The organism is Massilia aquatica, assembly GCF_011682045.1.
Classification (GTDB): domain Bacteria; phylum Pseudomonadota; class Gammaproteobacteria; order Burkholderiales; family Burkholderiaceae_D; genus Telluria_A; species Telluria_A aquatica.
Genome location: NZ_VVIW01000011.1, coordinates 1 through 190,725, shown reverse-complemented (window position 1 = coordinate 190,725; position 190,725 = coordinate 1). Strand labels below are relative to the sequence as shown.

General features: G+C 63.5%; 177 protein-coding genes, 2 tRNA genes and 1 pseudogene. 109 read left to right on the top strand and 71 right to left on the bottom strand.

All coding sequences use genetic code 11. From position 1 onward, the window contains the following. Positions 1-623: 623 nt before the first annotated feature. The 4 genes from F1609_RS19430 to glmS form a co-directional block, all read right to left on the bottom strand. Positions 624-1,109: a hypothetical protein gene (locus F1609_RS19430; protein ID WP_167078185.1), complete on the bottom strand. Its 486-nt coding sequence runs from the start codon at positions 1,107-1,109 to the stop codon at positions 624-626. Positions 1,110-1,122: 13 nt separating this feature from the next. Continuing rightward, positions 1,123-2,235, bottom strand: coding sequence for a HigA family addiction module antitoxin (locus F1609_RS19425; protein WP_167078184.1), 1,113 nt, complete (start codon positions 2,233-2,235; stop codon positions 1,123-1,125). Positions 2,236-2,250: 15 nt separating this feature from the next. After that, a complete protein-coding gene (locus F1609_RS19420) occupies positions 2,251-2,547 on the bottom strand; it encodes a type II toxin-antitoxin system RelE/ParE family toxin (RefSeq protein WP_167078183.1) in 297 nt (98 codons plus the stop codon). Positions 2,548-3,071: 524 nt separating this feature from the next. Next, on the bottom strand, positions 3,072-4,901 hold the full coding sequence (gene glmS, locus F1609_RS19415) for a glutamine--fructose-6-phosphate transaminase (isomerizing) (RefSeq protein ID WP_167078181.1): 1,830 nt from the start codon (positions 4,899-4,901) through the stop codon (positions 3,072-3,074). A gap of 162 nt (positions 4,902-5,063) precedes the next feature. Here glmS and F1609_RS19410 point away from each other — a divergent pair, with 162 nt between their 5' ends. From F1609_RS19410 to F1609_RS19400, 3 genes are all read left to right on the top strand, one after another. Then, positions 5,064-5,531 (top strand): Lrp/AsnC family transcriptional regulator, encoded by a 468-nt coding sequence (locus F1609_RS19410; RefSeq protein ID WP_167078179.1) that lies wholly within the window; start codon positions 5,064-5,066, stop codon positions 5,529-5,531. Positions 5,532-5,641: 110 nt separating this feature from the next. Next, the gene (locus F1609_RS19405; protein ID WP_167078177.1) at positions 5,642-6,421 is read left to right on the top strand and encodes an ABC transporter ATP-binding protein; all 780 of its coding nucleotides are present in this window, start codon (positions 5,642-5,644) and stop codon (positions 6,419-6,421) included. Beyond that, a complete protein-coding gene (locus F1609_RS19400; RefSeq protein ID WP_167078176.1) occupies positions 6,418-7,623 on the top strand; it encodes an ABC transporter permease in 1,206 nt (401 codons plus the stop codon). The genes F1609_RS19405 and F1609_RS19400 overlap by 4 nt, the downstream gene beginning before the upstream one ends. A gap of 137 nt (positions 7,624-7,760) precedes the next feature. Here F1609_RS19400 and glmU read toward each other — a convergent pair whose 3' ends face one another. Further along, positions 7,761-9,137: a bifunctional UDP-N-acetylglucosamine diphosphorylase/glucosamine-1-phosphate N-acetyltransferase GlmU gene (gene glmU, locus F1609_RS19395; protein ID WP_167078174.1), complete on the bottom strand. Its 1,377-nt coding sequence runs from the start codon at positions 9,135-9,137 to the stop codon at positions 7,761-7,763. A 27-nt stretch (positions 9,138-9,164) separates the two neighbouring features. On the opposite strand from glmU, the gene F1609_RS19390 reads away from it, so the two are divergent. From F1609_RS19390 to F1609_RS19370, 5 genes are all read left to right on the top strand, one after another. Continuing rightward, positions 9,165-10,061 (top strand): DUF6279 family lipoprotein, encoded by an 897-nt coding sequence (locus tag F1609_RS19390; RefSeq protein WP_167078172.1) that lies wholly within the window; start codon positions 9,165-9,167, stop codon positions 10,059-10,061. 119 nt (positions 10,062-10,180) lie between these two features. Beyond that, positions 10,181-10,825, top strand: a complete 645-nt coding sequence (gene rsmD, locus F1609_RS19385; RefSeq protein WP_167078170.1) for a 16S rRNA (guanine(966)-N(2))-methyltransferase RsmD — start codon at positions 10,181-10,183, stop codon at positions 10,823-10,825. Positions 10,826-10,945: 120 nt separating this feature from the next. Further along, complete coding sequence (gene coaD, locus F1609_RS19380; RefSeq protein ID WP_166889171.1) at positions 10,946-11,443, top strand: pantetheine-phosphate adenylyltransferase; 498 nt, start codon at positions 10,946-10,948, stop codon at positions 11,441-11,443. A gap of 40 nt (positions 11,444-11,483) precedes the next feature. After that, complete coding sequence (locus F1609_RS19375; protein ID WP_166881240.1) at positions 11,484-11,750, top strand: YfhL family 4Fe-4S dicluster ferredoxin; 267 nt, start codon at positions 11,484-11,486, stop codon at positions 11,748-11,750. 423 nt (positions 11,751-12,173) lie between these two features. Next, positions 12,174-12,770: a chalcone isomerase family protein gene (locus tag F1609_RS19370; RefSeq protein ID WP_229421949.1), complete on the top strand. Its 597-nt coding sequence runs from the start codon at positions 12,174-12,176 to the stop codon at positions 12,768-12,770. 82 nt (positions 12,771-12,852) lie between these two features. Here F1609_RS19370 and F1609_RS19365 read toward each other — a convergent pair whose 3' ends face one another. After that, positions 12,853-13,140 carry a hypothetical protein gene (locus tag F1609_RS19365; RefSeq protein WP_167078168.1) on the bottom strand — a complete coding sequence of 96 codons (288 nt, stop codon included), beginning with the start codon at positions 13,138-13,140 and terminating at the stop codon, positions 12,853-12,855. A 144-nt stretch (positions 13,141-13,284) separates the two neighbouring features. Between F1609_RS19365 and F1609_RS19360 the strand changes: the two genes are divergently transcribed. Then, entirely contained in the window at positions 13,285-14,235 is a 951-nt protein-coding gene (locus F1609_RS19360) for a LysR family transcriptional regulator (RefSeq protein WP_167078166.1), read from the top strand. Positions 14,236-14,275: 40 nt separating this feature from the next. Here F1609_RS19360 and F1609_RS19355 read toward each other — a convergent pair whose 3' ends face one another. Further along, the gene (locus F1609_RS19355; protein ID WP_167078164.1) at positions 14,276-14,893 is read right to left on the bottom strand and encodes an FMN-dependent NADH-azoreductase; all 618 of its coding nucleotides are present in this window, start codon (positions 14,891-14,893) and stop codon (positions 14,276-14,278) included. Between the two features lie 124 nt (positions 14,894-15,017). On the opposite strand from F1609_RS19355, the gene F1609_RS19350 reads away from it, so the two are divergent. After that, entirely contained in the window at positions 15,018-15,914 is an 897-nt protein-coding gene (locus F1609_RS19350; RefSeq protein WP_167078162.1) for a LysR family transcriptional regulator, read from the top strand. 24 nt (positions 15,915-15,938) lie between these two features. Here F1609_RS19350 and F1609_RS19345 read toward each other — a convergent pair whose 3' ends face one another. Both F1609_RS19345 and F1609_RS19340 read right to left on the bottom strand, forming a co-directional pair. Next, complete coding sequence (locus F1609_RS19345; RefSeq protein WP_167078160.1) at positions 15,939-17,501, bottom strand: methyl-accepting chemotaxis protein; 1,563 nt, start codon at positions 17,499-17,501, stop codon at positions 15,939-15,941. Between the two features lie 148 nt (positions 17,502-17,649). Next, a complete protein-coding gene (locus F1609_RS19340) occupies positions 17,650-18,105 on the bottom strand; it encodes an Lrp/AsnC ligand binding domain-containing protein (protein WP_126073517.1) in 456 nt (151 codons plus the stop codon). A gap of 216 nt (positions 18,106-18,321) precedes the next feature. On the opposite strand from F1609_RS19340, the gene putA reads away from it, so the two are divergent. Continuing rightward, positions 18,322-21,969 carry a trifunctional transcriptional regulator/proline dehydrogenase/L-glutamate gamma-semialdehyde dehydrogenase gene (putA, locus tag F1609_RS19335; protein WP_167078158.1) on the top strand — a complete coding sequence of 1,216 codons (3,648 nt, stop codon included), beginning with the start codon at positions 18,322-18,324 and terminating at the stop codon, positions 21,967-21,969. 34 nt (positions 21,970-22,003) lie between these two features. Then, a complete protein-coding gene (gene ald / locus F1609_RS19330) occupies positions 22,004-23,119 on the top strand; it encodes an alanine dehydrogenase (RefSeq protein WP_167078156.1) in 1,116 nt (371 codons plus the stop codon). Here the strand turns inward: ald and F1609_RS19325 are convergent. Continuing rightward, positions 23,089-23,901 (bottom strand): 5'-methylthioadenosine/adenosylhomocysteine nucleosidase, encoded by an 813-nt coding sequence (locus tag F1609_RS19325; protein ID WP_167078154.1) that lies wholly within the window; start codon positions 23,899-23,901, stop codon positions 23,089-23,091. The genes ald and F1609_RS19325 overlap by 31 nt on opposite strands. Before the next feature lie 975 nt (positions 23,902-24,876). On the opposite strand from F1609_RS19325, the gene F1609_RS19320 reads away from it, so the two are divergent. The 10 genes from F1609_RS19320 to F1609_RS19275 all read left to right on the top strand — a co-directional run bounded on the left by F1609_RS19320 (position 24,877) and on the right by F1609_RS19275 (position 34,386). After that, positions 24,877-25,914: an NAD(P)H-dependent flavin oxidoreductase gene (locus F1609_RS19320; protein WP_167078152.1), complete on the top strand. Its 1,038-nt coding sequence runs from the start codon at positions 24,877-24,879 to the stop codon at positions 25,912-25,914. 20 nt (positions 25,915-25,934) lie between these two features. Further along, positions 25,935-27,569 (top strand): GMC family oxidoreductase, encoded by a 1,635-nt coding sequence (locus F1609_RS19315; protein WP_167078150.1) that lies wholly within the window; start codon positions 25,935-25,937, stop codon positions 27,567-27,569. Positions 27,570-27,731: 162 nt separating this feature from the next. After that, the gene (locus F1609_RS19310; protein WP_167078149.1) at positions 27,732-28,502 is read left to right on the top strand and encodes an ABC transporter ATP-binding protein; all 771 of its coding nucleotides are present in this window, start codon (positions 27,732-27,734) and stop codon (positions 28,500-28,502) included. After that, entirely contained in the window at positions 28,502-29,209 is a 708-nt protein-coding gene (locus F1609_RS19305) for an ABC transporter ATP-binding protein (RefSeq protein ID WP_167078147.1), read from the top strand. Before F1609_RS19310 ends, F1609_RS19305 begins: the two co-directional genes overlap by 1 nt. A gap of 54 nt (positions 29,210-29,263) precedes the next feature. Continuing rightward, a complete protein-coding gene (locus tag F1609_RS19300; RefSeq protein WP_167078145.1) occupies positions 29,264-30,469 on the top strand; it encodes an ABC transporter substrate-binding protein in 1,206 nt (401 codons plus the stop codon). A gap of 202 nt (positions 30,470-30,671) precedes the next feature. After that, a complete protein-coding gene (locus F1609_RS19295) occupies positions 30,672-31,556 on the top strand; it encodes a branched-chain amino acid ABC transporter permease (protein WP_167078143.1) in 885 nt (294 codons plus the stop codon). A 27-nt stretch (positions 31,557-31,583) separates the two neighbouring features. Next, the gene (locus F1609_RS19290) at positions 31,584-32,567 is read left to right on the top strand and encodes a branched-chain amino acid ABC transporter permease (protein ID WP_167078141.1); all 984 of its coding nucleotides are present in this window, start codon (positions 31,584-31,586) and stop codon (positions 32,565-32,567) included. A 75-nt stretch (positions 32,568-32,642) separates the two neighbouring features. Then, positions 32,643-33,458, top strand: a complete 816-nt coding sequence (locus F1609_RS19285; RefSeq protein WP_167078139.1) for an alpha/beta fold hydrolase — start codon at positions 32,643-32,645, stop codon at positions 33,456-33,458. A gap of 67 nt (positions 33,459-33,525) precedes the next feature. Further along, entirely contained in the window at positions 33,526-33,942 is a 417-nt protein-coding gene (locus tag F1609_RS19280) for a MarR family winged helix-turn-helix transcriptional regulator (RefSeq protein ID WP_167078137.1), read from the top strand. A gap of 45 nt (positions 33,943-33,987) precedes the next feature. Beyond that, positions 33,988-34,386, top strand: a complete 399-nt coding sequence (locus F1609_RS19275) for a tautomerase family protein (RefSeq protein ID WP_167078135.1) — start codon at positions 33,988-33,990, stop codon at positions 34,384-34,386. Here F1609_RS19275 and F1609_RS19270 read toward each other — a convergent pair. The 6 genes from F1609_RS19270 to F1609_RS19245 all read right to left on the bottom strand — a co-directional run bounded on the left by F1609_RS19270 (position 34,383) and on the right by F1609_RS19245 (position 40,991). Beyond that, positions 34,383-35,318 carry a helix-turn-helix domain-containing protein gene (locus tag F1609_RS19270; protein ID WP_167078133.1) on the bottom strand — a complete coding sequence of 312 codons (936 nt, stop codon included), beginning with the start codon at positions 35,316-35,318 and terminating at the stop codon, positions 34,383-34,385. The two genes, F1609_RS19275 and F1609_RS19270, sit on opposite strands and share 4 nt — an antisense overlap. A gap of 35 nt (positions 35,319-35,353) precedes the next feature. After that, positions 35,354-36,838, bottom strand: a complete 1,485-nt coding sequence (locus F1609_RS19265; RefSeq protein WP_167078131.1) for a mannitol dehydrogenase family protein — start codon at positions 36,836-36,838, stop codon at positions 35,354-35,356. Continuing rightward, the gene (locus F1609_RS19260; RefSeq protein WP_167078129.1) at positions 36,835-37,890 is read right to left on the bottom strand and encodes an ABC transporter ATP-binding protein; all 1,056 of its coding nucleotides are present in this window, start codon (positions 37,888-37,890) and stop codon (positions 36,835-36,837) included. The genes F1609_RS19265 and F1609_RS19260 overlap by 4 nt, the downstream gene beginning before the upstream one ends. A 23-nt stretch (positions 37,891-37,913) precedes the next feature. Continuing rightward, positions 37,914-38,732, bottom strand: coding sequence for a carbohydrate ABC transporter permease (locus tag F1609_RS19255; RefSeq protein ID WP_167078127.1), 819 nt, complete (start codon positions 38,730-38,732; stop codon positions 37,914-37,916). A gap of 10 nt (positions 38,733-38,742) precedes the next feature. Then, a complete protein-coding gene (locus F1609_RS19250) occupies positions 38,743-39,603 on the bottom strand; it encodes a carbohydrate ABC transporter permease (protein WP_167078126.1) in 861 nt (286 codons plus the stop codon). Between the two features lie 77 nt (positions 39,604-39,680). Then, positions 39,681-40,991, bottom strand: coding sequence for an ABC transporter substrate-binding protein (locus F1609_RS19245; RefSeq protein WP_167078124.1), 1,311 nt, complete (start codon positions 40,989-40,991; stop codon positions 39,681-39,683). A 267-nt stretch (positions 40,992-41,258) separates the two neighbouring features. Here F1609_RS19245 and F1609_RS19240 point away from each other — a divergent pair, with 267 nt between their 5' ends. Further along, positions 41,259-42,062: an L-iditol 2-dehydrogenase gene (locus F1609_RS19240; RefSeq protein ID WP_167078205.1), complete on the top strand. Its 804-nt coding sequence runs from the start codon at positions 41,259-41,261 to the stop codon at positions 42,060-42,062. A 1-nt stretch (position 42,063) separates the two neighbouring features. Here the strand turns inward: F1609_RS19240 and F1609_RS19235 are convergent, their stop codons facing one another. Further along, positions 42,064-43,230 carry an iron-containing alcohol dehydrogenase gene (locus tag F1609_RS19235; RefSeq protein WP_167078123.1) on the bottom strand — a complete coding sequence of 389 codons (1,167 nt, stop codon included), beginning with the start codon at positions 43,228-43,230 and terminating at the stop codon, positions 42,064-42,066. A gap of 143 nt (positions 43,231-43,373) precedes the next feature. On the opposite strand from F1609_RS19235, the gene F1609_RS19230 reads away from it, so the two are divergent. From F1609_RS19230 to F1609_RS19165, 14 genes are all read left to right on the top strand, one after another. Then, on the top strand, positions 43,374-44,138 hold the full coding sequence (locus F1609_RS19230; RefSeq protein ID WP_167078121.1) for a sulfite exporter TauE/SafE family protein: 765 nt from the start codon (positions 43,374-43,376) through the stop codon (positions 44,136-44,138). Between the two features lie 188 nt (positions 44,139-44,326). Beyond that, positions 44,327-46,258 (top strand): tRNA uridine-5-carboxymethylaminomethyl(34) synthesis enzyme MnmG, encoded by a 1,932-nt coding sequence (gene mnmG, locus F1609_RS19225; protein WP_167078119.1) that lies wholly within the window; start codon positions 44,327-44,329, stop codon positions 46,256-46,258. Beyond that, positions 46,255-46,902: a 16S rRNA (guanine(527)-N(7))-methyltransferase RsmG gene (gene rsmG, locus F1609_RS19220; RefSeq protein ID WP_167078117.1), complete on the top strand. Its 648-nt coding sequence runs from the start codon at positions 46,255-46,257 to the stop codon at positions 46,900-46,902. Before mnmG ends, rsmG begins: the two co-directional genes overlap by 4 nt. Positions 46,903-47,016: 114 nt before the next feature. Then, positions 47,017-47,787 (top strand): ParA family protein, encoded by a 771-nt coding sequence (locus F1609_RS19215; RefSeq protein ID WP_166889083.1) that lies wholly within the window; start codon positions 47,017-47,019, stop codon positions 47,785-47,787. Between the two features lie 35 nt (positions 47,788-47,822). Continuing rightward, positions 47,823-48,701 carry a ParB/RepB/Spo0J family partition protein gene (locus F1609_RS19210; protein ID WP_167078115.1) on the top strand — a complete coding sequence of 293 codons (879 nt, stop codon included), beginning with the start codon at positions 47,823-47,825 and terminating at the stop codon, positions 48,699-48,701. Positions 48,702-48,976: 275 nt separating this feature from the next. After that, positions 48,977-49,315 (top strand): ATP synthase subunit I, encoded by a 339-nt coding sequence (locus F1609_RS19205; RefSeq protein WP_167078113.1) that lies wholly within the window; start codon positions 48,977-48,979, stop codon positions 49,313-49,315. A 1-nt stretch (position 49,316) separates the two neighbouring features. Continuing rightward, on the top strand, positions 49,317-50,156 hold the full coding sequence (gene atpB / locus F1609_RS19200) for a F0F1 ATP synthase subunit A (protein ID WP_167078111.1): 840 nt from the start codon (positions 49,317-49,319) through the stop codon (positions 50,154-50,156). A gap of 98 nt (positions 50,157-50,254) precedes the next feature. Continuing rightward, positions 50,255-50,497, top strand: coding sequence for a F0F1 ATP synthase subunit C (atpE, locus tag F1609_RS19195; protein ID WP_073221179.1), 243 nt, complete (start codon positions 50,255-50,257; stop codon positions 50,495-50,497). Between the two features lie 75 nt (positions 50,498-50,572). Next, positions 50,573-51,043 carry a F0F1 ATP synthase subunit B gene (locus tag F1609_RS19190; protein WP_166882471.1) on the top strand — a complete coding sequence of 157 codons (471 nt, stop codon included), beginning with the start codon at positions 50,573-50,575 and terminating at the stop codon, positions 51,041-51,043. Positions 51,044-51,045: 2 nt separating this feature from the next. Then, positions 51,046-51,579 (top strand): F0F1 ATP synthase subunit delta, encoded by a 534-nt coding sequence (locus tag F1609_RS19185; protein WP_167078110.1) that lies wholly within the window; start codon positions 51,046-51,048, stop codon positions 51,577-51,579. A 78-nt stretch (positions 51,580-51,657) separates the two neighbouring features. Continuing rightward, positions 51,658-53,199, top strand: coding sequence for a F0F1 ATP synthase subunit alpha (gene atpA, locus F1609_RS19180; RefSeq protein ID WP_167078109.1), 1,542 nt, complete (start codon positions 51,658-51,660; stop codon positions 53,197-53,199). Between the two features lie 57 nt (positions 53,200-53,256). Beyond that, positions 53,257-54,132, top strand: a complete 876-nt coding sequence (atpG, locus tag F1609_RS19175) for a F0F1 ATP synthase subunit gamma (RefSeq protein ID WP_166889069.1) — start codon at positions 53,257-53,259, stop codon at positions 54,130-54,132. A gap of 32 nt (positions 54,133-54,164) precedes the next feature. Next, the gene (gene atpD, locus F1609_RS19170; protein ID WP_054265482.1) at positions 54,165-55,565 is read left to right on the top strand and encodes a F0F1 ATP synthase subunit beta; all 1,401 of its coding nucleotides are present in this window, start codon (positions 54,165-54,167) and stop codon (positions 55,563-55,565) included. Between the two features lie 56 nt (positions 55,566-55,621). Continuing rightward, positions 55,622-56,044, top strand: a complete 423-nt coding sequence (locus F1609_RS19165) for a F0F1 ATP synthase subunit epsilon (RefSeq protein WP_099873373.1) — start codon at positions 55,622-55,624, stop codon at positions 56,042-56,044. 118 nt (positions 56,045-56,162) lie between these two features. Here the strand turns inward: F1609_RS19165 and F1609_RS19160 are convergent, their stop codons facing one another. The 3 genes from F1609_RS19160 to F1609_RS19150 all read right to left on the bottom strand — a co-directional run bounded on the left by F1609_RS19160 (position 56,163) and on the right by F1609_RS19150 (position 61,166). Then, complete coding sequence (locus F1609_RS19160) at positions 56,163-56,633, bottom strand: Tgi2PP family T6SS immunity protein (RefSeq protein WP_167078108.1); 471 nt, start codon at positions 56,631-56,633, stop codon at positions 56,163-56,165. A 68-nt stretch (positions 56,634-56,701) separates the two neighbouring features. After that, complete coding sequence (locus F1609_RS19155) at positions 56,702-58,945, bottom strand: M9 family metallopeptidase (protein ID WP_167078107.1); 2,244 nt, start codon at positions 58,943-58,945, stop codon at positions 56,702-56,704. Between the two features lie 301 nt (positions 58,946-59,246). Continuing rightward, positions 59,247-61,166 (bottom strand): M6 family metalloprotease domain-containing protein, encoded by a 1,920-nt coding sequence (locus F1609_RS19150; protein WP_196785460.1) that lies wholly within the window; start codon positions 61,164-61,166, stop codon positions 59,247-59,249. A 247-nt stretch (positions 61,167-61,413) separates the two neighbouring features. Here F1609_RS19150 and F1609_RS19145 point away from each other — a divergent pair, with 247 nt between their 5' ends. The 4 genes from F1609_RS19145 to F1609_RS19130 all read left to right on the top strand — a co-directional run bounded on the left by F1609_RS19145 (position 61,414) and on the right by F1609_RS19130 (position 65,106). Next, positions 61,414-62,241: a DUF2726 domain-containing protein gene (locus F1609_RS19145; protein WP_167078105.1), complete on the top strand. Its 828-nt coding sequence runs from the start codon at positions 61,414-61,416 to the stop codon at positions 62,239-62,241. A gap of 142 nt (positions 62,242-62,383) precedes the next feature. Further along, complete coding sequence (locus F1609_RS19140) at positions 62,384-63,784, top strand: serine hydrolase (RefSeq protein WP_167078103.1); 1,401 nt, start codon at positions 62,384-62,386, stop codon at positions 63,782-63,784. Positions 63,785-63,847: 63 nt separating this feature from the next. After that, on the top strand, positions 63,848-64,273 hold the full coding sequence (locus F1609_RS19135; protein ID WP_167078101.1) for a CoA-binding protein: 426 nt from the start codon (positions 63,848-63,850) through the stop codon (positions 64,271-64,273). Continuing rightward, positions 64,270-65,106 carry a PPK2 family polyphosphate kinase gene (locus F1609_RS19130; RefSeq protein WP_167078099.1) on the top strand — a complete coding sequence of 279 codons (837 nt, stop codon included), beginning with the start codon at positions 64,270-64,272 and terminating at the stop codon, positions 65,104-65,106. Before F1609_RS19135 ends, F1609_RS19130 begins: the two co-directional genes overlap by 4 nt. 10 nt (positions 65,107-65,116) lie before the next feature. On the opposite strand, the gene F1609_RS19125 is transcribed toward F1609_RS19130, so the two are convergent. After that, on the bottom strand, positions 65,117-66,496 hold the full coding sequence (locus F1609_RS19125) for an HD-GYP domain-containing protein (protein WP_167078097.1): 1,380 nt from the start codon (positions 66,494-66,496) through the stop codon (positions 65,117-65,119). Positions 66,497-66,672: 176 nt separating this feature from the next. Here F1609_RS19125 and F1609_RS19120 point away from each other — a divergent pair, with 176 nt between their 5' ends. From F1609_RS19120 to F1609_RS19080, 9 genes are all read left to right on the top strand, one after another. Next, positions 66,673-67,266, top strand: coding sequence for a glutathione peroxidase (locus F1609_RS19120; protein WP_167078095.1), 594 nt, complete (start codon positions 66,673-66,675; stop codon positions 67,264-67,266). Between the two features lie 158 nt (positions 67,267-67,424). Further along, positions 67,425-67,709 carry a DUF6916 family protein gene (locus tag F1609_RS19115; RefSeq protein WP_167078093.1) on the top strand — a complete coding sequence of 95 codons (285 nt, stop codon included), beginning with the start codon at positions 67,425-67,427 and terminating at the stop codon, positions 67,707-67,709. A 49-nt stretch (positions 67,710-67,758) separates the two neighbouring features. Continuing rightward, complete coding sequence (locus tag F1609_RS19110; protein ID WP_167078091.1) at positions 67,759-68,271, top strand: phage tail protein; 513 nt, start codon at positions 67,759-67,761, stop codon at positions 68,269-68,271. 18 nt (positions 68,272-68,289) lie between these two features. After that, positions 68,290-68,811 (top strand): phage tail protein, encoded by a 522-nt coding sequence (locus F1609_RS19105; RefSeq protein WP_167078089.1) that lies wholly within the window; start codon positions 68,290-68,292, stop codon positions 68,809-68,811. Positions 68,812-68,825: 14 nt separating this feature from the next. Beyond that, positions 68,826-69,350, top strand: a complete 525-nt coding sequence (locus F1609_RS19100) for a phage tail protein (protein ID WP_167078087.1) — start codon at positions 68,826-68,828, stop codon at positions 69,348-69,350. A gap of 2 nt (positions 69,351-69,352) precedes the next feature. Further along, entirely contained in the window at positions 69,353-69,865 is a 513-nt protein-coding gene (locus F1609_RS19095; protein WP_167078085.1) for a GNAT family N-acetyltransferase, read from the top strand. Beyond that, positions 69,862-70,257 (top strand): DUF6916 family protein, encoded by a 396-nt coding sequence (locus F1609_RS19090; protein WP_167078083.1) that lies wholly within the window; start codon positions 69,862-69,864, stop codon positions 70,255-70,257. The genes F1609_RS19095 and F1609_RS19090 overlap by 4 nt, the downstream gene beginning before the upstream one ends. A 78-nt stretch (positions 70,258-70,335) precedes the next feature. Next, positions 70,336-79,269 (top strand): YDG domain-containing protein, encoded by an 8,934-nt coding sequence (locus tag F1609_RS19085; protein WP_167078081.1) that lies wholly within the window; start codon positions 70,336-70,338, stop codon positions 79,267-79,269. 4 nt (positions 79,270-79,273) lie between these two features. Next, positions 79,274-81,034 (top strand): ShlB/FhaC/HecB family hemolysin secretion/activation protein, encoded by a 1,761-nt coding sequence (locus tag F1609_RS19080; RefSeq protein WP_167078079.1) that lies wholly within the window; start codon positions 79,274-79,276, stop codon positions 81,032-81,034. 3 nt (positions 81,035-81,037) lie between these two features. On the opposite strand, the gene F1609_RS19075 is transcribed toward F1609_RS19080, so the two are convergent. Beyond that, positions 81,038-81,427: a rhodanese-like domain-containing protein gene (locus tag F1609_RS19075; RefSeq protein WP_167078077.1), complete on the bottom strand. Its 390-nt coding sequence runs from the start codon at positions 81,425-81,427 to the stop codon at positions 81,038-81,040. A 94-nt stretch (positions 81,428-81,521) separates the two neighbouring features. Here F1609_RS19075 and ftrA point away from each other — a divergent pair. From ftrA to F1609_RS19025, 10 genes and pseudogenes are all read left to right on the top strand, one after another. Continuing rightward, positions 81,522-82,477: pseudogene (gene ftrA, locus F1609_RS19070) on the top strand (transcriptional regulator FtrA). A gap of 98 nt (positions 82,478-82,575) precedes the next feature. Further along, positions 82,576-83,508, top strand: coding sequence for a LysR family transcriptional regulator (locus F1609_RS19065; protein WP_167078075.1), 933 nt, complete (start codon positions 82,576-82,578; stop codon positions 83,506-83,508). 105 nt (positions 83,509-83,613) lie between these two features. Beyond that, the gene (locus tag F1609_RS19060) at positions 83,614-85,191 is read left to right on the top strand and encodes a GMC family oxidoreductase (RefSeq protein WP_167078073.1); all 1,578 of its coding nucleotides are present in this window, start codon (positions 83,614-83,616) and stop codon (positions 85,189-85,191) included. Positions 85,192-85,228: 37 nt separating this feature from the next. Next, positions 85,229-86,680, top strand: coding sequence for an aldehyde dehydrogenase family protein (locus tag F1609_RS19055; protein WP_167078071.1), 1,452 nt, complete (start codon positions 85,229-85,231; stop codon positions 86,678-86,680). Further along, complete coding sequence (locus F1609_RS19050) at positions 86,677-87,621, top strand: catalase family peroxidase (RefSeq protein ID WP_167078069.1); 945 nt, start codon at positions 86,677-86,679, stop codon at positions 87,619-87,621. The genes F1609_RS19055 and F1609_RS19050 overlap by 4 nt, the downstream gene beginning before the upstream one ends. Further along, positions 87,618-88,175 (top strand): putative antibiotic biosynthesis monooxygenase, encoded by a 558-nt coding sequence (locus F1609_RS19045; protein ID WP_167078067.1) that lies wholly within the window; start codon positions 87,618-87,620, stop codon positions 88,173-88,175. The genes F1609_RS19050 and F1609_RS19045 overlap by 4 nt, the downstream gene beginning before the upstream one ends. Positions 88,176-88,222: 47 nt before the next feature. Beyond that, positions 88,223-88,711 (top strand): nuclear transport factor 2 family protein, encoded by a 489-nt coding sequence (locus tag F1609_RS19040; protein ID WP_167078065.1) that lies wholly within the window; start codon positions 88,223-88,225, stop codon positions 88,709-88,711. Beyond that, positions 88,711-89,475: an alpha/beta fold hydrolase gene (locus tag F1609_RS19035; RefSeq protein WP_167078063.1), complete on the top strand. Its 765-nt coding sequence runs from the start codon at positions 88,711-88,713 to the stop codon at positions 89,473-89,475. The genes F1609_RS19040 and F1609_RS19035 overlap by 1 nt, the downstream gene beginning before the upstream one ends. Before the next feature lie 71 nt (positions 89,476-89,546). After that, positions 89,547-89,972: an organic hydroperoxide resistance protein gene (locus F1609_RS19030; protein WP_167078061.1), complete on the top strand. Its 426-nt coding sequence runs from the start codon at positions 89,547-89,549 to the stop codon at positions 89,970-89,972. A gap of 12 nt (positions 89,973-89,984) precedes the next feature. Next, positions 89,985-91,532 carry a GMC family oxidoreductase gene (locus tag F1609_RS19025; RefSeq protein ID WP_167078059.1) on the top strand — a complete coding sequence of 516 codons (1,548 nt, stop codon included), beginning with the start codon at positions 89,985-89,987 and terminating at the stop codon, positions 91,530-91,532. Between the two features lie 119 nt (positions 91,533-91,651). On the opposite strand, the gene F1609_RS19020 is transcribed toward F1609_RS19025, so the two are convergent. Further along, complete coding sequence (locus tag F1609_RS19020; RefSeq protein ID WP_167078057.1) at positions 91,652-92,290, bottom strand: DUF6058 family natural product biosynthesis protein; 639 nt, start codon at positions 92,288-92,290, stop codon at positions 91,652-91,654. Positions 92,291-92,365: 75 nt separating this feature from the next. On the opposite strand from F1609_RS19020, the gene F1609_RS19015 reads away from it, so the two are divergent. Next, positions 92,366-93,043, top strand: coding sequence for an ArsR/SmtB family transcription factor (locus F1609_RS19015; protein WP_167078055.1), 678 nt, complete (start codon positions 92,366-92,368; stop codon positions 93,041-93,043). Here the strand turns inward: F1609_RS19015 and pabB are convergent. Genes pabB through F1609_RS19000 form a run of 3 tightly spaced genes read right to left on the bottom strand, consistent with a single transcriptional unit; the run spans position 93,040 to position 96,221 of the window. Continuing rightward, on the bottom strand, positions 93,040-94,872 hold the full coding sequence (gene pabB, locus F1609_RS19010) for an aminodeoxychorismate synthase component I (protein ID WP_167078053.1): 1,833 nt from the start codon (positions 94,870-94,872) through the stop codon (positions 93,040-93,042). The genes F1609_RS19015 and pabB overlap by 4 nt on opposite strands. A 14-nt stretch (positions 94,873-94,886) precedes the next feature. Further along, positions 94,887-95,465: a nucleoid occlusion factor SlmA gene (gene slmA / locus F1609_RS19005; RefSeq protein ID WP_167078051.1), complete on the bottom strand. Its 579-nt coding sequence runs from the start codon at positions 95,463-95,465 to the stop codon at positions 94,887-94,889. A 27-nt stretch (positions 95,466-95,492) separates the two neighbouring features. Further along, positions 95,493-96,221 (bottom strand): pyrimidine 5'-nucleotidase, encoded by a 729-nt coding sequence (locus tag F1609_RS19000; protein WP_370661643.1) that lies wholly within the window; start codon positions 96,219-96,221, stop codon positions 95,493-95,495. Between the two features lie 48 nt (positions 96,222-96,269). Here F1609_RS19000 and F1609_RS18995 point away from each other — a divergent pair, with 48 nt between their 5' ends. Continuing rightward, positions 96,270-97,160 (top strand): TraB/GumN family protein, encoded by an 891-nt coding sequence (locus F1609_RS18995; protein ID WP_167078049.1) that lies wholly within the window; start codon positions 96,270-96,272, stop codon positions 97,158-97,160. A gap of 23 nt (positions 97,161-97,183) precedes the next feature. Here F1609_RS18995 and F1609_RS18990 read toward each other — a convergent pair. Both F1609_RS18990 and argB read right to left on the bottom strand, forming a co-directional pair. Further along, positions 97,184-97,258, bottom strand: a tRNA-Thr gene (locus F1609_RS18990). A 42-nt stretch (positions 97,259-97,300) separates the two neighbouring features. After that, positions 97,301-98,227, bottom strand: a complete 927-nt coding sequence (gene argB / locus F1609_RS18985) for an acetylglutamate kinase (RefSeq protein ID WP_166875818.1) — start codon at positions 98,225-98,227, stop codon at positions 97,301-97,303. 253 nt (positions 98,228-98,480) lie between these two features. On the opposite strand from argB, the gene F1609_RS18980 reads away from it, so the two are divergent. After that, complete coding sequence (locus F1609_RS18980) at positions 98,481-98,681, top strand: cysteine-rich CWC family protein (RefSeq protein ID WP_167078047.1); 201 nt, start codon at positions 98,481-98,483, stop codon at positions 98,679-98,681. Between the two features lie 26 nt (positions 98,682-98,707). Here F1609_RS18980 and F1609_RS18975 read toward each other — a convergent pair whose 3' ends face one another. Together F1609_RS18975 and F1609_RS18970 are read right to left on the bottom strand one after the other, a co-directional pair. Further along, positions 98,708-99,286 carry a hypothetical protein gene (locus F1609_RS18975; protein WP_167078045.1) on the bottom strand — a complete coding sequence of 193 codons (579 nt, stop codon included), beginning with the start codon at positions 99,284-99,286 and terminating at the stop codon, positions 98,708-98,710. 3 nt (positions 99,287-99,289) lie between these two features. Further along, positions 99,290-99,649 carry a hypothetical protein gene (locus tag F1609_RS18970; RefSeq protein ID WP_167078043.1) on the bottom strand — a complete coding sequence of 120 codons (360 nt, stop codon included), beginning with the start codon at positions 99,647-99,649 and terminating at the stop codon, positions 99,290-99,292. A gap of 581 nt (positions 99,650-100,230) precedes the next feature. Here F1609_RS18970 and F1609_RS18965 point away from each other — a divergent pair. Then, entirely contained in the window at positions 100,231-100,662 is a 432-nt protein-coding gene (locus F1609_RS18965) for a DUF29 domain-containing protein (RefSeq protein WP_167078041.1), read from the top strand. Positions 100,663-100,752: 90 nt separating this feature from the next. Here the strand turns inward: F1609_RS18965 and F1609_RS18960 are convergent, their stop codons facing one another. Both F1609_RS18960 and F1609_RS18955 read right to left on the bottom strand, forming a co-directional pair. Then, positions 100,753-102,063, bottom strand: a complete 1,311-nt coding sequence (locus F1609_RS18960; RefSeq protein WP_229421947.1) for an extracellular catalytic domain type 1 short-chain-length polyhydroxyalkanoate depolymerase — start codon at positions 102,061-102,063, stop codon at positions 100,753-100,755. Between the two features lie 24 nt (positions 102,064-102,087). After that, positions 102,088-102,501, bottom strand: a complete 414-nt coding sequence (locus tag F1609_RS18955) for a ribbon-helix-helix domain-containing protein (protein WP_166875850.1) — start codon at positions 102,499-102,501, stop codon at positions 102,088-102,090. 143 nt (positions 102,502-102,644) lie between these two features. Between F1609_RS18955 and F1609_RS18950 the strand changes: the two genes are divergently transcribed. From F1609_RS18950 to F1609_RS18925, 6 genes are all read left to right on the top strand, one after another. Beyond that, positions 102,645-103,010 (top strand): VOC family protein, encoded by a 366-nt coding sequence (locus F1609_RS18950; protein WP_167078039.1) that lies wholly within the window; start codon positions 102,645-102,647, stop codon positions 103,008-103,010. A 19-nt stretch (positions 103,011-103,029) separates the two neighbouring features. Further along, positions 103,030-103,473, top strand: a complete 444-nt coding sequence (locus F1609_RS18945; RefSeq protein WP_167078038.1) for a thioesterase family protein — start codon at positions 103,030-103,032, stop codon at positions 103,471-103,473. Next, positions 103,470-103,688: a DUF1289 domain-containing protein gene (locus F1609_RS18940; protein ID WP_167078037.1), complete on the top strand. Its 219-nt coding sequence runs from the start codon at positions 103,470-103,472 to the stop codon at positions 103,686-103,688. The genes F1609_RS18945 and F1609_RS18940 overlap by 4 nt, the downstream gene beginning before the upstream one ends. Beyond that, complete coding sequence (locus F1609_RS18935; protein WP_167078035.1) at positions 103,689-104,132, top strand: hypothetical protein; 444 nt, start codon at positions 103,689-103,691, stop codon at positions 104,130-104,132. Positions 104,133-104,140: 8 nt separating this feature from the next. Further along, the gene (locus F1609_RS18930; protein WP_229421946.1) at positions 104,141-105,085 is read left to right on the top strand and encodes an MBL fold metallo-hydrolase; all 945 of its coding nucleotides are present in this window, start codon (positions 104,141-104,143) and stop codon (positions 105,083-105,085) included. 98 nt (positions 105,086-105,183) lie between these two features. Then, positions 105,184-106,137 carry an NAD(P)H-dependent flavin oxidoreductase gene (locus F1609_RS18925; protein ID WP_167078033.1) on the top strand — a complete coding sequence of 318 codons (954 nt, stop codon included), beginning with the start codon at positions 105,184-105,186 and terminating at the stop codon, positions 106,135-106,137. A gap of 209 nt (positions 106,138-106,346) precedes the next feature. On the opposite strand, the gene F1609_RS18920 is transcribed toward F1609_RS18925, so the two are convergent. The 13 genes from F1609_RS18920 to F1609_RS18850 all read right to left on the bottom strand — a co-directional run bounded on the left by F1609_RS18920 (position 106,347) and on the right by F1609_RS18850 (position 123,155). Beyond that, positions 106,347-107,831 (bottom strand): glycoside hydrolase family 19 protein, encoded by a 1,485-nt coding sequence (locus tag F1609_RS18920; RefSeq protein ID WP_229421945.1) that lies wholly within the window; start codon positions 107,829-107,831, stop codon positions 106,347-106,349. A 92-nt stretch (positions 107,832-107,923) separates the two neighbouring features. Further along, a complete protein-coding gene (locus F1609_RS18910) occupies positions 107,924-110,209 on the bottom strand; it encodes a chitinase C-terminal domain-containing protein (protein WP_370661644.1) in 2,286 nt (761 codons plus the stop codon). A 158-nt stretch (positions 110,210-110,367) separates the two neighbouring features. Continuing rightward, positions 110,368-111,363, bottom strand: a complete 996-nt coding sequence (locus F1609_RS18900; RefSeq protein ID WP_187363066.1) for a cupin-like domain-containing protein — start codon at positions 111,361-111,363, stop codon at positions 110,368-110,370. Positions 111,364-111,483: 120 nt separating this feature from the next. Then, positions 111,484-113,154 (bottom strand): glycosyl hydrolase family 18 protein, encoded by a 1,671-nt coding sequence (locus F1609_RS18895; RefSeq protein ID WP_167078025.1) that lies wholly within the window; start codon positions 113,152-113,154, stop codon positions 111,484-111,486. A gap of 374 nt (positions 113,155-113,528) precedes the next feature. Continuing rightward, positions 113,529-114,110 (bottom strand): hypoxanthine-guanine phosphoribosyltransferase, encoded by a 582-nt coding sequence (locus F1609_RS18890; RefSeq protein ID WP_167078023.1) that lies wholly within the window; start codon positions 114,108-114,110, stop codon positions 113,529-113,531. 250 nt (positions 114,111-114,360) lie between these two features. After that, on the bottom strand, positions 114,361-115,632 hold the full coding sequence (locus F1609_RS18885; protein WP_167078021.1) for a phenylacetate--CoA ligase family protein: 1,272 nt from the start codon (positions 115,630-115,632) through the stop codon (positions 114,361-114,363). Continuing rightward, the gene (locus F1609_RS18880) at positions 115,629-115,982 is read right to left on the bottom strand and encodes an MmcQ/YjbR family DNA-binding protein (protein ID WP_167078019.1); all 354 of its coding nucleotides are present in this window, start codon (positions 115,980-115,982) and stop codon (positions 115,629-115,631) included. The genes F1609_RS18885 and F1609_RS18880 overlap by 4 nt, the downstream gene beginning before the upstream one ends. Positions 115,983-115,991: 9 nt before the next feature. Further along, positions 115,992-116,813 carry an ABC transporter ATP-binding protein gene (locus tag F1609_RS18875; RefSeq protein WP_167078017.1) on the bottom strand — a complete coding sequence of 274 codons (822 nt, stop codon included), beginning with the start codon at positions 116,811-116,813 and terminating at the stop codon, positions 115,992-115,994. A gap of 69 nt (positions 116,814-116,882) precedes the next feature. Next, positions 116,883-118,211 (bottom strand): ABC transporter substrate-binding protein, encoded by a 1,329-nt coding sequence (locus F1609_RS18870; RefSeq protein WP_229421944.1) that lies wholly within the window; start codon positions 118,209-118,211, stop codon positions 116,883-116,885. Positions 118,212-118,232: 21 nt separating this feature from the next. Continuing rightward, positions 118,233-119,291 (bottom strand): branched-chain amino acid ABC transporter permease, encoded by a 1,059-nt coding sequence (locus F1609_RS18865; protein WP_167078015.1) that lies wholly within the window; start codon positions 119,289-119,291, stop codon positions 118,233-118,235. Position 119,292: 1 nt separating this feature from the next. Further along, a complete protein-coding gene (locus F1609_RS18860) occupies positions 119,293-120,189 on the bottom strand; it encodes a branched-chain amino acid ABC transporter permease (RefSeq protein ID WP_166875883.1) in 897 nt (298 codons plus the stop codon). Positions 120,190-120,346: 157 nt separating this feature from the next. Continuing rightward, positions 120,347-121,153 (bottom strand): ABC transporter ATP-binding protein, encoded by an 807-nt coding sequence (locus F1609_RS18855; RefSeq protein WP_229421943.1) that lies wholly within the window; start codon positions 121,151-121,153, stop codon positions 120,347-120,349. 43 nt (positions 121,154-121,196) lie between these two features. Further along, entirely contained in the window at positions 121,197-123,155 is a 1,959-nt protein-coding gene (locus F1609_RS18850; RefSeq protein WP_196785462.1) for an AMP-dependent synthetase/ligase, read from the bottom strand. A 152-nt stretch (positions 123,156-123,307) separates the two neighbouring features. Between F1609_RS18850 and F1609_RS18845 the strand changes: the two genes are divergently transcribed. From F1609_RS18845 to F1609_RS18805, 9 genes are all read left to right on the top strand, one after another. After that, a complete protein-coding gene (locus F1609_RS18845; RefSeq protein WP_167078009.1) occupies positions 123,308-123,994 on the top strand; it encodes a Crp/Fnr family transcriptional regulator in 687 nt (228 codons plus the stop codon). Positions 123,995-124,141: 147 nt separating this feature from the next. Next, positions 124,142-124,600 (top strand): hypothetical protein, encoded by a 459-nt coding sequence (locus F1609_RS18840; RefSeq protein WP_167078007.1) that lies wholly within the window; start codon positions 124,142-124,144, stop codon positions 124,598-124,600. Between the two features lie 167 nt (positions 124,601-124,767). Beyond that, positions 124,768-126,576: an aminopeptidase P family protein gene (locus tag F1609_RS18835; RefSeq protein WP_187363058.1), complete on the top strand. Its 1,809-nt coding sequence runs from the start codon at positions 124,768-124,770 to the stop codon at positions 126,574-126,576. Beyond that, positions 126,576-126,842: a hypothetical protein gene (locus tag F1609_RS18830; RefSeq protein ID WP_167078003.1), complete on the top strand. Its 267-nt coding sequence runs from the start codon at positions 126,576-126,578 to the stop codon at positions 126,840-126,842. Before F1609_RS18835 ends, F1609_RS18830 begins: the two co-directional genes overlap by 1 nt. Positions 126,843-126,877: 35 nt before the next feature. Next, positions 126,878-127,624 (top strand): MgtC/SapB family protein, encoded by a 747-nt coding sequence (locus tag F1609_RS18825; RefSeq protein WP_167078001.1) that lies wholly within the window; start codon positions 126,878-126,880, stop codon positions 127,622-127,624. A gap of 24 nt (positions 127,625-127,648) precedes the next feature. Continuing rightward, complete coding sequence (locus F1609_RS18820) at positions 127,649-128,227, top strand: DUF924 family protein (RefSeq protein ID WP_167077999.1); 579 nt, start codon at positions 127,649-127,651, stop codon at positions 128,225-128,227. Then, the gene (locus F1609_RS18815; protein WP_167077997.1) at positions 128,228-129,073 is read left to right on the top strand and encodes a Rossmann-like and DUF2520 domain-containing protein; all 846 of its coding nucleotides are present in this window, start codon (positions 128,228-128,230) and stop codon (positions 129,071-129,073) included. Beyond that, the gene (locus tag F1609_RS18810; RefSeq protein ID WP_167077995.1) at positions 129,070-129,576 is read left to right on the top strand and encodes a GNAT family N-acetyltransferase; all 507 of its coding nucleotides are present in this window, start codon (positions 129,070-129,072) and stop codon (positions 129,574-129,576) included. The genes F1609_RS18815 and F1609_RS18810 overlap by 4 nt, the downstream gene beginning before the upstream one ends. 275 nt (positions 129,577-129,851) lie before the next feature. Continuing rightward, positions 129,852-130,214, top strand: a complete 363-nt coding sequence (locus tag F1609_RS18805) for a hypothetical protein (RefSeq protein ID WP_167077993.1) — start codon at positions 129,852-129,854, stop codon at positions 130,212-130,214. On the opposite strand, the gene F1609_RS18800 is transcribed toward F1609_RS18805, so the two are convergent. Further along, positions 130,211-130,789, bottom strand: coding sequence for a putative pterin-binding protein (locus F1609_RS18800; protein WP_167077991.1), 579 nt, complete (start codon positions 130,787-130,789; stop codon positions 130,211-130,213). The two genes, F1609_RS18805 and F1609_RS18800, sit on opposite strands and share 4 nt — an antisense overlap. Positions 130,790-130,847: 58 nt before the next feature. On the opposite strand from F1609_RS18800, the gene F1609_RS18795 reads away from it, so the two are divergent. Together F1609_RS18795 and F1609_RS18790 are read left to right on the top strand one after the other, a co-directional pair. Further along, positions 130,848-131,441 carry an alpha-ketoglutarate-dependent dioxygenase AlkB family protein gene (locus F1609_RS18795; RefSeq protein ID WP_167077989.1) on the top strand — a complete coding sequence of 198 codons (594 nt, stop codon included), beginning with the start codon at positions 130,848-130,850 and terminating at the stop codon, positions 131,439-131,441. Positions 131,442-131,644: 203 nt separating this feature from the next. Further along, positions 131,645-132,202: a porin family protein gene (locus F1609_RS18790; RefSeq protein ID WP_167077987.1), complete on the top strand. Its 558-nt coding sequence runs from the start codon at positions 131,645-131,647 to the stop codon at positions 132,200-132,202. Between the two features lie 148 nt (positions 132,203-132,350). Here F1609_RS18790 and F1609_RS18785 read toward each other — a convergent pair whose 3' ends face one another. Both F1609_RS18785 and ettA read right to left on the bottom strand, forming a co-directional pair. Further along, positions 132,351-132,851 (bottom strand): REP-associated tyrosine transposase, encoded by a 501-nt coding sequence (locus tag F1609_RS18785; RefSeq protein WP_167077985.1) that lies wholly within the window; start codon positions 132,849-132,851, stop codon positions 132,351-132,353. Between the two features lie 85 nt (positions 132,852-132,936). Next, a complete protein-coding gene (gene ettA / locus F1609_RS18780) occupies positions 132,937-134,604 on the bottom strand; it encodes an energy-dependent translational throttle protein EttA (RefSeq protein ID WP_167077984.1) in 1,668 nt (555 codons plus the stop codon). A gap of 302 nt (positions 134,605-134,906) precedes the next feature. Between ettA and F1609_RS18775 the strand changes: the two genes are divergently transcribed. From F1609_RS18775 to F1609_RS18765, 3 genes are all read left to right on the top strand, one after another. Further along, on the top strand, positions 134,907-135,680 hold the full coding sequence (locus tag F1609_RS18775) for a choice-of-anchor L family PEP-CTERM protein (protein ID WP_167077983.1): 774 nt from the start codon (positions 134,907-134,909) through the stop codon (positions 135,678-135,680). 160 nt (positions 135,681-135,840) lie between these two features. Then, positions 135,841-136,515: a response regulator transcription factor gene (locus tag F1609_RS18770; RefSeq protein WP_167077981.1), complete on the top strand. Its 675-nt coding sequence runs from the start codon at positions 135,841-135,843 to the stop codon at positions 136,513-136,515. Continuing rightward, the gene (locus F1609_RS18765; RefSeq protein ID WP_167077979.1) at positions 136,512-137,789 is read left to right on the top strand and encodes a sensor histidine kinase; all 1,278 of its coding nucleotides are present in this window, start codon (positions 136,512-136,514) and stop codon (positions 137,787-137,789) included. Before F1609_RS18770 ends, F1609_RS18765 begins: the two co-directional genes overlap by 4 nt. Before the next feature lie 15 nt (positions 137,790-137,804). On the opposite strand, the gene rarD is transcribed toward F1609_RS18765, so the two are convergent. After that, positions 137,805-138,671, bottom strand: a complete 867-nt coding sequence (gene rarD / locus F1609_RS18760; protein ID WP_167078191.1) for an EamA family transporter RarD — start codon at positions 138,669-138,671, stop codon at positions 137,805-137,807. Between the two features lie 256 nt (positions 138,672-138,927). Here rarD and F1609_RS18755 point away from each other — a divergent pair, with 256 nt between their 5' ends. The 3 genes from F1609_RS18755 to F1609_RS18745 all read left to right on the top strand — a co-directional run bounded on the left by F1609_RS18755 (position 138,928) and on the right by F1609_RS18745 (position 142,579). Continuing rightward, on the top strand, positions 138,928-140,808 hold the full coding sequence (locus tag F1609_RS18755; protein ID WP_167077977.1) for a potassium transporter Kup: 1,881 nt from the start codon (positions 138,928-138,930) through the stop codon (positions 140,806-140,808). A gap of 123 nt (positions 140,809-140,931) precedes the next feature. After that, positions 140,932-141,399, top strand: coding sequence for an FKBP-type peptidyl-prolyl cis-trans isomerase (locus F1609_RS18750; RefSeq protein ID WP_167077975.1), 468 nt, complete (start codon positions 140,932-140,934; stop codon positions 141,397-141,399). 109 nt (positions 141,400-141,508) lie between these two features. Continuing rightward, positions 141,509-142,579 (top strand): PEP-CTERM sorting domain-containing protein, encoded by a 1,071-nt coding sequence (locus F1609_RS18745; RefSeq protein ID WP_167077973.1) that lies wholly within the window; start codon positions 141,509-141,511, stop codon positions 142,577-142,579. Here the strand turns inward: F1609_RS18745 and F1609_RS18740 are convergent. The 9 genes from F1609_RS18740 to F1609_RS18700 all read right to left on the bottom strand — a co-directional run bounded on the left by F1609_RS18740 (position 142,554) and on the right by F1609_RS18700 (position 152,415). Next, the gene (locus tag F1609_RS18740) at positions 142,554-143,021 is read right to left on the bottom strand and encodes a GNAT family N-acetyltransferase (protein ID WP_167077971.1); all 468 of its coding nucleotides are present in this window, start codon (positions 143,019-143,021) and stop codon (positions 142,554-142,556) included. The genes F1609_RS18745 and F1609_RS18740 overlap by 26 nt on opposite strands. A 19-nt stretch (positions 143,022-143,040) precedes the next feature. Further along, a complete protein-coding gene (locus F1609_RS18735; protein ID WP_167077969.1) occupies positions 143,041-144,084 on the bottom strand; it encodes a histone deacetylase family protein in 1,044 nt (347 codons plus the stop codon). A gap of 14 nt (positions 144,085-144,098) precedes the next feature. Then, on the bottom strand, positions 144,099-145,691 hold the full coding sequence (gshA, locus tag F1609_RS18730) for a glutamate--cysteine ligase (RefSeq protein WP_167077967.1): 1,593 nt from the start codon (positions 145,689-145,691) through the stop codon (positions 144,099-144,101). Positions 145,692-145,834: 143 nt separating this feature from the next. After that, entirely contained in the window at positions 145,835-147,655 is a 1,821-nt protein-coding gene (locus F1609_RS18725; protein WP_229421942.1) for a DUF885 domain-containing protein, read from the bottom strand. A gap of 47 nt (positions 147,656-147,702) precedes the next feature. Next, positions 147,703-148,530 carry a peptide chain release factor N(5)-glutamine methyltransferase gene (gene prmC / locus F1609_RS18720; RefSeq protein WP_167077965.1) on the bottom strand — a complete coding sequence of 276 codons (828 nt, stop codon included), beginning with the start codon at positions 148,528-148,530 and terminating at the stop codon, positions 147,703-147,705. Continuing rightward, positions 148,530-149,003: a disulfide bond formation protein B gene (locus F1609_RS18715; RefSeq protein WP_167077963.1), complete on the bottom strand. Its 474-nt coding sequence runs from the start codon at positions 149,001-149,003 to the stop codon at positions 148,530-148,532. The genes prmC and F1609_RS18715 overlap by 1 nt, the downstream gene beginning before the upstream one ends. Before the next feature lie 105 nt (positions 149,004-149,108). Next, positions 149,109-150,185: a peptide chain release factor 1 gene (gene prfA, locus F1609_RS18710; protein ID WP_167077961.1), complete on the bottom strand. Its 1,077-nt coding sequence runs from the start codon at positions 150,183-150,185 to the stop codon at positions 149,109-149,111. Positions 150,186-150,262: 77 nt separating this feature from the next. Then, positions 150,263-151,537, bottom strand: a complete 1,275-nt coding sequence (hemA, locus tag F1609_RS18705) for a glutamyl-tRNA reductase (protein WP_167077959.1) — start codon at positions 151,535-151,537, stop codon at positions 150,263-150,265. Positions 151,538-151,725: 188 nt separating this feature from the next. Beyond that, a complete protein-coding gene (locus tag F1609_RS18700; protein WP_167077957.1) occupies positions 151,726-152,415 on the bottom strand; it encodes a response regulator transcription factor in 690 nt (229 codons plus the stop codon). A gap of 240 nt (positions 152,416-152,655) precedes the next feature. Between F1609_RS18700 and F1609_RS18695 the strand changes: the two genes are divergently transcribed. Then, positions 152,656-153,147 carry a hypothetical protein gene (locus tag F1609_RS18695; RefSeq protein ID WP_167077955.1) on the top strand — a complete coding sequence of 164 codons (492 nt, stop codon included), beginning with the start codon at positions 152,656-152,658 and terminating at the stop codon, positions 153,145-153,147. A gap of 67 nt (positions 153,148-153,214) precedes the next feature. Here the strand turns inward: F1609_RS18695 and minE are convergent, their stop codons facing one another. Genes minE through minC form a run of 3 tightly spaced genes read right to left on the bottom strand, consistent with a single transcriptional unit; the run spans position 153,215 to position 155,060 of the window. Continuing rightward, positions 153,215-153,466: a cell division topological specificity factor MinE gene (gene minE, locus F1609_RS18690; RefSeq protein ID WP_166875981.1), complete on the bottom strand. Its 252-nt coding sequence runs from the start codon at positions 153,464-153,466 to the stop codon at positions 153,215-153,217. Between the two features lies 1 nt (position 153,467). After that, on the bottom strand, positions 153,468-154,283 hold the full coding sequence (gene minD, locus F1609_RS18685; RefSeq protein ID WP_126073635.1) for a septum site-determining protein MinD: 816 nt from the start codon (positions 154,281-154,283) through the stop codon (positions 153,468-153,470). A 27-nt stretch (positions 154,284-154,310) separates the two neighbouring features. Then, positions 154,311-155,060 (bottom strand): septum site-determining protein MinC, encoded by a 750-nt coding sequence (minC, locus tag F1609_RS18680; RefSeq protein ID WP_167077953.1) that lies wholly within the window; start codon positions 155,058-155,060, stop codon positions 154,311-154,313. A 292-nt stretch (positions 155,061-155,352) separates the two neighbouring features. On the opposite strand from minC, the gene F1609_RS18675 reads away from it, so the two are divergent. Beyond that, positions 155,353-155,862 carry a hypothetical protein gene (locus F1609_RS18675; protein ID WP_167077951.1) on the top strand — a complete coding sequence of 170 codons (510 nt, stop codon included), beginning with the start codon at positions 155,353-155,355 and terminating at the stop codon, positions 155,860-155,862. 203 nt (positions 155,863-156,065) lie between these two features. On the opposite strand, the gene metE is transcribed toward F1609_RS18675, so the two are convergent. After that, positions 156,066-158,396 carry a 5-methyltetrahydropteroyltriglutamate--homocysteine S-methyltransferase gene (metE, locus tag F1609_RS18670; protein ID WP_167077949.1) on the bottom strand — a complete coding sequence of 777 codons (2,331 nt, stop codon included), beginning with the start codon at positions 158,394-158,396 and terminating at the stop codon, positions 156,066-156,068. Positions 158,397-158,506: 110 nt separating this feature from the next. Between metE and F1609_RS18665 the strand changes: the two genes are divergently transcribed. From F1609_RS18665 to F1609_RS18620, 10 genes are all read left to right on the top strand, one after another. Then, positions 158,507-159,415, top strand: coding sequence for a LysR family transcriptional regulator (locus F1609_RS18665; protein ID WP_167077947.1), 909 nt, complete (start codon positions 158,507-158,509; stop codon positions 159,413-159,415). A gap of 118 nt (positions 159,416-159,533) precedes the next feature. Next, positions 159,534-159,893 carry a hypothetical protein gene (locus F1609_RS18660; RefSeq protein WP_167077945.1) on the top strand — a complete coding sequence of 120 codons (360 nt, stop codon included), beginning with the start codon at positions 159,534-159,536 and terminating at the stop codon, positions 159,891-159,893. A gap of 54 nt (positions 159,894-159,947) precedes the next feature. Next, complete coding sequence (locus tag F1609_RS18655) at positions 159,948-161,126, top strand: acetyl-CoA C-acetyltransferase (RefSeq protein WP_167077943.1); 1,179 nt, start codon at positions 159,948-159,950, stop codon at positions 161,124-161,126. A gap of 151 nt (positions 161,127-161,277) precedes the next feature. Further along, positions 161,278-162,018: an acetoacetyl-CoA reductase gene (phbB, locus tag F1609_RS18650; protein WP_167077941.1), complete on the top strand. Its 741-nt coding sequence runs from the start codon at positions 161,278-161,280 to the stop codon at positions 162,016-162,018. A gap of 71 nt (positions 162,019-162,089) precedes the next feature. Next, entirely contained in the window at positions 162,090-162,809 is a 720-nt protein-coding gene (locus F1609_RS18645; RefSeq protein WP_167077939.1) for an AAA family ATPase, read from the top strand. Next, a complete protein-coding gene (locus tag F1609_RS18640; protein ID WP_167077937.1) occupies positions 162,802-163,821 on the top strand; it encodes a DUF1993 family protein in 1,020 nt (339 codons plus the stop codon). The genes F1609_RS18645 and F1609_RS18640 overlap by 8 nt, the downstream gene beginning before the upstream one ends. Next, positions 163,802-164,338: a hypothetical protein gene (locus F1609_RS18635; protein WP_167077935.1), complete on the top strand. Its 537-nt coding sequence runs from the start codon at positions 163,802-163,804 to the stop codon at positions 164,336-164,338. Before F1609_RS18640 ends, F1609_RS18635 begins: the two co-directional genes overlap by 20 nt. A gap of 53 nt (positions 164,339-164,391) precedes the next feature. Further along, on the top strand, positions 164,392-165,348 hold the full coding sequence (pip, locus tag F1609_RS18630) for a prolyl aminopeptidase (protein WP_167077933.1): 957 nt from the start codon (positions 164,392-164,394) through the stop codon (positions 165,346-165,348). A gap of 63 nt (positions 165,349-165,411) precedes the next feature. Beyond that, on the top strand, positions 165,412-165,870 hold the full coding sequence (locus F1609_RS18625) for a DUF2721 domain-containing protein (protein ID WP_167077931.1): 459 nt from the start codon (positions 165,412-165,414) through the stop codon (positions 165,868-165,870). A 16-nt stretch (positions 165,871-165,886) separates the two neighbouring features. Beyond that, the gene (locus tag F1609_RS18620) at positions 165,887-166,342 is read left to right on the top strand and encodes a hypothetical protein (RefSeq protein ID WP_167077929.1); all 456 of its coding nucleotides are present in this window, start codon (positions 165,887-165,889) and stop codon (positions 166,340-166,342) included. A gap of 21 nt (positions 166,343-166,363) precedes the next feature. Here the strand turns inward: F1609_RS18620 and F1609_RS18615 are convergent, their stop codons facing one another. Then, entirely contained in the window at positions 166,364-166,855 is a 492-nt protein-coding gene (locus F1609_RS18615) for an SRPBCC family protein (RefSeq protein WP_370661642.1), read from the bottom strand. A 247-nt stretch (positions 166,856-167,102) separates the two neighbouring features. On the opposite strand from F1609_RS18615, the gene F1609_RS18610 reads away from it, so the two are divergent. Together F1609_RS18610 and F1609_RS18605 are read left to right on the top strand one after the other, a co-directional pair. Further along, positions 167,103-169,142: an NADPH-dependent 2,4-dienoyl-CoA reductase gene (locus F1609_RS18610; protein WP_167077925.1), complete on the top strand. Its 2,040-nt coding sequence runs from the start codon at positions 167,103-167,105 to the stop codon at positions 169,140-169,142. Positions 169,143-169,196: 54 nt separating this feature from the next. After that, positions 169,197-169,697, top strand: coding sequence for a hypothetical protein (locus F1609_RS18605; protein WP_167077923.1), 501 nt, complete (start codon positions 169,197-169,199; stop codon positions 169,695-169,697). A 30-nt stretch (positions 169,698-169,727) separates the two neighbouring features. Here the strand turns inward: F1609_RS18605 and F1609_RS18600 are convergent, their stop codons facing one another. Then, entirely contained in the window at positions 169,728-170,849 is a 1,122-nt protein-coding gene (locus tag F1609_RS18600; protein WP_167077921.1) for a beta-ketoacyl-ACP synthase III, read from the bottom strand. 331 nt (positions 170,850-171,180) lie between these two features. On the opposite strand from F1609_RS18600, the gene F1609_RS18595 reads away from it, so the two are divergent. From F1609_RS18595 to F1609_RS18580, 4 genes are read left to right on the top strand one after another with little or no spacing between them, the layout of a single operon-like run. Next, a complete protein-coding gene (locus F1609_RS18595) occupies positions 171,181-173,313 on the top strand; it encodes a TonB-dependent receptor (RefSeq protein ID WP_370661641.1) in 2,133 nt (710 codons plus the stop codon). A 1-nt stretch (position 173,314) separates the two neighbouring features. Next, on the top strand, positions 173,315-173,602 hold the full coding sequence (locus tag F1609_RS18590; RefSeq protein WP_167077919.1) for a hypothetical protein: 288 nt from the start codon (positions 173,315-173,317) through the stop codon (positions 173,600-173,602). Positions 173,603-173,606: 4 nt separating this feature from the next. After that, positions 173,607-175,130: a PepSY-associated TM helix domain-containing protein gene (locus F1609_RS18585; RefSeq protein ID WP_167077917.1), complete on the top strand. Its 1,524-nt coding sequence runs from the start codon at positions 173,607-173,609 to the stop codon at positions 175,128-175,130. Further along, positions 175,123-175,428 carry a DUF3325 family protein gene (locus F1609_RS18580; RefSeq protein WP_167077915.1) on the top strand — a complete coding sequence of 102 codons (306 nt, stop codon included), beginning with the start codon at positions 175,123-175,125 and terminating at the stop codon, positions 175,426-175,428. Before F1609_RS18585 ends, F1609_RS18580 begins: the two co-directional genes overlap by 8 nt. Here F1609_RS18580 and F1609_RS18575 read toward each other — a convergent pair. Continuing rightward, the gene (locus F1609_RS18575) at positions 175,418-176,869 is read right to left on the bottom strand and encodes a S41 family peptidase (RefSeq protein ID WP_167077913.1); all 1,452 of its coding nucleotides are present in this window, start codon (positions 176,867-176,869) and stop codon (positions 175,418-175,420) included. The genes F1609_RS18580 and F1609_RS18575 overlap by 11 nt on opposite strands. A 260-nt stretch (positions 176,870-177,129) precedes the next feature. Here F1609_RS18575 and F1609_RS18570 point away from each other — a divergent pair, with 260 nt between their 5' ends. Both F1609_RS18570 and F1609_RS18565 read left to right on the top strand, forming a co-directional pair. Continuing rightward, positions 177,130-179,376 (top strand): TonB-dependent receptor plug domain-containing protein, encoded by a 2,247-nt coding sequence (locus tag F1609_RS18570; protein ID WP_167077911.1) that lies wholly within the window; start codon positions 177,130-177,132, stop codon positions 179,374-179,376. Between the two features lie 60 nt (positions 179,377-179,436). Further along, positions 179,437-181,479, top strand: coding sequence for a M13 family metallopeptidase (locus F1609_RS18565; protein ID WP_167077909.1), 2,043 nt, complete (start codon positions 179,437-179,439; stop codon positions 181,477-181,479). A 114-nt stretch (positions 181,480-181,593) separates the two neighbouring features. On the opposite strand, the gene F1609_RS18560 is transcribed toward F1609_RS18565, so the two are convergent. After that, complete coding sequence (locus F1609_RS18560) at positions 181,594-182,481, bottom strand: c-type cytochrome (protein ID WP_167077907.1); 888 nt, start codon at positions 182,479-182,481, stop codon at positions 181,594-181,596. A gap of 192 nt (positions 182,482-182,673) precedes the next feature. On the opposite strand from F1609_RS18560, the gene F1609_RS18555 reads away from it, so the two are divergent. Next, positions 182,674-182,749 (top strand) — tRNA-Arg (locus F1609_RS18555). Between the two features lie 318 nt (positions 182,750-183,067). Here F1609_RS18555 and F1609_RS18550 read toward each other — a convergent pair. The 3 genes from F1609_RS18550 to F1609_RS18540 are packed head-to-tail and all read right to left on the bottom strand — an operon-like array spanning position 183,068 to position 188,045. Beyond that, positions 183,068-183,928, bottom strand: a complete 861-nt coding sequence (locus F1609_RS18550) for a coiled-coil domain-containing protein (protein ID WP_167077905.1) — start codon at positions 183,926-183,928, stop codon at positions 183,068-183,070. Between the two features lie 11 nt (positions 183,929-183,939). Further along, complete coding sequence (locus F1609_RS18545; protein ID WP_167077903.1) at positions 183,940-185,871, bottom strand: hypothetical protein; 1,932 nt, start codon at positions 185,869-185,871, stop codon at positions 183,940-183,942. Continuing rightward, positions 185,868-188,045, bottom strand: coding sequence for a hypothetical protein (locus tag F1609_RS18540; RefSeq protein WP_167077901.1), 2,178 nt, complete (start codon positions 188,043-188,045; stop codon positions 185,868-185,870). The genes F1609_RS18545 and F1609_RS18540 overlap by 4 nt, the downstream gene beginning before the upstream one ends. Positions 188,046-188,298: 253 nt before the next feature. Between F1609_RS18540 and F1609_RS18535 the strand changes: the two genes are divergently transcribed. After that, on the top strand, positions 188,299-188,607 hold the full coding sequence (locus F1609_RS18535) for a hypothetical protein (protein WP_167077899.1): 309 nt from the start codon (positions 188,299-188,301) through the stop codon (positions 188,605-188,607). Positions 188,608-188,652: 45 nt separating this feature from the next. Here the strand turns inward: F1609_RS18535 and F1609_RS18530 are convergent, their stop codons facing one another. After that, positions 188,653-190,215, bottom strand: a complete 1,563-nt coding sequence (locus F1609_RS18530; RefSeq protein ID WP_167077897.1) for a polysaccharide lyase 6 family protein — start codon at positions 190,213-190,215, stop codon at positions 188,653-188,655. A gap of 330 nt (positions 190,216-190,545) precedes the next feature. Then, positions 190,546-190,725 (bottom strand): hypothetical protein (locus F1609_RS34295; RefSeq protein WP_206752963.1); only part of this gene is annotated, 180 nt, incomplete at its 5' end.

Here is a 190,725-nt window from a genome sequence, read left to right as displayed (position 1 = left end):
ATCATTCGAACCACTTCCAGCTTCAGGCTGGGATCGAATGTCTTCCGCTTTCTTGTTGCCATGTATTACTCCTCAGATGGTGGATTTTCCACCTATTGAGGTGTCCGAGCAAATTAGACCACAGCATGGCTCTTCGCACTTTCGTAAACACGCCGCCCGCCACCCCGTACGATTACGCTTTAGCGGTTGAATCTGCCTGTCGTCTTCCAAAATTCAGGACACTGCGTGTTCTTCACGAACTTGGGCTTGCGACGAGGTGAAGAAGGACGAGGTACGTATTCGCCCGATTTTTTCAGCGAAAAACTTGGTCTATAAATCAACAGATCGGACTGTCCCTGCTTACTTCTGCGAGCGAGCATGATTGATAGTCGGCTGCGGGATCAAAAGGGGGAAAAAGCCTGGCCTCCGAGTTGAGTTGTCGGGAGTTTCAGCATTTTTGTGTACGGGCCCTCTGACACTTTTCCATGGCGCCGCTTGCGGCCCAATGTGCAGAACTCGACTGGCTAATTCATGCCCGCCGATGGCTTCCTCGTGTTGTCGAGAATTTAGCGACCACGATCTTAGCTTACGGAACCCGTTCAATACCCACAGAAATTTATCTAGTCCGGTCGTTCACTACCATCTTATGCTGCTTTCGGCATCCTAAAGGGAAGCTGAAGTTCCTCAACGTCATATGTAAAATCCAATGGAACTTGGATAGGGGTTTTCAGTGGGTCTCTTGCATTGTAGACGTCCGCATCCGTCTTCAATTGAAAGCAATCGCCAACGATCTGTTGGCGCCTTTGAGAGAAAGATCTCACAAAATGCTCGCGTGGAGCGCGCTCATCATCCATATCAGCCCAAAGCGACATTGACTTCCCTCCTTGCTTTGAGCGCACCGCATGCTTTGCACGATAACGCTGGCCACTCTCATCAGTGCGGTATTCCTCACGAAACACCTGGGCAATGTCCGCCGCAATTGCATCGACAATTGTGCGCACGCTAGGCTTATGTAGGCCGTTACGGTAAGCCCATTCCGCCACAAGGTGCGGATTCAATAGGCCGTCCCCTCCGACCTCGAGCTGATACCGCTCCAAGTATGCCTTGACCTGATTTGCATATGCTGACATTTCCGACTCCTATCTACTCAGAAAAAGAACCCCATCCATCAGCATCTGCGAACGGCAGTATGCATCCTCGCACCTTGACTTGGTGCTTACGCAGAAAATCATGGCGACCAAGTTTCCGCTGTAATTGTCCGACTACGATTCCTGGATGCACATTGATACGCTGTGCAAAAAGGAGAACCTTTTGTTCAGAAAAATAGGGCTGGACCCGAGCAATAAAATTTTCGAGCTGAGCACTAGGTACACAGAATTCGGCACCCGCGCTGTTCGCTCGTAGCTCACATTCCGATACTTCCAATTCCGCATTTCCCAAATCAGAATCTAAAATCGGCCCATCAGTCTGCCCGTCTTCCTGAAGAACGTGTTCAATTTCATGACGCAAGACGAACCAAAAATTATCGATCCGGTCGAAGCGCAGAGTCATTCCGATGACCGGCTTGTCCTCTGCCAGCCAGAAGCAGGCACCATCAATTTTGGACCCCGCGAAAGCCTCGACGAAAACAACCCGTACGCCTGCCTCGGCAAGTATCTTAGGTACGTGACGAGTCTCTTCTGGCGCTAGCGTAAGCGCTTTCAACTTCTCAACCGCAGATAGCAGCTTGCTTCGCGCATATGTAGGCAGCTTCTGCTGCTCAGCCATGGAACGGACACGAAAAAGCCAAGCGAGCTGAAGAGACGTAACATCAGAGAACACGTTCGTCTTTTTTGCGTAATGAGGTATTGCAGGCTGATTGCTTAGATTCGGGATGGAATAAAACTCGCAAAAGCGCTGTTCTAGAACATCCAAATTTTCACTTTCTCTGATCCACCCCCGTCGTAACATTTCACGCACAGGGAACATACCGTACAGCCGTGATTTACGAACCACGTCGTTGTTGGGCTTTACTTTTGAAAGCTGGTATTGGCTTTCCAAATTCATCCAGTATTCAGCGGACATGCCAAATGCATCGCCCAAACCTCGGGCGGTCTCCGGCGTGACCGTGCGCTTCCCAGCGATTAATTCGCTGATAAGACGCGGGGGACGATCCAAAATATCCGCCAGCTCTTGCTGGGTCCAATCCCGCGCCTCGAGTTCTTCCCGGAGGAATTCACCTGGCGGGAACACTTCAGCAGGCACTCGTGCGTTCATCATTTCTCCGTTATTTTAGTGATAGTCGACGATCTCAACGATTGCGACAATCTTGCAAGGGTGTTCACCCCTTAGTTCTAGAATCAGGCGCCACTGCTTATTCAGACGAATCGAATATTGACCACTGCGGTCACCCTTTAATTTTTCAAAGTGCATGGCCTTTGACGCGTAAAAATCTCGCTCGTCCACTGCGGCGCGAATTTGTTGCATTCGCATGCGAAAGGCGCGAACGATCTCGTTGGAGAGGCCAGCACTGAACTGGGCATCTGTTTCTAGGCGATCGAGGTCATCATTGTCGAATTCAACATCCATCTAGAGAGGATATGCTGGATTTCACGGAACGTCAAGTTCCATCTTTACACTTGATGTAATGATCGAGATAAAAGATTCAAGGCAAGTTGCTGCCGGCGAGCAATGTCAGCAGGAAAAGCGAGTTTTTGTAGCTAGCGGCAGCGGCTCGACGAGCTAAAGTTGCTGAATTAGCGATGCCAATAGAAGGCGAGTTAAAGCCCGTTCAAGGGCGCATTCGCGTGACTCTAAGTGGTAAGGGCATCAAACGTGATGTGCAAGCTGTCATGTTTGGACCTTCGTCGATCGACATACCGGAACTTTCGATCGTCGGCAGACCGAAACTCCCATAAGACAAAGCGGACGGCAAGCCGCACCTTCCAGCCAAAGTTGGCGGGCTAGAAGTTGCGGCCTTTCGTAGGGACCACAGGAAAGTCGGGTCTAACTCACATCGGAGCTAGACGGCGCGCAGCGAATTTTTTCTTCGACCAACTTAATTGTTCTCCGACCGACTTTATTGTTTCCAATCACTAAGCCAGCAAGCAGTTTTACTCCACCGTCACCGACTTCGCCAGATTACGCGGCTTGTCCACATCCGTGCCCTTGGCCAGCGCGGTGTGATACGCGAGCAACTGCAACGCCACCACGTGCAGGATCGGCGACAGCAGACCATAGTGTTCCGGCAAGCGAATCACATGCAGTCCATCGCCCGAGGTAATGCGCGAATCCACATCGGCAAACACATACAGCTGGCCGCCACGCGCGCGCACTTCCTGCATGTTCGATTTCAGCTTTTCCAGCAGCGCATCATTCGGCGCGATCGTCACGACCGGCATTTCATCGGTCACCAGCGCCAGCGGGCCGTGTTTCAGTTCGCCCGCAGGATACGCTTCGGCGTGAATATACGAAATCTCCTTGAGCTTCAACGCGCCTTCCAGCGCGATCGGATAGTGCATGCCGCGCCCCAGAAACAGCGCATTGTCCTTGCGTGCAAAGTCGTCGGCCCAGGCGATGATCTGCGGCTCCAGCGCCAGCACGGCGGCAATCGCCACCGGCAGGTGACGCATCTGTTTCAGGTAGGTCGCTTCTTCTTCGTCCGACAGGCGGCCATTGACCTGCGCCAGCGTCAGGGTCAGCAAAAACAGGGCGGCCAGCTGGGTGGTGAAGGCCTTGGTCGACGCCACGCCCACTTCCACGCCGGCGCGGGTGATGTACGACAGGGCGCATTCGCGCACCATGGCGCTGGTCGCAACGTTACAGATGGTCAGGGTGTGCACCATGCCCAGGCTGCGCGCGTGCTTGAGCGCGGCCAGGGTGTCGGCCGTTTCGCCGCTTTGCGAAATCGTCACCACCAGGGTGTTTGGATGCGGCACGCTGTCGCGGTAGCGGTATTCACTGGCGATCTCGACCTGGACCGGGACCTTGGCCACCGATTCCATCCAGTACTTGGCGGTCAGGCCCGAGTAGTAGCTGGTGCCGCAGGCAAGAATGAGCACGCGGTCAATCTGTTTGAAGACCTTGAACGCGTCGTCGCCGAACAGTTCCGGCATGATGCCGGTGACGCCTTCGAGCGTGTCGCCGATGACGCGCGGCTGCTCAAAAATTTCTTTCTGCATGTAATGGCGATACGGACCCAATTCAGCAGCGCCGGTATGGGCATGCACGGTTTTCACATCGCGCTCGACAGGTTTACCGTCGACGTCGACGATCCAGACTTTCGACAGTTGCAGGTCGACCACGTCGCCTTCTTCCAGGTAGATGATCTGGTCGGTGGTGCCGGCCAGCGCCATGGCGTCGGAGGCAACAAAATTCTCGCCCTGGCCGATGCCGACGATCAGCGGCGAACCCTGGCGCGCGGCCACCACGCGATGCGGTTCTTCGCGGCTGAACACGGCAATTGCGTAGGCGCCGTGCAGGCGCTTGACGGCCAGCTGGACGGTCTCGAACAAGTCGCCGCTATACATGTGGTCGACCAGGTGGGCGATGACTTCGGTATCGGTCTGGCTCTGGAAAACGTAGCCGAGCGCGCTCAGTTCGGCGCGCAGCTCGTCGTGGTTTTCGATGATGCCGTTGTGGACCAGCGCGATGCGGGCATTCTCTTCGGTTGGCGAAAAGTGCGGGTGCGCATTGTGCGAGGCCGGCGCGCCGTGCGTGGCCCAGCGGGTGTGGGCGATGCCGGTGAAGCCTTGCAGGCCCACGCTGGCGATCTGGGTTTCGAGGTCGGCCACGCGCGAGGTGCTGCGCGAACGCACCAGCTTGCCGTCGACGTGCAGCGCCACGCCGCACGAGTCGTAACCGCGGTACTCAAGGCGCTTGAGACCTTCGACCAGGATGGGGGTAATGTTACGTTGTGCTACTGCTCCGACGATACCGCACATGATGACCTCGATGTAGAAATGGATGAATGCGCAGATCGTAGTTGAGCCAGCATGAAATATGCTTTCTAATTTGATATATTATTGATACATTATTTCATCAACCAGTTTGCATGAATTATTCTTTCATTTATCAGTTAAAACCTTTGCGGATCATCAAACGCCATGCTTGCCAACGAACTCGACGACGTCGACCGCCGCATCCTCAATATCCTCCAGCTTGATGCATCGCATACCAATGCCGAGCTTGCCGAGCTGGTCCACGTGTCGCCGCCCACCTGCCTGCGCCGGGTCAAGTACATGAACGAGGGCGGCATCATCGAGCGCCAGGTGGCGATCGTCTCGCCCGACAAGGTCGGCGCGCGCCTGACCGCCATCGTCGAGATCACGCTCGATGTGCAGGCCGCCGAGCGCATGGCCGAGTTCGAGCAGCATGTGGCGGCCGAAGCTGCCGTGCTGCAATGCTACCGGGTCGCGCCCGGCCCCGATTTCGTGCTCATCGTGCAAGTGGCCGACATGCCGGCCTACCACGCGCTGGCGCACCGTCTGTTTGCCACGCGCACCAATGTGCGCAACGTCAAAACCTATTTCTCCACCTTCCGCAGCAAGTTCGAAACCCGCATCGCCGTCTGACTATTGCCATTGAGTAAGCTCAACGGCCCCCCGCCTGAAACGGGTTCTACTCGCTAGTGGCGCGCGTCCTCCTGGCGATGCGCGCTACTAGCGAGGCGGGAGGTGGAACGATGGATGTCATTCTGGAACACGATGGGCCGATGCCCCCGGCGCCCAAGCCGCCGGGCGACCTGGTGCGGCTGGCGCGGGTGCACAAATATTATGGCGGGGGACTGTCCGGCGTGCATGCCCTGGATGGCGTCGAGCTGCAGATCGGCGAAGCGGAAATGGTGGCCATTTGCGGTCCCTCGGGCAGCGGCAAGACCACCTTGCTCAATCTCATCGGCATGCTCGACCACGCGACCGAAGGCAGTATCGTGATCGCCAAGCTGCTCATTGCGCGCCTGCCGGAACAGGCGCGCGCCGACCTGCGCAATGAAATGATGGGCTTCGTGTTCCAGGCGTTTACCCTGATCCCGGTGCTGACGGCACGCGAAAACGTGCTGCTGCCGCTGATGCTGCGCGAATCGCTCACGCGCAAGGCCTTGCGCGCCGCCAACGCGCGTGCTGGCGACCTGCTCAACCAGCTTGGCCTGGCCAGCCATGCCGATACCTATCCGCCGCGGCTCGACCCCAGCCAGAGCCAGCGCGTGGCGATTGCGCGGGCGCTGATGACGCGGCCGCGCCTGGTGCTGGCCGACGAGCCCACCTCGCGCCTGGACAGCGCCAGCATCCGCCTGGTGATGGACCTGTTCGTCCAGCAGCAGAACGAGCACGGCACCACCTTCATCATCGCCACGCGCGACCAGCGCCAGCTGGGCCGCAGTACCCGCACCTTGCAGCTGCAGGAAGGGCGTCTGCACGTCGCGCTGGGCGACCCGGAACGCCAACCCTTCCGGGTCCGCTTATGAGCCCGTACCGGCTGGCCTTGCGCACCCTGCTGCTTAACCGCCCGCGCAACGTGCTGGCGACCCTGCTGATCGCCGCCAGCCTGTGCGTACTCGACCTGTTTGCGGGCAGCATCGCCAGTACCCGTGCCGGGATCGAATACCAGGCAGTCATCGTGGAACGGATGGGCCACCTGACCGTGCTGCCGGGCGCGGCGTCGGGCGCGCCACGGCAATTGCGGCGCTTCAGTGCGGACGAAGCAGGGCGTGTGCGCAGCTTGCTGGCCGGCGTGAAAGGGATCGCGCTGGTGGTGCCGGAAATGAGCGTCTCCGGGATCGCCACCACCGGTGAGCGTTCGGCCACGTTTGCCGCGACTGGCGTGCCTGACGCAGCGGCCGGGACGGTGTTGCAGGCGGCGCCGGGCAAGCTGCAAGCGGGCGTGGACAATGGTGTGGCCATCAGCCAGGCCAAGGCCGCAGCGCTCACGCTGCGCGTGGGCAGCGCGGTCACGCTCACGGCGGCGGTGCCCGATGCGGCGCCCCGGCAGCTCGTGGCGCAGGTCGTGGATGTGTACCAGGAGGGCGGGGGCGCAGGCGAGGGCAAGGCCCGTTCGATGCTGATGCCCCTGGCGCTGGCGCAGGACTTGCTCAATACCGGCAGCATCGAGCGTTTTGTTGTTTTTTTGTCAGACCCGGCCTTGATGGAACAGCAGCGTAGCGCACTGGCGGCGGCGCTGCGCAAGGCGGGAGTCCAGGCCGAGGTGCGCACCTGGCAAGAGTTGTCGCAAGCCTACATGCGTGCGCGCAGTGCGTCCGACCTGGCGTTCGACAGCATCGCGGGGATGGTGTTCGCCGTGATTGCGGCCAGCATTGCCGCCACCATGTCGATCAATGTGCTGGAACGGCGGCGCGAAGTGGCGACCTTGCGCGCGCTGGGCATGCGAAGTCACTCGGTGTTTCTGATGCTGGTGACGGAGGCGCTGGGCATGGCGGTGATGGGCGTGGCGGCCAGCCTGATCGGGAGCGGGGTGATTGCGTGGGTGATCAACCGGATGAGCTTGTCGGACGGGGCGCCCCAGGCGCTGGCGGGGGCCATGCCGGTCGAGCTGGATGTGAACCGGATGATGATGGCCGTGGCGGCGGTGCTGGCGGTGGCCTTGATGGCGGCGCTGGTGCCGGCGTTCAAGGCGGCCAGGGCGCATGTAGCGGTCGGGCTGGTGGGGTAAAGATGCAGCGCTCGCGTCCGACCCATCGCTTGCTTACAAACCGTCTCTCCCGCGCAGGCGGGAGTCCATAGCACCTTAGAGCAGAGGTGCTATGGGCTCCCGCCGAGGGCCGCCTTGGCGCGGGAGCGACGGCGAAATTACTTCTTCACCTTCACCGGCCGCGTCCAGTTTTCAATCGTCATCTGCTTTGCGCGCGAAATAGTCAGCTTGCCGGCCGGCGCATCTTTGGACAAGGTGGTCCCGGCACCCAGGGTCGCGCCCTTGCCAACCGTAACCGGCGCGATCAGCTGGCTGTCGCTGCCGATGAATGCATCATCTTCAATCACGGTGCGGAACTTGTTGGCGCCGTCATAATTGCACGTGATCGTGCCCGCGCCAATGTTCACGCGCGAACCCACCGTGGCGTCGCCAACGTACGCCAGGTGATTGGCCTTGCTGTGCGCGGCGATCTGGCTGTTCTTGATCTCGACGAAGTTACCGATATGGACGTCTTCCGCCAGCACTGTCCCCGGACGCAAGCGTGCATACGGCCCGACCACCGACTTGGCGCCCACCACCGCGTCTTCTATATGACAGAACGGTTTGATATTGGTTCCCGCCGCAATGCGCGCGTTGACCAGCACATTGTGCGCGCCCACGTTCACGCCGTCGCCCAGTTCCACGCGGCCTTCGAACACGCAGCCGACGTCGATGGTTACATCGCGTCCACAGATCAATTCGCCACGCACGTCGATGCGCGCCGGATCCAACAAGGTCACACCTTTTTCCAGCAGCGCATTGGCAATATTGAGCTGGTGACGACGCTCCAGCTCGGCCAGCTGCACCTTGCTGTTCACGCCCGCCACTTCCCACTCGGCCGAAGGATTGGCCGACACCACCGGCACGCCATCCAGCACGGCCTGGGCCACGATGTCGGTCAGGTAATACTCACCCTGCGCGTTGTTGTTCGACAGCGAACCGAGCCACTTTTTCAAATGGCGCGTCGGCGCGACCATGATGCCGCTGTTGATTTCGCAGATGGCCCGTTCGGCTTCGCTGGCATCTTTTTCTTCGACGATGCGGGTAATCGTGCCGCCTTCGCGCACGATGCGGCCCAGGCCGAACGGATTGGCCTGCACCACGGTCAGGATGCCGAGCTTGTCGGTGCCGGCGGCCTCCACCAGGCGCTTGAGCGAGGCCACGGCGGTCAGCGGCACGTCGCCGTACAGGATCAGCGTCGGGACATTGTCATCGAGCTGCGGCACAGCCTGGCTGACCGCGTGGCCGGTGCCGAGCTGCGGCTCTTGCAGCGCGGTATCGATGGCGGCGTGGCCGGTGTTGTCCTGGCTTTTGAGCATCTCGGGCACCGCTGCGCCGCCATGCCCGTAAATAACGCATAATTTGCTCGGTGCAAGTGCCCTTGCCGTATCGATCACATGCTGCAGGAGGGGTTTGCCCGCCAGCGGGTGCAGCACTTTCGGCAGCGCAGATTGCATACGCTTTCCCATTCCAGCGGCAAGAATCACTACGTTCATAAGCGTTCGTTCAAAAAGAGTTAATAAATGAAAAAGTTTAACACGCAGGAACCACTTTCCCGGCGCTTTCGCGTTCTTTGCATGCTCGGCGTAATGGCCGTGCTGACCGCTTGCAGCGGCATCAAACTGGCCTACAACCAGGGCGATACCTTGCTCTACTGGTGGCTCGACGCGTATGTCGACCTCGATTCGGAGCAGGCGCCGGAGGTCAAGCAAGATATCAAGGAACTGTTCAAGTGGCACCGCCAGACCCAGTTGAAGGACTATGTCCACATTCTCACTACTGCCCAGCGCCAACTTGCAGGCAACCTGAGCAAGGCCGACCTGGATGCCGATTACCGCGAGATCATGTCGCGCACCGAACTGCTGGCGCAAAAGGCCTTGCCGGAACTGACTGACCTGGCGCTCTCGATCAAGCCCGAGCAACTGGCGCACATCGAAAAGAAGTTCGAGAAGAATAACGAAACCTTCCGCAAGAAGTTCGTGCGCGGCAGCGTCGAAGACTTGCAGGAGAAGCGTTTCAAGAAGTCGATGGAGCAGTTCGACCTGTGGTTCGGCGGCTTCAGCAAGGAACAGGAAGTGCTCTTGCGCAAGGCTTCCGATGCGCGTCCGCTGAACAACCAGCTCTGGCTCGACGAGCGCATCCGGCGCCAGCAAAAGATCATGACGGTGCTGCGCAAGATCGATAAGGACAACCTGGGCAAGGAGGCGGCCGCGCCGCTGGTGCAGGGCCTGGTCAAGGATATGCTGGCGCGCACGCAAAGCCCCGAGAACAAGCAGTTTTTCGATACCTACACCGATGGCACGATGCAGATGATCTTGACGGCCGCAAAGATCGCCACGCCGGAACAGAAAGCCCATGCGCAAAAACGCATGCAGGGCTGGATCAGCGACTTCAACATCCTCGCCGCAGACACCAAGTAAGCGCATCCGCATCACCCTCGCACCCGCCGTCCGGCGGGTGCGCAAGTCCCCCGCCACGCCGCAATCCCCATTCCCCCCATGATATAGTGCGCCGGATCAGCAATCCGCCTCTCGTCGCCATGCAAAAGAAACCCGCCAAAGTCCCGGTGCACCGCCCGCCGCCGCCCAAACAAGTCCGCATCATCGGCGGCGCCTGGAAGCGCTCGACGCTGCCGGTGCTCGACGCGCTCGGCCTGCGTCCCACCCCGGACCGGGTGCGCGAAACGGTGTTTAACTGGATCAACCACCTGTGGGACGCCAACTGGGCCGGCGCCGATTGCCTCGACCTGTTCGCCGGCAGCGGCGCGCTCGGTTTCGAAGCGGCCAGCCGCGGCGCCCGCTCGGTCGTCATGGTCGACAATCACACGCCGGTGGTGCGCCAGCTGGGCGACGTCAAGATCAAGCTCAAGGCCGAGAACGTCCAGGTCGCCCGCGGCGAAGCGCTTGCCACTGCGCAAAACATGGCGCTGCGCGGCCAGCGCTTTCAGTTGGTGTTCCTCGATCCGCCCTACCAGCAAAACCTGCTCGAACGCAGCCTGCCGCTGTGCACCGGCCTGCTCGCGGAAGAGGGGCTGGTATATGCCGAATCCGGCGCGCCGCTGCCGTTCGAACCGGACGACGGCAGCGCCGTGCCCGACTGGCTCGCGCCCTGGGAGGCGGTGCGCAACGACAAGGCGGGCATCGTCTTCTATTACCTGCTCAAGCTGCGCAAAACGGCAGCGTAAACACCATTTGCCAGCGCTTTGTTCGGCCGCGATCCGGGCTCCCCGATGGCGCTGGCGGGAGCGCGCATGAATTTCAGGCATAATGCGCGTTCTATATTGGTGCATCTCTAGGGAGCCGCAATGGTTGTAGCCGTTTATCCAGGAACCTTTGACCCGCTCACGCGCGGCCATGAGGATTTGGTGCGCCGTGCGTCCGGGCTGTTCGACAGCCTGATCGTGGGCGTAGCCGACAGCAAGAACAAACGCCCGTTTTTCTCGCTGGACGACCGCCTGGAAATCGCCAATGAGGTGCTGGGCCATTATCCGAACGTGAAGGTCGAGAGTTTTTCGGGCCTGCTCAAGGATTTCGTGCGCAAGCATGACGCGCGCGTCATCGTGCGCGGCCTGCGCGCCGTCTCCGACTTCGAATACGAGTTCCAGATGGCGGGCATGAACCGCTACCTGCTGCCCGATGTCGAAACCCTGTTCCTGACGCCATCCGACCAGTACCAGTTTATCTCCGGCACCATCGTGCGCGAGATTGCCATGCTGGGCGGCGATGTGTCGAAGTTCGTGTTTCCATCGGTCGACCGCTGGCTGCAGAAGAAGATCGCCACCATGGCGCCGCCTTCGGAATAAAGTAGCAAAGCAGAACAAAGCAAAGCAAAGCGAAGCAATCATGGCCCTACTGATTACCGACGACTGCATCAACTGCGACGTGTGCGAGCCCGAGTGCCCGAACGACGCCATTTACATGGGTGCCGAGATCTACGAGATCGACCCCAACAAATGCACCGAATGCGTCGGCCACTTCGATGAGCCGCAATGCCAGCAGGTGTGTCCGGTCAGTTGCATTCCGTTCAACCCGGCCTGGCGCGAAACGCCGGAACAGTTGCGCGCTAAGTACGAGCGCCTGACCGCCGGCAAGGATACCCCGGCCGCCTGACGCGCTGACGGCAGCTTGAACCGGCTATCGGCACACGTGACGCGCTTTTAAGCCGTATTATTAACTTATAAACTGATGTGCCTTTACAGCCACACTTTTGTCCTATGATCATCAATTTCCCACTCTAAAATGCCCTTGCGGCAATTTTTTTAGGAAATTCGATGGTATATTTGCCTAGTTCCTTAGCGCTTCACCATGACATTTTCCTCGCAACCCGCATTTCGGCCCAATCTCGACCGCACAAAAAGTCTATAATACCCGCCGCGTAAATACGATGGCGGCGATAGTCGTGTCGTCCGTCGTGTCTGCTGCTGCGTTGAAGAAAATGTGGGGCTGCCTGTTGAGAACACAACGCTGGCAAACCGCAGGCCGGCGCCACGGTTATTTATGCGGAACAAAAATAGTCAAACCACTGGAGACACCATGATCGCAATGAACAGTTTTAGTTTCAAAGGCTTGTTGGCAGGTATCGTCCTCGCTTGCGCCTTCGGCCAGGGTGCCTCCGCGGCGGAGATCAGCGGCGTCAAGCTCGACGATACCGTCAAGGTCGGCGGCAAGGAGCTCAAGCTCAACGGTTTCGGCATGCGCCAGAAATTCGTGGCCAAGGTGTATGTGACCTCGCTGTACCTGCCCGAAAAGAGCAAGTCCCTGCCTGAGATCCTGAAGATGGACGGCCCGCGCCGCGTCACCCTAGTGATGATGCGCGACCTGACCTCGGACGATTTCGGCGACGCCTTCATGAGCGGCCTGAACAAGAATCTCGACAACAACGAAAAAGCCAAGATCGTCACCCAGATCAGCAAGTTCGGCGAAATGTTCGCCTTGCTGCAAGTGCTGAAAAAGGGCGATGTGCTGCACCTGGACTGGATTCCCGGTGTCGGCACCCAGTGCGAATTCAACGAAAAGAAAATCGGCGAGATCGTGCCCGATATCGCTTTCTACAATGCGATCCTGCGCATCTGGATGGGTGAGCATCCGGTCGATACGCACTTGAAGACAGCTCTGCTCGGTGGCAAATAAGATCCCTGAGCAATAAAAAAGCGGCGCCGGTGATCACCAGGCGCCGCTTTTTTTATGGGCTGCGGGAGCAGCCGCGAGGCAATCAGGAACGGGCCGCCATGGCGCGCAGTTCGGCGGTCAGGCTGGCGTTGCCGGAGGATGAATTGGTCATCCGTTGCAGCAGCCTGGCATTGCGCATATTGCGTTGCGCGGCCATCTGGTCCTTGCTCATGCGTGGTTTGACCACCAGCACCAGCGCGCGGAAGATACCAACCAGCAAAGGCTTGAAGAACAGGGCAACGGCGGCGATCCCCAGTACCCAGGCGGCGCTGTGCACCAGCGGCAGCAGCGACAGGGCGGTATCGCCGACGGTTTGAAGCAGAGTAGACATGATAGTGAAAACGCAGGATCAGTTGTTATGCGTCAACTATAGTGCAACGCAACATATAAATCCAATTCCAATATCCAATACCGATTATATCAATGGTGAATGGATTGCGGTATGATAGCTAATCGCTAACTCTTTTCGATCATCATGAGCTTTCTGACCCTGGATTTGAACCTGCTGCGCGTGTTCGACGCGGTGATGACCGAGCAAAACCTCACGCGCGCGGCCGGGCACCTGGCGATGACGCAGCCGGCGGTCTCGAACGCGATCAAGCGCTTGCGCGAGAGCCTGGGCGATGAATTGCTGATCCGCACAGCCTACGGCGTCAAGCCGACCCCGCGCGCCGAGTCGCTGTGGCCGGCCGTGCGCCAGGCGCTGGCCGGGCTGGAAGCGGCGGTCACGCCGGAAACCTTCGATGTCTCCAAGGCGCACGCCACCTTCCGCATGGCCATGGCGGACGCCACGGCGGCGTTCTGGCTGCCGTCGCTGATGCGCTCGATCGAGAGCGAAGCGCCGGGTGTGAACGTGCGCATGGTGCCGCTGACCACGCGCGAACCGCGCCCGATGCTGCTGCGCGGCGATATTGACCTGGCGGTAGGGTTTTTCCCCGGGGTGGCGGCGCAGTTGTCGAGCGACACCAGTTCGCCGATCCGCCATGAGCGCCTGTATTCGGGCCATTATGTGTGCGTGATGCGCAAGAACCATCCGCTGGCCAAGGTCGAGCTGGGGATGGAAAACTATTGCGCGGCAAATCACTTGCTGGTGAGTTTTTCCGGGCGCGCGCACGGCCTGGTGGACGAGGCGCTGGCGCAGCTGGGCCGCGAGCGCCGCATCTTGCTGACCGTGAACCAGTTCTTTACGGCAGGGCGGGTGGTGGCCAATTCGGATCTGATCACCGTGCTGCCGAAGCACTTGATCGCCTCGACCGGGATGACCGATGCGCTGGTGTGGCGCGAGCTGCCGTTCAGTTTGCCGGCGGTGCACCTGGACATGCTCTGGCACGAACGCGACGCCCGCAGCCCGGCGCACAAATGGCTGCGCAAGCATCTGGAAGGGATGAATACGAGCAACTTGCGGGCGGTGGCGAACAGCGACTGAGCTGTTCGCGCAGCCTCGCGCCGGTGGGGGGCGGCAAGGTTCAGCTGGCTGCGGCCCGTTCCAGCTCGGGCGCGAATCTGGCGACGAATCCCTCCATCGTTTCCTCGCCCAGATCGACCGCCTTGGCGCCACCGCCGGCAATGACGGCGACATCGGTGATACCGATGACGCCGAGGATCAGGCGCAGGTAGTGCGTGGCGATATCACGCTCGCGGATGGGCGAACCCTCGGTATACACGCCACCCGAGGCGATCAGCAAGGTCGCCTTTTTACCTGTAACAAGCCCACCTCCATCGAAGCCGAGCGTCATCCCCTTGCGCACGATGTGATCGATCCATGCCTTCAGTGCGGCGGGCACGTTGTAATTGTAGACAGGCGTTGCAATGACGATATGGTCGGCGGCGAGCAGTTCGGCGACCAGCTCGTCCGAGAGCCGCAGCGTTTCCTTCATCGCGGGCGTGTGCCGGGCAGGCGGCGTGAAATAGGCTGCCAGCCAGGGTGCCGTGACGAACGGCAAGCCGGTTTCCATCAAGTCGCGTTCGACCACCTTGCCGCCCGGATGCGCGGCTTGCCACTCCTGCACAAACCGGCACGTCATGTTGCGTGAAATCGACGTGCTTCCGCGTGGACTGGTTTCCACCACCAAAAGTTGAGTCATTAGAAAACCTCCTTGGAATTGATTACATGCAGTCAATATAAGACGCGCAGCCCCCCTGCGGTAGAGATCAAAATATGATACTTTCTATCGGAATTGGTGATGCATTACGCAAGGGGGAATTGTTTTGATCGGAAGTTTGACCTTGGACCAGTTGCGGGTGCTGGTGACCATTGCCGACACGGGCAGCTTTTCCGCCGCCGGCAGGAAACTGGGTCGCGTGCAGTCCGCCATCAGCCAGGCGGTCGCCACCCTGGAAGACGTGCAGGGCGTGCTCCTGTTCGACCGCAGCGGCCACCGCCCGCGCCTGACCGATACCGGGCGTGTGCTGGTCGGGCAGGCGCGCCTGGTTCTGGCAAGCGCCGGCCGCTTCCAGGCGATCGCCATGAGCACGCACGCCGGCCTGGAGCCGGAACTGGTCATTGCGATCGACCCACTGGTGCCGACCGCGCCCCTGATCGACAGCTTGCGCGCGCTGGGAGAACGCTTTCCCGATCTTCCAGTCAGTTTCTCGACAGAAGGGCTGGGAGGCTCCTTGCGGCGCCTGCGCAGCGGTTCGGCCGCCCTTGGCATCTGCCTGCTGCTTCCCGCCGCGCCCGATGACGTCGTCGCCTATCCCTTGCTCAACGTCGCCATGCGGCCGGTCGTCGCGCCCGGGCATCCACTGGCCGCGCTTGGGCGTCCGGCAACGCAAAGCGATCTGGAGCCGCATGTGCAGCTGGTGCTGTCGGATCCTGTCGACCCTGGCGCGGGAAATTACGGGCTGTCGAGCGCCACGCTGTGGCGCTTCGCCGACCTTGGCCGGCGCATGGACTTCTTGCTGGCGGGCTTTGGCTGGTGCCGCATGCCCGAGCACCTGGTCGCCGCGCCGCTCGCCGCCGGGCAGCTGCAAGCGCTGCGGATCAGCGACGATCCGACCCCGAAGGAAGGCTTGACGATCCATGCGGCCCATATGCGCAACCGCGCACTCGGGCCTGCGGGGCGCTGGCTGCTCGAACACCTGAGGGAACGCCTGGCAGCCTGAATGCGCGCTGCGGACTGTCTGCAGCTATTTGGCCGCCGACCGGTATCCGATCCGAAACCCGCCCCAGTGCTGGCCATCGACATAAATCGGCGCCGACAGGTCGTGCATCACTTCCCCGGTATCGCGCTTGTACGTCTGCAACAAGAACGCCTTGGTATTCGAGCCGCAGCGCGACCCGGTGCGGTCGCTGAAAATGCGCTTGGTGCGGTTATTGACGATATCGACATCGTAATCGCCGGTCAGCGGCTGCGAAAACTTCTTGTTATGGGTCGGAAAATAGCCTTTGCTATCGACCGCGCCCGCATACGCCAGTTGCGGCATGCTGGCCAACAAGGCTTCCTGCAAAGGCGGCAGCACTTTATCGGTAAAGCCATCGAAACGGGTGCTGTGCTTGGGCGGATCGGTATTCGGAATCGGCTTGTAACGGCGCTCGAACAGCGCTTCATGGCTGATCTGGCCCGACTTGATGGCCGCGCTGAACAGCTTGCCGATCTCGGCGGCCGCCTGCTGGGCTGCGATCCGGATCGGATCGTGCGCGCTCGTCAGCATGGAATCTCCCATCGCGCCGGCAATCGATTCAGCCTTCTCGGCCAGCGCCATGGCCGACCCGGTCGCGCGCGGCAACTCCGCATTGGTCGAGAGCATGCTGTCGCGAATATCGGACAGCGCCACGGTAATGCCGCGCGTAGTCTGCACATGGGTCTGCGCGGCTCCGGCAATCTGCCCGATTTCCTCTTGCGACACCCCGGACGAGCGTTCGATATTGCCCAGGAACCCGTGTACCCGCTCCACATTGCCGGCCGCCTCGCTGACCACGCTCGCCAGCGAGGCCATGCCGATGCTGGCCGTTGCCGCCTGCTCATTAATCGCGCGCACCATCATGCTGATTTCGCCGGCCGCCTCGCGCGTGCGATGCGCCAGCTGACGCACTTCGCCGGCCACCACGGCAAAACCGCGCCCGTGCTCGCCGGCACGCGCCGCTTCGATGGCGGCATTGAGTGCCAGCAAATTGGTGCGGGCGGAAATTTCGGTGATGACGTCGGTAAACCCCGTGATGGCCCTGGATTTTTCCTGCAGCGCGCTCATGGTGCTGGCGGCCTGCTGCGCGTCCACGCGGGCGCTGCTGATGCGCTGGAGCCCTTCGGCCACCTCGGCCCGTCCGGCCACGCTTTCGCTGCGCACGTCGGCCGCCACCTTGGCGGCCCGCCCGGCGTTGACGGCAATCTGCTCGGTGGTGCGGGCCACGTCTTCGGCGCTGGCAACGATGCCGACCGCGATGTGCACGTCTTTTTCGATCTTTTTCTTCACCGAATCGACAAAATACGCCGTTTCGGCGGCGCCGATCATGATGTCGTCGATGGAGTGGCCAACCACGGCGATGAACTTCGCGCTATCGTCGCCATCATCGTTCTTTTGCAGGAGGAGGAACAGGCCGACGCTGGTGACGCCCGACACGGCGGCGGCCACTACCGGCCCCAGCGCGGGTCCGGCAAGCAGGCCGATCAGGTAAACCACGAGAACGCCACCAGCGGCAGCGCCGCAACAGGCGAGCACGCGCCGCACTGTCCTGGAATGAAGTTGCTTCATGTGTCCCCTTGGCCGCTCGAATCGCCAGGAGATCCTCAGCAGGGATCAATGCCTTGGTATTCGATACTCATAACCTACAGCATAAGCCTGGGAAGCTCAACGCATTTGAGACACAATGTATCCAAACAAAAACATTTCTGCGGAGTGCTTATTTGATCGGCAGTTTGGTGGTATTTTTCACTTCTTCCATGACGGCGTAAGTATGGGTTTCACGCACGCCTTTCTGGAGCAGGGTCTTGCCCAGGAATTCGCGGTAGGCGGCCATATCCTTGACGCGGGCCTTGACCAGATAGTCGAACCCGCCGGCCACCATGTGGCATTCGAGCACTTCGGGGATGAGCTGGACGCTGTTTTTGAAAGCATCGAAGACTTCCGGCGTGGTGCGGTCGAGCACTACTTCGATGAAGACCAGCAAGGAAACGTCGAGCAACTGGGGATTGAGCTGGGCCGTATAGCCCATGATATAGCCCGATTCGTGCAGTTTGCGCACACGCTCGAGGCAGGCGGCAGGCGACAGGTTCACCCGCGCCGCGAGTTCCACATTGCTGATCCGGCCGTCGCTTTGTAGTTCCGACAGAATTTTCTTGCTAATCTTGTCCAGCATTGAGATCTCCGCAATAAATTTTATTTGGTGAAATTGTCTCACCAAAAACTATCTATTGCTAGTCTTCTGTAATACCAGAATTAATCCAGAAGAATTCACTCTACAATCGAATCATCTTTTCGCGCACGCCGCAACATCGTTTCCTTAACGGAAAGCCATGTTGACCGTGCGCGGAATCGTCATTCCGATTCGTTTAATCCAAGTAAAGAGTTCTCAATGCAAACTGCCGCTGCTTCGGCCATCCCCTTCGTTCCCTTCTCCGCGCTCCAGGCTGAAATCAAGCCCGAGCAGACACCCTTGCGCGCCGCCATCACCGCCGCTTACCGGCGCGATGAAGCCGAGGCCGTCGCCTGGCTGCTGGGGCAGGGCAACAAAGCCCACCCGGACGCGCACGCGCTGGCGCACAAGCTGGTCTCGTCGGTACGTGAAAAACGTACCCGTTCGTCCGGCGTGGATGCGCTGATGCATGAATTCTCCCTGTCTTCGGAAGAAGGTGTCGCACTGATGTGTTTGGCTGAAGCGCTGCTGCGCATTCCCGACAGCCAGACCGCCGACCGCCTCATCGCTGACAAGATCAGCAAGGGCGACTGGCGCAAGCACCTGGGCGAATCGCCTTCACTGTTCGTCAACGCCGCGACCTGGGGTTTGCTCATTACCGGCAAGCTGGTCGGCACCAGCAGCGAAACCGGGCTCGGCTCGGCGCTGACGAAACTGATCGGCAAGGGCGGCGAACCGCTGATCCGCAAGGGCGTGGACCTGGCGATGCGCATGCTGGGCAACCAGTTCGTGACCGGCCAGACCATCGGCGAAGCGATCAAGAACAGCCGCGACAATGAACAGCGCGGCTACCGCTATTCCTACGACATGCTGGGCGAAGCGGCCCTGACCGAAGCGGACGCCAAGAACTATTACGCTTCGTATGAAACGGCGATCCATGCGATCGGCAAGGCGTCGGCCGGGCGCGGCATCAAGGATGGGCCGGGGATTTCGGTCAAGCTGTCGGCCCTGCACCCGCGTTACAGCCGGGCCCAGCATGCGCGCATGATGAATGAACTGCTGCCGCGCGTGAAAAGCCTGGTCTTGCTGGCGAAACAGTACAACATCGGCATCAATATCGATGCGGAAGAAGCCGACCGCCTGGAAATCTCGCTCGACATGATGGAAGCGATGGCCTTCGATGCGGACCTGGCCGGTTTTGAAGGCATCGGCTTCGTGGTACAGGCCTACCAGAAGCGCTGCCCGTTCGTGATCGATTACCTGATCGACCTGGCGCAGCGCAGCGGCCGCAAATTCATGGTGCGGCTGGTCAAAGGCGCGTATTGGGACGCCGAAATCAAGCGCGCGCAAGTCGATGGCATGCCCGGTTATCCGGTGTATACGCGCAAGGTGTATACCGACGTGTCATACCTGACCTGCGCCAAAAAACTGTTGAAAGCAAGCAGCCTGCTGTATCCGCAATTCGCCACCCATAATGCGCACAGCCTGTCGGTAATTTATACCTGGGCGCAGCAGGACGGCATCAAGGATTATGAATTCCAGTGCCTGCACGGGATGGGCGAAACCTTGTACGACCAGGTCGTCGGCAAGGCCAATCTGGATAAGCCGTGCCGCATTTATGCGCCGGTCGGTTCGCACGAAACCTTGCTGGCCTACCTGGTGCGCCGCCTGCTGGAAAACGGCGCCAATTCTTCTTTTGTGAATCAGATTGTCGACGAAAAAGTGTCGATCGAATCGCTCATCGCCGACCCGTTCGAGGCATCGCGCGCGCAGGGCGGCGCGCCGCATCCGGGCATCGCTTTGCCGCTTGCTTTGTTCAATGCGGAACGCAAGAATTCGGCCGGCCTCGATCTGTCCAATGAAGACGTGCTGCGCGCGATCGGCACCGCATTGGCGCAGCCGCGCAATTACCACGCCGCGCCCTTGATCGACGGCCCGGTGGTGGCCAGCGCCCCTGCATCTATCCGCAATCCGGCGCTGCACCTTGATGTGGTCGGAAAGGTCAGCGACGCCAGCGCGGCCGATGTGGAAACGGCGCTGCACAGCGCCAGCAATTACGCCATGGATTGGCAAACCACCGGGCCGACGGCGCGTGCGGCGATGCTCGCGCGCGTGGCCGATCTGTTTGAAGAAAACTATGCGGAATTGATGGCGCTGGCCATTCGCGAAGCCGGCAAATCGTTGCCGAATGCGATCGCCGAAATCCGCGAAGCGGTCGACTTTTTGCGCTATTACGCGGCCCAGGTGCACGGCACCCAGCACGTGCTGGCACTCGGTCCGGTGACTTGCATCAGCCCGTGGAATTTCCCGCTTGCGATCTTTACCGGACAGGTAGCGGCAGCGCTTGCGGCCGGCAACGTGGTGCTGGCAAAACCGGCGGAACAAACGCCGCTGATCGCGTATCGCGCGGTGCAGTTGTTCCATGAAGCGGGTATTCCGGCAGCGGCCCTGCAATTTCTGCCAGGTCGTGGCGAAGTCGTCGGCGCCGGTTTGACTGGCGACTCACGTGTGAAAGGCGTGATTTTCACCGGCTCCACGGAAGTGGCGCAATTGATCAACCGCACCCTGGCGGCGCGCTCGGTCAAGGAATCGTGCGATATTCCGCTGATCGCCGAAACCGGCGGCCAGAATGCGCTGATCGTCGATTCCTCGGCCTTGCCGGAACAGGTGGTGCAGGATGTGATGACGTCGGCGTTCGACAGCGCCGGCCAGCGTTGTTCCGCCTTGCGCGTCCTGTTCCTGCAACAGGAAATCGCCGATAAGACCATCAAGATGCTCAAGGGCGCGATGCAGGAATTGCGCGTGGGCGTACCCGATCGCCTGGCGACCGATATCGGCCCGGTGATCGATGCGGAAGCGCAGCAAAACCTGCTCAAGCATATCGAACGCCTCAAATCCACCGCGAAAAACCACTTTGCGCTGGAAGTACCGGCGGCGGTAGCGTCGCAAGGCACGTTTGTGGCCCCGACCGTGCTCGAAATCGGCTCGCTGGCGGAACTGACGCACGAAGTATTTGGCCCGGTGCTGCACATCATCCGTTATCGCCGCGACGATTTGCCAAAACTGATCGAGTCGATCAACGCCAGCGGTTTCGGCCTGACCCTGGGCGTGCATTCGCGCATCGATGAAACGATTGATTTCATTACCTCGCGCGCGCACGTCGGCAATATCTATGTGAACCGCAATATCGTCGGCGCTGTGGTCGGCGTGCAACCATTCGGCGGCGAAGGCCAGTCCGGCACCGGCCCGAAAGCCGGCGGTCCGCTGTACCTCAAGCGCCTGCAGCGCGCCGCGCCGCCGCTGCTGCAACATGACCGCAAGGGCACGCCGGGGCTGGACGCCTTGCTGGTGTGGGCCAAAACCCACGGCCACGAGCACGTTGTCAGCCTGGCCGAAGAGTACATGCGCACCACCCTGGCCGGCACCAGCCTGACCCTGCCGGGCCCGACCGGCGAGCGCAACGGCTTGTCGTTCGCCCCGCGCGGCGCCATTTTGTGTGCGGCGGCAACGCCTGGCGTGTTGCTCAATCAACTGGCGGCATGCCTGGCAACCGGCAACCAGGCGATTGTGCTGGCGCGTGCAAAAGAGGTGATTCCCGAAGGCTTGCCGCCGGAAGTCATGGACCGCATTACGTATGTCAAAGGGGCCGATACGGCAGAATGCCATTTCCAGATTGCCCTGGTAGAAGCGTCGCTGGCGGCCGAATTGTGGCCCGTGCTGGCAAACCGCCAGGGCGCGATTGTCGGCGTGATCGATACCTCGGAAGAAGGAGCGATTGCGCTGTGGCGCATGGTGGCCGAGCGCGCACTGTGCGTCAATACCACTGCGGCTGGCGGAAACGCAAGCCTGATGACCTTAGGTCTGTAATGATGTAAACATAAAACAACCCTTGGAGGATGACATGATCGTAGGCGTACCAAAAGAGATCAAGAATCACGAATACCGGGTCGGCTTGACGCCGCCGAGCGTGCGCGAATTAACGTCGCGCGGGCACCAGGTGCTGGTTCAGAAACATGCGGGCGCCGAGATCGGCTTATCCGACGAGGAATATGTGGCGGCCGGTGCGAGCATTGTCGACGATGCTCAAACCATCTTCGCGCGCGCCGACATGATCGTCAAAGTCAAGGAACCGCAACCGGTCGAATGCGCAATGCTGCGCGACGGCCAGATTCTGTACACCTATCTGCATCTGGCGCCGGATCCCGATCAAACCGCGGCGCTGGTCAAATCGGGCGCCGTGTGCATCGCGTACGAAACCATTACCGGCGCCGGCGGCGGTTTGCCGCTGCTCGCTCCCATGAGCGAAGTGGCGGGGCGCATGGCGATCCAGGCTGGCGCGGCGCACCTTGAAAAATCCAAGGGCGGCATGGGATTGCTGCTCGGCGGCGTGCCTGGCGTGGCGGCCGGCCATGTGGTCATTATCGGGGCTGGCGTGGTCGGTACCAATGCGCTGCAAATGGCCGTTGGCACTGGAGCGCGGGTGACGGTGCTCGATAAAAGCATCGACCGTTTGCGCCAGCTCGACCTGGTGTTCGGCAACCGCATTTCGACCCAGTATTCGAATGCCCATGCGATCGAGGAAGCGGTGCTGTCGGCCGACCTGGTGATCGGCGGGGTTTTGGTACCGGGGGCCGCCGCGCCCAAGCTGGTCACGCGCGCCATGATAGCGAAAATGAAGGCAGGCGCGGTGGTGGTCGATGTGGCAATCGACCAGGGCGGCTGTTTTGAAACCTCGCATGCGACCACGCACGCCGATCCGACCTATATCGTCGACGGCGTGGTGCATTACTGCGTGGCGAACATGCCGGGCGCGGTGGCGCGCACCTCGACCTTTGCCTTGAATAACGCGACCATCGGCCACGCCGTGGCGCTGGCGGAAAAGGGCTGGAAAAAAGCCCTGGCCGATGACGCCCATCTGAAAAACGGCCTGAATGTCTGCAACGGCAAAGTCACTTACGCGGCGATTGCCCAGGCACTCGGTTACGACTACACCCCGGCCGATTCCCTGCTGGCTTGAATCCGGCCGCTTTTCAGCTCGGCGCAGAAACGCGTGACGATATGAAAAGCATAACGAGAGGCGACTGATTTCACGAAACGCACGAAATCGGTCGCCGCCTCTTCATTCGCGTTATCTGAAATCGTCCGGATCACCGCAAACGGAATGCCCAGCTCAAAACACACCTGGGCCACTGCCGCGCCTTCCATTTCCACCGCCAGCAAACCCGGCAGCGCATCGCTCAGCTGCGCCAGGTGCGCGCGTTTGCTGATGAACTGATCGCCGCTGGCAATCAGGCCGCGGTGCACCCGTGGCCGCTCCAGGCCGAATTCGGCCCGTTCCGCCTCATCGATCACCGTTTCAAAATCCCTGTCCAGGAAGTCGAGCGCCGCACTGGCGGCGCGCTGGCTCATCTGCGAGTCGGACTGGAAATGCGACAAACCGGTCAGCGGCACCTCGAAGCGGGGAAACAGGGGACTGGCGTCCATGTCGTACTGGACCAGCGATTCGGCCACCACGATGTCGCCCACCTTCACGCCCGCATCGCCGGCACCGGCAACCCCGGTGAACAGGATGTGGGTAACTCCGTACTTTTCCACAAGCGTCGTCGCGGTCATGGCGGCGGCAACCTTGCCAATCCGCGACAGAACGCACACAGCGTCGATGCCAGCGACTTGCCCTGATGCGTAGTTGCGCATGCCATGGATAAGCGTGGCGGGGCCTTGCATGCCTTCCACGAGCCCTTCCTGTTCTTCGTGCAAGGCGCTGATGATGCCTAAACGTATGTTTTTGCCTGTATTCATGCTTTGCAGAACCTTTTTTGATGAATGTGCATGTGGGTAAGTCCGGAGTTTTCCACAAGGATAAACAGTTCTGCGTGCACTGCAAGCTTCGCAAGGCGCGCAGGAGGCCGCCAGCGTCGATTTCTGCAGACACTCCCGGCTTGCACTCCAGCAGCGCTGTTGTGGCCGTCGCGGTGCCTCCAGGGGCTTTACAGCGCATCGGCAGTTCTGCGTTTTTGCCTGGATGGGCTGGTAAACGCTTGTTTTTCCGGGTTTTTTGGCTTTTGGAGGATGTTGCTGTGGATGACTTCGAGGTTATGCACTGCTTTGCCGGGGTTTAGGGTTTTATATAAGTAGTATGTATACAAATTTAGTAGTGATAGTAAACGGCCGTTTTTGTGTGGATAAGTCCGCTTTTATCAACAGGATCAAGCGTTTAGCGTCGAAAAAGTAGCTGGAAAAAGCCTGTACTTTCAAAGGATGACTGTTGGACAAAAATTTGCCTGTGAACAAAGTCGATGGTTTTGCACATCTCATCCTGTGGATATCCATCGACTTATCCACATGTCCTGTCTTCCAGAGGAGCCGTTCGCGGCTTTTTTTTCGTCTTCAGAAAAGTGACTTGGACAATTTTGTGGCCGATTCTTTTTTTTGGGAAACTTTGAGTTTTTGTTCAGCAAAGAAAAATTTTTCCCGTTTTTTGGCCTTTGGAGTTTTTGACTTCGTTTTTCAAAGGTCTTGATGGTTTACCTAAAAAGGTTAAATATAGATTTAGTAGTAGTTGTTAACAGGTGCCTTTTTCTGTGGATAATGGCAAAAATGCGCTAGAAATCATGAGCTTGCGAGAGGTATAAGTCGGTGATCAGCTCTGTATCCGGCTGGTACCGATCTGGGACAAATTTTGGCCTGTGCATAAAGTCGCGTTTATCCACAAACGGTGCCTGTGGATATCAATAGGCTTATCCACAGGCCCTTTCGAACCTTGACGGAGGTGGTATGGATCTGCATGCGTTGTTTAAGTTTCCAATTTTGCAAGGACCCATGGCTGGCGGCGCCAGCCGGCCCGAATTGGTGGCCGCTGTATCGAATGCCGGCGGCCTGGGTTGCCTGGCAGGATCGTTGTTGTCGCCCGCAGCCTTGCGCGACGAGGCCGGCCGGGTCAGGTCGATGACCAACCAGCCGTTCTTGCTGAATTTTTTTGTGCTCCAGACGCCTTCCCCGTCTCCGGAAGAGGTGAGCGCTGCGGTTGAACTGCTGCGCCCGGTCTGGGAAAGCCTGGGCTGGGACAACCTGCCCGTACCGAAACAGTGGTGCCAGGACTTCGAGGCCCAGTTCGAGACCTTGATCGAACTGCATCCGGCGGCTGCCAGTTTTACCTTCGGTATCTTGAATCCCATCCAGGTCGAGCGTTTGCACGATGCCGGGGTCTATGTGATCGGCACCGTGACAACGGTTGAAGAAGCGCTGGCCTGGGAAAATGTGGGCGCCGACGCCGTGATCGCATCGGGTATCGAGTCCGGCGGCCATCGCGGCACCTTTCTTGGACCGCAAGAAGACGCCATCCTGGGCGGAAAGGAACTCTGGCCCCAGGTGGCGCAAGCCGTCAAGATGCCAACGATTGCCGCCGGCGGCATCATGACCGGAGTCGATATTGCCGAAGCGCTGGCGCTGGGTGCCCAGGCCGTGCAAATGGGCAGCGCCTTCATCGTGACCGACGAATCCGGCATTCATCCCGCCTACAAACAGCGGCTGATCGAGGCGCGCGAGACGCCAACGCGCCTGACCCGCGCTTTCAGCGGCCGTTACGCGCGCGGCCTGGAAAACACTTTTATGCGCAAGATGGAAAGTGTTGAGAAGCAAGTTCCAGCGTATCCTGTCCAAAACGCACTGACCACGGGCATTCGCGCAGCAGCTGCCGAACGGGGCGACACCGAACTGATGTCGCTCTGGGCGGGCGCCGAGATCCGGCGGGCGCGGCCGATGCCGGTGGCCCAACTGATGCAAATGCTGGTGGCCGAGATGCGTACACTATAAAACGAGACGAGGAGCTGCATTTGGAATCGGCAGGAGAATACGACTACATCATCATCGGCGGCGGCACCGCCGGCTGCGTACTGGCCAACCGCCTGACCCGGCGCCGCGATATCAACGTGCTGCTGATCGAAGCGGGCGGGCGCGACGACTACGTCTGGATCCACATTCCGGTCGGCTATTTGCACTGCATCGGCAATCCGCGCACCGACTGGCTGTACAAAACCGAACCGGATGCCGGCCTGAACGGCCGCTCGCTGATCTACCCGCGTGGAAAAGTCCTCGGCGGCAGCTCCTCGATCAACGGCATGATCTACATGCGCGGCCAGTCCCAGGATTACGAGCGCTGGGCCGAACTGACCGGCGACCCCGGCTGGGCCTGGGACAAGGTATTGCCACTATTCAAAAAGAGCGAGGATTACCATGGCGGCGCCAGCGAACTGCACGGCAGCGGCGGCGAGTGGCGCGTCGAAAAGCAGCGCCTGTCCTGGGAATTGCTCGATGCATTTCGCGATGCCGCCGAACAGACCGGCATCCGCAAGATTGACGATTTCAACGGCGGCGACAACGACGGTTGCAACTATTTCGACGTCAACCAGAAGCGCGGCATCCGCTGGAATACTGCTAAAGCCTTCCTCAAGCCGGCCGCCAAACGCCCGAATCTGACCATCATGACCGGTTGTCACGTGGAACGGTTGATCATTGAAGATACCGAACATGGCAAAGTCTGCCGCGGCGTTCAATTTTCCGGCGGCGGCACGGCATTTAGCGCCACCGCCGTCCTGGAAACGGTGCTGACCGCCGGCGCGGTCGCTTCACCGCAGATCTTGCAACTGTCCGGGATCGGCCCGGCGGCCGTGCTGCGCGACGCCGGCGTGACGGTGCAGGTCGATTCGCCAGGGGTTGGGGATAACTTGCAGGATCATTTGCAGCTGCGTATGATCTTCAAAGTCAGCAATGCGCGCACCTTGAACACCACGGCGGCGAGCTGGTTCGGCAAGATGAAAATCGGCATGGAATACGCGATGTTCCAGAGCGGGCCGATGTCGATGGCGCCGTCGCAACTGGGCGCCTTTGCCCGCTCCGATCCCGGCCAGGCCACCCCGAATTTGCAGTACCACGTACAGCCTTTGTCGCTGGAGAAATTCGGCGACCCCTTGCATCCGTTTCCTGCGTTCACGGCCAGCGTGTGTGACTTGCGCCCGAGCTCGCGCGGGCATGTGCGCATCGCCTCCGCCGATTCCTACGCCGCGCCGAAAATCACGCCGAATTACCTGAGCACGGAGCAAGACCGCAAAACTGCGGCGGCGGCGCTCACCCTGACGCGCAAGATCGTGGCCGCGCCAGCCCTGGCGCGCTTTGCGCCGCAGGAATTCAAGCCGGGCATCTCGTTCCAGACGGAACAAGAGCTGGCCGACGCCGCCGGCCAGATCGGCACCACGATTTTCCACCCCGTCGGCACTTGCAAGATGGGCCGGGTAGGGGATCCGATGGCGGTGGTCGATAGCGAACTGCGCGTGAACGGCGTGCAAAAACTGCGCGTGGTCGATGCCTCGGTGATGCTCTTGATCACGTCCGGCAATACCAACAGCCCGACCATCATGATCGCGGAACGGGCGGCCGAGCTGATCGTGCAGGCGGCCAAGCCGGCACCTTAGCAAGACCTCACAACTGCCGCAAAGTTGCACTTCCATGTCGCTTGCCTGATAGGCATCAGAGCTGGCGGCATGGTAGTTATACTGTATTGTGAGCAAAATCCAATCTGTGTATAGTCGAACAAAAAAGTTTTCAAAGCGGTATGAAAATAAACCGGAGACACAATGACAGATGTCATATTGGAAACAAGAGCCCTGACCAAAGAGTTCAAAGGCTTTACTGCGGTCAATGATGTTAACCTTGCCGTCCAGCGTGGACACATCCACGCGCTGATCGGTCCCAACGGCGCCGGCAAGACCACCTGTTTCAATCTGCTGACCAAATTCCTGGTGCCCACTTCGGGCAAGATTTTGTTCAACGGAAAAGATATCACCGATGCGCGCCCGGCCCAGATCGCCCGCATGGGCATCATCCGCTCGTTCCAGATTTCGGCCGTGTTTCCGCACCTGACGGTGTTGCAGAATGTGCGGATCGGCCTGCAGCGCGAGCTGGGCACCTCCTTCCATTTCTGGCGCAGCGAAAAATCGCTCTCGCGCTTGGACGACCGCGCCATGGAATTGCTGGCCGAGGTCGACCTGACCGAGTTCGCCGATACCGTCACGGTCGACATGCCTTACGGGCGCAAGCGCGCGCTCGAAATCGCCACCACCCTGGCCATGAAACCCGAGCTGATGTTGCTGGACGAGCCGACCCAGGGCATGGGCCATGAAGATGTGCACCGGGTCACCGAGCTGATCAAAAAAGTATCGGCCGGCCGCACCATCCTGATGGTGGAACACAATATGAACGTGGTGTCCGGCATCTGCGACAAGATTACCGTCTTGCAGCGCGGCGCCTTGCTGGCCGAGGGCAGCTACGCCGAAGTCTCGACCAACGCGCAGGTGATGGAAGCCTATATGGGCACCACCAGCACCGAGCTGGAAGGAGCGCATTGATGACCGCCGCGCTCGAAATTTCGCATTTGCAAGCCTGGTACGGCGAATCGCACATCCTCCACAACGTCAATCTGCGGGTCGAGAAGGGCGAAGTCGTGACCCTGCTGGGCCGCAACGGCGCCGGCCGCACCACGACATTGCGCGCGATCATGGGTCTTACCGGCGCACGGACCGGCTCGATCAAGGTCAACGGAGTCGAGTCGATCGGCATGCCGACGCACAAGATCGCCCACCTGGGCATCGGCTATTGCCCGGAAGAGCGCGGCATTTTTTCGTCGCTCTCGACCGAAGAAAATCTCATGCTGCCGCCGCAACTGGCTGGCGCCGACGCCGGCATGTCGGTAGCCGAGATCTACGAAATGTTTCCGAATTTGCTGGAACGAAAAAACAGCCAGGGCACGCGCCTGTCCGGTGGCGAGCAGCAGATGCTGGCGGTGGCGCGCATTTTGCGCACCGGCGCGCGCCTCTTGCTGCTCGATGAAATTTCCGAAGGCTTGGCGCCGGTGATTGTGCAAGGCCTGGCGCGCATGATTACCACGCTCAAGGCCAAGGGCTACACCATCGTCATGGTGGAACAGAATTTCCGCTTCGCCGCACCGTTGGCGGACCGGTTTTACGTGGTGGAGCACGGCCAGATCGTGGAAACCTTTGCTTCGTCGGAACTGAGCGCCAAGATGCCGGTTCTGACTGAACTGTTGGGCGTATAGCAGGATAGCGACAGCCCAAAGCAAGACCATACCAATACCCTAAATGGAGACAATATGAAACGTAACATCATTGCTTTAGCAGCCAGCGCCGCCTGCCTCGGATTCGCCTTGCCAGTGCACGCGCAAATTTCGAACGACACCATCAAGATCGGCATGCTGACCGACGTCTCCGGCGTGTACGCCGACGTCGATGGCGCCGGTGGCGCGGAAGCGGTCAAGATGGCGATCGCTGACCTGGGCGGCAACATCAACGGCAAGAAAATCGAGTTCGTGTTCGCCGACCACCAGAACAAGGCCGACATCGCCGCCAGCAAGGCGCGCGAATGGTTCGACCAGCAGGGTGTCGACATGCTGATCGGCGGCACCAATTCGGGCGCCAACCTGGCCATGGCCAAGATTGCCGCCGAAAAGAAAAAAGTCTTCATCTCGATCGGCGCCGGCACTGCCCGCCTGACCAATGAAGAATGCTCGCCGTTCACCGTGCATTACGCCTACGATACGGTAGCGTTGGCACGTGGAACAGGCGGCGCGATTGTGAAGCAGGGCGGCAAGTCCTGGTATTTCCTCACCGCCGATTACGCCTTCGGCCAGTCGCTCGAAAAAGACACGACCGACGTGGTCAAGGCCGCTGGCGGCACGGTGGCCGGTACTTCCAAGCACCCGCTGTCGGCCTCGGATTTCTCGTCGTTCTTGTTGAAGGCGCAGGGCTCGAAGGCGCAGATCCTGGGCCTGGCCAATGCCGGCGGCGACATGATCAACGCGGTCAAGGCGGCCAACGAGTTTGGCGTCGGCAAGTCGATGAAGCTGGCCGGTTTGCTGGTGTTCATCAACGATATCCACACCCTGGGTTTGAACATGACCCAGGGCATGTACCTGACCGATGGCTGGTACTGGGATCAGAGCCCGGAAAGCCGGGCCTGGTCGAAGCGCTATTTCGCCAAGATGAAGAAGTCGCCGTCGATGCTGCAAGCTGCCGATTACTCGGCCGCGACCACTTACCTGAACACGGTCAAGGCGCTCGGGACCGACGACAGTGAAAAAGTCATGGCGCAGTTGAAGAAGACCAAGATCAACGACATGTTCACCAAGGGCGGCGAAATCCGTCCGGACGGCCGCATGGTGCACGATATGTACCTGATGGAAGTGAAGAAGCAGGCCGAATCGAAGTATCCGTGGGATTACTACAAGGTCATCGCGACCATTCCTGGCGCGCAGGCGTATACGACCAAGGCGGAAACCAAGTGCGCGTTGTGGAAGTAAGGTAGGTCACATTCGTATATCCCCCGTCGTTCCCGCGCCAAGGCGGCACTCGGCGGGAACCCATGGCACGTCCGCTAAGCTACTGTGCTATGGATTCCCGCCTGCGCGGGAACGACGGGGTGAGGGCGGTTGCTCTCGTTTTGCATTCGCTGCCGCTCATCGTCCCCCGGCCACCCGGTCCCACTTTATGAACTGAGATGCCATGGAAATATTCGGCGTTCCCCTGCAGGCGATGGTCAGCCAGCTCCTGCTTGGCCTGGTCAACGGCTCCTTCTACGCCATGCTCTCGCTTGGCCTGGCCGTCATCTTCGGCCTGCTTAATGTCATCAACTTTTCCCACGGCGCCCTGTACATGATGGGCGCTTTTGCCGCCTACATCGGCGTCACCACCTTCGGCCTGAGCTACTGGACCATGCTGGCGCTGGCGCCCTTGCTGGTCGGCGTGTTCGGCATCATCATCGAAAAATCGATGCTGCGCTGGCTCTACAAGCTCGACCACCTGTACGGCTTGCTGCTGACCTTCGGCATCACCTTGCTGCTCGAAGGCGTGTTTCGCTCCTTCTTCGGCAACTCCGGCCAGTCGGTCGGCGTGCCGGAACTGCTCCAGGGCCGCACCGACCTCGGCTTCATGGAATTGCCCAACTACCGCCTGTGGGTGGTATTCGCCTCCTTAACAGTGTGCCTGGCAACCTGGTTCGTGATCGAAAAGACCAAGCTCGGCGCCTACCTGCGGGCCGGGACCGAAAACCCGAAACTGGTCGAAGCCTTCGGCATCAACGTGCCGCTGATGGTCACGCTCACCTACGGCTTCGGCGTGGCCCTGGCCGGCTTTGCCGGGGTGCTGGCGGCGCCGATCGTCAACGTCACGCCACTGATGGGCTCGAACCTGATCATCGTCGTGTTCGCCGTTGTGGTGATCGGGGGCATGGGCTCGATCATGGGCTCTATCCTCACCGGCCTCGGTCTTGGCGTGATCGAGGGCCTGACCCGCGTCTTCTATCCGGAAGGATCGGAAGTGGTGGTGTTCGTGGTCATGGTCATCGTGCTGCTGCTCCGTCCCGCCGGCTTGTTCGGCAAAGAGAAGTAAACAAGTAACCGAGAACTGGAGCCATTGATGAACAAGAACATCGCTTACGGCGTCGCGCTGGTGATTGCGCTGGCGGCGCCTTTTGTCGGCTATCCCGTGTTCCTGATGAAGTTGCTGTGCTTCGGGCTGTTCGCCTGCGCCTTCAACTTGCTGATCGGTTATACGGGCCTGCTATCCTTCGGCCATGCCGCTTTCTTCGGTGCGGCCGGCTACGTGACCGGCCACGCGCTGACCGTGCTCGGCTTGCCGACCGAACTGGGCATCGTGCTCGGGGTGGCGGCCAGCGCGCTGGTCGGCCTGGTCATGGGCATGGTGGCAATTCGCCGCCAGGGCATCTACTTTTCCATGATTACCCTGGCGCTGGCGCAAATGGTGTACTTCGCCGCCCTGCGCGCACCGTTCACGCACGGCGAGGATGGCTTGCAGGGCGTTCCACGTGGCAAGCTGTTCGGCGTGATCGACCTGAGCAACGACCTGACCCTGTACTTCGTGGTGCTGGCCATTGCTGTGGCGGGCTTTGCCGTCATCGTGCGCACCGTGCATTCGCCCTTCGGGCAGGTGCTCAAGGCGATCAAGGAAAACGAGCCGCGCGCCATTTCGCTTGGCTACGACGTCGACAAGTACAAGCTGCTGGCCTTTGTACTGTCGGCGGCGCTGACCGGGCTGGCCGGCGCCACCAAGACGCTGGTGCTGGGCTTCGAGACGCTGACCGATGTGCACTGGACCATGTCGGGCCTGGTGATCCTGATGACCCTGGTGGGCGGCATGGGCACCTTGTCGGGGCCGATCATCGGCGCCTTCATCATCATCACGCTGGAAAACAAACTGGGCGATATCGGCACCTTCCTGGCGACCCACACCGGCGTGGAATGGTTCAACACCCTGGGCGAATCGGTCGGCATGGTGACCGGGCTGATTTTCATCCTGTGCGTGCTGCTGTTCCGGCGCGGCATCGTGGGCGAAATCGGCGCGGCGCTGGCGGCCTCCGGTGTTCGTAAAAAATCCGTATGATTGCTTAAAATGCACCATTGGAGGCCGGGTCGCATGACCCGGCCTTTTTTTTATCCCATTTTTTGCGGAGGTACGATGGAACAACTACTCACCGTCAACGGTATTGCGATGCACGTCGTGACCGAAGGCGAGGGGCCGGCCGTGCTCTTGCTGCATGGCTTTCCCGATACGCATGCGGTGTGGCACTTGCAGATTAAGGCGCTGGTGGCCGCCGGCTATCGCGTCATCGCGCCCGACCTGCGTGGCTATGGCCAGACCGAAGCGCCCGGCACCGAAGACGCCTATGCCATGGATGCGCTGCGGGCCGACGTGGTGGCCCTGCTCGATGCGCTCGGCATCGAGCGCGTACTGCTGGTCGGCCACGACTGGGGTTCGGTGGTCGGCTGGAACGTGTGCATGCATGCGCCGGAGCGGGTGGAGCGCTTCGTGGCGCTGTCGGTCGGGCACCCGGCGGCCTACACCGAGGGTGGGCCGTTGCAACTTCTTAAAGGCTATTACGTTCTGGTATTCCAGCTGCGCGGTATCGCCGAGTCGATGCTCAAGGCCTTCGACTGGCACTCGCTGCGCGGCCTGGCCAGCACGCCAGCCCAGTTCGAGGAATGGCGCGCCCATCTGGACCGTCCCGGCCGCCTGACCGCCGCCCTGAACTATTACCGCGCCAACCTGAAAATGTTCAACGCCAGTACCTGGCCGACCGTCAAGGTGCCGGTGCTGGGCGTGTGGAGCTCGGGCGATGTTGCCTTGACCGAAGCGCAGATGCGCGGCTCGGAAAAGTATGTCGGCGACAGCTTCCGGTACGAACGCATCGAGAAAGCGGGGCACTGGCTACAGCTGGAAGCAGCCGGACAGGTGAATGCCTTGATCCTCAATTTTTTCCAGTCGCAGCCCTAAAATGCTTCACGTGAAACAATTCCATAAACTGGTTGCATAGCGAACTATTCTCGACTACAGTGGATGCATGTTTGATCACTGCCTCTATTTCAACACCACTGCGCTGGCCCGGGTTCTCGAGCGTGAGTGGACGCGCGCCTTCAAGCCGTTCGGGCTCACGCCATCGCAGGCGTTCATGCTGCGCGCGGTGCTGTCGCGGCCGGGCTTGCTGCAAAGCGAACTGGCCAGGGAGCTGGTGATTAGCCGCCCGACCGCCACGCGTTCGCTCGACGGCTTGCAGAAGCTGGCGCTGATCGACCGCCGCGCCACCGGCGGCGACGGGCGTGAATGCGCGGTGTTTCCGGAATCGGCTGCGCTGGCCATGCATGACGACCTCAACGCGGCAAGCGGGGCAGTGACCGCACGCCTGAAGCAGATTCTGGAACCGGAACAGTTTTCCGTCATCGTCGGCTCGCTCAAAGAGGCGCGCGCGGCAGTGGGCTGATTTTTTTTACCCAAGTAGTTGCATAGCTAACCAATGGAGATTCAGATGCCTATCATCAATGTCAAAGTCAGTGCCGTGAAATCCCCCGCCATGGTCAAGCGGATTGCCGACCTGGTGCAGCACAAGACCGTTGGCATCCTGAGAAAGAAGCCGGAGCTCATTTCCATCGCCATCGACTTTGTTGATCCGGATTGCTGGATCGTCGCTGGCGAGTCGCTCAGTGCGCAAGGCAAGCACAGCGTCTACGTGGACGTGAAGGTGACCGACGAGACCAACACCAAGGATGAAAAGGCGGCCTATATCGCCGAGGTGTTCGCGGGCTTCGGCGCGCTGCTCGGCGAGCTGCACGAGGAGAGCTACATCTACGTCGATGACGTGCGCGCAGCGGCGTACGGCTACGGCGGGCGCACGCAGGAGTACCGTTACCAGCATCCGGCTGGCTAGCCTTCCGCCTCCCTGGCGGCGCTGGCGCCGAAACGCCCGCCCGCCTGGCGCCGGAACTCCTTGGGCGTGACGCCCTTGATCTGCAGGAAGCGGCGGTTGAAATTGGCCACGTTCTGGAAGCCGACGTCGTAGCAGACATTGGTGACGTAGTGGTCGGTGTTCATCAGCAACTGGCACGCCTTGTTGACGCGCAGGCGGGTGACGAAGTCGGTAAAGCTGTTGCCGGTGGTCTTGCGGAAGAATCGGGAGAATTTACTCAGCGACATGCCGAGTTGATCCGCCACCGCCTCGGCCGAGATCGGGTCGCGGTAGTTGTCGGTGATGTAGCTGAGCACCGCGTTGACCTTGGCCAGGGTGCCCTCGTCGTCATACGAACGCATGGTGGCGCTCGAGAGCAGCCGGTATTTGTTGTTGCGCGCCAGCCGGCACATGAAGTTCACAAAATAGCCGAAACGCTCGGCGCCAGCGCTTGCGCGAATCCGCAGAAAATCCTGTTCGGCCTCGGCGCCGATGTCGAGGAATTCAATGCCATAAATGGAGCGCTCCAGCAGGGGCAGCAATTCGCGCAGTTCCGGGATCAGCCGGGAAGCTTGCTCCAGCGGCTCGTGGGCGAACTGCAGGATCATGTCGCGCAGCAAAACGCCTTCGTCCGGCACGCTGCTCGATATCCAGTTATGCGGCAGGCGCGGCCCGGTCAGCACCAGATGGCCGGGCGAGAATTCGCCGATGTAGTCGCCCACGAACAGCTTGCCGCTGGTCGAGACGATCAGGTGCAGCTCGTACTCGTCGTGACAGTGCCAGCGCACGCGCGGGCTGGGATAGCCGTGCTCGATGTAGTGGACGATGCCGTCGTAGTTTTCGCGCTCCAGCTCGGGCGGCTTGAGCTGGAAGCGCTGCGGTTCCACGTGGCGTAGTTGAGGCAAAGTGGTCATGTCATGTTGTCCCCGTTTTTCATCCCCATGGTCGTTCACTTTACGCTGGCGAGCAAGTGGGCCAGCGCGGCACGCGCACCATCTTGGTACAGGCGCGCCAGCGCATCGGCCACCGCGTCGACGAAGCGCGGCGCCTCGCTTAACTCGCCGAACAGTTCGCGCAGCGACAGCAGTGCGCCCGGATTGGCGCCGCCGCGCAGGGCCAGCTCGCGCAACTGCGCGGACAGCGGGTCGATCAAGGTCAGCGGGCGGCCCTGGTCGTCGCTGCCGCTCAGGTAGCGGAACCAGCACGCCACGGTGAAGCTGAGCAGGGCGATGGGCCCGCCGCGTTCGAGCTGGTCGCGCACCGAGGGCAGCACGAACTTGGGCATGCGCGCCGAACCATCGGTGCCGATCCGCAAAAGCTGGTCGCCGATGGCCGGATTGGCGAAGCGCTCGATCAGGGTGCGCTTGTAGTCGGTGAGGTCGATGCCGTCCACCGCCGGCAGCAGCGGCGTGACCTCGATGTCCATCATGCTGGCAAACAGCTGGCGAATGTCGGCATCCGCCATCGCTTCGTGCGCATACTCGTAACCGAGCAGCATGCCGATGTAGCACAGCGACTGGTGGCCGGCGTTGAGCAGGCGCAGCTTCATCTTTTCGTAGGGAAGCACATCGTCGGTCATGTGCGCGCCGACCAGTTCCCAGGCCGGGCGCCCGCCCGGAAAATGGTCTTCGATCACCCAGCTTTTGAACGGTTCGGCCATCACGGGCCAGGCGTCGATCAGCCCGAATTGGTCGCGCACCAGCTGGCGGTGTTCGCCGGTGGTGGCGGGCGTGATGCGGTCGACCATGCTGTTCGGGAAGGCGCAGTGCCCGGCCAGCCATGCGCTCAACGCCGGATCGCGCAGCTGTGTGAAGGCCAGCAGCATCGCGCGGGTGATGTCGCCATTGCTTTGCAGGTTATCGCAAGACATGACGGTGAACGGCGCCAGTCCGCGTTCGCGCCGCCGCGCCAGCGCCTCGGCCAGGTAGCCGAAGCAGCAGCGCGGCGCGTGCGGATGCGCCAGGTCGTGCACGATGTCGGGATGGCCGGCATCGAAGCTGCCGTCGCCCTGGTTGACGTAGTAGCCGCCCTCGGTGATGGTGAGCGAGACGATGCGGGTGCCGGGGTCGGCCAGCTTTTCCAGCACTGCCTGCGGGTCGTCCGGCGCGTACAAAAATTCCAGCAGGGCGCCGACCACGCGTGCCGTATCGCCCTGCGCGCTGCGCTCGACCAGGGTATACAGGCAGTCCTGGGCCAGCATGGCGTCGCGCATGGCCGCATCAATCGGCAGCAGGCCCACGCCGCAATAACCCCACTCGGCGTGGCCGGGCAGGCGCAACAGGTCGTCCAGATACAACGCCTGGTGCGAGCGGAAAAATCCGCCGACGCCAATGTGCACGATGCTGCGCGCGGGCGCGCTGCGCTCGTAGCCGGGTCCCGGTACATGCCCTGGCAGATGGTCGAGCGCGGCCTTGTTCAATGCGATCGCCATCATCGTGCTCCCTGCGGATGCATGCCGCACGTGGAACCCGATTTGTCGAAGTGGTGCACGAAGCCGCGTTCGAACGCCAGGTGGGTGCGCGCACCGGGTTGCAGGGCGATCCGCTCGCTGCCGCGCGCGACCACCTGCACGTTGTTCTCCAGGCGCGCGTAGACCAGGGTTTCGACGCCGAGCGACTCGACCATGTCGACGGTGGCGGGCAGGCTGCCTGGCTGCGCTTGATCGAGCACGTGCACATGCTCGGGGCGGATGCCGACAAAGCCGTCGCTCGGGGCGAGGCCGCCCGACAGCGCGGCCAGCCGCGGCAAGAGCGCCGCCGGCACCACGTTCATGCTCGGGGTGCCGATGAACTGCGCCACGAAACGGTTGGCCGGGCTGTCGTACAGGAACAGCGGCGAGCCATGCTGCTCGATCTGGCCATCGCGCAGCACCACCACGCGGTCGGCCAGTGTCATGGCCTCGACTTGATCATGGGTGACGTAAATGGTGGTGGCGCCCAGTTCGCGGTGCAGCTTGGCGATTTCGATGCGGGTCTGCACGCGCAGGGCCGCGTCCAGGTTCGACAGCGGTTCGTCGAACAGGAACACCTTGGGGTCGCGCACGATGGCGCGGCCGATGGCGACGCGCTGGCGCTGGCCGCCGGAGAGCTCCTTCGGTTTGCGTTCGAGGTAGTCGCCGAGGTTGAGAATGGCGGCGGCCTTGTCCACCTTGGTGCGGATCTCGGCGGGCGGCACGCCGGCCAGTTTCAGCGCGAACGACATGTTCTGGAAGACCGTCATGTGCGGGTACAGCGCGTACGACTGGAACACCATCGCCAGGTCGCGTTTGGACGAGGGCAGGGCCGTGATATCGCGCCCATCCAGGTGCAGGCTGCCTTTGTCGATCGGTTCCAGGCCGGCGATGAGGCGCAGCAGGGTCGACTTGCCGCAGCCGGACGGACCGACGAAGACGACGAATTCGCCCTTTTCAATCTCAAGGTCGATGCCCTTGATGGCGTGGTGGCCGCCGAAGAATTTTTCGATGTTGTTCAGTTGGAGGTAAGCCATGATCTTGATGTCCTATTGTTGTTCTATTTGACTGCGCCGAATGTCATGCCTTGCACCAGCTGCTTCTGGCAGAACCAGCCCAGCGCCATGATCGGTGCGATCGCCATCAGCGATGCGGCCGACAGCTTGGCCCAGAACAGCCCTTCGGGACTGGAGTAGGAGGCGATCAGCCACGCCAGGGTGCCGGCGTTCGAGGCGCCCAGGTTGAGCGACCAGAACGACTCGTTCCAGGCCCACACCATGCACACCAGCGCGGTCGAGGCGATGCCGCCCACCGACAGCGGCAGCACGATGTAGCGGAACTCGTGGAAGACGGTGGCGCCGTCCATGCGCGCCGCTTCCAGGATGTCGCGCGGGAGCTCGCGCAGGCTGGTGTAGAGCAGCCAGATCATGATCGGCAGGTTCATGAGCATGAACATGAGGGTCATGCCGACGCGCGTGTCGAGCAGGCCGGCGTACTGGAAGCAGACGTAGATCGGCATCAGCGCGCCCACGCCCGGCATGTAGCGCGAACTGAGGATGAACTTGAGCAGGCCGACCGTGCCGCCGGTCGGGAAGAACGCCATCGAATACGCCGCCGGAATCGCGATCGCCAGCCCCAACACGGTCGAGAGCACGCTGGTGATGAGCGAATTGAAGGCGTAGCCGGCGTAGTGGTCGCGCGCCATCACTTCCTGGAAGCTTTGCAGGGTCGGCTCGAAAAACAGCAGCGGCGGCGTGGCGATGGCCTGGCCCTCGGTCTTGAAGGCCATCAGGGCCAGCCAGAAGATCGGGAAGAACAGCAGCAGCGCGAAGAACCAGGCGGCCGCCGTGCGGGTGTGCAGTGCGAGTTTGTTGGTCATCGATGTCTCCTTATTTCGCCAGGTTCTTGCCGATTGAGCGCATCAGGAAGAAGGCGGCGATGTTCGCCAGCAGCACCGCGAACAGGGCGCCGGCCGACGCCGCGCCGATGTCGTAGGACTGCAAGGCCTGCTGATAGATCATGAAGGTGATGGTGGTGGTCTCGAAGCCCGGGCCGCCGCCGGTGGTGGTGAAGATCTCGGCGAATACCGACAGCAGGAAGATCATTTCGATCATCAGCACCACCGACACTGCGCGTCCCAGGTGCGGCAGGTACAGGTAGCGCAGCTGCTGCAGGTAGTTGGCGCCGTCCATGCCGGCCGCTTCCAGCTGTTCCTTGTCCATCGACTGCAGCGCCGTCATGAAGATCAGGCAGGCGAAAGGGAGCCACTGCCAGGAGACCATCATCACGATCGACAGCAGCGGGTACTGCGACAGCCAGTCGATGGGCGTGGCGCCGAAGAAGATGCTGACGTGCGCGAACAGGCCGTAGATGGGATTGAGCAGCATGTTCTTCCACATCAGCGCGTTCACCGCAGGCATGACCAAAAATGGGGAAATGAGCAGCACGCGCACGATGGCGCGGCCCGGGAAGGCGTCGTTGATCAGCAGCCCGAGCGCAATGCCCAGCACGACGGTGATCGCCATGACGGAAAACATCAGCACGAAGGTGTTTTTCAGCGCCGGCAGGAAGGCGCCGTCGGTGAAGAAAAAGATGAAGTTGTCGAAGCCGTTGAAGTCATGTTCGCCGGGAGCGAGCATGCTGTAGCGGATGAACGAGTAGTACAGGGTGATCAGCAGCGGGACGATGGAAATGATGGCGATGGAAAGCACCGCCGGTGTCAGTAAAGTCCGAGGAAGAAGTCGTGTCATAAAGTTCCCAGGTGCGACAAAGGAACGCCGCTTGCGCGCATGCGCAGCGGCGATTGAAAACGCAGGTGTGGAATGAACTACTTGTAGTAGCCGCCCTTGCGCATCTCGCGCTCGGCTGCCTGCTGGCTGACCGCCAACGCCTGCTCGACCGTGACCTTGCCCAGAAGAGCCGCGCTCATCTGCTGCCCGGCCGCGACCCCAATGGTCTGGAATTCGGGTATCGCGGCGTACTGCACGCCGACGTAGGGCGAGGGCGGCAGGGTGCTCTGGTTCGGACGGCTGCTGGCAATCGCCGTGCCTTCGGCGGCGGCGAATTTGGCGACCTTGACGAACTCGGGCGCGGCATAAGTCGACTTGCGGGTGCCGGTCGGCACGCTGGCCCAGCCGGACTCCTTGGCGACCAGTTTGATGTACTCCTTCGAGGTGGCCCAGTTGATGAATTTTTGCGCCGCCTCGGGCTGCTTGGAGCTGCGTGGAATGGCCAGCGACCAGGCCCACAGCCAGTTGGCGCCGCGCTCGGTGGTGGCGATTGGCGACTGCGCGAAGGCGACCTTGTCGGCCACTTTGCTCTGCTTCGGATCGGTGATGAAGGAGGCGGCAATGGTGGCGTCGATCCAGATGCCGCACTTGCCTTCGTTGTACAGCGCCAAAATTTCATTGAAGCTGTTCGAAGACGAGCCCGGCGGGCCGTAGTTCTTGAGCAGGTCGACGTAGGTGGTGACGGCGTCTTTCCACGGCTTGCTGGTGAACTGCGGCTGCCATTTCATGTCGAACAGTTGGCCGCCGAAGGAGTTGGCGATGGTGGTGATCAGCGCCATGTTGTCGCCCCAGCCCGGTTTGCCGCGCAGGCAGATGCCGTACACGCCGTTGGCGGGGTCGTGGATCTTGGCGGCCACGGCGCGGATGTGGGCCCAGGTCGGGCGGTCGTCGATGCTCATGCCGGCTTTTTTGACCAGGTCGCTGCGGTACATGATCATCGAGCTTTCGCCGTAGAACGGCGATGCGTACAGTTTGCCGCCCACCGACAGGCCGTCGCGGATCGATGGCAGCAGGTCGTCGATATCGTAAGCGGCGTCGGCCTTGAGCGGAATCAGCCAGTCCTTTTTGGCCCAGATCGGCGCTTCGTACATGCCGATGGTCATCACGTCGAACTGGCCGCCCTTGGTGGCAATGTCGGTGGTCATGCGCTGGCGCAGCACGCCTTCTTCCAGGGTTACCCATTTGAGTTTGATATCGGGATTGGCCTGCTCGAAGAACTTGCTCATCTTCTGCATTTCGATCATGTGGCCGTTGTTGACGGTGGCAATGACCAGGTTGGTGGCGGCCAGGGTGGTGCTGCTGACACAGAGTAGGGCCGTGCACAAGGCACTGCTTGCGATACGTTTCATGCTGTTGTCTCCAGATTTTTTTGCTTTTTATATTCAATGCAAGGTTTGCACCGTGTACAGAATGTAGCACCAGACACCGATACTTTCTGATACTGCAACTCCTAGTGTCGATACTTTTTTGCACCGGGCTCATCCATGCTCGCCCCTGTACAGACCACCGATGCGGCTTGGATAAAAGTATCGACTATTGCGTATGCCGTATCAGGTGCGCGGCCTGATCGTTGCTAGACTTTTCAGCACGACCAAACCCCAAGGAGATTGATGATGATGTCGACCCAGCACGCAAGCAGGAACCGGCTTGCATCGAAGCACGCACTGCTGACCGGCGCCGGTGGCGGGATCGGGCTGGCGGTGGCCGAGGCTTACCTGGCCGAGGGAGCGCGTTGCAGCGTGGTCGATCTGGCTGGCGCGCCCCCGGCCGCGCTGGCGCCTTTGACGGCGCGCTATCCGGACCAGTTGCACTACCTGGATGCCGACGTGCGCGACGCCGGCGCAGTCGCGGCCATGCTGGCGCTGGCCGCCGAACGCTTCGGCCCCATCGATATCCTGTTCAACAATGCCGCCGTGTTCGACATGGCGCCCTTGCTGGAATCGGACCTGGCGATGTACGAACGCATCTTCGAGGTCAACGTGAAGGGCATGTTCATCGTGATGCAGCAGGTGCTGCGGACGATGGTGGATGCGGGCCGCACCGGCGCCATCATCAACCTGGCATCCCAGGCGGGGCGGCGCGGCGAAGCGCTGGTGGCGCACTATTGCGCGAGCAAGGCGGCGGTGATCAGCTACACCCAGTCGGCGGCGCTGGCGATGGCGCCGCATGGCATCCGCGTCAACGCCATTTCGCCGGGGGTGGTGGACACGCCCATGTGGGACCATGTGGACGCGCTGTTCGCGCGCTACGAACAGTTGCAGCCGGGCGAGAAGAAGCGGGCGGTGGGCCTGGCGGTGCCGCTCGGACGCATGGGCACGCCGGGCGATGTGGCCGGCGCGGCGATTTTCCTGGCCAGCGACGAGTCGGCGTACATCACGGCGCAGACGCTCAACGTCGATGGCGGCGCCGTGATGAGCTGAGTCAGTAGGCGGCGCTGTAGATGCTGTGGATATCGTCGCGCGTCAGTTCGCGCGGGTTGTTGCCGAGCAGACGGGTTTGCAGCATCGCATCGTCGGCGAGCTTGTCAATATCGGCTGCGCTCACGCCGACCTGGCGCAGTGTGGTCTGGATGCCGGTTTTTACAGCAATCTGTTCCATCGCATTGACCAGCGCATGGGCGCGCGCTTCTTCGCTGCCGCTCACGTGCGGGTCGATGATGCCGGCCAGTTCGGCGTAATGCGCGCTGGCGTGCGACAGGTTAAAGCGCAGCACATGCGGCAGCACCAGCGAGTTCGACAAGCCATGTGGCACGTGAAATATCCCGCCGATCGGATAAGCGAGGGCGTGCACCGCCGCCACCGGCGCATTGGAAAATGCCTGGCCGGCAAAGCAGGCGCCGAGCAGCATCGCCTGGCGCGCGTCCAGATCGCCGCCGTGCTCGCAGGCGCGCAGCAGCTTACGCGACAGGTGCGACAATGCCTGGCGTGCCAGATTGTCCGACATCGGGTTCTTCTTGTGCTTGCTGGTGAAGGCTTCGATGGCGTGCACCATCGCATCGATGCCGGTCGCCGCCGTCACCAGGGGCGGCAGGCCGAGCGTGAGCTGCGCGTCCAGGATCGCCAGGTCGGCATACAGCTGCGGTGCGACCACACCCATCTTGGTGGTCGCGCCGGTGGTGACGATGGCGATGTTGGTCACTTCCGATCCGGTGCCGGCGGTCGTGGGAATCTGCACCAGCGGCAGCCGTTTGCCGCGCACATTGCCGATCCCGTAGATCTGGCTGAGCGGCTGGTCGCTGCCGGCCAGCACCGCGATCAGCTTGGCCACATCCATCGAACTGCCGCCGCCCAGGCCGATGACGAGATCGGTTTCGTGGCGGCGCGCTACCTCCACCGCTTGCAGCACCACCGATTCCGGCGGATCGGCAACGACGTCGGACCAGACGTGCACCGCCACATTTTCCTGTTCCAGCGAGCGCTGCGGAGCGCCGACCAGGCCGGTGCCCAGGAAGCCCGGGTCGGTTACGATGAGCGCGCGGCGGGCATCCGGAAAGTGGCTGCGGACCAGGGAACCGAGCCGGCTGCTCGCGCCGGGACCGGAGACAAGGTGGGGAACGGTACTGAAACTGAACTCGGCGGACTCGGTCATTGCGCACCTGCTGGTCGATGGGAGATGTGAAAAGCTTACACCATTGGCGCGCCAGGCAGGAAAATGGCGCTGCGGTACGTCGATGAGATTTCTTACGTACAATATCTGGCTGTGCTGTTCAGTCCTCCCTTTCTGGAAAACCCATGGTCGATTTTGCCTTACTCGGATGCGCGGCGTTCCTCGCCGGCTTGGTGGATGCTGTTGTGGGCGGAGGTGGATTGATCCAGGTGCCGGTGCTGTTCTCGGTGTTTTCACGTGAAATCCCGGCGACCTTGCTGGGCACGAGCAAGTTTGCTGGCATCTTCGGTACGGGTGCTGCGGCCGTCAACTACGCGCGCAAGGTGAGGGTGGCGTGGAGCGCGGCGGCGCCGGCGGCGGTATCGGCCTTGCTGCTGTCGTTCGCCGGTGCGTATACGGTGACCAAGGTGCCGGCCGATTTTGTGCGGACTTTGCTGCCGTTCGTGCTGGTTGCGGTGGCGGTGTACACCTTCCGCAAAAAGGATTTCGGCAGCGTCCACGCGCCCTTGCATAGCGGCGCGACCGAGCGCTGGGTGGCGGTCGGTATTGGCGCCGCCATTGGTTTCTATGACGGCTTCTTTGGTCCCGGCACCGGCAGCTTTTTACTGTTCCTGTATGTGCGGTTTTTCGGCTTCGATTTCCTCAGCGCTTCCGCCGCCGCCAAGGTGGTCAACGTGGCGTGCAATCTGTCGGCGCTGATGTGGTTTGGCTACAGCGGTCATATCCTCTGGCAACTCGGTCTGATGATGGCGGTGTGCCAGGTGGCCGGTTCGCTGGTCGGCACCAAGCTGGCGATCAAGCATGGGAGCGCGTTTGTGCGCAAGCTGTTCCTTGTGGTGGTCAGCCTTCTGATCGTGAAAACCAGCTACGACGCCATCGTGAAGTGGTAGTGGTTTCACGTGGAACAGCGCAGAGGCTGGTGCGGATGTTCCACGTGAAACCATCCATATTCGTCAAATAGTGCGTTCCACGTGAAACACTCCGTTGCGACAAAATTGCAGATTCAAGGGGTAAAAGCGTAGGGGGTCTGAAAAGACTCTATAATCGGGCCTCATATCCCCTCGCTCTACACTCCATCATGCTATTTCCAACTGAATTCGACGTCATCGTCGTCGGCGGCGGCCATGCCGGCACCGAGGCTGCGCTCGCTTCTGCCCGTATGGGCCAGAAGACTTTGCTGCTTACCCATAACATTGAGACGCTCGGCCAGATGTCTTGCAACCCATCCATCGGCGGCATCGGCAAGGGCCATCTGGTCAAGGAAGTCGACGCCATGGGCGGCGCCATGGCGATTGCCACGGACGAATCCGGTATCCAGTTCCGTATCCTGAACTCGTCCAAAGGTCCTGCCGTACGCGCTACCCGCGCGCAAGCCGACCGCATCCTGTACAAGCAAGCCATCCGTTCGCGCCTGGAGAACCAGCCGAACCTGTGGCTGTTCCAGCAGGCCGTTGACGACCTGATGCTCGAAGGCGACCGCGTGGTCGGCGCCGTGACCCAGATCGGCATCAAGTTCCGCGCCCGCGCGGTGGTGCTGACGGCCGGCACTTTCCTCGACGGGAAAATCCACGTCGGCCTGCAAAACTACTCGGCCGGCCGCGCTGGCGATCCACCGGCGATTTCGCTCTCGGCCCGCCTGAAGGAAATGAAGCTGCCGCAAGGCCGCCTGAAGACCGGCACGCCGCCGCGCATCGACGGCCGCAGCATCGACTTTTCGCAGATGGCCGAGCAGCCGGGCGACCTCGATCCGGTGCCGGTATTCTCGGTCATGGGCAACACCGGCATGCACCCGCGCCAGGTGCCGTGCTGGGTTACGCATACCAATGCGCAAACGCACGACATTATCCGTGCCGGTCTGGACCGCAGCCCGATGTACACCGGCGTCATCGAAGGCGTCGGGCCGCGTTACTGCCCGTCGATCGAAGACAAGATTCACCGCTTCTCGGGCAAGGAATCGCACCAGATTTTCCTCGAGCCGGAAGGCCTGACCACCAACGAATTCTATCCAAACGGGATCTCGACCAGCCTGCCGTTCGACGTGCAGATCGCCCTGGTGCGCTCGATGAAGGGCATGGAAAACGCCTTCATCCTGCGCCCTGGCTATGCCATCGAATACGATTACTTCGACCCGCGCGGCCTGAAAACCTCGCTCGAAACCAAGGCTGTGCAGGGCCTGTTCTTTGCCGGCCAGATCAACGGCACCACCGGTTACGAAGAGGCGGCGGCGCAAGGCATGCTGGCAGGTATCAATGCGGCGCTGCTGACCAAGGGCCAGGATGCCTGGGTTCCGGGCCGTTCCGAAGCCTACCTCGGCGTGCTGGTGGATGACTTGACGACGCAAGGCGTGGCCGAGCCGTACCGCATGTTCACCAGCCGCGCCGAGTTCCGCCTGAGCCTGCGCGAAGACAATGCCGACATGCGCCTGACCGAAATCGGCCGCAAACTCGGCTGCGTTGGCGACGCTCAGTGGGAAGCCTTCGAGCGCAAGCGCGAAGCGGTCGCCGTGGAACTGGAGCGCCTGCGCACCACGTGGGTTAACCCGCGCATCCTCGCCAGCACCGAATCGGAAAGGGTCATCGGCCAGGCCATCGAGCGCGAATACTCGCTGGCCGACCTGTTGCGCCGCCCGGGGGTGGACTACGACAAGCTGATGGGCCTGTCCGGCGTGGAAGGCCAGGCCCTGGCCGGTCCCGGCGTGGAGGATCCCGCAGTCAAGGAACAGGTCGAAATCCAGCTCAAATATGCCGGCTATATCGACCGCCAGGCCAAGGAAGTGGAACGTCACGACCACTACGAAAACCTGAAACTGCCTGCCGGATTCGACTACCTCGACATCAGCGCGCTGTCGATCGAGGTGCGCCAGAAGCTCGACAAGCAGCGTCCGGAAACCCTGGGGCAGGCTTCGCGCATCTCGGGCGTCACGCCGGCGGCCATTTCGCTGCTGTTGGTGCATTTGAAAAAACGGGGCGCAAAAGGCTTTGCCACCCTCAACGAGGAGTTGGCAGGATGAAGTTTTTCGACCGTAACGCCATTGCGCCGGTGCTGGCCAATGGCATCAAAGAACTCAAGCTGGACCTGAACGAACAGCAACACGGGCAACTGCTCGACTACCTGGCACTGCTGCACAAATGGAATTCGGTGTACAACCTGACCTCGGTGCGCGATCCGATGCAGATGGCGACCCACCATGCGCTCGATTCTCTGGCCGCCGTATCCGCTTTTGAGGGCGCGACCAGTGTACTGGACGTCGGGGCAGGGGGCGGCTTGCCCGGCATCGTGCTGGCGATTGCCCGGCCGAGCATGTTAGTGGCGCTGATCGACACCGTACACAAGAAAACCGCCTTCCTCACGCAAGTCAAAGCCGAACTGGGCCTGGCCAATGTGACCGTGCACACGGCAAGGGTGGAGCAATTGCAGGTGCCGCACAAATTCGACGTCATCACCTCGCGCGCTTTCGCCGACCTGTCGGACTTTGTGAACTGGTCCGGACACCTGCTGGCCGAGGGCGGCAAATTCATCGCCCTGAAAGGCACGGCGCCGGCGGACGAACAGGAGCGGCTGCCGAGCGACTGGAAAGTGAGCGAATTGCGGCCTATCCAGGTTCCAGGGCTGCAAGCGGAACGGCATCTGGTTTTTATCGAAAATAACAAGTAAACAGTATAAATCGTATAAATGATTTATATCGTTTTAACTGTATAAATCGAATAAACGATTTATACGATTAAAACAGTATAAATTGTTTGCATCAAAACTATCATAAGAGCATACATGGCGAAAATATTTTGCGTTGCAAATCAAAAGGGCGGCGTAGGCAAGACCACCACCAGCGTTAACCTGTCGGCGGGGCTGGCCAAGCTGGACCAGCGCGTGCTGCTGGTCGACCTGGACCCGCAGGGCAACGCGACCATGGGCGCAGGCATCAACAAGGCCGGCCTGAAGGCATCGACCTATGAAGTGCTGCTGGGCGAGGCCGAGGTGAGCGCGGCGCGCACGCGCTCGGAAGCGGGGCGCTTCGACGTGCTGCCGTCGAACCGCGAACTGGCCGGCGCCGAAGTCGAGATGGTCGAACTGGAAAACCGCGAGCGCCGCCTGAAGGATGCGCTGGCCTCGGTCGACAAGGACTACGACTTCATCCTCATCGACTGCCCGCCGGCCTTGTCGATGCTGACCCTGAACGGCCTGTGCGCCGCGCATGGCGTGATCATTCCGATGCAGTGCGAGTACTACGCGCTGGAAGGGTTGTCGGACCTGGTCAACACCATCAAGAAGGTGCACGCCAACCTGAACACCGACCTGAAGATCATTGGCCTGCTTCGGGTCATGTTCGATCCGCGCATGACGCTGTCGCAGCAGGTCTCGGCCCAGCTGGAGCAGCACTTCGGCGACAAGGTCTTCAATACCATCATCCCGCGCAACGTGCGCCTGGCCGAAGCGCCGTCGTACGGCGTGCCGGGCGTGGTGTTCGATCCGTCCTCGAAAGGGGCGCAAGCCTACATCGCCTTTGGCGCCGAGATGGTCGAACGCATCAAGACAATGTAAACATACGCATCACACAAAATAGGCAGCACATATATATGGCAACCAAAAAACTCAAGGGGCTCGGTCGCGGGCTCGACGCGCTGCTGGGCGGCGATGGCGAGGGCGCCAAGCCCGATGCGCCGTCGGTCCTGGCCGTGCACCAGATGCAGGCCGGTAAATACCAGCCGCGCACGCGCATGGACGAAGGGGCGCTCAACGAGCTGGCCGCCTCGATCAAAACCCAGGGCATCATGCAACCGGTGCTGGTGCGCCCGATCGGGCAGGACACGCTGACCGGCGCGCTGCGCTACGAGATCATCGCCGGCGAACGGCGCTTCCGCGCGGCGCAGCTGGCCGGGCTGAACGAAATCCCGGTGCTGGTGCGCGATGTGGACGACCAGGCCGCCGCCGCAATGGCGCTGATCGAGAACATCCAGCGCGAAGACCTCAATCCGCTGGAAGAGGCGCAGGGGATTCATCGCCTGATCTCGGACTTCAATTTCACGCACGAGCAGGCGGCGACCGCCGTGGGGCGTTCGCGCAGCGCGGTGTCGAACTTGCTGCGTCTGATGAATCTGGCGGCGCCGGTGCAAACCATGCTCATGGCCGGCGATGTGGACATGGGTCACGCGCGCGCCTTGCTGGCGGTGGACCCGGCCAGCCAGATCGCACTGGCCAACCAGGTGGTGGCGAAGCGCCTGTCGGTACGCGAGACCGAAAAGCTGGTGGCCAGGGAGCTGGAAGAGCAGGCCAGCCCGAGCACCATGCGCCAGAAGGAAAAATCGGGAGATATTGCCCGGTTGGAAGAAGAGCTGTCCGACAAGCTGGCCACGCCGGTGTTGTTCAAGATGGGTGCGAAGGGCAGGGGACAGATGATCATCGACTTTGCCGATCTGGATATTCTGGACGGCGTACTGGCGCGCTTGCGCGCATAAGCCGACAACGTCGTCGATTCCCGCAACCCCGGGATCGGCGAAGTTCGACCATTATCACGCAAGATGTTGCTTCTAGTTAACATTTCGCACAAACCAGCAGTTCGCCCCCGTTTAGTGCAAATTGCATAAAAATGCGTGGTTTTTGAACACAATCAGTCTCATTCACAGTGCAGCAACGTTTGACGCACCCGAGCATAAGCACTTATAATCCCGCTGATTCACATAATTCAGACACCGAAACACGGCACTCATATGGCTGGCGCAAGGAATACAACATGTTGCGCTTAGTCTCCCTGCAATTGATGGTTACAGTCGTCGTCGGCATCATCGCCGCGCTTCTGGGGGGATGGGCTGCGATGTTTTCGGCGGTGTTCGGCGGATTGTGTTGTGTCTTGCCCAATGCGGTGTTCGCGGTGCGCCTGTTCGCCAGCGCGCAGAAACCCGGCGGGGCCGACCCGATATCGTTTTTTATCTGGGAATTCATAAAGATTGCTTTGACGGTGGCGCTGATTGCCGCCACCTTCTCGCTGTACCGCGACTTGAATGTGTTCGCCATGATTGGCGGCTTCATCGCGGCGCTGAAAAGTTACATATTCTTAATATTTAGGCACTGACATGACGAGTCCAACAGTTGAAGGCGGAGCGCACCACGCTCCAACGGCATCAGAATACATCCAGCACCACTTGGCTCACTTTTCGACCAAGCACCAGGATAATGTGATCGATTTCTCGATCATCAATATGGACACGCTGTTCTGGTCCATCACGATGGGCGTGCTCGGTTGCCTGATCATGTGGCTGGCCGCGCGCAAAGCCACCGCCGGTGTGCCGACCCGCTTCCAGGCGGCTGTCGAAATGGTCTTCGAGATGGTCGACAACCAGGCCAAGGACATCGTCCATGGCGACCGCAGCTTCATCGCGCCGCTGGCACTGACCGTGTTCGTCTGGGTTGCACTGATGAATTCGCTGGACTTCTTGCCAGTCGATATGTTCTCCGGTCTGTTTAAACTTCTTGGTATTGAACATATCTTCCCGTATCACCGCGTGGTTCCGACCGCCGATCTGAACGGCTCGCTGGGCATCGCCCTGGGCGTGTTCGCCTTGATGATCTACTACAGCATCAAGATCAAGGGTTTCGGCGGCTGGATTCACGAACTGTTTTCCGCACCATTCGGCATCGCCATGGCGCCGTTCAACCTGCTGTTGAACGTGATTGAGTACGCAGCAAAAACCGTGTCGCTCGGCATGCGACTGTTCGGCAACATGTTTGCTGGCGAACTGCTGTTCCTGTTGATCGCTTTGTTGGGTGCGATGGCTACGACGTTCGGCTTTGTCGGCCACGTCATCGCCGGTTCGGTCTGGGCTATCTTCCACATCCTGATCGTGTTCCTGCAGGCGTTCATTTTCATGATGCTCACGCTGGTGTATATCGGCCAGGCGCATGAAGGCCACTGATCGGCGCAGATCGAACGGAATCGAAACATAGTGGTAGTAAGCAAACTTTGTAATTTTTTAGTTTTCAATTTTTTAATTTACTTTTTGAAGGAACTCTCATGACTGACTATTCTTTTGTTGCTCTGGCTTGCGGTTTGATCATCGGTCTGGGCGCTATCGGCGCTTGTATCGGTATCGCTATCATGGGCGGCAAATACCTCGAAGCTTCGGCTCGTCAGCCTGAACTGATGAACACCCTGCAAACCAAAATGTTCCTGCTGGCTGGTCTGATCGATGCAGCGTTCCTGATCGGTGTTGGTATCGCAATGCTGTTCGCATTCGCAAATCCGTTCCACGCTTAATTAAGCCGGACATCGCAGTCAAAGAATGGCCGAACCTCGCGGTTCGGCATCCGTTTTTGTGAGAAGGAAAACACCGTGAACTTAAACGCAACCTTGTTTGCCCAGTTCGTGGTCTTCTTCATCCTGGCTGGTTTCACGATGAAATTCGTGTGGCCCCCACTGATGAAAGCGCTCGACGAGCGCATCCAGAGGATCTCGAACGGCCTGGCCGCAGCTGACCGCGGCAAGGAAGAAATGCAGAAAGCCCATGAGCAAGTCCAGAAAGATCTGGCCGCTGCCCGTGATGAAGGTCAAAAGCGCATCATCGACGCCGAAAAACGCGCCGCCATGATCCTCGACGACGCCAAGAAAGCAGCTGCTGACGAAGCAGCCCGCATCATCGCGTCCGCCAAAGCTGAAGCCGAGCAACAAGTTACCCGCGCGCGCGAAGAACTGCGTGGCCAGGTCGCTGCCCTCGCCGTCAAAGGCGCCGAGCAGATCCTCAAGCGCGAAGTGAACGCAGCGGCTCACGCCGACCTGCTGTCGCAATTGTCGGTCGAGCTGTAATCATGGCCGAACTCGCAACCGTCGCCCGTCCTTACGCCGAAGCCCTGTACCGCGTTGCCCAGCAAGGCAACGTGGCGGCCTGGTCCGAAGTGTTGTCCGAGCTGGCCCAGCTCGGCGCTCACCACGATGTGCTGGCCTACGCGGCCAACCCGAACGTGGCCGCTGCCGATGTCGCTTCGACCATCGTGTCGCTGCTGAAGTCGCCAGCGACTGCGGAAGTAAGCAACTTCGTTGCCATGCTGGTGGAAAACCACCGCGTGTCGCTGCTGCCGGAAATCTATGCCCAGTTCCAGGTGCTCAAGAACACGAATGCCGGTGCCGCAGACGCCAACATCACCAGCGCCTTCGAGATTGCCCAGCCGCAGGTTGCGCAACTGGTCGCGACGCTGGAAAAGAAATTTGGCCGCAAGCTCAACCCAACGGTGACAGTGGATCCCTCGCTGATCGGTGGTGTGCGCGTGGTCGTCGGTGATGAAGTGCTCGATACCTCGGTACGCGCCAAGCTGCAACAGATGCAAGTTGCGCTGACAGCGTAACGATCGCGTTCCAGACTCGCACAACGCGCCGGCGCAGACGCCCTTGCCTTACGCATCAAGAAACTATTAGGAGTTAGCATGCAACTTAATTCATCTGAAATCAGCGAACTGATCAAAAGCCGGATCCAAGGCCTCGAGGGTTCGGCTGACATTCGCAATCAGGGCACGGTAATCTCCGTAGCCGACGGTATCTGCCGTATCCATGGCCTGTCGGACGTGATGCAGGGCGAGATGCTGGAATTCCCGGGCAATACCTTTGGCCTGGCGATGAACCTCGAGCGCGACTCCGTCGGCGCCGTGATTCTGGGTGCTTACGAGCACATTTCCGAAGGCGACACCGTGAAGACCACCGGCCGCATCCTGGAAGTGCCAATCGGTCCTGAACTCAAGGGCCGCGTTGTCAACGCCCTGGGCCAGCCGATCGACGGCAAGGGTCCTGTCAACGCCAAGCTGACCGCCGCCATCGAAAAAATCGCACCGGGCGTGATCGCCCGTGAGTCCGTGTCGCAGCCAATGCAGACCGGCCTGAAGTCGATCGACTCGATGGTACCAATCGGCCGTGGCCAGCGCGAGCTGATCATTGGTGACCGCCAGACCGGTAAATCGGCTGTCGCGATCGATGCGATCATCAACCAGAAGGGCCAGAACATGACGTGTATCTACGTCGCGATCGGCCAGAAGGCATCGACCATCAAAAACATCGTGCGCTCGCTCGAGACGCACGGCGCGATGGAATACACCATCGTCGTCGCAGCATCGGCTTCCGAGTCGGCTGCAATGCAATACATTTCCGCGTACTCCGGTTGCGCCATGGGCGAATACTTCCGTGACCGCGGCGAAGACGCACTGATCGTCTACGATGACCTGTCCAAGCAAGCCGTCGCTTATCGTCAAATTTCGCTGCTGCTGCGCCGTCCACCAGGCCGCGAAGCCTACCCAGGCGACGTGTTCTACCTGCACAGCCGCCTGCTCGAGCGCGCAGCACGTGTAAACGCAAAATACGTCGAAGACTTCACCGGTGGCGCCGTCAAAGGCAAGACCGGTTCGCTGACCGCACTGCCGATCATCGAAACCCAGGCTGGCGACGTTTCGGCGTTCGTTCCAACCAACGTGATTTCGATTACCGACGGCCAGATTTTCCTGGACACCTCGCTGTTCAACTCGGGTATCCGTCCTGCGATTAACGCCGGTATTTCGGTATCGCGCGTCGGTGGCGCCGCCCAGACCAAGGTCATCAAGGGCCTGTCCGGCGGTATCCGTACCGATCTGGCGCAGTACCGTGAACTGGCTGCGTTCGCGCAGTTCGCTTCCGACCTGGACGAATCGACCCGCAAGCAGCTCGACCGTGGCGCGCGCGTCACCGAACTGCTCAAGCAGGCTCAGTATTCGCCAATGTCGATCTCGATCATGGCCGTGACCCTGTTCGCAGTGAACAAAGGTTACTTCGATGACGTCGAAGTCAAACGCGTACTGGCGTTCGAATCCGGTCTGCACGGCTACATGAAGACCAAGCAAGCTGCTCTCCTGGCCAAGATCGAAGAAACCAAGCAACTGGACAAGGATGGCGAAGCCGCCATGGCCGCAGCCATTGCTGACTTCAAGAAATCCGGCGCATATTAATTGTCTAGAGGGGCCGGCCGTACGCGGCCCCCGATAGCGCAAAAGGAGTAAGGACTCATGGCAGTAGGCAAAGAGATACGTAACAAGATCAAGAGCGTAGAGAATACGAAGAAGATCACGAAGGCGATGGAAATGGTCGCCGCGTCCAAAATGCGCAAGGCGCAGGACCGGATGCGCGCCGCTCGCCCTTACAGTGACAAGATTCGTAACATCACCTCGCATCTGGCTACGGCGAATCCGGAATACACGCATCCGTTCATGGCGCAAGGCAAGGACGTGAAAGCGAAGACCGTTGGTTTCATCGTCATCACGACCGACAAAGGTCTGTGCGGCGGCATGAACACCAACATCTTGCGTCTGTTGACGCAAAAGACCCGCGAGCTGGAAACGGCTGGCAACAAGATTGAAGCGGTTGCCATTGGCAACAAAGGTTTGGGTTTCATGAACCGCGTTGGCGTGAAGGTCGTGTCGCATGCGATCCAGATCGGCGATACGGTCCACCTCGACAAGCTGATCGGGCCGATCAAGGTCATGCTCGACCGCTACGAGGAAGGTGAGCTGGACGCAGTCTATATCTGCTACACCAAGTTCGTAAACACGATGAAGCAAATCCCGATGGTCGAGCAGCTGCTGCCGCTGACCGCCGACAAGCTGGAAGGCGACAAGAGTAGTCACGCATGGGACTACATCTACGAGCCGGAAGCGCAGACCGTGATCGACGAACTGCTGGTGCGGTATGTGGAAGCGCTGGTGTATCAGTCAGTGGCCGAAAACCTCGCGTCCGAGCAATCGGCGCGGATGGTGGCGATGAAAGCGGCAAGCGACAACGCCGGCAGCGTCATCGGCGATCTGAAGCTGATCTATAACAAGACCCGCCAGGCTGCGATTACCAAAGAACTCTCCGAGATCGTCGCCGGTGCGGCCGCGGTCTAAACCCGAATTTAAATACTATTGAAGGAACGAACATGGCTGATGGCAAAATCGTTCAGTGTATCGGCGCTGTGGTGGACGTTGAGTTCCCACGCAATGCAATGCCGAAGGTTTTCGACGCACTGAAAATGGCAGGCTCCGAACTGACCCTGGAAGTACAACAGCAGCTGGGCGACGGCATTGTCCGTACCATTGCACTGGGTACCTCCGACGGTCTGCGTCGCGGCATGGTAATCCAGAACACCGGCAAGCCAATCATGGTACCGGTCGGCAAAGCGACCCTGGGCCGTATTATGGACGTGCTGGGCAACCCGATCGACGAGTGCGGTCCGGTGTCGCACGCGCAAACCGCATCGATCCACCGCGTGGCGCCTGCGTACGACGAACTGTCGCCATCGCAAGACCTGCTGGAAACCGGCATCAAGGTGATTGACCTTGTTTGCCCGTTCGCCAAAGGCGGTAAAGTCGGTCTGTTCGGCGGTGCTGGTGTAGGCAAGACCGTGAACATGATGGAACTGATCAACAACATCGCAAAAGCACACTCGGGCGTATCCGTGTTTGCCGGCGTGGGTGAGCGTACTCGCGAGGGTAACGACTTCTACCACGAGATGGCTGATGCCAAAGTGGTCGATCTGGAAAATCCAGAGAACTCCAAAGTGGCGATGGTCTACGGTCAGATGAATGAACCGCCGGGTAACCGTCTGCGCGTGGCGCTGACCGGCCTGACGATCGCTGAATCGTTCCGTGACGAAGGCAAAGACGTTCTGTTCTTCGTGGACAACATCTACCGCTTCACCCTGGCCGGTACCGAAGTGTCGGCGCTGCTGGGCCGTATGCCGTCCGCCGTGGGTTACCAGCCAACCCTGGCCGAAGAGATGGGCCGTCTGCAAGAGCGCATCACCTCGACCAAGACCGGTTCGATCACCTCGATCCAGGCCGTGTACGTCCCTGCGGATGATTACACCGATCCATCGCCGGCAACCACCTTTGCCCACCTGGATTCGACCGTTGCCCTGTCGCGTGACATCGCCTCGCTGGGTATCTACCCTGCGGTCGACCCACTCGACTCGACCTCGCGCCAGCTGGACCCGCTCGTCGTCGGCCAGGAACACTACGACACCGCGCGCGCTGTTCAGGGCACCCTGCAGCGCTACAAGGAATTGCGCGACATTATCGCGATTCTGGGTATGGACGAGCTGGCACCGGAAGACAAACTGCTGGTCGCGCGCGCACGTAAGATGCAGCGTTTCCTGTCGCAGCCATTCCACGTTGCTGAAGTGTTTACCGGTGCTCCAGGCAAATACGTTTCGCTGAAAGACACGATCAAAGGCTTCAAGATGATCGCATCGGGCGAACTGGATCACCTGCCTGAGCAAGCGTTCTACATGGTTGGCACGATCGAAGAAGCAATCGAAAAAGCCAAGAAGCTCAACTAAGACAGGCGAAGGCGCCGCGCTGATTCAGCGGGGCGCCGGAACCCGATAGGACACACATGGCAAACACATTTCACGTTGACGTGGTATCGGCCGAAGCCAGTATTTTTTCGGGCGAAGCCGAGTTCGTCGCGTTGCCGGGTGAAGCAGGCGAGCTGGGGATTTATCCCAAGCACACCCCGCTGATCACGCGCATCAAGCCGGGTGCGGTACGGATCAAGGTGGCTGGCCAGGCTGAAGAAGAGTTCGTCTTCGTCGCTGGCGGCATCCTGGAAGTGCAGCCGAACGGCGTGACCGTGCTGGCAGACACCGCGATTCGCGGTGGCGACCTGGACGAAGCAAAAGCACTGGCCGCCAAAAAAGCGGCCGAAGAAGCAATGGTCAACAAGGTATCGAAGATCGATTACGCCAAGGCGCAAGCCGAGATGGCGGCTGCGATTGCCCAATTGCAGGCAATTCAGCGCTTCCGCAACAAGCGTTAAGCAACTGGCGGGCTCAAACCCGCCATAGCGAAAAAGGCAGCCGAGGCTGCCTTTTTTACGTCAGTATCTTGTTAAACCATCGCTCATGCGGATAACAACGCATGCTGTGTCAGGTAGGTCAGTCGGTACAGCCCAATCCCCGGCGTTCGATGCGCTCGTGCGCCTCGGAGATATTCGTTGCAGCCCGTACCGCAGCTTGAATCCGCAGGAGAGCGGGAAAGGAAAACTTTTCGCACGTATTGATTTCCCACATTTCACCGCTCGACACGCTGACGGCAAACAAGCCCCAGATTGCCGTCGCACCTTGTTTCGGGGTGTCGTAGCTCAGGCCAAAACTGACGTATCCCGGTGGCGACAATCTCCCGTCATCGCCGGTCAGGTCTTCGATAAAGACGCCACGTTTTTTCAGGCCGTAGCCTTCCCGCGTTAACACAAATACCAGTACCTGCCTGGCTTGCGAACGCGTCAGTCCTTGGGGGTGTATCTTGCCGAGGTCGATAGATGGCGCTGCAGCTGTCGCTGCACTACTTGTCGCCAGACAAATGGCCAGCATGAATGCGCGTTTGAGGTCCGCAATGATTTTTCTCATATCTCTACTGTACCACCTCACAATGACCATGCCGCGCAGGCGCAAGTCGCCCGCGCGGCGAGGTGTCATCAGTCGTACGTCGCGCTGATGGTCACGCCGTTAAAACTCGGCGCGGCCTTGAGCATGATGTAGTACCACTGGCCGCTGGCCGGCGCGGCGATGTTGATGCTCTCGCTGTTACCGCTGGTGACCGATGCGGCATCGTACGAGGTGGTCGACGGATAGCGTCCGCGTGCCACGTACATGTCCGCATTGCCGCTGCCGCCGCTGGTAAACAAGCGCAGGTTCCTGGCGCCGGCCGGCAGCAGGATGTGGGCGTAGCTTTCGCTCGACGACGTGAAGCCGGTAATCGAGCAGTTCTTGCCCAGATAGCTGCCCTGATTACACGCCGGCAGGTTCACCTGCGGCAGCGGCGGTTCGCCGGCGGTGGTGGCCGTCTTGACCCAGCCCGCAAACTCGGCGTCGTAACGGGTGCCGATATACGCCATGTAGTTCTGGTAGCCATCGTAATCGCCGACCCGGAACTTGCCCAGCACCGCATCCACATCGCTGCGGTGCTTTTCCACCATGAAGCGGGTTGCCATGTAACCCCAGCGATACGCGCGGTCGGTATAGTCGCCCATCGAATAGGTGTTGCCGAAAATCTCGCTCAGCTTGTAGGTGCCGGTGCGCGCCTTGTCGATTGATGCCTGATTATTGTTGCGCAGGGACAGATACTCGCCGATGCCCTCGATCCACCATACGGTCGGCTTGGACACGGCCGCGCCGAAGTCGCCGAACATATTGAAGCGCCCGTCCAGGTAGTGCACATATTCATGCTCCAGGTTCCAGACCGAGAAGTTCGGCCGCAGCCACGACGCTTCGTGGGCGATAAAGCGCGCCTGGTTGGTCGACGACTCCGGGTTGCCTTCGAGGTACATGCCGCCGTTATTGGTATCGATATCGTAGATAACCGACGCGTATTTACCGTAATTGGCGTAATCGTCGAACACCACCAGTTCCAGCGAGGTGTTCTTGTCATTGGCGACTGGCACCCGTTTGGTTTGCAGCATGTCGTGGAAGTAGCCTTCTTCCTTTTGCAGGATGGCGCAGGATGACTGCAGTTGGGCGGTGGTCATCTCTTGTGCCCTGATGCGCAGGGTCGGGCTGCAGGTGTAGCTGACCTTGAGCACCGTGTCGGCCAGTTTCTGCTCGTAGCCGCAGGTGCCGTACTGGCCGCAGTTGGCGTTGTCATAGTATTTGACGGCCGAGGCTGCCGCCAGCCAGAGCGCGCTGTCGGCTCCGGTCATGCTGCTGCTGGCCAGGGTCGCTTGCACCATCGGCTTGACCGTGGCTTTTTGCGCCGCGTACTGCATGAAGCGGAAGGTTTCATTGGCGGCATCGTTGAGCATGTAGGCGGTCGCCGTGCCCAGCAGTGCTGTCTTGTTTTTCACCACGAAGTTGTTCAACGCCACCGGATAGCTGGTGTCGCTTTGCAGCAGCGGCAGCGCGTCCGGCCGCCCATGGGCGTAGAACAGCACCGTCAAGGCCGAGGTCAGGCCGCCAGCGGCGTCGCTTTGCTTGATCGCATCAACCGCATTCGGATTGCTCGGTGAGTTAGTGAAGCGCCCCACCAGCTGTTTCATCGATGGCAGGAAATACGCTTCGTCCTGGGTGTTGGTGATCAGCTTGATGACTTCGGACGCGGTGCTGCCGGCCACCGGGTTGCTCTTGTACAGCACCGTGCCCTCGACCAGGTTCTTGATCGGTGCGCGCAGCGATGCCGTGAGCGCGGCCGGCGGCGTGGCGATGGTGCCGCCGCTGCCCAGGTAGTAACCGGCGCGCAAGTACAGCGCCAGGTTGGCCAGCGCGCGGTTGCTGGCGTTGTAAGTGCTCGCTTCGCGTGCGAAGCGGGTCGCGACAGCACTCATGTTGGCGGCCGAATAAGCCTTGGCGGCTTGCGTGGCGTTCAGCGAAAACAGGGGATAGGTGCACTCCACGTCGGGCATGGCGGCCAAGTAATCGGCCAGTGCGGCGCCGTTGTAGCTGGTCAAGGTATCCATGTTCTTGCACTCGGGCGTGGCGGCCATCATGCTCATGCGGCCAAGCTCGGGCTTGTTGGGCATCAGGTCCAGGCGCGGTTTGGTGGTCGGCGCCACGTTAAAGCGCTGTTGCTCGACCGTCGGCGGCAGGCTCTGGCGCGCGTGCGGCATCGGCGCCTGTTTCAGGCGTTCGTGCGTATGGCCTTGATCGGCTTGCTTTGCATAGCCGATGCTGCTGAAACAGGCGCTGATCAGCCCGGCCAGTACGATGGTTTTGTGTTGTACAAACATTGTCTCGCTCCTTGTCATTGTTGTGATCGATCTCGGGCGCGCCGGTCAGGATGTGGTCCGGCGCTTTGCTCATGAGACGGAAAAGGGTCAATTCCGCCCTGCAGCAAGCCTTCAGGCGTGCTGATACTATCCCTAATGCATATGGGGAAATACCCAGCGGGGGCGGCAAAGATGCAATTTGTTCAATTTGTCCGCCCGGCCTGATAAATACGGCACAGTATGGTGCGCAGCGATGACGAAAAAGCCACACTTCCGGTGAGCGGAAGTGTGGCTTTGAGCAACGATCAAGCCTGCGGGGGGATTACTTGGTGACGCTCAGCTTGTACTTGCCGGCGCCACTATACGACGAGATCACGATCCGGTAGTAACCGGCCGGGGCCTTGAAAGTGAGCGCTTCCTGCGAGGCGTCGCCGGTCGATTCGGCCACGTTGACCCACAGATTGGTGGTGCCGTTGTTCTGCCACTGTTCCAGGCGCAGGTCGAAGTCGGTGCCGGCCGGCCCGCTCATGACGGCCGCCAGGGTGCCGCCCTTGTACTCGAACCAGGGCGATGGATGGATCGCTTCGCCTTTTTCGGCCAGGGTGCCGTTATACACATCGGCGGCCGGGGTCGGCGTGGCCGTGCCGAGGTCGAAGCTCACCGTCTTGCCCGGCACGCTGATGTTCGACAGCGCAAAGCCCGACGCATAACCGCTCCACCACAGGGAATTGGTGCCCTTGCTGGTCAGCGCATTCGGCATGCTGGCGTTGAAGGCGCGCGTTGCCACGCCGTCGTACAGGTCGTTGGCGTCGCCCTGGTTCACATTGTTTTCCGGATCGCGCTTGCCGTCCGCGTGTTCCATCTGGATGTACGGCTTCCATTCGGTATCGTTGGTGCCGGTCGGGTCGATGTGGAACACGGCCAGGCCCTGGTCGGGCTGGTACAGGTTCTGCTCGCTCTTGTGGATCGCTTCCACGTAAAACGCTTCGGCCGGGTTGGCCGGATTGCTCCAGCGGTACAGCGAGTGGCCGTTGGCCGCCATCGACAGGCGTCCGGTCGGCGCGCTGCGGTTGATCGCCGGATTGAGTTCGATCGCCGTGTCCCATCCCGCCAGGTAGCGCAGGAAACCGACCGGCTGGGTCGGACGGTACTGGCTTTCGTAGCCCACGCCGCCGAAGCCCATCACGCAGAAGTTCGCTACCGAGCCCTGCGAGCTGCCGTCGTAGTCGTACAGGTCGGGCCAGCCCATGATCAGGTGGCCCGATTCATGCACGAAGGTGCCGATCGCCAGTTGCTTGCCCATGTCGCTGATCTGGTAGTTGCCGGTACAGGCGCCGTTGCTGCAGAACTTCTCGCCGATCCAGCCCATGTGCGGCCACAGGCCTTTCGACCACGGGCTGTCCGCTTCGCCGGCATAGAAGAAGTTCAGGCCGAGGATGTGGCCGGTGCTGTCGCGGCTGAGCGTGGAAAAGTCGAAGCCTTCGCTGCTCTTGACCCAGTTCAGCGCTTCGACGATCAGTTCCTGGGCGCGCGGGCCGACATCCAGGCTGTTGTCGGTGTAGTAGGATTTGGGGCGCTTGGCGCGGTAGTAGCGGGTGACCGTGTTGGTGTAGTCGAGCTTGTTGCCCGAGGCGGCCAGGAAGTAGCCGCGCACCGATTGCGCATTGCCGAAGCCAGTGTAGCTGGCGTCGTTCAGGAACGATTCGACCTGCGGCTTGGTGATCGTGCCCGGTGCGTCCGAGAAATCGATGATCACGGTCAGGCCGCGCATCTGGCCGGTCACGGCGGCGGTGGCCGCGGCGCTCGGGGCCATCATCGCGGACGTGGTTCTCTGCGCCAGTTCCAGGGTGCGTCCGTGCATCTTTTGGTAGCGCTGCTTGGCCAGGCGCGCCTTGGCGGCCGTGGACAGGCCCGGCTCGCGCTTGTCCTGCGCGGTGCTGAAGGTACGCAGTTTGGCATTGGTGGCCAGTACGCCGCTCGAAACCAGTTCGTCGCCCGTGGCGTTCACGTGCGCGTAGCAAAAGCCGCGTTTGGCATGATCATAGATGACCAGCGAGCCGTCTTCGGTGCGCTGTTCGGCGTAATAATCGTTACCATCGAGGCGAATCTTCAACATCTCGCCGCCCGGCTGGCGGAATTCGTAGCTATGGCCTTTGTACGGAATGGCCGCATGGGATGTTAACGCCGCCAGAGACAGCACCACGCCGGCCGCCGCCGTCAGACTTGCACGCATCAAACTCATCACTTCTCCGATGTTGTAAAAAGTATAAGTATGTATGTGCAAAAAATGCCCGTCTTGGCACATTTCGGCGGATCTTCGTCGAAATCAGCATAAAATTGGTCTATACAAATCCCGCGCCACGATGTGGAGTCGCTTCGTATTTCCGTGCGGACAGCATATATTTTCGCTTTGACCGGCTTTCTTCTTGTGCATTATGATTATTAAATACACACTATCGACTTGAACCACGATCAGGGCCGTTGTCGCCATGTTAAACCGCCTGTTAAAGAAACCCGCACCCGCACCCGAGCCTGTCCCTTCGTTTACGAAGCGGCGCTTTTTCGGTACCGAGCAAAAAGCGTTCTACGGCCGCCTGCGCCGCGCGCTGCCCAAGTGCTACATTTTCCCCGATGTCGCGCTGAGCAAACTCATGATCCCCAGCAATCCGGATCCGAAAATCAAGCGCAGCCACCAGGACCATCTGTCCGGACGCAAGGTCGATTACGCCGTCTTCGACGCCCGCCTGCACCTGCTGTTTGTGATCGAGCTGACCGTGCCGCCGGCGCCGGGCGCCAATCCGGACACCATTCCCATCGCGGCCCTGATGGCCAGCGCCGGCATCCGCCGCTTCAGCTGGCCCAAGGACAACCTGCCGTCGACCGAACAGACCCTGCGCGCGCTGGCCGATTATTCGGCCGAGAACCTGGCCAGGGAAGAGGGTGACGCCGGCGAGCCGTTGTCGCAACCGGGCCAGCCCGAGCACATCGATACGATTCCCGTGGTCGACAGCATCATCGTCCCGCGCGGGGCCAGCACCCTGACGCTCGAAGCGCTGGCCGGCATGGCGCCGCAGGGCGCCTTGAAAACGTCCTATCCGCACGTGTGGGAACGCATCTGCCTGTTCTGCACCGAACCGCGCCACCTGCACCAGTACCTGCATTCGCTGTCGATGCAGGACCGGGGCGTCAAGCGGGCCGGCTTTTCGGAAGAAGCGCTGAACGAAATCGCCCGCATCCAGGTCGCCAACGTCGGTTACCTGCAAACCCAGACGGCGCCGGAACGGGCCAGCTGGAACGACGTCTTCACCGACCGCTGACCTGCCCGGCGCAGCCCGGCGCGCGGATTGACCGTTTGTTATCGTCAATCCGCAGTTCATCGCAGCGCCGGCCCTGATCCGGCGCGCTGCAACTATAGTCTGGCCTGTCGTTGCCAATCAACCCAGACTACAGGAACTACGCATGTTCAGACTGTCCGCCCTCTGTTTTGCCTCCCTTGTTGCGCTGCACGCGCCGGCCGCCTTCGCCCAGGAGGGCGCCCCGGCCGCCATGTCCGCCAGCGAACAAGCCCTGGCCGAGCGTATCGACGCCGTGATCGCCCCCTACTACAAGGCCGATGCGCCGGGCGCGACCGTTATCGTCACGCAAGATGGCAAGACCGTGCTGCGCAAGGCCTACGGCATGGCCAACGTGTCCAAGGGCATTGCCATGACCCCCGACATGGCCATGCGGCTCGGCTCCATCACCAAGCAGTTCACCGCCGTTGGCATCCTGATGCTGAAGGATGAAGGCAAACTTGCGCTCGATGACGACATCACCACATTCCTGCCGGACTACCCCACGCGCGGCAAGCGCATTACTATCGAGCACTTGCTGACCCATACCTCGGGCATCGTCAGCTTTACCAGCAAGCCCGCCTTTTTCCTCACCGAGGGGCAAGACAAAGGCGTGGCGGAGATGATCGACTTCTTCAAGAACGACGCGCTCGAGTTCGAGCCGGGCACACGCTGGGCCTACAATAATTCCGGTTACTTCCTGCTCGGCGCGGTGATCGAAAAAGTGTCCGGCCAGACTTACGCCAAGTTTCTGGAAGAACGCATCTTTACCCCGCTCGGGATGCGCCACACCGCCTACGAAGGCCACGAACGCAGCCCCGGCCCGCGCGCCGTTGGCTACACCAAAGGCTGGTTCGGCCGCGTCACCACGGCCAAGCCGATGAGCATGACCCAGCCGTACGCGGCCGGCGCGCTGGCCTCGACCGTGGACGACCTGGCGCGCTGGGATGCGGCCATTACCGCCGGCAAGCTGCTCAAGCCGGCCACCTGGCAGAAAGCGCACACCAGCGCCGTGCTGGCCGACGGCAAGCTCACCAACTACGGCTACGGCTGGCAGGTCGGCAAGCTGCGCGGCGCGCCGATGGTTGCGCATGACGGCGGCATCAACGGCTTTTCCACCTCCGCCCTACGCCTGCCGCAGCAAAAAGTGTACGTCGCGGTGCTCAGCAATACCGATGCACCCAAGGTCCAGCCCGACATGGTGGCCAGCCAGGCGGCGGCGATTGCCATCGGCAATCCCTTCCCCGACTTCAAGCCCGTCAAGGTCGACAACGCCGTGCTCGACGCTTACGCCGGCACCTACCGCATCGACGCCAACGCCACCCGCAGCTTCAAGCGCGACGGCGACAAGCTGGTCATGCAGCGCACTAATCGCGATCCGGTCACCCTGACCCCGTTCGCCAGCGACAGCTTCGTCCTGCCCAATTCACTGACCACCTTGGTGTTCGCGCGCAACGCCAAGGGCGAGGTCAGCCACCTGACCGTGCACAGCCAGGGGTCGGAGATGATCAACCGGCGCGAGCCCTAACGTACGCGGCGGGGATTGACAAATCTGCTACGCTCGCCGGACATACACCTACTGGCGAGCACAATGAGAACCATCCCCGAGATTCTGAAAGACAGTAAAACCATCGCCGTGGTCGGCATTTCCGACAAACCCGAGCGCGCCAGCCATGCCGTGGCCGCGTATCTGCACAAGCACGGCTACCAGGTCGTCGGCGTCAATCCGGCCCTGGCCGGCCACAAGATTGCCGGCGTGCCGGTCCATGCCAGCCTGGCCGAGGCCGCCGCTTCGCTGGGCCAGGGCGGGCGCATCGACATCGTCGACTGCTTCCGCACGCCTGACGCCATGGTCCCGCTGGCGCAGGAGGCCATCGACGTCAACGCGCGCGTGCTGTGGATGCAGCTCGGCGTGGTCAACCAGCAAGCGGCCGACCTGGCCGCCGCCGCCGGGCTCGACGTGGTGATGGACCGCTGCATGAAAATCGAGCACGCGCACAGCGGCGCGCCAGCGTGAAGGCGCGCACCCGCTTCCGGGCCGGACCCGGCCTCAGGCTGCGCGATGAAGACGCCGGCGCCACGCCGCTGCGCGAGCAGGGCGGCAAGCATCCCAGGTCGAAAGAACAGATCAAGGCGCACGAGCGCAAGCTGACCGATGCCTTGACGGCAAAGATTGCGCTGCACCAGCAGATGCTGTTCTCGCAGCGCAAGCAAAAAGTGCTGCTGATACTGCAGGGCATGGATACCTCGGGCAAGGATGGCACGGTGCGCGCATTGTTCAGCCGCATCAACCCGATGGGCCTGCAGGCCGCCCAGTTCAAGGCGCCTACGCCGGACGAAGCGGCGCACGATTTCTTGTGGCGCATTCACCCGCACGTGCCGGGCGCCGGCGATATCGCCATTTTCAATCGCAGCCACTACGAAGATGTGCTGGTCCCGCGCGTGCAAAAGCTGATCGACGAGAAGGAATGCAAGCGCCGCTACGCGCATATTGCCGACTTCGAACGCATGCTGGCCGAGACCGGCACGGTGATCGTCAAGGTGTTCCTGCACATCTCGAAGGAGGAGCAGCGCGCGCGCCTGCAAGCGCGCCTGGATGACCCGGAAAAGCAATGGAAGTTCGACGAAAACGACCTGGTCCAGCGCAAGCGCTGGGATGACTACCAGGACGCCTATGAACGCGCCATCGCCGCCACCGACGCCGACCACGCGCCGTGGTACGTGATTCCGGCCGATTCCAAGGTCCACCGCAACCTGCTCATCGCCAGCCTGCTGCTCGAAGTCATGGAAGACCTGGAACTGAGCTTCCCCGAGACCGATCCGCGCCTGTCGAAGCTGACGGTGGAGTAGGCTGGCAGCCTCAGGCCGCCCGCGCCGCCGGCATCGGCGCCGCGGCCGCTGTCTGCAACGGTGTTGTCGCCGCTGACGTGTCGCGTATCACCAGCGGTTCCGCCTGCGCGCCGTCGAGCAAGGCGATCAGTCCGGCCAGCATTGCGCGGTCGCTGGCCACGTCGGCCGTGTTCAGGGCCAGGTCGCGCGCAATGTCGCGCAGGCGCCAGGTGATTTCGCGCGTGGCCACGGCCTTTTCGAATTGCAGGGTGCCGTCGTCGTGGTCGTGCAAGCCGTGGTTGTTCTTCAGATAGGCATCGAGCCCGGTGCTGATGAAGGCGCGCTCGATGTTGCGGATGCGCGCCAGCGCCCGCTGAATCAGGGCCCACACGCGCGGCGAACGTTCGGCATCGTCGCGCAGCATGTCCTGGCCGGCCTCGAGCGCATCGGCAATCCGGTGCCACAGCCGCGCAATTGCGGCGTCATCGCTCTCGTCCGGGCGCGAGGGGGCGATCGGACGGTTGGCCGGCTGCGTGCGCAAGGCATTCGAAATGGCCGACAAAAAATGGTGCGGATGCTCGCCCGGAATGATTTTCAGGGCCAGTTCGGCGCGCTCGAGCGGAAAATCCTTGTGCAGCACCCCGGCCAGCATTTCCGCCACCGACACCGCCAGCCCCGGTCCGCTGATCATGCCGCCGGCCGACTGGCGCGGATAGCCGGTGCCGTCGAGCCGTTCGTGGTGTTCCGACACCGCCCGCGCCACCGCTTGCGGATAGGTTGCGAGTTCGGTAATGAGCATCTGGCCGACGCGTGGATGGATCACCAGCGGCGCCCACTCGTGCGGCAGCAGGCGTTTGCCCGGCATCAGGTACGCCGGGTCGATGTACAGCTCGCCGATATCGTGCAGCAGGCCCGCCAGGCCGGCCGCCATCTGCTCGTCGTTCGACAGCTCCATCTTTTTCGCCATGCCGATCGACAGCAGGCTGACGGTCACGCTGTGTTCCAGCGCGCGCGGACCGTCGCGGTCGGTCAGGGTGAGCATCAAGCGCATGGCCTGGCCCAGCTGCATGTTCGCCAGCAAGGTCTGCGGCGAAATCCCGCGCCCCGCGTTGCGCCCGAGGATGCGGTTGACCGGCACGCTGGTGTCGAGAATGCGCTTGGCGGTCTCGAGAATCAGGTCGTTGTCGGTGCCGCCTTCGGCGCTCAGCGACGATTCCAGCGTCTTGCTGAGCTTGTGCCCACCAAGGGTATGCTGCTGGGCCCGGGTCAGCCTGGCGCCCTTGGCCACCAGCTTCATGCCCCGGATGTCGACGATGTCTTCACTGGCCGCGACATCCATCACCTCGGTCAGTTTCATTAATTTGTTCAGGTAGTGCTGGTTGACAGTGGTGTTCAGGCTGGTACGCGGCATGGCTGGCTCCGTAAAGATGCACACATGATACCTAGTATTTCCTAGAAGTATCATTCTAAGTATCAAATATTTGCTGCTTTTTTTGGCAAGGTAGCCGTTCCGTCTATCGCCGCGCCGCTTGCACAGGCGAATTGACATAGAATGAAGTTCCCATTCCCCACCGCATGGAAACGACAATGTTCAAGATTTCGGCACTTCTTCTCGCGGGCCTGTCCGCTGTTGTATTGACCAGCATTCCGGCGCATGCCCAAGCCCCGGCCGCCGCCGCCCCGGCAGCGGCCCCGGCCAGCTGCCCCGCCGTGCTCAAGCACAGCTTCAAGCGCCTGCAGGATGACGTGCCGCAGGACCTGTGCCAGTACGCCGGTAAGGTTGTGCTGGTGGTCAACACCGCCAGCTATTGCGGCTACACCACCCAGTACGAAGGGCTGGAAAAGCTGTACGCCAAATACGGCAGCAAGGGCCTGGTCGTGCTGGGCTTTCCGTCGAACGACTTCGGCAAGCAGGAACCGGGCAGCGCCAAGGAAATTGCCGACCTCTGCTACAACACCTATGGCGTCAAGTTCCCCATGTTCGCCAAGACCGTGGTCAGCGGCGCCAATCCCAACCCCTTGCACGCGAGCCTGATCAAGTCCACCGGCAAGGAGCCGAAATGGAACTTCACCAAATACCTGATCGACCGCAACGGCAAGGTCATCGAACACTATCCGAGCAAGGTCACCCCGGAAGACAAGCAGCTGGTCGGCAAGATCGAGCAAGCCCTCGGCGGATAAGTGCTGTCCCACACAGGGGGGCCCGTAGGGCCCGTAGGGCAGGCTGCGCGCCTGCCCTGGAATGTGTGTCTTGCCCACAACGCATAACCATTAATCAGTTTCCCAAAAGACATTAAAGATACTAAAATAGAACTCTCGCTCTATTGCCGGTCTTTCCGATGCTCCCCACTCTCGATTACGCGTTCTTCGCAGAACGTCTGAACGGCTTTTTTGCCGTGGCCGGCCACGACGGCGTCACCCTTGCCCTGACCGAGGTCGACCGGCCCGCGCATCAGCCAGCCGGGGGCAACAGCTTTGCGCTGCTGTTTCGCGGCCCGGCCCAGCCCGCGCTGGAGCAGATGACCTACATGTTGGACATCCCCGGCAGCGCAACGTTCCCCCTGTTTATCGTCCCGGTCGGCTGCGACCAGGACGGCATGCAGTACCAGGCAATTTTCAACTAAATTCGCGCGCGCCCGCAGGCGGCGCCAAGCGACTGGCAAGGAGCCGACCATGAGTGAACCGTTTTTCGCCGAAATCCGGATGATGTCGTTCAACTTCCCGCCCAAGGGCTGGGCAGTGTGCAACGGCCAATTACTGCCTATCAACCAGAACCAGGCCCTGTTCTCCCTGCTCGGGACCCAGTACGGCGGCAACGGCCAGACCAACTTCGCCTTGCCTGACCTGCGCGGCCGGGTGCCGGTGCACACGGGCGCTGTGAGCGGCCCGCCGGGCAGCACCGGCGGCCAGGAAACGGTCACGCTCGCGCCATCCCAGCTGCCCGTCCACGCCCACGCGCTCAATGCCACCACCGCCCTGGCCACCAGCGGCTCGCCGGCGAACGCCCTGGCGGGCAAGAAGGGCCGTCTCGGGCGCGACCTGTTCGCCGCCCCGGCCAATCAGGTGGCGCTGAACGAGAATACCGTGACGCCGCGCGGCGGTTCGCAGGCGCATTCCAACATGCAGCCTTTCCTGACGGTCAATTTCGTGATTGCCCTGCAGGGCATATTCCCCAGCCCAAACTGAATAACAAGGACCTACGCGATGGCACAACCTTATGTCGGCGAAATCCGCATGTTCGCAGGAACTTTTGCCCCGCTCGGCTGGGAATTCTGCAACGGCCAACTGTTGCAAATCTCTGAAAACGAGACCCTGTTCCAGCTGATCGGCAACACTTACGGCGGCGACGGCCAATCGACCTTCGCCATGCCCGACATGCGCGGGCGTGTTCCCCTGCACATGGGCAAGGGCGTCAGCGGCACCACCTACCAGTTGGCCGAAGCGGCCGGCGTCGAAACAGTGACCCTGGCCATACCGACCATCCCGGCCCACACGCACGCCGTCATGGCCTCGACCAGCGCCGCCAGTGCCGCCGTCAGCCCCGCCACGGGCGTGCCCGGCAACACCGGCGGCACCCCCGTGTACGGCCTGAACGGTCAAAACGCGCCGATGGCCGCGGGCGCCATCGGCAGCCAGGGCGGATCGCAGCCGCACAACAATATGGGGCCCTACCTGGGAATCCATTTCATCATTTCCCTGTTCGGCATTTTTCCCAGCCAGACCTAACGGACATCATCGCCATGGCAGACCCATTCCTTGCTGAAATACGCATTTTCCCTTTCAACTTCGTGCCCAGAGGCTGGGCCGCCTGCAATGGCCAGCTGATGCCGCTGTCGCAAAACACGGCCCTGTTCTCGCTGCTCGGCACCGCCTACGGCGGCGATGGCAAAAGCACCTTCGCGCTGCCCAACCTGGCCGACCGCTCGCCGCTGCATCCGGGCGCCGGCCCCGGCTTGTCCCAGCGCGATCTTGGCGAGCCGGGCGGGGTGCACGAAGTCGCGCTGACCATCGCCGAGATGCCCGCGCACCAGCACGATCTGCACCACGCCGGCAGCGCCGCCACCACCGCCACGCCCGGCATGACGGTCTCGTTCGGCCATGCCGGCGTGGCGCAGATCTATGCGAGCGCCGCCGCTACCTTGACGCCGCTGGCGCCGGCCGCGCTGTCAAGCGCCGGCGCCGGCCAGCCGCACGAGAACCGCCAGCCCTTTCTTGCATTGAATTTTTGCATCGCGCTGCAGGGCGTGTTCCCACAGCGCCCGTGAGGATGAAGCCGACACTGCGCCCGCTGCGGGCCGCCGACCACGTCTTCCTGCGCAGCGTGTACGCGGCCGCGCGCGCCCGCGACATCGCCCGCTCCGGGTGGGACGTGGCCACCGCCGACGCCTACGTGCGCATGCAGTTCGACGCCCAGCACGGCTTTTACCGCAAGCGCTATCCGGCCGGCCACTTCGATCTCGTGCTCGATGGCGACATTTCGGTCGGCCGCCTGTACGTGGCGCGCGAAACGCAGCGCATCCATGTGATCGAGATCGGCATGCTGCCGGCCTACCGCAACCGCGGCGCCGGCAGTGCGCTGCTGGGCGCCTTGCAGCGCGAAGCGGGCGCGCGCGGCGCGGCCGTCACCACCCACGTCGAATCGAACAACCGCGCCATGGCGCTGTACCGGCGCTTCGGTTTTCGCGAGATCGGCAGCGCCGGCTTTCACCGCCTCATGGAATGGCGCGCCGACGCGCCCTCCGCACCACCCACCCCGACCAGTAAAGACCACACAGCATGAAACGACGCGACATACTCAGGGCCGGCGCCAGCTCGCTCGCTTTTGCCGGCATGATGGGCGCGGCCGCGCCGCAGGCCGCCGCCTCCGCCGCCACGCCCTTCGCGTGGAGCCACGCCAGCGCGCTGGCGCTGGTCGGCCAGCAGTTCTGGCTGAACCACCCCGAGCTGCGCGCCATCGGCATCACCCTGGCCGAGGTGCAAACGCCGGCCACGCAGGACGATCCGCGCCTGCGCCAGTTCTCGCTGGTCTTTGCCAGCGACGGCGCGCGTTTTGCGGCCGGCACCTACGAGATCGACCATGCCACCCTGGGCCGCTTCCTGCTGTTCGTCGCCCCTGCCGGCAACGCCGCCGGCGCGCCGCGCTACCGCGCCGATTTCAGCCTGATGGCCTGAACACCCGCGCAGTCTCCCAGACCACGGCGCGCACCGGCGCGCCGGCTTCCACTTTCGCCCCAATACACGGATCCACCCATGCACAAGCACGCCTCCGCCAACCGTTTCTACCGCCTCGTCTGGAGCCATGTGCATGCCTGCTGGGTCGCCGTGGCCGAAGGCGCGCGCGGACGCGGCAAGGGTGGCCGGCGCAATCTGGTCAGCCTGATGCTGGGCGCCGCCGTGGCGGCCAACGCCGCCGCCGCCCCGCCGCTGATCGATAGCGCGCTGCCGGCCGGCGCGCAGCTCGTCGCCGGCCAGGCCGCCGTGAGCACCAACGGCGCGGCCATGACCGTCACCCAGGGCAGCGCCCAGGCCATCCTCAACTGGCAAAGCTTCGACATCGGCAGCAAGGCCGAGGTCCGCTTCGACCAGCCCTCGGCCAGCGCGGTGGCGCTCAATCGCGTGGTCGGCAGCGACCCCTCGCGCATCTACGGCAAGCTCTCGTCCAACGGCCAGGTGTTCCTGCTGAACCAGCAGGGCGTGCTGTTCGGCGCCGGCGCGCAAGTCAACGTGGGCGGCCTGGTGGCGTCGAGCCTGGGCCTGTCGGACCAGGACTTCCTCGACCGGCGTTACGAATTTTCCGCCGCCGGCACGCCCGGCGCGGTGCGCAACGACGGCAGCATCCGCACCGCCAATGGCGGTTACGTCGCGCTGATCGCGCCCACGGTGGCCAACAGCGGCAGCATCGGCGCGGCGGGCGGCAGCGCCGTGCTGGCAGCCGGCAGCCAGGTCGGCCTCGACCTGCGCGGCGACGGCCTGATCACCGTGCGCGTGGCCCGCTCCGCGCTCGACGCCGTGCTGACCAACAATGGACTGGTGCAGGCCGACGGCGGCCAGGTGGTGCTCAGCGCCGCCGCCGCCGACGCGCTGGCGCGTTCGTCCGTCAACAACGCCGGCCTGGTGCAGGCGCGCGGCTTTGCCGGCGACGGCGGCAGCATCCGCCTGAGCGGCGACACCATCCACGCGGGCGCGCTCGACGCCTCCTCCGGCGCGGCTGCGGGCGGACGCATTGCGATCGATGGCGGCGCGGTCGCACTCGACGGCGCCATCAACGCCGACGGCGCCACCGGCGGCACGGTCAAGGTGGACGCGCGCGCCAACCTGTCGGCGGCGGCGGCGAGCAGCGCGCAAGGCCGCGGCGGCAATGGCGGCAGCATCGGCTACCGCGCCGGCGCCGCGCTGGTTGAGACCAGCAGCGCCTCGACCAACGCCGGCGGCGCCGCCGATGGCGGCAGCATCAGCATCCACGGTGGCGCTGGCGTGATCTCGTCCGCCACCCACGCTGCCCGCGCCGGCGACGGCATCGGCGGGCGCATCGACCTCTCCGGCGCCGACGTGCGCCTGCTTGGCGCCACGCTCGACGCCTCCGGTACAAGCCAAGGCGGCTTGGTGCGCGTGGGCGGCGCCTTCCAGGGCGGCAGCGAGCGCGCCGACGCGCCCGACCTGGCGCGCTTCACGCAGCGCTGGGGCCAGCGCGCCCCGATCGCCTCGGCCCAGCAAACCTTCATCAACGATTCCACCAGCATCAAGGTGGCGGCCAGCGGCGCGCAAGGGCAGGGCGGCACGGCGGTGGTGTGGTCGGACCAGCAGACCACCATGCTCGGTAAGGTCAACGCGACCGGCGCGGCGGCCGGCGGCACGGTCGAAATCTCGGGCAAGGAAGACTTGCGCCACGTCGGCCTGGAGCACCTCGACATCGGCGCCGGCGGCCAGCTGCTGCTCGACCCGAAGAACATCACCATCGGCAGCTATCCGCTGGTCTGGACCTACCAGGCGATCCTGGGCCAGGGCTACAGCGGCGGCAAGAACAAGGACGTGGCCAGCCTGGCCTCGGGCGACGGCTTTGGCTTCAGTGTTGCCCTCAACGAAGCCGGCGACCGCCTGGCCGTGGGCGCCCCCTTCGACAAGGGCATCGACGGCTTGGGCAGCGCCAAGGGGGCGGTGCGCCTGTTCAGCTTCAGCGACAATAACTTTTCCAACGCGACCCTGGAAGGCACCATCGGCGCCGGCTACACCGGCGGCAAGAACCTGGACCTGGCGCTGGCCGACGGCGCCCAGTTCGGGACCTCGCTGGCCATGAACCACGATGCCTCGCTGCTGGGCGCCGGCGCCTTTGGCGACGGCAGCAACGGGTCGGTGCGCCTGTTCAATTTTGGCAGTCACTTTGCCGCCCCCACTGTCAAGCAAACGCTGACCGCCACCGACACCGGCAAGCCGGCCTTGGGCTTCGGCGCGGCGGTCGGCATGAATCGCGACGGTACCCGCATCGGCATCGGCGCCCTGTACGACCAGGGCGCGCAAAACGACTGCGCCAACTGCGGCGCCGTCTACGTCTTCGACAAGGGCGCCACCACGATGGCGCTGGCCGGCGTGTTCGGCCAGGGCGCCGGCGTGAGCCTGGCGACGGACCAGCAGTTCGGCAGCGCGGTCGCCTTCGACAACAGCGGCAGCCTGATGGCCGTGGGCGCGCTCGGCACCGGCAGCGGCAAGGGCGCGGTGTACCTGTTCAGCGGCGTCGGCGCCGCCAACGCACTGGAAGGGCGCATCGGCGCCGGCGTCAACGGCGCCAAGGATCTGGCCCTGACGCTGCGCGAGAACGACTTGTTCGGCTCCTCGGTAGCGCTGTCGGGCGACGGCAAGCGCCTGGCCATCGGCGCCACCGGCGACGGCGGCTTCGGCGCCGTGACCGGTGGTCCGGGCAGCGTGCGCATCGTCGATTTCGGCGGCGCCAGCTTTGCCGCGCCCGCCGTCTCCGCCACGCTGGGACGCGACTACACGGTCGGCGCCAACGGCGACCTGAATCTGGGCGACGGCGACAACTTCGGCTTCGCGGCCGCGCTGAACCGGGCCGGAGACCGCCTGGTGGTCGGCGCACCGTACGCCAACTCGGCCGACGGCAGCGTGCCAGAAACCGGCGCGGTACATGCCTTTGCGCTGCTGCCGCCGCCATCGAGCAGCAACGTGCCGTTCACTTCCGTCAAGCCCAAGCCGGGCCTGGACGTGACGATCGACGCGCCGACCCTGCTCGCCACGCTCGACGCGGGCGTATCGATCACCCTGCAGGCGAATAACGACATCAAGCTGCTGGCCGGGAATCCCCTGATCATCAGCAATGCGACCACCGGCAACGGCGCGCTGACCTTGCAGGCCGGGCGCAGCGTCACCCTCGATTCGAGCATCAGCACCGGCAACGCCAACCTGACCGTGCTCGCCAACGCCAGCGCCGGCGCCGACCCCGCCTTGCGCGATAGCGGCAATGCCGCCATCACCACTGCCGCCGGCACGGTCATCGACGCCGGCAGCGGCAGCATCGGCATGACGCTGGGTGGCACCAGCATCGGCGCCATCTCGGTTGGCGGCACGGTCACCGGGTCCACGGTCAAGCTGGTCAACCAGGGCCTGGCAAGCAGCACGGTGACGCTGCTCGGCAGCGGCAGCGTGACCGGCACCGGCAGCGGCAGCGCCCTCGAAATCGCCGCCGTCAACGGCACGTTCTCGAATCAGAACGGCGCGAGCGGCATCGGCGCGCCATCCGGCCGCTACCTGGTGTATTCCACCAGCCCGGTGACCACGCTCGAAGGCGCCAGCGGCTACGACAAGCACTACAACCAGGCATACGTGGCCGGCAGCACGCCCGCGTATGCCGGCAGCGGCAACTGGTTCCTGTATTCGGTCGCGCCCGCGCTCAACCTGAGCGCCAACGCCGCCTCCCGCGTCTACGACGGCAGCGCCGCCGTGCCCACGCTGACCTATGGCGCCACCGGCTTCATTGATAACGACAGCATCGCCAGCGGCTTTACCGGCGCGCTGTCGGCCGCCGGCGCCGGCAAGAACGTCGGCACCTACGCCATCGGCGCCGGCAGCCTGGCCAGTGCGCTCGGCTACACCCTGAACTACACGGGCGCCAATTACACGGTGACCCCGGCCACCCTGAACGTGAGCGCGAGCGGCGTCGACAAGGTCTACGACCGAACCACCGGCGCCACCGTCAACTTCAGCGGCAACAAGATCGGCGGCGACGCCGTCAACATCGGCGGCACCGGCGTCTTCGCCGACAAGAATGCCGGTGTCGGCAAAACCATCAACCTCAGTGGCATTGCGCTGTCCGGGGCCGACGCCGCCAACTACACCCTGGGAACGGCGCCGGCGACCACCAGCGCCACCATTACGCCGTTCGCCCTGACCGCCAGCGCCACCGGCAACAACCGCGTCTACGACGGCGGCACAGCCGCCAGCGCGACCGTGAGCGGCAACGTCATCGCCGGCGACAGCGTGGCCTTCGCCAGCACCGGCGCCGCTTTCGCCGACAAGAACGCCGGCAACGCCAAAACCATCACCGTCAGCGGCATCGGCATCGGCGGGCCGGACGCCGCCAACTACACGCTGGCGTCGAACAGCGCCACCACCAGCGCCAACATCGCGCCACGCAGCCTGCTGGTGACCGCTTCCGGTGGCGGCAAGGTCTACGACGGCACGGTGGCCACCAGCGTCGCGCTGGCCGACAACCGCATCGGCAGCGACGACCTGGCGCTCGGCGGCACGGCCAGCTTCGCCGACAAGAGCGCCGGCAACGGCAAGACCGTCACCGTCGGCGGCCTGGTCCTGTCGGGCACGGATGCTGGCAACTACACGCTGGCGTCGCCCACGGCCACCACCACCGCCAGCATCACCCCGCGCACGCTGACGGTTAGCGCCACCGGCGTCGACAAGGAGTACGACCGTACCAGCGCCGCCACGGTCAGCCTGGCGGACGACCGCGTGGCCGGCGACGCGCTAACGCTCGCGCGTAGCGCCACCTTCGGCGACGTCAACGCCGGCACCGGCAAGACTGTCAGCGTCAGCGCCATCGCGCTGTCCGGCAACGACGCCGGCAACTACACCCTGGCCGGGACGACTGCCACCACCAGCGCCGCCATCACCCCGCGCCTGCTGACCGCCACCCTGGCTGGCGCCAACAAGGTCTACGACGGCAGCACCGCCACCACAGCCACCCTGAGCGACAACCGCATCGCTGGCGACACCTTGACGGTTACCGGCGGCGCTGCCGCCTTCCTCGACCAGAACGCCGGCACCGGCAAGACAGTCACCGCCAGCGGCATCACTCTCGGCGGCGCCAGCGCGGGCAACTACACGCTCGCCGCAGCCACTGCAAGCGGCAGCGCCGACATCACCCCGCGCGCACTCGTGACCACGGCCAGCGCCACCAGCAAGATCTACGATGGCAGCGTGGCGGCGGGCGTGACCTTTACCGACAACCGCATTGCCGACGACGTGTTCACGGTTTCCGGCAGCGGCGCGTTTGGCGACCGCAATGCCGGCACCGGCAAGGCGGTTGCGGTGACCGGCATCGCGCTCTCCGGTCTCGACGCGGGCAACTACAGCCTGGCATCGACCAGCGCGGCGGCCAGCGCCGATATCACCCCGCGCAGCCTCGCCGCCAACGCGGCCGGCGTCAACAAAGTCTACGACGGCAGCACCGCCGCCACGGTCACCATGGGCGACAACCGCATTAGCGGCGACCTTGTCACGCTGGGCTACAGCGGCGCGGCCTTCGCCGACAAGAACGCCGGCAGCGGCAAGACCATCAACATCACCGGCGTGAGTATGAGCGGCGCGCACGCGGGCAACTACACACTCGACGCCACCAGCGCCAGCGCCACGGCGAACATCACGCCGCGGCCGCTGAACGTCTCGGCCGCCGGCGCGAGCAAGGTATACGACGGCAGCAATGCCGCCAGCGTGACGCTGGGCGACGATCATCTGCCAGGCGATGTGGTGAGCGTCTCCGGCCTGGCCACCTTCGCCGACAAGAACGCCGGCGCCGGCAAGACCGTCACGGTCACGGGCTTCGCTCTCACCGGGCCTGACGCGGTCAACTACGCCGCGGCCTCTGGCAGCGCCACCGGCAGCGGCAGCATCACCCCGCGCGCACTGGCCTTTACTGCCTCCGGCATCGACAAGCAGTACGACGGCACCATCGCCGCCACGGCCAGCTTCAGCGACGACCGCGTGGCGAACGACCAGCTGACCGTGGCCGGCAACGCCCTGTTCGACACCAAGGCGGTCGGCAGCGGCAAGGCCGTTGCCATCAGCGGCATCGCGCTCGCCGGCGAGGATGCGGGCAACTATACGATTGCCGGCACCACCGCCAGCACCAGCGCCGCCATCACCCCGCGCACCCTGGCGCCGACCGTCACCGGCTTGAGCAAGACCTACGACGGCTCCACCGGCGCCAGCGTGGTCCTGGTGGCCAACCAGATCGCCGGTGAAGCGGTGATCCTGTCGAGCAGTGGCGCCAGCTTCACCGACAAGAACGCCGGCACCGGCAAGACCATCAACGTGGGCGGCCTGTCCATGAGCGGCGCCGACGCCGGCAACTACACGCTGGCCGCCACCAGCACCACCGCCACGGCCAACATCGTGCCGCGCGCGCTCGCTTTTAGCGCCACCGGCGTCGACCGCGCCTACGACGGCACCCTGGCCGCCGCCATCACCTACAGCGGCAACCACCTCGCTGGCGACAACGTCAGCTACACCCAGAACGCCAGCTTCGCCGACAAGAACGTCGGCGCCGGCAAGACGGTGACGGTGAGCGGCATTGCGCTGGCGGGCCCTGATGCGGGCAACTACACGCTCGCCTCGACCAGCGCCACCACCAGCGCCAGCATCACGCCGCGCGTCCTGACCCCGGTACTGGTCGGCGCCAGCAAGACCTACGACGGCACCACCGTCGCCACGCTCACGCTGGACAACGACCGCCTCGCCGGCGACGTGCTGGCGCTGACCAGCACCGGCGCAGCCTTTACCGACAAGAACGCGGGCGTGGCAAAGCCGCTCACGGTCACCGGCCTGGCGCTGTCCGGCGCGGGCGCGGGCAACTACACGCTGGCCTCGACCGCCTATACCGGCAGCGCAGACATCGCCCCGCGCGCGCTCGTCACCACCGCCACCGGCGTGAACAAGGTCTACGACGGCACCCTGGCGGCCGCGCTCACGCTGGGTGACAACCGCCTGGCGGGCGACGTCCTCGTCGTCAACGCGGGCAATGCCGCCTTCAGTGACAAAAACGTCGGCAGCGCCAAGGCGATTACGGCCGGCGGCATGACCCTGTCGGGCGCGGACGCGGGCAACTACACGCTGACGTCGAACAGCGCAAGCGCCACCGCCAGCATCACGCCGCGCGCACTGAATGTGAGCATCGGCGGTGCGGTCAAGGTCTACGACGGCACCACTGCGGCCGGTTCGGCCCTTGGCGACGACCGCATCGCTGGCGACGCGCTGTCGCTGGCCGGCAGCGTTGCGTTCTTCGTCGACAAAAACGTTGGCGTCAACAAGGCCATCGTGGTCGACAAGCTGGCGCTGTCCGGCGCCGATGCCGGCAACTACGTGCTGGCCGCGACCAGTACCAGCGGCACCGGTACGATTACCGCGCGTCCCTTGAATGTCACCGCCACGGCCGCTGGTAAAGTCTATGACGGCACCACGCTTGCCAGCGCCACCGTGGCCGGCGACCAGCTTGACGGCGATGGCTTGACCATTTCCAGCGGCACGGCCACCTTCGCCGACAAGAACGCCGGCAAGGGCAAGACGGTCAATGTCGCGGGCCTGACGATCGGCGGCCTTGACGCCGCTAACTACGCGCTGGTCTCCAGCAGCGCGACGGCGACGGCCGACATCACCCCGCGCGCCCTGAACGTGACGGTGGCGGGTGTGGACAAGGTCTACGACGGCACCATCGCCGCGCAGTTCACCATAGGCGACAACCGCATTAGCGGCGACACGCTGGCCTTCAATGCGCCGGGTGCGCGCTTCGCCGACAAGAACGCGGGCGTGGCCAAGGTTATCATGCTCGACGGCCTCTCTGTCGACGGCGTTGACGCGGCCAACTACACGCTGGCGACGCTTCAGCCGACCGCCACCGCCTCGATCACGCCGCGCGCGCTGACCGCCAGCCTGGCCGGCGTCATCAGCAAAGTCTATGACGGCGGCACCGGCGCCGTACTCGACGCCGGCGCAGTAACGCTGGGCGGTTTCGTGGCCGGCGAAGGCGCCAGTGTCAATGCAAGCAGCGGCACCTTCAACAGCGCCAACGTGCGCGATGCGTCGAGCGTGAGCGCGGTGATCAACGGCGCCAGCGCCACGGCAGGCACGCTGCTGTCGAACTACGTGCTGCCGGCCAGCGCCAGCGGCGCGGGAACGATTACACCGCGCACCGTCGCCGTGAGCGGCATGACGGTCGCTCCCAAGGTCTACGACGGCACCACGACGGCCACCTTGAGCAGTGCGGGATCGCTGTCGAACCTGGTGGCCGGCGAAGCGCTGACCTTGGCGGCGCCACGCAGCGCCAACTACGACAACCGCAGCGCCGGTAACGGCAAGCTGGTCACCGCGAGCGGCTTCACCCTGGTCGATGGCGCCAGCGGCCTGGCGTCCAACTACATGCTGGCCAGCGGCACGGCGAGCGTGAACACCGGCGTCATCACCCAGGCGCCGTTGACCATCAGGGCCGACGACAAGGTGCGCGCAAGCGGTGCGGCCAATCCGGCGTTTACCTTCAGCGCCAGCGGCTTCGTTGGAGGCGACGACAGCGCCTTGCTCGCCGGTCTGACGGCGGCCACCGGCGCGGACCGGCAGTCGCCGGCCGGCAGTTACACGATTACACCGGCGGGCGGCGTTTTCAAAGACTACCTGCCGCAGTATGTCGATGGCACCCTGACCGTGAATGGCGCCAGCAGCCAAGTCGACGCGATCATCGGATCGCTGGCCGCCGCCGGCCAGCGCCAGCAGAACGTGTTTGCGAACGCCGGTTTCAGCCCGTGGACCGTGGCCTGGACCGGTCCTGCGCCGGAACTGACGCCGCAGGCCGACGCCAGCGGCGCGCGCGGCGCCGAGGCCGGAACCAGCACCGTCACGCTCAGCGGCGGCACGGCCGTCACCATGCGCCGTGGCGGCGTGCGCACGGCGGAGTAACACCATGAACAATCTCAAATCGAATCATCCGCAACAAGGTAGCAACGTGAACAAACGCCTCACCACAGACAGCATCGCGCTCGCCATCCTGCTGGCGCCCGCCCTGGCCTTCGGGCAGGTCACGCCGGACGCCGGCCGCATCCTGGAATCGACCCGCCCGCCGGCGCTGATCGCGCCACCGGCGGCCGGCGTCAAGATGCTGCCCGATGCGGCGCCGCTGCCGGCCGCCGCGCAGGCGGGCGACCAGCGCGTGCAGGTCAACGGCTTCGTGTTCGCGGGCGTGAGCGCGTTTGCGGAAGCGGCCTTGCGCGAACTACTGGCGCCTTATGCCGGCCGCGCGCTGACGTTCGCGCAGCTGAACCAGGCCGCCGCCTCGGTCACGGCGTACTACCGCGCGCGCGGCTATTTCCTCGCCTCGGCTTACCTGCCGGCGCAGGATCTGGCGCAGGGCCAGGTGCGTTTGCAGGTGCTGGAAGGGCGCGCCTCAAACGTTCGCATCGTCGCGGACGCCTCGGTGCGGCTGGCGCCCGCGCTGGCGCGGCGCTACTTCGATGCCTACGTCGTGCCCGGTGCGCCGGTCAATGAAACGCAGCTCGAGCGCGCCCTGCTGCTGACGCAGGACCTGCCCGGCATCGGTGCGCGCGCGGAACTCGGCCCCGGCGCGGCGCTGGGCGAGAGCGCCATCGATATCGCCCTGAGCGAAGGGCCTCTGTTCAACGGCAACGCCGGCTTCGACAATTCCTCGAACCGCTACACCGGCCGCATGCGCGCGACCGGCGGTGTGAATGTGAACGACCTGGCCGGTAGCGGCTCGCAGCTGTCGCTGCAAGTGGCCAGCACCGGATCGGACTTCAACTACGCGCGCGTGGGCGCGGTGCTGCCGGTGGGCGCTGCGGGCACCCGCGTCGGCCTGGCGTATTCCGGCCTGCGCTACCGCTTGGGCGCCGATTTCGAATCCTTGCACGCGCGCGGCACGGCCAACGTGGCGCAGCTGCTGGTGATGCATCCGCTGCTGCGTTCGCGCTACACCAGCGTGCAGCTGCGCGGCGGTTTTGAGGACAAGCGCTTCGTCAACCGCGCCAACGGCGTGCAGACCAGCGACAAGCAGGTGCGGGTGCTGCCGCTGGCGGTGAGCATGAGCAGCCAGGACCAGCTCTACGGCGGTGGCTTGAGCAGCGCGCTGCTGGAAGTGACGCCCGGCCGGGTCGACCTGTCGGGCAACGCGGCTTCGCAGGCGGCGGATGCCGCCGGGCCGCGCAGCGAAGGCAGCTTCACGCGCGCGAACTACCAGCTGGGGCGGGTGCAGCGCATCGGCGGCGCAACGTCGCTCATGGGCAGCATCAGCGGGCAGCTGGCGTCGAAGAACCTGGAGGCGGGCGAGAAGATGTCGCTCGGCGGACCTGACCGCGTGCGCGCCTATCCGGCCGGCGAAGCCAGTGGCGACGAAGGCCATGTGCTGGCGCTCGAAGCGCGCTACGAGCTGCCGTCGTGGCAGGCCGACGTGGGTGCGTTCTTCGACTATGGCCATATCAAGCTCAATCGCGCGCTGTACCCGAATGCGCTGGCGGCCGGCGGACCGGGTAACAGCTACGACCTGAAAGGTGTTGGCGTCGGCATCAACTGGCGCGCGCCGGGCAATGTGAGCGTGCGCCTGCAGGTGGCCGGTAAAATCGGCAGCAACCCGGCGCGCAACGCCAGCGGCAAGGATGCCGACGGCAGCAGCTCGCGCACCCGCGCGTGGCTGCAGGTGGCGGCGTATTTCTAGGTGCTAGGCGGCAAGGGCGAAGCCTTCGTCCAGCCATCCGCTGATCCCGCCGGTCATCAGCTTGACCGGGCGCCCCAGCCGCGCCAGCCGGATCGCGGCGCGCGCCGCGCCGTTGCAGTGCGGTCCGGCGCAGTAGACCACGAACAGCGTCCCCTCGGGATAGCTGGCGAGGGTCGATCCGATGATCTTGCGATGCGCCAGATCGAGCGCGCCGGGCACGTGGCCGGCGCCGTATTTTTCGCTGCCGCGCACATCGAGCAACACAAAATCGGGGCTGCCGGACGCCAGCGCATCGTGCACATCCCAGCAATCGGTGTCGAACGCGAACTGCGCTTCAAAATGCGCCAGCGCGGCGGGAGAGGGGGCTGCTGCGACATCGCTTACTGCTGACATGGTCTGGCTCCTGATGGTGAAAGAGCCTTCATTATCGGCATCCATCCGGCCGCTGCTAAGTGGCGCGGAAGCCATTCTGCGTTAAGATCGTGCCATGAAAAACCATCTCGTCGTCGCCCTGGCCTACGATGGCCTGTGCACTTTCGAATTCGGCTGCACGGTCGAAGTGTTCGCGCTCGAGCGTCCGGAACTTGGCGTGGACTGGTACGGGTTCGCCGTGTGCGCGGCCGCACCGGGGCCGATCCGTGCCGCCGGCGGCATTGTTGTCAGCGCGCCGTACGCGCCGGCGCTGCTGGAGCGGGCCGATACCATCGTCATCCCCGGCTGGCGCAATGCCGATGAAGCGCCGCCGCCGGCCTTGCTGGCGCTGCTGCGCGCCGCCCATGCGCGCGGGGCGCGTTTGTGCTCGATCTGTTCCGGGGTCTTCGTGCTGGCGGCGGCCGGCGTGCTCGATGGCTTGCGCGCCACCACCCACTGGCGCTATGCCGACCGGCTGGCGCGCCGCTATCCGGCGATTCACGTGCTGCCGGACGACCTGTATGTGGACGCCGGGCAGGTCATCACCTCGGCCGGTTCGGCCGCCGGCATCGATATGCTGCTGCACCTGTGCGGCGCGATCACGGCGCGCGCATCGGCAACCTGGTGGCGCAGCGGCTGGTGGTGGCGCCGCACCGCGAAGGCGGGCAGGCGCAGTACCTGCCGCGCCCCATGGCGCACGACGAGAAGGGGCGCCTGACGCGCCTGATGGACTGGGTGCGCGTGCATCCGGCCGAGCCGCACACGGTGGCCAGCATGGCGCGGCAGGGGGCCATGAGCGCGCGCACCTTGCAGCGCCACTTCCACGACGCCACCGGTTTCGGCGCGCTGGAGTGGCTCATCCGCGAGCGCGTCGCCATCGTCAAGGACCTGCTCGAAAACCCGGCGCTGCCGCTGGCGCAGGTGGCCGAGCGCGCCGGCTTTGCGTCGGAGGCGTCGCTGCGCCATCACTTCCGCCGCCTGGCGGCCACCACGCCGGGCGCGTACCGGCGCCAGTTCGCGCGCGCCGCCTGAGCCGCCCGCCGGCAAGTATTGACGGCAAGGCGGTTTGGATGGCATGAAAAGTTTTACAATCCACGCCTGCGGCACGCCGCCATCCACCGCCTTACTTCATGAACAAATTCGTCGAAATGCAGTTGTTTGTCACCGTCGTCGACGCTGGCAGCATGTCCGAGGCGGCGCGCCGCCTGGGCACCACCAAATCCGTGGTGAGCGAACGCTTGCAGCAGCTCGAGCGCCGCCTGGGCGTGCCCTTGCTGGTGCGCGGCCGCAAAATGGGGATCACCGATCCCGGCCAGACCTTTTATGCGCATTGCGTGCGCATCCTGGCGCAGGTGTGCGAAGCGGAAGACGCCGTCCTCGACGCCCAGGCCAGCATGCGCGGCCAGTTGCGCGTGGCCGCGCCCATGGCGGCCAGCGTGCGCTATCTGGGCCCCATGCTGGCCCGCTTCGCCGCCATGTATCCGGATTTGCGCATGGAGATCGACCTGAGCGACCGCTACGTCAACATGCATGACGAAAACTACGACGTCGCCATCCGCATGGGCAACTTGCAGGACTCGACCCTGGTGGCCTGGCCGATCACCGTCAACCGCCACCTGATCTGCGCCAGCCCGGGCTACCTCGCCGGGCGCGGGATGCCGGCCGATCCGGCCGAGCTGTCCGCGCATGACGGCCTGTTGTACGGAAATCGCGAACCCCAGGGCACCTGGCAACTGCTGGTGAACGGGCAACTCGAATCGTTCCGCATCCGCAACCGCCTGTGCACCGATAGCGGCCACCAGTTGCTCGAAGCGACCAAGGCCGGACTGGGCCTGGCCATCCTGCCGACCTTTCTCGCGGCCGATCCGATTGCCGCCGGCGAGCTGCAAATCGTCCTGCCGGCCTGTTCGCCCTCGGGCGGGGTGGTCTCGGCGATCTACCGCCAGTCGCACCGGGCCTCGCCCAAGATCCGCACCCTGGTCAATTTCCTGGCCGAGCAGATCGGCGATCCGCCCGTGTGGGAACGGCCGATCCGGGCCGAGCTCGACGCCATCGGCACCTGACGTTCGGAAAACCCGAACCCGCGATTCGCTTTTAGTTGCCTTACGCTAATGTTGCAAACACTCTAATCTGCGCCCCGGTGGACCTGCCACCGAACGGAGATCAGAATGAACAAGCAATCGCACAGTACCCAAGACAGCCGCCAGCACAGCGCGGCCCACCCGGCCAGCGCCCCCGGCGGCGCGGCCAAGGATGCCGACGTGATCATCGTCGGCGGCGGCTCGGCCGGCGCCGTGCTGGCGCGGCGCCTGAGCGAAAACCGCCAGCGCGCGGTGCTGCTGCTCGAAGCGGGCCACAGCTATGAGGCGGCCGGCTACCCCGCCGCCATCGCCTCGAGCGACATCCTCGGCGCCAACGGCGACCCCGAATTCGAGTGGGGCTACCGCAGCGAACCAGGTTACGTCGGCCACGCCATCGGCGCCGTGCGCGGCAAGGTGCTCGGCGGCAGTTCGGGCGTGAACGGCGCGGTGGCAATCCGCGCGCGGCCGTCCGACTTTGCGCGCTGGAACCTGCCCGGCTGGAGCTACGCCGACATGCTGCCGTACTTCAAACGGCTCGAGACCCGCAGCGGCGGCAGCGATGCCCTGCACGGGCGCAGCGGACCGCTGCCGGTGCGCCAGCTCACCCGCGCCGACATCACGCCCATGCAGCGCGCCTTCATGGACGCCACCCTGGCCTGCGGCTTCAAGGCGGTGGCCGACTTCGACGGCGCCGACGCCAACGGGGTCGGACCGTACTCGATGAATGTGGTCGACGGCGTGCGCGTAAACACCGGCATGGCCTTTTTGCCGGCCGCCGTGCGCGCCGCTCCGAATTTGCGGATTCGCCCCGACTGCCTGGTCGACCAGATCCTGTTCGATGGCCAGCGCGCCATCGGGGTGCAACTGGCCGGCGGTGAACAACTGTTCGGCGGCGAAGTGATCCTCTCGGCCGGCAGCTACGGCAGCGCCGCCATCCTGCTGCGCTCCGGCGTCGGCCCCGCCGCCGACCTGCGCGCGCTCGGCATCGCGGTGGTGGCCGACCTGGCGGTCGGGCAAAACCTGGCCGACCATCCGTTCTATTACAACGCCTACGCCGCCAGGCCCGAAGCGCTCGGCGCGCAGACGCCGGTGATCGGCGCCAAGCTGTGGACCGCCAGCAGCGGCGCCCAGATGGACGAACTGGACCTGCACATCACGGCCACCCACCTGTTCCCGCACGAGCAAAGCCCGACCGGGGTCGGCTTCGTGCTGGCGGTGGCGCTGACCCGCCCCCTCTCGCGTGGACGCCTGACCCTGGCCAGCCGCGATCCGCTGGACGCGCCGCGCATCGACCTCGGCTTCCTGGCGGCACCTGAAGACCGCGCCCGCCTGCTCGAAGGGGTCAAGCTGGCGCGCAAGATCGGCGCCGGCGCGCCGCTGGCCGCCATGGTGCACGCCGAACTCAGTCCGGGGCCGCAGGCGCAGTCGGACGAGGCGATCCTGGCCTCGATCATGGCCACCGTGGACACCTATCACCACCCGACCTCGACCGCCCCGATGGGCCCGCGCAGCGATCCCTCGAGCGTGGTCGACACCGAGGCCCGTGTCCACGGCCTGCAAGGGCTGCGCGTGGTGGACGCCTCGATCTTCCCGGACGTGCCCTCGGTGGCCACCAACGTCACCGTCATCGCCACGGCCGAACGCATCGCCAGCCTGTACGCCTGAATACCGCCTTACCCGAGAGACTGAAATGGAAACCAACATGAACAACAGCACCGCACTGCACTGGATCGACGGCCAATGGCACGACTCCGAACAACACCAGGACTCGATCGATCCGGCCAGCTACGAGGTGATCGGGCGCTACGCCGACGGCGGGGTGCGCGAAGCGGCGCATGCCACCGCCGCCGCCAAACGCGCCTTTGCCGACTCGCCCTGGAAAGAGGACCGCGCCCTGCGCGCCCGGGTCCTGCACGCGCTGGCCGACGCCTTCGAGCGCCACACCCCCGCGCTGGTCGAACTGCTGTCTGCCGAAAACGGCAAGATCAAGTCGGAGGCGGCCTTCGAAGTGTCGATGGTCCCTTCCAAGCTGCGCTACTACGCCTCGCTGGTGCGCACCGAATACGGACGCGCCCTCGAACCGAAGGCGGGCAGCATCTCGCTGGTGCTGCGCGAAGCGATCGGCGTGGCCGGCATCATCGCGCCCTGGAATTCACCGGTGGTGCTGATGATCCGTTCACTGGCGCCGGCCCTGGCAGCCGGCTGCACGGCGGTGATCAAGATGCCGGGCCAGACCGCGCAAACCAATGCGCTGGTGTCGGCCATCATGGCCGGGGTGGCGGACCTGCCGTCCGGCGTGGTCAATCTGTTCTCGGAGTCGGGCGCGGAAGGCGCCAAGTGGATGATCGAGTCGCCCGATATTCCGGTCATCAGTTTCACCGGCAGCACCGGCACCGGCCGCGCGATTGCCGAAGTCGGAGCGCGGCGCCTGAAGCGCTTCGGCCTGGAGTTGGGCGGCAAGACGCCGATGATCGTGTTCGACGACGCCGACCTCGGCGCCGCCCTGCCGAAACTAGAAAAAGCCCTGACCGTGTTTTCCGGCCAGTTCTGCATGACCGGCTCGCGCCTGCTGGTACAGCGCGGCATCGCCGACGCCGTGCGCACGCAGCTGGCGGTGCGCCTGGCGGCGGTGCGGGTGGGCCCGGCCAGCGACCCGGCCAGCGAGATGGGGCCGTTGATCGACAAGCCGAACGTGGCGCGCGTTGAGCGCGTGGTCGAAGCGGCGATTGCGGCCGGCGCCAACGTGCTGGTGCGCGGCGGCGCGGTGAACGAGGGCGCGCTGGCGCGCGGCGCTTTCTATCGCCCCACCTTGCTCGAAGTGAGCGACCCGCAGCTCGACATCGTGCAGAAGGAAACCTTCGGCCCGGTCCTGACCTTGCAGGTGTTCGATACCGAAGCCGAGGCTATCGCCCTGGCCAACAACAGCGAATTCGGCCTGGCCGCCAGCATCTGGTCGCGCGACGTCGACCGTCCGCTGCGGGTGGCGCGCCGGCTGGAGGCGGGCACGGTCTGGATCAACGACTGGGCCGTGGTGTACGACGAATGCGAGGAAGGCGGCTACAAGCAGTCCGGTCTGGGGCGCCTGAACGGCATGGCGGCCATGGACGACTTTTTGCAGTACAAGCACATCACCATGAGCCCGGGCGCGGCATGAACCAGCCGGACCTGTATGAGGAATTGCTGGACGCCCTGTATGCCATCTTCGGCAGGCACGAGGGCTTCCGCGTGACGCATGCCAAAGGCATCGTGGCGCACGGCAGCTTCAGCGCCTCGCCGGCGGCGGCGCGCCTGAGCCGCGCGGCCCATTTGCAGGGCGCGCCGGTGCCGCTCACCTTGCGCTTTTCGAACTTCAGCGGCGTGCCGTCCACGGCCGATGGCGACCCGGACGCCGGCCCGCAGGGACTGGCGCTGCGTTTCCTGCTGCCCGATGGCCGCCACACCGACATCGTCGCCCATTCCTACGATGGTTTTCCGGTGGCCTCGCCGGCGCAGTTCCTCGGCTTTTTGCAGGGGATTGCCGCAGCCGGCGGCGCGCGGCCCGACCCGCTGCCGCTGGACGCCTTCCTGGCGCGCAATCCGCGTGCGAAGCGCTATCTGGAAGCGCCCAAGCCGGCGCCCGCCAGTTACCTGGCACAGGAGTATTTTGGCGTGAACAGCGTGCGCTTGCTCGACGCCGCCGGCGCCGCCGTGCACGGGCGCTACCGGATCGAACCGGTGCAGGCGCTGACTGCGCCGCCGCACGCTGCGCTGCCCGGCACCGATTTCCTCGGCGCCGAGCTGGGCGAACGCCTGCGCGGCGGGCCGGCCCGGTTGCGCCTGGTGCTGCAATGCGCCGCGCCCGGCGACGACCCGGACGACGGCTCGCTGGCCTGGCCGCGCAGCGGGCCGCATGCGCGCCCGGAAATCGAACTCGGCATCCTCACTGTCGAGATGGTCGAGGCGGACGCGCGGATGCAGGCGGCGCGGCAGCAGGCGCTCGCCTTCAATCCCGGGCACCTGATCGACGGTATCGAAGCGTCGGGCGATCCGATGATCGCCGCGCGCGCCGAACTGTACCGGCGCGCGGCCTTGCGGCGCCGTCCGCTGCAGGCATGAGCCTGGCGGCGGCGGGCGAGCAAGGCATGAGCGCCATCGTGCACGAGGTCGATCCGCGCCACCGCGCCGACTACGAGCGCTGGATGGTGGCGGCCACACAGGCGCACCGCCAGTGCCGCGGCTACCTGGCGATGGACCTGATCAAGCCGGTCGGCGCCGGCGCCAGCTATGTGGTGCTGCTGCGCTTTGCCACGGTGGGCGATGCCAGCGCGTGGCTGGTTTCGCCGCAGCGGCGCCGGTTGATCGAACAGGCCCGCCCGTGGCTGCTGCGCGAAGAACGCTACCAGGTCCACGCCGGGTCGGCGTTCTGGTTCACCCCCTCGGGCGCGGGCGCGCTGCCCAGGCGCTGGAAGCAATGGCTGCTCTCGACCCTGGCCGTGTTTCCGCTGACCACGCTCATTCCCGCCGTGGTGCGCGCGGCGGCGGAGCGGCTGGCCCCGGCCGTGCCCGCGCTGGCGCTCGCTGCGCTGAGCGCCACCGTGGTGTCGGGCCTGATGGTGTACTGGCTGATGCCCCTGTTGTCACGCGTGGCGGCCGGCTGGCTGTCGCGCTGAATTTACCAATTTTTTGTCAGTTGGATTTTTTAAAGGAAGACATTGTAATGACCTATCAAACGCCCTTGAGCACCAGCGACCGTTTCGAGATCTTCGAACAACTCAATCTGCACCAGCGCTACATCGACAACGATGCCAGCCTGGCATCGGCCCAGACCTACATCGGCCTGTACTGGCCGGAAGCCGAATTTTCGGTGAAGGACATCCGCGAGAACGTGTTTCGCGGCGTGGCAGGACTCAAGCAGCTGTATGACTACGCGCACAGCGTGTTTCCGCTGCACCTGATGCGCCATGCGCTGGGCACCTTCGTCATCGACGGCGGCGACAATGTGGCCCTGGTCGAATGGAACTGGATCGTCACCTGGAAAGCCGAAAAAGAAGGCGTGGTCTCGACCGGCACCTACACCGACCGCTTCGAAAAGCGCAACGGCGTCTGGAAGTGCCTCGCGCGCGCCTCGAACGTGGATCCTAACTGGCCGGCCGATCTGTTCCAGCCCTGGGTCGACCAGCAGGAAACCACCTTCAAGGCTTCATGATGAAACACTTACTTCAACATACCCTGCTGGCGAGCGCCGCCGTCTCGGCCACCTTGTCCGCCACCAGCTTGCCGGCCCGGGCCGCCGACGACACCACCGTGGTGCTGGTGCACGGCGCCTTTGCCGATGGCTCCAGCTGGGGCAAGGTGATCCCGCTGCTGCAAGCGAAGGGCGTGAAAGTGGTGGCCGTGCAAAACCCGCTGTCGTCGCTGGCCGACGATGTCAGCGCCGCCAGAAAAGCCATCGACGCCCAGCCGGGCAAGGTGGTGCTGGTCGGCCACTCCTGGGGCGGGGCCGTGATCACCCAGGCCGGCGACAGCGACAAGATCAAGGCGCTGGTCTACGTGGCCGCGTTCGCGCCGTCCGAAGGCGAGACCCTCGGCACGGTGGGCAAGGATTATCCGGTGCCGCCGGGCGTGCCTTCGCTCAAGCCCGACGCCGCCGGCTACCTGACCCTGTCCGACGCCTCGTATGCGGCCAACTTCGCCCAGGATATCCCGGCCGCGACCGCCAGGGCGTACGCCGCCACGCAAGGCTTGTTTCCAGCCAAGGCCTTCGATGAAAAGATCACCTATGCGGCCTGGAAGAGCAAGCCGAACTACTACATCGTCGCCAGCAACGACCGCATGATCTCGCCCGACCTGGAACGCGCCTTTGCCAAAAAGCTTAATGCGGTCACCACGGTGCTCGCCAGCAGCCATGTGCCGATGCTGTCGCAGCCGCACAAAGTGGCCGACGTCATCCTGGCCGCCGTCAAGCGCTGACCTGCCCGCCGGCGGCCGCACGCCGCCGGCCTGCCCCCGTACTCCACCCATTCACGCAACAGGAAACACCCATGTCCATCACCAACATCATCTACCGCAGCAGCGTGACCGTCAGCGGCGGGCGCGAAGGCCGCGCCGTTTCGGCCGACAAGACGCTCGAGCTCACCCTGACCACGCCCCGCGAACTGGGCGGCAATGGCGCCCCCGGCTCGAATCCGGAGCAACTGTTTGCCGCAGGCTACTCGGCCTGCTTCCTGGCCGCCTTGAAACTGGTTGCCCGCCACGACAAGGTGGTGCTGCCGCCCGATGCGGCCATCGAAGGAACGGCCGGCATCGGCCAGGCCGCCACCGGCTACGGCCTCGAGATCGAACTGAAGATCTCCTTGCCCGGCATGGAGCGCGCCACGGCGGAGAGGCTGGTCGCCGCCGCCCACAAGGTGTGTCCGTATTCGAACGCGACGCGCGGCAATATCGATGTCACCCTGACCCTGGTCTGAATGGATAGCCTCATGATTGTTGATCGTCACCTGTTTGATGTCGTCATTCTCGGCGGCGGTTCCGCCGGCGCGGTGCTGGCGGCCCGCCTGTCGGAACTGCCCCGGCTCAGCGTCTTGCTGGTCGAGGCCGGCAGCGCCTTCGATCCGGACGAATACCCTGAACAAATTTACAGCAGCAACATCATCGCCGCCAACGGCGACGCCCGCTACGAATGGGGCTACCACGCCATCCCGCTGGCCCAGGCGCAGCCGCTGTATGCGCCGCGCGGCAAGGTGCTTGGCGGCAGCTCCGCCATCAATGGCGCCGTGGCATGCCGGGCCTTGCCCTTCGATTTTGCCCGCTGGACCGCCAAGGGCTTACGCGGCTGGGGCTACGAGGACGTGCTGCCTTACTACAAGAAAATGGAAAACGCCCCGCATGGCGAGGAACGCTGGCACGGCCGCAGCGGGCCGCTGCCGATCCATCAGATGTCGATGGAGGGCATCACCCCGGTGCAGCGCGCCATGGTGCAAGCGGCCTGGGCGCTGGGGGCGCGCCGGGTCGACGACTTCAACAATCCCGAAGCGAACAATGGCGCCGGCCCCAACCCGATGAACATCATCAACGGCGTGCGCGTGAACACCGGCATGGCCTACCTGACCCGCAGCGTGCGCGCGCGCCCGAACCTGCGCATTCTCGAGCGCAGCATCATCGACAAGCTGGTCGTCGAGAATGGCCGGGTGGCTTCGGTCTTGCTGGCCGATGGCCGCGCAATACGCGGCAAGGAAGTCATTCTCAGCGCCGGCGCGTATGGCTCCGCCGCGATCTTGCTGCGCTCGGGAATCGGTCCGAAGGCCGACCTCGACGCGCTGGATATTCCCGTGGTCAAGGATGCGCCGGTCGGTACCCATCTGCTCGATCATGCCTTTTTCTGGATGAATTTCAGCGCGACAGCGGAACTGAAAGGGCAGGAGCACCCGGTGGTCGGTTCCCAGTGGTGGACCAATTCCTCGTATGCCAGCTCGGAGCGGGAGCTCGACATCGGCATTTCGCCGTCGCACCTGCTCGACCCGGCCAGCAGCCCGACCGGCGTGGCGTTTTCGCTCGGCCTGGAACTGATGCATTGCACCTCGCACGGGCGCATCCGCCTCAAGAGCCGCGATCCGCACGCGGCCCCGCTGATCGAACTCAATCACCTGAGCACGGAGGATGATATGCGGCGCATGGTCGAGTGCTTCCGCCTGGCCAGGAAGCTGGCGGCCACCGAACCGCTCAAGAGCATGATCGTGGAGGAACTGTATCCGGGAGCGTCGACCGACGACAGCGAGCAGCAGATCCGCAGCGCGCTGGCGGCCGGGGTGGGCACCTTGCAGCATCCTTGCGCCAGTGCGCCGATGGGCTTGGCGGACGACCCGCGCGCCGTGGTCGATGAACAGGGGCGCGTGCATGGGGTCGGTGGGCTGCGGATCATCGATGCCTCGATCCTTCCCGAAATTCCGCTCATCAACTTGAATCCGACGGTCATCATGATGGCGGAGAAGTTATCCGATATCATCAAGCAAGCCGCCATTCGGGCCTGAACGGCCAGTGCGCGCGCCGGCGTGGAACCAATATCGCCGGCGCGGATCGAACAGCTTGAGAAGGCTGGTTTCGCAGGATTCATTGACCTACAAGCTGGCGATCCCGGCAAATGCCTTGGTCATAACTGATACGTCGTGCGCACCTCGTCGATGAGTAAATGGCGCGAGCTGCGCTCTTTTTCATGGGGCGCGAACTGGCCGCTGGCGGTGTCCAACAGGTCGACCGCCAGGGTCAGGCACACCCGGTCGCGGGTCGACAGGGCTTGCTCGACCGGTTTACCGATGATCTCGCGGATGATCGTCGTGGCCAGCTCTTTCGAGGCGATATCTTCCGGCAGCCCGGTTTTGGTGCACACGCCATAGGTGCCCTCTAAGAAGTGGCGCCACTCTTCGATCAGGTGCTGGTCCAGTTCCGGGTTCAGCTTGGGATCGTCGGTGCACAGACCGGCCGCTTTGAGCTGGGTCAGGCGCGCCCGGTAGCGCTCCGCGAACACGCGGAAGGCATCGCCTTCGCCGCCCAGCGACTGCAGCAGTCCGATCCACGAAGCATAGCCCTTGGCGTAGTAAACGAGCTGCTTGTGTTCCTGGTGCGCGCCGAAGAAGGAGTCGCACTGCACGTCGATGCGCAACCGGTACGACGCCTGCGGCATCATCGCGCGCTGCTGCAGCGCCGCCAGTTCGTCCGGGTCGATGCCGGAGACCGCCAGCAGCTGTTCTTCGGTGAAGTAGGAATCGCTCAGGTATCGGATCAGTTCCATGGCCGCTTTCTCGTTGGTCGATAAGGACTACTATACAAGCTTGTGCGCCCTGCATGGTTCGGCTACCATCGAACCATGAAAGACGGACCCAATATTATCGGCATCGCCGCCCTGATCGGCGAGCACGCGCGCGCGGAAGTGCTGAGCGCGCTCATGTCGGGCATGGCGCTCACCGCCACCGAGCTGGCCGGCATTGCCGGCGTCACCAAGCAGACCATCAGCGCGCATCTGGCCAAACTGGTCGACGCCGGCCTGCTGGCGGTTGAAGCGCAGGGCCGCCACCGCTACTTTCGCCTGGCCGACGACGATGTGGCGCAACTGCTCGAGTCGCTCATGAATGTCGCTTTCCGCACCGGCGCCTTGCGCCTGCGTTCGAGCCCGCGCGAGCCGGCCTTGCGCAAGGCGCGCGTGTGCTACGACCACCTGGCCGGCGAACTTGGGGTGCTGGTCTACGAGCGCCTGCTGGCACGCGGCGCCTTCGCTCCCGATGCGGCCGGCCTGCGCCTGACCGAGGCCGGCCGCGCCATTGCCGGCGCGCTCGGGCTCGACCTGGCCGCGGCACGCGGCACGCGGCGCGCCTTTTGCCGCACCTGCCTGGACTGGAGCGAGCGCCGGCATCACCTGGCCGGCACCCTGGGCGACGCGCTGCTGGCGCGCTTTGAGGAACTGGGCTGGGCCAGGCGCTCGCTCGATTCGCGCGTGGTGGTGTTCAGCGATGCCGGCGAACGGGCCTTGCGCGCCTGGATTGATTAGACCAGCACCGCCGGCATCGGTCCGCGCAGGGCGTTACAGATCATCAGGCCGGTGGCGCGTTCGAACATCGCGCGCGTGATGATGGTTTCTTCGGCGTCCCACTGCGGATCGGCCAGCACCAGCGCGCGCATGATCCCGGGCAGCAGGCCGCAGGCCAGGGCCGGCGTACGCCAGCGTCCGTCCACCTGCACGAACACATTGCTGCGGCCTCCTTCGGTCAGTTCGCCACGCTCGTTAAAGAACAGCATGTCGAATGCGCCCTGCGCCTCGGCCGCGCGCCAGGCGGCGTCGTAGCGGGTGCGGATGCTGGTTTTGTGGCGCAGGAAGAGGTCGTCGGCGCGCATTGCTTCTGGCGCGAGCAGCACGCGCACCGGCTGCGCCAGCGCCGCCAATGCTCCGCTTTGCACGCTAAAGTCGCCGGACGGGCCGATGGCGAGCCGCATGCGCGATGCCACGCCCGGCGCCAGCGCGGCGCAGGCGGCGTCCAGGGCCGCATGGGCGGCCGTTTCATCGAACGCGAAGCCGAAGTAGCGCGCCGATTGCGCCATGCGCGCCAGGTGCCGCTCATGCTGGCGGCAGCCATCCTCGCGCGTGGCGTGCAGGGTTTCGAAGACCTCGAACTGGTTTTGCAGGCCGGTGAGAAAACGCGCCTTGAGCTGGCACTCGGCGTATTCGTCGGCGCAATCGCTGTCGTAGACGATACCGGCGCCCACGCCCATTTCGCCGCGCCGCGTGCCGGCGTGTTCGGGCTGCAGCGCCAGGGTGCGGATCGGCACCGACAGGCAAAAGGCGCCGATCGCCCCAGGCGCGGCGGGCGGCTCGAACCAGCCGATGGCGCCGGTGTAGACGCCGCGCGCCGCAGGTTCCAGTTCGCGGATGATTTCCATGGCGCGCCGCTTGGGGGCGCCGGTGATCGAACCGCACGGGTACAGGGCGGCGAAGATATCGGCCAGCGCGGCGTCCGGGCGCAAGCGGGCGCGCACGGTGGACGTCATCTGCAGCACGCTGGAAAAGCGCTGCACGTCGAACAGCGCGGGTACCGCGACGCTGCCGGTGACGGCGACTCTTCCGAGGTCGTTGCGCAGCAGGTCGACGATCATCAGGTTTTCGGCGCGGTTCTTGGGGTCGGCCGCGAGCGCGGCGGCGCGGCGCGCGTTCTCAAGCTCGTCGTCGCACGCGGGCGCGGTGCCTTTCATCGGGCGCGCGACCAGTTCACCGCCCTGGTGGCGCACGAACAGTTCGGGCGAGAGCGACAGGACGGCGCCGCTGTCGGGCAGGGCGATCAGGGCGCCGTAGGGCACCGGCTGGCGCGCGCGCAGGCGTGCGTACAGCGCCTGGGGCGAACCGAAGGCGTCGAAGTGCAGGCGGTAGGTGTAGTTGACCTGGTAGGTGTCGCCGGCGGCGATGTACTCGTGGATGCGCGCCAGGGCGTCGCTGAACGCCTGCTGGCCGACGTTGGCGCGCACGTTGGCGATGCCGGCTGGGTGATCGCCGCCCCCCGCTTGCGCGGCCGTTTGCGCATCCAGCCAGACAGTCACCTCGGCGGACGAGAGGCGGGTGCAGGTATCGAACAGCAGCACCTGCGCCAGTGGGCTGTCGATGGCGTGCGTATCGATGCCGAGCAAGTGCCCGCCCAGTTCATAAGCGAGCACCGCCACCGCGTGCAGGCCGCGCGCCAGCGCTTGCTGGAGCTGCGCCAGCACGGTCGGCCAATCGTCCGCCTGGTCGCAGCGCAGGGTGCCCGCGTGGCCCGTGTACAGGCGCGATGCCGCATGCTCGCCGGTGCCGGTGGCGTCATCGAGCAGGGCAAAGCAGGGCGTGCTGTTCATCGGTGCAAAGGCGGTCAGGCCGCCAGCAGCAGGGAGATCTGCAGGGCCGTGCCTTCGGCCGGATTGTGGCGGAAGCCGCTCTTGGCGTAGCGGTGCCAGCGTCCGACCACGTAGGCGACCAGCAGGCTGGCGCGCGCGGCGACATCGGCTTCCTGGCCGTGGCCCTGGGTCACGGCCAGGCGCAGCGACTGCTTGCAGGCCAGTTCGACCTTGTCATAGAACTGGTTCATGCGCAGTTGCAGGCGCTCGTCTTCGTTGACCAGGGCGTCGCCAATCAGCACCCGCGTCATGCCGGGATTGTTGGCCGCGAAGCCGAGCAGCATCTGCAGCACGGCGTGGGCCTGGTCGATGCCGCCCTGTTCGTTTTCGGCGATCTGGTTAATCAGGCCGAAGACGCTCGATTCGATGAATTCGATCAGGCCTTCGAACATCTGCGCCTTGCTGGCGAAGTGGCGGTACAGCGCCGCTTCGGATACGCCCAGCCGTGCTGCCAGTGCCGCCGTGGTGATTTTCTCGCCTTTGGGCTGCTCCAGCATGGAGGCCAGAGCCTGGAGGATTTGCAGCTTGCGCTGGCCCGGCTTGGTGCTTGCCATGTGTTCTCGATGAGTGGTTTGTCGGTGTCAACGTAGCCGATTCATGCATCTCGGCAACTGAAGCACGGATTTTACTTTGACATCGACGTAAGCGGGGCGTTTTAACTTTTTTGGCAACGGCGCAACACCGATGGGGTTGGCCATGCGCAGATATTGGGTCACCCATGCGGTGCGCATACCGACCTGTTTGGCGGTGCGCAGGTTGGCCAGGGTGTCTTCGACCAGGATGCAGCGCTGCGCGGACACGCCATGCTTGCGCAGCAGGCGGCGCAGCATCAGCTTGGACGGCTTGGGCCGCAGCTGCCCATGCACGTGCATGTTTTCGATGGCGATGTGGTGGCTGAAGTGGCGCCGCAATCCGAGGTGGCGCATGACCTCGGTCGAATAGCGCGTCGGCGCGTTGGTCAGCAGGATTTTGCGTCCCGGCAGGCGCCTGAGCAGGCGCGCCAGGCCGCGTTCGTAGCGGATCATCTCTTCGAGCTGTTCGATGTTGTGCGTCTCGTGCAGGAAGTCGGCGGCGCTGACCTGGTGGTGCTTGATCATCCCGAGCAGGGTGGCGCCGTAGCGTTTCCAGTATTCGAGGCGGGCGGCGTTGACCACGTCGGCGCTGGCGGGCGTGACGCCGTCGCCCAGCACCCGCGCGATGTACACGTTCATGTTGGCCGTGATGGTGGGAAAAATCGCGTGCGAAGCGTTGTGCAGCGTATTGTCGAGATCAAACAACCAGAGCGGGGCGGAGCGGGTAAGATTGGACACAAGAGACCTGAATAAAAACGCGGAAGTGAACCAACAAGGAAAAAACGCATGAGACGTCCAATTATAGTGGTGTTCCTCAGCTTGCTGATGCTGGCCCTGCCGTCGGCCTGGGGCGCCGAGCGCGGCGCGCTGTTCAAGGTAAGCGGCAGCGGCCACACGATGTACCTGTTCGGCACCATGCACGTGGGCTTGCCGGAGTTCTATCCGCTCGAGCCGCGCATCGCCACCGCCATCCAGAATGCCTCGGCGCTGGCACTGGAAGTCGACCTGCTGCAAGACCCGGCCAAGCTCGGCGCGGCGATGCAGGCGCATGCCATGCTGGCGCCCGGCAAGCCCGGCTTCCAGGAGCGCTCGCCGGCGTTTCGCAAGCGCGTCGAGCAAGCCTTGAAAAAGGCGAAAATCGATCCGGCCGCGGTGGCGCGCTTCAAGCCGTGGCTGGTGGCCACCACCCTGACCCTGGCCGAGTACGCATCCGAGGGTTACCAGGCCGAGCTGGCGGTGGACATCAAGCTGGCCCAGATGGCGCGTGCCGGCAAGGTCCCGGTGATCGAGCTCGAATCGATCAGCGCGCAGTTCGCCATGTTCGACCGCCTGGGGGTGGAAGAGCAGTGGAAGTTCCTGGAAGAGAGCGTCGAGATGATGGAGAACGGCAAGCAGCGCGCGGAAATGCGCCAGATTGTCGATGCCTGGGGTTCGGCCGACAAGGCGGCGCTCGATGCGGTGGCGGCCAAGGTCGAGAACGACACCAGCGTGTCGGGCAAATTCATGCAAAAGGTGCTGTTGGAAGAACGCAACGGACCGCTGGCCGAGAAGCTGGCGGCCTTGCTGGCCAAACAGGACAAGAGCGTGGCGGCGATCGGCGTGCTGCACCTGGTCGGCAAGAACAGCGTGCCGGCATTGCTGGGCGCAAAAGGGCTGACGGTCGAGCGGGTGTATTGATGGGGAGGGTGCTGCGAGAGGAATGGTGCCCTTTACGTGGATTGAACACGTGGCCTCTCCCTTACCAAGGGAGTGCTCTACCACTGAGCTAAAAGGGCGGTCTTGATATTTCCGTGGCGGCTGATGCCGCCACAAAAATTTTAGTGCGACCGGATCATAGTGCCAAAAGCCTGTTCGGTCAAGACTTCGAGCAGCAAAGAGTGCTCGATTCGGCCGTCGATGATGTGAACGGTGTTCACGCCCGACTTGGCGGCGTCCAGCGCCGATGAAATTTTAGGCAGCATGCCACCGGAAATGGTGCCATCGGCGAACATTTCGTCGATCTCGCGCGCCGACAGGTCGGTCACCAGGTTGCCTTTTTTGTCTTGCACACCGGCGATATTGGTCATCATGATCAGCTTTTCCGCTTTCAGGATTTCCGCGATCTTGCCGGCGACAACGTCGGCGTTGATGTTGTAGGCCTGGCCATCCTGGCCGAAGCCGATCGGCGAGATGATCGGAATGAAGGCATCGTCCTGCAGCGCCTTGACCACGGCCGGGTTGATGGCGTCGATTTCGCCGACAAAGCCGATGTCGAGGAACTGGCCCGGGTTTTCCTTGTCGGGCATGGCCATCTTGCGCGCGCGGATCAGGCCGCCGTCTTTGCCGGTCAGGCCGACAGCCTGGCCGCCGTAGTGGTTAATCAGCATCACGATGTCTTGCTGGACTTCGCCGCCGAGCACCCATTCGACCACTTCCATGGTTTCTTCGTCGGTAATGCGCATGCCTTGCACGAAAGTGCCTTGCTTGCCGATTTTTTTCAGGGCGTTGTCGATCTGGGGACCGCCGCCATGTACCACGACCGGGTTCATACCGACCAGCTTGAGCAGGATGACGTCGCGCGCGAAGCCGTGCTTGAGGCGTTCGTCGGTCATTGCATTGCCGCCGTATTTGATGACAATGGTCTTGCCATGGAAATTGCGGATATACGGCAGTGCCTCGGCCAGGATCTGCGCCTTGATCTGCGGAGAAACCGCGGTCAGGTCGTCTTGATGGTCGGTCTTCAGTGTGGGCAAAGGAGCGGTCATGGCGGGTCCGGAAATGAAATTTTGCGAGATTTTACAGGCAACAGGGAGAAGCTTGTGGGCATTATAGGGCTATCTTGTTGTATTTTCATTTTTGATCCGTTAGGCTGGGCTTAAATGAATTCCCATGGCACTTTTCGCTTCGCTTGTGGCACGCGTGGCAGCGCATCAATTGATCAGGAAACAGGCCCATGAATGGCATTGCCCGTCGTTGTTTTTTCCCACTGTGGCTCGGCGCGCCGGAAAGCGGCGCGCCATGAGTACCTGCAGCCGTTGCGGCGCCCAGTTCGGCTGCGCCATGGCCGATGGCACTGCCGGGCCGTGCTGGTGCACCGGGCTGCCGCCGGTGGTGATAGTGCCGGCCGCGGACGACGCGGCGGCTTGCTGGTGCCCGGCTTGCCTGAAACAGCACATCGATGCGCAAAAAGACATTGCGGACGGGCCGGTGCACGGGTGAGTTCGGTTGCAGGCCCTCACCAGTTGTCAATCTCCATCCTGCGGACTGCGAGGCGTGGGAATGGGCTTTTCAAAGGCCGCTTTGTAGGCAGGGTTGGTTCCGAGTCCCACCGCCTTTTCCACAGATGCTGTTAGTTTTGCAAGTCCAACATATCCGGTCAGGATCGCCCCGACAATCGCCACCAAGGCTAGACTGGAGACGAACGCGGTTCCGATCTCTTTCATCCATCCGCCGAACGTCTTCTTTTCGTTCAGTTGCGACTGGATTTGTTGCAGGCTCGACTGCACCCGTTCCTCCAGCACTGCAAATTTCCCTGATAATTCTGACTGATAAACCTCCAGAGCGAGTGGCGCAACCTTGTCTTTTAGCGCTTCCGTAAGATATTGCGCGGCGGCACGGTCGCCACGCCGCCGGAAGTTCTCAATATTTACCGATAACATTTGTATTTGAATAAATGCCTCCTCGTCAGCCGCATCAGGTTCATGCATGTGCTGAGAACGGAACCTTACACGCCATTCGATCTTGCTGCGCTTGTAGTCGGCATATGCCAATGCGCCGGATACATCACCGTTGCCGGAAACGAGTGCTGAAAACATGTGTCCCATGTTCTACTCCCTTGCCAGTGCGTTTGCAGCGGCGGTAGCGGCGTTTTGCACATCCTCGGACGAAAACTCTACAGCATCAATGATTTGCTCGGTACGCGCCGAGACGGGTGGGCTGGGAACGCGGTAAACCGCTAAGCGCTGCTCCAGGCGTTGAACATCTTCTTCGGTGAACGTCGTTCTGAATATGAACATGGCGAAGGCTCCTTGCAGTCGAATGATTACCTCGATTGTTTGAACAGAACCGGAAGCGGATATTGCCCGCATCTCGCGGCAATCTTCACAGACATGCCGACATGAGAAGCCTTCACCGTTACGGATTAAGTCTACGTAGTTATAGACCGCAGAGGCGTGTTCAAGTTCCATGTTCGTCCCGGCGCACCATTGACGCTTAGCAAACGTGGGCGCGATTTATCAGCTCACACTTGAGGCAGCAACAAGGAGCTGATGATGGGTGCTTTGTATGACGAGGATGGGCTTGCCATCGCCCGCAAGCTCGGAAGATCCCAAGTCTCGACAGCGCGCTTAGCCCTGCGTAAACGCAGGACTACGAGTCCTGTCTCAGTAGATCGGGGGAAGCGGATGGCGACATGCGCGTAGGCGATGCATGGCAAGCGCTGGCAAGGCGCGAGGAGGCCGCATGGCTGGCCATGCAACGACGAGGGTATTTCGAAGCAATACCGAGGCAGCCCGCCTTGCCAGGCGCGTCAGCAGCGACTCCGATCTACTGAGATAGGCTCTAAGTAAGTGCGCATATCGCTGCCATCAGAAAGTTTGTGGAGTAGCAGGTCCGCAGACACGTCCACATGGCGCATACTGCCCCGTTTTGTCTGCAGAACGTCGCCTTCCATGCCACTATCTTGTCGTGCAGCAGGCATTTTCAGCCGTGCCGGGCTCGCTTGGCTTACCATACGGAGACTGGGTTGGCTTTGAACAGGGAGTGGTCAATGGCGGATTTGTACGACACCGACGTGGTGGCCTGGGCTTACCAACAGGCTGCCTTATTGCGGGCGCGGCAGTGGTCGTCGCTCGACCTGGAGAACATCGCCGAAGAAATCGAAGGCGTTGCCAAGGCCGAAAAACGCGAGCTGGGACGCCGCATGTCGGCTTTGTTTGCGCAATTGCTGGAATGGCATACGCAGCCCGACCGGCGCAATACGGCCTTGTTGCGCAGCATCGGCGACCAGCGCATGAGCATTGCGCGCGTCTTGCGCAAGATGCCCAGTTTGCAGTCGGCCCTGGTCGATGTCGACTGGCTCGACGATGCCTGGAAGGAAGCCCTTGGCATCGCCGCCGAACACATGGAACTCCAGGGGCTGCCGCGCAGGAGTACCTGGACCTTGGTCCAGGTACTCAATGAGAATTTCCTGCCCGACTAAGCACGGGTTTTTGCCTCATCAATAAGCGCGCGGCGCCGCCGACCCGGCAGTATCCGGATCGACGGGAGTTCGATCCCCTTTGAACCAGCCTTAGCGCTTGGTCTGGAAAAAGCGCATCATTTCGCGGCTGGCGTCCGGCCCCTTGCCATCGGTATAGCTGCCGCGTGCGCTGCCGCCGGACCAGGCATGTCCCGCGCCATGGATCAGCCACTGTTCCGCCTGCGGCGTGCCATTGACGGTCTGGTGCACGGTGCGCGTGTAGGCGTGTCCGTCCGGCACACGGCCCGGCTCGATGATTTCCTGCATCACGCTATGCGCGCCGCGCTTGATCAGCTCGTCCCCATTGACCGGATGCACGGTCGTATCCTTGTCGCCATGGAAGACGATGATCGGAATCGACTTGCCGCTGGCGCGCTGCGGCCCGAAATTGCCCTTCATGGCAGCCAGGGCCGACGGCAGATCATGCGCCGAGGCGAACGGCAGCCCCGAATGCACGCCCACGGCCGCATACAGTTCCGGATACAAGGTGCCCATGATGGTCGCCATCGCCCCGCCGGCGGACAGTCCGGCCACATACACCTGGCTGGCGTCGACCGCATGGTTGTGCATGACGGTCTCGGTGATGCCGGCAATGATCGACGGCTCGCCCTGGCCGCGCTGTTGATCGACCGCATTGAACCAATTCCAGCAGCGCGAAGAATTGGCTTGCATCGATTGCGCCGGGTACACCACCAGGCACTGCATTTCTTCGGCCAGGACATTCATCTGCGTGCCGGTGGCGAAGTCGTCCGGGTCCTGGGTGCAGCCATGCAACATCACCACCAGCGGCATCGGCTGGCCAGTGTAGCTGCTCGGCACGTACAACTTGTAGGTCCGGGTGCCGGCCGCATTCGTGAAGCTGCCGTCGGTAAATTTCCCGGGCAGCGCCTCGGCTGGGGTCGACGTGCCGCCGCCCTGCATGCCGTTCATGCCCGGAATGTCGAAATTGGGCATCTTGAAGGCGGCATGGCCATTCGCCCCGGCACGGTCGAGCTTGGCGAGCAGGTCGGGCATCAGGTTGTTAAAGGCGGCGGTCGCGTCCTGCACCACGTTCTTGACGTATTGCTCGTGGTTCAAGGGACCCGCCGCATGCGGCTGGGACGCCGGCTGCGGTTGCGGCCCGGGCGGCGCTGTACCCGCACGCGCCTGGCTGAAGCCGTGCGCGCCGTTGAGCGAAGGCATCGGCGGCGTGATTTCGCGCGCGCCCGATGGCGCCGCCGTTGGCTGGGCGGCACCGCCTTTGTGGGGCGTCAGGACCTTGAGCGCATCCTGAATGACGCTGGTGGCGGATTTCGGGCCCTGGCCCATCAGGGTCTTGGTTGCCGCCCGCATGTTCGCGAACAGTTTGTCATTGAGTTTCATTGGCTTTTTCCTTATGTAAGCGCATCAGAGGATGCGGCCCGCCAGTGCTGTCTTGATCACGCTGCTTGCATGCAGGGCTCCAAGTACAAAAATAGATTCGATGGTTGCCAGCGCCAGCTCTACCGAGACGTCGCTGGCGATGCTTGCCATGCCCAGTACCTGGATCTGCAACCGTTCGCCCGCCGCCAGCGCAGCTTCGAGGTCGGCCCTGGAATAATGATGCATTCCCAGCACCAAGCTCTTGCGCGCCACCGTTTGCCGGACCACTTCGGCATGGGTATTGAGCTGATTGCGGATCGCCGTGCGGATCAGGTCGGTCCGGTTCGAATAAAACCCTTCACTGACCAGGAGGTCGATCTGGCCAAGATCGATCAAGCCCAGGTTGATGGTGATTTTTTCCGATTCAGCAGGTTTCAGTTTCAGGTCGCGGGCGTTCATATGTCTCCAATATCATCTGCGTGGCATCCGTACGCCATCTGTATGGATGGTAGTCTACCCTTGTGAGCGTCTCCGTCAAGCGCGATTCGTCTGAATGCGATAATGACGTTTTTATGTATCAATCCCGTCACAGCGGAGAAACGATGGCACACATTACAGGAATCGACCACGTGCAGATTGCGATGCCGGTCGGCGCGGAAGACGCCGCGCGCGCCTTCTACAACGGCGTGCTGGGCCTGCCCGAAGTGCCCAAGCCGGCCCACCTGGCCGTGCGCGGCGGCGCCTGGTTCCAGTGCGGCAGCGCCCAGTTGCACCTGGGGGCCGACAGCGCCTTCCAGCCCGCCAGGAAAGTCCACCCGGCCCTGATCGTCGCCGGTGTCGATGCGTTTGTCCGTGCGTTGAGGGGTGCTGGCGTGGATGTCCAGATAGAAGAGATGGTGGACGGACTGCAACGCGCCACCGTGAACGATCCTTTCGGAAACAAAGTCGAGCTCATCGAGCAACGTTAAAAGAAGGCATAATCCGCGCATGAGTCCCGACCTGCAAGCCGGCTTCCGCTTCGAGTGGAGCTACACCGTCCCGCCGCGCGCCAGCGTGCCGCAGCTGTACCACGACACCGGTTTCTGCCTCGACATGCCCGACGTGCTGGCCACCGGCTACCTGGTCGGCATGATGGAACTGGCCTGCGTGCACGGCGTCATGCCCTTCATGGATTGGCCGCGCGAGCAAAGCCTGGGCACGATGGTGCATTTTTCGCATTTTGCGCCGACTCCGCCCGGCATGACCTTGTTGATCAAGGGCGAAGTGCTGGAAGTCGATGGCCGCCGCCTGCTGTTCCGGGTGGAAGCGTGGGATGGCGTCGACCGCGTCTGCGAAGGCACCCACGAGCGCCATGTGATCGACCCGCTGCGTTTCAATGCCAAAGTCGCCGCCAAGGCCGCCGCAGCGCTCAAAGCCGTGGGGGCCGCATGAATCCCGAACTGCAGACGCCGGTGCCGTCCCCCTGCATCAGCTTGTGCGACATGGCGCCCGATAGCGCGTCCGGTAAGGCGGCCGGCAAGGGCCTGTGCCGCGGCTGCCTGCGCACCCTCGATGAAATCGTCGCCTGGGGCACGGCTAGTGATGAGTACAAACGCACGGTCTGGGCCGAGATCCGCCGCCGTGAATCCGAACTGGACTTCGACTAAATGAATTTCTACACCCCGCAGCAAGCGGTTACCGGCCCCGCCTACGGGACCGGCTTCAAGGTCTTCGCCACCATCGTCACCGTGGTGCTGCTGGGGTACGCCGCCAGCGTGGCCTGGCGCTTTCCGCTGCCGTCGTTCGGGATCGGCGTCAAGGCGCTGCTGGTGGGCGCCATCATCATGCTGGGGGTCAGTTATTACTGGTTCCTGCGCGCCACCACCACGGTGGACGCCACCGGCATCCGCCAGACCTGGCTGTACGACAAGCAGGTAGCATGGCGCGACGTGCGCGGCGCCAAGATGATCGGCATTCCCTACATGTCCTGGCTGTTCCCGCCGCGCATGGTTGTACGCACCGGCAATTCCTTCACCACCTTCAATGGCGGCTCGCAAGCCGTCCTGATCGAGTTCGCCAAGATCTCGCTCGCGTTTCAAATGAAAAAATGAGTTCCCCCATGAGTGCAATGTTAAATCCCGACCCGGCGCGCTTGCCGGCGTCGATGCAGGTGTTCGAACGCGGCTGGCTGTCATCCAACAATGTGCTGTTTACCGGAGCTGGCGACGCCACCCTGATCGACAGCGGCTACAAGACCCACGTGCCGCAGACGCTGGCGCTGGTCGGCCACGCGCTCGGCGAGCGGCCCTTGGCGCGCGTCATCAACACCCACCTGCATTCGGACCACTGCGGCGGCAACGCGGCCCTCAAGGCCCGCTACGGCTGCCGCATCGGCATTCCCGTGGCCGAGGCTGGCAATGTGGCGGCCTGGGACGAGGACGCGCTCAGTTTCAAGGCCACCGGCCAGCAGTGCGAGCCGTTCAAAGCCGACTTTAGCGTGTCGCCCGGCGACGAGCTGGAACTGGGCGGCAAGCTGTGGCAGGCGCTGGGCGCGCCGGGACACCACCCGCATTCGCTGATCTTCTTTTGCCCGGGCGAAGGGATCGTCATTTCCGCCGACGCGCTGTGGCGCAACGGCTTCGGCGTGATTTTTCCCGAGCTCGACGGTGAATCGGGCTTCCTGGAGGCACGCGCCACCTTGGAACTGATCGACAGCCTCGACGCCCGCCTCGTCATTCCCGGCCACGGCGCCATGTTTACCGATGTCCAGCCGGCGCTCAAACGGGCGGTCACGCGCCTGAACTTCCTCGAAGCCGATCCGCTGCGCAACTCCGAAAACGCGGTCAAGGTCATCCTCAAGTTCCTGCTGCTCGAACGCCAGCGCATCAGCCTGGCGGACGTGGCGCATATGTTCGCCACCATCCCGGTGCTGGAAGGCGCGCGCGCGCGCCATTTGCAGCGTTTCGAGACCTCCGGCCAGATGGCCGACTGGGCCGTGCAATCGCTGGTGCGGGCCGGTGCGGCCAAGCGCGATGGTGAAGAACTGGTCAACAGCGACCTGTAAACACAGTACTGCCGCGCTTTCAAGCACGATCGTACTTTTTTCGCACTATAATGGATGAGAATTTGCTTCCATCCACTTTTTTCGATTGCGAGACCGACATGGCATTGCCCGCCGCGCTGCAAAACCTCACCCTTCCCGTCATTGGATCGCCGATGTTCATCGCCAGCGGGCCCGCGCTGGTGGCGGCGCAGTGCAAGGCGGGGATCGTCGGTTCCTTCCCCGCGCTCAACGCCCGTCCGGCCGAGTTGCTCGACACCTGGCTGAGCGACCTCAAGCAAGAGCTGGACGATTACCAGGCTGCCAACCCGGGTGCCAAGGTGGGGCCGATTGCCGTCAACCAGATCGTGCACCAGTCCAACGACCGCCTGGAACACGACGTCGCGATGTGCGTCAAGCATCAGGTGCCGATCATCATCTCCTCGCTGCGCGCGCCGCCGAAAGAGATGCTCGACGCTATCCACAGCTACGGCGGGATTGTGATGCACGATGTGGTGTCGATCCGGCATGCCGAAAAGGCGCTGGAAGCGGGCGTGGATGGCTTGATTTTGGTGGCCGCTGGCGCTGGCGGACATGCCGGGCCGCTGTCGCCATTCGCGCTGGTCGGTGAAGTGCGTAAATTCTTCCATGGCCCGGTGGCCTTGTCGGGTTCGATTGCCACGGGCGACGCGATTCTGGCGGCGCAGGCGATGGGCGCCGATTTTGCGTACATCGGCTCGCGCTGGCTGGCGACCAAGGAATCGAACGTGACCGATGCGTATCGCGATGCGATCGTGGAATCGGCGGCGGCCGATATTGTGTACACGAATTTGTTCACCGGCGTGCACGGAAACTATCTGAAGAAATCGATCATCAACGCCGGGCTCGATCCCGATGCCTTGCCGGAATCGGACAAGTCGAAGATGAGCTTCGGTTCGGGCAGCGCCAAGGCCTGGCGCGACATCTGGGGCGCGGGGCAGGGCGTGGGGATGATGAATGATGTGCCGACCGTCGCTGAGATGGTGGCGCGCCTGAAGCAGGAATACGACGCCGCGCGCGCACGGCTGGCGCTGTAAATCAAACTTGCAAAACCGGGGACAGACCCCGGTTCGCCGGCCGCCGGTTTTCTTTACATAGCCACACACCCGTCGTTCCCGCGCAGGCGGGAATCCATAGCACCTATCAGCAACGCTGCTATGGATCCCCGCCTGCGCGGGGGAAGACGGTTTTATGGGTGACTATATTAAAGGCTGTTCCGGTTCGCCGATTCGGGTGGCCTTTTTCTTTACTGGAGTTTGACCTTCCAGTTATCCTGCACGCACTTCACATAGTTATCCGCAATCAACGCGCTGTACGGCGTCTGGTAACTCACCAGCTGACACTGGTTCTGCCCACCCTCATTCCAGTTCTTCTCCCAGTAAATGCTGTACGACGCCGAACTCGACGGCCCAAAGCGCTGCATGGTCGCGCACGATAACTGTTCCGCCCCCACATTCCACCCCAGCTCACCGGCAAACTGCTTGTAGTAGTTGATGCGGTTCTGCGCCGCCGCCTTTTCCGTGCCCTGTCCGCACTCGGCATTGATGATCATGATCGTGGTGGCGAAATTATTCCCCGCCCCGGCCGCGCGGTCGGCCGCGTTCGGCACCCAGGTGCCGTCGATCACATGCAGCATCGATGGCTTGGGCGGCTGCGGATACACAAAGAAAAACGTCGCCCACGCCAGGTTCAGCCACGTCGACGCCACCCGGTCCGGATCGCGCAGCAGGACCGATTGATCGCCGCCGAACATGATCTGCGAGAACGGCCCGTAGTTGTAGTTGTACGACAGCTGCTTGGCGCCGCGTCCGAAATACTTCTTGAAGCTGCCGTCCGGATTCTTTCCACAGGTCCAGACCGAATTGAACACCGGATCGGCGCACTCGGCGTTGTAGCCGCAGCCGGCGCCGGTTTCGTCGCAGCCCAGTTCGCGCAGGTACTTCAAGCCCTGGCGCCACTCCGGAATCGTGCTGCTCGCGTTGTGTTCGCCGGTTTCTTGCGCGAAGTGCGCGAACATGGTTGCCAGCGTGTGGCGGCAGATGCCGTCGGCATCGCGCCCGTCGGCATAGTCGTCGCACAGGGCGGGAAACTTGGCCACGGCCTGTAGGAAACGCTGATAGGTATAGCTCGGCTCGCGCACGGCGAAGAAGTGATCCCATTTGGTCGCCGGCAGCAGCCGCTCGACACGCTTGACGTTGATCGGATTGGCGCTGCGCCCCGGCACTACCTGCTCCACCCCCGCATTGTCCAGCGTACGGATCGATGCCTTGACCGTGCGGAAGAAGGCGTTGTCGGTCAGCTGCGCTTCGCGCGCCTCGGCCTGCGCCCTGGTCGGAACGCCGCCCGGTGTCGGGGTTGGTGTTGGTGTTGGCGTTGGTGTTGGCGTTGGTGTTGGGGTAGGCGTCGGAGTTGGCGTCGGAGTCGGTACGGGCGGTGGCGTCGGCGTTGGTGTCAGCGGGCTCAACTCCCACGGTCCCCATTGCTCCGTCCCCGGCACATTTCCTTGGGTCCACCACTTCGCCTTGTAGACCTTGCTGTCGTAAATCACGCACATGCCGGCAGTAAACACCGCACTGGCGCTCCAGGCCGGACAGGCCGCATTCGCACTGACATTCGACATCGCCCGCGTTCCGCTGTCGCTGCCGGTTGATTCTTCGCCACCATTGCCGCCGCAGCCGGCCAGCATGCCCGCGAGCAGTCCCAGCGCCAGCGTCGATATTTGTTGTTTCATATTTTCACTCCAGGAAATTGGATATCGGCCAGAAAAAACCCGGAAGCGCGCGCTGGCGTTTCCGGGTCCTTGGCTACGTACTCAAGCGACGCTTACGGCAGCGCCACCGGCAGTTCCGGATACTCATCGGCCAGCGCATAGCGTTTGCCGCCGACCGTGATCGCATAGTTCGACGGCCCCGAAATCGGCAACTGGTAATTGAGCGTGAGCGAGACCGACGCGCCCGGCGCCAGCGCCTGCCATGCCGGAATCGTGAACTGCGCGCGGTTGAAGTTGGCCTTGAAGCCGCCGATGTTGTTCGGCCCGGTATATCCGGCCGCCGTCACTTTCAGCCCATACCCCGACTGGTCGCTCATGTTGGCCGGCGCCGACACCGGATACGAAAACTCCACCACGCTGCCGCCCGGAATGGTGGTGGCCGACTTGTTGGTCACCGTCATCACCGGATTGATCGGGAAGTTGCTGTCGCCCAGCTTCCAGCCGCCCAGCTCGATGCTCACCCTGGCGCTGCTGGCAGGCACGGCTGTCTCGGCGCGCTTGTTGCCGTACGGCCCCGCCGCCTTGAAGGTGTTGAAGGTGTTGGTGGTCAGGGTGTTGCCCATCACGTACTGGCCCTTGCCGCTGTTCTTGCTGGCATCCCACGCGTAGTCGCCCGCCATTTCCCAGATCATGATGCCGCCGACGTTGTTGTCGACGATGTAGCGCGCCTTGGCATCCATCGATTGCGCCGTCTCGGTCGAGAGGAACACGCGGGTGGTCGGATTCCACAGCCACGGCGCCGCCATGGTGGCGCTGTAGTTCGGCTGGTAGGTGCCGCGCAGGGTCTTGTCGGTCACCTTGTAGGCGTCCAGGTAGTCCGGCAGGATGGCTTTTTCCAGGTTCAGCGCGTGCCACAGCGGATTGCCGCCGCCAGGGATCGGCTGGCCGTTGACGTCGAGGTCGTGCCACAGGTTGTCGATGCCGACCGCGCCTTCGCCGCAGGTCTTGACGCCGGCGCAGGTCACGGTCGAGCTGACCAGCGCGGTGGTGCCCCACAGGCCGTTGGTGCCGCCGTTCACGTTCTTCCAGCCGCGTGTGTAGTACGGCACGCCCAGGTTGATGCGTCCGGCTTGCAGCGCGCCACGGTAGTAGCGGTACGACCAGTCGACGTTCAGGTAGCCGATGTTGGCGAACTGGTAGGCGTTGCCGGCGCGCAGTTCGGCATCGTTGCCGTCATCGAACAGGGCCGCGTTGGGACCGACGTACTGGTTCCAGCCGCCGTGCAGGTCGTAGCTCATCAGGCTGGCGTAGTCGAGGTACTTCAGGCCCGACAGGTTTTCTTCGCCGCGCAAAATCCAGGCCGAGGCCGAACCGGCGATGGTCAGCATGTAGTACTTCTTGTCGGCCACTGCGGCCGTGTCGAGCTTGGTGCGTACCCTTTCCAGCAGTACGTTGTAGCTTTTCATCAGGCCGGCCAGGCGCGGCTTCGACATGCCGAAATCGAGCGGGTTGCCGGCTTCGTTGTTGGTGGTCGGGTGCTCGTAGTCGATGTCGATGCCGTCGAAGAAGCGGTACTGGCGCAGGAACGCGACCATGGAGTCGGCCAGGGTGTCGATGCCGGCGCTGTTGAGCGAGCCGTCGGCATTGGTGGTGGCCGTGTAGAAGCCGCCGCTGCCTGCCCAGCCGCCCACCGAGAGCATGATCTTCACGTCGGGATGCTTGCGCTTGTATTGCGCCAGCATGTTGAAGTGGCCCTTGTAAGGCAGGCTCGGGTCCATCGCGGCGGCCGGGTTCTCGGGCCAGGTGAGGCCCGTGTCCGGATTGGCCGGGCCGCTGCCGAGCAACAGCTTGGACGTGGCGGGATCGACCGCAGCGAACGCGTAGTTGACGTGGGTGATCTTGTCCCACGGGATGTTGTTGACGAGGTAGGAAGGCGTGCCATCCTTGCCCGTACGCCAACTGGTGAAGTAGCCGACGATGCGGCGGTTCAGCCCGTGCGCGAGCACTTCGCGGCCATTGGCGTCGTACACGCCGCAGTAGGGCACGTTGGGTACCTTGGAGGTCAGGCCGTCAGGGCGGCAGGCGACCGTGGGCGTTGGCGTCGGTGTTGGAGTAGGCGTCGGCGTTGGCGTTGGCGTCGGGGTCGGTGTTGGCGTTGGGGTAGGCGTCGGTGTCGGCGTCGGAGTCGGCGTCGGCGTTGGTGTTGGTGTAGGAGTCGGCGTTGGTGTAGGAGTCGGCGTTGGTGTAGGAGTCGGTGTCGTCGACAGCGCCCACGGTCCCCATTCCTCGGCGCCGGGCACGTTATTCTGTGTCCACCACTTCGCCGTGTAGGTTTTTCCCAGGTGGCTGACGCAGGCGCCAGCCGTATACACCTGGCTGGCGGACCATGCGCTGCACACTACAACCTGGGCCAGCTGGCGTTTCGATTCGCCACCCTGGCCCTGAACGGCGTCAGGACCGCTGGCGCCTCCGCACGCTACCAGGGCGCTGCCGAGAAGGGCGCCCATCAAACGATTGATCGTCATTATTATTGTCTCCGTGATTCATTGTGGTCCCCCTAAAAATCATGATTCGGGGGATAGTTTGTGTAGAAATCATTCGGCCATCGGAAATTGGTCGTCGACAGCGTCACCGACATATCGAGCCCTTCCACGTAATGCCACCATCCAACCGGCAGGAACAAAATTTCCCCCGGTTCCAGCACGCATTCGAGCACCTGCACCTCGGCCATGGCGGGAAAGCGCGCCAGGTCGATGTTGCGGGCGTCCACCTCGGTAAAGCAGTGCCGGTGGTTGTAGACCCTTGGCGTGTCCGACGGCGCCATCAGCTTGATCTTCTTGCGCCCGATAATCTGGGCCATGAAGTTATTGGTCAGGTCGTGGTGGAACGGGGTCACCGTGCCGGCCGGGCCGAACCAGAAAAAGCCGCGCCTGCCCGGGTCGTCATCGAGGTACTCGGGCAGGGCGCCAACATCGTCGAACAATTCCTTCAACGCGTCGCGGTTGAGCGAATCGTTGTTGGCGGTCATGTAAAAGTCATTGGTGTGGCCGCTGGTGCGGACCATCTCCACGTACTCGCCGAAAGGCATCTTGCGCTTGTGGGCGATACTATTGAGCTCGTATTGGGGATCGGCTTCGCGTCCGAACTGCACCTCGACCACGCGTTCGCCGAAGCGCTGCGCAAAATAGTCGAGATTCCATTTCTGGCGTGCCGGGAAATGCTCCAGCATGCCGGTGATGATCACCGGCCGGTTGGTGCGGTAATACTGTTGCAGGAAGTCCTCGCCGGAGAGCTTTTCCCGTCGTTCAATCCCCTCGTCGTACAGCCGGTTCAATTGCGCCTGGATGTTCAGCACCCAGTCGCGCTTGTTGACCCGATTGGCCAGCCTGCGCGCAGCCTGCAAGTACGGGCTGCGCAGCGCCGCGTCGATTTCGGTGCGGGCGTTCGCCTGCGACACGTTCGATTTGACCAGGATGGCGGCAATCGCTTCGGGCGAGGTGCCGAGCATGAGGTTTTCGGCGATCCAGCGGCGCCAGTCGTCGTTGACCTGCATGGTCGGCTGCACGTTCTGCTGCACGTTCGATTGAATTTTCAAGAGGTTTCTCCAGGAGGTTGCGGGCATGGAGACACCGGCCGCCTTGCGAGTCGGCAGCCGGTCCCTCCGCTTAGCCGCTTAGCGGCCCTTCCATACTGCGCTGGTCAGGGCACCGTTGGCATCGCCGTCGAGTTCCCAGGAGAACGCGCCGCGCAGGCCCTGATCGCGCACATACTTCATCTTAATGTCGATGGTGGCCGGATCGTCATAGCTCCACCATTCGGCGTTGGTCGTCAGCAGGTACAACTGCTTGGTCACCGGATGAGTCCAGCGGGTGCCGGCCTTATTGATGAGAACCTTGTAGTCGTCGATGCCCGATTCGTACTGGCCGGCTGCCGGACCGGTTGCTGCCTGGTACAAACCGTCGCCGCGCGGGCCGGGGCTCACGCCTTTCCAGCCACGGCCGTAGAACGGCACGCCCAGCAGGATTTTGTTTTTCGGCATGCCGGCTGCGATCAGCGTTTTGATCGCGTCGTCGGTGTTGTACTTGATCAGGTTGCCGGTCGCCGGGTCGGCAGGGTCACGGTACAGTGGCGCGTGGAAATTAGTCGTGTTTTCCCATCCACCGTGGAAGTCGTACGTCATCACGTTGACCCAGTCCATGTACTGACTATACAGCGCAGGTTCGGTCTGGGCAATCTTCTCGCCGCCGGCGCCGATGGCGGCCGTCAGTGGATAGCGTTTGCCGTCGAGCTTGCCCTGTGCATCAAGCTGGGCGCGGAACTCGGCCATCAGCAAGGTGAAGTTGCGCTTGTCGTTGACCGTGTCGACCGTGTTGTACGACTGGCCGCCACCGCCCGGGTATTCCCAGTCGATATCGATACCGTCGAACACGCCCTTGGCCGCGCCCGGACCGCCGCGTCCATCCTGCACCGGCAAGTCGCCCGCGATGAATTGCTTGATGCACGAGCGCGCCAGCTGCTTGCGCAAGGCGTCGGTCTTGGCGGCCGCCGAGAAGTAGCGTGACCAGCTCCAGCCGCCCAGCGATATGAACACTTTCAGGTTCGGGTGGGCCGCTTTCAGCAGTTTGAGCTGGGCGAAGTTGCCGGTCAGCTTGGCATCCCATGGGATGACCTTGCCGTCGACGGTGCGCGCAGGCGAACGCTGGTAATCGGCGTAGGCGTCGCCGCCGGTGCCGGCGTCGGCTGGCGGCGGCGTGGTGTTGCCGGTTTCGGCCTTGGTTACCATGTCGCACTCGTAGCCGCCGTTTTTGGCGTACACGTTGCCGAAGGCATAGTTGATGAAGGTGAGCTGGTCAGCCACGCTGGTCGGCACGCCGTTCACTGGTGTCTTGGTGGTATGGATGTCGGCCACTTCGTAGCCACGGCCGTACACGCCCCACTGCGCGAAATAGGAACCGATTTCACGTCCGCCGACCGGGGTTGGGGTCGGGGTTGGTGGCGTTGGGGTCGGCGTCGGTGTTGGCGGCGTCGGCGTTGGGGTCGGGGTCGGCGGGGTTGGCGTCGGCGTCGGGGTGTCGGTGGTCAGTTCCCACGGGCCCCATTGTTCGGTGCCGGGGATATTGTTCTGGGTCCACCACTTGGCTTTGTAGACTTTGCCCTGGTAGACCGCGCAATTACCGGCGGTGTAGATGGCGGTGGCATTCCAGTCGGCGCAGGCGACCACGGCCGCAGCCGTTTTGGTCATGCTGCCCTGCATGTCGGATTTGTCGCCGCCGCTGCCGCCGCACGCGGCGAGCATGCCGCCGATGAGCGCGATCAGCAGGCTGCTCTTTGTGTTGTATTGCATGTTGTCTCCTTGGTCGATAGGTGTCCGTTTTTCGATTATTTGACATCGGACCTGCGCCGATCAATCCGGAAAACGGTGAGCCAGAGTGAGCCTCGGAGAATTGGTAGTCAAGTGGTTTTAACGAGTTGAGTAAAATGAAATACCAGTTAGATTTTCGAAAGAATATCTCGTTCAGGCAAGGTATTCGTTTATCGCGCATGCATATACGGGAAACGCATCGTCGAATGTGGGGGTGGAGAAAGGCGGGATATCAGAGAGATATCAAATTGTACACAACGTCAGTAGTACCGATTTAGTACCCATTTTGATTGGTATTACCCGCGCCGCGTAGGATCGCGGCGGGTTTTTCATGCGCGTGACGATTTTGTTGAAAATTACCGCTGCTTGAGGTCTTCCGCACGGATTGCCCACAGGCCAGGCAAGTTGCGCCAGTAGCCATATACATCCATGCCAAAGCCGACCACGAACTTGTTGGGAATGGACAGGCCAACGATGTCCGGCTTGACCGGCTTGCTGCGTTTCAGGGCTTTATCGGCAAACACGGCGATGACAACCTCGGCCGCGCCCATGTCGAGCAGGCGCTGCTTGACCTGGGCCAGGGTTTCGCCTTCGTCCAGGATATCGTCGAGCACGATGATGATGCGGCCGGCCACGCTGGGGCGCGGGATGACTTTCCACACCACATTGCCGCCCTGATCGTCGTCGCCGTAGCGGCTCACGTGGATGTAGTCGAATTCGAGGGGGAAGCGCAGCTGCGGCAGCAGGTTGCCGGTGAACACGACGGCGCCGCCCATGACGCCCAGGACCAGCGGGAAGGCGGCGTTGTCGGGACGGTCGAAGCGCTCGTTGAGCTTGTCGGCGACCTGGCGCACGGCGGCCTGGACGGCGGCGGCATCAAAGATTTCCTCCGCATTGTTGAGAAGGGTGCGTGCACGTTCAGCGTGGAATTCTTGCATGGTGGTTAGCTCATAAAGGACACCAGGCAATTATCCTGCAAAGTGCACTGCACAATGCGAACAGTTGGAATTGTGCGACAGGGGGCGCGGCCAGCGCTGTGATATTGCCGGCGTTCGCGCCGCCACCGACAGCGAACGCCGCTCGCGTCACCATCGACAGCGTTCTCCCGCTACCTCGTCGTCCCCGCCTTCGCGGGGACGACGGCTCGAAGGTTCGCTGGAAGAAGTGAAGGTATATCGAGGCGGGAGCTTAGCTGTAATCCCTCAAATCCTCAATCACCTTCCCATCATCAGCCAGCGTCCCCGGCGACTCGAACCGCACTTCCCCACGCAGCTTGGTCACCTCGCGAATCGACTCCACGATCGCCGCCGCCTGCGCCGCATCGGGCGCGCCGTCCACCTCGCAGTGCAGGGTCATCACATCGTTGGCCATACGCCCGGTGACCACTAATCTTGCCTTCAGGATCCCCGGATGCCGCCGTACGATATTGTTCACCTGCGACGGATGCACGAACATCGCCCTGACCTTGGTGGTCTGGTCGGCCCGTCCCAGCCAGCCGCGAATGCGCATGTTGGTGCGCCCGCAGCGCGACGGCGGCGCGTCCACCAGCAGGGCCGACATATCCCCGGTCGCAAAGCGGATCAGCGGGTAATCCGCATTAAACAAGGTCACCACGATCTCGCCGATATCGCCCGGCGCCACCGGCTCGCCGCTCCCGGGGCGCACGATTTCGAGCACCACATCTTCGTCTAGCATCATGCCGGGATTGAGCACGCCGCCGGTGGCCGTTTCGTACGCCATGCTGCCGATATCTGCCGAGGCATAGGTCTGGAACACATGCGGCACGCCGTTGTCGCGGAACCACGCGCGCAGCGATTCCGGCAGCGCCTCGGCACCCATCAGCGCGTGCTGCATGCTGCTGATATCGGCGCCCATCTCGCGCGCCTTCTCGATGATGATGCGCAAAAAGGAAGGCGTGCCCACATACGTATCCGGCCGCAGGTCGGCAATCGCCTGCACCTGCATCTCGGTCTGCCCGGCGCCCGCAGGAATCACCGCGCAGCCAATGCGCGCCGCCCCGCCTTCGACCATGAAGGCGGCCGGCGTGAAGTGATACGAAAAGCAGTTCTGCAGCAGCCCGCCCGCGCGCACGCCGGCCGCATACATCGGCCGCGCAAAGCGCCACCAGTCCTGGCTGCGCCCCTCCGGATCGAAAATCGGCCCCGGCGACACATACACCCGCGCCAATTCGCCCACGGGCGTCACCGCCAGCCCGCCAAAGGGGCGCGCCGCCGTCTGCAGCGCCTTTAAATCGGCCTTGCGCGTGATCGGCAAGGTCGCCAGCGCGGCGCGGCTGTCGATGGCGGCACTATCGACGCCCTGCAGGATGCGCGCCCAGCCCGGCGCGCTGCGGGCGCGCTCGATCAGCTGCGGCAGGCGCGCCATCAGGTCGCGTTCGCGCTCCTGCGGGTCGCGCGTCTCTAAGGCGTCGAGGGTATCGACGGGGGCGTCCACCTTCATGCTTGTTCTCCGATCTGGCGTTGCAGCTTGCGCGTCAGTTTTGCAAAAATCAGTTCGTAGGCGCGCCGCAGCAGCGCCGCTGCTTCAGCGTCGCTGAGCGCCTTCGCCTCCTCCACGTGCACCCACTTGGCCCGCGCCAGGTAAGGCGCGGGAATGATGCCGGGGCGGTCGGTCAACTCCAGGAAGCGCTCGTCCTCCACCTTGAAGCAGATGCCGGCCGCCGGCACCGCATAATCCGACATCGCGAACATCTTCTGGCCCACCGAATACACGGCCCGCGTCTCCCACTTCAGGTCTTCGGTCGCGCCGGGGAAGGTGCGGCACAGCGCTTTGGCAGCTTCAAAATCCATGGTGATCCTTCAAGCCAGCCAGCGTTTGCGGCGGCGGTAAAACTTCATGTCCCTGAAACTCTTGCGCTCCGCGCCAGCCACGCCAAGATAGAACTCCTTGACGTCTTCATTGCTGGCCAGTTCCTTGGCCTCGCCCTCCATCACCACGCGCCCGTTCTCGAGGATGTAGCCAAAGTCGGCGTAGCGCAGCGCCACCGTGGTGTTCTGCTCGGCCAGCAGGAAGGACACGCCTTCTTTTTGATTGAGATCCTTGACGATGTCGAAGATCTCTTCGACGATCTGGGGCGCGATGCCCATCGACGGTTCATCGAGCAGAATCATCGACGGCTTGGCCATCAGGGCGCGCCCGATCGCGCACATCTGCTGTTCGCCGCCCGATGTGTAGCCGGCCTGGCTGCCGCGCCGCTCCTTTAAACGCGGAAAATACTGGTACACCGCTTCCAGTGCGGCTTTCAGTTCGGCGCGCGAGATATTGCGTGTGTAAGCGCCGGTCAGCAGGTTTTCTTCGATGGTCAGGTGGCCGAAACAGTGACGCCCTTCCATCACCTGCGACAGGCCGCGCTTGACCAGTTCATTCGGCGTCAGGTGGTCGACCCGTTCACCCTTGAACTGCACTTCGCCCTTGGTCACGTCGCCACGTTCGCCGCGCAGCAGGGTCGAAATGGTTTTCAGGGTGGTCGACTTGCCGGCGCCGTTGGCGCCCAGCAGGGCCACGATCTTGCCTTTCGGGACCTGCAGCGACACGCCCTTCAACACCAGGATCACATGGTCGTAAATGACTTCGATGTTATTGACCGACAGGTACGGCGTGCTGGCAGCGATGGTGTTCATAGGCTCTTGGCATGGTATAAAAATCCCCCGCGCCGCTGCTCTGGCGCGAGGGCAAGGGACTGGACAGGCTTACTTCATGCAGCCTGGCGTGATCTTTTTCTCGGCCGCGTAGGCCGCCGACGACTCGTCGACCAGCTTGCGCGTGAGGGCCTTGTCGCCCACCACCCAGTTCGGCGTGATGGCGATCCACTTCTTGCCGTCCCACTGCTGGACCTTGACCGCACCCGAACCTTCGTGGTCGTCGCAGCTGGTCTTCACGGTCGGGAACATGCCGAACGCGCCCAGCGCCTTCTGGCGCGCCTCGTCCACGTTCAGGTTTTCCAGGCCCCAGCGAATCTGGTCGCCGCTCATGGTCTTGCCCTTGCCGAATTTGTCCTGCGCCACGCGGATCGCCTCCACCCACAGGATGCCGGCGGTCAGGCCGCGCATGTGGTACACCGAGCCGATACGCGCCTGGTCGGCCAGGTTGCCTTTGCCAGGGGCGTAGACCTTCTTGCGGATTTCGTCGATCAGCGGGTAGTTGCCCGGCGTGTTGAAGGTCATCGAGGTGTAGCCCTTGGCCGCCTCGCCCGATGGAATCATGTCTTCTTCCGAACCGGCCCACCACACGCCCAGCATTTTCTCGCGCGGGAAGCCGTTGCGCTGCGCGGTCTTGATCGCGACCGAATTCATCACGCCCCAGCCCCACAGGATCACGTGATCCGGCTTGGCCTGGCGGATCTGCAGCCACTGCGACTGCTGCTCGCTGCCCGGCGGCGCCACGGCGATCTTGATCAACTCGAAGCCGTACTGCTTGGCCTGCGCTTCCAGCACCGGCAGCGGCTCCTTGCCGAAGGCCGAGTCGTGGTACAGGTGGACGATTTTTTTGCCTTTCAACTTGGCGTAGCCGCCTTCCTTGTCGGCCAGGTACTTGATCATCGCCGCCGCCTGGTTCCAGTAGCTGGTAATGAGCGGGAAAACGTACGGGAACACCTTGCCGTTGGCCGCGTCGGAGCGGCCGTAGCCGAGGGTCGTCATCGGGATCTTGTCCTGCACCAGGCGATCGAGCACGCCGTAGGCGATGCCGGTGGAGAGCGGCTCGACCATGGTGGCGCCGCCGTTCTTGGTTTTCAGCCGTTCGTAGCATTCGATGCCGCGCGACGGGTTGTATTCGGTCTCGCATTCTTCCCACAGGATCTTGACGCCATTGACGCCGCCGTTGGCGTTGACCAGGTTGAAGTAGTCGATCGCGCCGCCGTAAAAGCCCGAACCGCCGGCCGCGTACGGGCCCACGCGGTAGGACGGCAGCGCGAGGAACTGGTCGGCCGCCTGCACCTGGTTGAAGGCGCCGACCAGGGCGGCGCATAACAGCAGGGCCTTGAATTTACCGCTCTTCATCTTGTGTTTTACGTGATTCATTGTCGTCTCCGGAAGAATGCGTTAGTGCGGGAACGGCCAAAGCCGCAGTTTTTCTTTACCTACTTGCCACAGGCGCGCAAGGCCGTGCGGCTCCACGATCAGAAAAAAGATAATCAGCGCGCCGAACACCATGAACTCCAGGTTCGACGCCACCGAGGTTGGCAGCGACAGGCTGTGCGCCAGGATATTGAGGAACACCGGCAGCAGCACGATGAAGGCCGCGCCCAGGAAGGACCCGAGCACCGAGCCGACCCCGCCGATGATGATCATGAACAGGATGCGGAACGACAGATCGAGGCTGTACGCTTCCGGTTCGACCGTGCCCAGATAGGCATACGCGTACAGCGCGCCGGCCACGCCGCAGTAGAACGAACTGACCGCGAACGCCAGCAGCTTGGTGCGCATCGGCCGAAAGCCAATCACTTCGGCCGCCACGTCCATGTCGCGCACCGCCATCCACGAGCGGCCCACGTTCGAGCGGATCATGTTCTTGGCCAGCAGCGCCATGAGCGCCACGATGGCCAGCACCAGCATGTACTTGCTGGCCGGCGAATCGAACAGGTAGCCGAAGATGACGATCTTCTGCGCCGTGATCACGCCCGAACTGCTGTAATTGGTCAGGTAGGGAATCTTGGTCAGGCACCAGACCACGAAGAACTGGGTCGCCAGGGTCGACGCGGCCAGGTAAAAGCCGCGGATGCGCAGCGACGGCAGGCCGAAGGCGATGCCCACCATGGCCGCGCACAGGCCGCCCAGCACAAAGGCGAGCAGCATCGGAATGCCGGGCAGGCGCGCGATAAAGTTAAACGAGGCGAACGCGCCGACCGCCATGAAGGCGGCGGTGCCGAGCGAGAGCTGGCCGCAGTAGCCGGTGAGGATATTCAGGCCCAGCGCGGCCAGCGAAAAGATCAGGAACGGAATCAGGATCGCCGACAGCATGTAGGGCGAGGCGAACAGCGGCACCAGGACCAGCGCCAGCAGCAGCAGGGCGCCCAGGGCGATGCGGTCCTGGCGGATCGGGAAGATCTGGCCGTCGGTTTCGTAGGTGGTCTTGAATTGTCCGGCTTCGCGGTAAAACATGTCAGATTCTCCGGATGATTTTTTCGCCGAACAAGCCTTCCGGCCGCACCAGCAGGAACAACAGGGCCAGCACGTAGGGGAACCAGCCTTCGATGCCGCCGCCGACCATCGGGCCGATGTAGACCTCGGCCAGCTTTTCGGAAGCGCCGATGATCAGGCCACCGACAATCGCCCCGGGGACCGAGGTGAACCCGCCCAGGATCAGGACCGGCAGCGCTTTCAGGGCGATGAAAGTGAGCGCGAACTGCACGCCGTTGCGCGCTCCCCACAGCAGGCCCGCTACCAGCGCAACCAGTCCGGCCACCGACCACACCACGGCCCAGATCTGCTGCAAGGGGATGCCGACCGCGAGCGCCGCCTGGTGGTCGTCGGCCACCGCGCGCAGGGCGCGTCCGACTTTGGTTTTCGAGAACAGCAGCGCCAGCGCGGTGACCAGCAGCGCGCAGATGGCGGCGGCGGTAACGTCGAACTGGGAGACGATGATGTTGTAGTTATCCAGCAGGTAGGGGATCGGCACGTCTTCGATCGGCAGGTCCAGCTTGTGCACCTGCGATCCCCACAGCAGCTGGGCCAGTCCTTCGATGAAGAAGGCCAGGCCGATGGTGGCCATGAAGAGCGTGATTTCGGGCTGGTTGACCAGCGGGCGCAGGACCACCCGTTCGATGGCCAGACCGAGCGCGATCATCACCACCATGGTGAGCGGAATGGCGATCCAGATCGAGACGCCGAACTTGTCGATGATGCCGACGCAGGTGAGGGCGGCGAAAAACACCATCGCGCCCTGGGCGAAGTTGAACACGCCCGAGGCTTTGTAGATCAGCACGAAGCCGATGGCGACTAACGCATACATGACGCCGGAGAGCAGGCCGCCGATCAGGACTTCAAAGAAAAAATTCATGGTGCGTCCTCAGGTCCATCGGTTAACCCCGTCGTTCCCGCGCAGGCCTTGGCGGCCCCGCGGGAATCTATAGCACCTTTGAGCATAGGTGCTATGGACCCCTGCCGAGGGCCGCCTTGGCGCGGGGGCGACGCGCTGATAGTTTTTGGTGATCGCTTCAATGCGCCACTCCCAGATACGCATTAATCACGTTTTGATTGCTGCGCACTTCATCCGGCGTGCCGTCCCCGATCTTCTTGCCGTAATCGAGCACCACAACGCGGTCCGAAATATCCATCACCACGCCCATGTCATGCTCGATCAGCACGATGGTGGTCCCGAACTGGTCGTTCACGTCGAGAATGAACCTGCACATGTCCTGCTTCTCCTCCACGTTCATGCCCGCCATCGGTTCATCGAGCAGCAGGATATCGGGTTCGGCCGCCAGCGCCCGCCCCAGCTCCACGCGCTTTTGCAGCCCGTACGGCAGGCGCCCCACCGGCGTCTTGCGGATCGCCTGGATTTCCAGGAAGTCGATGATTTCCTCCGCCTTTTCGCGGTGCGCAATCTCTTCGCGCCGCGCCGGCCCCCAGTACAAGGCCTGCATCAGGAAATTTGACTTCATCTTCAGGTTACGGCCGGTCATGATGTTGTCCAGCACCGTCATCCCCTTGAACAGCGCGATGTTCTGGAACGTGCGCGCAATGCCCGCCTTGGCCGCGCCATAACAGTCCATGTTCTTGCGGTGCTCCCCGCGCAGCACGATCTCGCCTTGCTGCGGGCGGTACACGCCGTTGATCACGTTCAGCATCGAGCTCTTGCCAGCCCCATTCGGTCCGATGATGGCGCGGATTTCGTGCTGCCTCACGTTGAACGAAATATCGGTGAGCGCCTTGACCCCGCCGAACGACAGCGAGATGTTGTTCAGGTCTAGGATCACCGGGCCGATCTTGCGCGCCGGTCCCGCCGCTGCCGGCTCATTCATCGCTGGTTCATTAGGTTCGTTCATATTCATCGCAACGCGCTCCTCACGCAGCCTTCTCCAGAACAGGGTAGGTGGTGGCCCCACAGATGCGCAGATCGGCGCTGACCGTTCCTACGCGTCCATCTTCGAACTTGACCTGGGTGCTGATGAACTGGCTGGTCTTGTCGGTGTACAGCGCCTCGATCAGCACCGCGTATTTGTCGGCGATGAACTTGCGCCGCACCTTGCGCGTGCGCGTCAGTTCATCGTCGTCCGGGTCGAGCTCCTTGTGCAGCACCAGGAAGCGGTGGATCTGGGTCGCGCCCATCAGCGCTTCGCCGGCCAGGTCGGCGTTGACCTTCTCGACGCAGTCGCGTATCAGGTCGTAGGTGGTGCCGTGCGCGGCCAGGTCGGTGTAGCCGGCGTAGGCAATATTGCGCCGCTCGGCCCAGTTGCCGACCGCTTCCATGTCGATATTGATGAAGGCGCACACCTGGCTGCGCGCGTTTCCGAACGCGACCGCCTCTTTGATGAACGGGAAGAACTTGAGTTTGTTCTCGATGTAGTTCGGGGCGAAGATTGCGCCGCAGTCCATCTTGCCCACGTCGGCCGCGCGGTCGATGATTTTCAGGTGGCCTTCGGCATCGAAAATGCCGGCGTCGCCCGTATGAAAGTAGCCGTCGGCGTCGATCACTTCCGCCGTCGCATCGGCGCGCTTGAAATAGCCGGCCATGGTGGCGGCCGACTTGACCAGCACCTCGCCGCTGGCGGCGATTTTCACCTCGACGCCGGGCGCCGGCAGGCCGACGCTGTCGAACTTGATGTTCCCGTCCGGTTGCAGGCACACGTAGGCGCAGGTTTCGGTGGAGCCGTACAGCTGCTTGAGGTTGACGCCGATCGAGCGGTAGAAGCGGAACAGGTCCGGTCCGATCGCCGCGCCGGCGGTGTAGGCCACGCGCACGCGCGACAGGCCAAGCACATTTTTCAGCGGGCCATACACCAGCAGGCTCCCGAGCGCATACGCGGCGCGGTCCGCGCCCGATACCGGTTTGCCGTCCAAAATATCGGCGCCGCAGCGCCTGGCCACGTCCATGAAATGGTGGAACATCTTGCGCTTGATGGCGCTCGCGTCTTCCATCCGGATCATGACGGTGGTGAGCATGTTCTCGAACACGCGCGGCGGCGCAAAGTAGTAGGTCGGTCCGATCTCGCGCAGGTCGGTCAGCACCGTGTCGCCCGACTCCGGGCAGTTGACCGTAAAGCCGGCCACCATGGCCTGCGCCAGCGAGAACAGGCAGTCGCCCACCCACGCCATCGGCAGGTACGACAGGATATCTTCGCGGTCGGTGAGCTTGTCGAAGCCGACCCCGCCCACGCCGGCCGCCATCAGCGCCGTATGCGACTGGCATACGCCCTTCGGTTTGCCGGTGGTGCCGGAGGTGTACAGGATGATCGCAATGTCGCTGCCGGCGCCCGCCGCCACGGCGGCGTCGAAGGCGCCGGGGTGGGCCTGGTCCCACGCGCGGCCGAGCGCTTGCAGCGCGGCGAACGAGGTCAGGCCGGCCTGCTTGTAGTGGCGCATGCCGCGTTCGTCATCAAAAGCGATGTGGCGCACCTGCGGGCACAGGGCCTGCAGTTCGAGCAGCTTGTCGACCTGCTCCTGGTCCTCGACGATGGCAAAGGCGATTTCGGCGTCGTTGAGCACATACGCCATGTCGGCCGCCGGCGCGTCCTGGTACAGTGGCACCGGCACGCCGCCAATGGCTTGCGCGGCCAGCATGGCCCAGTACAGGCGCGGGCGGTTGTCGCCGATGATGGCCAGGTTCATGCCGCGCGCAAAACCGAGCGAGGCCAGGCCGCAGGCCAGCGCGCGCACTTCAGCGTTGACCTCCAGCCAGCTCCAGGTCTGCCAGATGCCCAGGTGCTTTTCGCGGAAGGCGGGGCGCTGCGGGCGTTCCTGTGCGTGCGCCAGCAGGCGCCGTGGAAAAGTCTGCAATTGCGAGCCATCGAGTGTCTGCACCAGCGTCCCCTTTTGTTTGTCTGGCCCCTCCGCAAACGTCAAAAGCGGGGTGGCGCGTTTTTTGTGTGATGATATTAGCTCGCGTTGGCCGGGGAGGTTGTCTTTTGGATGACAATTGCGCCTCAAATTCGCGACTTTCGATGCTGCGGCGCACAATGACAAACCAGACACAGACATTAATAGATCACCTGCGCTCGACCATCTGGGCCCGCACCCTCACGAGCGCCGAGATGATCCGGGTGGAGGCCGACTGCTTCGAACAGTTCGTGCCCAAGGGCGGATTTGTATGCCGCAAGGGTGAGCCGCTGGAAAACTGGGTCGGGATCATCGACGGGCTGGTCAAGATCAACAATTTTTCGCCGTCCGGGAAAAACGTGACGTTTGCCGGCGTACCCACCGGCGGCTGGTTCGGCGAAGGCTCGCTGCTCAAGGACCAGATGCGCAAATACGATGTGATGGCGCTGCGCGACACGCGCGTGGCGCGCATGCCGCGCGAAACCTTCGAATGGCTGCTGGAAGTGAGCCTGCCGTTCACGCGTTTTCTGCTGATGCAGCTCAACGAGCGCCTGGGCCAGTTCATCGGCCTGGTCGAAAACGACCGCACGCTCGATATCGATACCCGCGTGGCGCGCTGCCTGGCCGCCATGTTCAACTCGCACCTGTACCCGGGGCTGGAAAAGATGGTGCAGATTTCGCAGGAAGAAATCGGCTACCTGTCGGGCGCTTCGCGCCAGCGCGCCAACCAGGCCTTGCAGCTGCTCGAAAAAGAAGGCTTGGTGCGGCTCGATTACGGCGGCATCCGCGTGCTCGACCTGGAAGGGCTGCGCCACTTCCAAGCGTGAGTTTTTTGATGCCGAGCAGGCTGGTTTCCCGGAAAATGCGTGTGCGCCGCGGTTTCGTCCAAAAGATTTTCTATTTCTGGAGTATTAAACGTGGGAAGAGTTCACGATATTTGTTTAGTGTCAGTAGCAAAAGCGGGAGTGATCTGCATGTTGATCTCGACATTGGCAGGATGTTATATGCCTGCAGCGCGTGATGACTTTAGTGTTCTGGATAACGACGTCCTGTCGGATCTGTTGCGCCATTCGCATGAATCCGGGAGGCCCGCCGATCCTAGTTCAGGACCGCGTCGTGTTGTCGGCATCAATCAAGCGACACTGGAATTGCTCGGCAACGATCTTTTTTTAGATCAGGAACAGAGCAGGGTTGAAAGCACCTTTACCGGAAACCATGGCGAATGCATCCCGGCTCTCATTCCCGATTCGATACTGTGCAGTTTCGTCAGAAAATGGAGATTGAAAAATATTGGCGCAAGGTTCGACACGTCGAATTGGTCCGACCCGGCGGTAAAGGTCGATTTCACTTTTACATTCGATGAGCATGGCCGAGTGCAAGCGCTCAGTGTGAACACAATCGATGTCACCGTATACAAAGTCATCAAGGGCTGAAGAAGCGGGCAATCTCTGAGTAAGTGCCGGCTTGCACTTGCGTGCTCGCCAGGCAGCGTGTGCGCATGGCGCTCAAGCCTGCCGTGGCAGCGCGCGCTTGATACGCCACGGCCGGGCGCGATAGAGGTATCATTAGACTAATGACACCACCCGATTCAACGCTGCCCATGCCCACCTCCACCACGCGCGATGAACGCCTCGCGCAACTGCGCGCCGCCATGCGGGGCGCGCAGGTCGACGCCTGCATCATCCCTTCGTCCGACCCGCACCTGTCCGAATACCTGCCCGGCCGCTGGCAGGGGCGCGAATGGCTGACCGGTTTCACCGGCTCGGTCGGCACCTTCATCGCCACACAGGACTTCGCCGGCTGCTGGACCGACGCCCGCTACTGGACCCAGGCCGACACCGAACTGGCCGGCAGCAGCGTGCAACTGATGAAGATCCCGTCCGGCGCCAGCCTGCTGCACATCGACTGGCTGGCCGCCAGCCTGGCCCCCGGCCAGACGGTGGCGGTGGACGCCCGTGTATTGGGCCTGTCCACCGCGCGCCTGCTGGCGGACGCATTGACAGCGCGCGGCATCGTTCTGCGCACCGATATCGACCTGCTCGACGGCGTCTGGAGCGAGCGCCCGGCGCTGCCGCCGCAGCCGGTGTTCGAGCACGCTGCGCCGTTCGCCTCCCTGAGCCGCGCCGACAAGCTGGCCGCTACCCGCGCCGCCATGGCAAAACTGGGCGCGGAGCGCCATTTCATCTCCACCCTCGACGACATCGCCTGGCTGTTCAACCTGCGCGGCGCCGACGTGAGCTACAACCCGGTGTTCCTGGCGCATGCGCTGCTCGGGCCTGACAGCGCGACCCTGTTCGTGGGCGAAGCCAAGATCCCGGCCGACCTGCGCGCGCGCCTCTTGCAAGATGGCGTGAGCCTGGCCCCGTACGACGCCGCCGCCGCCGCGCTGGCCGCGCTTCCCGCCGACAGCGCGCTGCTGGTCGACCCGCGCCGCATCACCGCCGGCATGCGGGGCGCCGTCGCAGCGGGCGTCATGGTGATCGAAGCGATCAACCCGAGCACCTTCGCCAAATCGAAAAAATCCGCGCCCGACGCCGCCCACGTGCGCGCCACCATGGAGCACGATGGCGCGGCCCTGTGCGAATTTTTCGCCTGGCTCGAGGCCGAACTGGCCAACCCGGCGCGCGCCCCGTTGACCGAAGTGGCCATCGACCGCCACATCACGGCCGCGCGCGCGCGCCGGCCGAATTTTGTGAGCCCCAGTTTCGGCACCATCGCCGGCTTTAACGCCAACGGCGCCATCATCCATTACCGCGCCAGCGAAGCCGCGCACGCCGTCATCGAAGGCGACGGCCTGCTGCTGATCGACTCCGGCGGCCAGTACCTGGGCGGCACCACCGACATCACCCGCGTGGTGCCGGTCGGCGCCACCAGCGAGGAGCAGCGCAGCGACTTTACCCGGGTGCTTCAGGGCGTGATCGCACTGTCGTCGGCGCGCTTCCCGCGCGGCACCCGTTCGCCGATGCTCGATGCGCTGGCGCGCGCCCCGATCTGGGCCGCCGGCATCGACTACGGCCACGGCACCGGGCACGGGGTCGGCTTCTTCCTGAACGTGCACGAAGGCCCGCAGTCGATCTCCGCAAGCGCCATGCCGGAGCCGCACACCGCCATGGAAGAGGGCATGATCACGTCGGTCGAACCGGGCATCTACCGGCCCGGCCGCTGGGGCATCCGCATCGAAAACCTGGTGCTGAACGTGGCGACAGAGCCAACCGAATTCGGCGACTGGCTGCGCTTCGAAACATTGACCCTGTGCCCGATCGACACGCGCTGCCTGCACCTGCCGCTGCTGCGCGCCGACGACATCGCCTGGATCAACGACTACCACGCCACCGTGCGCGCGCGCCTGGCGCCGCACGTGAGCGGCCCGGCCGCCGCCTGGCTTCAACTACGCACGCAGGAGATCTGATGTCGACCGCACGTTCAACCCGCGCCAGCGCCGCCGTCGACCGCCTCAAGGTCCGCAGCGGCAACGCCGGCTACTCGATGGCCCGTACCAGCGAAGGCCTGTTCTTCCTGTCCGAAGCGCCGGGCGAGCCGCCCCTGTGCGCCCCGCTCGACCTCGACCAATTCGTCGCCTTTGTCAACAAGCTCGGGCCGCAGGTGGCGCGCCGCGTCAGCAAGCTCGATGTCGCCTTCGAGAAGCAGCTGGTGAAGAAGAAGCCCGCTTCCTAGCCAAGTTCCCTGAGTGTCACCCTGAAGGAAAGCGCATGTCGTTCGCGGAGCTGATTGCGGCCTACTGGTCGAAACCCGAAATTGCCACCAATGGCCTGATCCTGCTCAATCTGCTGGGCGCCCTGGCGCTCGGGCTCTTGGTCGGCTATGAGCGTTCGTACCACGGGCGCGCGGCCGGCATGCGCACCTATGGCCTGGTGTGCATGGCCTCGGCCGCGCTGACCATCGTGGGCGGCTATCCGGGCTTCTGGTTCGGCGGCCATGGCGCCTCCCTGCTGGCCGCGGTCGATCCGACCCGGGTGATCCAGGGCATCGTCACGGGCATCGGCTTCCTGGGGGCGGGCGTGATCATGCGCGAAGGGTTCAACATCAGCGGCCTGACCACGGCCGCCTCGATCTGGACCTCGTCGGTGATCGGCATCCTGGTCGGCGTCGGCTTTTACCTGGCCGCGATGGGGCTGGCCTTCTTTTCTGCGATGATCATGATTTACCTGTCCAAGCTCGAAGCCTGGCTGCCCTCGCGCCACGCGGTGGCGGTGATGATGCGCTTCAAGCACGACTTCGTGCCGCGCGAAGATGCGCTGCGCCGCATCGCGCTGGCGCGCGGCTACGCGATTGCCGGCGGTTCGCTCACCATCGGCAGCGAGAACAATATGCAGGAATGGCGTTTCGTGGCGCTGGCACTGTCGAAAAAAAGCGGCGCGCCGCTGTCGGACCTGGCGGCCGAACTGGCGCAGTTCAACGGCATCGACAGTTTTCAGATCTCCCACGCCCGTAATTAATCAAGCCGTACCCAAGGAGCTGCCATGAAGGCACAAGACATACTCGATTTCTGGTTCCTGCCCGCCGGCGCCGAAGGCCATGGCGAGGCGCGCGAGGTCTGGTTTCGCAAGAGCGACGCTTTCGACGCCGAGGTGGCCGGGCGTTTCGGCCCCCTGCTCGAACACGCCGTCGCCGGCGGCCTGCGCGAGTGGGACGAGCTAGGCCCCCAAGGGGCGCTGGCGCGCATCGTGCTGCTCGACCAGCTCACGCGCAACGCCTGGCGTGGCCAGCCGGCCTCGTTTTCGGGCGATGCGCTGGCGCTGGCCGCCGCCATGCGCCTGGTCGACACCGGCGCCGACAAGACCTTGACGCCGCTGGAGCGCTGGTTCGTCTACATGCCCTTCGAGCATGCCGAGGATGCGCGCATGCAGGAGCGCGCGGTGGACCTGTTTGCCGGGCTGGCGCAGTACGGCAAGGCCTTCGAAGGCGCGCTCGATTATGCGCACCGCCACCGTGGCGTAATCGCGCGCTTCGGCCGCTTCCCGCACCGTAACGCGATCCTGGGGCGTGCGTCGACGCCTGAGGAAATCGAATTCCTCAAGCAGCCGGGGTCGGGCTTCTAGGTGGCGCGCACGCTCAACCTGATCGGCGCCGGCCATGTGGGGCGCGTGCTGGGCCGCCTGTTCGCCGCCACTGGCGCGTTTGCGGTGCAGGACGTGCTGACCCGCTCGCAGGCGGGCGCGCAGGACGCGGTCGGCTTTGTCAAGGCCGGGCGCGCAGTGCCGTCCATGGACCGGATGCGCAGCGCCGACGTGTGGATGCTGGCCGTCGGCGACGACCAGATCGGCCCCGTGTGCGCGCAACTGGCCCGCTGCCAGCCCTTACAGGGCGCCATCGTGTTCCATTGCAGCGGCGCCAGATCGGCGGCGGAACTGGCGCCGGCCACGCAGGCCGGGGCGCTGGCGGCGAGCGTGCATCCGATCCGCAGCTTTGCCGATCCGGCGCAGGTGGCGCGGCACTTCGGCGGCACGTTTTGCGGGATCGAAGGCGATTGCGCGGCACTGGCCGTGCTCACGCCCGCGTTGGAAGCGATCGGTGCGCAGCCGGTGCCGATCGACGCGCAGGCCAAAACGGTGTACCACGCGGCCTCGGTGTTCGCCTCGAATTACCTGGTGACGGTGCTCGACGCCGCCCTGCGCGCCTACCAGGCGGCCGGCGTGCCGGAGCCGGTGGCGCGCGCGCTGGCGCAGCCGCTGGCGTCGGAAAGCATGGCCAATGTGTTCCGCCTGGGCGCGGCGGCGGCGCTGAGCGGGCCGATTGCGCGCGGCGACATGGATACCGTGGCGCGCCAGCAGGCGGCGCTGGCCGCGTGGGACGGGCCGACCGGGGCGCTGTACGCGGCGCTGGTGGCCGCGACCGCCGACCTTGCGCTGCGCAAGATGGAGCACAATGGCAAGGACAAAACATGATCAGGAAAGCCGAAGCGAAGGACCATGCGCAGCTGGTGGCGCTGTACAAGGCGGTGGCATGCGTCCCGGACGGCATTGCGCGCACGCCGGACGAAGTCACGGACGACTATGTGACCGCCTTCATGCGCAAAGCGGCGGCCGATGGCGTCCAATTCGTCTACGAAGAAGATGGCGTGATCGGCGGCGACATCCACGCCTCGCGTGTCGGCATCGCCGCGCTGTCGCACTTGCTGACCGACCTCACCATTGCCGTGGCGCCCGCATGCCAGGGCAAGGGCGTGGGACGCGCCCTGTTCGGCGCCCTGCTGGCCGAGGTGAGCGAGCACCTGCCCCATATCACGCGGGTCGAGCTGTTCGCGCGCGAATCGAATGTGAAGGCGCGCGCGCTGTACGCCTCGCTCGGCTTCGTCGAAGAAGGCCGCCTGCGCGGGCGCGTGAGGAATTCGCGCGGCGACATCGAAGACGACGCTTTCATGGGCTGGATCCGGCCGGCCACCCCGTAAAACTTGCAAAACCGGGGACAGACCCCGGTTTTGCAACACCGTAAAACTTGCAAAACCGGGGTCTGTACCCGGTTCGCCGGCCGCCGGTTTTGCAATAAAAGCGCGATCGGCGCGCTTATGCAACGCGGCTGATGCATTAATGCGAAAAGATGCAACCATGCATCGACAAACGTAAAAAATCGCAATAAGCTAGACCGTTACGGTGATGTTGCGGGAGACTTGCCAAAACGGCAGGGATCGCCATGCCGCTGCTTACGTCGACCAGGGAGACCAGCATGCTATTTTTGAAAAGTACGTCTGTCACAAAGGCGCCCGGCATTTATGAAGTCGACATTGCCGCTAAACCGCCCGGCAAGACTTTTGGCGTATTCCTCGCCACCGACCCTGATAATCCGCCCAGTTCCCTGCTGGCCGGCTTGGCCGAGCTGGGCTTCCAGAATACCCACAGCGAGGCCTATACCCACAAGGACCGCGGCAAGGTGCTCGACCTGCACTTCCAGAAGGACGGCACCGACATCTTCAAAGGCTGGAAAACCGAAGAGTGCGAGGAAAACCTGAAAGCCATCGATACCTTGTTCGGCAACATCGGCATTACCGTCACGCCGCGCGTGATGTCGCTGGCCGAAGCCTACGCCTAGCCTGTCACCTCGATGTGATACAGGGCCCACGGGCAGGCGCCGAAGCGTTCGGCCACCGGTCTGGCGGCCATGTCCCCGAACCGGTCCGCGTCGTACACCGCCCAGAGCGGCCCCAGTCCGCCCAGCGCCATCGGTTTGCCGTCCAGATGGGTGGCGACGATGAAGCGCTGCGCGCGCGCCTGCGCCACCGGCAGCGCCACCGCATAGCCATCGACCGCGCGCAGCAGCAGTTTGCCGTCCTCGCGCGGGCGCGTGCCGGAGAGCGCCACCACATCGAGCAGCAGCGGCCCGCGCAGCGTATGCGGCCGGCTGTCGTATTCCAGGGTCGGGCGGATGCTCACTGCGGGCAGCGCCAGCAGGGCGCCGAAGTCGATGCTGAAGGCTTTCTCGAAGCGTAGCTTTTGCTTGTGCATCATCTGGTCGCGCACCGGGTCGAACGGGCCGCGGTTGCTGCGCGCCAGCGCGCCGGTCAGGGTCAGCAGGGCGGGGCCGGGCGCGCGCCCGGCATCCGCACCTGCGATGGCGGGCAGCGCCGCCGCACTCATTGCAGCGCCCAGGAAGTGGCGTTTTTTCATGCGAAAATACCTCGCTCGTTCGTATCTTCCCGCCATCATATCGCCATACCGCCCTCCCATGGACCTGTTTCAAGAAACCCGGCTCACGCCCTTTCCGCTCGCCGATGGCTGCTTGTCGGTGCTGCCCCGGCTGCCTTTGCGCCTGTCCAACGCCGAGCTGCTGGCGCGCCTGATCGCCGAGACCGCCTGGCGCGCCGAGTCGATCACCCTGTGGGGCAAGGCGCATCCGCAACCGCGCCTGACCGCCTGGCATGGCGAGGCCGCCTACACCTATTCCGGCCTGCGCCTCGAACCGCTGCCGTTCACGCCTTTGCTGCTGGAACTCAAGCACGCGGTCGAGGCCGCCTGCGGGCATCGTTTCAACAGCGTCCTGCTCAATTACTACCGCAACGAGCGCGACAGCATGGGCATGCACAGCGACGATGAAGCCGAGCTCGGCCAACAGCCGGTGATCGCATCGCTCAGTTTCGGGGCCGCCCGCACCTTCATCCTGCGCCACAAAGGGACAAAACAGACACTTAAACTAGGCTTAAATGACGGTACTTTAATAGTGATGTCAGGAAACACTCAAAAGCATTGGCAGCATGGAATTAACAAGTCGACGCGCGCCATCGGGCCGCGCGTGAACCTAACTTTCCGCTACATCTTTTAATTTGCGCTTAACGTGCGACAACGTAAAAATACATATATCTGAACATCTGGTCAGTTATTCCCCGGCAGCGCCCTTTTTTACGTTACATTTGCTTACAAGTATTACGGAATGACCCTTCATGCGCGCTTTGGCTGGTGCTATCTTGATTACCTCGCAATTCATTGGGAATTGCGGAACAGACTGTTTCAAACAAAGGATTCCGCATGAAAAAGCTCATTTTTGCATTGATCGCCGGCGCCACCGCAATGACCGCCGCACAGGCGCAAAGCCCTGCTCCGTACATCGGCCTGGGCGTGGCATCGTCCGACCACAATTTTAAAATCGGCGGCAGCGACTTCGACGGCGACGGTTACAAGCCATCGCTGAAAGTCTTCGGCGGCGTCGATATCACCCCGATGTGGGGCGTGGAAGCCGGTTACACCGACCTGCGCAAGGCTGAATACGACTACAAGATCGGCAACAACAACTACACCGGCAGCACCGAAGGCAAGCGCGCTTACGTCGCCGGCAAGGGCACCATGCCTGTGAACGAGATGTTCTCGGTGTACGGCAAGCTGGGCGTCGGTTACAGCAAGGTCGACAGCACCTCGGCGAACCTGAACTACAAGGAAAGCGACACCGGCGTGTATGCAGGCGTTGGCGCCCAGTACAACATCAACAAACAGGTCGCCCTGACGCTCGAATATGAGCGCTATGGCAAGAGCAAGGACTTCGGTGCCAAGGCAGACGCCATCACCGTGGGTGCTCGTTACAATTTCTAAGGATGGGCCGGGCCCGGGCTGACGCGCCATGCGCGCAGTCCGGACCGCTCCTGACAGAATTGCAGACCGGAACAGGCACGGCGCCTTCCAGTGTGTGCGGCAAGCGCCCCCTCCGCTTGCTGTATCCACCGGGAGGCGCTTTGTTTGTTTACGGCCGCTTTGACTTTACAGGCGGCGTTGATTGCGCCACCATCCCGGCCGCGATGAAACGGTGCAGCGAGGACCATTGCCATTCGTGCGGCGCGGCGCACAGGCCGTGGCGCAGGGGATTGTGGTGGATGTAATCGACCAGGACGGCGTAGTCGTCGGCCCCGGCCCCGACCGCATGCTGCTGGTAGTGCGGTTCCCAGATCGTGTCCAGGCCCGCACCCGCGCCCGACTTGCCCAGCGACTTGGAAAACGCGATCTTGACGGCGCGCCAGCGCGTGGCGCAATCGTGGTCGCCCGGCGGCAAGGTCCAGATGGCATGGGCGTGGTCGGGCAGCGCGACCCAGGCATCGACGTGGAAAGGTTTGCGGCCGCGCGCCTGGCGGATGGCTTCGCCGAAGGCGGCAATGTGATCGGTCAGCAGGGTGCCGCCGCGCCCGGACAGGCGCACCGTGAAAAAGTAACTGTGACCGGCGACCCGGTTGGCGCGATAGTCATTCATCTTTCCAGTGTGCCGGGCAGAAGGGGCTGGTCTCTCGGTTAGCGCCACCGCGCCGGGCTTGCACGCGGTGGTGTGCTGCGGGTGCTTACACCGTGAGCGGCTTGTAGCGGATACGCTTCGGCTTGGCGCCTTCTTCACCCAGGCGTTTCTTCTTGTCCGCTTCGTATTCCTGGTAGTTACCGTCGAAGAAGGTCACTTGCGAGTTGCCTTCGAAGGCCAGGATGTGGGTCGCGATACGGTCCAGGAACCAGCGATCGTGGGAAATGACCATGACGCTGCCGGCAAATTCCAGCAAGGCATCTTCCAGCGCGCGCAGGGTTTCCACGTCCAGATCGTTGGACGGTTCATCGAGCAGCAGCACGTTGCCGCCTTGCAACAGGGTCTTGGCCAGGTGCAGGCGGCCGCGTTCACCACCGGACAGGTTGCCGACGATCTTTTGCTGGTCGGAACCCTTGAAGTTGAAGCGGCCCAGGTAGGCGCGCGACGGCATGTCGAAGCGGCCCACGGTGAGCGTGTCGGCGCCGCCGGCCACGTCGTCGAACACGGTCTTGGTATTGGCCAGGTCGTCGCGGTTCTGGTCGACGATGGACACGCGCGCGGTCTGGCCGATCGCCACTTCGCCGCTGTCCGGCTGCTCTTTGCCGGTGATCATCTTGAACAGGGTCGATTTACCGGCGCCGTTAGGGCCGATGATGCCGACGATCGCGCCCGGCGGCACCACGAACGACACATTCTCGATCAGCATGCGCTCGCCAAAGGACTTCGAGACGTTCTTGAATTCGATCACGTCATTGCCCAGGCGCTCGGCCACGGGAATGAAGATCTCGGAGGTCTCGTTGCGCTTCTGGTATTCGTGCTCGGACAGCTCGTTAAAGCGCGCCAGGCGGGCCTTGCTCTTGGCCTGGCGGCCCTTCGGATTCTGGCGCACCCATTCCAGTTCCTTGGCGATGGTTTTCTGGCGCGAGGACTCGGTCGCTTCTTCCTGCTTGAGGCGGTTGCTCTTTTGCTCCAGCCACGAGCTGTAGTTGCCTTTCCATGGAATGCCGTGACCACGGTCGAGTTCGAGAATCCACTCGGCGGCGTTGTCGAGGAAGTAGCGATCGTGGGTGATGGCCACCACGGTGCCGGGGAAGCGCAGCAGGAATTGTTCGAGCCAGTCGACCGATTCGGCGTCCAGGTGATTGGTTGGTTCGTCGAGCAGCAGCATGTCCGGTTTCGACAGCAGCAGGCGGCACAGCGCCACGCGGCGCTTTTCGCCACCGGACAGGATGCCGATTTTAGCGTCCCATGGCGGCAGGCGCAGCGCGTCGGCGGCCATTTCCAGCTGCAGGTTCAGGTTGCCGCCGTCGGAGGTCGAAATGATCGCTTCCAGGCGCGCCTGTTCGGTCGCCAGCGCATCGAAGTCGGCGTCTTCGTCGGCATACGCCGCGTACACCGCTTCCAGCTTGGCTTGCGCCTCGAACACTTCGCCCAGGCCCGATTCGACCACCTGGCGCACCGTCTGCTCGGGATCGAGCTGCGGTTCCTGCGGCAGGTAGCCGATGTTCAGGCCCGGCATCGGCACGGCGTCGCCCTGGATGTCGGTATCGATCCCGGCCATGATTTTCAGCAAGGTCGACTTGCCGGAGCCGTTCAGGCCCAGCACGCCGATTTTGGCGCCCGGGAAGAACGACAGGGAAATATCCTTGAGGATCTGACGCTTGGGCGGGACGATTTTGCCCACGCGATTCATGGTATAGACGTAATTGGCCATTGAGTTTCTTGAAATGGGGACGGAAGGTCAACAGGATACAATAAGTCGCCCCGGCTTTGGTTCTTTCCTGCGCCGCCCGGCTGGCCGGACGCGCCGGGCATGCCTGTTTTATGCATCCTGCAAGATGTATCGATGATCAAGTGTCGGAAATATTTACACTTGAAGTCATGGCGCAGCGCAATGTTTCTGCAAGTCATTGATTTGGCGCATCTTTTGCTTTTGGGCATGGAAATTGCTTTATTGGCACTAGCAGCAAGCTCCAATAAAAACAGATTCCAACTCTTACCTGAAAAGATACCTCGATGACTTTTAATTTGATCCGCAGCGTGATGTCGGCCGCCGCACTGATTCTGGCCACCAGCTCGGCACATGCACTGGTTGTAACGAATTCCACCAACGCGACCACCCTGGCCAAGGCCCTGGCCGGTACCGGGGTGACCATCAGCAACGCTACCCTGACCAGCGCCACCCCGACCGCCAGCGGCATCTTCACCCAGGGCGGCAATATCGGTTTCGAGCAGGGCATCCTGCTGACCACCGGCGTGACCACCTGCGCCACCGGCATCAACAACGGCGCCGAATGCTCGGGCGCCGGCACCACCACCTCGCTGAAATTCGATTTCACCAGCACCACCGGCAACATCTTCTTCAACTATGTGTTCGCTTCCGAGGAATACAACGAATACGTCGGCTCCGCCTACAACGACCTGTTCGAACTCAAGCTCAACGGCGTGAACATCGCCCTGGTTCCAGGCAACAAAGGCGTTGTGTCGATTAATAACGTCAACAACGGCATCAATGCCGCCTACTACCGCGACAATGCCAAGAACACGATCGCAACCGGCTACGATGGCTTGACCACGGTCCTGAACGCCAAGGCGTTCGGCCTGGTCGGCAAGAACACCTTCGAATTCCTGATCCAGGACCGTGGCGATGCCAGGCTCGATTCGGGCGTGTTCATCCAGGGCGGCACCTTCGCCGCCGATCCGGTCGGCGTGCCTGAACCGGGCAGCCTGGCGCTGCTGGGCCTGGGCCTGGCCGGCCTGGCGGTCGCCAAGCGTAAAAAAGCGGCATAAGTTCGCTGCCTGATCAAAGATAGCGGCCTGCGGGCCGCTATTTTTTTGCCTGCCTTGCGCACGTTTTCATATCTCTTTCACAGCGCTTGCGGCATCATCCGCACCGCCTGCCGGGCTTTGATAAGATGCTGGCGCCCACGCTCAACAAGAGGACCCGAACATGCACCTGCTGGTGGTGGAAGACAACGCCCTGCTCGCGAGCAACCTGGCCGATGGCCTGGAACTGGCCGGCCACAGCGCCGACTTCGCCACCGACGGCATGCTCGGCCTGCATCTGGCGCTGCAGCACCATTACGATGTATTGATCGTCGACCTCGGCCTGCCGCGCATGGATGGGCTGGAACTGTGCCGCCGCCTGCGCGCTTGCGCGCCGCGCCGCATCCCGCTGCTGATGCTCACCGCGCGCGACAGCCTGGGCGATAAACTGGCCGGCTTCGACAGCGGCGCCGACGATTACCTGGTCAAGCCGTTCGCACTGGAAGAATTGCTGGCCCGCTGCAGCGTGCTGGCGCGCCGCCATACCCTGCACCAGGACCATGTGCTGGCCATTGGCAGCCTGCGCCTCGACCGGCGCGCGCGCAGCGCCGCACGGGACGGCCAGGCGCTCGGGCTGCATCCGGCCGGCTACCAGATCCTGCTGGCGCTGGCCGAAGCGCATCCGCGCGTGCTGACCCGTTCCGAACTGACCCAGGTCCTGTGGCAGGGCGAGCCGCCCGATTCGGACGCCCTGCGCAGCCATTGCTATCAATTGCGCCAGAAGCTCGACAAGCCGTTTGCGCGGCCCATGCTGCTTACCGTGCACGGGGTCGGCCTGCGCCTCGACGCGGGGGCATGATGGGGCGCGCCCACAGCCTGCAGCGGCGCATGGTGGCCGCCTTTGCCCTGTTCTCGATGATCAGCGCGCTGTGCTTCGGCGCGCTCGGCGTGCTGTTCCTGTACACGGTCGAAGACAGTTTTTTCGCCAGGCTGCTCGACCAGGAAGCGGCGCACCAGCGCCAAGCCTGGCAGCGCGACGGCCGCCTGGCCGCGCCGCTGCGGCCGTTCGTCACGCTGCACCACGGCCAGGCCGGCTTTCCGGCCGACCTGGCGCGGCGCCTGGCGGCGGGCGCGCGCGGCACCGAAGTGCCCGGCGACGCCGGCCGCCACTACCATCTGCGCCACCTGCAACTGGACGGCGCCGGGCCGCTGGTGCTGGTGGCCGAGGTCGGGGCCGAGCTGGTGGTGCGTCCGCGCCTGCCGTTCATCCTCGCTTTCCTCGGCCTGTCGGCGCTGGCGCTGCTGGCCGCCTCGCTCGGCGCCGGCTACTGGCTGGCGCGGCGCGCCAGCGCGCCGCTGCGCCGCCTCGCCGGCCTGGTCGCGCAGAGCGCGCCGGAGCGGCTGCCGCGCGGCTTCGCCAGCACCTTTCCGGACAATGAAATCGGCCTGCTGGCGCAGGCGCTGGACGACGCGCTGGCGCGCATCGCCGGTTTCATCGAGCGCGAACAGCATTTCACGCGCGACGCCAGCCACGAACTGCGCACCCCGCTGGCCGTGATCGACGGCGCCGCCGCGCTGCTGGCGCAGCAGGCGCTGCCTGAACGCGGCGCCGCCCAGCTGGCGCGCATCCGCAGCGCGGCGGCGCACATGACGCAGACGGTCGAGACCTTGCTGTCGCTGGCGCGCGAGGAAACCGCCGCGCCGGCGCCTGCGCCATGCCCGCCGCTGGCCCTGCTGCCCCTGATCGAAGCGGCCGTGGTGCAGTTCGCCCATCTGCTCGATGGCAAGGCGGTCGAGGTATTGGTGGAGGTGGCGCCGCACGAGACGGCGCGGGTGCCGGGCCCGGTGCTGGCGATCTTGCTGTCGAACCTGGTCAGCAACGCCTTCAGCCACACGCACCAGGGCAGCATCCGCATCGCGCGCGAGGGCGCCGTGCTGGTGGTGGCCGACAGCGGCCCGGGCATCGACCCGGCGCTGCGCGCGAGCATCTACGAGAGCGGCGTCAAGGGCGAGCACAGCAGCGGCTTCGGACTGGGCCTGTCGATCGCGCGCCGCCTGGGCGAGCGCTTCGGCATCGGGCTCGAGATCGTCAGCGGCGCCGGCGGCACGCGCGCCCTGCTGCGCCTGCCGTAAGCGTCTGCGGCCAGCCTATTTGCGCCTGAGCAAACCCTCGGCCGCATACAGCGCCAGCGCGCCCCAGATGATGGCAAAGCCGATCATGCGCTCCTGTGTGAACGCTTCGTGGAACAGGAAGATCCCCAGGCTGAGCTGGATGGTCGGGCCGATGTATTGCAGCAAACCGAGCACCGACAGGGGAATCTTGCGCGCGCCGCTGGCGAACAGCAGCAGCGGAATGGCGGTGATCGGCCCCGAGGCGATCAGCAACCAGCGGGTGCCGTTCGAGGGCGAGTTGAGAAAGGCGTTGTCGCCCGTCATGGTCAGCCAGACCACGAAGCCAAGCGCGAACGGGAACAGCAGCATGGTTTCGAACGACAAGCCTTCCAGCGCGCCGAGCGAGGCGGTCTTGCGCAGCAAGCCGTAGCCGCCGAAGGAGGCGGCCAGCGCCAGCGCGATCCAGGGCATGCGCCCGGCCTGCCAGGTCAGCCACAGCACGCCGCAGGCGGCCAGAGCGATCGCCAGCCACTGCACGATGCGCAGCCGTTCCTTGAGGATCAGAAAACCCAGCATCACGTTGAACAGGGGGTTGATGAAGTAGCCCAGGCTCGCTTCGATCACGTGGCCGCTGTTGACGGCCCAGATGTACAGCAGCCAGTTCAGGCTCAGCAGCAGGGCGCTGAGCGCGAAACTGGCCACCACGCGCGGCTGTTGCCTGAGCGCGCCCAGCCATTTCCATTGCTGGCGGATAGTCAATACAATTACCAGGAACAGCAGCGACCAGAGCACCCGGTGGCCCATGATCTGGGCCGGCGGGACTTCTTTGATTGCATGGAAATACAAGGGAAACAGACCCCAGCACAGGAAGGCCAGGGCGGCGGACAGGATGCCGGTACGCATGAGTGACAATCAGAAATTCATTAGATCAACATTATCCCGCAGATAGGGGAAGCTTGCTGGCGGCCGGCCATTTGCCGGTGATGTTAATCCGGCATTGCGAACGCACTTATCCCGTCAGTACGTTTATCATGGCGTCTTCGAAAGCAAGTGCAATCTTGCTGTAACCAGGGGTATTAATGATGCAACGAATTGTGCTTGCTTTTTCCATGACCATCTTCTATTGTGCAATGCACCAAAACAAGAATATGGTGCAATCTTGACAGCGCAACACAAGAAGAGCGGCCTGGCGGCCACCACCCTGGCGGCGGTCGGGATTGTCTACGGCGACATCGGCACCAGTCCGCTGTACACCCTGAAGGCCGTGTTCCACGAGGACCACGGACTTGTCCTGAATACCCCCAACCTGCTCGGCATCATTTCCCTGATCTTCTGGGGACTGACCCTGATCGTCTCGCTCAAGTACGTCGCCCTGATATTGCGCGCCGACAATCGCGGCGAAGGCGGCATCATGGCGCTGATGGCGCTGGCGCTCAATTCGGTGACCAAGGCTTCCAAATGGTATTTCCCGTTGATGGTGCTGGGCGTGTTCGGCGCCACCATGTTCTACGGCGACAGCGTGATCACCCCCGCCATTTCGGTGCTGGGCGCGATCGAAGGGCTGGAAGTGGCCATTCCCGGCATACCCAACTGGGTGGTGCTGCTCATTACCGCGGTGGTCCTGGTGGCCCTGTATTCGGTGCAGCGGCGCGGCACGGCCGGCATCGGCCGCTGGTTCGGCCCGGTCATGCTGACCTGGTTCATCGCCCTGGCGGCGATGGGCGTGGTGAACATCATCGAGGCGCCGCAGATCCTGGCTGCGCTCAACCCCCTGCATGCCTTGCGCTTCATGCTGGAAAACAAATACACCGCCTTCATCGCGCTCGGCGCGGTGGTGCTGTCGCTGACCGGGGCCGAGGCGCTGTATGCCGACATGGGCCACTTCGGCAAGAAACCGATCCGCGCCGCCTGGTTCCTGATCGCCTTTCCGGCGCTGGCGCTGAACTACATGGGCCAGGGCGCGCTCTTGATCATGCACCCCGAACACGTCAGCAACCCCTTCTATAACCAGCTCGGCAGCTGGAGCATCTACCCGCTGGTGCTGCTCTCGACCATGGCCGCCGTGATCGCTTCGCAGGCGACCATTTCCGGCACCTTCTCGATGACCAAGCAAGCCATCGCGCTGGGCCTGATGCCGCGCATGCGCGTGCTGCACACCTCCGAAAGCGAAATCGGCCAGATCTACATTCCGGCCGTCAACTGGCTGCAACTGGTGGTGGTGCTGATCGGCGTGCTGATCTTCCAGTCCTCCGACGACATGGCCGGCGCCTACGGCATCGCGGTCACCGCCACCATGCTGTGCACCACCGTGCTGACCTTCTTTGTGACGCGCTACCGCTGGCACCTGCCGCTGGTGCTGTGCTTCGGCGCGACCGGCTTTTTCATCGTGATGGACATCATGCTGTTCTCGTCGAGCACCCTGAAACTGTTCCACGGCGGCTGGTTCCCGCTGCTGCTGGGCGCGATCCTGTTTACCGGCATGATGACCTGGAAGCGCGGGCGCCAGCTGGTGTTCGAGAACCTGCAGTCGCACGCCATTCCGCTCGAAGACTTCCTGCAGTCGCTGTTCGTGGCGCCGCCCACGCGCGTGTACGGCACCGCGATTTTCCTGCGCGGCGAAAGCGACGGCGTGCCGCACGCGCTGCTGCACAACCTGTCGCACAACAAGGTCCTGCACGAGCGCGTGGTGTTCCTCACCGTGCACATGATGGAAGAGCCGTGGGTGGCGGCCGCCGAGCAGGCCAAGGTGACCGACCTGGGCCACAACTGCTACCAGATCAATGTGTACTACGGCTTCAAGGATGAACCGGATATTCCCAAGGTGCTGGTCCAGTGCGCCGAGCTCGGCCTGCCGTTCGAGATGATGGAAACCTCCTTCTTCATCGCGCGCCAGACCGTCATTTCGGCACCGGGCGGCGGCATGGCGCCATGGCGCGAGCATCTGTTCGTGACCATGTCGCGCAATGCGCGCGGCGCGGCCGACTACTATCAGATTCCACCGAACCGGGTGATCGAGCTGGGAACCCAGGTCGAAATCTGAACGGCCTGCCTGAAATACACATGGATACATATGCGCGACACTTTTGATGCGTGACGAATAGTGCGGGGACGGGCAACTGCTGCTAAACTTTGGCAACTTTTTCCGTCACCGCCCAAGGATTCCATGAAACTCAAGCTTACTCTCGCCGCCGCCTTCGTCGCCACGCTCGCCCTGAGCGCGTGCGGCAGCTCCGATAACAGCCCGGTCCAGGTGGCGCCGCTGCCGCCGCCGGCGGTGGTGACCACCGACCCGGCCGCCTTTGCCAGCAAGGATACGGTGCTCGGCACCGGCGCCGAAGCGGCCCTCGGCAAAGCCATCAACGTGCACTACACCGGCTGGCTCTACGATTCGACCAAGCCCGACAACAAGGGCACCCAGTTCGAAAGCACCGTCGGCAAGGCGCCGGTCGCCTTCATGCTGACCAAAGGCACCCTGATCGAAGGTTGGACCGATGGCATTCCAGGCATGAAAGCGGGCGGCAAGCGCACCCTGACGATTCCATCGTCCAAGGGTTACGGCACGTCCGGCAGGGGGCCTGTGCCTGCCAACACCGGCATGGTGTTCGAGATCGAACTGATCAGCGTCAATTAATCCCGGCGCCGGCCCTGGCGGGGCCGGCGTGGCGCGCGCATGACATAACACAGGGTGCGCGGCGCTGCGGCGCGCACGATGGCAGCTTGTCCACCTTCGAGGATTCGCCATGCCTACTCACCTTGCACTGGCGCTGCTGCTGTCCGCCGCCGCCACAGCCGCCGCCGCCGTACCAAGCTACACCGTCACCGTCCTGCCCGATGGAATGGCCCCGGCCGGCATCAACAATGCCGGCCAGATCGTCGGCACCCGCAACGACCACGCCTACCTGTGGTCGAGCGCCGGCGGCATCGACCTCGGCACCCTGGGCGGCGCCAGCAGCACCGGCATGGCGCTCAACCGCTTCGGCGAGGTGACTGGCGGCTCGCTCACGGCCGGCGGCGAAGAACACGCCTTCCTTTACAGCCGTGGCGTGATGACCGACCTCGGCACCATCGGCGGCGGCGACGTTACGCGCGGCACGGCGATCAACGACCTGGGCCAGATTGCGGGCGACTTCCGCGCGCCGGCCAGCGGCTGGGGCGCCTTTGTGCGCCTCGACGGCCAACTGCGCGATATCGGCAACCTGGGCGGCTCCGCCATCTGGGCCAGCGGCATCAACAACGCCGGCCGCGTGGTCGGCAGTTCGCTGGGAACGCAGGAGTTCCATCCGCCGCAGACCGCCTTTATCTACGAGAACGGCGTCATGACGGCCCTGAACTATTCGTCCTCGGGCAGCAGCACCGCCAACGCCGTCAACCAGGCCGGGCAGATTACCGGCACCGACTGGCACGGGCCCGAGTCCGCCTATCTGTACACCAACGGCATGACCCAGGTGCTGGGCAGCCTGTACGGCTTGTCCGCCTGGGGCACCGCGCTCAATAACCGGGGCGAGGTGGTCGGCAACCTGGGCGGAGCGCTGCAAGTGCCGTTCTTTGGGTTTATCTACGCCAACGGCGCCATGAGCGACCTCAACACGCTGATCGATCCCGCGCTCGGCTGGACCGTGACCAGCGCCGCCGGCATCAACGACAACGGCCAGATCGCCGCCTGGGGCTGCCACGACAGCGGCGGCTGCGGCGGCCTGCTGCTGCAACTGGCGCCGGTGCCCGAACCGGGCGCCTGGGCCATGCTGCTGGCCGGCCTGGGCCTGCTCGGCTGGCGCCGCCGCCGCCTTAGCGCAGCATATCGACGTGCATGATGCCGTCTTCGTCGTAGGGCGCGCTGATGGTGGCAAAACCGAAGCTGGCGTAGAACGCTTCGAGGTGCTGCTGGGCGCCGATGCGGATGCGCTGGCCCGGATGCTGGCCTTCGGCGCGGGCGATGCCTTCGGCCAGCAGGGCGCGTCCGCTGCCGCCGCCACGCGCGCCTCTGGTGGTGAGCACGCGCCCGAGCGACATGTCGTCGAACTTGACGCCGGGGGCGATGCAGCGCAGGTAGGCGGCCAGCACGCGCGCGCCATCGACCGTGTGCCAGCCGAGCAGGTGGTGCGCGCCCTGGTCGTAGCCGTCCAGGTCGGGATACAAGCAGGTTTGTTCGAGGATGAACACATCCTGGCGGCTGGCCATGACCGCGTACAGGTCGGCGCCGGAGAGCTGGTCGAAGTGGCGCCATTCCCAGGCGATGGATGGATTGACGCTCATGGTGGCTTCTTTCATTGTCCTAGTTGGCGGTTTCAAAACCTTCGAGCACGTTGACCACGTTGATGCCGATTTCGCTGACCGCGTAGCCGCCTTCGAACACGAACGCGGTCGGCAGGCCGGTGTGCGCGATGCGTTCGCCGATGCGCAAAAAATCGCTGCTTTGCAGCGTGAACGACGACAGCGGATCGCCCGCGAAAGTGTCGACCCCGAGCGAGACCACCAGCGCGTCGGGCGCGAAGCTGGCCAGCTTGACGCAGGCCGATTCCAGCGCCAGGAACCACTGGGCCGGGGTCGATCCGGCCGCCAGCGGCAGGTTCATGTTGTAGCCGGTGCCTTCGCCTTCGCCGGTCTCGCCGGCGTGCCCCAGATAGAACGGATATTCGTTGCGCGGGTCGGCATGGATCGAGATGAACAGCACGTCCTTGCGGCCGTAGAAAATGCTCTGCGTGCCGTTGCCGTGGTGATAGTCGAGATCGAGGATGGCGACCTTTTTGGCGCCGTCGTCGAGCAGGTGCTGGGCCGCCAGCGCGGCATTATTGAGGAAGCAGTAGCCGCCGAAAAAATCGGCGCCCGCGTGGTGGCCGGGAGGGCGGGTCAGCGCGAAGGTGCCGCGTTCGCCCAGGCGCAGCGCATGCGCGGCGTTGACCGCGCAGTCGGCCCCGGTCTTGGCGGCGATCCAGGTGCCGGCCGTGAGCGGGGTGCCGCTGTCCATCGAGTACAGGCCCATGCGCGCGGCGAAATTATCGGGCTCGATATCGGTGCGCATGCCGCGGATCGGCCAGACCGACGGAAACGCGTCCTTGTCGGCATTGGCTTCGTCGAGCGCGACCCACTCGCTCCAGGCGCTGCGCAGAAAATGCAGGTAGCGCGGCGTGTGGATGCGTTCGAGCGAAACGAGCGACACGCCGTGCGGCGTGACCACCTTGCCCAGGCCGCGCCGTTCGAATTCGGCCAGCACCATCTCGACCCGCTCCGGCTTTTCGAAGCAGGGCACGAGGGCGCCGCGGAACATCTCGTGGCGTCCGCGGTGCTGGGCGTGGTGCTCGTTATAAAAGGTCAGCACGACCGCTCGCTCTGTCAGTCACCACAGAGTGTGCTGCTGTTGTAAGCCGCCACGAAGTCGTCGAAGCTGCCGCTCGGGGTCTCCTCGATGATGGCCTGTTCGGCCAGCGAGGCCCCCGCCATCTCGTCGAACAACGCCGCTTCGGCCGGCATCAAGGGGCTGTCGCGGAACGCGGCCGCATGCAGCTCGCTCTGGCGCAGGCCGAAGGCGGCCGAGGAGCCGAGCGCGCGCACTTCGTCGAGCACCCGCGCCGATGGCGTCAGGCCCGGATTGGCGACCTTGGCGCGCTGCGCCGCCAGCGAAGCGGCATGCACGCCGTCGTCGTTATGGGCGCTGTCGAGCAGCGCCGCCACCGGGGCGATGCGCCCGATCAGTTCATTGGCCCAGGCCTGCAGCCCGATCTCTTCGCCATTGCGGGTCAGGGTCAAGCCGGGACGGCGGCCTTCTTTTACCGTGCGCGCGAAATTGCGCGCGTGGACCTGGCTTTCCATGTGGTTGATCAGCGGGCTCTCGTCGAGCGCGCAAAACAGCAGGAAGGCATCCATGAAGCGGCCGGTTTCGACGCTGATGCCGATTGCCTCGAACGGATCGACATCGAGGCAGCGCACTTCGATGTACTGCACGCCGCGCTTGCACAGCGCCTGCACCGGACGCTCGCCGGTGCGGATCACGCGTTTCGGCCGGATGGTCGAATAGTATTCGTTCTCGATCTGCAGCACGTTGGTCGAGAGCTGGATCCATTCGCCATCGCGCTTGGTGCCGAGCGCCTGGTACGGCTTGTACGGGCGGTTGACGGCGTCCATCAGGCTGCTGACGTAGCTCTCGAGCGAGTTCTCGTGCGGGGTCAGGCCCGATTGCGCATCGTTCTGGTAACCGAGGTCGCTCATGCGCAGGCTGGTCGCGTATGGCAGGTACAGGGTGTCTTCGGAGAGTTTTTCGAGCTGGTGCTCACGGCCGCGCAAAAAGCCGGTGGAGAGCGCCGGCGAGGCGCCGAACAGGTACATCAGCAGCCAGCTGTAGCGGCGGAAGTTGCGGATCAGGGCGATGTAGCTTTCGGACTGGAAGTCGCGCAGCGCGCTGCGCCGTTCCTGGGCGACGCCTTCGCTGCTGGAAAACAGCTGGAACATCTGCTCCGGCAGCGAGTAGTTGTAGTGGATGCCGGCGATGCACTGCATCGCTTTACCGTAGCGCAGCGCCAGGCCGCGCCGGTACACGTGTTTGAGCATGCCGATGTTCGACTTGCCGTACCAGGCGATGTCGATTTCCGCTTCGCCCGGCAGCTCGCACGGCATCGACTCGCTCCACAGCATTTCGTCGCCCAGCTTGGTGTAGGCGTAGCGGTGGATGGCGTCGAGCTTGTGCAGGGTGGTGCCGATATCGTTTTCGGCCGGCGTGATGAATTCGAGCAGGGCTTCGGCGTAGTCGGTGGTGATCTGCGGGTGGGTCAGGGCGGCCCCCAGCGCCTCCGGGTGCGGGGTGCGCGCCAGGCGTCCGGCGCGGTCCACGCGCAGCGTTTCGCGCTCGATGCCGCGCAGGCCCTGGCCCAGCAGGGCGCGGTGTTCATCATCGTCGAGCAGGGCCAGGCGGCGGGTCAGTTGGTTCGACACGGTGAATCCTTTCTTGTACTGCCAAATAGGTAAGTGCTGCGAGATTAACCGAAATCCGGCCAGCGCGCCTGAGGTCTGGTTTTCCTGCCGGGATGGGGCGTGGATTTTAAAACAAAGATTATTTTATATGCAATGCGGCCGTGTCAGGACGCCGGCTTTTTGGCGGCCGCGATCCAGGCGTCGACCTGCTGTTCGAGCAGCGCCAGCGTCAGCGGCCCGTTATCGAGCACCACGCTGTGAAAGCGCCGGATATCGAATTTGTCGCCCAGCGCCGCCTGCGCCTTGTCGCGCAGGGCGCGGATTTTCAGCTGCCCGACCTTGTAGCCGAGCGCCTGCGCCGGCCAGGCGATGTAGCGGTCCACTTCCAGCTCGTTGTCGCCCGGGGCGTTGGCGGTGTTGGCGTTCATGTAGTCGATCGCCTGCTGGCGCGTCCAGCCCTGGGTGTGGATGCCGGTATCGACCACCAGCCGCACCGCGCGGAACATCTCGGCGTTCAGGTGGCCAAAGGCGGAAAATGCATCCTTGTAAAAACCCAGTTCAGGGCCGAGCGTCTCGGCGTACAGGGCCCAGCCTTCGCCATACGCGCCGTGCCAGCCGTGGCGGCGGAAGGCCGGCAGCTCGGCGATGTCGGCCGCGCGCGCCACCTGCAGGTGGTGGCCGGGCAGCGCTTCGTGCAGGGCCAGCGTTTCCATCTCCCACATGGGGCGCGTTTCCATCAGCGAGGTGTTGACCACGAACGCCGCCGGCCGGTCGGCGGCGCCGGCTTCGTACCAGGCCGCGCCGAGTTTGTCGGTGCCGGCGCCGCTGGCCGCCTTGACCTGTACTTCCTGGGTGGGCGCGGCCGCGAACAGTTTCGGCACGGCCGCGTTGGCGCGCGTGATGATGCGCCGGTAGCGCGCCAGCAGCGCGTCGCCGCTGGTGTAGAACAGGCGCGGATCGGTCTTGGCGAACACGATGAACTGGGCGAAGCTGCCGCTAAAACCGGTGCGCGCGATGGCCGCCGTCATCTCGCCGCGCAGGCGCGCCACTTCCCTGATGCCGAGCGCGTGGATGGCGGCCGGCGCCATTTCGATGGTGGTCTGGCGCGTCACCGCCAGCAGGTAGTAATCGAGGCCGGAGGGCAGCGCGCTGGCCGCGATCGACTCGCGCGCGACCGGCACGTATTCGGTGCGCAGGAAGTCTTCCAGCTCCTGCAGCGCCGGCGCCACGCGGTTGCGCAGCGCTACCGGGCCGGCCAGCGCCAGGGCGTCGCGCACCGGTTTGTCGATGCTCGCCGGGATCTGGCGGAACGGCAGGCCGAGCGGGCCGTCGACCGCGTTTTCGCGCAGTTGCCTGAGCAGCGGCGGCACCGCGCGCACGGTCACCCTGGGCGCCACCCAGCCGCTGCGCATGCCTTCGCGCAGTTGCTCGATCAGTCCCGTAACGTGGGCCGGCACCGCGTCCAGGCGCGCCAGGTAGTTGCGGTAGTCGCCCTCGGTGGCGAACGGCATCTGCGCGGCCAGTTGCGCCAGGGTGATGTGCACGCCCGCGTAGGCGCTCAGCGGCTGCGCCTGGAACGGGTACAGGGCGGCCGCCTTGACCGCCTGCTCCTTCTCCCACACGAACAGGTCGTAGGACAGCTGCTGCTGCGCACTGAGTTTGTCGCGTTCGATCTGCCTGGCCTGGTCGAGCATCTTGCGCTGGTGCGCATTGGCGGCGCGGCTGGCGGCCAGGGTAGTGTCGCTCAGGGCCGCGTCGTAGCGGTAGTCGCCCACCGAGGTGGCGTATTCGGGCTGGTTTTGCAGGCGCCATTCCCAGTCGCCGTCGAACAGCGCGCGCGCCTGCTGGTCCGCCGTCAGGCGTTCGGCCACAGGGCGTTCGGCCGGCGGCCGGTCTTGCGCCGCCCGTTCGGGTACGGCGGCCTGACCCGCGCCGGCGGCGAGCGGGGCGAGCATCAGGACACAGGTGGCGATCAGTTTGCGCATCTGGTCATTTTAGCAAAGGGGATGGCGCGCACCTTGCACCGCAGAACTTATGTTGCGCCGCCGGCCCGTGCGCCGCTCACGCGCTCGATGCCGGCCAGGTCGCGCCAGCTCTGCACCTCGCTGTAGCCGCCGGCCGCCAGCAGGGCGCGCACCTGGGCCGCCTGGTCGTAGCCGTGCTCCATCAGCAGCCAGCCGCCCGGCGCCAGATGGTGTGGCGCGCCAGCCACAATGGTGCGCAGCGCCGACAGGCCGTCGGCATGGTCGGTCAGCGCGCCGGCCGGCTCGAAGCGCAGGTCGCCCCGGGACAGGTGGACGTCGCCGTCGGCGATGTAGGGGGGATTGGCGACGATCAGGTCGAACGATTCGGCGGCGATGGCGCCGAACCAGTCGCTTTGCACGAAGCGCACGGCGGCGCGGTTCGCTTGCGCGTTGGCGCGCGCCACGGCCAGCGCGGCGCCGCTGACGTCGAGCGCGGTGACGCCGGCGTCGGGTCGGGTGTGCGCCACGGCCACCGCGATGGCGCCGCTGCCGGTGCCCATGTCGAGCATGCGGCCGCGCACGGGCAGGCGTTCGAGCGCCAGCTCGACCAGCAGTTCCGTATCGGGACGGGGAATCAGTACCGCCGCGTTGACGGCGAAATCGAGGCCATAGAATTCGCGCCGGCCGACGATGTAGGCAATCGGCTCGCCCGCCAGGCGCCGCTCCACCAGCGCCGCCAGCGTGGCCGCTTCAGCGTCGGTGAGCAGCCGTTCCGACTGGGTGATCAGGCCGATGCGCGTGATGCCCAGCGCATGGCAGGCCAGGATGCGGTTTTCCAGCGGCTCGAGCGGCAGCAGCGTTTGCAGCGCGCCGATGCGCTGGCCGGCGAGCACCATCAGCGGCTGCCGCGCCGTACCAGCACGAACAGCAGCGAGGCGCTGATGATGGCGAACCAGAGGGCCGACCATTGCGGGATCGACAGGCCGAGCAGGGTGTCGACCGCATCTTCGCACAGGCCGTCGGCCTCGAAGATCCATGGCAGGTAGACGGCGGTGGGGATTTTATTGAGCACGGTCTGCATCGGGTCGATGCCGCACGACAGACCCGGATGGGCCAGTACCCACAACTGCTTGCCGGCGTAGAACAGGCCGGCCAGGGAACCGGCCAGGCCGAAGAAGCTCCACAATTTGAACTGCTTGGCCGACGCCGCCGCCAGGCACACCAGGCCGCAGAAGAAATAGGCGTAGCGCTGGATTACGCACAGCGGGCATGGCAGCATGTTCTTGTAGTGCTGCAGATACAGCGCCGCGCCCAGCAGGGCGAAGCAGATGGCGGAAAGGGTCATCAGGATCGTGCGGTTGTTGGGCATCGTTTCAAGTCCTAGTAGTGTTCTTATGTATGTCGTGACATGCGGCCCGGGTACGCCGCATTGCACAGTCTACAACGTCCGGCTGACCGTGTGCTTATCAAACGCTTAATCGCCCAGGGCCGCCAGCAATTCGGCCTGGTGTTCGGCCGCCAGCGCGTTAGTCAGTTCGGTCAGTTCGCCGTCCATGATGAAGTCGAGTTTATACAAGGTCAGGTTGATGCGGTGATCCGTCATGCGGCCCTGCGGGAAGTTATAGGTGCGAATCCGCTCGCTGCGGTCGCCCGAGCCGATCAGGCTTTTGCGGGTGGCCGCTTCCTTCGACTGCTGCTCGCGCAGCTGCACGTCCTTGATGCGCGCCGCCAGCACCTTCAGCGCCGAAGCCTTGTTCTTGTGCTGGCTGCGGTCGTCCTGGCATTCGACCACGATCCCGGTCGGCAGGTGGGTGATGCGCACCGCCGAATCGGTCTTGTTGATGTGCTGCCCGCCGGCGCCCGAGGCGCGGTAGGTATCGATGCGCAGGTCGGCCGGGTTGATGTTGACGTCTTCGACTTCGTCCGCTTCCGGCATCACCGCCACGGTGCAGGCCGAGGTGTGGATGCGGCCCTGGGTTTCGGTGGCCGGCACACGCTGCACGCGGTGTCCGCCCGACTCGAACTTGAGCTTGGAGTAGGCGCCGTTGCCGATCAGGCGCACGATCACTTCGCGGTAGCCGCCCAGGTCCGAGACCGATTCCGAGACCGTTTCGACCTGCCAGCGATTGCGCTCGGCGAAGCGCACGTACATGCGCAGCAGGTCGCCCGCAAACAGGGCCGACTCGTCGCCGCCGGTGCCGGCGCGGATTTCCAGAAAAATGTTGCGCTCGTCGTTGACGTCCTTCGGCAGCAGCATCTTCTGCAGATCCATTTCCAGCTGCGCCACGCGCGCCTTGCCGGCTTCGATTTCTTCCTGCGCGAAGTCCTTCATCTCGGGGTCCGCCAGCATTTCCTGCGCCTGGGCGATATCGTCCTGGGCCAGCTGGTACTCCTTGAACAAGGCCACCAGCGGGCCGATTTCGGCGTGCTCGCGCGTCATCTTGCGGTAGGCGTCCATGTTCGAGGTCGCGCCTTCGCTCATGAGCAATTCGTCAAGTTCGACAAGTCGGTTGGCCAGTTGATCCAGCTTGGCCAGCATCGATGGTTTCATAGGGTTCAGGTAAAGGTGAGGGGGACTGACAGGGACAGGCCGCGCGAGCGCAGCCTGGCAGAACGGCGGCGCAAGCGCTAACGGCGGCCGCGGAACAACTGGGGCAGCAAGGTGGCCAGACGGGCGCGCTCGTCGCCCTGGGCGCGGTGCAGCGCCTGCTGCGGGCCGTGCAGGAACTTGGCGGTCAGGCCCTTGGAGAGGGCGTCGAGCACGGCGTCGACATCGTCGCCGCGCGCCAGCATTTTTTTGGCGCGTTCGAGCTCGAACAGGCGCATCGCTTCGCTGTTTTCTTGCAGGTCCTGGATGACGGGCACCATGGCGCGGTCGTCCATCCAGTGCATGAACGACTGCACCCGCGTTTCGATGATGGCCTCGGCCTGGGCCACGGCGGCCTGGCGGCTCTCCAGCCCGGTCTGGACGACTTGTCCGAGGTCGTCGACGGTATACAAGAACACGTCGTCGAGGCGGCCGACTTCGGGCTCGATATCGCGCGGCACCGCCAGGTCGACCATGAACATGGGTTTGTGGCGGCGCGTCTTGATCGCGCGTTCGACCAGGCCCAGGCCAATGAGCGGCAGCGAGGACGCGGTGCACGAGATGACGATGTCGAACTGCGCCAGCTGCTCGGGCAGCGCGGCCAGGCGGATCGCCTTGCCGTTGAAACGGTGCGCCAGCGTTTCGCCGCGCTCCATGGTGCGGTTGGCGATGGTGATGTTTTTCGGGTTCTGGGCCGCGAAGTGGGTGGCGCACAGCTCGATCATTTCGCCGGCGCCGATGAACAGCACGTTCTGGTCGGAGATCTTGTCGAAGATGCGCTGCGACAGGCGCACCGCGGCGGCCGCCATCGACACGCTGTGGGCGCCGATTTCAGTGGTGCTGCGCACTTCCTTGGCCACCGAAAAACTGCGCTGGAACAGCTGGTGCAGATAGGTGCCCAGGCCCCCGGCTTCGTCGGCCAGGCGCATCGCGTCTTTCATCTGGCCGAGGATCTGCGGTTCGCCCAGCACCATGGAATCGAGCCCCGAGGCGACCCGGAATGCATGGCGCACGGCGGCATCGTGCGGCAGCATGTACAGATGCGGGCGCAGTTCGGCGAAGTTGAGCTTGTGGTAATCGGCCAGGAAGTGGGCGCTCGCATCGAGCGGATTGGCGACATCGCTGGCGGCGTACATCTCGGTGCGGTTGCAGGTCGAGAGGATTGCCGCTTCGTCGCCGCCACGGTTGTCGATGCGGGCAAACCAGCCGCGCGCAGCCTGCACCGCCTGGCCGAGCTGGTCGGGCGCAAGCGCCAGCTGCTCGCGAAGCGAGACCGGTGCGGTGGTGTGATTGAGGCCGACGGCGAGCAGTTGCATGGCTTTACAGTGTACGGATGGGTAGCGCCATTATACCGTGATGTGTCAAGGACCTACTGAAAGGAGGGTTTTTTGGTGCGGGTGGGCAACGATTGGCACGGCAGACCGTCGATCCCCTCATCCCCGCCTTTGCGGGGAGCCGGTTCCGGCAGCGCCAGCAAGGGCGGCCTTGGCGGCCGCGCTTGTACTCACGTCCCCAGCTTTTCCAGCCGATAGCCATAGCTGTACACCGGCACCAGCCGGAAGCCGTTCTCCGGCCGCAGCTGCAATTTGTTTCTTACGCGCGACACGTGGGTATCCATGGTGCGCGACGGCACCGCCGTTTCGCGGATCCACACCGCTTCATGAATATACGCGCGCGACAGCGGGCGGCCGATATTCCGAAAAAACAACAGTGCCAGGTAGAATTCTTTGTGCGTGACCTCGATCACGTTGCCATCCATTAACAATCGCCCCGGCCGGGTTTCGAAAATATACGGTCCGAACTGCAATTGTTCAGCCCCGTTCTGGGCCGGATAGGCGCGCCGCAGCAGGGCTTGCACGCGCGCCACCAGTTCGCCGCGGCGCAGCGGCTTGACCATGTAATCGTCGGCGCCGGCGCCGATGCCAGCCACGATGTCGTCTTCGGCCGAGCTACTGGTGAGGAACATCATGGGGGTGGTGGAGGGCAGCTTTTCCTTGGCGCGGCGCAGTACTTCGGTGCCGTTCATGTCGGCCACCTGCCAGTCGAGGATCAGCATGTCGATGCTGTCTTTACGCAGCTGCCCGAGCAAATCTTTACCACTGTCAAACGACTGACAGACGTGCCCGGCGGAGGTCAGCACCTGGCAGATCAGGTCTGCCTGGCTACGGTCATTGTCTAGGACGGCAATTCTCATGGTGGCGTGTCGAACGTAAAAACGTGTTGTAGGAAGTGTCCTACTATTGCTAATGAATAGTTACTCTGAATATAACAGACTTTTACAAAGCAACACTAAATTGGAACACATTAATTTACATCCGGCAACGAACTGGTCTGTCGTACATCGCCTCGTTTCATTACACGGTACACTGGAAAAACGCCGATTTCAATCGACATTTTAAGTCTTGACGGAAATTTACATATCGAAAGGAGCACCATGAAAGATGACTTGACAACCATTCCGGGCAATGCGGAAGCTATTTTGCAAGTCCGCGAGGAATGCCGGCGCATGGTGCGCAACCGGTCGGCTGTCTCGGCCGGTATATCGGCGCTGCCGGTGCCGGGGCTCGACGTCATGTCCGACCTGACCATGCTGACCGGTCTGGTAAACGACGTCAATGCGGCCTTTGGCCTGACTGCCGAACAGGTCGAGCACTTGCAGCCGGCCTACAGGCGCATTGTGTTCGGCGCGGCGGCGGGGTTTGGTGGAATGATGGTCGGGAAACTGGTCACGCGCCAGCTGGCGCTGCGGATGCTCAAGCGCAGCGCCACGAAGGTGCTGGCCAAGTCGGCTGCGCGCTTCATACCGCTGGCCGGCCAGCTGGCGTCGGCGGCGATCGGGTTTACCGTGTTCCGCAAGCTTGGCTACGACCATGTGGAAGCCTGCACCACGGTCGCGCAGGAATTGCTGGCGGCGCGCGCCGGCTAGGCGTTTTGGTTGCGTCGCCTTGGCGCGTCGCCTTGGCGTGCCATGCGGCACGCCAAGGCCGAACCCATCAGGTGTCCGGCAGCACCACGTTTACTTCAAGCACTTCCAGGTTTCCCTGGCGGTCCAGCGACAGTTTGATGTCGTCCGGATTGACGCGGGTGTACTTCGAGATCACTTCCAGCAGTTCGCGGTGCAGCGCCGGCAGGAAATCGGGGCCGGTGCGGTGACCGCGTTCGCGCGCGATGATGATCTGCAGGCGCTCCTTGGCCGCGGTGGCGCTTTTCGGCTTGGAGGGGAACAGGAATGAAAGCAGGGCCATATCACTTTACTCCGAAGATGCGCTGGAATATGCCTGGTTTTTCATAGCTGGTAAAGCGCAGCGGGACGTCCTCGCCGAGGAAGCGCGAGACCACGTCTTCGTAGGCCTCGGCCACGTCGGTGCCCTTGAAATGAATCGCCGGATTGCCCTGGTTCGATGCGTGCAGCACCGATTCGGACTCGGGAATGATGCCGACCAGGGGAATGCGCAGGATTTCCTGTACATCCTGATAGGACAGCATTTCATCGTTCTCGACCCGCTTGGGCGAGTAGCGCGTAATGAGCAGGTGTTCCTTGACCGGCTCGGCGCCGGTCTGGGCGCGGCGCGACTTGGCCTGGATGATGCCGAGGATGCGGTCCGAATCGCGCACCGACGACACTTCGGGGTTGGTCACGATGATCGCTTCGTCGGCGAAGGTGAGCGCCATCAGTGCGCCATGTTCGATGCCGGCGGGCGAATCGCAGATGATGTATTCGAACCCCATGTTGATCAGGTCGTGCAGCACGCGTTCGACGCCTTCTTCCGACAAGGCGTCCTTGTCGCGCGTCTGCGAGGCCGGCAGGATGAACAGGTTGTCGCAATGCTTGTCCTTGATCAGCGCCTGGTTGAGCGAGGCTTCACCATTGATGACGTTGATCAGGTCGTAGACCACGCGCCGTTCGCAACCCATGATCAGGTCGAGATTACGCAGGCCGACGTCGAAGTCGAGTACGGCGGTCTTGTGGCCACGCATGGCCAGGCCGGTGGAAAAGCTGGCGCTGGAGGTCGTCTTGCCGACGCCACCCTTGCCGGAAGTCACAACAATAATTCTTGCCACAGGGGGTCCTTTTTTCGTATCTGGTATTTAAACGCGGGAGGCCGGACTGATCGACAGTATATCGATGCGGTCGCCGATCAAGCGGATTTGCGTCGGCTGGCGTGCCAGCTGCGGCGCGAAGCCATCTTCGAAAGTGCGGTAAACGCCGGCGATCGAGACCAGTTCGGGCTGCATCGCCATGGCGAAGATGCGCGCGTCGCTGTTGCCCGAGGCGCCGGCCAGCGCGCGTCCGAACAGCGAGGCGTAAATATGAATGCTGCCGTCGGCGATGATTTCGGCGCCGTTGTTGACCACCGCCGTGACGATCAGGTCGCCGCCGCGCGCATACACGCGCTGGCCGGCGCGCACCGGGGTGTCGATGATCATGGTGCCGGGGGTGACCAGGGTAGTGGCCGGGGCTTGGGCCGGCGCGCTTGGCGCGGGCGCGGCCGCTTCGCTGCGCGCCTTGTCGCCGCTGGCGCCGTCGTCGAGCGAGAGGCCGCGCGCGCGGATCGCGTCGTGCATGGAGGCCGGGGCGCCGCGCACGGCCACCGCGTTCAGGTGGTATTTCTTGAGCAAGGCGACCATCTTGTCCCAATCGATGCGCGGCGCGTTCTCGGCCAGGGCGCTGATATCGATCACGGCGAATTCGTCTTCGAAGAAATCGGCCGAGCCGCCCGTCATCTGCTTGAGCGCCGCATCGATCGCCAGCGGGTCGGCCGAATACAGAATCGTGGAGATCGCCACCACGGTGGAGATCTTGATTTCGATAGGCAGTTGGGACGGGCTTTTGAGCATAGACGAGTCGTGAGGGATGGGCGGATCACCGCCCAAAATGGCGCAGGCTCGTGCATTCTACTGTGAAAATCGGGGTTAGGGGAGGCTTGGCCTGCATGTTCCGCGAGGCAACTTCAAACCGGTTTTTGGCTGGTCGGCGCAGCATTTTTCTAGATGGGAATACTTTGCACTGTTCATCCGACGCGCCGCACAGCGCGTGACAAGATGGGCCGGCTGCTGGTCAAGCAGACCGGCACGGCGACCAGCCGTTACGAGTGGAGCGCAGCCGACCCACCTCACAGGTGCCGCGCGCATGCCCACCGAGACTGGCGCGGCGCTCGGCGTCAGCGCGAGCGCCTTGCGCTTCAGCTATGACGCAGGCGGGCGCTTGACCTCGGACGACGGCGCCGAAGGCCAGGTCGGCTATGAACTCGACGAGCTTGACAATGTCACGAGCCTAAGCCTGCCGCATGGGCAGCGTATCGATACGCTTAGCTACGGCTCCGGCCACGTGCACCAGATCCGTTTGGGCGAGCATGTCATCAGCGACCTCGAGCGCGACGAACTGCATCGCGAGATCGCGCATACGCAGGGTTCGCTGGTACAAAAGCTCGGTTACGATAGGCTGGGGCGGCGTCTGTGGCAGGCCTCCGGCCGCAAAAACGAGGCGCATGGCGCCGGGCTGGGTCTTTGGTGGCGCAATTACCGCTACGACCCGATCGGCGAGTTGGGTGAGCAACGCGATAATATCCGCAGCGCCATTGTGAATCAGTACGACCTGGCCGGTCGCTTTTGGACATTATTTTCTCGCATTCGTCGTTAACAAGATGGATCGGTGTCCGTCCGGCGCCCATGCTGCGCCATCGGACTGTTTGCGTACGTGAAGTTTTTCTTCAGCGCACAATAGAAAATATACACGTCATGATGATCAAAAAATCAACCTTTTAAAAATTGATATATTTACAACGCCGGTCTGCAAAAGCGGCGTTCAGACCTCGCAAGCGGTAGACTGTTCGGTTGCCTGCCTCAGGCCGGAATGTTGATATCCGCACCTTCCTGGGCCCGCATGCGCCGCGCCGCCGCCACCATGTTCACCAGCGCCGCTTCGGTCTCTTCCCAGCCGCGTGTCTTCAGGCCGCAATCGGGATTGACCCACAAATTTGCCGCCGGAATCACCTGGGCCGCCTTGCGCAGCAGGCGTTCGATGGCGTCCGTGCCCGGCACCGCCGGCGAGTGAATGTCGTACACCCCCGGCCCGATCTCGTTCGGATAGCGAAACTGCCCGAAGCCGTCGAGCAGCGCCATGTCCGAGCGGCTCGTTTCGATCGTGATCACGTCGGCATCGAGCGCGGCGATCTGCGGCAGGATGTCGTTGAACTCGGCGTAGCACATATGCGTGTGAATCTGGGTATCGTCGCGCGCCGCGCCGGCCGTGATGCGAAACGCGCGCACGGCCCACGCCAGGTAATCGTCCCAGCGCGCGCGCCGCAGCGGCAAGCCTTCGCGCAGGGCCGGTTCGTCGATCTGGATGATGCCGATGCCCCCCGCCTGCAAGTCCGCCACTTCGTCGCGCATGGCCAGCGCGATCTGCAGCGCGGTCAATGCGCGCGGCTGGTCGTCGCGCACGAACGACCATTGCAGGATGGTCGCCGGCCCGGTCAGCATGCCCTTGACCGGGCGCGCCGACAGGCTTTGCGCATGCGCCGACCAGGGCACCGTCATCGGGCGCGGGCGCGCCACGTCGCCATACAGCACCGGCGGCTTGACGCAGCGCGAGCCGTACGACTGCACCCAGCCGTGCTGCGTGAACACGAAGCCGTCGAGCTGTTCGCCGAAATACTCGACCATGTCGTTGCGCTCGGCTTCGCCATGCACCAGCACATCGAGCCCGATGGCTTCCTGGCGCGCCACCGCGTGCGCGATTTCGGCGCGCATCGCTGTTTCATACTGCGCCAGCGGCAGGGCTCCGCGGCGAAAGGCCGCGCGCGCGGCGCGGATCGCCGCCGTCTGCGGAAACGAGCCGATGGTGGTGGTCGGATACGCCGGCAGCCGCAAGCGCGCGCGCTGCACCGCCTGGCGCGCGGCAAACGGGGCGCCGCGCCGGTCGGCGCCGCTTGGTAAGGCGTGCACCCGGGCCGCCACGGCGTCGCTGTGCACGCGCTTGCTGCGGGCGCGGCTGGTAATCGCGGCGCGCGCCTCGATCAGCTGCGGGGCCGCTTGGCCGCTCAGGGCCGCTTTCAGGGTCGCCAGTTCCCCCAGCTTTTCGGTGGCGAACGCCAGCCACGAACGTACCTCGGGGTCGAGCGCGCTTTCGTCGGCCAGGCTCAGGGGCACGTGCAGCAGCGAACATGACGGCGCCAGCCACAGCTCGCCGCGTTTGTCCAGCAGCGGCGCCAGCACGGCGATGGCCGCGTCGAGATCGGTGCGCCAGATGTTGCGCCCGTCGACGATGCCGACCGACAGCACTTTGGGTAAGGCCAGCCAGTCGCACACGCTGGTCAGTTCATGCGCCGCGCGCACGCCGTCCACATGCAGGCCGGCCACCGGCAGGCGGCAGGCCAGGCCCAGGTTTTCTTCCAGCGGTGAAAAATAGGTCGCCAGCATCATGCGCGCGCCGGACTGCGCCAGCAGCCAGTAGGCGATCTCGAAAGCGTTGCGCCATTCCTGCGGCAAGTCCAGCCCCAGAATCGGTTCGTCGATCTGGACCCATTCCACGCCTTGCGCTTTGAGCTTCATCAACAGGGCCGTGTAGACCGGCAACAGCTTCTCCAGCAGGCTCAGGCGATCAAAGCCATCCTCGCGCGCCGTGCCCAGCCACAGGAAGGTGAGCGGACCGATCAGGCTGGCCTTGACCCGGTGCCCGAGCGCTTGCGCTTCAAGCACCTCCGCCAGCAGGCGCTCGCCGGCCAGCGTGAAAGCGGTATCCGGGCCGAATTCCGGCACCAGGTAATGGTAGTTGGTGTCGAACCACTTGGTCATGTCGAGCGCGTGGCTGGTGGCTGGCCCGGCATGCGGGTGGCCGCAGCAGCCGGCCGGCGCGCCACCCGCGCCGCGCGCCATGGCGAAATAGCGCGCCAGCGGCGTGGCCGCGCCGCTGGCGCCGAAGCGCGCCGGCTCGCAGCCGAACAGCTGGATGTGGCTGGCCATCTGGTCATAGAAGGCGAAGTCGCCCACGGTCACCAGTTCCAGCCCGGCACCGGCCTGCAAGGCCCAGTGGCGCGCGCGCAGGGCGGCGCCGGCCGCTTCCAGAGCGGCCTCGTCGATATCGCCGCGCCAGAAGGCTTCGAGGGCGGTTTTCAGTTCGCGCCGCGCGCCGATGCGGGGGAAGCCAAGTACGTGAGTGTGCAGCGTTTTCATGATGTCATCGAGATTTCATTGTTGGTGTGTAAAGTTTGCGGCAAAGTGTCATATAATCAAAACGAAACCTTTTGCAGTTCCGCATGAAAAATTTTCACTGACCGAGACCCATGCTTGAACTCCGCCACCTGCGCACGCTCACCGCCTTGCGCACATCCGGCAGCCTGGTGCGTGCCGCCCAGCTGCTGAACCTGACGCAATCGGCCCTGTCGCACCAGGTCAAGCTGATGGAAGAGCGCTACGGCGCCCCCCTGTTCGAGCGCAAGTCGCTGCCGATCGCGTTTACCGCCACCGGCATGCGCCTGTTGCAACTGGCCGACCAGGTGCTGCCCGAGGTCGAACAGGCCGAACGCGACGTGGCGCGCCTGTCGCAGGGCGACCGTGGCCAGTTGCGCGTGGCGCTCGAATGCCATACCTGCTTCGACTGGCTGATGCCGGTGATGGACGCCTTCCGCCAGCGCTGGCCCGATGTCGAGATCGACCTGGTGTCGGGCTTTCACAGCGAGCCGATCGACCTGTTGCGCACAGGCCAGGCCGACCTGGTGATCGGTTCGGCGGGCGGCCCCGAGTACACCGTGTTCCCCCTGTTCCGCTACGAAATCCTGGTGGTGCTGGCCCAGAAGCACCGCCTGGCCACCCAGCGCCGCCTGGAAGCGCCCGACTTCGAGGGCGAAACCCTGATCACCTACCCGGTGCCGGAACAGCGGATCGACCTGATCCGCGAAGTCTTGCGCCCGGCCAATGTGCGCTTCGAACGCCGCACCGCCGAGCTGACCGTGGCCATCCTCCAGCTCGTCGCCAGCCGGCGCGGCCTGGCCGCGCTGCCCAACTGGGCCATCAAGAACTACGTCGACTACGATTACGTGCTGTCGCGCCCGGTGGGCGAGTTCGGCCTGTGGAGCGACCTGTTCGTCTCGGTGCCGCCGGCACTGGCCGCCAAGGCCTACGTGAGCGACTTCGTCGGCGTGATCCGCGAACAATGCGCGCGCACGCTCGACGGCATCACCTTGCTTAGCTGATATCCAAGCGGGGTAATTTGCGGCTGCACGGCAATCCCCGATTGTTTTTAGTAAATAAGCTGATAAGATTGATTTTGCTCAAACTCGAACGGAACCTGGAAAACTAAGATGGAGGACTTTGTCACGCTGTGTGCTGTCAAAGCCTGTTCATCTGAAAAGGGAAACCATGTTTTCAAGTTCTGACCCATTTTTCCGCCCCGTGCGGGAACTGTTCGACGCCCACGCGGGCATGTATCAGCGCAGTGTCCAGGCAGCGATGGATGCCGCCGTATCCGCAGTGGAAGTCAATGTCGATTCGATAAGAACCCTGCTCGCCTCGGCCACCGTCGCAACCCGGCAATGGCAATACGCGGGCGGCGCCAGCAACTGGCTGACCCCGGTTCCGCGCGATGCATGGCAGTTTGCATTTTTCGGTCGGCCCCTGTTGGACGCGCCGCCGGCCGGCGTAGCGCCGGGAACGGCGACCGGCAAAGTCTAGTTCACTTGAAACCCACTGGCCTCCGCGCCAGAACACAGCACATCGGAGATTCACATGGAAGACGTCGTAATCGTGGCCGCTGGCCGTACCGCAGTCGGTAAATTTGGCGGTGCACTGGCGAAAATCCCCGCCGCCGAACTGGGCGCCCACGTCATCAAGCACCTGCTGGCGAAGATCGACCTCGATCCGGCCAAAGTGAACGAGGTCATCCTCGGCCAGGTGCTCACCGCCGGCGCCGGCCAGGGTCCTGCGCGCCAGGCCGCCCTCAAGGCCGGCTTGCCCGACATGGTGCCGGCGTTTACCGTCGGTAAAGTCTGCGGCAGCGGCCTGAAAGCCACCCACCTGGCGGCCCAGGCCATCAAGTGCGGCGATGCCGACATCATCATCGCCGGCGGCCAGGAAAACATGAGCGCCTCGCCGCACGTGCTGCCCGGCTCGCGCGACGGTTTCCGCATGGGCGAGGCCAAGCTGGTCGACACCATGATCGTCGACGGCCTGTGGGACGCCTTCAACCAGTACCACATGGGCGTGACCGCCGAAAACGTCGCCAAGAAGTACGACGTCTCGCGCGCCGAGCAGGACGAATTCGCGCTGCAGTCGCAGCTCAAGGCCGAGGCCGCTCAAAAGGCCGGCAAGTTCAAGGATGAAATCATTCCTTTCGAAATCGTGTCCAAGAAAGGCACGGTCGTGTTCGACACCGACGAGTATCCGAAGCACGGCACCACGCTTGAATCGCTGGCCAGCCTGCGCCCCGCTTTCGACAAAGCTGGTACCGTTACGGCCGGCAATGCGTCGGGCCTGAACGATGGCGCCGCCGCCGTGATCATGATGTCCGCCTCCAAGGCCAGGGAACTGGGCCTCAAGCCGCTGGCGCGCATCAAGGCCTATTCGTCGGCCGGGCTGGACCCGAGCATCATGGGCATGGGCCCGGTCTCGGCGACCAGGCTGTGCCTGCAAAAGGCCGGCTGGAAGCACGAAGACGTGGACCTGATGGAAATTAACGAAGCCTTCGCCGCGCAGGCGGTTGCCGTCAATAAAGAGATGGGCTGGGATACCAGCAAGATCAACGTCAATGGCGGCGCAATTGCACTTGGGCACCCAATTGGTGCGTCGGGCTGCCGCGTGCTGGTGACCCTGCTGCACGAAATGATCCGCCGCGACGCCAAGCGCGGGCTGGCCAGCCTGTGCATCGGCGGCGGCATGGGAGTTGCTTTGGCAGTAGAACGCGACTGAGCCTCGTTGCGCGCAAGCGCAATGGAGTATCACGGAGCGACAATGAGCGCAGCCGGGCACGACCCGGCGGCGCTTGAGCGGAGCACGGGCGGTGCCAATCCCGCCCCCGCGATTTGGTTGGAGTTGGTGTATAAAAACAGGAGAAGACAACATGGCTAGAGTTGCATTAGTGACCGGCGGTATGGGCGGTTTGGGCGAGGCGGTCTGTTTCAAGCTGGCCGCTCTCGGGTATCGGGTCGTCACCACGTATTCCCCTGGTAATAAAAAGGTCGCCGAATGGCTGGCGACCACCAAGGACATGGGCTACGACTTCAAGGCGTATGAGTGCGACGTGGCCGACTACGATTCGGCGCAGGCGTGCGTGGCCAAGATCGGCGACGAAGTCGGCCTGATCGACGTGCTGGTCAACAACGCCGGCATCACGCGCGACATGACGTTCAAGAAAATGGACAAGCCGAACTGGGACGCTGTCATGGCGACCAACCTCGACTCCGTTTTCAACATGACCAAGCCGGTGTGCGATGGCATGGTCGAGCGCGGCTGGGGCCGCATCATCAATATTTCGTCGGTGAACGGACAGAAGGGCGCCTTCGGCCAGACCAACTATTCGGCGGCCAAGGCCGGCATGCACGGTTTCACCAAGGCGCTGGCGCTGGAAGTGGCGCGCAAGGGCGTGACCGTCAACACCATCTCGCCAGGCTACATCGGCACCAAGATGGTCATGGAAATCCCGAAAGAAGTGCTCGACACCAAGATCATCCCGCAAATTCCGATGGCGCGCCTGGGCAAGCCGGAAGAAGTCGCCGGCCTGGTTGCTTACCTGTCGTCGGACGAAGCCGCTTTCGTGACCGGCGCCAACATCGCCATCAACGGCGGGCAGCACATGTCCTGATCGCCGCACGCAGCGGCAGGACCCGAAAAGCACTGCCCGCGGGTGGTGCTTTTTTTCACCGAGGATGCGTCATGGCGATCAGCGCCAAACCCTATTTGCGCGAAATATCGATCGCCGGCGACGCCGAGATCGACTTCGACAGCTATCCCTTCAACATCCCCGCCGTGCGCGACATGGGCGTGATCGAGCTGCACGCCGACGTGACTTTTTTCGTCGGCGAGAACGGCGCCGGCAAGTCGACCATGCTTGAAGCGATCGCCGTGGCGATGGGCCTGCCTAGCGAAGGCGGCAGCCGCCACGTCCATCGCGCGCAGCAGGATGTGTCGTCGCTGCACGGCTCTCTGAAACTTGTGAAAAGCTTTCGTAAACCGGCCTGGTCGTACTTTCTGCGCGCTGAAAGCCTGTTCAATGTCTTCAGCTATCTTGACGACCTTCCTCCTGGTGGCGGGCCATCGAAGCACATCCGCTCGCATGGCGAAGCCTTCATGGACGTGATGCTGGAGTTTTCCGCCGGCGGCCTGTACCTGCTCGACGAGCCCGAGGCGGCGCTCTCGCCCAATCGCCAGCTGGCCGCGTTGTCCGCCATCGACCAGTTGGTCAAGCAGGACTGCCAGTTCATTATCGCCACCCATTCGCCTATCCTGCTGTCGTACCCGAACGCCAGAATCCTGCAGTTCGACGGCAGCGGCATCACCGAAGTGGCGTTTGAAGACACCGAACACTTCGCCGTCACGCGCGATTTTCTCAACCACTACCCGCAGCGCCTCAAACAACTGCTCGCCGATGACTGACCACAGGAACACCACCGACTTGAATACCACGTCCACGCTCACCTTCAGGCTCGCCACCGTTGCCGACATCGGCGCCATGTCGGCCATCCGCCTGGCCGTCACCGAAAACCGCCTGCGCGACCCGGGCCGCGTCACGCTCGCCATGTACCGCGACTATATGGGGCGCCTGGGGCGCAGCTGGGTGTGCGAGGACGATGGCGTCATCGCCGGTTTCGCCAGCGCCGACCACGTGCAGGGCTCGATCTGGGCGCTGTTCATCGATCCGGCGCGCGAAGGGCAGGGCATCGGCAAGCGCCTGCTGGCGCTGGCGGTCGATGACCTGTTCCAGCAAGGGCACGAGCAGATTGTGCTCTCGACCAGCGCCGACACGCGCGCCGACATCTTTTATGAATCGCAGGGCTGGGAGCGCGGCAAGATGAAAGACGATATCGAAGTCCAGTATTCGCTCCAGCGCGCGCGCGAAGTGGCGCCGCCGGCCGACAATCTGTACGAAGCGAGCGTGCCGGTGTTCCGGCGCTACCTGGGCCGGCTGCGCGCCATGCTGCTGCTGGCCGAAGCAGATCCGCAAGGCCCCGCGCTGCTGCAAGCGCGCCTGGCGCCCGGCATGCTGACCCTGGCCGTGCAGGCCGAGGTGGCGGCCAATTTCGCCGTGCGCGCCTGCGCCCCGCTGGCCGGGAGTGCCTTGTCGGACAGCGGCGCCTTTCCCGCCAGCGTGCTGCGCGAGAGCGGCAAGTTCCCGCCCACGTACGAGGGCCTCGGCCAGCGCATCGACTTCGTGCGCGGTTTCCTGGACGCGCTCACGCCCGCGCAGTTCGACGGCGCCGCCAGCCGCATGATCAGCGACCGCGCCGGCGAAGCCGTGGTCACCCTGGCCGGCCAGCCCTTCCTGCTGCAATACGCGCTGCCGAACTTCTTTTTCCACCTGACCGCCGCCTACGCCATCCTGCGCCACCACGGCCTTGCGATCGGCAAGGCCGATTTCGACGGCTTCCATGTCTACACCGGCGCCTGACGCGGCGGCGCTGCTGCACGAACTGCTGCTGCGCGGGCTGTGGAGCACCGTCATCGATGAAGCCGCGCCCGAGGCAGTGCAGCGCCATGGCGGCGCCGTGGCACGCTTGCTCGCCGCCGGCGTCGACCCGCACGATCTGGTGGACGTCATCCGCGAGGCCCAGGTCGACACCATCTACAACGTGGCGCAGCTGATCGACTGGCCCGACGAGGACGTGGCGCCGGATGACGCTTGCGAGGTACGCCTGGCGGCCACCCTGGCCGGCGCCCCGCCGCAGCCGCTGCCCGAGCTGCATTCCTGCCTGATGGAGCGCGACCCGAGCGGGCGCGCCGGCGAGCCGCGGTCGCCCGAACTGCGTCAATACGCCATGCTCGACGCCGGCGTGCGCGCGCAAATCAAGGCCCTGGCCGCCGCCCGCAAATTCCCGGCCGCCGCCCTCCTGTGGAAGCGGCACGCCGGCGGCGACCTGGCAGCCGCCCTGGCCGCAGTCAAGCAACTGGCCATCCGCACGGGGTAGGGCGGCGGCGCGCCAGTGCGCTACAATCGACTGTCAACCACAAGAGGACTCCCATGCCCGCCATCCCGACCTGCCTGTTCCCGCCGATCCAGCCGACCCGGCACGGCATGCTGCAAGTCGATGCGCTCCATACCATCTACTGGGAGGAAGCGGGCAACCCCAAGGGCATCCCCGTGCTGTTCCTGCACGGCGGGCCGGGTGCGGGCCTGTCGCCCCAGCACCGGCGCTTTTTCGACCCGCAGCAGTACCGCATCATCCTGTTCGACCAGCGCGGCGCCGGCAAATCGACCCCGCTGGGCGAGTGGCGCGAGAACACCACCCAACTCCTGATCGACGATATCGAAACCCTGCGCGCCCAGTTCGGCGTGGACAAGTGGCTGGTGTTCGGCGGCTCGTGGGGCTCGACCCTGGCGCTGGCCTACGGGCAAGCGCACCCCGAGCGCTGCCTCGGCTTCATCCTGCGCGGGATCTTCCTGTGCACCGCGGCCGAAGTGGACTGGTTCCTGCACGGCGTGCGCTGGTTCTACCCCGAGCTGTACGACGAATTCGTGGCCCCGATTCCCGAAGCCGAGCGGGCCGACCTGCTCACCGCCTACACCTCGCGCATGCTGTGCGACGACCCGGCCGTGTACTGGCCGGCGGCGCGCGCCTGGAGCCGCTTCGAAGGCCGGCGCGTGTTCCTGCTGCCGCAGCCGGAAGACACCGCCTCCGACACGCTCGACCTGGGCGTGGGCCGGCTCGAATCGCACTACATGGCCAACGGCGGCTTTCTGCGCGAGGACCAGCTGGTGCAGGACGTGGGCCGCATCGCGCACCTGCCGTGCGTGATCGTGCAGGGCCGCTACGATGTGATTTGCCCGCCGCTGTCGGCCCACCGCCTGCACCAGGCCTGGCCGGGTTCGCGCATGCGCATGGTGGCCGACGCCGGCCATGGCGCGCTGGAAGCGGGCATCGCCAAGGCGCTGGTGGGCGCCACCGAGCAGTTCAAGCGCAGCGGGCGCTTCGATTAGCGATGGCGGGGGTGGCCCTGCTACACTAGCGGCTGCCATGCATAACCACGATTCCAGCGCCCTATGAACCTCCAGCTCACCGATATCGGCCACGTCATCCAGCTGGCCATTGCGCCGGTGTTCCTGCTCACGGGCGTGTGCACCAACCTGATGGTGCTGACCAACCGCCTGGCGCGCATCATCGACCGCTCGCGCGTGCTGGAAGACCGCCTCGACATCGCCTACCAGGACGCCTACATGGATGAACTGGACGTGCTGTACCGGCGCTGGCACCTGATTAACTACGCCATTGCGCTGAGCACCGCCTGCGGCCTGCTCATTTGCCTGGTCATTGCGCTGCTGTTCCTGGGCGATACCACCAACGTCCCGCTCGACCAATACATCGCCGGCCTGTTCGTGATCGCGATGCTGTGCCTGATCGGCGCCTTCGTGTACCTGCTGGTCGAAATTTTTGTCGCGTCCAAGACGCTGCGTTCGCGCCGCCACGTGCGTCCGCCCGGCTCCCTGCCGAATCCACACTAACAGATTGAGTTTTCTTATGCACGATTATCAACGTCCCCCGACCCTGTACCGCTACGCGCCGCGCGCCGAACTCGAAGCCGCGCTGGCCCTGGGGCAGTTTCGCCTGGTCCCGGTCAACAACTGCCTGACCCTGTCGTTCTCGCAAGCCTGGGACAAAGCCCTGTTCGACGTCTTCTCGCCGGCCGACTGCTGCCTGGTGATCCACAATACCGAGGAATTCGGCGAGCGCCTGCACCGCGCCGTGCAGCGTACCTTGCCAAGTTGGGCCGGGATCGACGGCGCCGTCGAATACGGCGTGCGTGCAGCCCTCGGCGCGGCCTTCACCAAGAGCAGCGCCGAAGCCGAAGAACGCGAGTGGCAGTTCGCCTGGCGCGCCATGGCGCCGCAAATGAGCTTGAATCCGGTGACGGTCAAGATCGGCAGCATCGAAAGCTTCGGCGAACTGCGCGAGCCGCACAGCTACCAGGCTTGAAGCGATGCGTAGTTAACTGTTTCAGTTACCCGGACTGTCGCCGCGCTCCAGCCGCGCCAGCACCGCTTTCATCATGCGCTCGATGTCGGAGCGGATGATGTTCGCCCCCAGCATGCCGGGCACGTAGAACTTCGGCACCAGCTTGCCGCTGTAGACGATGCGCGTGCCGCCCGTTTCAGGCACCGGCACCAGCTCCCAGCGGCACTGGTAGACGCGCATGTCGCCGGTGACCAGGCTGATGTCGATGGCCGTCATCGGCTCCTCGGCCGCCTGCACGATCAGATGGATGTCGCGCCGGATGAACAGGAAGCTGGCCACCCCGAACTGCTCGATGATGGCCTTGTTGCCGGTGCGTGAAAGGACCTTGGAGGTTTTCAGGTCCGGCACGAATTCGGACATGCGGTCGTAATTGGTCAGCACCTTCCACACCGCCGCCGGCGACGCCTTCACCTCGCCGCTGGACGCGACTTCGAACACGTGCTGGTCGGCCACGTCGACACGCTTGACCGACACCTCCAGCCTGGATTGGGCCAGGACGGGCTCGGAACAGGCGAGAAGGCAACAAAATAGGATTCGGGGAAACATGGACCCCAGCCTACGGGAAAGCGGCTGGCCTGACAAGGGAGCGCGCTCAAGCGTGCGCGCGATAGCGGTTCAGGGCCAGGCCAAAGATTAGAACCCGGCATCTACAGAAGTAGGTTGTAATGTCGTCTCGACATGCAGTGCCGACATCCGTCTTTACGCCTGAACCCCAACGACCATGACAAACCAAGCCTATCCCCACCTGCTCGCGCCCCTGGACCTCGGCTTTACGACCCTGCGCAACCGCGTCATCATGGGCTCGATGCACACCGGGCTGGAAGACCGCTTTTACAACTACGGCAAGCTGGCCGCGTTTTACCGCGAGCGCGCCAGGGGCGGCGTGGGGCTGATCGTCACCGGCGGCATTTCTCCCAACCGCCAGGGCTGGCTGCTGCCGTTCGGCGGCACCCTCAATTTCGCGGGCGACGTGATCAACCACCGGCGCGTGACAAAGGCGGTGCACGAGGAGGGCGGCAAGATCCTGATGCAGATTTTGCACTCGGGGCGCTACGGCTATCAGCCGCTGGTGGTGTCGGCGTCGAACGTGAAGTCGCCGATTTCACCGTTCAAGCCGCGCGCGCTGACCGAGAGCGGCATCGAAGCGACCATCCGCGACTATGCGCGCTGCGCAAAACTGGCCAGGCGCGCCGGCTACGACGGCATCGAAGTGATGGGCAGCGAAGGCTACCTGCTCAACCAGTTCCTGTGCGCGCGCACCAACCTGCGCCAGGACCGCTGGGGCGGCAGCATCGAGAACCGCATGCGGCTGCCCATCGAAATCATCAAGCGCATTCGCCTGGCCGTGGGGACGGACTTCATCATCATGTACCGCCACTCGCTGCTCGACCTGGTCGAAGGCGGCAATACCTGGGACGACGTGGTCAAGGTGGCGCACGCGCTGGAAGACGCCGGCGTCACCATCCTCAACACCGGCTATGGCTGGCACGAGGCGCGCGTGCCGACCATCGTCACCTCGGTGCCACGCGCGGCCTTTGCCAGCGTGGCCGGGCGCCTGCGGCGCAAAGTGAAGATTCCGGTGGTGGCGTCGAACCGCATCAACATGCCGTTCGAAGCGAACGACATCATCGCGCGCGGCGACGCCGACATGGTCTCGATGGCGCGTCCGTTCCTGGCCGACCCCGACTTCGTGGCCAAGGCCGCAAGCGGGCGCGCCGACGAGATCAACACCTGCATCGGCTGCAACCAGGCCTGCCTCGACCACACCTTCTCGAACAAGCGCGCCAGCTGCCTGGTGAACCCGCGCGCCTGCCACGAGACGGAGCTGGTGTACGCACCCGCGCGCAAGGTCCGCAAGGTAGCGGTGGTGGGCGCCGGTCCGGCCGGGTTGTCCGCGGCGACCGTGGCGGCCGAATGCGGGCACGCGGTGACCCTGTTCGATGCGAGCGAGTCGGTCGGCGGGCAATTCAAGATCGCCATGCAAATCCCGGGCAAGGAAGAATTCGCCGAGACGATCCGCTATTTCGCGCGCAAGCTGGAACTGACCGGCGTGACCGTGCGCCTGGGCCAGCGGGTCACGCGCGAAGCGCTGCTGGCCGGTGGTTTCGACGACGTGATCGTCGCCACCGGGATCAAGGTGCGCATGCCGCCGATCGAAGGCATCAAGCATCCCAAGGTGCTGTCGTACATCGACGTGTTACAGAAAAAGGCGCCGGTGGGCAAGCGCGTGGCGATCATCGGCGCCGGCGGGATTGGCTTTGACGTGGGCGAGTATTTGCTGCACAACCCGGCGCACCCGCTGCCGCTGCCGGTGGCCGATTGGGCCGGCGAGTGGGGCGTGGACCTGGAAGCGACCACCAGCGGCGGGCTGGTGGCCCCGCACGCCGCCGAACCGGTGCGCCAGTTGTTCCTGATGCAGCGCAAGGCATCCAAGCTGGGGGCGGGGCTGGGCAAGACATCCGGCTGGGTGCACCGCGCGACCTTGAGCCGCAATGGCGTGGTGATGCTGGCCGGGGTCACCTACAACAAGATCGACGACCACGGGCTGCATATCACGGTGGGCGGGGAACAGCGCCTGATCGCGGTCGACAACGTGATCATCTGCGCGGGGCAGGACAGCTTGACGGAGCTGATGCCGGAGGACGGCGCGGCGGCCAATGGCGGGCCGGTATTCCACAAGATCGGCGGCGCCGCGCTGGCGGCCGAACTCGATGCCAAGCGGGCCATCAAGGAAGGTGCGGAACTGGCGGTGCGCCTGTAAAAAGTTTCAATTCCACCCGGTGTCAGACACCGGGCATTCAGCGGCGAGAAACCGATGCGCATTGAAAAATCGATGGAACTTGAGATCGCGGGACCCGGCTTCATCATCTATTCTCCCTTTGCCGCCGCCGGCATCGCGGAAGGGGAAGATTATCTGGAAACCGGCTTCGAGAATCCGTCCGAAGTGGAACGGCAAGCGCTGGAAGGCCTGATTGTCGGCGTCAGTACGGGCTCGCCCGGGATGTTTGTGCTCACTTTCCGTTCCGGATATCCCCCGCCCGACATGCGCGATGTGTACGGATGCGCCTTGCGGCTTGGCGTCGCAGTGAAAGACAGGTCGCTGTGTATCCGCGACCTGTTCGATCTCATCGACTGGTCGCCCGCCTGTCCCGCCCACCAGCGCCTGGAGCTGGACGACGGCTTTTACCATATCACCTTGTTGAGCAAGGCGCTGTCGCCAGGCGATCCGTCATCCGCTCACGAGATATTGGTGTATCTGCAAACATTGAACGAGATGCCGGCACTGCGGTACAACGGCGTGCCGACCCTGTTCTGATCGACGGCCCCGGCGCCGTCGCTCGCGCGCTTACTTCTTGCGCACCACCACGCAGCCGATCGAGTACCCCGCACCGAACGAGCAAATCACGCCGTGCGAGCCGCTCGGCATGTCGTCCTGGTACTTGTGGAAGGCGATGATCGAACCGGCCGACGAGGTGTTGGCATAAGTGTCCAGGATGACCGGCGCTTCCTGCGGTTCCGCATCGCGCCCGAGCAGCATGCGGGTGATCAGCAGGTTCATGTTCAGGTTGGCCTGGTGCAGCCAGTAGCGCGATACCTGCGCCACTTCCAGCCCCGCGTTGGTGACCGTCTCGCGGATCATCTCGGCCGCCATCGGGCACACTTCCTTGAACACCTTGCGGCCCTGCTGGCGGAACAATTTGTCCGGCTTGCCCACGCCCGTCTCATCAAACCGGTTCATGAACCCGAAGTTATTGCGGATGTTGTTCGAGAATTTGGTCTTGAGCTTCGACTCCAGGATCTCGAACTGGTGCGCGCTGGTCGCCGTGTCGGCCGCTTCGATCACGATCGCGGTGCAGGCGTCGCCGAAAATGAAGTGGCTGTCGCGGTCGCGGAAGTTCAAATGGCCGCTGGTGATTTCGGGATTGAGCACCAGCACCGCGCGCGCCTGCCCGCTTTGCACCGCCGCCATCGCCGTCTGGATGCCGAAGGTGGCCGAGGAACAGGCCACGTTCATGTCGAAGCCGAAGCCGTCGATGCCCAGCGCTTCCTGCACCTCGACCGCCATGGCCGGATAGGCGCGCTGCATGTTGCTGCAGGCGACCAGCACCATGTCGATGTCGGCCGCGGTGCGTCCGGCCCGGTCCAGCGCCTGCTGCGCCGCCGCCACGCAGATTTCGGCCTGCAGCGAGATTTCTTCGTCGGCGCGCTCGGGAATGCGCGCCGTCATGCGCGCCGGATCGAGAATGCCGGCTTTTTCCATCACATAGCGCGACTTGATGCCCGAGGCTTTTTCGATGAACGCCGCGCTCGAGCTTTCGATGGCCGTCAGCTCGCCCGCCGCGATGGCGTCGGCGTGCTCGGCGTTATACAGCTCGGCGTAGGCGTTGAAGGCGACAACCAGCTCTTCGTTGGAGATCGAATGGGGCGGCGTGAACAGGCCCGTGCCGCTGATGACGACTTGTTTCATGGTGGAGCTTTCAAATAGGGTAAGCCGGGCATGACCCGGCAGGTGCCGACGATTCTACACAATGAGATTCACGGTGGCGAGAAAAGCGGGTGCTGTCAGTACGTATTCTTGCAGGTTGACAATGCCGATTTCCTACTTGATAATGAAAATCATTCTCAATAGACTGGTCCAGCGGCCCCGTTCCAACGCGCCGGACCGTCGTTTGTGCAGCCGCTTTGCCGGCGCTCTCCGCGGACTTTCCCTTGACGACATTGCCAGCCTGGACGCGCTGGTGTGGATCTTCCCCATGCAGCGCGCATGGCTGCATGCATCCACCATAAAGGAACCGCCCGTGAAATCACCGATGTCCCCGCCGCCGCAACGCCACCCCCTTTCCGCCGCCGTGATGATCGCTTTCGCCGCCCTGGCCGCGCCGATGGCGCAGGCGCAGTCGGACGACGCGGCCATGCAGGCGGTGGTGGTCTCGGCCTCGCGTTCGAACATCGAGGCGGACAAGGCGCCGCAGACGGTGGTCATCATCCGCAAGGAAGAGATCGAGCGCCAGATGGCCATTTCCAGCAATTCGTCCGACCTCCTGAGCAGCGTGCTGCCGTCCTACACGCCCAGCCGAGGCAAGATGAACGGTTCCGGCGAAACCCTGCGCGGGCGCGCGCCGCTGATCCTGGTCGACGGCGTGCCGCAATCGAACCCGATGCGCCCGACCGGGCGCGAAGCCCACACCATCGACTATGCGATGGTCGACCGGATCGAAGTGATCCAGGGCGCCAACGCCGTCAATGGCCTGGGCGCGACCGGCGGCACCATCAACATCATCACCCGCCGCCCCGAAAAAGGCTCCTTCAACCAGCACGTCGATGTCCAGGCCAGCACGCCCACCTCGGGCCTGGGCAGCGACGTGACGAGCTACAAGAGCACTTACCGCGTCTCCGGCCGCGGCGACAAGCTGGAATACCTGTTCTCGGCCGGTGTTGAAGACCAGGGCCTGTACCGCGACGGCAAGGGCCGCGCGGTCGGCACCGACAATACCCAGGGCGACCTGATGGACTCGCGCACCTGGGACATGCTGGCCAAACTCGGTTACTGGATCGACGACAAGCAGCGCCTGCAATTGTCGGTGAACCGCTTCCGCATCAAGTCCGAAGCCAATTACCTGGTGCTGGCGGGCGACCGCAAGACCGGCCTGCCGAGCGTTTCGGTCGAGGGCAAGCCGCCCGGCACCGCACCGTGGAACGATGTGTGGACTTCCAGCCTGGCCTACAGCCACGCTGACCTGGCGGGCATGGAACTGTCGGCGATGGTGTTCAACCAGGAATTCGAGGGCTTGTTCGGCGCCGATAATTCGGCCACCTTCCAGGATGCGCTGATCGCCCCGGTCGGCACCCTGTACGACCAGTCGCGGTCCGTGGCGTCCAAGTATGGCAGCAAGGTCAGTCTCGGCAAATCCGACCTGCCGGGCGGGCGCGTGAAGCTCACGGGCGGCTTCGACACCCTGTTCGACAAGGGCAAGCAAGACCTGTACGGCACCGGGCGCACCTACGTGCCGGAATCGGATTACCGCAACCTGTCGCTGTTCGTCCAGGGCGAATACAAGCTGCTCGACCAATTGACCCTGCACGTCGGCGTACGCAGGGAAAAGGCGGACCTGACTATCGACAGCTACCGCACGCTGGCGCAGTACAAGCGGGTGGCGGTCGAAGGCGGCAAGCTGAAATTTAACGAGACCCTGCTCAACGCGGGCCTGGTGTACAAGCCGGTGCAGGAGGTCAGCGTGTTCACCAGCTATTCGGAAGGCTTCGGCATGCCCGACATCGGCCGCGTGCTGCGCTCGATTAATACGCCGGGCCAGAACGTGGCCGGCATGCGCGACCTGCAACCGATCCTGACCAAGAGCGTGGAACTGGGCACCCGCATCCGCAAAGGCGACTGGGATATCGACGCCAGCATCTTCCGCTCGGATTCCGACTTCGGCACGCGCGTCATTCCCGTCAACGGCGCCTTCATGATGGCGCGCGAGAAGACCCGCATCGAAGGCGTGGAAGCGGCGGCCGGCTACCGCATCTCGGCCGCGCACCGCGCCAGGCTGGCCTACGCCTACACCAAGGGCCGCTACGACAGCGACGAAAACGGCTCGCTGGACGCGCGCCTCGATGGCCTGAACGTGGCGCCGAACCGCTTCATCGCCACCTGGGCGGCCACTTGGGGCGGCAAGCTCAAATCGTTCGTCCAGGCGCAGCACGCATTCCACCAGGAGTTCGACGATCCGGCCAAGGAGTTCAGCGGCTACACCCTGGTCGACGCCACCATCAACTACAAGCTGGCCAAGGGCGAAGTGCGGCTGGCGGTGGCCAACCTGCTGGACCGCGATTACATCACCTTCTACTCGCAAAGCGCGCTGGTCGAGCCGAAGCGCTATTTCGCCGGACGCGGAAGAGTGCTCACGCTCGGCTACGCGCTGAACTTCTGACATGAACGCGGCCAAGGCGTCCACCGGCTTGCGCACGGGCCTGCGCATCACCGGCGCGGTGTTCGGCGGCTATGCCGTCACCGCGCTGGCGGTGACCACGGCGGCCGCGCTGCTGGCGCGCTCGGGGCTGGCGCGTTCCGAAGCGGTGGCGCTGGCCGCCATGACGGGCTTTATCGTGTATCTGGCGCTGCTGCTGTGGGCGTTCAGCGTGCCTAGCCTGGCGCGCCTGTGGGGCGTGCTGGCGCTGGCCATGGCGGCCATGGGCGCCGTCCTGTACCTGCTGGCGTAAGAGCATGGACCGCACCTTTACCAAGTCGATGGCCTGGCTGCACACCTGGGCTGGCGTCTCCATCGGCAGCCTGCTGTTCGCGATTTTCTGGATGGGCACTCTGAGCGTGTTCGACCTGGAGATCGACCGCTGGATGATGCCGCAGACACGCCTCGTGCCCAGCGCGCAACCGCTCTCGCTCGACCGCGTCGCCCAGGCGGTCACGCCGCAGGTGCCGGCCGGCGCCGCCCAGTGGCGGATCGACCTGCCGACCGCGCGCGAACCGGTGCTGACTTTGTCGCACCGCGACGGCAAGGGCCAGGCCACCAGCCGCCTGCTCGACCCGGCCAGCCTTGCCTTCATTCCGGAGCAGGGCACCGAGGCCGGTTCGGGCTTCATCTTCCCCTTCCATTACAGCCTGCACGTCAAGTGGATGGACCTGGGCAAATGGCTGGTGGGCGCAGCCGCCATGAGCATGCTGGTGCTGCTGGTGTCGGGCGTGGTGATCCACAAAAAAATCTTTGTGCAGTTCTTCACCTTCCGCCCGCGCAAGCGCCTGCAGCGCAGCGCGCTCGACCTGCACAATCTGACCGGCGTGCTGGCGCTGCCGTTTCACTTCATGATTACCCTGTCAGGGCTGATCATCTTCATCACCATCTATTTTCCAACGGCGCACCAGGCGGTGTACGGCAGCGGCGAAAAAGCCAAGGCCGCATTCAGCGCCGACGCCTACGGCCGCTTCAAGCGCGCCAAAGCCAACGCGCCCGGCACACTGGGCTCGCTCGACGCCATGCAGGCGCGCGCCGAAGCCGAGTGGCGCGGCGGACGGCCGTATTTCGTGCGCGTGTTCCATCCGGGTGACGCCAACAGCTATGTGGAGCTGCGCCGCTCCTACGCCGCCGACATCACCATGAACCTGGACCAGATCTATTTCGACGCCGCCAGCGGCGCGCTGCTGCACCGCTTCGAAGCCAGGCCGGTGATGACGGTGCAGCGCTTCATGTCGGGCATTCATTTCATCCGTTTCGAGCACTGGACCTTGCGCTGGCTGTACTTTGCGGCGGGCCTGTGCGGCTGCGTGCTGATCGCCACCGGCTTCCTGTTCTGGATCGAAGGGCGGCGCGCCAGCCATGCGAAGAAGGGACTGGCCGGGGTGCGCGTGGTGGAGGGGCTGGCCATCGGCAGCGTCAGCGGGATCATGCTGGCGACGCTGGCGTTCTTTGTCGCCAACCGCGTGCTGCCGCTGGACGCGGTCTTCGCCGGCATGGCGCGCGCGCAGCTGGAGATGTGGGCCTTCTGGCTGGCCTGGCTGGCCGCGTTCGCGCATGCCTGGCTGCGGCCCGCCAAAGGGTGGAGCGAGCAGGCCTGGGCCATCGCCGCGCTGGCGCTGCTGGCGGTGCTGTTGAACTGGAGCGGTACCGGCGACCATCCGCTGCGTACCCTGGGCACAGGGCTGTACGCGGTGGCGGGCATGGATGCGGTGCTGCTGGCCGCCGCCGTCGTCGCGGTCATGGTGGCGCGCCGCAGCGGAGGGCGCAGCGATGCTTGATGGTCTGTTGAGCGTGGCCGCGTTTGCCGCAATCTGGCTCGCGTTCGGCATGCTGGCGCTGATGCAGGAGGCGCATTGGACGACCGTGACGGGGCGGGCTGACGCGCCGCCGCTGCGCCGCCAGCGCCTGTGCGCAGCGGCCGGACTGGCGCTCGGCTGCGCGCTATGCGTGGCCGTGCATGGCGCCGGATTCGGCACCTTGCTGGCGGTACTGTTGCTGGGCGCCGGCGCCATGTCGGTGGCATTCACCCTGGCGTGGAAGCCGCACTGGCTGCGCGGCCTGGCCGCTATTTTTTGAGTTTGGCGGGCGCCGGCGGCGCCTGTGCAACGGCCGGCTCTTCCACCTTGGCCGCCTTGGCCAGCCGCACCGGCAAGCCTTTCAGGTGATTGATGGCCTGGGCCAGCTGGAAGTCGTCGGCACTGCCGTATTCGAGCGGTTTGCGTTTGCGCTCGGCCGCCAGCAGGCGCCGCTGGGCCTCGATTTCCTCGCGCGTCATGGCCGCGCTTTCCTTGTCGCGGTCGTTGGAGAGATGTTTTTCCAGATCGGCCTCGCGCATGCGAAAACCGTTCATCCCATCGCCGTCGGCGTTTTCGTCCACCAGGAAGTCGGGAATGATGCCGCGCGCCTGGATCGAGCGCCCGGCCGGGGTGTAGTAGCGCGCCGTGGTCAGCTTGACGGCGGTGTCGCTGCCGAGCGGCTTGATGGTCTGTACCGAGCCCTTGCCGAAGGTGCGGCTGCCAAGGATGATGGCGCGCTTGTAGTCCTGCAGCGCGCCGGCCACGATTTCGGAGGCCGAGGCCGAGCCGGTGTTGACCAGCACCACCATCGGCACCGTCTTGAGCGCGGCCGGCAAGCGGGCCAGCGCGTCGCCGTCGCCCTGCAAGGTGTAGAACTCGGGTTTGCCGAGGTAGCTCTGGCGCGAGTTGGGCAACTGGCCGCGGGTCGAGACGATTTCGGCGCCCTTGGGCAAGAACGCGGCCGACACGCCGATCGCGCCCTGCAGCAGGCCGCCCGGATCGTTGCGCAGGTCCAGCACCAGGCCCTTGATGCCCGGATCCTGCTGGTACAGCGCGGCCAGGCGGGCCGCCATGTCATCCACGGTCGGTTCCTGGAATTGCGAAACGCGCAACCAGGCGTAGCCCGGCTCGACCATTCTGGCCTTGACGCTTTTCTGGATGATTTCCTGGCGCATGATGGTCATCACCAGCGGCAGCGGCACGTCCTTGCGCAGCAGGGTCAGGGTGACCTTGCTCATCGGCTCGCCGCGCATCTTCTTGATCGCTTCGTCGATGCCCAGGTTCTGGATGGCTTCGTTGTTGATGCGCGTAATCAGGTCGCCCGCCTTGATGCCGGCGCGCCAGGCCGGCGAATCCTCGATCGGGGCCACGATCCTGATGTAGCCTTCCTCGCTTTGGGCGATTTCGATGCCGAGGCCGACGAATTTGCCCTGGGTGCCCTCGCGCAGGTCGCGGTAGGCTTTCTTGTCGAGGTAGGCAGAATGGGGATCGAGCGAGGCCACCATGCCGGCGATGGCCTCGGTCAGCAGTTTTTTGTCTGCAACGGGTTCGACATAATCGGTCTTGATCAGATCGTAGGCCTCGGCCAGCTGGCGCAACTCCTCGAGCGGCATGCCTTGATCGACCGGCTTTTGCGCGAGTGCCGAAAACTGCATGGAAATCGCCACGCCGGCAATCGCGCCCAGGCTGACCAGCCCGGAATTTTTGAGGGTAGAACCCATGATGTCACCTACGATGCGAAGAAAAAACGCCAGTTCCGCTGATGAGCTGGCACGAATCCAGTATAAACCCGATTCCCCGGCCCGCAGCGAGATTGTTCGCGCCGGAGATCAAGCGCCGTGGCGGTTTGTGTATCGAAAAGTAAAAAAACCGGGGCCGGTGGTTCCGTCCGGAATGCAGGGGCTAGAATGCGGTCATCGCGAGCCTCATGACGCGCCCGACAGTTGCCGTCCAGCCAGCCTGATCCACCACTGAATTTTCGATGAGCAAACTGATTCCCTTCGCCTGCGCCGCCCTGTTCGCCAGCAGCGCTTGTTCCGTCCATGCGCAGGAGGCGCCGGCCGTGCCGGCCGATGCGCCAGGTGTGCCGGGCGTCAAAGGCAAGCCGGCGGCCGCAGCCCAGCCCGCAGCGGGCGTCACGGCCGTCACCATCAACGGCAGCCGCGCCGACGATACCGAATCACGTCGCCTCTCGACCGCCGCCAAGATGGTGTTCGGGCGCGAGGAACTCGACCGCAACGGCGACAGCAGCGTCGGCGAAATCCTCAAGCGCTTGCCGGGCGTGACCATGGGCGGGCCGCCGGGACGCGGCGGCGGCGGCGTGCGCATGCGCGGCCTGGGCAACGGCTACACCCAGATGCTGGTCAACGGCGAGCGCCCGCCAGCCGGGTTTTCGCTCGAATCGCTCTCGCCCGACCAGGTCGAACGCATCGAAGTCATGCGCGGCCCGGTGGCCGAGCACAGCACCCAGGCGATTGCCGGCACCATCAATGTGGTGCTGCGCGAGGGTTACCAGCAGAAAGACATGCAGCTCAAGCTGTCCGACAGCATCGAGGATGGCCGGCACGGCCCGACCGTCTCGCTTACCATGCCCGGCAAGGCGGGCGCGCTGACCTGGCTGATGAGCGGTTCGGCTGGCACCGGCCGCCAGGCCGACTCGAGCGTGACGACCTACCAGGACAGGTACGATGGCGATCCGGCCGGCGTGTTGCTGAAAGACCAGCAAGTCGACGCCCATAGCAGCCGCAGCGCGCGCTCGCTGCACCTGACGCCGCGCCTGTCATATAAATTCGACAATGGCGACACGCTCAATTTCCAGCCGTTCTTGATGCACAACCGCAGCGAAGGCAACAGCGACAGCCTGCTGACCCAGCGCATCGGCCCGCCGCAACGCGAATACGCGCTGGCGCTGGCGGACTCCAGCTCGTCGATGACCATGCTGCGCGGCTTCGGCAACTGGCTGCACCGGATGGAGGCTGGCGCCAAGCTCGACGTCAAGTTCGGCTTCGGCGCCGGCCGCAGCGAAAGCACCTCCTTGCGCAAGCAGTACGCCGACAATGGCTTGCTGAAAGATTACTTTAACGACGTCGACACCTCGCGCAACCACAGCCTCAACAGCGGCGGCAAGTACAGCACGCCGCTGGCCAAGGGCCACCTGCTGGCGGCCGGCTGGGACATCGAAGGCGGACAGCGCGAGCAAAGCACGGTAGCGCTGGTCAACGGCCGTGCCCAGTTTGCCGAATCCGGATCGAGCATGACGGCCGACACGCGCCGCGTGGCCGCCTACGTGCAGGACGAGTGGGACATCACGCCGCAATGGTCGGCCTACGTGGGCCTGCGCTGGGAAGGCATTCGCACCAGCGCCACCAACCAGGGGCGCGACGTGCGCAACAACAGCAGCGTGTGGAGCCCGGTGCTGCACAGCGTCTGGCGCATTCCCGGCTTTGAAAAGGACCAGATCCGCGCCAGCCTGACGCAGAGCTACCGCGCACCCCAGCTGAACGACCTGATCGCCGTGCCGACCTATTCGCAGCTCAACAGCGCGACCCGGCCCGACCGCACCGGCAACCCGAACCTGAAACCGGAACTGGCGCAGGGTATCGACCTGGCCTACGAGCATTACCTCGGCAAGGGCGGCATCCTCAGCGCCAGCGGTTTTATCCGCAAAATCGACAACCTGATGCGGCGCGAACTGACCCTGCGCGACACCCCGGACGGCCCGCGCTGGCTGTCGAGCCCGTCTAACATCGGCAGCGCGCGCACCAGCGGCATCGAGCTGGAAGCCAAATTCCAGCTGGCCGACCTGGTCGCCAATGCCCCGAACATCGACCTGCGCTCGAACTACAGCCGCTTCTGGTCGAGCGTGGACGGCATTCCCGGCCCCGACAACCGGCTCGACCAGCAAGCCAAACAAACCGCCAATGCCGGCCTCGACTGGCGCCTGAAAGACTTGCCGATGACGCTCGGCGGCAGCTATAACTGGACCCCGGCGATCCTGGTGCGCACCAGCGCCGACGAAGTGGCCACCACGGGCGTCAAACGACAGTTCGACATCTACGGTTTGTGGAAGTTCAGCGCCGCCACCCAGCTGCGCATTTCCGCCAACAACCTGATGAACGACGATTACCTTTCCGGCCGCACCGTGACCAAGGGCGGCATTGCGCAATTGTCGGACTCGGCCGGCCGCACCTATACCACCTGGACCGTGCGCCTTGAAATGAAGTTATAGTATTCGGCTGCGGCCACAAGCCCTCTCCCTTTTTTACCTGCCCCATAAGGACACCCACCCGTGAAACGTTATCTCCTGAGCACCCTGACCCTGAGCCTGGCGGCCGCTTTTGCCCACGCCGCCGAACCGGTAAAACCCGTCGGCCCGATTTCCGGCATCGATGTGCAATACATCGACAGCAGCGTGCGCCCGCAGGACGATTTCTTCAATTACCTGAACGGCGTGTGGCTGAAAAAGACCGAAATTCCGGCCGACAAGTCGAGCTGGGGCACCTTCGCCCAGTTGCGCGACGACACCTTGCCGCAGCTGCGCACCCTGATCGAAGCCTCGCAGGCCGCAAAAAACAAGAAAGCCGGCAGCGAAGCCCAGAAAATCGGCGACCTGTACACCAGCTACATGAACGAAGCCAAGCTGGAAAAGCTCGGCTACAAGCCGCTGGCCGGCGAATTGCAGCGCATCCGCGCACTGCGTGAAAAGAAAGCCATCCCGGCCCTGATCGCGCACCTGTCGCAAATCGGCGTGAGTACGCCATACGGCATCTACGTGGGCCAGGACAGCCGCGAATCGACGCGCTACGCCACCTACATCAGCCAGAGCGGCCTGGGCTTGCCGGACCGCGACTATTACCTGAAAAAAGACGACACCAAGCTGGCCGACGTGCGCGCCAAGTACGAGCGCCACATCGAGAAAACCCTGGGCATGGCCGGCCATAAAGATGCGGCCGGCGCCGCCAAGGCCATCCTGGCGCTGGAAACCGCGCTGGCTGAAGTACAGTGGAGCAAGGTCGACCTGCGCGACCCGGTCAAGCGCTACAACAAGGTCGAGATCGCCAAGCTGGGTGAACTGACCCCCGGTTTCGACTGGAAGAGCGCGCTGGGCGCGGCCAACATTGCCGGCAAGACCGACTACGTCATCGTCGGCCAGCCGAGCTACCTGGCCGGTTTTAACCAGGTGCTGGACAAGACCGATCTGGCGACCTGGAAATCGTACTTTGAATGGCATTTGCTGAGCAGCTATTCCGAATACCTGTCGAAAGACTTCGTCGACGCCGATTTCGCGTTCTTTGAAACCGTGCTCAAGGGCGTGCCGGAGAACGAGCCGCGCTGGAAGACCGGCGTTGCGACCGTCAATACGGTGCTGGGCGAAGCGGTCGGCAAGGAATATGTCGCCAAACATTTCCCGGCCGAGCGCAAGGCGCGCATGGAAGAGCTGGTGCAAAACCTGCTGGTGGCCTACAAGCAGAGCATCGACACGCTCGACTGGATGGGCCCGGAAACCAGGAAGGAAGCCCAGGCCAAGCTGGCCAAGTTCCGCCCGAAGATCGGTTATCCGAGCAAATGGCGCGATTACTCGGCGCTGTCGGTCAAGCAGGATGACCTGGTCGGCAACATGATGCGCGCGCGCCAGTTTGCCTACAACCGCGGCATCAACAAGCTCGGTAAACCGATCGACCGCGAAGAGTGGGGCATGACGCCGCAGACAGTGAACGCTTACTACAGCTCGACGATGAACGAGATCGTGTTCCCGGCTTCGATCCTGCAGCCGCCGTTCTTCGACATGCGCGCCGACGACGCGGTGAACTATGGCGCCATTGGCGCCGTAATCGGCCACGAGATCAGCCACGGCTTCGACGACAAGGGCAGCCAGTCCGACGGCGACGGCAACCTGCGCGAATGGTGGACCAAGGAAGACCGCGCCAAGTTCCAGGCCAAGGCCGACATGCTGGTCAAGCAGTACAGCGCGTACAGCCCGCTCAAGGGCTACAACGTCAATGGTGAGCTGACCCTGGGCGAGAACATCGGCGACAACTCGGGCGTGGCGATCGCTTACAAGGCCTACAAGCTGTCGCTGGGCGGCAAACCGGCGCCGGTGATCGATGGCTTGAGCGGCGACCAGCGTTTCTTCATGGGCTTCGGCCAGGTATGGCGCATGAAGATGCGCGAAGCGCAGCAGATCGTGCAGGTCAAGACCGATCCGCACTCGCCGGGCCAGTTCCGCGCCAACGGCACCATGATGAACCAGCCGGCCTTCTATGAAGCGTTCGGCGTGAAGGAAGGCGACAAGATGTACCTGGCGCCGAAAGACCGGGTCACGATCTGGTAATCCTGCTGCAATGACAAAGGGCCACGCGAGTGGCCCTTTTTTTACGCCCGCGCTATTGATCTGCGGACGAAAAAAAACCGCCCTGGACGGACGGTTTTTATTGAGTGCGAACGCTTACTTGACTGCGGCAACCATGAAATCGACCGCTGCCTTGACTTCCTCATCGGAGGCCGAGGAGCCGCCTTTGGCAGGCATCGCACCGGCTTTGCCGATGTAGCCCTTGATCGCGTGCTCATGCAGCACCGACGCGCCCTGGGCGATGCGTGCGCTCCAGGCGGCCTTGTCGCCGAACTTCGGCGCACCGGCGATACCTGCGCCGTGGCAAGCGATACATGCGGCGTTGTAGACGGTCTTGCCTGCGTCGGCGGCCAGTTTCGGCGCTTCGGCTGGTGCTGCCGCCGCTGGGGCTGCAACTGGTGCCGGTGCGGCTGCTTCGGCTGGCGCCGGCGCTGCTGCGTCGGCAGGGGCGTCCGCTGGCTTGGCCGTTGCTGGTGCCGGGGTCGCTGGTTCCTTGAACTTGGCGCCGCTCTGGTTGGCCATGTGCACGACTGCGCGCGCTACTTCGACATCATCGAGGTCGGGATTGCCGCCGCGGGCAGGCATCGCGCGGATACCTTCGATCGCGTGCTTGACCAGGGTATCGTAACCTTGGGCAATACGGGTACCCCATGCGCCGGCGTCGCCCATCTTCGGGGCGCCAGCGGCGCCAGTCGCGTGGCAGGCTGCGCAGTTAGCCGTGTACACGGCGTCGCCAGCGAGGAACACTTTCGGTGCATTGGCATCCTTGAGCGTGAAGCCTTCGTCGGCCAGCGGACGCAGGCGCGCCGCGACCGCTTCGGCCTTCTGGCTCTCGGTGCCGGCACCAGTGGTTTTCGTCGTCGTCACGAACGTCACGAGCAGAATGATGCCGATGACAGTGACCAGGAAGAAACCGGCAACCGCAGCGGCGAGCTGCTTGGGTGTCCGGATCGCGGATTCGTGTTCGTTGTGTGCGTCGCTCATGATGTCCTTAGTACAATATTCAAAAAGCTGCCGGTCGTGTTCGCATGTTGATCTTGCAAATACTCGCCAAACCCGCGATTATAGACTCAAAGCACCTCTTATGGAACGCAAATTCCCCGTAACGCGACACTTTCCATGGACGCGGGGTGAGAAAAAACGGTATCCTTCGCTTCACGTTCAATTTTCCTCAGCGCGGCTGTAGCTCAGTGGATAGAGTATTGGCCTCCGAAGCCAAGGGTCGTGGGTTCGATCCCCGCCAGCCGCACCAATCGTCATGCGCCTTTCCAGGGCATGATGCCTTAATGCACAACGTCGCAGTCGGATATGGGAAAAATTTTGGGTAATTCCCAACATGTCTCCCCGGTTCGTGATGCAGGCCGATCTTGACCATACGTCACGCCACCAGGCGAGTCAGGTCATGTCAAAAAATCAAAATAGCACCGCTTCGGGAAGAACATGGACCGGCGGCGCCACCAGGCTGCCAACGCGCATGCCGTCAATGCGGCTCGGGCAGCTGCGGCGCAACGCGCTTTGCATCCGGCCGAGCTGCTGGACGGCCGGTTCCGCGTTTCATCGCGGCAGTTCCTCAGTGGATCAATTGCATGCCCAGCAGGACCAGTGTCGAGGCGCAGCTGAGCGCGCACATGACAGCCAGCCATGTCGTGCGCGCCTGGAACGGTGCGAGCTGAAGGGCGAGCTGTTGCTGCACGGTGCTGGTCAGCAAAGCTTGTTGGGCCTGGGCCAGCGTATCGTGTCCCTGGACAATTTCCCTGGACGACTTGTCGACGCTGGCCCCGAGGGCGTCGAACAACGGTACCAGCGCCGGCGTGACCGTCTCGATCCGTTGCGCGAGGCCGGCGTGGTGACGATTGAGCTGCTGTACCAGTGCGTCCAATCCACCGTTGAGTTCTCCAGCATGCGCCTGTTCTTGTTGGCGCAGGAGGCCCAGGTCGGCGTCCACCTTCGCCGCCATGCGTGCCGCCACGGCGATGCCATCGGCAGCGGAAGCGACTTTGTGGTCGAGCGTGTCCAGTGTTGCCGCAGCCTTGCCCAGGCCGTCATCGAAGTGCGCCTGTTGCCGGGCGAGCCTGTCGTGCATGCGTTCGTCATGCCCGAGCAGCTCGCCGTGGCGCGTCTCGAGCGCGGCCGACAAGCCCGCCAACGCACCCTTCAGGCCCTCGACGTCGTCGAGCACATCGTTGACCTGGCTTTTCAAGCGCTTGCCCTGGCCTTCCATCAGCTCGCTCAAGCCTGCCTCGGCGGTTTGCGCCGCGTGGACGCTCGCCTGCTCGACCGCCGCGATCTGCGCGCGCAGTTCCTCGATCGCCTTGTGCAGAGGCGTGAGCGGACGTTCCAGCACGCGTGTCAGCAAGGCCGACATGGCCTGTTCCTGTTCGTCGATCTTGTGCCGGAGTTCCTGGTCTTGCAGCTTCTTGTCGATTTTCATGCTGGTTCCGTTCAGGATAATTTGATCTTGGCGCGTTGTTCGCCCATGTCGGCGACCGAGAGCAGGGTGAGCAAGGCATCGCCGGGATCAGCGGCCTCGGCGATGTGCGCGCGGCGCTGCCGCAGTTCGGCCAGGTATTCTTCATCGAGCATGCTGCCAAAGCGCGCGGCGGCGCACTCATCGCTGTCGAGCCGCGCGAGCGCGTGCTCCATCTCCTCGTTCACCTTGTCGCGGCGCGCCTTGAGTTTGTTGCATGCAGCTTGCTGCTGCGCGGCGATCTGCGTCAGGTTCGCGACGTCACCCTGGACTTGGGCCAGCTCGGCTTCGAGCTCGGCGGCTCGCCTGGCTACGTGTTCGCGCCATACCTTCTGCGCCAGCGCGGCGGTCTTGGCCGCCGCGTCACGAATGTTGCGCTTGAGATTGGCCTTGTCGTTGGAAAAGCTGTCCGACACGCTTGGGTAGTATTCGGACAAGCGATAGCCTGCCATGGATGCGCTGAGGCCGGCAAATTCACGCCCGGCGATGCTCTTGACCTTGGCGCTGCTGGCCGCCAGGTTCGGCCGTGAGCTGCCCAGGAATTTCCGGGCAGGGCCGCTGGACGGTGCCGCGTCGAGGAAGCGCTGGCGCAGCCACGACGTGACGTCGTCGATCCGGATGAAGAGGGCGCTGGTGTGCGTGTTGAGCTGGTCGACCTGGGAGATTTGCGCGGCGGGGTCGATCGCGAGTGCGGCGGCGAGTTCTTTTTCCACCTCTGCCCGCTGCGCCAGCCGCGTCTGTGCCACGCTGGCCTGGCGGGCCGCCTGCCGCTTGCCCTCCATGGCCTTCTGGCGCAGTGCATCGACCGCGTCGATCTGGCCGGTCAGCTTGGCCAGCCCCTCCTGGCCTTGCCGGATGCACGCTTCGCGCTTGCGCCGTGTGACGACATGCACGTCGAGCGCATTGCGAAAGCGAGCGGTCTGCGTGGCCGAGGCGCGGATGTCGGCATGCAGCGACTGCTTCAGTTCCCTGACAATCGGTCCGATGCGGCGCGCGAGCGCGTCGTCGTCGCGCAGCATGGTCTGCCACGACTGGCCGATCTCGACCGGAAAATAGCGTTCCGAGCGCGCGGCTTCCTCGGACAATGTCAATCCAAACGTGTCGATCTGCTCGCGCAGGCGCGCGCGGAAGTGCTCGGCCGTCAGCGTGCCCTCATGGTTGAGGGCAAACTTGCGTACCGTATCGGGTGTAAACGAGTACGTTGTGACGATGCGAAACCGGTTCGGCACGTATTGCCAATCTTCGATGCTGGGCAGGGTGAGCGCATCGGGATTCAAGAACGACAGATCGTCGCCGCGCCCGACCAGGAGGATCAGGTCGGCATACGGTACGTAGCGCGCCGCCATGCGCTCGACGTGCTTGCGTTCTTGTTCGTCGGCCGGGTTGTCGCCCGGAAGGTCGAGCATGCGCGGGCCGCTGCCTTCCGCACCCTGCGCGAAGCAATCTGCAGGAATCGATACGACCACTGGCTTTTCCGCCGGCAGGTGGCCAACGCTCATTCGATGGCGCAGTTCGCCCAGCGCTTCGGACATTGCGGCGTCACTGTCGATTTGCCGGATGCCGGCGCCGTCGTCGAAACGCCAGTGGCGATCCGGCGAGCGCCGGTACTCCATGGTCGTGGCGGTGGCCGACTTGCCCGCTGCGCGGCCGCCGCGCAGAACCTTGCCCACGCGCACCTGGGCATCGCTCCCGAGGCCCATCAATTCGAGCAGAAGGGTGGTCTTGCCTACCTGGGTCTTGCCGAACACGGCAACGTATGGTTCGCGCGCACCCTCGCCATCCATCAGATGCGCGCGCACGTCGTCGCTCAGCTCATCGATAAAACGCCGGTAGGCGCGGTAGGCCCACTCGAGGTTCGCATTGCGCATAGCGGCCCAGCGCGCAGACGCATGGCCGCGCTTGATCATGCGGCGGCCGTGTCGAACAGCGCCAGCGTGTGGCCCGAACTGGCCAGTTGCGACAGCAGGTCCTGCTGCAGCACGCGCACATCGGCGAGCGCTTTCTGCAGCCGGTCCTGTTGCTCCAGGCGCAGGTCCATCCCGTAGCGGCGGCGCAGGCCATCCTTCAGGTGGCTGCGCATGGTGCTCATCAGGTCGTCGTAGCGCGCGCCGAAATGGACTTGATGGTGGTCGCGGATGTGCTGCATCATGCTTTCGGCAAGGCCCCGCACCTGGCCGTCGTGGCGCCGTACTTCCTGCAATGCGCTGTGCGCAAGGTAGCCGATCGCGATGGCGCCTGCTACCGCGCCGCCAATCGTGAGGCCGGCCGCACCGGCGGCCGTGCCCGTGCTGGCGGCGGCCGCATTGCTCCCCACGCCGACCGTCGAGAGCAGGGTATCGATGATGTCGGCATGGCCGTCTGCCGCGATGTCGACTGCCATGACGGCGGCGATCCCCTTCAGGATGCCGCCCGAGGTATCGGCGAATTCGGAGAACTGCTGCTTCATCCTGCCGGCCGATTCGGCGAGGTCAGCCTGCGGCATGCGCGCCAGCGTGGTTGCGCTGACCTGCACGAGTTGGGGAAGGGCCGATGCGATGCGGGTGTATTCGAGCACCATGGCTGGCAGTAGCCTGACCGTCCGCTCGAGCTCGCGGTTGGACGGGCCGCTGGCGACGTCGCCCGCGCGGCTGCGCAACAAGGTGCGCAGGTTCGCTTGCGTCGTCGCGTCGGTAAATCTGGCTGCCACCGGCAGGTTCTTGTCGTCGATATAGCCGAGGCGCTGCAGTGGCGTGGCCGACGCCGGCAAGTTGGCCGGCGCCAGGGCCGGCCCGGCCACCCTTGCCGTCAGCCCGGCCAGCCCGGCCGTGTACTGTTGCAGGAGCGGTCCCGGCGTGTCCCAGGATGCCAGGACATCCTGTTCCAGCTTGCGCTGCGTCTCTGTGACGGTGTCCAACGTCCCCGTTATCTTGTTCCAGAATCCCTCGTGCTCGTTTTCCAGGCGCGTCTGCATCTGTTCCCAAGCCTGGGCATAGTGCGCTCCCGTCAACTTAATGACCATCTGCTGGTGCTTCGCGCGCAAGTCGGTGCAGGCGTCGTCAAAAGCGTCGAGGCATTCCTTGAGCACTTCCTGATCGCTGCCGCCGCCGGACTGGCGCAAGGACAGCGTGGCGTGGGTCCGGACCTCGCGCAGCACGGCGGCAAGGTCGACCGACAGGGTCTGCTCCAGCCTGGCCAGCTGGACCTGGCGCGATGCGCTCCCGGCCAGCGACATGTCGCGCAGGGCCGCCGACAGGTCGGCAAGCCAGGGCGCGGCAACATCGGCGCCCGAGCCAGTCGTGCCAACGCCCGCGCAGAACACGCGTTCGAGCGCGTCGTCTCCCTCCAGTTCGAAGGTGGCGACGGCGGTCTGGCGTAGTTCCGTCAACTTGTGCGCATCGCCGCGCAGCGCTTCGGTCTTGGCGACCACGATCAGGGGCCGCACCGTGCGCAGTTCATTGGCGAGCATGTCCTTCACCACTTCCTGCTGGCCCTGGTTCGCCATGCGGGTAGCGTCGGTCACGATGATGCAACCGGCGGCCCCCAACAAGGCCTGGCGCATCAGGTCCTGCCAGACCCCGTTGTCCGCGCTACGCTTCTCGTAGCCCGGCAGGAGGATCAGGGCCTGCCCATCGTGCTGGAAGTGGCGGCGCGGCACGCGCAGTACCGGCAGCAGCACCTCCGCCATCTTTCCACGGCAGGCTTGCACGAACGCATCTGGCTCCAGCGGCCTCTCCTCCGTCATGAAGTGGTGCGATCCATCGTCGACCGCTCGCAGTACCATGGCGTAACCTCTCGGTGCGGCGTGGTCGGCGCTTTCCTGGATCAGGATCGGCAGCGTTTCGCCGCGGCCTTCGTTGGCCGGCAACCAGGGATCGTTGTCGCCCAGATCGTAGAGCGTGCGTACCAGCGTGGTCTTGCCAGCGCCCTGGGTGCCGCCGACGGCGACCAGCCAGCGCTCATTCATGATTTCCGCGAGTGTAAGGCGGCGCATGACCTGCAACAACTGGACGTCGAGCAGGTCGTTGTCCAGCACCCGGGCCGCGCCACGCAGTTCGCGCAAAGCTTGGTTCAATTTCGAGAGCAGCAGTTCAGGGGTTTGCATGATGATCCGGTGACGATGAAGGGGTGGACCGGTCCGGCGCCATGGCAGGTGAGCATGAGGTTGGACCGCTTGAATGCATGGCAGTGACTGTTCGCTGGCAGCGCGCGTAGGTCAATCACACCCGAAGTCGGTGGATTGAAATTTCGTCTTAGAAATTATAATTGTTAATATGAGCATTGACACCCTCTTATTGTTGCTGAAATAGAATTTCCTTGGTAGATAGTGGGTCGGCACCGTTGATAATGAGGACACGATGGCAATCAGTGCAAAAGGCAAGCGCCGCATCAGCGTCGATGAACGCGTGTATCTGTGGCGCAGCTTTGATGAATATGATCAGGGTTGGTTTAATGGCGTCCAGGTCATCGTCGCAGCGATGGATCAGGAGCTATTCTTGCGCTACGGACTTGGTCAGCCCGATAAGAGCCGAACTGCTGTCGTCTCGCGCGGTCGTGGCGCGCCCGGGATTCGCGCCGCCTGTCCAAGGTTCGAGGGGGATGGTGACGTCTTCACCCCCCAGGTTGTTCGGAGCCTCATCGCGTGGGGGCTCGCGGTCGCGTTGTGATCTTCCGCTCTTGCTGGCGCTTGAGTAACTTATGCGCTCGTGATACTAGGGCCTTGCAGCCGGCCCCACATCGAGCGCGGTGAGCGGCTTGTTGCGATACTCGGCAACGCCGCTGGAATAATCGTCGGCGCCGACCACGCCACTGCTGCGGATCTGGCCATCGATATCGAGCTTGATGCCGGGATACGCGGCACTGGCATAGCCGTACGCGTGGCTGCCGCTGCCTGGCGCCCGCAACACATAACCGTTCTTGCTGACCGCAACCATGGAAGCGCTGATTTCATACACTTCCACCGTCGTCCAGGCCTGGTTCGGCAGAGGGCGGCCTGAGGTTCCCAGGCTGGCATTGGCGGTAGGGTAAGCGATGTTCTTTGCCGCGACGGTATTCGTGCCCCGATCGTTGAACAAGGTTCCGAGCTTGCCTTCGATAAGATTATTGGCGATCACATTGCCTTGCGCGCCAACGGGAGATTTCGCATCGCTCGCTTCGACGCTGATGCCTTCCGCGTTATCGATCAAGGTATTGAAGAGCACCTGGACTCGGGTCGCCGCCCGGTGCTTGTTCGAGAGGGCATCCGGGTCGGTGGCGCTGATGTCGCCGGCGTCGAGAAGGATCGGCTTGCGCGCTTGGGTGCCGCTCAGGCCGTGGAAGACGTTGTTATAGATGGTGTGGCTGGCGCCGTAGGCGCGCACGCCGCCGGTCTGGTAGTTGGGGTCTGCCGCTGTCTTGCCGGCGCCGGCCCCTAAAAAGTAATTGCTGTAGACCTTGGTGCCCTGGCCCTGGCGCAAACTCAGGCTGCCGTAGGAGTTCTTGAAGGTGTTGTAACGGATCTGGTTTTTCGAGGTTTTTACCGAAATGATTTCGTCTTCGCCGTCGCAATCCTCGAACAGATTCGCTTCAATGATCGTTCCGGCCGCAATCTGCTGGGTACTTGCGGTACCGAGTGCGATCGCTTCCCGGCCGGAGTCGCCCGCCACCGAGCGGTTCTGGATAAACGGGCGGATGTTCTTGAAATGGTTATGGTGGATATGGGTAGCGAGCGCCGATGCGGTCTGGATGAAGCTGGCGGGCACGGGTTTGCCGCCCGAATCGGCGCCGGGGACGGGTATCACGGGACTGTCCGAGGAACGGTCGAAATCCTCGAAGCGATTGTAGGAAATCTCATTGTCACGGCTCTCGCCATCGGTGGAAAACTCCACTGACTTCTGCTTTGTCTGCACGCCGGCATGGCCGAACACATTGCCGCTGATGCGGATCTGGCTGGAGCCCTTGATTTTGATCAGCGCGGAAGCGCTGGACGAGGCGAATCGCAGATCGCGCACCAGCACATTGGTGCTGCCCTCGATCACCAGCGCCTTGAGCACCAAGGACGGCTGCGCGGTGCGGATGGTGATCGGGGCAAGGGTGGCGTCACCCTTGTCCGTGAGCGTCAGCGCGCCGGGATAATCACCCGACTGGCCGCTCAGGAGCAGCGTTTCTCCGGGCTGGACACTGGCAACCGCGCTGGACCACTCCGCGCTGTTGCGTACAGTCCTGTCGGCGTGCGCCGCGCCCGATACCGACATCGCGCCGAGCGCAACACATCCGAGGAATTTGATTGTCGTCATGGTGATTGATGAGAGAAGTTGTGCCAGCCACATCATAGCCCGACAGCGATCTCTTCAATATTCGGCGCACCATCACACACTTCCTGCCGCCATGCTTCGCTTGGTACAAGGCCACGCCGATATGGCCTCCACGGCAACGAAACGCCAGTGCACCAAGTCCGTGATGAGGCGCCCGGGTCGGCTTGGACCTTCGATCAACTTCCTGCATTGCCCCAAACGCAGAATCGATTTCTTGCTGCCGTTCGCAAACTGTACACATGCTTGAGTGATTAATGAAGGGTGCGTGGGCGGGCCGTTGACAACAGAACGCCGGCGTCTAAGTAAGTGCGCCTAAATTCTTGTCATTTCGAGCTTCCATAAGCGGCGCCTTGCTGCGTTGCCCACCGCTAGGAGTCTGCGCGGCAGAAACTGATGCAATCCGAATGGTGACGAGGTAAACTTGTCAAATGACGACGAGCTACCTTCCATACGATCAGCATCAGCAAATGCTGCTTCCCCATGCTTTGCAAG

Coding starts and splice junctions, on each gene's coding strand:
- F1609_RS19430 (WP_167078185.1), bottom strand. CDS start 1,109: ATGTCAGCATATGCAAATCAGGTCAAGGCATACTTGGAGCGGTATCAG.
- F1609_RS18540 (WP_167077901.1), bottom strand. CDS start 188,045: ATGCAAACCCCTGAACTGCTGCTCTCGAAATTGAACCAAGCTTTGCGC.
- F1609_RS18825 (WP_167078001.1), top strand. CDS start 126,878: ATGTCGTTCGCGGAGCTGATTGCGGCCTACTGGTCGAAACCCGAAATT.
- F1609_RS19270 (WP_167078133.1), bottom strand. CDS start 35,318: ATGACCACTTTGCCTCAACTACGCCACGTGGAACCGCAGCGCTTCCAG.
- F1609_RS18800 (WP_167077991.1), bottom strand. CDS start 130,789: ATGAAAAAACGCCACTTCCTGGGCGCTGCAATGAGTGCGGCGGCGCTG.
- rsmG (WP_167078117.1), top strand. CDS start 46,255: ATGAAGTTTTTCGACCGTAACGCCATTGCGCCGGTGCTGGCCAATGGC.
- F1609_RS19420 (WP_167078183.1), bottom strand. CDS start 2,547: ATGGATGTTGAATTCGACAATGATGACCTCGATCGCCTAGAAACAGAT.
- F1609_RS19155 (WP_167078107.1), bottom strand. CDS start 58,945: ATGTTTGTACAACACAAAACCATCGTACTGGCCGGGCTGATCAGCGCC.
- prfA (WP_167077961.1), bottom strand. CDS start 150,185: ATGAAACCATCGATGCTGGCCAAGCTGGATCAACTGGCCAACCGACTT.
- atpA (WP_167078109.1), top strand. CDS start 51,658: ATGCAACTTAATTCATCTGAAATCAGCGAACTGATCAAAAGCCGGATC.
- F1609_RS18550 (WP_167077905.1), bottom strand. CDS start 183,928: ATGAAAATCGACAAGAAGCTGCAAGACCAGGAACTCCGGCACAAGATC.
- F1609_RS18545 (WP_167077903.1), bottom strand. CDS start 185,871: ATGATCAAGCGCGGCCATGCGTCTGCGCGCTGGGCCGCTATGCGCAAT.
- F1609_RS19015 (WP_167078055.1), top strand. CDS start 92,366: ATGAAAGACGGACCCAATATTATCGGCATCGCCGCCCTGATCGGCGAG.
- F1609_RS19145 (WP_167078105.1), top strand. CDS start 61,414: ATGTTAAACCGCCTGTTAAAGAAACCCGCACCCGCACCCGAGCCTGTC.
- F1609_RS18830 (WP_167078003.1), top strand. CDS start 126,576: ATGTCGACCGCACGTTCAACCCGCGCCAGCGCCGCCGTCGACCGCCTC.
- F1609_RS19040 (WP_167078065.1), top strand. CDS start 88,223: ATGACCTATCAAACGCCCTTGAGCACCAGCGACCGTTTCGAGATCTTC.
- F1609_RS19185 (WP_167078110.1), top strand. CDS start 51,046: ATGGCCGAACTCGCAACCGTCGCCCGTCCTTACGCCGAAGCCCTGTAC.
- F1609_RS18640 (WP_167077937.1), top strand. CDS start 162,802: ATGACTGACCACAGGAACACCACCGACTTGAATACCACGTCCACGCTC.
- slmA (WP_167078051.1), bottom strand. CDS start 95,465: ATGGCAAGCACCAAGCCGGGCCAGCGCAAGCTGCAAATCCTCCAGGCT.
- F1609_RS18945 (WP_167078038.1), top strand. CDS start 103,030: ATGAGTCCCGACCTGCAAGCCGGCTTCCGCTTCGAGTGGAGCTACACC.
- F1609_RS18655 (WP_167077943.1), top strand. CDS start 159,948: ATGGAAGACGTCGTAATCGTGGCCGCTGGCCGTACCGCAGTCGGTAAA.
- F1609_RS19275 (WP_167078135.1), top strand. CDS start 33,988: ATGCCTATCATCAATGTCAAAGTCAGTGCCGTGAAATCCCCCGCCATG.
- F1609_RS18950 (WP_167078039.1), top strand. CDS start 102,645: ATGGCACACATTACAGGAATCGACCACGTGCAGATTGCGATGCCGGTC.
- F1609_RS19085 (WP_167078081.1), top strand. CDS start 70,336: ATGCACAAGCACGCCTCCGCCAACCGTTTCTACCGCCTCGTCTGGAGC.
- F1609_RS19325 (WP_167078154.1), bottom strand. CDS start 23,901: ATGAATACAGGCAAAAACATACGTTTAGGCATCATCAGCGCCTTGCAC.
- F1609_RS19140 (WP_167078103.1), top strand. CDS start 62,384: ATGTTCAGACTGTCCGCCCTCTGTTTTGCCTCCCTTGTTGCGCTGCAC.
- F1609_RS18860 (WP_166875883.1), bottom strand. CDS start 120,189: ATGAATTTTTTCTTTGAAGTCCTGATCGGCGGCCTGCTCTCCGGCGTC.
- F1609_RS19060 (WP_167078073.1), top strand. CDS start 83,614: ATGAACAAGCAATCGCACAGTACCCAAGACAGCCGCCAGCACAGCGCG.
- minC (WP_167077953.1), bottom strand. CDS start 155,060: ATGCTCAAAAGCCCGTCCCAACTGCCTATCGAAATCAAGATCTCCACC.
- F1609_RS19110 (WP_167078091.1), top strand. CDS start 67,759: ATGAGTGAACCGTTTTTCGCCGAAATCCGGATGATGTCGTTCAACTTC.
- F1609_RS18770 (WP_167077981.1), top strand. CDS start 135,841: ATGCACCTGCTGGTGGTGGAAGACAACGCCCTGCTCGCGAGCAACCTG.
- F1609_RS19280 (WP_167078137.1), top strand. CDS start 33,526: ATGTTTGATCACTGCCTCTATTTCAACACCACTGCGCTGGCCCGGGTT.
- F1609_RS18835 (WP_187363058.1), top strand. CDS start 124,768: ATGCCCACCTCCACCACGCGCGATGAACGCCTCGCGCAACTGCGCGCC.
- pabB (WP_167078053.1), bottom strand. CDS start 94,872: ATGAACAGCACGCCCTGCTTTGCCCTGCTCGATGACGCCACCGGCACC.
- F1609_RS18890 (WP_167078023.1), bottom strand. CDS start 114,110: ATGCAAGAATTCCACGCTGAACGTGCACGCACCCTTCTCAACAATGCG.
- F1609_RS19305 (WP_167078147.1), top strand. CDS start 28,502: ATGACCGCCGCGCTCGAAATTTCGCATTTGCAAGCCTGGTACGGCGAA.
- F1609_RS18765 (WP_167077979.1), top strand. CDS start 136,512: ATGATGGGGCGCGCCCACAGCCTGCAGCGGCGCATGGTGGCCGCCTTT.
- F1609_RS18700 (WP_167077957.1), bottom strand. CDS start 152,415: ATGAGAATTGCCGTCCTAGACAATGACCGTAGCCAGGCAGACCTGATC.
- F1609_RS18560 (WP_167077907.1), bottom strand. CDS start 182,481: ATGAGCGACGCACACAACGAACACGAATCCGCGATCCGGACACCCAAG.
- F1609_RS19320 (WP_167078152.1), top strand. CDS start 24,877: ATGGATCTGCATGCGTTGTTTAAGTTTCCAATTTTGCAAGGACCCATG.
- F1609_RS19370 (WP_229421949.1), top strand. CDS start 12,174: ATGATCGCAATGAACAGTTTTAGTTTCAAAGGCTTGTTGGCAGGTATC.
- F1609_RS18535 (WP_167077899.1), top strand. CDS start 188,299: ATGGCAATCAGTGCAAAAGGCAAGCGCCGCATCAGCGTCGATGAACGC.
- F1609_RS19425 (WP_167078184.1), bottom strand. CDS start 2,235: ATGAACGCACGAGTGCCTGCTGAAGTGTTCCCGCCAGGTGAATTCCTC.
- minE (WP_166875981.1), bottom strand. CDS start 153,466: ATGGCCCTGCTTTCATTCCTGTTCCCCTCCAAGCCGAAAAGCGCCACC.
- F1609_RS19215 (WP_166889083.1), top strand. CDS start 47,017: ATGGCGAAAATATTTTGCGTTGCAAATCAAAAGGGCGGCGTAGGCAAG.
- glmU (WP_167078174.1), bottom strand. CDS start 9,137: ATGAACGTAGTGATTCTTGCCGCTGGAATGGGAAAGCGTATGCAATCT.
- F1609_RS18845 (WP_167078009.1), top strand. CDS start 123,308: ATGACAAACCAGACACAGACATTAATAGATCACCTGCGCTCGACCATC.
- F1609_RS19020 (WP_167078057.1), bottom strand. CDS start 92,290: ATGGAACTGATCCGATACCTGAGCGATTCCTACTTCACCGAAGAACAG.
- F1609_RS19105 (WP_167078089.1), top strand. CDS start 68,290: ATGGCACAACCTTATGTCGGCGAAATCCGCATGTTCGCAGGAACTTTT.
- F1609_RS19405 (WP_167078177.1), top strand. CDS start 5,642: ATGGATGTCATTCTGGAACACGATGGGCCGATGCCCCCGGCGCCCAAG.
- F1609_RS18975 (WP_167078045.1), bottom strand. CDS start 99,286: ATGGGACACATGTTTTCAGCACTCGTTTCCGGCAACGGTGATGTATCC.
- F1609_RS19025 (WP_167078059.1), top strand. CDS start 89,985: ATGATTGTTGATCGTCACCTGTTTGATGTCGTCATTCTCGGCGGCGGT.
- F1609_RS18570 (WP_167077911.1), top strand. CDS start 177,130: ATGAGCAAACTGATTCCCTTCGCCTGCGCCGCCCTGTTCGCCAGCAGC.
- F1609_RS19365 (WP_167078168.1), bottom strand. CDS start 13,140: ATGTCTACTCTGCTTCAAACCGTCGGCGATACCGCCCTGTCGCTGCTG.
- F1609_RS18600 (WP_167077921.1), bottom strand. CDS start 170,849: ATGAAACAAGTCGTCATCAGCGGCACGGGCCTGTTCACGCCGCCCCAT.
- F1609_RS18870 (WP_229421944.1), bottom strand. CDS start 118,211: ATGAATCACGTAAAACACAAGATGAAGAGCGGTAAATTCAAGGCCCTG.
- F1609_RS19035 (WP_167078063.1), top strand. CDS start 88,711: ATGAAACACTTACTTCAACATACCCTGCTGGCGAGCGCCGCCGTCTCG.
- F1609_RS18970 (WP_167078043.1), bottom strand. CDS start 99,649: ATGGAACTTGAACACGCCTCTGCGGTCTATAACTACGTAGACTTAATC.
- F1609_RS19245 (WP_167078124.1), bottom strand. CDS start 40,991: ATGAAACGTATCGCAAGCAGTGCCTTGTGCACGGCCCTACTCTGTGTC.
- F1609_RS19240 (WP_167078205.1), top strand. CDS start 41,259: ATGTCGACCCAGCACGCAAGCAGGAACCGGCTTGCATCGAAGCACGCA.
- F1609_RS19160 (WP_167078108.1), bottom strand. CDS start 56,633: ATGAGAAAAATCATTGCGGACCTCAAACGCGCATTCATGCTGGCCATT.
- F1609_RS19055 (WP_167078071.1), top strand. CDS start 85,229: ATGAACAACAGCACCGCACTGCACTGGATCGACGGCCAATGGCACGAC.
- atpD (WP_054265482.1), top strand. CDS start 54,165: ATGGCTGATGGCAAAATCGTTCAGTGTATCGGCGCTGTGGTGGACGTT.
- F1609_RS18715 (WP_167077963.1), bottom strand. CDS start 149,003: ATGCCCAACAACCGCACGATCCTGATGACCCTTTCCGCCATCTGCTTC.
- F1609_RS19290 (WP_167078141.1), top strand. CDS start 31,584: ATGAACAAGAACATCGCTTACGGCGTCGCGCTGGTGATTGCGCTGGCG.
- ald (WP_167078156.1), top strand. CDS start 22,004: ATGATCGTAGGCGTACCAAAAGAGATCAAGAATCACGAATACCGGGTC.
- rsmD (WP_167078170.1), top strand. CDS start 10,181: ATGCAAAAGAAACCCGCCAAAGTCCCGGTGCACCGCCCGCCGCCGCCC.
- F1609_RS19050 (WP_167078069.1), top strand. CDS start 86,677: ATGAACCAGCCGGACCTGTATGAGGAATTGCTGGACGCCCTGTATGCC.
- hemA (WP_167077959.1), bottom strand. CDS start 151,537: ATGCAACTGCTCGCCGTCGGCCTCAATCACACCACCGCACCGGTCTCG.
- F1609_RS18740 (WP_167077971.1), bottom strand. CDS start 143,021: ATGAGCGTCAATCCATCCATCGCCTGGGAATGGCGCCACTTCGACCAG.
- F1609_RS19300 (WP_167078145.1), top strand. CDS start 29,264: ATGAAACGTAACATCATTGCTTTAGCAGCCAGCGCCGCCTGCCTCGGA.
- F1609_RS18665 (WP_167077947.1), top strand. CDS start 158,507: ATGCTTGAACTCCGCCACCTGCGCACGCTCACCGCCTTGCGCACATCC.
- F1609_RS18965 (WP_167078041.1), top strand. CDS start 100,231: ATGGCGGATTTGTACGACACCGACGTGGTGGCCTGGGCTTACCAACAG.
- F1609_RS19095 (WP_167078085.1), top strand. CDS start 69,353: ATGAAGCCGACACTGCGCCCGCTGCGGGCCGCCGACCACGTCTTCCTG.
- F1609_RS18625 (WP_167077931.1), top strand. CDS start 165,412: ATGAACCTCCAGCTCACCGATATCGGCCACGTCATCCAGCTGGCCATT.
- F1609_RS19310 (WP_167078149.1), top strand. CDS start 27,732: ATGACAGATGTCATATTGGAAACAAGAGCCCTGACCAAAGAGTTCAAA.
- F1609_RS19125 (WP_167078097.1), bottom strand. CDS start 66,496: ATGCCGCGTACCAGCCTGAACACCACTGTCAACCAGCACTACCTGAAC.
- F1609_RS18875 (WP_167078017.1), bottom strand. CDS start 116,813: ATGAACACCATCGCTGCCAGCACGCCGTACCTGTCGGTCAATAACATC.
- F1609_RS19390 (WP_167078172.1), top strand. CDS start 9,165: ATGAAAAAGTTTAACACGCAGGAACCACTTTCCCGGCGCTTTCGCGTT.
- F1609_RS18745 (WP_167077973.1), top strand. CDS start 141,509: ATGCCTACTCACCTTGCACTGGCGCTGCTGCTGTCCGCCGCCGCCACA.
- F1609_RS19255 (WP_167078127.1), bottom strand. CDS start 38,732: ATGACCAACAAACTCGCACTGCACACCCGCACGGCGGCCGCCTGGTTC.
- phbB (WP_167077941.1), top strand. CDS start 161,278: ATGGCTAGAGTTGCATTAGTGACCGGCGGTATGGGCGGTTTGGGCGAG.
- F1609_RS18530 (WP_167077897.1), bottom strand. CDS start 190,215: ATGACGACAATCAAATTCCTCGGATGTGTTGCGCTCGGCGCGATGTCG.
- F1609_RS18935 (WP_167078035.1), top strand. CDS start 103,689: ATGAATTTCTACACCCCGCAGCAAGCGGTTACCGGCCCCGCCTACGGG.
- F1609_RS18725 (WP_229421942.1), bottom strand. CDS start 147,655: ATGCGCAAACTGATCGCCACCTGTGTCCTGATGCTCGCCCCGCTCGCC.
- putA (WP_167078158.1), top strand. CDS start 18,322: ATGCAAACTGCCGCTGCTTCGGCCATCCCCTTCGTTCCCTTCTCCGCG.
- F1609_RS19260 (WP_167078129.1), bottom strand. CDS start 37,890: ATGGCTTACCTCCAACTGAACAACATCGAAAAATTCTTCGGCGGCCAC.
- F1609_RS19230 (WP_167078121.1), top strand. CDS start 43,374: ATGGTCGATTTTGCCTTACTCGGATGCGCGGCGTTCCTCGCCGGCTTG.
- F1609_RS18675 (WP_167077951.1), top strand. CDS start 155,353: ATGCCCACCGAGACTGGCGCGGCGCTCGGCGTCAGCGCGAGCGCCTTG.
- coaD (WP_166889171.1), top strand. CDS start 10,946: ATGGTTGTAGCCGTTTATCCAGGAACCTTTGACCCGCTCACGCGCGGC.
- pip (WP_167077933.1), top strand. CDS start 164,392: ATGCCCGCCATCCCGACCTGCCTGTTCCCGCCGATCCAGCCGACCCGG.
- F1609_RS18810 (WP_167077995.1), top strand. CDS start 129,070: ATGATCAGGAAAGCCGAAGCGAAGGACCATGCGCAGCTGGTGGCGCTG.
- F1609_RS18940 (WP_167078037.1), top strand. CDS start 103,470: ATGAATCCCGAACTGCAGACGCCGGTGCCGTCCCCCTGCATCAGCTTG.
- F1609_RS18590 (WP_167077919.1), top strand. CDS start 173,315: ATGAACGCGGCCAAGGCGTCCACCGGCTTGCGCACGGGCCTGCGCATC.
- F1609_RS19235 (WP_167078123.1), bottom strand. CDS start 43,230: ATGACCGAGTCCGCCGAGTTCAGTTTCAGTACCGTTCCCCACCTTGTC.
- F1609_RS18930 (WP_229421946.1), top strand. CDS start 104,141: ATGAGTGCAATGTTAAATCCCGACCCGGCGCGCTTGCCGGCGTCGATG.
- F1609_RS19165 (WP_099873373.1), top strand. CDS start 55,622: ATGGCAAACACATTTCACGTTGACGTGGTATCGGCCGAAGCCAGTATT.
- F1609_RS19205 (WP_167078113.1), top strand. CDS start 48,977: ATGTTGCGCTTAGTCTCCCTGCAATTGATGGTTACAGTCGTCGTCGGC.
- rarD (WP_167078191.1), bottom strand. CDS start 138,671: ATGCGTACCGGCATCCTGTCCGCCGCCCTGGCCTTCCTGTGCTGGGGT.
- F1609_RS18900 (WP_187363066.1), bottom strand. CDS start 111,363: ATGCAGGTCAACGACGACTGGCGCCGCTGGATCGCCGAAAACCTCATG.
- F1609_RS19090 (WP_167078083.1), top strand. CDS start 69,862: ATGAAACGACGCGACATACTCAGGGCCGGCGCCAGCTCGCTCGCTTTT.
- F1609_RS18610 (WP_167077925.1), top strand. CDS start 167,103: ATGACAAACCAAGCCTATCCCCACCTGCTCGCGCCCCTGGACCTCGGC.
- F1609_RS19360 (WP_167078166.1), top strand. CDS start 13,285: ATGAGCTTTCTGACCCTGGATTTGAACCTGCTGCGCGTGTTCGACGCG.
- F1609_RS18790 (WP_167077987.1), top strand. CDS start 131,645: ATGAAAAAGCTCATTTTTGCATTGATCGCCGGCGCCACCGCAATGACC.
- F1609_RS19210 (WP_167078115.1), top strand. CDS start 47,823: ATGGCAACCAAAAAACTCAAGGGGCTCGGTCGCGGGCTCGACGCGCTG.
- F1609_RS18895 (WP_167078025.1), bottom strand. CDS start 113,154: ATGCAATACAACACAAAGAGCAGCCTGCTGATCGCGCTCATCGGCGGC.
- F1609_RS19135 (WP_167078101.1), top strand. CDS start 63,848: ATGAGAACCATCCCCGAGATTCTGAAAGACAGTAAAACCATCGCCGTG.
- F1609_RS18785 (WP_167077985.1), bottom strand. CDS start 132,851: ATGAATGACTATCGCGCCAACCGGGTCGCCGGTCACAGTTACTTTTTC.
- argB (WP_166875818.1), bottom strand. CDS start 98,227: ATGACCGCTCCTTTGCCCACACTGAAGACCGACCATCAAGACGACCTG.
- metE (WP_167077949.1), bottom strand. CDS start 158,396: ATGAAAACGCTGCACACTCACGTACTTGGCTTCCCCCGCATCGGCGCG.
- F1609_RS18585 (WP_167077917.1), top strand. CDS start 173,607: ATGGACCGCACCTTTACCAAGTCGATGGCCTGGCTGCACACCTGGGCT.
- F1609_RS18925 (WP_167078033.1), top strand. CDS start 105,184: ATGGCATTGCCCGCCGCGCTGCAAAACCTCACCCTTCCCGTCATTGGA.
- F1609_RS18620 (WP_167077929.1), top strand. CDS start 165,887: ATGCACGATTATCAACGTCCCCCGACCCTGTACCGCTACGCGCCGCGC.
- atpE (WP_073221179.1), top strand. CDS start 50,255: ATGACTGACTATTCTTTTGTTGCTCTGGCTTGCGGTTTGATCATCGGT.
- mnmG (WP_167078119.1), top strand. CDS start 44,327: ATGCTATTTCCAACTGAATTCGACGTCATCGTCGTCGGCGGCGGCCAT.
- F1609_RS18775 (WP_167077983.1), top strand. CDS start 134,907: ATGACTTTTAATTTGATCCGCAGCGTGATGTCGGCCGCCGCACTGATT.
- F1609_RS19410 (WP_167078179.1), top strand. CDS start 5,064: ATGCTTGCCAACGAACTCGACGACGTCGACCGCCGCATCCTCAATATC.
- prmC (WP_167077965.1), bottom strand. CDS start 148,530: ATGGTGCTCGCCGGCCAGCGCATCGGCGCGCTGCAAACGCTGCTGCCG.
- F1609_RS19295 (WP_167078143.1), top strand. CDS start 30,672: ATGGAAATATTCGGCGTTCCCCTGCAGGCGATGGTCAGCCAGCTCCTG.
- F1609_RS19285 (WP_167078139.1), top strand. CDS start 32,643: ATGGAACAACTACTCACCGTCAACGGTATTGCGATGCACGTCGTGACC.
- F1609_RS19120 (WP_167078095.1), top strand. CDS start 66,673: ATGTTCAAGATTTCGGCACTTCTTCTCGCGGGCCTGTCCGCTGTTGTA.
- F1609_RS19355 (WP_167078164.1), bottom strand. CDS start 14,893: ATGACTCAACTTTTGGTGGTGGAAACCAGTCCACGCGGAAGCACGTCG.
- ettA (WP_167077984.1), bottom strand. CDS start 134,604: ATGGCCAATTACGTCTATACCATGAATCGCGTGGGCAAAATCGTCCCG.
- F1609_RS18635 (WP_167077935.1), top strand. CDS start 163,802: ATGTCTACACCGGCGCCTGACGCGGCGGCGCTGCTGCACGAACTGCTG.
- F1609_RS18885 (WP_167078021.1), bottom strand. CDS start 115,632: ATGAAGGTGGACGCCCCCGTCGATACCCTCGACGCCTTAGAGACGCGC.
- F1609_RS19045 (WP_167078067.1), top strand. CDS start 87,618: ATGAGCCTGGCGGCGGCGGGCGAGCAAGGCATGAGCGCCATCGTGCAC.
- F1609_RS19100 (WP_167078087.1), top strand. CDS start 68,826: ATGGCAGACCCATTCCTTGCTGAAATACGCATTTTCCCTTTCAACTTC.
- F1609_RS18645 (WP_167077939.1), top strand. CDS start 162,090: ATGGCGATCAGCGCCAAACCCTATTTGCGCGAAATATCGATCGCCGGC.
- F1609_RS19075 (WP_167078077.1), bottom strand. CDS start 81,427: ATGTCAGCAGTAAGCGATGTCGCAGCAGCCCCCTCTCCCGCCGCGCTG.
- F1609_RS18695 (WP_167077955.1), top strand. CDS start 152,656: ATGAAAGATGACTTGACAACCATTCCGGGCAATGCGGAAGCTATTTTG.
- F1609_RS18795 (WP_167077989.1), top strand. CDS start 130,848: ATGGACCTGTTTCAAGAAACCCGGCTCACGCCCTTTCCGCTCGCCGAT.
- F1609_RS19250 (WP_167078126.1), bottom strand. CDS start 39,603: ATGACACGACTTCTTCCTCGGACTTTACTGACACCGGCGGTGCTTTCC.
- F1609_RS19400 (WP_167078176.1), top strand. CDS start 6,418: ATGAGCCCGTACCGGCTGGCCTTGCGCACCCTGCTGCTTAACCGCCCG.
- F1609_RS19030 (WP_167078061.1), top strand. CDS start 89,547: ATGTCCATCACCAACATCATCTACCGCAGCAGCGTGACCGTCAGCGGC.
- F1609_RS19115 (WP_167078093.1), top strand. CDS start 67,425: ATGCTCCCCACTCTCGATTACGCGTTCTTCGCAGAACGTCTGAACGGC.
- F1609_RS19080 (WP_167078079.1), top strand. CDS start 79,274: ATGAACAATCTCAAATCGAATCATCCGCAACAAGGTAGCAACGTGAAC.
- F1609_RS18855 (WP_229421943.1), bottom strand. CDS start 121,153: ATGAATGAGCCGGCAGCGGCGGGACCGGCGCGCAAGATCGGCCCGGTG.
- F1609_RS18820 (WP_167077999.1), top strand. CDS start 127,649: ATGAAGGCACAAGACATACTCGATTTCTGGTTCCTGCCCGCCGGCGCC.
- F1609_RS18865 (WP_167078015.1), bottom strand. CDS start 119,291: ATGTTTTACCGCGAAGCCGGACAATTCAAGACCACCTACGAAACCGAC.
- F1609_RS18605 (WP_167077923.1), top strand. CDS start 169,197: ATGCGCATTGAAAAATCGATGGAACTTGAGATCGCGGGACCCGGCTTC.
- F1609_RS19150 (WP_196785460.1), bottom strand. CDS start 61,166: ATGAGTTTGATGCGTGCAAGTCTGACGGCGGCGGCCGGCGTGGTGCTG.
- F1609_RS18840 (WP_167078007.1), top strand. CDS start 124,142: ATGTTGATCTCGACATTGGCAGGATGTTATATGCCTGCAGCGCGTGAT.
- F1609_RS18955 (WP_166875850.1), bottom strand. CDS start 102,501: ATGAACGCCCGCGACCTGAAACTGAAACCTGCTGAATCGGAAAAAATC.
- F1609_RS18960 (WP_229421947.1), bottom strand. CDS start 102,063: ATGAAACTCAATGACAAACTGTTCGCGAACATGCGGGCGGCAACCAAG.
- F1609_RS19065 (WP_167078075.1), top strand. CDS start 82,576: ATGAACAAATTCGTCGAAATGCAGTTGTTTGTCACCGTCGTCGACGCT.
- atpG (WP_166889069.1), top strand. CDS start 53,257: ATGGCAGTAGGCAAAGAGATACGTAACAAGATCAAGAGCGTAGAGAAT.
- F1609_RS18980 (WP_167078047.1), top strand. CDS start 98,481: ATGAGTACCTGCAGCCGTTGCGGCGCCCAGTTCGGCTGCGCCATGGCC.
- atpB (WP_167078111.1), top strand. CDS start 49,317: ATGACGAGTCCAACAGTTGAAGGCGGAGCGCACCACGCTCCAACGGCA.
- F1609_RS19340 (WP_126073517.1), bottom strand. CDS start 18,105: ATGCTGGACAAGATTAGCAAGAAAATTCTGTCGGAACTACAAAGCGAC.
- F1609_RS19375 (WP_166881240.1), top strand. CDS start 11,484: ATGGCCCTACTGATTACCGACGACTGCATCAACTGCGACGTGTGCGAG.
- F1609_RS18880 (WP_167078019.1), bottom strand. CDS start 115,982: ATGGATTTTGAAGCTGCCAAAGCGCTGTGCCGCACCTTCCCCGGCGCG.
- F1609_RS18575 (WP_167077913.1), bottom strand. CDS start 176,869: ATGGGTTCTACCCTCAAAAATTCCGGGCTGGTCAGCCTGGGCGCGATT.
- F1609_RS18805 (WP_167077993.1), top strand. CDS start 129,852: ATGCTATTTTTGAAAAGTACGTCTGTCACAAAGGCGCCCGGCATTTAT.
- glmS (WP_167078181.1), bottom strand. CDS start 4,901: ATGTGCGGTATCGTCGGAGCAGTAGCACAACGTAACATTACCCCCATC.
- F1609_RS18580 (WP_167077915.1), top strand. CDS start 175,123: ATGCTTGATGGTCTGTTGAGCGTGGCCGCGTTTGCCGCAATCTGGCTC.
- F1609_RS18995 (WP_167078049.1), top strand. CDS start 96,270: ATGAGACGTCCAATTATAGTGGTGTTCCTCAGCTTGCTGATGCTGGCC.
- F1609_RS18750 (WP_167077975.1), top strand. CDS start 140,932: ATGAAACTCAAGCTTACTCTCGCCGCCGCCTTCGTCGCCACGCTCGCC.
- F1609_RS18920 (WP_229421945.1), bottom strand. CDS start 107,831: ATGAAACAACAAATATCGACGCTGGCGCTGGGACTGCTCGCGGGCATG.
- F1609_RS19265 (WP_167078131.1), bottom strand. CDS start 36,838: ATGATGGCGATCGCATTGAACAAGGCCGCGCTCGACCATCTGCCAGGG.
- F1609_RS19345 (WP_167078160.1), bottom strand. CDS start 17,501: ATGAAGCAACTTCATTCCAGGACAGTGCGGCGCGTGCTCGCCTGTTGC.